The 230,686-nt window shown below is 66.1% G+C and carries 191 protein-coding genes, 5 tRNA genes and 3 pseudogenes; 151 read left to right on the top strand and 48 right to left on the bottom strand.

Going from position 1 to position 230,686, the window contains the following annotated elements; all coding sequences use genetic code 11:
* Positions 1 to 174: 174 nt before the first annotated feature.
* Positions 175 to 1,812 carry a CotH kinase family protein gene (locus ACWF5H_RS05220; protein WP_452035370.1) on the top strand — a complete coding sequence of 546 codons (1,638 nt, stop codon included), beginning with the start codon at positions 175 to 177 and terminating at the stop codon, positions 1,810 to 1,812.
* A gap of 91 nt (positions 1,813 to 1,903) precedes the next feature.
* On the opposite strand, the gene ACWF5H_RS05225 is transcribed toward ACWF5H_RS05220, so the two are convergent.
* The gene (locus tag ACWF5H_RS05225) at positions 1,904 to 2,764 is read right to left on the bottom strand and encodes a hypothetical protein (protein ID WP_452035372.1); all 861 of its coding nucleotides are present in this window, start codon (positions 2,762 to 2,764) and stop codon (positions 1,904 to 1,906) included.
* A 598-nt stretch (positions 2,765 to 3,362) separates the two neighbouring features.
* Between ACWF5H_RS05225 and ACWF5H_RS05230 the strand changes: the two genes are divergently transcribed.
* Entirely contained in the window at positions 3,363 to 4,295 is a 933-nt protein-coding gene (locus ACWF5H_RS05230; protein WP_452035373.1) for a GT-D fold domain-containing glycosyltransferase, read from the top strand.
* Positions 4,296 to 4,816: 521 nt separating this feature from the next.
* Here ACWF5H_RS05230 and ACWF5H_RS05235 read toward each other — a convergent pair.
* Positions 4,817 to 4,889: transfer RNA gene (locus ACWF5H_RS05235), tRNA-Arg, on the bottom strand.
* A gap of 57 nt (positions 4,890 to 4,946) precedes the next feature.
* Positions 4,947 to 5,993 (bottom strand): tyrosine-type recombinase/integrase, encoded by a 1,047-nt coding sequence (locus ACWF5H_RS05240; RefSeq protein ID WP_452035375.1) that lies wholly within the window; start codon positions 5,991 to 5,993, stop codon positions 4,947 to 4,949.
* Positions 5,994 to 6,214: 221 nt separating this feature from the next.
* On the opposite strand from ACWF5H_RS05240, the gene ACWF5H_RS05245 reads away from it, so the two are divergent.
* The 5 genes and pseudogenes from ACWF5H_RS05245 to ACWF5H_RS05265 all read left to right on the top strand — a co-directional run bounded on the left by ACWF5H_RS05245 (position 6,215) and on the right by ACWF5H_RS05265 (position 12,077).
* On the top strand, positions 6,215 to 6,796 hold the full coding sequence (locus tag ACWF5H_RS05245) for a single-stranded DNA-binding protein (protein WP_452035376.1): 582 nt from the start codon (positions 6,215 to 6,217) through the stop codon (positions 6,794 to 6,796).
* Between the two features lie 92 nt (positions 6,797 to 6,888).
* Positions 6,889 to 8,571, top strand: a complete 1,683-nt coding sequence (gene ettA / locus ACWF5H_RS05250; protein WP_364650739.1) for an energy-dependent translational throttle protein EttA — start codon at positions 6,889 to 6,891, stop codon at positions 8,569 to 8,571.
* Between the two features lie 268 nt (positions 8,572 to 8,839).
* Positions 8,840 to 9,741 (top strand): annotated as a pseudogene (locus ACWF5H_RS05255) (N-acetylneuraminate synthase family protein).
* A gap of 9 nt (positions 9,742 to 9,750) precedes the next feature.
* Positions 9,751 to 10,725, top strand: coding sequence for a glycosyltransferase family 2 protein (locus ACWF5H_RS05260; RefSeq protein ID WP_452035377.1), 975 nt, complete (start codon positions 9,751 to 9,753; stop codon positions 10,723 to 10,725).
* Positions 10,722 to 12,077: a polysialyltransferase family glycosyltransferase gene (locus ACWF5H_RS05265; protein WP_452035378.1), complete on the top strand. Its 1,356-nt coding sequence runs from the start codon at positions 10,722 to 10,724 to the stop codon at positions 12,075 to 12,077. Before ACWF5H_RS05260 ends, ACWF5H_RS05265 begins: the two co-directional genes overlap by 4 nt.
* A 60-nt stretch (positions 12,078 to 12,137) precedes the next feature.
* Here ACWF5H_RS05265 and ACWF5H_RS05270 read toward each other — a convergent pair whose 3' ends face one another.
* Positions 12,138 to 13,031, bottom strand: a complete 894-nt coding sequence (locus ACWF5H_RS05270; protein ID WP_452035379.1) for an acyl-CoA thioesterase — start codon at positions 13,029 to 13,031, stop codon at positions 12,138 to 12,140.
* A 155-nt stretch (positions 13,032 to 13,186) separates the two neighbouring features.
* On the opposite strand from ACWF5H_RS05270, the gene ACWF5H_RS05275 reads away from it, so the two are divergent.
* Together ACWF5H_RS05275 and ACWF5H_RS05280 are read left to right on the top strand one after the other, a co-directional pair.
* On the top strand, positions 13,187 to 13,711 hold the full coding sequence (locus ACWF5H_RS05275) for an acyl-CoA thioesterase (protein ID WP_452035381.1): 525 nt from the start codon (positions 13,187 to 13,189) through the stop codon (positions 13,709 to 13,711).
* Positions 13,708 to 14,385: a hypothetical protein gene (locus ACWF5H_RS05280; protein WP_452035383.1), complete on the top strand. Its 678-nt coding sequence runs from the start codon at positions 13,708 to 13,710 to the stop codon at positions 14,383 to 14,385. Before ACWF5H_RS05275 ends, ACWF5H_RS05280 begins: the two co-directional genes overlap by 4 nt.
* Before the next feature lie 10 nt (positions 14,386 to 14,395).
* Here ACWF5H_RS05280 and ACWF5H_RS05285 read toward each other — a convergent pair whose 3' ends face one another.
* The 5 genes from ACWF5H_RS05285 to ACWF5H_RS05305 form a co-directional block, all read right to left on the bottom strand.
* Positions 14,396 to 14,923 (bottom strand): globin, encoded by a 528-nt coding sequence (locus ACWF5H_RS05285; protein ID WP_452035384.1) that lies wholly within the window; start codon positions 14,921 to 14,923, stop codon positions 14,396 to 14,398.
* A 40-nt stretch (positions 14,924 to 14,963) separates the two neighbouring features.
* A complete protein-coding gene (locus tag ACWF5H_RS05290) occupies positions 14,964 to 15,437 on the bottom strand; it encodes an OsmC family protein (RefSeq protein WP_364652425.1) in 474 nt (157 codons plus the stop codon).
* Between the two features lie 58 nt (positions 15,438 to 15,495).
* Positions 15,496 to 17,622, bottom strand: coding sequence for a DUF6541 family protein (locus ACWF5H_RS05295; RefSeq protein WP_452035387.1), 2,127 nt, complete (start codon positions 17,620 to 17,622; stop codon positions 15,496 to 15,498).
* Between the two features lie 376 nt (positions 17,623 to 17,998).
* A complete protein-coding gene (pepN, locus tag ACWF5H_RS05300) occupies positions 17,999 to 20,551 on the bottom strand; it encodes an aminopeptidase N (protein WP_452036035.1) in 2,553 nt (850 codons plus the stop codon).
* A gap of 202 nt (positions 20,552 to 20,753) precedes the next feature.
* Positions 20,754 to 22,313 (bottom strand): glycosyltransferase, encoded by a 1,560-nt coding sequence (locus ACWF5H_RS05305; RefSeq protein ID WP_452035388.1) that lies wholly within the window; start codon positions 22,311 to 22,313, stop codon positions 20,754 to 20,756.
* A 434-nt stretch (positions 22,314 to 22,747) separates the two neighbouring features.
* On the opposite strand from ACWF5H_RS05305, the gene ACWF5H_RS05310 reads away from it, so the two are divergent.
* From ACWF5H_RS05310 to ACWF5H_RS05360, 11 genes are all read left to right on the top strand, one after another.
* A complete protein-coding gene (locus ACWF5H_RS05310) occupies positions 22,748 to 23,755 on the top strand; it encodes a hypothetical protein (protein ID WP_452035390.1) in 1,008 nt (335 codons plus the stop codon).
* An 85-nt stretch (positions 23,756 to 23,840) separates the two neighbouring features.
* Positions 23,841 to 24,314, top strand: a complete 474-nt coding sequence (locus ACWF5H_RS05315) for a ribose-5-phosphate isomerase (RefSeq protein ID WP_452035391.1) — start codon at positions 23,841 to 23,843, stop codon at positions 24,312 to 24,314.
* Positions 24,315 to 24,316: 2 nt separating this feature from the next.
* On the top strand, positions 24,317 to 25,303 hold the full coding sequence (locus tag ACWF5H_RS05320) for an Fpg/Nei family DNA glycosylase (RefSeq protein WP_452035393.1): 987 nt from the start codon (positions 24,317 to 24,319) through the stop codon (positions 25,301 to 25,303).
* A 416-nt stretch (positions 25,304 to 25,719) separates the two neighbouring features.
* Positions 25,720 to 25,790: transfer RNA gene (locus ACWF5H_RS05325), tRNA-Gly, on the top strand.
* A gap of 135 nt (positions 25,791 to 25,925) precedes the next feature.
* Positions 25,926 to 25,998 (top strand) — tRNA-Pro (locus tag ACWF5H_RS05330).
* A gap of 54 nt (positions 25,999 to 26,052) precedes the next feature.
* Positions 26,053 to 27,492 (top strand): trigger factor, encoded by a 1,440-nt coding sequence (gene tig / locus ACWF5H_RS05335; RefSeq protein ID WP_452035394.1) that lies wholly within the window; start codon positions 26,053 to 26,055, stop codon positions 27,490 to 27,492.
* Positions 27,493 to 27,988: 496 nt separating this feature from the next.
* The gene (locus tag ACWF5H_RS05340) at positions 27,989 to 28,606 is read left to right on the top strand and encodes an ATP-dependent Clp protease proteolytic subunit (RefSeq protein ID WP_452036036.1); all 618 of its coding nucleotides are present in this window, start codon (positions 27,989 to 27,991) and stop codon (positions 28,604 to 28,606) included.
* 40 nt (positions 28,607 to 28,646) lie between these two features.
* Positions 28,647 to 29,318 (top strand): ATP-dependent Clp protease proteolytic subunit, encoded by a 672-nt coding sequence (locus tag ACWF5H_RS05345; protein WP_127513688.1) that lies wholly within the window; start codon positions 28,647 to 28,649, stop codon positions 29,316 to 29,318.
* 209 nt (positions 29,319 to 29,527) lie between these two features.
* Positions 29,528 to 30,820: an ATP-dependent Clp protease ATP-binding subunit ClpX gene (clpX, locus tag ACWF5H_RS05350; RefSeq protein WP_452035396.1), complete on the top strand. Its 1,293-nt coding sequence runs from the start codon at positions 29,528 to 29,530 to the stop codon at positions 30,818 to 30,820.
* Between the two features lie 60 nt (positions 30,821 to 30,880).
* Positions 30,881 to 32,176 carry an ATP-dependent Clp protease ATP-binding subunit ClpX gene (gene clpX / locus ACWF5H_RS05355; RefSeq protein ID WP_452035398.1) on the top strand — a complete coding sequence of 432 codons (1,296 nt, stop codon included), beginning with the start codon at positions 30,881 to 30,883 and terminating at the stop codon, positions 32,174 to 32,176.
* Positions 32,177 to 32,297: 121 nt separating this feature from the next.
* The gene (locus tag ACWF5H_RS05360) at positions 32,298 to 32,918 is read left to right on the top strand and encodes a mycothiol-dependent nitroreductase Rv2466c family protein (RefSeq protein ID WP_452035400.1); all 621 of its coding nucleotides are present in this window, start codon (positions 32,298 to 32,300) and stop codon (positions 32,916 to 32,918) included.
* Positions 32,919 to 33,268: 350 nt separating this feature from the next.
* On the opposite strand, the gene valS is transcribed toward ACWF5H_RS05360, so the two are convergent.
* Positions 33,269 to 35,893 (bottom strand): valine--tRNA ligase, encoded by a 2,625-nt coding sequence (gene valS / locus ACWF5H_RS05365; RefSeq protein ID WP_452035402.1) that lies wholly within the window; start codon positions 35,891 to 35,893, stop codon positions 33,269 to 33,271.
* 150 nt (positions 35,894 to 36,043) lie between these two features.
* On the opposite strand from valS, the gene ACWF5H_RS05370 reads away from it, so the two are divergent.
* From ACWF5H_RS05370 to ndk, 8 genes are all read left to right on the top strand, one after another.
* Entirely contained in the window at positions 36,044 to 36,412 is a 369-nt protein-coding gene (locus ACWF5H_RS05370; protein WP_452035404.1) for a DUF488 domain-containing protein, read from the top strand.
* Positions 36,413 to 36,677: 265 nt separating this feature from the next.
* A complete protein-coding gene (locus tag ACWF5H_RS05375) occupies positions 36,678 to 36,992 on the top strand; it encodes a hypothetical protein (RefSeq protein ID WP_452035406.1) in 315 nt (104 codons plus the stop codon).
* A gap of 167 nt (positions 36,993 to 37,159) precedes the next feature.
* Positions 37,160 to 37,903, top strand: coding sequence for an SDR family oxidoreductase (locus ACWF5H_RS05380; protein ID WP_452035408.1), 744 nt, complete (start codon positions 37,160 to 37,162; stop codon positions 37,901 to 37,903).
* A gap of 192 nt (positions 37,904 to 38,095) precedes the next feature.
* Complete coding sequence (locus ACWF5H_RS05385) at positions 38,096 to 39,796, top strand: DUF222 domain-containing protein (protein WP_452035410.1); 1,701 nt, start codon at positions 38,096 to 38,098, stop codon at positions 39,794 to 39,796.
* A 418-nt stretch (positions 39,797 to 40,214) separates the two neighbouring features.
* Positions 40,215 to 43,565, top strand: coding sequence for an isoleucine--tRNA ligase (gene ileS / locus ACWF5H_RS05390; protein ID WP_452035412.1), 3,351 nt, complete (start codon positions 40,215 to 40,217; stop codon positions 43,563 to 43,565).
* A 13-nt stretch (positions 43,566 to 43,578) separates the two neighbouring features.
* A complete protein-coding gene (locus ACWF5H_RS05395) occupies positions 43,579 to 44,931 on the top strand; it encodes a bifunctional folylpolyglutamate synthase/dihydrofolate synthase (protein ID WP_452035414.1) in 1,353 nt (450 codons plus the stop codon).
* An 8-nt stretch (positions 44,932 to 44,939) separates the two neighbouring features.
* A complete protein-coding gene (locus tag ACWF5H_RS05400; RefSeq protein WP_452035416.1) occupies positions 44,940 to 45,419 on the top strand; it encodes a DUF4233 domain-containing protein in 480 nt (159 codons plus the stop codon).
* 104 nt (positions 45,420 to 45,523) lie between these two features.
* Positions 45,524 to 45,940 carry a nucleoside-diphosphate kinase gene (ndk, locus tag ACWF5H_RS05405; RefSeq protein WP_452035418.1) on the top strand — a complete coding sequence of 139 codons (417 nt, stop codon included), beginning with the start codon at positions 45,524 to 45,526 and terminating at the stop codon, positions 45,938 to 45,940.
* Positions 45,941 to 46,102: 162 nt separating this feature from the next.
* Here the strand turns inward: ndk and ACWF5H_RS05410 are convergent, their stop codons facing one another.
* Positions 46,103 to 46,777, bottom strand: coding sequence for a vitamin K epoxide reductase family protein (locus tag ACWF5H_RS05410; RefSeq protein ID WP_452035419.1), 675 nt, complete (start codon positions 46,775 to 46,777; stop codon positions 46,103 to 46,105).
* A gap of 398 nt (positions 46,778 to 47,175) precedes the next feature.
* Between ACWF5H_RS05410 and ACWF5H_RS05415 the strand changes: the two genes are divergently transcribed.
* The 12 genes from ACWF5H_RS05415 to ACWF5H_RS05470 all read left to right on the top strand — a co-directional run bounded on the left by ACWF5H_RS05415 (position 47,176) and on the right by ACWF5H_RS05470 (position 59,562).
* Positions 47,176 to 51,045, top strand: a complete 3,870-nt coding sequence (locus ACWF5H_RS05415) for an Rne/Rng family ribonuclease (RefSeq protein WP_452035421.1) — start codon at positions 47,176 to 47,178, stop codon at positions 51,043 to 51,045.
* A gap of 358 nt (positions 51,046 to 51,403) precedes the next feature.
* Entirely contained in the window at positions 51,404 to 51,712 is a 309-nt protein-coding gene (gene rplU / locus ACWF5H_RS05420; RefSeq protein WP_127513859.1) for a 50S ribosomal protein L21, read from the top strand.
* 53 nt (positions 51,713 to 51,765) lie between these two features.
* Positions 51,766 to 52,026 (top strand): 50S ribosomal protein L27, encoded by a 261-nt coding sequence (rpmA, locus tag ACWF5H_RS05425; RefSeq protein WP_364647114.1) that lies wholly within the window; start codon positions 51,766 to 51,768, stop codon positions 52,024 to 52,026.
* A 127-nt stretch (positions 52,027 to 52,153) separates the two neighbouring features.
* Entirely contained in the window at positions 52,154 to 53,704 is a 1,551-nt protein-coding gene (gene obgE / locus ACWF5H_RS05430) for a GTPase ObgE (protein WP_452035423.1), read from the top strand.
* Positions 53,682 to 54,827, top strand: a complete 1,146-nt coding sequence (gene proB, locus ACWF5H_RS05435) for a glutamate 5-kinase (protein ID WP_452035425.1) — start codon at positions 53,682 to 53,684, stop codon at positions 54,825 to 54,827. The genes obgE and proB overlap by 23 nt, the downstream gene beginning before the upstream one ends.
* Before the next feature lie 80 nt (positions 54,828 to 54,907).
* Positions 54,908 to 56,224 (top strand): glutamate-5-semialdehyde dehydrogenase, encoded by a 1,317-nt coding sequence (locus tag ACWF5H_RS05440; RefSeq protein WP_452035427.1) that lies wholly within the window; start codon positions 54,908 to 54,910, stop codon positions 56,222 to 56,224.
* Positions 56,225 to 56,351: 127 nt separating this feature from the next.
* Complete coding sequence (locus ACWF5H_RS05445; RefSeq protein WP_364647123.1) at positions 56,352 to 56,585, top strand: hypothetical protein; 234 nt, start codon at positions 56,352 to 56,354, stop codon at positions 56,583 to 56,585.
* Between the two features lie 45 nt (positions 56,586 to 56,630).
* A complete protein-coding gene (gene nadD / locus ACWF5H_RS05450) occupies positions 56,631 to 57,275 on the top strand; it encodes a nicotinate-nucleotide adenylyltransferase (protein ID WP_364647864.1) in 645 nt (214 codons plus the stop codon).
* 34 nt (positions 57,276 to 57,309) lie between these two features.
* A complete protein-coding gene (locus ACWF5H_RS05455) occupies positions 57,310 to 58,758 on the top strand; it encodes a hypothetical protein (RefSeq protein ID WP_452035429.1) in 1,449 nt (482 codons plus the stop codon).
* A gap of 40 nt (positions 58,759 to 58,798) precedes the next feature.
* On the top strand, positions 58,799 to 59,185 hold the full coding sequence (gene rsfS / locus ACWF5H_RS05460) for a ribosome silencing factor (RefSeq protein WP_452035431.1): 387 nt from the start codon (positions 58,799 to 58,801) through the stop codon (positions 59,183 to 59,185).
* Between the two features lie 154 nt (positions 59,186 to 59,339).
* Positions 59,340 to 59,412: transfer RNA gene (locus ACWF5H_RS05465), tRNA-Ala, on the top strand.
* A gap of 74 nt (positions 59,413 to 59,486) precedes the next feature.
* Positions 59,487 to 59,562, top strand: a tRNA-Ala gene (locus ACWF5H_RS05470).
* A 99-nt stretch (positions 59,563 to 59,661) separates the two neighbouring features.
* On the opposite strand, the gene ACWF5H_RS05475 is transcribed toward ACWF5H_RS05470, so the two are convergent.
* Positions 59,662 to 60,915 carry a cysteine desulfurase-like protein gene (locus ACWF5H_RS05475; protein WP_452035433.1) on the bottom strand — a complete coding sequence of 418 codons (1,254 nt, stop codon included), beginning with the start codon at positions 60,913 to 60,915 and terminating at the stop codon, positions 59,662 to 59,664.
* A gap of 643 nt (positions 60,916 to 61,558) precedes the next feature.
* On the opposite strand from ACWF5H_RS05475, the gene ACWF5H_RS05480 reads away from it, so the two are divergent.
* From ACWF5H_RS05480 to ACWF5H_RS05500, 5 genes and pseudogenes are all read left to right on the top strand, one after another.
* Complete coding sequence (locus ACWF5H_RS05480) at positions 61,559 to 62,866, top strand: quaternary amine ABC transporter ATP-binding protein (RefSeq protein WP_452035435.1); 1,308 nt, start codon at positions 61,559 to 61,561, stop codon at positions 62,864 to 62,866.
* Positions 62,866 to 63,753, top strand: coding sequence for an ABC transporter permease (locus ACWF5H_RS05485; RefSeq protein ID WP_452035437.1), 888 nt, complete (start codon positions 62,866 to 62,868; stop codon positions 63,751 to 63,753). The genes ACWF5H_RS05480 and ACWF5H_RS05485 overlap by 1 nt, the downstream gene beginning before the upstream one ends.
* A gap of 60 nt (positions 63,754 to 63,813) precedes the next feature.
* The gene (locus tag ACWF5H_RS05490; protein WP_452035439.1) at positions 63,814 to 64,722 is read left to right on the top strand and encodes a glycine betaine ABC transporter substrate-binding protein; all 909 of its coding nucleotides are present in this window, start codon (positions 63,814 to 63,816) and stop codon (positions 64,720 to 64,722) included.
* Between the two features lie 322 nt (positions 64,723 to 65,044).
* Positions 65,045 to 65,509, top strand: a pseudogene (locus ACWF5H_RS05495) (SRPBCC family protein); the annotation flags it as partial.
* Positions 65,510 to 65,557: 48 nt separating this feature from the next.
* On the top strand, positions 65,558 to 65,956 hold the full coding sequence (locus tag ACWF5H_RS05500; RefSeq protein WP_452036038.1) for a VOC family protein: 399 nt from the start codon (positions 65,558 to 65,560) through the stop codon (positions 65,954 to 65,956).
* A 110-nt stretch (positions 65,957 to 66,066) separates the two neighbouring features.
* Here the strand turns inward: ACWF5H_RS05500 and ACWF5H_RS05505 are convergent, their stop codons facing one another.
* Positions 66,067 to 66,990, bottom strand: coding sequence for a LysR family transcriptional regulator (locus ACWF5H_RS05505; protein ID WP_452035441.1), 924 nt, complete (start codon positions 66,988 to 66,990; stop codon positions 66,067 to 66,069).
* Between the two features lie 746 nt (positions 66,991 to 67,736).
* Here ACWF5H_RS05505 and nrdH point away from each other — a divergent pair.
* From nrdH to nrdF, 4 genes are all read left to right on the top strand, one after another.
* Positions 67,737 to 67,979, top strand: a complete 243-nt coding sequence (nrdH, locus tag ACWF5H_RS05510; protein WP_452035443.1) for a glutaredoxin-like protein NrdH — start codon at positions 67,737 to 67,739, stop codon at positions 67,977 to 67,979.
* Between the two features lie 46 nt (positions 67,980 to 68,025).
* A complete protein-coding gene (gene nrdI, locus ACWF5H_RS05515) occupies positions 68,026 to 68,496 on the top strand; it encodes a class Ib ribonucleoside-diphosphate reductase assembly flavoprotein NrdI (protein WP_452036040.1) in 471 nt (156 codons plus the stop codon).
* Between the two features lie 17 nt (positions 68,497 to 68,513).
* On the top strand, positions 68,514 to 70,634 hold the full coding sequence (gene nrdE / locus ACWF5H_RS05520) for a class 1b ribonucleoside-diphosphate reductase subunit alpha (RefSeq protein ID WP_452036041.1): 2,121 nt from the start codon (positions 68,514 to 68,516) through the stop codon (positions 70,632 to 70,634).
* Between the two features lie 165 nt (positions 70,635 to 70,799).
* The gene (nrdF, locus tag ACWF5H_RS05525; RefSeq protein ID WP_127513744.1) at positions 70,800 to 71,777 is read left to right on the top strand and encodes a class 1b ribonucleoside-diphosphate reductase subunit beta; all 978 of its coding nucleotides are present in this window, start codon (positions 70,800 to 70,802) and stop codon (positions 71,775 to 71,777) included.
* A 100-nt stretch (positions 71,778 to 71,877) separates the two neighbouring features.
* On the opposite strand, the gene ACWF5H_RS05530 is transcribed toward nrdF, so the two are convergent.
* Positions 71,878 to 72,294, bottom strand: coding sequence for a 3-hydroxyacyl-CoA dehydrogenase NAD-binding domain-containing protein (locus ACWF5H_RS05530; protein ID WP_452035445.1), 417 nt, complete (start codon positions 72,292 to 72,294; stop codon positions 71,878 to 71,880).
* Between the two features lie 199 nt (positions 72,295 to 72,493).
* Between ACWF5H_RS05530 and ACWF5H_RS05535 the strand changes: the two genes are divergently transcribed.
* The 14 genes and pseudogenes from ACWF5H_RS05535 to ACWF5H_RS05600 all read left to right on the top strand — a co-directional run bounded on the left by ACWF5H_RS05535 (position 72,494) and on the right by ACWF5H_RS05600 (position 85,633).
* Entirely contained in the window at positions 72,494 to 72,820 is a 327-nt protein-coding gene (locus ACWF5H_RS05535) for a hypothetical protein (protein WP_452035446.1), read from the top strand.
* A gap of 331 nt (positions 72,821 to 73,151) precedes the next feature.
* Positions 73,152 to 73,613 (top strand): DUF5956 family protein, encoded by a 462-nt coding sequence (locus ACWF5H_RS05540; protein ID WP_452035448.1) that lies wholly within the window; start codon positions 73,152 to 73,154, stop codon positions 73,611 to 73,613.
* A 309-nt stretch (positions 73,614 to 73,922) separates the two neighbouring features.
* Complete coding sequence (locus ACWF5H_RS05545; protein WP_452035449.1) at positions 73,923 to 74,339, top strand: ester cyclase; 417 nt, start codon at positions 73,923 to 73,925, stop codon at positions 74,337 to 74,339.
* 728 nt (positions 74,340 to 75,067) lie between these two features.
* On the top strand, positions 75,068 to 76,705 hold the full coding sequence (locus ACWF5H_RS05550; RefSeq protein WP_452035450.1) for an MFS transporter: 1,638 nt from the start codon (positions 75,068 to 75,070) through the stop codon (positions 76,703 to 76,705).
* 331 nt (positions 76,706 to 77,036) lie between these two features.
* The gene (locus ACWF5H_RS05555) at positions 77,037 to 77,294 is read left to right on the top strand and encodes an SHOCT domain-containing protein (RefSeq protein ID WP_452035451.1); all 258 of its coding nucleotides are present in this window, start codon (positions 77,037 to 77,039) and stop codon (positions 77,292 to 77,294) included.
* Positions 77,291 to 77,809 (top strand): annotated as a pseudogene (locus ACWF5H_RS05560) (multicopper oxidase domain-containing protein); the annotation flags it as partial. The gene ACWF5H_RS05555 and the pseudogene ACWF5H_RS05560, both read left to right, overlap by 4 nt.
* Positions 77,810 to 78,736: a multicopper oxidase family protein gene (locus tag ACWF5H_RS05565; protein WP_452036042.1), complete on the top strand. Its 927-nt coding sequence runs from the start codon at positions 77,810 to 77,812 to the stop codon at positions 78,734 to 78,736.
* A gap of 202 nt (positions 78,737 to 78,938) precedes the next feature.
* On the top strand, positions 78,939 to 80,207 hold the full coding sequence (locus ACWF5H_RS05570; RefSeq protein WP_452035453.1) for a wax ester/triacylglycerol synthase domain-containing protein: 1,269 nt from the start codon (positions 78,939 to 78,941) through the stop codon (positions 80,205 to 80,207).
* Between the two features lie 94 nt (positions 80,208 to 80,301).
* On the top strand, positions 80,302 to 80,766 hold the full coding sequence (locus ACWF5H_RS05575) for a hypothetical protein (RefSeq protein WP_452035454.1): 465 nt from the start codon (positions 80,302 to 80,304) through the stop codon (positions 80,764 to 80,766).
* 71 nt (positions 80,767 to 80,837) lie between these two features.
* Entirely contained in the window at positions 80,838 to 81,893 is a 1,056-nt protein-coding gene (locus tag ACWF5H_RS05580; RefSeq protein WP_452035456.1) for a zinc-dependent alcohol dehydrogenase family protein, read from the top strand.
* 702 nt (positions 81,894 to 82,595) lie between these two features.
* On the top strand, positions 82,596 to 83,582 hold the full coding sequence (locus ACWF5H_RS05585) for an FAD:protein FMN transferase (RefSeq protein WP_452036043.1): 987 nt from the start codon (positions 82,596 to 82,598) through the stop codon (positions 83,580 to 83,582).
* The gene (locus ACWF5H_RS05590) at positions 83,579 to 84,151 is read left to right on the top strand and encodes a ferric reductase-like transmembrane domain-containing protein (protein WP_452035458.1); all 573 of its coding nucleotides are present in this window, start codon (positions 83,579 to 83,581) and stop codon (positions 84,149 to 84,151) included. The genes ACWF5H_RS05585 and ACWF5H_RS05590 overlap by 4 nt, the downstream gene beginning before the upstream one ends.
* Positions 84,148 to 85,407, top strand: coding sequence for an NADH-ubiquinone oxidoreductase-F iron-sulfur binding region domain-containing protein (locus ACWF5H_RS05595; protein ID WP_452035460.1), 1,260 nt, complete (start codon positions 84,148 to 84,150; stop codon positions 85,405 to 85,407). The genes ACWF5H_RS05590 and ACWF5H_RS05595 overlap by 4 nt, the downstream gene beginning before the upstream one ends.
* Complete coding sequence (locus ACWF5H_RS05600; RefSeq protein WP_452035462.1) at positions 85,400 to 85,633, top strand: ferredoxin; 234 nt, start codon at positions 85,400 to 85,402, stop codon at positions 85,631 to 85,633. The genes ACWF5H_RS05595 and ACWF5H_RS05600 overlap by 8 nt, the downstream gene beginning before the upstream one ends.
* Positions 85,634 to 85,768: 135 nt before the next feature.
* Here ACWF5H_RS05600 and ACWF5H_RS05605 read toward each other — a convergent pair whose 3' ends face one another.
* On the bottom strand, positions 85,769 to 88,396 hold the full coding sequence (locus tag ACWF5H_RS05605) for a LuxR C-terminal-related transcriptional regulator (protein WP_452035464.1): 2,628 nt from the start codon (positions 88,394 to 88,396) through the stop codon (positions 85,769 to 85,771).
* A gap of 188 nt (positions 88,397 to 88,584) precedes the next feature.
* Here ACWF5H_RS05605 and ACWF5H_RS05610 point away from each other — a divergent pair, with 188 nt between their 5' ends.
* Positions 88,585 to 89,013: a DUF6325 family protein gene (locus ACWF5H_RS05610; protein ID WP_452035466.1), complete on the top strand. Its 429-nt coding sequence runs from the start codon at positions 88,585 to 88,587 to the stop codon at positions 89,011 to 89,013.
* A 551-nt stretch (positions 89,014 to 89,564) separates the two neighbouring features.
* On the opposite strand, the gene ACWF5H_RS05615 is transcribed toward ACWF5H_RS05610, so the two are convergent.
* The 4 genes from ACWF5H_RS05615 to ppsA all read right to left on the bottom strand — a co-directional run bounded on the left by ACWF5H_RS05615 (position 89,565) and on the right by ppsA (position 95,737).
* Positions 89,565 to 91,442: a glycoside hydrolase family 15 protein gene (locus ACWF5H_RS05615; RefSeq protein ID WP_452035467.1), complete on the bottom strand. Its 1,878-nt coding sequence runs from the start codon at positions 91,440 to 91,442 to the stop codon at positions 89,565 to 89,567.
* A 592-nt stretch (positions 91,443 to 92,034) separates the two neighbouring features.
* On the bottom strand, positions 92,035 to 92,403 hold the full coding sequence (locus tag ACWF5H_RS05620) for a cupin domain-containing protein (RefSeq protein ID WP_452035469.1): 369 nt from the start codon (positions 92,401 to 92,403) through the stop codon (positions 92,035 to 92,037).
* A gap of 238 nt (positions 92,404 to 92,641) precedes the next feature.
* Positions 92,642 to 93,112, bottom strand: coding sequence for a pyridoxamine 5'-phosphate oxidase family protein (locus ACWF5H_RS05625; RefSeq protein WP_452035471.1), 471 nt, complete (start codon positions 93,110 to 93,112; stop codon positions 92,642 to 92,644).
* Between the two features lie 234 nt (positions 93,113 to 93,346).
* Positions 93,347 to 95,737: a phosphoenolpyruvate synthase gene (gene ppsA, locus ACWF5H_RS05630; RefSeq protein WP_452035473.1), complete on the bottom strand. Its 2,391-nt coding sequence runs from the start codon at positions 95,735 to 95,737 to the stop codon at positions 93,347 to 93,349.
* Between the two features lie 542 nt (positions 95,738 to 96,279).
* Between ppsA and ACWF5H_RS05635 the strand changes: the two genes are divergently transcribed.
* Entirely contained in the window at positions 96,280 to 98,160 is a 1,881-nt protein-coding gene (locus ACWF5H_RS05635; RefSeq protein WP_452035474.1) for a heavy metal translocating P-type ATPase, read from the top strand.
* A gap of 106 nt (positions 98,161 to 98,266) precedes the next feature.
* On the opposite strand, the gene ACWF5H_RS05640 is transcribed toward ACWF5H_RS05635, so the two are convergent.
* Positions 98,267 to 101,443: an HAD-IA family hydrolase gene (locus ACWF5H_RS05640; protein ID WP_452035476.1), complete on the bottom strand. Its 3,177-nt coding sequence runs from the start codon at positions 101,441 to 101,443 to the stop codon at positions 98,267 to 98,269.
* Positions 101,444 to 101,519: 76 nt separating this feature from the next.
* Positions 101,520 to 102,551: a zinc-dependent alcohol dehydrogenase family protein gene (locus ACWF5H_RS05645; protein WP_452035478.1), complete on the bottom strand. Its 1,032-nt coding sequence runs from the start codon at positions 102,549 to 102,551 to the stop codon at positions 101,520 to 101,522.
* Positions 102,552 to 102,980: 429 nt separating this feature from the next.
* Between ACWF5H_RS05645 and ACWF5H_RS05650 the strand changes: the two genes are divergently transcribed.
* Positions 102,981 to 103,409 carry an Hsp20/alpha crystallin family protein gene (locus ACWF5H_RS05650; protein ID WP_452035480.1) on the top strand — a complete coding sequence of 143 codons (429 nt, stop codon included), beginning with the start codon at positions 102,981 to 102,983 and terminating at the stop codon, positions 103,407 to 103,409.
* 62 nt (positions 103,410 to 103,471) lie between these two features.
* Positions 103,472 to 104,113 (top strand): NADPH-dependent F420 reductase, encoded by a 642-nt coding sequence (locus ACWF5H_RS05655; protein WP_452035482.1) that lies wholly within the window; start codon positions 103,472 to 103,474, stop codon positions 104,111 to 104,113.
* Positions 104,114 to 104,123: 10 nt separating this feature from the next.
* Here the strand turns inward: ACWF5H_RS05655 and ACWF5H_RS05660 are convergent, their stop codons facing one another.
* The gene (locus tag ACWF5H_RS05660; RefSeq protein WP_452035484.1) at positions 104,124 to 105,029 is read right to left on the bottom strand and encodes a ribonuclease Z; all 906 of its coding nucleotides are present in this window, start codon (positions 105,027 to 105,029) and stop codon (positions 104,124 to 104,126) included.
* A gap of 112 nt (positions 105,030 to 105,141) precedes the next feature.
* Here ACWF5H_RS05660 and ACWF5H_RS05665 point away from each other — a divergent pair, with 112 nt between their 5' ends.
* Positions 105,142 to 105,744 (top strand): DnaJ family domain-containing protein, encoded by a 603-nt coding sequence (locus ACWF5H_RS05665; protein ID WP_452035486.1) that lies wholly within the window; start codon positions 105,142 to 105,144, stop codon positions 105,742 to 105,744.
* Between the two features lie 10 nt (positions 105,745 to 105,754).
* Here the strand turns inward: ACWF5H_RS05665 and ACWF5H_RS05670 are convergent, their stop codons facing one another.
* A complete protein-coding gene (locus ACWF5H_RS05670; RefSeq protein ID WP_452035488.1) occupies positions 105,755 to 106,378 on the bottom strand; it encodes a uridine kinase family protein in 624 nt (207 codons plus the stop codon).
* A gap of 147 nt (positions 106,379 to 106,525) precedes the next feature.
* Here ACWF5H_RS05670 and ACWF5H_RS05675 point away from each other — a divergent pair, with 147 nt between their 5' ends.
* The 3 genes from ACWF5H_RS05675 (at position 106,526) to ACWF5H_RS05685 (ending at position 109,093) form a co-directional block, all read left to right on the top strand.
* Positions 106,526 to 107,320: a lipoate--protein ligase family protein gene (locus ACWF5H_RS05675; RefSeq protein WP_452035489.1), complete on the top strand. Its 795-nt coding sequence runs from the start codon at positions 106,526 to 106,528 to the stop codon at positions 107,318 to 107,320.
* 41 nt (positions 107,321 to 107,361) lie between these two features.
* On the top strand, positions 107,362 to 108,471 hold the full coding sequence (moaA, locus tag ACWF5H_RS05680; RefSeq protein ID WP_452035491.1) for a GTP 3',8-cyclase MoaA: 1,110 nt from the start codon (positions 107,362 to 107,364) through the stop codon (positions 108,469 to 108,471).
* A gap of 145 nt (positions 108,472 to 108,616) precedes the next feature.
* Positions 108,617 to 109,093, top strand: coding sequence for a DUF4262 domain-containing protein (locus ACWF5H_RS05685; protein ID WP_452035492.1), 477 nt, complete (start codon positions 108,617 to 108,619; stop codon positions 109,091 to 109,093).
* A 36-nt stretch (positions 109,094 to 109,129) separates the two neighbouring features.
* On the opposite strand, the gene ACWF5H_RS05690 is transcribed toward ACWF5H_RS05685, so the two are convergent.
* From ACWF5H_RS05690 to ACWF5H_RS05700, 3 genes are all read right to left on the bottom strand, one after another.
* Positions 109,130 to 109,759: an MBL fold metallo-hydrolase gene (locus tag ACWF5H_RS05690; RefSeq protein WP_452035494.1), complete on the bottom strand. Its 630-nt coding sequence runs from the start codon at positions 109,757 to 109,759 to the stop codon at positions 109,130 to 109,132.
* Positions 109,756 to 110,844 (bottom strand): S-(hydroxymethyl)mycothiol dehydrogenase, encoded by a 1,089-nt coding sequence (locus ACWF5H_RS05695; protein ID WP_364647236.1) that lies wholly within the window; start codon positions 110,842 to 110,844, stop codon positions 109,756 to 109,758. Before ACWF5H_RS05695 ends, ACWF5H_RS05690 begins: the two co-directional genes overlap by 4 nt.
* Before the next feature lie 164 nt (positions 110,845 to 111,008).
* Positions 111,009 to 111,266 carry a glutaredoxin domain-containing protein gene (locus tag ACWF5H_RS05700; protein ID WP_452035496.1) on the bottom strand — a complete coding sequence of 86 codons (258 nt, stop codon included), beginning with the start codon at positions 111,264 to 111,266 and terminating at the stop codon, positions 111,009 to 111,011.
* Positions 111,267 to 111,471: 205 nt separating this feature from the next.
* On the opposite strand from ACWF5H_RS05700, the gene ACWF5H_RS05705 reads away from it, so the two are divergent.
* The 10 genes from ACWF5H_RS05705 to ACWF5H_RS05750 all read left to right on the top strand — a co-directional run bounded on the left by ACWF5H_RS05705 (position 111,472) and on the right by ACWF5H_RS05750 (position 125,437).
* Positions 111,472 to 112,179: an SOS response-associated peptidase gene (locus tag ACWF5H_RS05705; RefSeq protein WP_452036045.1), complete on the top strand. Its 708-nt coding sequence runs from the start codon at positions 111,472 to 111,474 to the stop codon at positions 112,177 to 112,179.
* Between the two features lie 194 nt (positions 112,180 to 112,373).
* Entirely contained in the window at positions 112,374 to 112,805 is a 432-nt protein-coding gene (locus ACWF5H_RS05710; protein ID WP_452035498.1) for an SRPBCC domain-containing protein, read from the top strand.
* A 513-nt stretch (positions 112,806 to 113,318) separates the two neighbouring features.
* Positions 113,319 to 113,633 (top strand): DUF6504 family protein, encoded by a 315-nt coding sequence (locus ACWF5H_RS05715; RefSeq protein WP_136785395.1) that lies wholly within the window; start codon positions 113,319 to 113,321, stop codon positions 113,631 to 113,633.
* A gap of 90 nt (positions 113,634 to 113,723) precedes the next feature.
* Complete coding sequence (locus tag ACWF5H_RS05720; protein WP_452035500.1) at positions 113,724 to 117,293, top strand: DNA polymerase III subunit alpha; 3,570 nt, start codon at positions 113,724 to 113,726, stop codon at positions 117,291 to 117,293.
* A gap of 128 nt (positions 117,294 to 117,421) precedes the next feature.
* Positions 117,422 to 119,242, top strand: coding sequence for a DUF222 domain-containing protein (locus ACWF5H_RS05725; RefSeq protein WP_452035502.1), 1,821 nt, complete (start codon positions 117,422 to 117,424; stop codon positions 119,240 to 119,242).
* Positions 119,243 to 119,454: 212 nt separating this feature from the next.
* Positions 119,455 to 121,467, top strand: coding sequence for a threonine--tRNA ligase (thrS, locus tag ACWF5H_RS05730; RefSeq protein ID WP_452035504.1), 2,013 nt, complete (start codon positions 119,455 to 119,457; stop codon positions 121,465 to 121,467).
* A 2-nt stretch (positions 121,468 to 121,469) separates the two neighbouring features.
* Complete coding sequence (locus tag ACWF5H_RS05735) at positions 121,470 to 122,051, top strand: HIT family protein (RefSeq protein WP_452035506.1); 582 nt, start codon at positions 121,470 to 121,472, stop codon at positions 122,049 to 122,051.
* 7 nt (positions 122,052 to 122,058) lie between these two features.
* On the top strand, positions 122,059 to 122,670 hold the full coding sequence (pgsA, locus tag ACWF5H_RS05740) for a phosphatidylinositol phosphate synthase (protein ID WP_452035507.1): 612 nt from the start codon (positions 122,059 to 122,061) through the stop codon (positions 122,668 to 122,670).
* 164 nt (positions 122,671 to 122,834) lie between these two features.
* Entirely contained in the window at positions 122,835 to 123,749 is a 915-nt protein-coding gene (gene pdxS / locus ACWF5H_RS05745) for a pyridoxal 5'-phosphate synthase lyase subunit PdxS (RefSeq protein WP_127512691.1), read from the top strand.
* Between the two features lie 338 nt (positions 123,750 to 124,087).
* Positions 124,088 to 125,437 (top strand): hypothetical protein, encoded by a 1,350-nt coding sequence (locus ACWF5H_RS05750; protein WP_452035509.1) that lies wholly within the window; start codon positions 124,088 to 124,090, stop codon positions 125,435 to 125,437.
* 208 nt (positions 125,438 to 125,645) lie between these two features.
* Here ACWF5H_RS05750 and ACWF5H_RS05755 read toward each other — a convergent pair whose 3' ends face one another.
* From ACWF5H_RS05755 to ACWF5H_RS05765, 3 genes are all read right to left on the bottom strand, one after another.
* Positions 125,646 to 125,909: an SHOCT domain-containing protein gene (locus tag ACWF5H_RS05755; RefSeq protein WP_452035511.1), complete on the bottom strand. Its 264-nt coding sequence runs from the start codon at positions 125,907 to 125,909 to the stop codon at positions 125,646 to 125,648.
* An 82-nt stretch (positions 125,910 to 125,991) separates the two neighbouring features.
* Positions 125,992 to 126,441, bottom strand: a complete 450-nt coding sequence (locus tag ACWF5H_RS05760) for a DUF6325 family protein (RefSeq protein ID WP_452035512.1) — start codon at positions 126,439 to 126,441, stop codon at positions 125,992 to 125,994.
* Between the two features lie 196 nt (positions 126,442 to 126,637).
* Positions 126,638 to 127,087 (bottom strand): DUF7144 family membrane protein, encoded by a 450-nt coding sequence (locus tag ACWF5H_RS05765; RefSeq protein WP_452035514.1) that lies wholly within the window; start codon positions 127,085 to 127,087, stop codon positions 126,638 to 126,640.
* 189 nt (positions 127,088 to 127,276) lie between these two features.
* Between ACWF5H_RS05765 and ACWF5H_RS05770 the strand changes: the two genes are divergently transcribed.
* Positions 127,277 to 128,677 (top strand): MFS transporter, encoded by a 1,401-nt coding sequence (locus ACWF5H_RS05770; protein WP_452035516.1) that lies wholly within the window; start codon positions 127,277 to 127,279, stop codon positions 128,675 to 128,677.
* 140 nt (positions 128,678 to 128,817) lie between these two features.
* A complete protein-coding gene (locus ACWF5H_RS05775; protein WP_452035518.1) occupies positions 128,818 to 130,176 on the top strand; it encodes a CapA family protein in 1,359 nt (452 codons plus the stop codon).
* A 62-nt stretch (positions 130,177 to 130,238) separates the two neighbouring features.
* Here ACWF5H_RS05775 and ACWF5H_RS05780 read toward each other — a convergent pair whose 3' ends face one another.
* Both ACWF5H_RS05780 and ACWF5H_RS05785 read right to left on the bottom strand, forming a co-directional pair.
* Entirely contained in the window at positions 130,239 to 130,961 is a 723-nt protein-coding gene (locus tag ACWF5H_RS05780) for a type 1 glutamine amidotransferase (RefSeq protein ID WP_452035520.1), read from the bottom strand.
* A complete protein-coding gene (locus ACWF5H_RS05785) occupies positions 130,961 to 132,271 on the bottom strand; it encodes a MurT ligase domain-containing protein (RefSeq protein WP_452035522.1) in 1,311 nt (436 codons plus the stop codon). The genes ACWF5H_RS05780 and ACWF5H_RS05785 overlap by 1 nt, the downstream gene beginning before the upstream one ends.
* A gap of 155 nt (positions 132,272 to 132,426) precedes the next feature.
* Between ACWF5H_RS05785 and pdxT the strand changes: the two genes are divergently transcribed.
* The 9 genes from pdxT to ACWF5H_RS05830 all read left to right on the top strand — a co-directional run bounded on the left by pdxT (position 132,427) and on the right by ACWF5H_RS05830 (position 142,285).
* Complete coding sequence (gene pdxT / locus ACWF5H_RS05790; RefSeq protein WP_452036047.1) at positions 132,427 to 133,110, top strand: pyridoxal 5'-phosphate synthase glutaminase subunit PdxT; 684 nt, start codon at positions 132,427 to 132,429, stop codon at positions 133,108 to 133,110.
* A gap of 2 nt (positions 133,111 to 133,112) precedes the next feature.
* On the top strand, positions 133,113 to 133,868 hold the full coding sequence (locus ACWF5H_RS05795; RefSeq protein ID WP_364647283.1) for a YebC/PmpR family DNA-binding transcriptional regulator: 756 nt from the start codon (positions 133,113 to 133,115) through the stop codon (positions 133,866 to 133,868).
* A 26-nt stretch (positions 133,869 to 133,894) separates the two neighbouring features.
* Positions 133,895 to 134,455: a crossover junction endodeoxyribonuclease RuvC gene (gene ruvC, locus ACWF5H_RS05800; protein ID WP_364647286.1), complete on the top strand. Its 561-nt coding sequence runs from the start codon at positions 133,895 to 133,897 to the stop codon at positions 134,453 to 134,455.
* 169 nt (positions 134,456 to 134,624) lie between these two features.
* Entirely contained in the window at positions 134,625 to 135,260 is a 636-nt protein-coding gene (gene ruvA, locus ACWF5H_RS05805; protein WP_452035524.1) for a Holliday junction branch migration protein RuvA, read from the top strand.
* A gap of 1 nt (position 135,261) precedes the next feature.
* Positions 135,262 to 136,347, top strand: a complete 1,086-nt coding sequence (gene ruvB / locus ACWF5H_RS05810; RefSeq protein ID WP_452035526.1) for a Holliday junction branch migration DNA helicase RuvB — start codon at positions 135,262 to 135,264, stop codon at positions 136,345 to 136,347.
* A 140-nt stretch (positions 136,348 to 136,487) separates the two neighbouring features.
* The gene (gene yajC / locus ACWF5H_RS05815; protein ID WP_364647292.1) at positions 136,488 to 136,934 is read left to right on the top strand and encodes a preprotein translocase subunit YajC; all 447 of its coding nucleotides are present in this window, start codon (positions 136,488 to 136,490) and stop codon (positions 136,932 to 136,934) included.
* Positions 136,935 to 137,046: 112 nt separating this feature from the next.
* Positions 137,047 to 138,774, top strand: coding sequence for a protein translocase subunit SecD (gene secD, locus ACWF5H_RS05820; protein ID WP_452035527.1), 1,728 nt, complete (start codon positions 137,047 to 137,049; stop codon positions 138,772 to 138,774).
* Positions 138,774 to 139,766 carry a protein translocase subunit SecF gene (gene secF / locus ACWF5H_RS05825; RefSeq protein WP_452035528.1) on the top strand — a complete coding sequence of 331 codons (993 nt, stop codon included), beginning with the start codon at positions 138,774 to 138,776 and terminating at the stop codon, positions 139,764 to 139,766. The genes secD and secF overlap by 1 nt, the downstream gene beginning before the upstream one ends.
* Before the next feature lie 308 nt (positions 139,767 to 140,074).
* Positions 140,075 to 142,285, top strand: a complete 2,211-nt coding sequence (locus tag ACWF5H_RS05830) for a RelA/SpoT family protein (protein WP_452035530.1) — start codon at positions 140,075 to 140,077, stop codon at positions 142,283 to 142,285.
* A gap of 83 nt (positions 142,286 to 142,368) precedes the next feature.
* On the opposite strand, the gene ACWF5H_RS05835 is transcribed toward ACWF5H_RS05830, so the two are convergent.
* The 3 genes from ACWF5H_RS05835 to ACWF5H_RS05845 form a co-directional block, all read right to left on the bottom strand.
* Entirely contained in the window at positions 142,369 to 142,983 is a 615-nt protein-coding gene (locus ACWF5H_RS05835) for a type IV toxin-antitoxin system AbiEi family antitoxin (protein WP_452035531.1), read from the bottom strand.
* Positions 142,984 to 143,080: 97 nt separating this feature from the next.
* Positions 143,081 to 144,697 (bottom strand): DUF349 domain-containing protein, encoded by a 1,617-nt coding sequence (locus ACWF5H_RS05840; protein WP_452036049.1) that lies wholly within the window; start codon positions 144,695 to 144,697, stop codon positions 143,081 to 143,083.
* Positions 144,698 to 144,980: 283 nt separating this feature from the next.
* On the bottom strand, positions 144,981 to 145,772 hold the full coding sequence (locus tag ACWF5H_RS05845) for a peptidylprolyl isomerase (RefSeq protein ID WP_452035533.1): 792 nt from the start codon (positions 145,770 to 145,772) through the stop codon (positions 144,981 to 144,983).
* A 192-nt stretch (positions 145,773 to 145,964) separates the two neighbouring features.
* Here ACWF5H_RS05845 and hisS point away from each other — a divergent pair, with 192 nt between their 5' ends.
* A complete protein-coding gene (gene hisS / locus ACWF5H_RS05850; RefSeq protein WP_452035535.1) occupies positions 145,965 to 147,314 on the top strand; it encodes a histidine--tRNA ligase in 1,350 nt (449 codons plus the stop codon).
* A 90-nt stretch (positions 147,315 to 147,404) separates the two neighbouring features.
* On the opposite strand, the gene ACWF5H_RS05855 is transcribed toward hisS, so the two are convergent.
* Positions 147,405 to 148,655, bottom strand: coding sequence for an APC family permease (locus tag ACWF5H_RS05855; RefSeq protein WP_452035537.1), 1,251 nt, complete (start codon positions 148,653 to 148,655; stop codon positions 147,405 to 147,407).
* Positions 148,656 to 148,864: 209 nt separating this feature from the next.
* Here ACWF5H_RS05855 and aspS point away from each other — a divergent pair, with 209 nt between their 5' ends.
* The 3 genes from aspS (at position 148,865) to ACWF5H_RS05870 (ending at position 152,951) form a co-directional block, all read left to right on the top strand.
* Positions 148,865 to 150,676, top strand: coding sequence for an aspartate--tRNA ligase (gene aspS, locus ACWF5H_RS05860; protein WP_452035538.1), 1,812 nt, complete (start codon positions 148,865 to 148,867; stop codon positions 150,674 to 150,676).
* 110 nt (positions 150,677 to 150,786) lie between these two features.
* Positions 150,787 to 151,404, top strand: a complete 618-nt coding sequence (locus ACWF5H_RS05865) for a GNAT family N-acetyltransferase (protein WP_452035540.1) — start codon at positions 150,787 to 150,789, stop codon at positions 151,402 to 151,404.
* Positions 151,405 to 151,520: 116 nt separating this feature from the next.
* On the top strand, positions 151,521 to 152,951 hold the full coding sequence (locus ACWF5H_RS05870) for a replication-associated recombination protein A (RefSeq protein ID WP_452035541.1): 1,431 nt from the start codon (positions 151,521 to 151,523) through the stop codon (positions 152,949 to 152,951).
* Between the two features lie 37 nt (positions 152,952 to 152,988).
* On the opposite strand, the gene dtd is transcribed toward ACWF5H_RS05870, so the two are convergent.
* Positions 152,989 to 153,441: a D-aminoacyl-tRNA deacylase gene (gene dtd / locus ACWF5H_RS05875; protein WP_452035543.1), complete on the bottom strand. Its 453-nt coding sequence runs from the start codon at positions 153,439 to 153,441 to the stop codon at positions 152,989 to 152,991.
* Between the two features lie 215 nt (positions 153,442 to 153,656).
* Here dtd and rpsD point away from each other — a divergent pair, with 215 nt between their 5' ends.
* The 26 genes from rpsD (at position 153,657) to ACWF5H_RS06005 (ending at position 183,339) form a co-directional block, all read left to right on the top strand.
* Complete coding sequence (gene rpsD / locus ACWF5H_RS05880) at positions 153,657 to 154,283, top strand: 30S ribosomal protein S4 (RefSeq protein ID WP_136785369.1); 627 nt, start codon at positions 153,657 to 153,659, stop codon at positions 154,281 to 154,283.
* Between the two features lie 253 nt (positions 154,284 to 154,536).
* Complete coding sequence (locus ACWF5H_RS05885) at positions 154,537 to 154,920, top strand: DUF948 domain-containing protein (protein WP_127512668.1); 384 nt, start codon at positions 154,537 to 154,539, stop codon at positions 154,918 to 154,920.
* An 18-nt stretch (positions 154,921 to 154,938) separates the two neighbouring features.
* Entirely contained in the window at positions 154,939 to 155,172 is a 234-nt protein-coding gene (locus ACWF5H_RS05890) for a DUF6167 family protein (protein WP_452035545.1), read from the top strand.
* A 78-nt stretch (positions 155,173 to 155,250) separates the two neighbouring features.
* Complete coding sequence (gene alaS / locus ACWF5H_RS05895) at positions 155,251 to 157,929, top strand: alanine--tRNA ligase (RefSeq protein ID WP_364647330.1); 2,679 nt, start codon at positions 155,251 to 155,253, stop codon at positions 157,927 to 157,929.
* Between the two features lie 9 nt (positions 157,930 to 157,938).
* A complete protein-coding gene (ruvX, locus tag ACWF5H_RS05900; RefSeq protein WP_452036051.1) occupies positions 157,939 to 158,514 on the top strand; it encodes a Holliday junction resolvase RuvX in 576 nt (191 codons plus the stop codon).
* Positions 158,511 to 160,100 (top strand): endolytic transglycosylase MltG, encoded by a 1,590-nt coding sequence (gene mltG / locus ACWF5H_RS05905; protein WP_452035547.1) that lies wholly within the window; start codon positions 158,511 to 158,513, stop codon positions 160,098 to 160,100. Before ruvX ends, mltG begins: the two co-directional genes overlap by 4 nt.
* A 92-nt stretch (positions 160,101 to 160,192) precedes the next feature.
* Entirely contained in the window at positions 160,193 to 161,068 is an 876-nt protein-coding gene (locus tag ACWF5H_RS05910; RefSeq protein WP_452036052.1) for a shikimate dehydrogenase, read from the top strand.
* 32 nt (positions 161,069 to 161,100) lie between these two features.
* Positions 161,101 to 162,300 (top strand): chorismate synthase, encoded by a 1,200-nt coding sequence (gene aroC, locus ACWF5H_RS05915; RefSeq protein WP_452035548.1) that lies wholly within the window; start codon positions 161,101 to 161,103, stop codon positions 162,298 to 162,300.
* Positions 162,300 to 162,842 carry a shikimate kinase gene (locus tag ACWF5H_RS05920; protein WP_452035550.1) on the top strand — a complete coding sequence of 181 codons (543 nt, stop codon included), beginning with the start codon at positions 162,300 to 162,302 and terminating at the stop codon, positions 162,840 to 162,842. Before aroC ends, ACWF5H_RS05920 begins: the two co-directional genes overlap by 1 nt.
* A complete protein-coding gene (gene aroB / locus ACWF5H_RS05925; RefSeq protein WP_452035552.1) occupies positions 162,839 to 163,936 on the top strand; it encodes a 3-dehydroquinate synthase in 1,098 nt (365 codons plus the stop codon). The genes ACWF5H_RS05920 and aroB overlap by 4 nt, the downstream gene beginning before the upstream one ends.
* A gap of 670 nt (positions 163,937 to 164,606) precedes the next feature.
* Positions 164,607 to 165,170 (top strand): elongation factor P, encoded by a 564-nt coding sequence (gene efp, locus ACWF5H_RS05930; RefSeq protein ID WP_127512663.1) that lies wholly within the window; start codon positions 164,607 to 164,609, stop codon positions 165,168 to 165,170.
* The gene (nusB, locus tag ACWF5H_RS05935) at positions 165,170 to 165,589 is read left to right on the top strand and encodes a transcription antitermination factor NusB (protein WP_127512662.1); all 420 of its coding nucleotides are present in this window, start codon (positions 165,170 to 165,172) and stop codon (positions 165,587 to 165,589) included. Before efp ends, nusB begins: the two co-directional genes overlap by 1 nt.
* Before the next feature lie 396 nt (positions 165,590 to 165,985).
* Positions 165,986 to 166,582: a bifunctional pyr operon transcriptional regulator/uracil phosphoribosyltransferase PyrR gene (gene pyrR / locus ACWF5H_RS05940; protein ID WP_452035553.1), complete on the top strand. Its 597-nt coding sequence runs from the start codon at positions 165,986 to 165,988 to the stop codon at positions 166,580 to 166,582.
* Entirely contained in the window at positions 166,579 to 167,583 is a 1,005-nt protein-coding gene (locus ACWF5H_RS05945; protein ID WP_364647357.1) for an aspartate carbamoyltransferase catalytic subunit, read from the top strand. Before pyrR ends, ACWF5H_RS05945 begins: the two co-directional genes overlap by 4 nt.
* A complete protein-coding gene (locus ACWF5H_RS05950) occupies positions 167,580 to 168,923 on the top strand; it encodes a dihydroorotase (protein ID WP_452035556.1) in 1,344 nt (447 codons plus the stop codon). The genes ACWF5H_RS05945 and ACWF5H_RS05950 overlap by 4 nt, the downstream gene beginning before the upstream one ends.
* Positions 168,924 to 169,424, top strand: a complete 501-nt coding sequence (locus tag ACWF5H_RS05955; RefSeq protein WP_452035558.1) for a PH-like domain-containing protein — start codon at positions 168,924 to 168,926, stop codon at positions 169,422 to 169,424.
* A gap of 8 nt (positions 169,425 to 169,432) precedes the next feature.
* Complete coding sequence (gene carA / locus ACWF5H_RS05960) at positions 169,433 to 170,698, top strand: glutamine-hydrolyzing carbamoyl-phosphate synthase small subunit (RefSeq protein ID WP_452035560.1); 1,266 nt, start codon at positions 169,433 to 169,435, stop codon at positions 170,696 to 170,698.
* Positions 170,698 to 173,997 carry a carbamoyl-phosphate synthase large subunit gene (carB, locus tag ACWF5H_RS05965; protein ID WP_364647369.1) on the top strand — a complete coding sequence of 1,100 codons (3,300 nt, stop codon included), beginning with the start codon at positions 170,698 to 170,700 and terminating at the stop codon, positions 173,995 to 173,997. Before carA ends, carB begins: the two co-directional genes overlap by 1 nt.
* Positions 173,990 to 174,865 (top strand): orotidine-5'-phosphate decarboxylase, encoded by an 876-nt coding sequence (gene pyrF, locus ACWF5H_RS05970; protein WP_452035561.1) that lies wholly within the window; start codon positions 173,990 to 173,992, stop codon positions 174,863 to 174,865. The genes carB and pyrF overlap by 8 nt, the downstream gene beginning before the upstream one ends.
* A 290-nt stretch (positions 174,866 to 175,155) precedes the next feature.
* The gene (gene mihF / locus ACWF5H_RS05975) at positions 175,156 to 175,473 is read left to right on the top strand and encodes an integration host factor, actinobacterial type (protein ID WP_452035562.1); all 318 of its coding nucleotides are present in this window, start codon (positions 175,156 to 175,158) and stop codon (positions 175,471 to 175,473) included.
* Positions 175,474 to 175,485: 12 nt separating this feature from the next.
* Complete coding sequence (gene gmk / locus ACWF5H_RS05980) at positions 175,486 to 176,058, top strand: guanylate kinase (protein WP_364647378.1); 573 nt, start codon at positions 175,486 to 175,488, stop codon at positions 176,056 to 176,058.
* A gap of 43 nt (positions 176,059 to 176,101) precedes the next feature.
* Positions 176,102 to 176,365: a DNA-directed RNA polymerase subunit omega gene (rpoZ, locus tag ACWF5H_RS05985; RefSeq protein WP_127512652.1), complete on the top strand. Its 264-nt coding sequence runs from the start codon at positions 176,102 to 176,104 to the stop codon at positions 176,363 to 176,365.
* A 30-nt stretch (positions 176,366 to 176,395) separates the two neighbouring features.
* A complete protein-coding gene (locus ACWF5H_RS05990) occupies positions 176,396 to 177,679 on the top strand; it encodes a bifunctional phosphopantothenoylcysteine decarboxylase/phosphopantothenate synthase (protein ID WP_452035564.1) in 1,284 nt (427 codons plus the stop codon).
* A gap of 124 nt (positions 177,680 to 177,803) precedes the next feature.
* On the top strand, positions 177,804 to 179,009 hold the full coding sequence (metK, locus tag ACWF5H_RS05995) for a methionine adenosyltransferase (RefSeq protein ID WP_452035565.1): 1,206 nt from the start codon (positions 177,804 to 177,806) through the stop codon (positions 179,007 to 179,009).
* Between the two features lie 5 nt (positions 179,010 to 179,014).
* Positions 179,015 to 181,252 carry a primosomal protein N' gene (locus tag ACWF5H_RS06000; protein WP_452035567.1) on the top strand — a complete coding sequence of 746 codons (2,238 nt, stop codon included), beginning with the start codon at positions 179,015 to 179,017 and terminating at the stop codon, positions 181,250 to 181,252.
* A gap of 323 nt (positions 181,253 to 181,575) precedes the next feature.
* Entirely contained in the window at positions 181,576 to 183,339 is a 1,764-nt protein-coding gene (locus ACWF5H_RS06005) for a DUF222 domain-containing protein (protein WP_452035569.1), read from the top strand.
* Between the two features lie 158 nt (positions 183,340 to 183,497).
* Here the strand turns inward: ACWF5H_RS06005 and ACWF5H_RS06010 are convergent, their stop codons facing one another.
* Both ACWF5H_RS06010 and ACWF5H_RS06015 read right to left on the bottom strand, forming a co-directional pair.
* A complete protein-coding gene (locus ACWF5H_RS06010; RefSeq protein WP_452035570.1) occupies positions 183,498 to 184,580 on the bottom strand; it encodes a glycosyltransferase family 4 protein in 1,083 nt (360 codons plus the stop codon).
* Positions 184,577 to 185,455 carry an alpha/beta fold hydrolase gene (locus ACWF5H_RS06015; protein WP_452035572.1) on the bottom strand — a complete coding sequence of 293 codons (879 nt, stop codon included), beginning with the start codon at positions 185,453 to 185,455 and terminating at the stop codon, positions 184,577 to 184,579. Before ACWF5H_RS06015 ends, ACWF5H_RS06010 begins: the two co-directional genes overlap by 4 nt.
* A gap of 295 nt (positions 185,456 to 185,750) precedes the next feature.
* Between ACWF5H_RS06015 and glpK the strand changes: the two genes are divergently transcribed.
* From glpK to holA, 8 genes are all read left to right on the top strand, one after another.
* On the top strand, positions 185,751 to 187,265 hold the full coding sequence (glpK, locus tag ACWF5H_RS06020; protein ID WP_452035573.1) for a glycerol kinase GlpK: 1,515 nt from the start codon (positions 185,751 to 185,753) through the stop codon (positions 187,263 to 187,265).
* A gap of 165 nt (positions 187,266 to 187,430) precedes the next feature.
* Positions 187,431 to 189,920, top strand: a complete 2,490-nt coding sequence (gene leuS / locus ACWF5H_RS06025) for a leucine--tRNA ligase (RefSeq protein WP_452035574.1) — start codon at positions 187,431 to 187,433, stop codon at positions 189,918 to 189,920.
* 14 nt (positions 189,921 to 189,934) lie between these two features.
* Positions 189,935 to 190,882: a DegV family protein gene (locus tag ACWF5H_RS06030; protein WP_169303932.1), complete on the top strand. Its 948-nt coding sequence runs from the start codon at positions 189,935 to 189,937 to the stop codon at positions 190,880 to 190,882.
* A gap of 63 nt (positions 190,883 to 190,945) precedes the next feature.
* Complete coding sequence (locus tag ACWF5H_RS06035; RefSeq protein WP_452035576.1) at positions 190,946 to 191,902, top strand: TIGR03885 family FMN-dependent LLM class oxidoreductase; 957 nt, start codon at positions 190,946 to 190,948, stop codon at positions 191,900 to 191,902.
* Between the two features lie 43 nt (positions 191,903 to 191,945).
* The gene (locus tag ACWF5H_RS06040; protein ID WP_452035578.1) at positions 191,946 to 193,634 is read left to right on the top strand and encodes an alpha-amylase family protein; all 1,689 of its coding nucleotides are present in this window, start codon (positions 191,946 to 191,948) and stop codon (positions 193,632 to 193,634) included.
* A gap of 153 nt (positions 193,635 to 193,787) precedes the next feature.
* Positions 193,788 to 194,645, top strand: coding sequence for a helix-hairpin-helix domain-containing protein (locus ACWF5H_RS06045; RefSeq protein ID WP_452035579.1), 858 nt, complete (start codon positions 193,788 to 193,790; stop codon positions 194,643 to 194,645).
* On the top strand, positions 194,642 to 197,482 hold the full coding sequence (locus tag ACWF5H_RS06050; RefSeq protein ID WP_452035581.1) for a ComEC/Rec2 family competence protein: 2,841 nt from the start codon (positions 194,642 to 194,644) through the stop codon (positions 197,480 to 197,482). The genes ACWF5H_RS06045 and ACWF5H_RS06050 overlap by 4 nt, the downstream gene beginning before the upstream one ends.
* Positions 197,483 to 197,550: 68 nt before the next feature.
* Positions 197,551 to 198,558, top strand: coding sequence for a DNA polymerase III subunit delta (holA, locus tag ACWF5H_RS06055; protein ID WP_364647427.1), 1,008 nt, complete (start codon positions 197,551 to 197,553; stop codon positions 198,556 to 198,558).
* Positions 198,559 to 198,724: 166 nt separating this feature from the next.
* On the opposite strand, the gene ACWF5H_RS06060 is transcribed toward holA, so the two are convergent.
* From ACWF5H_RS06060 to ACWF5H_RS06070, 3 genes are all read right to left on the bottom strand, one after another.
* The gene (locus ACWF5H_RS06060) at positions 198,725 to 198,898 is read right to left on the bottom strand and encodes a hypothetical protein (RefSeq protein ID WP_452035582.1); all 174 of its coding nucleotides are present in this window, start codon (positions 198,896 to 198,898) and stop codon (positions 198,725 to 198,727) included.
* 422 nt (positions 198,899 to 199,320) lie between these two features.
* On the bottom strand, positions 199,321 to 199,581 hold the full coding sequence (gene rpsT, locus ACWF5H_RS06065) for a 30S ribosomal protein S20 (RefSeq protein WP_364647434.1): 261 nt from the start codon (positions 199,579 to 199,581) through the stop codon (positions 199,321 to 199,323).
* Between the two features lie 193 nt (positions 199,582 to 199,774).
* Positions 199,775 to 200,392, bottom strand: coding sequence for a type II toxin-antitoxin system PemK/MazF family toxin (locus tag ACWF5H_RS06070; protein WP_452035584.1), 618 nt, complete (start codon positions 200,390 to 200,392; stop codon positions 199,775 to 199,777).
* 166 nt (positions 200,393 to 200,558) lie between these two features.
* Between ACWF5H_RS06070 and lepA the strand changes: the two genes are divergently transcribed.
* Both lepA and hemW read left to right on the top strand, forming a co-directional pair.
* Entirely contained in the window at positions 200,559 to 202,412 is a 1,854-nt protein-coding gene (gene lepA / locus ACWF5H_RS06075) for a translation elongation factor 4 (RefSeq protein WP_364647444.1), read from the top strand.
* 42 nt (positions 202,413 to 202,454) lie between these two features.
* Positions 202,455 to 203,684, top strand: a complete 1,230-nt coding sequence (hemW, locus tag ACWF5H_RS06080) for a radical SAM family heme chaperone HemW (protein WP_452035586.1) — start codon at positions 202,455 to 202,457, stop codon at positions 203,682 to 203,684.
* Positions 203,685 to 203,690: 6 nt separating this feature from the next.
* Here the strand turns inward: hemW and ACWF5H_RS06085 are convergent, their stop codons facing one another.
* Positions 203,691 to 204,260: a TetR/AcrR family transcriptional regulator gene (locus tag ACWF5H_RS06085; RefSeq protein ID WP_364647450.1), complete on the bottom strand. Its 570-nt coding sequence runs from the start codon at positions 204,258 to 204,260 to the stop codon at positions 203,691 to 203,693.
* A 67-nt stretch (positions 204,261 to 204,327) separates the two neighbouring features.
* Here ACWF5H_RS06085 and ACWF5H_RS06090 point away from each other — a divergent pair, with 67 nt between their 5' ends.
* Both ACWF5H_RS06090 and ACWF5H_RS06095 read left to right on the top strand, forming a co-directional pair.
* The gene (locus ACWF5H_RS06090; protein ID WP_452035588.1) at positions 204,328 to 204,840 is read left to right on the top strand and encodes a DUF4188 domain-containing protein; all 513 of its coding nucleotides are present in this window, start codon (positions 204,328 to 204,330) and stop codon (positions 204,838 to 204,840) included.
* A 198-nt stretch (positions 204,841 to 205,038) separates the two neighbouring features.
* Positions 205,039 to 205,416: a DUF1622 domain-containing protein gene (locus tag ACWF5H_RS06095; protein ID WP_452035590.1), complete on the top strand. Its 378-nt coding sequence runs from the start codon at positions 205,039 to 205,041 to the stop codon at positions 205,414 to 205,416.
* 47 nt (positions 205,417 to 205,463) lie between these two features.
* Here ACWF5H_RS06095 and ACWF5H_RS06100 read toward each other — a convergent pair whose 3' ends face one another.
* Together ACWF5H_RS06100 and ACWF5H_RS06105 are read right to left on the bottom strand one after the other, a co-directional pair.
* Positions 205,464 to 205,886, bottom strand: a complete 423-nt coding sequence (locus ACWF5H_RS06100; protein WP_452035592.1) for a DUF4870 domain-containing protein — start codon at positions 205,884 to 205,886, stop codon at positions 205,464 to 205,466.
* Positions 205,887 to 205,994: 108 nt separating this feature from the next.
* Complete coding sequence (locus ACWF5H_RS06105) at positions 205,995 to 206,837, bottom strand: DUF3097 domain-containing protein (RefSeq protein WP_452035593.1); 843 nt, start codon at positions 206,835 to 206,837, stop codon at positions 205,995 to 205,997.
* A 148-nt stretch (positions 206,838 to 206,985) separates the two neighbouring features.
* On the opposite strand from ACWF5H_RS06105, the gene hrcA reads away from it, so the two are divergent.
* The 3 genes from hrcA to ACWF5H_RS06120 all read left to right on the top strand — a co-directional run bounded on the left by hrcA (position 206,986) and on the right by ACWF5H_RS06120 (position 210,061).
* Complete coding sequence (gene hrcA, locus ACWF5H_RS06110; RefSeq protein ID WP_364647464.1) at positions 206,986 to 207,999, top strand: heat-inducible transcriptional repressor HrcA; 1,014 nt, start codon at positions 206,986 to 206,988, stop codon at positions 207,997 to 207,999.
* Positions 208,000 to 208,073: 74 nt separating this feature from the next.
* The gene (dnaJ, locus tag ACWF5H_RS06115; protein WP_127512764.1) at positions 208,074 to 209,204 is read left to right on the top strand and encodes a molecular chaperone DnaJ; all 1,131 of its coding nucleotides are present in this window, start codon (positions 208,074 to 208,076) and stop codon (positions 209,202 to 209,204) included.
* 2 nt (positions 209,205 to 209,206) lie between these two features.
* Complete coding sequence (locus ACWF5H_RS06120) at positions 209,207 to 210,061, top strand: 16S rRNA (uracil(1498)-N(3))-methyltransferase (protein ID WP_364647470.1); 855 nt, start codon at positions 209,207 to 209,209, stop codon at positions 210,059 to 210,061.
* A 52-nt stretch (positions 210,062 to 210,113) separates the two neighbouring features.
* On the opposite strand, the gene ACWF5H_RS06125 is transcribed toward ACWF5H_RS06120, so the two are convergent.
* The gene (locus tag ACWF5H_RS06125; RefSeq protein ID WP_452035594.1) at positions 210,114 to 211,022 is read right to left on the bottom strand and encodes a GerMN domain-containing protein; all 909 of its coding nucleotides are present in this window, start codon (positions 211,020 to 211,022) and stop codon (positions 210,114 to 210,116) included.
* A 393-nt stretch (positions 211,023 to 211,415) separates the two neighbouring features.
* Here ACWF5H_RS06125 and ACWF5H_RS06130 point away from each other — a divergent pair, with 393 nt between their 5' ends.
* The 5 genes from ACWF5H_RS06130 to ACWF5H_RS06150 all read left to right on the top strand — a co-directional run bounded on the left by ACWF5H_RS06130 (position 211,416) and on the right by ACWF5H_RS06150 (position 217,097).
* A complete protein-coding gene (locus tag ACWF5H_RS06130; RefSeq protein WP_364647895.1) occupies positions 211,416 to 212,492 on the top strand; it encodes a PhoH family protein in 1,077 nt (358 codons plus the stop codon).
* Positions 212,489 to 212,962, top strand: a complete 474-nt coding sequence (ybeY, locus tag ACWF5H_RS06135; RefSeq protein ID WP_364647475.1) for an rRNA maturation RNase YbeY — start codon at positions 212,489 to 212,491, stop codon at positions 212,960 to 212,962. Before ACWF5H_RS06130 ends, ybeY begins: the two co-directional genes overlap by 4 nt.
* 10 nt (positions 212,963 to 212,972) lie before the next feature.
* A complete protein-coding gene (locus ACWF5H_RS06140; protein ID WP_452035596.1) occupies positions 212,973 to 214,304 on the top strand; it encodes a hemolysin family protein in 1,332 nt (443 codons plus the stop codon).
* Positions 214,301 to 215,275: a GTPase Era gene (gene era / locus ACWF5H_RS06145; protein WP_452035598.1), complete on the top strand. Its 975-nt coding sequence runs from the start codon at positions 214,301 to 214,303 to the stop codon at positions 215,273 to 215,275. Before ACWF5H_RS06140 ends, era begins: the two co-directional genes overlap by 4 nt.
* A 259-nt stretch (positions 215,276 to 215,534) precedes the next feature.
* Positions 215,535 to 217,097, top strand: a complete 1,563-nt coding sequence (locus tag ACWF5H_RS06150; RefSeq protein ID WP_452035600.1) for an LCP family protein — start codon at positions 215,535 to 215,537, stop codon at positions 217,095 to 217,097.
* Positions 217,098 to 217,101: 4 nt separating this feature from the next.
* Here the strand turns inward: ACWF5H_RS06150 and ACWF5H_RS06155 are convergent, their stop codons facing one another.
* Positions 217,102 to 219,042 carry a M13 family metallopeptidase gene (locus ACWF5H_RS06155; RefSeq protein WP_452035602.1) on the bottom strand — a complete coding sequence of 647 codons (1,941 nt, stop codon included), beginning with the start codon at positions 219,040 to 219,042 and terminating at the stop codon, positions 217,102 to 217,104.
* A gap of 211 nt (positions 219,043 to 219,253) precedes the next feature.
* Between ACWF5H_RS06155 and leuA the strand changes: the two genes are divergently transcribed.
* The 3 genes from leuA to ACWF5H_RS06170 all read left to right on the top strand — a co-directional run bounded on the left by leuA (position 219,254) and on the right by ACWF5H_RS06170 (position 222,633).
* Positions 219,254 to 221,008 (top strand): 2-isopropylmalate synthase, encoded by a 1,755-nt coding sequence (gene leuA, locus ACWF5H_RS06160; RefSeq protein WP_452035603.1) that lies wholly within the window; start codon positions 219,254 to 219,256, stop codon positions 221,006 to 221,008.
* 75 nt (positions 221,009 to 221,083) lie between these two features.
* Entirely contained in the window at positions 221,084 to 221,836 is a 753-nt protein-coding gene (gene recO, locus ACWF5H_RS06165; RefSeq protein ID WP_452035605.1) for a DNA repair protein RecO, read from the top strand.
* Positions 221,833 to 222,633 carry an isoprenyl transferase gene (locus tag ACWF5H_RS06170; RefSeq protein ID WP_452035607.1) on the top strand — a complete coding sequence of 267 codons (801 nt, stop codon included), beginning with the start codon at positions 221,833 to 221,835 and terminating at the stop codon, positions 222,631 to 222,633. The genes recO and ACWF5H_RS06170 overlap by 4 nt, the downstream gene beginning before the upstream one ends.
* A 14-nt stretch (positions 222,634 to 222,647) precedes the next feature.
* Here ACWF5H_RS06170 and ACWF5H_RS06175 read toward each other — a convergent pair whose 3' ends face one another.
* Positions 222,648 to 223,661, bottom strand: a complete 1,014-nt coding sequence (locus ACWF5H_RS06175) for an alpha/beta hydrolase (RefSeq protein ID WP_452035608.1) — start codon at positions 223,659 to 223,661, stop codon at positions 222,648 to 222,650.
* 99 nt (positions 223,662 to 223,760) lie between these two features.
* Between ACWF5H_RS06175 and ACWF5H_RS06180 the strand changes: the two genes are divergently transcribed.
* Positions 223,761 to 224,828 (top strand): quinone-dependent dihydroorotate dehydrogenase, encoded by a 1,068-nt coding sequence (locus ACWF5H_RS06180; protein WP_452035610.1) that lies wholly within the window; start codon positions 223,761 to 223,763, stop codon positions 224,826 to 224,828.
* A 75-nt stretch (positions 224,829 to 224,903) separates the two neighbouring features.
* On the opposite strand, the gene ACWF5H_RS06185 is transcribed toward ACWF5H_RS06180, so the two are convergent.
* Positions 224,904 to 225,485 carry a DUF3043 domain-containing protein gene (locus ACWF5H_RS06185; RefSeq protein ID WP_452035612.1) on the bottom strand — a complete coding sequence of 194 codons (582 nt, stop codon included), beginning with the start codon at positions 225,483 to 225,485 and terminating at the stop codon, positions 224,904 to 224,906.
* 111 nt (positions 225,486 to 225,596) lie between these two features.
* On the opposite strand from ACWF5H_RS06185, the gene ACWF5H_RS06190 reads away from it, so the two are divergent.
* The 5 genes from ACWF5H_RS06190 (at position 225,597) to ACWF5H_RS06210 (ending at position 230,670) form a co-directional block, all read left to right on the top strand.
* Positions 225,597 to 226,976 carry a M20/M25/M40 family metallo-hydrolase gene (locus ACWF5H_RS06190; RefSeq protein ID WP_452035613.1) on the top strand — a complete coding sequence of 460 codons (1,380 nt, stop codon included), beginning with the start codon at positions 225,597 to 225,599 and terminating at the stop codon, positions 226,974 to 226,976.
* 139 nt (positions 226,977 to 227,115) lie between these two features.
* Positions 227,116 to 227,502, top strand: a complete 387-nt coding sequence (locus ACWF5H_RS06195; protein WP_452035614.1) for a HesB/IscA family protein — start codon at positions 227,116 to 227,118, stop codon at positions 227,500 to 227,502.
* A gap of 173 nt (positions 227,503 to 227,675) precedes the next feature.
* Positions 227,676 to 228,521, top strand: coding sequence for an aa3-type cytochrome oxidase subunit II (gene ctaC, locus ACWF5H_RS06200; protein WP_364647510.1), 846 nt, complete (start codon positions 227,676 to 227,678; stop codon positions 228,519 to 228,521).
* Positions 228,522 to 228,538: 17 nt separating this feature from the next.
* Positions 228,539 to 230,266: an aa3-type cytochrome oxidase subunit I gene (gene ctaD, locus ACWF5H_RS06205; RefSeq protein ID WP_127512614.1), complete on the top strand. Its 1,728-nt coding sequence runs from the start codon at positions 228,539 to 228,541 to the stop codon at positions 230,264 to 230,266.
* Positions 230,267 to 230,268: 2 nt separating this feature from the next.
* Complete coding sequence (locus ACWF5H_RS06210) at positions 230,269 to 230,670, top strand: cytochrome c oxidase subunit 4 (protein ID WP_364647513.1); 402 nt, start codon at positions 230,269 to 230,271, stop codon at positions 230,668 to 230,670.
* Positions 230,671 to 230,686: the final 16 nt, after the last annotated feature.

Consider the following 230,686-nt stretch of genomic DNA (forward strand, 5'->3'; position numbering starts at 1 on the left):
CCAGCGGCCACCACCGTCCAACACGCCGCTACGCGGAGGTTTTCAAATGAGGCAACGTATCCGGCTACGCGGAGGTTTTCTATGAGTCAACGCGGCCTGTTGTCCTGTCGCAGCCGGAAGAGTAGGGTACGGGCACAATCGCATCTTGGGGTCGCGCGCTGATTCGGGGGAATCATGAAAAGCCTATTTTCTGCTGCCGTAATTGTGTCACTGTCGCTCGGTTTGGTGGTGTTACCACCCTCTCTGCCGCAGGCCAGCGCCGCTACCGCAACACTGGCCATTACCGACGGCGGATCAGGAACCGCCGCAAAGGCGACCGCTCAGTTCAGCCCGGCAGTCACGGGCCAGGCTGTCAAACTGCAAGCAAAAACGATTGTCACCTCCATGACCACCGAAGTGACCTCCTCAACGTGGAAGACGGTTGCCAGCGGCACCCAAGATGCCGGCGGCAAGGCGAACTTCAGCATCTCTAATCCGCTGGAGGTTAGGCACCAGTACCGTGCGGTGAGCGGCACTGGCAGTAGCGAGACGGTCTCCGGCACTATCACTTACGTGGCCAAGACCCCGTTCAAGAAGACCGGGATTCCCGCGGTGTCCCTCAACACCAACGAGGGCAAATCGATCAATACCCGCAGCCGCTACTTCGAAGGCCAGTTTGCCATTAAGGCAGGGACTGGCTGCGCGGCCGTCTCGTCACAGTTGGCGGTAGCCAAGGGCCGGGGCAACTCATCATGGAATTTCGCCAAGAAGTCGTACACGGTCAAGCTCGACAAGAAGGTCGACCTGTGCGGGATGGGCGCCAGCAAGAAATGGGCTCTGGTGGCGAATCACTATGACAAGTCGCTGCTGCGCAACTCGCTCGCCGGTTTCGTCGGCTCGAAGATGACGAAGCTGGCTTGGACGCCCAAGTCCAAGCCGGTGGACCTCTATGTCAATGGTTCCTACCGCGGTTCGTACCTGCTGATTGAGCGGATTGCAGTCACTGATCCGGCCAAGAAGAAGCCGGGCGAGGCGGTCCGCGTCAGCGTGCCCGAACTGGACTCGAGCTCAAGCAACAAGACCGGCGGTTACGTCCTTGAGTGGGATTTTCGAAAGGGTGCCGATTACAACGTGACGGTCGGTAGACGCGGCTTTGTCGGGATTAAGGAACCTGAAAACGATTATGACGAAGCCGGGAAGAACACCGGAAAGGGCATCACACCGGCGCAGGTCAAATACATTGACGGGTATCTTGATGCCGCGGACAAGGCGCTGTTCGGAAAGAACTTCAAGTCCTCCACCAAAGGCTGGCGAAAGTACATCGACCAGCGCTCCGCCGTCGACTATTACATCGCGATGGAACTCATGAAACCCGTCGACGGCAACATGTGGGCCAGCGTCTACATGTACAAGAAGGTGAACGGGAAACTGTATTTTGGGCCGTTATGGGACTTTGATATGTCAGCCGGTAACTCGAGTCGGGCTGGAAAAGCTGCAAGCACGAACACTTGGTATCTCCGCGATCCCCTGAAGATCCCCGCACGGCAGTCGGCGGACACCTGGTTCAACCGGCTGAACGACGATCCTGGCTTTAGGAAGGCCGTCAGCAAGCGCTGGACGCAGGTTCACGCCGGGCTGAAGAAGAGCGATTCTTACCTAGCCAGCCAGAGCAAAATGATCTCGAAATCTGCGGCGGCAAACTTCAAGCGGTGGAAGGCCAAGGAGAAGCTCCTGAGCTACCAGATCGTCAAAGGCTCGTGGGCGAAGGAAGTCAGCTTCCTACGCAGCTGGACTAAGAGCCGGATCAAGTGGATGAACAGCCGGTACAGGTAGCCTGCAGTCGCCTCCTGACTCCCGGGCGGCGTCCTGGTCTGCGACGTTCCCACGGCCGGGCGACCAGCGCCCAGCCGCAGGAAGTGACCTGCTACTCGCCGGTTCCGGCGTCGCCGCCACCATCGGACAGGCCGTCCTGCCCGGATGTACCGGGTTCTTGAGTCTCTTCCGGTGCCGGGGCCTGCGTCGCTTCCGGGGAAGGCTCGGCGGTCTGGCCCGTTTCCGGGGCAGGAGCCGAACCCTGTTCGGTGCCGTTCGATTCGTTTAGTCCCGGCTCTTCACCTTCGGTAGAGCTGTTGCCGTCCACTGCGGGATCATCCGTCGTTGCAGCGTCGTCGGTCGCACCGTCTTGGGATTTCGCGGGGTTTTCGTCTTGTTTGGCCGGTTTGTCCGTTTGTTCCGCTGCCTCCTGGCTGCCGCCCAAGGAGCCAAGGGTCGTCTTATAGGCGCTTGACGCTCGATCAATCCCTGTGGCAGACGAAACCAGGCTGGAGATCGGCTGGCTGGTGCCGAATTCGACCGCGGTTATGCCGATCATTGCGATGGCGAAAGCCGCCGCGCTGGCCAGTCCAACCTTGACCCACGTCATCGGCGCGACGGGCTTCCTGGCGGGTTTATCCTTCCGTCTGGTCGGCTCGGCCGGCGGTTGGATCGGCTCGGACGGGGCGCTGGCCGCCACCTCTTCGACCTCCCGGAGGGCTCCCACTCGGGCCTTCGGGATTTTCTTTAGGGCCACAGTGGCGGCGGAACTCAGCGTCCGGGCGTAGAGTGCAGCGCCCACCGTGGCGACGATGGAACCAATTGCGGCGCCGATCAGCGTTCCGGCGACGCCGAGAAAGGAACCCACCAGCGCGGAGGTCACCGCGGCCATCGCCGAGCCTATAGTCTGGGTGCCACTTAGCCCGAGCAAGGGTTTGGGCTTGTTGTCGTCGGCAGCGGAGTCGTCAGCCATATTTCGTACCTAGTTCAATTCGGGGATTATTACGGATAGGTAACGATACCGGTGTGTAGTCGGTTCCCGGTACGGCAGAGTCGAATTGAGACGTTGCTCACCCCAATGGGAGGTCGTTTTGGCGTCCCCCTGACCACGGCCTGCGTCGTCGGTGAGCGGTCGTCGTCGCCTCCGTTACGTGGAGAGGTGACATTTAGTGGCCTCCGCCGACATCTGCTATGCGCCCGTGCGCCAAGCTCGAACCAGCGTGTGACCCCGAACTAACAACCCGTTCACACGGTAACGCCAGGACAGCCTGCGCCAGCCAAAGGTGGAACCATCCGCGGCCCCGGACCACGGTGACGATGGTGAGGGTCTGGAACTTGAGGAAGGCTGCTGCCGGGGTCCGTAGGGCAGCAGGCAATGGGGCTCTTCCGAATGAGCCTTACCGGTGAATAGCACCGGGGCGTGACTATGGCGACGGGGCAGTCTGGGCGCGATCGCCGGTCCGACTCTGTCACGATCAGCAGTGCCCGCCGCCCTGTTGGCGGCCTGCAGGAATGGTGCGGAATGGTAGACTCGGTACTTTGTCTTATTGCCCGGATATTGGGGGAAATGCATGTCTTCTCGTGCTCGCTTGCGGCGTTTGGTGACTGGCGATTCGGCTGCGAAGCTGGCCGTGATGCGGGAACAGACAAAGTTAATTCGGCAGCAAAACGCTTTGTTGGCAAGCCAGAACAAGCAGTTGTCGGAATCGTTGGCGTTCATCGCTGCGGAATCGAAGCGGACCCGCGCAGCCGCCGAGAACATACGGGGCGTGGTCATGGCCCCAATCCGACAGGAAATTTCCGAGCTCATTCAGGCTCGACAGCTCACCTTCATGGAAAGCGTTGCCGCGTTGCGAGATGGGCGTAAGAGCCTTGCCCGGTTCGGTGACGGGGAGTTCCGGCTCATGTACCGGCTTGAGCACAAGCTGAAGTTCCAGAGGAACACCCCGGAGCTCATGGCAGCCCTTCGTGGCGTCCTCACCGATCCCTCGCCGAACACGTTGATCGGGATGCCGCAGGTCTTCTTGGGTATTCATTGGTCGATCGTTTTTGCTGAAACGTGGCACTTTGTGCGCCCGCTCGTTGAAGGCCACGACCGCTTCTTGAACTCCCACATAACCCGACCAATGTTCTTTCAGCATCACGGACAGGACGCTGTCGACGCGTGGAGATCCGTGTGGGAGGGGCGCCGTGCAACCGTCGTAACGGGGAAAGGCTCGCGGTTCGACCTAGTCCCTGCTCTGTTCGACAATCTGGAACAGGTCAAGTTCATCGATTCGACGCCGACCGACGCGTTTTTCGATCTCGACCGTCTCATTGGCGATATCACCGATTCCGGAATGGATCTCGTCCTGTTATCCCTCGGACCCGCCGCTACCGTCGCTGCTGACATGCTCGCCGCGAGGGGCATTCAGGCCCTCGACATCGGTCACCTGTCCTCCAGTTACGAGAACGTTCTGATGGGTGCAGAGCTCCCTGAGCACGTTCCAGCAATTCGCCGGTAATCATCCTGTACGCCTCGCTGTCATTGCGCGGCAAGCATCTCTCCACGCCAAAAAGGGTTGGCTCCTGCTAGTCGATGTAGCGCCGAGGCGGTGGCGCTTCGCCCGCGCATCGGTGTCCGCCCAGTTGGGTTGCCCCAGAGAGCGGATCGTGAGCCGGCTCCACGTTCAAAGAGTGCATGAGACGCCGGACAACGCTCGGATCATCGAAGATGTCAGGGGAGGGTCAGGTTGAGGAGTTCTGTGGCAGCGCTGGGGGTTCGTGTGCTTCCCCAAGTCTCATGCAAGTGTGCGTCTTCCTCTGGCATACAGGCAAGACGCTGGTTTCTTTAGGAGGAGATTTGATACCGAGGACTCGGTTGATTTGCAGTCTTGAAGCACCGCCGTAGGGACTTGTGTGCTCGGCCGAGATAATGGGACCGGCAGATGACCGCCGAAACCGGTGGTAGGCGAGTGGATTGGCCCAGGACTTGAACGTAAGCGGCTCCAACCGGCCCATTGCCTGTAAAAGTTCTATATTGTTGTGCCCCGGACAGGAATCGAACCTGCGACCAAGAGATTAGAAGGCTCCTGCTCTATCCGCTGAGCTACCGAGGCTGGCGGCTTCGGCCCGAGCCGCCAGCGCCGGCGCGCGGTTCGGGGCAAATCCACCATTTACTCTATCAAGCCGTCGAGCGCCCGCGAGGCGGTGAAAAGGGTCTGTTCGAACAGTTCGGCGTAGGTGTCCAGGGTCAGCTGCGCAGAGGAGTGGCCGGCGATCCGCCGGGCCAGCTTGATGTCCTTGGTGGCATGCAGAATCAGGCTCACCGCCGTGTGGCGCAGATCGTGGAAGGTGGGGGCCGGGCTGAGCCCGGCCCGGGCGGCGGCCGGACGCAGCACCCGGGCGGCGAAGTTGGAGTGGTGCAGCCGGGCAGGGGGACCGCCGCCGCGGCTGCGGGAGCGGAACAGCAGCCCGTCGGAGGGCCGGGCGGCGAGCACCATGGCGGCGACCTTGTCCGGCACCGGGACGGTGCGCGTACCGCCGTTCTTGGTGTTCGGCGACGGCGTGCCGGCGTCCCCCTCCTTCCAGGAGCGCCGCACCGCCAGCAGCCAGCCTTCCGGTGCGCGGCGGAAATCCGCGGCACTTAGCGCCGTGATCTCGCCCCAGCGCAGGCCGGTGGTGCCGGCCAGCATGACCAGGTCCGTCCAGGGCGCGCACTGCTCGGCCAGGGCTTGAAGCTGCGGCATGGACAGGTACACGCGGTGCTTCTGCACGGGTGCCCGCGGCACATAGCCGGCCCGGCCGGTGGCATCGGTGGCGGGGTTGGCCGGCAGCAGTTCCAGGTAGACGGTGTGGCGCATCAGCCGGATGAACATCAGCGCCACCCGCCGCCGGGTATTGCTGCCGGACTGGCCGCGGCTGCCGGCCCGAAGGCCTGCGATCCACTCTCCGACGTCGCGCCAGTGCACACAGTCCACAGGGATCGACGCCCAGCGCGGCTCGATGTGCCGATGCCAGTTCTTCCGGTAGTTGGCCTCGGTGCTTGCCGCGATCGGGCCACCGCGGAGGCCCTGGCTGGTCAGCAGGCGCATCCAATCGGCGTAGAGTTCGCCGACGGTCACCGTCCCTGCCCGCCGGGGCGGTGCGGGCCCGGCGGCGCCGCCACGGGCGGGCACGCGGTACACCCGCCGCCGGTGCGCGCGGGCTTCGACTGCGTCCATGCCTCCAAGGCTAGGAGCCCGCCGGCCGCGGCGGAGCCGGAGGCGGCCCTCCTGTGGACAACCCGGCGCCTGGATGCGCGCACGGGGTCCTTCCTACACATGCGCCCGGCTGCGGAATCCTGTCCACAGGGGGCCGGCCGGCGCTGTCGCCGGGCGGCCGGTGCCGGAAGAGTGGCAGCTGCCGGCGGGACCGCCGGTTTCGAGAAGATCGGAGGCAGGAGATGAGCGACTACATCACGGTCCGCGGCGTGCTCGGCACGGAGGTGCAGCGGAAGCGGACCAAGAAGGGTGACGCGGTGGCCGAGTTCAGGCTGGCGTCGTCGGGGGACTGGCTGAACCGGGACACCGGCGAGTGGGTCAAGGGCATGACCAACTGGTACACGGTCCAGGCCTTCCGCGGCTTGGCCGAAAACCTGTGGCGGAGCTTGTCCAAGGGCGACCCGGTGGTGGTGACAGGCAAGCTGAAACTGCGCCAGTGGGAACTGCAGGACGGCCGCCGCGGCACGTCTCCGGAGATCGACGCCGATTCGATCGGGCACGACCTGCGCCGGGGCACCGCGGAGTTCATCAAGAACTGGACCGCGGCGCCGGTGAGCGCCGCCCTGCCGGACGGCCAGGACGGGCAGCGCTCGGGTGCGGACTACCGCTCGATGGCCTTGGCGGATCCGCAGCCGGCGGACGCTCATCCTGAGACGGGCGGCGACACGTTTGAAACGGGCCAACCGGTCATGGTCCCGCCGGATGACGACGAGCCCGCCGGCGAGGCCAGGGAAAGCGGGGCGGACTTGCCGCTGGCCAGCTGAGCGTCCGGTGGCGGGCGGCGGCACCCGGCCGCCACCGGATGGCAGTTGTCCTGAATGTGTGATCGCGGGGTGCAGCGACTAGCCTTGGGGGCATGGCGGAATTCATTTACACGATGACCAAGGCTCGCAAGGCCGTTGGCGACAAAGTCATTCTGGACGACGTGAGCATGTCGTTCTTCCCCGGCGCCAAGATCGGCGTCGTCGGCCCCAACGGTGCGGGCAAGTCCACGATCCTGAAGATCATGGCCGGCCTGGACACCCCGTCCAACGGCGAGGCCAGGCTCAGCCCCGGCTACACCGTGGGCATCCTGCTGCAGGAGCCGCCTCTGAACGAGGAAAAGACGGTCCTGGGTAACGTCCAGGAGGGCGTCGGCGAGATTTACGGGAAGATCCAGCGCTTCAACGAGATCTCCGAAGAGATGGCCAGCCCGGACGCCGACTACGATGCGCTGCTGGAGGAGATGGGCAAGCTGCAGGAGGCCATCGACGCCGCCGATGCATGGGACATCGACTCGCAGCTGGAGCAGGCCATGGATGCGCTGCGCTGCCCGCCGGGCGACGCCGATGTGACCGTGCTCTCCGGCGGCGAGCGGCGCCGGGTGGCGCTGTGCAAGCTGCTGCTGCAGAAGCCGGACCTGCTGCTGCTCGACGAGCCCACCAACCATCTGGACGCCGAAAGCGTGCTGTGGCTGGAACAGCACCTGAAGTCGTACGCCGGAGCAGTCCTGGCCGTGACCCACGACCGGTACTTCCTGGACCACGTGGCCGAATGGATCGCCGAAGTGGACCGCGGCCACCTGTACCCGTACGAGGGCAACTACTCCACGTACCTGGAGAAGAAGCGGGCCCGGCTGGAAGTCCAGGGCAAGAAAGACCAAAAGCTGGCCAAGCGCCTGTCCGAGGAACTGGACTGGGTCCGTTCCAACGCCAAGGGCCGGCAGACCAAGTCCAAGGCCCGTCTGGCGCGCTACGAGGAAATGGCCGCCGAGGCCGAGCGCACCCGGAAGCTGGACTTCGAAGAAATCCAGATTCCGCCGGGACCGCGGCTGGGCCAGCTGGTCATCGAGGCGAGCGACCTGCGCAAGGGGTACGGCGACCGCGAGCTGATCAACGGGCTGTCCTTCTCGCTGCCGCGCAACGGCATTGTCGGCGTGATCGGCCCCAACGGCGTCGGCAAGACCACGCTGTTCAAGACCATCGTCGGCCTCGAACCGCTCGACGGCGGCGAGCTGAAGATCGGCGATTCGGTGAAGATTTCCTACGTGGACCAGTCCCGCGGCGGCATCGACCCGAACAAGACCCTGTGGGAGGTCGTCTCCGACGGGCTGGACCACATCCAGGTGGGCCAGGTCGAAATGCCGTCCCGCGCCTACGTCTCCGCCTTCGGCTTCAAGGGCCCGGACCAGCAGAAGAAGGCCGGTGTGCTCTCCGGCGGTGAACGCAACCGGCTGAACCTGGCCATGACCCTGAAGCAGGGCGGCAATCTGCTGCTGCTTGACGAACCGACCAACGACCTGGACGTCGAAACCCTGTCCAGCCTGGAAAACGCGCTGCTGGAATTCCCCGGCTGCGCCGTGGTGGTCTCGCACGACCGCTGGTTCCTGGACCGGGTGGCCACCCACATCCTGGCGTACGAGGGCACCGAGGAAGAACCGGCGAACTGGTACTGGTTCGAGGGCAACTTCGATTCCTACGAGCAGAACAAGGTGGAACGGCTGGGACCGGATGCGGCCAAGCCGCACCGCGTGACACACCGACGCCTGACCCGCGACTGATACGTAGGTCCGCGGTCTTTCCGGACTGCGTGTGGGCGGCTCCCGTTCCGGGGGCCGCCCGCTCCGTTTTGAGGCCCGGTACGGGGACATCGTTCCCGTACCGGGCCTTTAGCACCTCGGCGCCGGTGCCGAAAGCCGCTTTGTCCGATCGTCGCCTGCCGTACACCGGGCGGCAACCCGGCCGGCCCTGTTGCTTTACCGTTTGACCATAGCGTGGTCTGGTCATCGAGTCAGCGGTACAGAAAGAGCTACATTGACCACGCACGCTTTGCCTTCCAATACTGTTCCCGCCGGTGCGCCGGCTCCCGTCGCTATCGGTGACGTGCAGGTCGGTGCCGGGCAGCCGGTCTACGTGATCGGCGAGATCGGGATCAACACAACGGCGACATCGAGATCGCCAAGCAGTTGATCGACGTCGCGGCCGAGGCCGGTGCGAATGCGGTGAAGTTCCAGAAGCGCACGCCGGAGATTTCCACCCCGGCGGGTATGCGGGACAAGATGCGCTCCACCCCGTGGGGCGAGATGACTTACCTGGATTACCGGTACCGGGTGGAGTTCGATATGCCGATCTACCAGAAGCTGATCTCGCACGCCGCCGACCGCGGGCTGCACTGCTTCGCCTCGCCGTGGGATGTTCCCTCGGTCGCGTTCATGGAAGAGGCCGGCGCGCTGACCCACAAGGTCGCCTCCGCTTCGGTCACCGACCTGGAGCTGCTGGCCGCGCTGCGCGAGACCGGCAAGCCGGTGATCCTCTCCACCGGGATGTCCACGATCGAGCAGATCGATAAGGCCGTGGAGACGCTGGGCACGGAGAAGCTGATCCTGATGCACGCGACCTCCACCTACCCGCTGCCGCCGGAAGAGGCGAACCTGCGGATGATCAGCACGCTGCAGGAGCGCTACCAGGTGCCGGTGGGTTACTCCGGGCACGAGCGGGGCCTGCAGATCTCGCTCGCCGCGGTCGCTTTGGGCGCGGTCACGGTGGAGCGGCACATCACGCTGGATAGGACCATGTGGGGCTCGGACCAGGCGTCCTCGCTGGAGCCGAAGGGCTTCGAGGCGCTGATCCGTGACATCCGGATCCTCGAAGATGCCATGGGCGACGGCGTCAAGCGTGTCTTCCCGGGCGAGCTGGCACCGCTGTCCCGGCTGCGCCGGGTGGACGGCTAAGCACCCGCCATGAACCAGCCATTACTGAGCGTCATCATTCCGGCGAAAGACCAGGCACCTTTCATCCGCGACGCGATGACCAGCCTGACCCGCCAGTTCGATGATCCCTCGGTGATGGAAATCATCGTCATCGATGACGGTTCCACCGACGGGACCGGGGAGCTGGCCGCCGCCTTTACCGGCCGGCTCCCCGGCCTGCAGATCCACCGCAACGACATCCCCCTGGGGGTGGCTTCGGCCCGCAACCGCGGCCTCGACCATGCCACCGGCCGTTTCATCACTTTCTTCGATCCGGATGACTGGTACGCCCCGGGGCACCTGGCGAAAATCACCGCCGACATTGCCGCTCTCGACGTGGACTTCCTCCGGGTGGACCACATCCGCCACGCCAACGGCAATCGTTCGCTGCAGCGGGCCCCCCAGGCTCGACGAGGCGTCCGCCTCGACCCGCGCGAGAGCATCATGCCAGAGACGGCAGCGACCATGGTGGACTACCCGTACTCGTGGGCAGGCATCTTCAGCAGCGCACTCGCGGCGTCGGGGCTACTTCATTTTCCCGAGGGCCAGCACACCGCCGAAGACCGCGCATGGATCTGGCGGCTGCATCTGGGCGCCCGGTCCTATGCCGTGGTAAATGCCCCCGGAATCCTGTATCGCCGTGGAGTCTCCAGTTCCCTCACGCAGATCTACGACGAACGGCAACTCGACTTCTTGACCGCATTCCTGGACATCTTTGGAATAGTCGGTGACAACGCAGAGGCCGCCAGATTCTGGCCGAAGGCGGTGCGCCAGTTTTTCGCGATTGCCTGTCACCATCTCAAGCGGGCGCCCGGGATGGAGCCGTGGATCCGCGAGGACCTCACTTTGGGCATTGAAGCCACGATGCGTCGTATTCCTGCCAAGGTCCGCGAGGAAGGCCTGCAAACGCTTGATGTTGAAAGACGCAAGATCCTGACCAACCTCATGGAGCGGAGCGTTCTTTGAAACAGTTGATCGCAGCCTCGACGCTGTATCAGTGCATCTCCCTGGCCGCCATGATCGACGATGGGAGCCTGCCCCCGGCCGACGAACGGATACTGGTCCTTGCGGGATCGGCACATCAACCTGAACTCAGCGCCCGAATCCAGGACACCCCTGGCTTCGAACGCATTGCAACGAGGTTCGACCGCATCGTCGACCTCGGCGCGTTGCTGTGGCCCCGCAGACCGGGCCAATTCAAGCCGCGCGAGGAAGAGTTGGCCCTCTGGGAGACTTTGCTGAGATCGCACTGGGAATTAGGCTCCGGCCCTCTTCAACTGGTGGTGGAATCGATTCAAGTGGACCCCGCCATCGCGTTATGCCGGATATTTGGCGACGCCACCGTTTGGGTGCATTCCGACGGGCTGATGAGCTATGGGCCGACGCGCAATGCGACTTCACTGAGCGTCGCCCAGCGACTCGACGGAATCATCTACGTGGACCTGGTTCCCGGACTGCATCCTCAGCTACTTGCAGAACATCAACCGGCGATGGTTGCGGTAGAGCGGCCGCGCTTGAAGGCTGTCATAGAGGACGTGGCGGCCGTGAACAGCATTCCGGAGGAGTTTGGGGTCTCGCCAGGCAGTACGGCACTGATCCTCGGACAGTACCTGGCGGACTTGGGAATCCTGACTGTTGAAGAGGAAGATCTCCTGCACCGCAAAATGCTGATGCAGGCTGCCAGCCGCGGTATCCGCCACTGCATCTTCAAGCCGCATCCCAGTGCCGGGCCGGCGGCGACCAAGCACATGCAGCAGACAGCCAAGCGACTGGGGATCGCGATCTCCGTGCTGGAGAGCCCGGTGCTGGCAGAGGTGGTGATGGAGAAGATCCGGCCGGACTTGGTCGTGAGTTGCTTTTCGACGGCGTTGATCACGGCAAAATTTGTCTACGGTATCGAGACGATGGCAGTTGGGACGGAGATGCTGCTCGAACGCCTCACTCCCTACCAAAACAGCAACCGGATTCCTGTCACGATTGTGGATGCCATCGTGGTCAGGGGACTGGAACCGCCGGGAGACGAGCCCAGGATTCAACCCATCGAGCAGAGCTTGCAGGCGCTCGTCGAGGCTGTTTCTTACTGCATGCAGCCTCGCACCTTGGCGTCCGCCCGGGCATCGACAATCGAGTTCCTTGAGGGAACGGGCAGCGACAGCCTTCGGTATTTCAAGCGGCTTCGGCTGGCGAAGCTGGACCTTCCGGTCAGCGAGTATCCCAAGGAATCTCCTTCGCTCAGGAGCCTGCGGGTGTCCGGGCGTGGAGCGGTAAAACGCTGGCTGCGTCCCCTGCGCAGCCAGTCCGAACGGCGAGGAGCCTAGCGCGCGAACGGTCGATCCCGGTCCGGCGCCCGGATCCGGACAGTGCCAGGGCCTGGACGTCTACGGACCCTCAGGGATCCGGATCATGCCTTCCTGGGCGACGGTGGCGACCAGTTCGCCGTCGCGGTTGAAGATTTTGCCGACGGCGAGGCCGCGGGCGCCTGAGGCGCTGGGGGAGGACTGGACATAGAGCAGCCAGTCGTCCACGCGCACCGGCCGGTGCCACCACATGGCGTGGTCCAGGCTGGCCACGCTCATGCCGGGAGTCACCCAGCTGACGCCGTGCTGGCGGAGGATGGGTTCCAGCAGCGTGTAGTCGCTGCCGAAGGCCAGCGCGGCGCGGTGCAGGCCCTGGTCGTCGGGCAGCGGACCCTTGGTCTTCATCCAGACGGCATTGACCGCCTGGCGTTCGCCCTTGGCCTGGATGTAGAGGGCGTCCTGGACGTGGCGGACGTCGAACGGCCGGTGGTAGGCCATGTGCTGCGCCACCGGGTGGTCCACCTTGCCCAGCAGATCGGCGGTGCTCGGCAGGGTGTCCGGGTCCGGGATGCCGTCCGGGAAGGTCTCCTGATGTTCCAGTCCGTCGGCGGGCGTCTGGAACGAGGCGATCATCGACAGGATCGGCACGCCGTTTTGGTAGGCATGGGTGCGGCGGGCAGAGAAGGACCGTCCGTCACGCAGCCGTTCGACGCCGAACGTGATCGGCAGGTCCGCGTCGCCGGCGCGCAGGAAGTACCCGTGCATGGAGTGGATCGGCCGGTCGGGTTCGACCGTCCGCTGGGCCGCGATCACCGACTGGGCCAGCACCTGGCCGCCGAAGACCCGTCCGCGCGGCTGCTTTTCGGAGACGCCGACGAAGATTTCCTCATCCGTGTTGGCGCCGTCGGCGTCGGAGAGGTCCAGCAGCTCCAGCAACACTGCCGTCGGATCGGCGTGTTCCTCAATGGCGGTCATGTGCTCTCCTTGCCGGTTACCCGCGGGTACGAACATCTCCGACAGTAGTTCGCGCCCGCCAACCACTCAACTCCGGCGCGGCGGCAACGTCCGCGAGCGGCCCTTCCGGTCCGGGCTGGTTCGTGGTGGCTGCCGCGCTTTGAGAAGATGGCAGCATGCCTACCGTTCCGCCGAACGCCCCGCGTTTCCCGATCCAGCTCCGGTTCAGCGACATCGATTCCTACGGCCACGTGAACAATGTGACCTATCTGGGGTATCTGGAAACGGCCCGGGTGCTGCTGCACCTGACGCGGCCGGAGCAACCCGCAGGAGCCGGCGGGGAGCCGGGCGCAACGCTGCGTGAACTGGCCGGCACCGACCATCAGACGCTGGTGGGACGGCAGGAAATCGAATACCGGGTACCGCTGGAGTTCCGGACCGAACCCGTGCACGTGGGGGTGTGGGTGACACGGATCGGCAACTCCAGCTTCGACCTGGGCTACGCCGTCGTCGATGAGGACCAGGCCGGCACCGTGCATGCGCTGGGCGCGTCGACCATGGTGCTGGCATCTGCCGCCACGGGACGGCCGGTGCAACTGCCCGAGCGCTACCGCGCCGCGCTGCAGCAATGGGCCGGCCCGGCGGTTCCGTTCCGCAACAGCACCCAAACTGCCGGCGCCGGACAGCAGGCCGCCCAGTGACCCCCACCGTGGCGCCCGTTCTGCAGCTGGCCGACGTGCAGGTGGCGGCGGACTTGAAGACCTATGTCAGCCGGGCCCGGGCCGCCGGAGAGAGCTCGATCCACCTGCAGGCCTTCGGCAGCGTGCTGGCCGCCTACGTGTGTTTGATGCGGCCGCGGATCCTGGGCGAATCGACGCCGACCATCCTGGGCCTGCGGGTGATGCCGCTGGCCGCGCCGGCGGCCGTCGAGGAGACCGTCCCGTTGGCTGCGGTCGGGGACCGGCTGGCCAGGATGGGGAATGAGGAAACCGGCCTGGCCGTTCCGCCGACCACGCTCACCGAGTCGTGGACCGGGGTGTTGCCGCCGCGCTCGGGCTGGGAGCACACCGGGGTGCTCGACTCCGCCGTGCTGGAGGAAGCCGCCCGGGACGGGATCCGGCAGGTTTCCGAGGCGCTGCCGGAGAGCCCGGGGCAGCTGATGGTCAACAATGCCCGCGGCACGGTGTGGAGCAGGCCGCTGCCGGGCACCGGCGGGCTGCCGGCCGGCGTAGAACTTCCGTCGGGGGCGGCGTTTGCCGCGCTGACGTTGGGCTTCCTGGACGGGAACCCGGCTGCGGTGTACCGGAACGGCCGGTGGCTGCGGGTGAGCACCGGCCGTGGTCACGTGCTGGTGCGCAGCGGCGCCTCGCTCTAGAGCGAGCCGTTTAGGCGCTGTTGACCATCGAGTGGGCGGCGCGTTCGAAGTAATCCCAGAGGGTCTGCTCGTGCAGCGGCGGCAGCTCCAAGGAATCGACCGCCCGGCGCATGTGTGTCAGCCAGCGGTCGCGGGCGTCGAAGTCCACCTTGAAGGGCTGGTGCCGCATCCGCAGCCGCGGGTGGCCGCGCTGTTCGCTGTAGGTGCCCGGGCCGCCCCAGTACTGTTCGAGGAACATCCGCATCCTGATCTTGGCCGGCCCCAGGTCCTCTTCGGGGTACATCTCCCGCAGCACGTCGTCCTCGGCGATGCCGTCGTAGAACACGTCCACCAGTTTCACGAACGTCTCGTGGCCGCCGACGGCGTTGTAGAAGTTGTCCGTGTACTCGGGCTGCTTGAACGCGTTCGCGGCCGCCGGTGCCGGCGTCAGGGTGGCCAGCGGCTGGCCGAAGCGGGACTGAATGGCCATGCCCTCGGCCGGCTGCGTCGGAGCTGCGGGGGAGTCGGGCTGTGCGGGGTTCTGCGGTGTTTCGGTCATCGGTGGTCTCTGTTCGCTGATGCTGTCAGCACCCATTGTCTCAGCCGGGGACAACCACTGGTTCGTGCAGGACGGGGAAGTTCACGCTCCGCGCAATGAAACAGACCTTGTTGGCGTCCCCGTGCAGGCGTTGGGCGAGCTCGGCCTGCCCCGCATCCGCGATGGCAACGCGCGGCCGCAGCGTTACGGAAGTGAATTCGCCGCTGCCGTCCCGGTTCAGGCGCAGGGTGCCCTCGGCGTCGTCGTCATAGGCGGTCACCACGATGCCGTTCTTCACCGCGATGTGCAGGTAGGAGAGCATGTGGCACTGGGACAGCGCGGTCAGCAGCAACTGTTCCGGGTTCCAGCGGTCCTTGTCCCCGTGGAAGGTCGGGTCCGCGGTGCCGGCCAGGTCCGGCAGCCCTGCCGCGCGGACCACGTGGTCGCGCCCGTAGCCGCGATAGCTGGCGGTACCGTCGCCCCGGTTGCCGGTCCAGTGGAGCGAAACTGCGTAGTGGTGCTGGGAGAGGTCCATGGGGACATTAAACCCCGCACCTCCGCGCTGCACCCGCCGCCACCCGATCCCGCGCGGCTCAGCGGCAGGCGGTGATTTCGTAGAGCGCCGCGCTGCCGTGGGAGGCGATGAGGCGGAAGCCGTGCGAAAAGTCGATGCGTTGGAAGCCGGGCCACTGGTGCCGTGCGCTGTGCTGGTAGCCGCGGATCGGCCCGTCGTCGTAGAGATAGGTGGCGCCGGTGCTCTGCAGCGCCGGGCAGACGCGGGGATCGGATGTGATGTTGCGGAAGTGCCGGCGCAGGTAGTCCTTGTCCTTGCTGCCCGCGCTGCTGACGTTCTGGAAGTAGACGGTCTGGTGGCCGGTGAGGGAGTAGATGTAGGGCAGGCCGTTGAACGGGTCGCCGATGACGATGGCGTCGTCGGGCAGCAGCGGCCCGAGCGAGCGGATGAAATCCTGCTCGTCGCCCAGCAGCGCCCGGCCGTCCCGGTGCTCGGTGATGCTGTAGCGGATGGAGGCCGCGTCGACGCGCACGTCGTGCCGTAAGGCGCCGGTGGTCACGAAGAGCGCGGCCAGCACGGCGAAAGCCAGTCCCGCGGCTGCAAGTTTGTGGCGATTGGCGCGGGCGGTGGGGGTGGCGCCGGCCCGCAGCGGGAGGATGAGCCGCGCCAGCAGCGTGCACAACTGATCCAACGCCAGTGCGGCGAAGACCACGCCGAAGATGTGGACCAGCGGGGCGATCCGCGGCGGGTCGGTGTACCAGAAGCCGGTCAGCCAGCGGAACGGCAGGTCTTCCGGCCCTGCGGCCAGGATGAACAGCACGACGGCGGCCGCCATCCCGGCCACCGCCGGCCAGGTCCTCCGGCTGAAACACGCCAGCAGTGCTCCGCACACCATCAGGATGCCGACGGCGACGGCGTAGCTTGCCGGAACGGCATCGGCGCTGTCCGGCTGGCGCGGCAGGTCGAAGAACACCCACACCAGTGCGTCCGCCCAGTCCGCCGAACGCGCCCGCGGGTAGGACATCACCGCCGCCAACTGTTGGGACTGGGTCAGCAGGACGACGCCGGCGAGCAGGACGGCCCCGAGCACGCCGATGGCAGCAACGAAGCCAGCGCGGTGGCTGCGCCACAGACGGGCCAGCCCGAGGACTGCGAGGCGTGCCAGATAGAAACCGCCGAGCACCAGCAGACTGGCGAGGGCCGAGGGATGGATCCAGACGGCACCGAAGGTGACCATCGCGAGGGCCGCGAGGTCCGCCGTCGTCCTTCGCCACTCCGAGCGAGGCAGGGAACTTCCGGCTGCTTCGGCATTCTCGCCGGGTCCCGCGCCGGGGCGGGCATCCGCCCCGACGTCCGTTTCCGCTTCGGGTCCGGGGGTGGGGGTCTCACTTCCGCCGGCGGGCCGAACAGCGCCCGGCAGCCGGTACTGCAGTTCGATGCCGAGCGCGAGGATGGCCGGCAGCAGGGCCGCCGCGAAGCCGTTGGGCCACTGGCCGGCGCGGAACATCTGGACGAAGGGAAAGGCCAGCATGGAGGAGGCGATCAGCGGGGTCAGGACCCAGACCAGCGGGCGGGCGGGACACATGGCGCGGGCGAGCAGCGCGAGCGAGGCCGGCCAGACCAGGCAGCCGATGACCAGGCAGGACAAATTGCCCGCCGTCACCACGTCGCCCGGCACCAGGGACACCACGGCGTGCCAGCCGGCCGGATAGAACGACGGCGGTGCGCCCCCGAAGATCGGCCAGATGCTCCACGGGCTGGCCTGGCCGTTGTCCTTGATCCATTGCAGGACGTTGACGTGGTAAGTCGGATCCCACGCCTGCGACACGCGGTCGATGGACCCCATCGCCTCGAGCATCACCCAGCCCAGGATCAGGGCGGTGATGGCCAGCGACGCCGCCATCAGCCACTGGACCGAGCGCGGCACGGCCACGATGCGGGCTTCGGGCGGACCGATGGCCCGTCCGATCAGCCAGCAGAGCCCAATGCCCAGCGCGGCCAGTACCGCGGCGGACAGCAGGTTCCAGCGCACGCCGGTGAGCAGGCAGGCCATTGTTCCGACGGCGGCCAGCGCGGTGCCGGCGGCCGGGCCGAGCACCAGGGCGCGGATCGCCGGCTGCCGCAGCGCGCGGAGCGCCAGGAACCCGGGCAGGTAAAAAACGGCCAGCATGACCGCCAATTGCAGGGCAACCGTCAGCGGGCCCATGCCGGCTTCGGCCTCCAACAGTCACCGGCCGGCAACGGCCGTGCGTCCCGTGCCGCACCGGCGTCGATCGGGCGACGGCGGGGCTGGCGGCTGGACATCTGGCTCCTTCCCCTCCGCGCTGTTGAGGCATTCTAGATCCGCCGACGGCGTGTGCAGTACCTCTCCGTGGAGCGCTCAACGAACCGTAGATGCGGCCGGCCGGAAACGCAGCTGCCCGCCGGAACTGACGTTCCGGCGGGCAGTGTGATGGGGCGGCGAGGGCTCCGCGCGGCTGGGTCTCCGTTCGGCCGGGTCTCCGTTCGGCCGGGTCTCTACGCGGCCGGGTCTCTACTCGGCGCTGGCGCGCCTCCATCGACCACCGAGATGCCCGAGAGGGTTATTTGTCGGCGGCCTGGGCCTTGAGGGCGCGGACCACGCCGTCGCGGCTTTCCAGCACTAGTCGGCGCAGCGCGGGAGTGCGGTCCGCCAGCTTCTCCAGCCAGGCATCAGTGGCGTCCACGGTGGCCTGGGTGGTCAGCTGCGACGGGTAGAGCCCCACCACGATCTGCTGCGAGAGCTCGTGCGTGCGCGTGGTCCAGATGTCTTCGATGGCGTCGAAGTACTTGGCCGCGAAGGGCTCCAGCAGCGCGGTGTCGTGCACGCGGGTGAAGCCGGCGATGACCGACTGCTGGGTGGCGTTGGGCAGGTCGCCCTTGACCACCACGGCGTCCCACGCCGCCGCTTTCGCCTCGGCGGTGGGGATGGCGGCCTGGGCCAGCGCGGCGGCACGCTGCCCGGTGGCGGTGTGGTCGCGTTCCAGCTCGGCGTCGATCTCGGCCTGGCCGAAGCGGCCGCCGGCCACCAGCGAGGTGAGCAGTTCCCAGCGCAGATCGGCGTCAACGGTCAGCCCGTCCAGCGTGCGCCCGCCGTCCAGCAGCGCTGCGACGGTGTCCAGCTGCTCCTCGGTCTGCGCGTGCACGGCAAAAGCCTTGGCGAACTGCAGCTGGGAGTCGGACCCGGCGGCTGCCTGCCCGGCCAGGTCCCAGAGCCGGTCGGCCGCGGCGATGGTCAGCCGCTTGCGGTCGTCCGGGTTCACGTAGAAGGCCAGCGTGGTGGCCAGCTGGCGCAGCAGCACCAACACCACCGAGGAGTCGGTCTCGTAGGCGATGTTGTTCAGCACCAGCTCCACGTATTCCCGCGCTGGGGTCTCGCCGTCGCGGGTGGCGTCCCAGGCCGAGGCCAGCACCAGCGTGCGCGGCAGCGACGCGGTGAAGTCCTTCAGGTGGGCCTTGGACGTGGCCAGCGAGGCCTCGTCCAGGCGGATCTTGGCGTAGGCCAGATCGTCGTCGTTAAGCAGCACCAGCGCGGGGCGGGCCAGGCCGGCCAGCTGCGGCACCTCGGTGCGCTCGCCGTCCACGTCCAGTTCTTCGCGGTGCGTGCGCACCAGCTTGCCGGCCTCGTCCAGGTTGTAGAAGCCGACGGCGAGGCGGTGCGGCCGGATGGTGGGGTAGCCCTCCGGCGCAGACTGGAGGATCGCGAACGAGGTGATGGCACCGGCGTGGTCGGTGGAAATCTCCGGACGCAGGGTGTTCACGCCGGCGGTTTCCAGCCACTTGGCGGACCAATCCTTCAGGTCGCGGCCGCTGGAGACCTCCAGCTCGCCGAGCAGGTCGGCCAGCTCGGTGTTGGCCCAGGCGTGCTTGCCGAAGTACTCGCGCACGCCGGCCATGAACTCCTCCTGACCCACCCAGGCCACCAGCTGGCGCAGCACCGAGGCGCCCTTGGCGTAGGTGATGCCGTCGAAGTTGACCTGCACGTCCTCCAGGTCCTTGATCTCCGCGGTGATCGGGTGCGTGGAGGGCAGCTGGTCCTGGCGGTAGGCCCAGGACTTCTCCATGGACGCGAAGGTGGTCCACGCGTTGCTGTACTCGGTGGCTTCGGCGGCGGCGAGTGTGGACATGAACTCGGCGAAGGACTCGTTCAGCCACAGGTCGTTCCACCAGCGCATGGTGACCAGGTCGCCGAACCACATGTGCGCCAGCTCGTGCAGCACGGTGATGGCCCGGCGCTCCACCATGGCGTCGGTGGGGCGGGAGCGGAACACGTAGTTCTCCAGGAAGGTGACCGCGCCGGCGTTCTCCATGGCGCCGGCGTTGAACTCCGGCACGAACAGCTGGTCGTACTTGGCGAACGGGTACGGGGTGCCGAACTGCTTCTCATAGAACTCGAAGCCCTGCCGGGTGAGGGTAAAGATGTTCTCGGCGTCCATGTACTGCATCAGCGACTTGCGTGCGAACACGCCCAAAGGGATGATGCGGCCGTCGGAGCTGGTCAGCTCGCTGCGCACCGACTGGTACGGGCCGGCGATCAGCGCGGTGATGTAGGAGGAGATCCGCGGGGTGGGCTCGAACGCCCAGGTGGCGGCAGCAGCGCCGTCGTCCGTGGAACCCACGTGCTGCGGCGCCGGGGTGGGGGAGTTGGAGATGACGTCCCAGTGCGACGGCGCGGTGACGGTGAAGCGGAAGGCCGCCTTCAGGTCAGGCTGCTCGAAGACGGCGAACATGCGGCGCGAGTCGGGAACTTCGAACTGGCTGTACAGGTAGACCTCGTTGTCCACCGGGTCCACGAAGCGGTGCAGGCCCTCGCCGGTGTTCATGTAGTGCGCGTCGGCGTCGATCTCCAGCACGTTGTGCTCGGCCAGATCCGGCAGCTGGATGCGCACGCCGTCGGAGACCTCGGCCGGATCCAGCGCCGTGCCGTTGAGCGTGACCGAGCGGACGGTGTCCGTGATGGCGTCAATGAAGGTGGAGCCGCCCGCGGTGGCGGTGAAGGTGACCACGGTGTGCGAGCCGAAAACCTTGGCGCCGCGGGTGAGGTCCAGCGTGACGTCATACGACTCGACGTTGAGCAGTTCGGCGCGGGCCCGCGCTTCGTCACGGGTGAGATTCAAACCTGGCAAGATCGCCTCCAGAAGTACGGGTGTCCGTTGGTAAAGGACCGGTCGGAAGTGCCGGGAATCTGAAAGAACCCTTGCACAATGTGGTCATTGTCTCACCGCGGCGGGCGGCGGCGCAGCAGTTGTGGGAAAAAGGCGAATAGTTTCGGTTCTGTGTCCTCCCGGACGAGTTCTGTGTCTTTTCTGATGGCGTGGGTCAGCCGGTGAGTGCCTTGGTCCAGCCGGTGACATAACCGGTTTCATCGAACCGCTTCAGGGTTTCCCGGCTCTCCTGTGCCATCCGCGAGCGCAGCTCCGGGTCCCGCATCAGCGCCAAGATGCCGTCGGCCAGGGCCTGCCGGTCGCCGAACGGCGCCAGGAAGCCGTTCCTGCCGTGGCGGATCACGTCCCGCGGTCCGTAGTTGGCGTCGTAGGCGGCGACCGGGACGCCGAAGGACATGCTCTCCAGCAGGATCAGCGGGAACCCTTCGGAGGCCGACGTCAGCAGCGTGGCGCAGGCCGTGGCGTAGATGTCCGCGGGGATGTTGGTGAAGGGCGGGAAGTCGACGGCGGCGCCGAGGCCGAGTTCGTCGACCAGCGCGCGGATGGTCACTTCTTCGTCGTCGCCGTAGCCGAAGCCGAAGAGTTCCAGCCTGGCCTGCGGGTTGCCGGCCCGGACCAGGGCGAAAACCTGGATGGCCTCGTCCACGCGCTTTTTCGGGTGCAGGCGGGCGACCATGACCAGCCGGTTCGGATCGGTGGCCGGGGTGGCCGCCGAGGGCGCAGGCTGTTCCGGCGGCGCCAGCTGCCCGATGGTGTGCAGCCGGTCGGCGTGGCCGAACTCGGCGGCGATGTCCTCGCGCTGGGCGTCCGTGTGCAGGACGAGCCCGTCCCACTGGTCCAGATGCTCCAGCAGCTTGCGCCAGTTGCGGCTGACGCCCGAACCCGCGACGTACGGCGGCTCCAAGTGGTTGCTGTGCACGGCGGCGATGCGCCGCAGGTGGGGGTGCCGGACGCCGGCGATGGCGTCGTCCAAGGTCCGGCCGGGCAGGTTGTTCAGGTTCTCGCGGAATTCGGACGTGAGCACCGGAGACTCTTCGTCGGCCAGCAGTTGTTCGAAGGCATGCCGGTAGAGCTCGGCCGGATCCGCGAAGGCGAGGGCATCGCCGTCGTCGCGCGCCACGCCGTCGAACAGGTAGCAGCGTCCCCATTTGGGCGAGCCGGGCTGCTGCGTGATGGTCAGGAAGCAGCGGCCGTTGCGGCCGATCAGGCGCCGCGCGGTGGGCGTCTTTGACGCTTCCGGGAAATGCTGCACCAGCACCAGCCGGCCTTGGTGGTCCATGTCATCCCGGCGGATCCGCGTACGGTTGGGTGCCAATTGTTCGACGGCGGCGAGGGCGCCATCGGGCTGGAACCTCACGTAGTATTCCTGCACCCCGTCACGGAAGTACCCGAAGGCGTAGCCGGAGTTGCCGAGCGAAACAACGTCGTAGTCGGCCTCGGACGGCGGCTGGACCGGCTCGCGGGTGTCGGGCCCGGGGCTGGGGTCCAGCCCATAGAGGACGCTGCGGGCCTTCACATCCGGATGCAGATGGCCATCCGCCGTCAGCTCGGCCACCTCGCTGGCCAGCCGGAACTGCAGGCCCAGCACCTCGATCCAGACCTGTTCCACGGCGCCATTCCTGGCCAGTGTGTTGGCCCGGGTTCGCACCGCCTTGACCAGGCCCCCGCGCTTGAGGGCCAGAGTGTTGACGGGGAAGTGGGCTATAGGCGACACGCTCGCATCCTGTCGGAACGGATGCCGCTATTGTTGCCGCCCCACGGGGATCCGTAAAGGGCCCGCGGCCGTGTGCAGAGCCTGGCTCCTGCGGTCAGCGGCGCCGGCTCAGGGTGTCCTGGGGAGCCGCCGGCCTCTAGAGATGTTTAAGATCGCGCCGATCCCTTGTGCCGGACCGTGGAGACTGAAAGCTGGTCCTGTTCCCGCTGGCCTTGCGGGCGGACTGTTCATGCCGGCGGTGATGGCTTACCGCAGGGACCAAGGGCGCCGGTTCCACTAGCCCGGCCGGTGGCAACCGCCGTCGGGACCCAACCCGCCCCGCCCCCTCGACTATTCAGCAGGCGCCCTTTTCGGCCGCCATCAGGGCGCCTGCTGAATAGTGCTTGGGGCGGGGCGGTTACAGTCGAATCAGTACGCACAAGGACAGGGGAGAGATGAGCGGCACCATCACGGCCAGCGAGGCAACCTACCGGCCGACCTTCGACGTCCGGGCCGTGATCCTCGGCGTCGGCGTCCCGGTGCTGATGGCCGCCGGGCTTGGGCTGTGGCTGCTGTCCGTGGCCGGGCGGATGCCTGATCCGGTGGCCTCGCACTTTGACGCATCCGGCGTGGCCGATGATTTCTCCGGCTTCACCTCCACCGCGATCACCGCCGTCGTCGTGACCGCTTTCACCGGGGCCGTATGCGGGTTCTGCATCGCCCTGTACGCCGTGCCGCTGGCCATGCGCCGCTTCGGCGTGGGATTCAGCATCCTGATCACCGCGTTCTGCGTGATGATCTTCGTGGCCGGCATCGCGCCGCAGCTCGACGCCGCGGACGCCGCCGGGACCCGACTCGACTGGGGGCTCTTCTGGACCGGCGTCGGGCTGGCGGTGCTGCCGGCGATAGGCCTGCCCTGGCTCCTGAAGCGCGACGACCACGTCAACGCGGTGCCCGCCGAGGTTCCGGATGGCTCCCATCTCGACGTCGATGCCGCCCGCCGCGGCGAGGCGGTGGAGGTGAAAATCAGCGGCTCGCGGACCCTGATGACGGTCCTGGGCGTGCTGATGTTCGGGTCCATCGCGTGGCTGGCCGTGGCTTCCTGGTGGTGGCTGGTGGTGGCCGCAGTCCTCACCGCAGCCCTGTTGGCGTTCTTCGTGGCCACCGTGCGGGCCGGCGCCGACGGACTGAGCGTGCGGATACTGGGCCGCTGGCGGGTGGTGTCCATCCCGGTTTCGGACTTCCGCGTTGCCACGGCCGCGCGGGAGATCTACCCCATGCAGTACGGCGGGTGGGGCTACCGGATCTCCGCGTGGGGCTCGGCCTTCGTGGTGCGCACCGGACCCGCCGTGGTGCTGCATCTGGCCGGCGGCAAGGACTTCGTGGTCAACACGGACACGCTGCAGAACGCCGAGCGGATGGCCGCCGTCCTGAACGGCTACAAGACCGCAGCGCCGTCGTAAATCCGCCGCACATCAGGACCGGCGCGCCGCCTCCAGTAGGCTGGAAGCCGCCAATCTCCCTCCCCGCACGCAACAGAAGGACCCCATGCGCGTTCACATTGCCACCGACCACGCCGGCCTGGAACTCAGCCACCACCTGATCGAGCACCTGACCGGCCAGGGCCACGAGGTCATCGACCACGGGCCCACCGCGTACGACGCCGAAGACGACTACCCCTCGTTCTGCATCAACGCCGCGCTCGCCGTGGTGGCCGACCAGGCCGCCGGCGTGCAGGCGCTGGGCATCGTGCTGGGCGGCTCCGGCAACGGCGAGCAGATCGCGGCGAACAAGGTCAAGGGCATCCGCGCCGCGTTGGCCTGGAACCTGGACACCGCCAAGCTGGCCCGCGAGCACAACGACGCCAACGTCGTCGCCGTCGGCGGCCGGATGCACAGTGTGGAGGAAGCCACCGCCATCATCGAGGCGTTCCTGGCCGAGCCGTTCTCCAACGCCGAACGCCACGCCCGCCGGATCGGCAAGATCGCCTCCTACGAAACCACCGGCGAGGTCCCAGCCTAACCATGCCCGAAGGCCATTCGGTCCACCGGCTGGCCCGCCAGTTCCAGGACGTTTTCGCCGGCGCGAGGCTCGCCGTCTCCAGCCCCCAGGGCCGCTTCGCTGCCGGCGCCGCCCGGCTCGACGGGGCAACGCTGCTGGCCGCCCGGGCGCACGGCAAGCAGCTGTTTCTGGACTTCGACAACGGCCTGGTCCTCCGGGTCCACCTGGGCCTGTACGGGGCGTGGAGTTTCGGCGGGGACGCGACCTTCCGCGGCGCCTCCAGCATCGGGGCGCCGCGCCGGGTGGGGGAGCGGGAAGCGTACGACGACGGTGCTCCGGTTGCGTACGACGGCCCGCCGGAGCCGGTGGGCCAGGTGCGCGTCCGGCTGGTGTCCGACCACGGCTGGGCGGACCTGCGCGGCCCGACTGCCTGCGAGGTGCTGACGCCCGAGGAGGCGTCCGCCGTCGTCGCTAAATTGGGGCCGGACCCGCTGCAGGACGGGGCCGACCCTCGGCATGCCGGGGTTGAGCCGTTGCCGGTCGGGGCCGACCCTCGGCACGCTGGGGGTGACCCGTTGCCGGCCGGGTCCGAGCGGGCCGCCGAGTTCATCCGCCGGCTGACCTCCAAGCGCACCGCCGTCGGGCAGTTGCTGATGGACCAGAACGTCGTGGCCGGCGTCGGCAACATTTACCGGGCCGAGACGCTGTTCCGCCGCGGCCTGAGCCCCTGGCTGCCTGGCAAGCAGTTGTCCGCGGAGGAAGCGGGGCTGTTGTGGGCGGACATCGTGGATGTGATGGGCGACGGCGTCCGCGACGGCAAAATCATCACCACCCGGCCTGAACACCGGGACACCGACCCGGCCGGCCGGGTGCTGCCGGTCTGGCCGGACAACGCCTACTACGTGTACCAGCGGCAGGGCATGGCGTGCCGGGTCTGCGGCAACCCCGTGGCGCTGACGGACATGGCCGCCCGCAAACTCTACTGGTGCCCTTCCTGCCAGCCCGCCTAGCTGCTCGCGGCGCGGGGGTCCCAGCCTGCCTGCCCACGCCGCTGCGCCGCAGCCTGCCTGCCGCACGCCGCTGCGCCGCTACCCACGCCTGCCCGCGCCGCTGGCCGCTACCCGCCTGCCCACGCGGCCGGCCGCTACCCGCCTGCCCATGCCGCCGGCGCGGCCACGCCTCCCACCCACCCGAATTCTCGACGAGGGCAGGGTTTAGCCGCGAGGGCAGGGTCATTAGCCCTGTCCTCACCGATTTATCCTGCCCTCGGCGACGAGCTTTGCCCTCACCGGAGCGTTGCGCGCGGGGGCCGAGAGGCGGCCCGGGAGTGGCGCGGGTAGCCCGATGGGCCGACCGGACGCGATGACCCGCAGCAGCGCCGATTTGTTGAACGGGGCCGCCGTCGTGCTAAAGTTTCAACGTCCTCGGGGATGTAGCTCAATGGTAGAGCCTCAGTCTTCCAAACTGATTACGCGGGTTCGATTCCCGTCATCCCCTCTGCAGTGAGAGGCGGTCCAGAAGGGCCGCCTTTTCTGTTAGCGGCTGCAGTGTCAGGGTTTCATCGGCGCAGCAGCACCGCGGACCGCAATTGTGCAGCAAGCCGGGATAGCCCGTAGACTTGCGTGTGCACTACGGGGCGTAGCGTAGTGGCTAGCGCGCCTGCTTTGGGAGCAGGAGATCGCAGGTTCGAGTCCTGTCGCCCCGACTCTGTATTCTTGGTGCAGATTCAACCCCTATAGCTATCAGGAGTCCTAACGCTGTGAAGAGCGCTGTCGAAACCCTCACCCCCACCCGGGTCAAGCTCAACGTTGAGGTCCCCTTTGAGGAACTCAAGCCCAGCATCGACGCGGCGTACAAGACCATCGCGGGCCAGATCCAGGTTCCCGGCTTCCGCAAGGGCAAGGTTCCCGCCAAGCTGATCGACCAGCGCGTTGGCCGCGGCTACGTCATCGAGACCGCCATCAACGAAGGCCTGAACGGCTTCTACCAGGGCGCCATCGAAGAGACCGGCATCCGCCCGTTGAGCCGCCCCGAGGTTGAGATCACCGAGGTCCCGGACCCCACCGCCACCGAGGGCCAGCTGGCCTTCCACGTGGAGGTTGACATCCGCCCCGAGATCGAGCTGCCCGAGTACGCCGGCCTCGAGGTCACCGTGGAAGCCACCGAGGCCTCCGAGGAAGACGTGCAGAAGGCGCTGGACGACCTGCGCGGCCGCTTCGGCACCCTGAAGACCGTTGACCGTCCGGCCGCTGCCGACGACTTCATCACCATGGACCTCTCCGCCAAGGTGGACGGCGAAGAGGTTGATTCCGCCGCCGACCTGTCCTACCAGGTAGGCGCCGGCACCATGCTCGAGGGCCTGGACGAGGCCGTCACCGCGCTGAGCGCCGGCGAAGACGCCACGTTCGAGACCAAGCTGGCCGGCGGCGAGCACGCCGGGCAGGACGCCACCGTCACGGTGAAGCTGAAGGCTGTCAAGGAGCGCGAGCTGCCCGAGGCCGACGACGACTTCGCCCAGCTGGCGAGCGAGTTCGACACCATCGCCGAGCTGAAGGAAGACCTGGCCAAGCAGGCTGCCGACGCCAAGGTTATGGAGCAGGGCATCGAGGCCCGTGACAAGGTGCTGGACAAGCTCATGGAGCTCGTCGAGGTTCCGGTGCCGGATTCCGTCGTCGAAGAGCAGATGGAACAGCACTTCCGCCCGGAGAACAGCCACGGTGAAGACCACGACACCGAGGAGCACCGCGCCGAGGTCCGCGAGAACACCGCGAAGGCTTTCCAGAACGAGATCGTGCTGGACGCCGTGGCCGACAAGGAAGAGCTGGGCGTCAGCCAGGCCGAACTGATCGACTACATCGTCTCCTCCGCCGGCCAGTACGGCATGGAACCGAACCAGTTCGCGCAGCTGCTGGACCAGTCCGGCCAGGTCGGCATGATGGTGGGCGAAGTCCGCCGCCGCAAGGCCCTGGCCAAGGTGCTGGAGCTGGCCAAGGTCACCGACTCCAACGGTGCCGAGGTGGACTTGAGCGACTTCGTCCGCCCCGCCGGCGAAGAAGAGCCGAACATCGAGGACATGATCCAGGCCGCCGAGGCCGGCAGCGCTGAGAGCGGCGATGAAGCCGAAGCAGACGCCGCCGACACCGAGTCGATCGAGGACGCCGACGCTGCCGAAGAGGCCGCCGAGGAAAACAAGAAGTAGGCAGTACACTGCCGCAGGACGGGCCGCCGGACTCCCACCAGGGACCGGCGGTCCGCCGCTTTAACTGCCGCACGACGCCGGCGCCCGGCTCGGGCACGAGCGGAGCCGATGCGCGCACGACGGCGGTGCCTAGCCTGGGTGGGATGGGTTGCGCGACGGCGGTGCCTGGCTTGGGGCGGTATAGGTGCCACAACGGCGGCGCCCGCCTCGGCCGGGTGACCCCCGTCCCGCCGGAAAAGACGCGCCGAGCGCATGGTGAACGGCCCTGCGGAAGGCAAGCTCCGGCGTCGAAATTCTGCTTCAGGCAGAGGGTTTTCCCGCGCCAACACTGGCCTGATGCGCCGTCAGCGAACAGCGCGTCGTCGGGGAGGAATCGGGCAGCCGAACACGTTACTGTCCAAGTAGATAAACGACCCGAGGGCCGCCGGATGACGGAATGGCCAGGGGAAGAAGCGAGAGGTATTTCAGCATGTCGAATGAATCCGCCACTCCGAAGATGGCAACGGTCGAGGCCGCCAGCCGTGAAGACTACATCTATAACCGCCTGCTCAAAGAGCGCATCATCTGGCTCGGCTCCGAGGTGCGGGACGATAACGCCAACGCCATCTGCTCGCAGCTGCTGCTGCTCTCGGCCGAGGACCCGGAAAAGGACATCTACCTCTACATCAACTCGCCCGGCGGCTCGGTTACTGCCGGCATGGCCATCTACGACACCATGAAGTTCATTCCGAACGACGTGGTTACCGTGGCAACCGGTCTGGCGGCGTCGATGGGCCAGTTCCTGCTGTCCTCGGGCACCAAGGGCAAGCGCTACGCCACGCCGCACGCACGGATCCTGATGCACCAGCCCTCCGGCGGCATCGGCGGCACGGCCTCGGACATCAGGATCCAGGCCGAGCTGATCCTGCACATGAAGCAGGTCATGGCCGAGCTGACTGCCGAGCAGACCGGGCAGACGGTCGAGCAGATCCTGATCGACAACGACCGCGACAAGTGGTTCACGGCCGAGGAAGGCCTGGCTTACGGGTTCTTCGACAAGATTTCCGCCCACGCCGGCGGCGTCACCGGCGGCGGCGGAACGCAGAACACCAGCTCAGCCCCGACTGAATCCTGAGCCCACGCGCCACCGACCCGAATACAAGCAGGAGAATCTCATGGACTACAACTTCGGTGCCGCTGCCGGCGGTTTCGCCGCGAACATGCCGCAGAGCCGCTATGTGCTGCCCCAGTTCGAGGAGCGCACGCCGTACGGCTTCAAGCGCCAGGATCCCTACACCAAGCTGTTCGAGGACCGCATCATCTTCCTGGGTGTCCAGGTGGACGACGCCTCGGCCGACGACGTGATGGCCCAGCTGCTGGTGCTTGAGTCGACCGACCCGGACCGCGACATCACCATCTACATCAACTCCCCGGGCGGTTCGTTTACCGCGATGACTGCGATCTACGACACCATGCAGTACATCCGCCCGGAGATCCAGACCGTGTGCCTGGGCCAGGCCGCCAGCGCCGCAGCCGTGCTGCTGGCCGCCGGTACGCCGGGCAAGCGTTTGGCTCTGCCGAACGCCCGCGTGCTGATCCACCAGCCGGCGCTGGGCGGCGGCGAACGCGGCCAGGCCTCGGACCTGCAGATCCAGGCCGACGAAGTGATGCGGATGCGTGCCTGGCTGGAGAACGCCTTGGCCATGCACTCGGGCAAGGACGCGGCCCAGGTCAACAAGGACATCGAGCGCGACAAGATCCTCACGGCCGACGGCGCCCTGGAATACGGGCTGATCGACCAGGTGCTCGACTCCCGCAAGATCCACAAACCGGCGATCACCAAGTAATACCGAGTAAGATAGCCGGATTGCCTTCACTGCCCGTGGCGCGTCATATCGCACCACGGGCAGTGTGGTTACTGAAACTGTCGGCGCAGTGAATTAGAGTTGGTGTCAGCTAGCTTCGGCAACGCAGCACCAGCCCGGCATTTCTCGGCGGGGTTGAGGCTACGGCTGCCGCGGCAAGTGCCGACGTAGAACCAAGTAAGGGGACGGATATGGCTCGCATAGGTGAGAGCGCTGACCTGCTCAAGTGCTCTTTCTGCGGCAAGAGCCAGAAACAGGTCCGGAAGCTGATCGCCGGCCCCGGCGTGTACATCTGCGATGAATGCATCGAGCTGTGCAACGAGATCATCGAAGAGGAGCTGGCCGAGGTCTCGGACCTGGGCAGCTTCGAACTGCCCAAGCCGCGCGAAATCTTCGATTTCCTGCAGGAGTACGTGATCGGCCAGGAGCCCGCCAAGCGCGCGCTGGCCGTGGCGGTCTACAACCACTACAAGCGCATCCAGTCCGGCCATGCCCCGAAGGGCACCGCCAACCTGTCCGATGCCAGTCCGCTGGAGGACGTGGAAGTCTCCAAGTCCAACATCCTGCTGATCGGCCCCACGGGCTGCGGCAAGACCTACCTGGCGCAGACGTTGGCCCGCCGGCTGAATGTTCCCTTCGCCGTCGCGGATGCCACAGCACTGACCGAGGCCGGCTACGTGGGCGAGGATGTGGAGAACATTCTGCTCAAGCTGATCCAGGCCGCCGACTATGACGTCAAGAAGGCCGAACAGGGCATCATCTACATCGACGAGATCGACAAGATCTCGCGCAAGAGCGAGAACCCGTCGATCACCCGCGACGTCTCCGGTGAAGGCGTCCAGCAGGCGCTGCTAAAGATCCTGGAAGGAACCGTGGCCTCGGTCCCGCCGCAGGGCGGACGGAAGCATCCGCACCAGGAATTCATCCAGATCGACACCACCAACGTGCTGTTCATCGTGGCCGGTGCGTTCGCCGGGCTGGAGGAGATCATCGGGTCGCGGGCCGGCCGCAAGGGCATCGGCTTCGGCGCCCCGCTCAAGGACGCGGCAGCGGAAAAGGACAGCTACGGCGAGGTGATGCCGGAGGATCTGCTCAAATTCGGGCTGATCCCGGAGTTCATCGGCCGGCTGCCGGTGATCACCACGGTGTCCAACCTGGACCGGCCGGCGCTGATCAAGATCCTGACCGAACCGAAGAACGCCCTGCTGCGGCAGTACCAGAAGATGTTCCAGTTGGACGGCGTGGAATTGAGCTTCGAGCAGGAAGCCTTGGAAGCAGTCGCTGACCTCGCGCTGGAGCGGGGCACCGGTGCCCGCGGGCTCCGGGCCATCATCGAAGAGACGCTGCAGCCGGTGATGTTCGATCTGCCCAGTCGCGAGGATATTGCCTCCGTGGTGATCACCGCCGACGCGGTGCTGAACAAGGCGGAACCGACGCTGATTTCCCACGACGTAGTGGCCAAACGGCGGAACAAGTCCGCCTGACGCACCGAACCACCGACGACCACCGCACGACCGCACAAGGACCAGACAAGGGGACACACTATGGCCCGGACCGCCGGAAGCGCGGAGCTTCTCACCTGCTCGTTCTGCGGGAAGAGCCAGAAGCAGGTCAAGAAGCTGATCGCCGGCGGCGGCGTCTACATCTGTGACGAATGCGTCGGGCTGTGCAACGAGCTGCTGGAGGAAGAATTCGGTACCGCGGCGGTCGCCGCTGAATTGCTGGAGCTTCCCAAGCCGCGGGAGATCTTCGGATTCCTGCAGGAATACGTAATCGGCCAGGAGCCCGCCAAGCGCGCGCTGGCCGTGGCGGTCTACAACCACTACAAGCGCATCCGCTCAGGCCACGCCGCACCGGGCAACGCCGCGCTATCCGCCGCCGGCGAGCTGCAGGACGTGGAGATCGCCAAATCGAACGTGCTGCTGATCGGTCCCACCGGCTGCGGCAAGACCTACCTGGCGCAGACGCTGGCACGCCAGCTGAACGTGCCGTTCGCGGTCGCGGACGCCACCTCGCTGACCGAGGCCGGCTATGTGGGCGAGGATGTGGAGAACATCCTGCTCAAGCTGATCCAAGCTGCGGACCATGACATCAAGAAGGCCGAGCACGGCATCATCTACATCGACGAGATCGACAAGGTGACCCGCAAGGGCGACGGCCCGTCGATCACCCGGGACGTCTCCGGTGAAGGCGTCCAGCAGGCCCTGCTGAAGATTCTGGAAGGAACCGTCGCCTCGGTGCCGCCGCAAGGCGGACGGAAGAACCCGCAGCAGGAGTTCCTCCAGATCGACACCACGAACATCCTCTTCATTGTTGCCGGCGCCTTCGCCGGGCTGGAAGAGATCATCGGCTCGCGGGCTGGCCGCAAGGGAATCGGCTTCGGCGCCCCGCTGAAGGACGCCGTCCAACAGCAGGACAATTACGGCGAGGTCATGCCGGAAGACCTGCTCAAGTTCGGGCTGATCCCGGAGTTCATCGGCCGCCTGCCGGTGATCACCACGGTGTCCGAACTGGACAAGCCGGCGCTGATCAAGATCCTGACCGAACCGAAGAACGCCCTGCTCCGGCAGTACCAGAAGATGTTCCAGCTGGACGGCGTGGAGCTGGCCTTCGAGCAGGACGCGCTGGAGGCAGTCGCCGACCTGGCGCTGGAGCGGGGAACCGGAGCCCGCGGACTGCGCGCGATCATGGAAGAGACGCTGCAGCCGATCATGTTCGACCTGCCCGGCCGCGACGACATTGCCACCGCCGTGATCACCGCGGCGACGGTCCTGAACGGGACCGAGCCCACGCTCATCCCGCACGATGTGGAAGCCATCCGCCGCCGCGACTCTGCCTGAGCACGCAGCCTGCGCGGCCGTGCTGACATGCGGTCCTCTGTGCTGCGGCGGAACAAATCCTCCGGCGGCGTAGTTACGCACAACAGCACCCATAACCGGTCTCTTGAAGGAGTACTGCCCTATGTCTGAAAACGCTGCACCGTCAACCGTTGACTTCTGGTTCGACCCGGCCTGCCCGTTCGCCTGGATCACCTCCCGCTGGATCCTGGAGGTGGAGAAGGTCCGCGACGTGAAGGTGGACTGGCACGTGATGAGCCTGGCCGTGCTCAATGACGGCCGCGATGAGTTGCCGGACGAATACAAGGAGTTCCTCAAGCAGGCTTGGGGACCGGTGCGCGTGATCATTGCCGCCCAGCAGCTGCACGGCGACGCCTACGTGGGGAAGCTCTACGACGCCATGGGCACCCGCATCCACAACGAGGGCAACAAGGACTACGAGTCCGTCACCGCCGCCGCCTTGGAAGAGGTCGGGCTGCCCGCGGATCTGGCCCGCTTCGCCACCTCGGACGAGTACGACGAGCAACTGCGCGCCAGCCACGAGGAAGGCATCTCCAAGGTCGGCGACGAAGTAGGAACACCCGTGGTGGCCTTCAACGGCACCGCCTTCTTCGGACCGGTCATGACGCGCATTCCGCGCGGCGAGGTCGCCGGCAAGATCTTCGACGGCGCCGTGGCGCTGGCCGAATTCCCCTACTTCTACGAGATCAAGCGCTCCCGGACCACCAGCCCCGAGTTCGACTGATCGGTACCGCCGGGCACTGCTCCGGCGAGCATCTGCGCTAAACCGACGCGCCATGGCCGGCCGGAAAGAATTTCGGCACAGCTATGGCGTGTCGGCTTGCGCAGGAGTATAAATATCTATACGCATCCACCAAAAGATGCGGGACCGAACACCAAAGATTCAGTGACAAGTAGTGGACAAGTTCCACAAACTGCCAGCCAGTGACGAGGCTAGGAAGACCTGAAAATCAGCGGAGTTCGCGAGACCCAAAGCCGTCACCTTTGGATCAAAAGAGTCGAAGCCCCACCAACGGCGAAACGCTGATGGGGCTTCCCCTCGTTAACGGGTCCGTCTGAGCGGCCCGGCAGCGGTTACTCGGCCGCGGCCTCCGCGGCGGCAAGCTCCACCTTGGTGACGGTCAGCTCGCCCTCGGCCTCGGCCAGCATGACCTCGCGGGCATTGCCGGCGGCCTTCAGGTCGCCCAGCCCGGCCTCCAGTTGCGCGACCTGGGCGGCCGAACCGCTGATGGTCGCGGTGAGCACCTCGGTGCGCTGTTTGACCTTGGCTTCCGACTTGGCCTTGCGGATGCCACCGAGCGCCAGCCCGACGGTCCCCAGCAGACCCTTGTCCGCGGCCGAGGCAACGGTGGCGAGCCCCGCCGTCGTCGGCCATTCAGCGCGGTGCACGGAGCCGGCGCGCCACCAGCTCCAGACCTCTTCGGTGGCGAAGGGCAGGAACGGCGCGAACAGGCGCAGCAGCGCGTCCAGCGTGGTGGCCAGGGTGGCCAGGACCGAGTCCTGCTCCGCCTGGCCGGCGGCACCGTAGGCGCGGTCCTTGATTAGTTCCACGTAGTCGTCGGTGAAGGACCAGAAGAAGCTCTCGGTGACCTGCAGCGCCCGGGCGTGGTCGTACTTCTCGAACGCCGCCGTGGCGGTTTCCACCACGTCGGCCAGCTGGCCCAGCAGCGAGATGTCCAGCGGGTTGGTGACCACCGAGGCGTCGTCGGCCAGCACCGATGCCTCGGTGGCGCCCAGGTTCAGCACGAACTTGGAGGCGTTGAGCAGCTTGATGGCCAGCCGGCGACCGATCTTCATCTGCGCGACTTCGTAGGCGGTGTCCGCGCCGAGCTTGGCGGAGGCCGCCCAGTAGCGGACCGCGTCCGCGCCGAACTGTTCCAGCACGTCGGTGGGAACCACCACGTTGCCCTTGGACTTGGACATCTTCTTGCGGTCCGGGTCCAGGATCCAGCCGGAGAGCGCAGCGTGCTTCCATGGCGCGCAGCCGTTCAGCGCGTCGGCGCGCACCGCAGTGGAGAATAACCAGGTCCGGATGATGTCGTGGCCCTGCGGGCGCAGATCGAACGGGAAGACGTTGTTGAAGAACGCCTCGTCGCGGCTCCACTTGCCCACAATCTGCGGCGTCAGCGACGAGGTGGCCCAGGTGTCCAGCACATCGGCGTCGCCGATGAAGCCGCCGGGCTGGTTGCGCTGCGATTCCTCGAAGCCCGGGGCCGGCTCGGCGGCCGGGTCGACCGGCAGCATCTCGTCGCTCGGCAGTACCGGGTTGTCGTAGTCGGGGTTGCCGGAGGCGTCCAGCGGGTACCAGACGGGGATCGGCACACCGAAGAAGCGCTGCCGGGAGACCAGCCAGTCGCCGTTGAGGCCTTCGATCCAGTTTTCGTAGCGCGAGCGCATGAACGCGGGGTGGAAGTCGATCTCCCGGCCCCGGCCGATCAGCCGTTCGCGGCGGTCCTCATCGCGGCCGCCGTTGCGGATGTACCACTGGCGCGAGGTGACGACCTCCAGCGGCTTGTCGCCCTTTTCGTAGAAGTTGACCGGGTGGGACATCTTCTTGGGCTCGCCGTCCAGCTCGCCAGCGGCGGTCAGCAGCTCCACCACCTTCTCCTTGGCGGAGAACACGGTTTTGCCAGCCAGCTCGGCATAGTTCGCCTTCCCTGCCTCGGTGCTGATCCACTCCGGCGTCTCGGCCACAATCCGGCCGTCTCGGCCCACAATCGAGCGGGTGGGCAGCTGCAGCTCGCGCCACCAGGTCACGTCGGTCAGGTCGCCGAAGGTACAGACCATGGCAATGCCGGCGCCCTTGTCCGGCTTGGCCAGCGGGTGGGCCTTGACCTCCACCTCCACGCCGAACAGCGGGGACTTCACGGTGGTGCCGAACAGCTTCTGGTAGCGCTCGTCATCGGGGTGGGCCACCAGTGCCACGCAGGCCGGCAGCAGCTCGGGGCGGGTGGTCTCGATGTGGACCTTCTCGCCGTCGGCGGTCTCGAAGGCGTAGCGGTAGTATGCGCCGGGCATCTCCCGGTCCTCCAGCTCGGCCTGCGCCACGGCGGTGCGGAACGTGACGTCCCAGAGCGTGGGGGCCTCGGCCATGTAGGCGTCGCCAGCGGTCAGGTTGGCCAGAAAGGCGCGCTGTGAGACCGAGCGGGACACGTCATCGATGGTCCGGTACGTCAGGTCCCAGTCCACGGACAGGCCCAGCGTGCTGAAGAGGTTCTCGAAAACCTTCTCGTCCTCCACAGCCAGGGTCTCGCAGAGCTCAATGAAGTTCCGGCGGGAAACGACGTCGAAATCGCGCTGGTTCTTCGCCGGGGTGGCCGGCGGCTGGTAGTCCGGGTTGTACGGCACCGACGGGTCGCAGCGCACGCCGTAGAAGTTCTGCACGCGGCGCTCGGTGGGCAGGCCGTTGTCATCCCAGCCCATCGGATAGAACACGTTCTTCCCGCGCATCCGCTTGTAGCGGGCCAGCACATCGGTCTGTGTGTAGGAGAACATGTGTCCCACATGCAGCGAGCCGGACGCCGTCGGCGGGGGAGTGTCGATTGAGTAGACCTGCTCCCGCGTGGTCTCGGGGTTGAACTTGTAGGTTCCCTCCCCACGCCAGCGCCGGGTCAGGGCGTCCTCAAGGCCTTCGAGGGCGGGCTTGTCGGGAACGTTTACGGAAACGGGCGTGTCTGTGCCCGGGGTATGTTCTGCCATGCTCGCCATTCTTTCATGCCGGGCACGGAATGAAGATTCACGACGGCGGTGCCCACCTGCCTGCATCGGCGCGCCTCACCCGGACTGCCGATTCGCTCGACGGCGGTGCCCGCCCTTCCTGCCCCTGTCCGGCTCGCGTAGCATGCGGCTATGACGGACGTTCAGATCAAGCGGGTCTACGAACCGGCCGACGACGGTGATGGCTACCGGGTGTTGGTGGACCGGATCTGGCCGCGTGGGATCAAGAAGGAGGAGGCAGGGCTGGACCTCTGGCTGAAGGAAGCGGGGACATCCGCCGAGTTGCGCAAGGAGTTCAGCCACCAGCCAGAGAAGTTCGAAGCGTTCACTGTGGCGTACCGGCAGGAGCTGGACGGTTCCGAGGCGCTGAAGCGTTTGTTGGAGCTGGCCCGCGAGCATCCAAAGCTGTGCCTGCTTTACGGTGCCAAGGATGAGACGCACAACCAAGCGGCGGTGCTGCGGGACTTGATCCTGGAGGAACTCGGCGGGGGGTCCGACTGACATGCCGCGCCGGATGGGGGATTTACGTGGCGCCGGCGGCCCGCGGAGTCGGATGTGCCGGGTCCGCAAACGCCTCACAGAGGGCGGCACACGCGGCTCTGGGCGCGGCATCTGGCGCAGCGCCGTCCTGACCCTGATGGGTTCGGCGGCTTTGATCGGTTCCATGGCCGGATGCGGGATTATCCCCGGGTTCGAGGCTCCACCGTGTCTCCCGCCGGACTACTCGGTGACCCCCAAGGAGGCGGGTCCGGGGGAGACTGTGACGGTGTCAGCGCGGGACGCTGACTGCGACCCACGCTACGGCAGCGAGGCCCAGATTGAAGTGATCGTGACAGATGCTTCCGGTGTAGAAGTGCTCCACGAGACCGCCCCGATGAACGACGGCGGCGGCTTCACGTATACCTTTACGGTCCCCTCGGCCGCCGCGGCAGGTGAGGCCTCGGTGACTGCGATGCCCTACAACGTCGACTGGTGCGATGACACCGGCCGGAACAACCGAGTATCGGGAGCGGCCGCCGTCGTCGAACTCGAGCGGGTATCGTGCGCGATGCCGCTGAGGCCACTCCTGATCAACCGGTGACCCCTGCTGATCAAACGGTCATCGCAGCTTCGCTCGGTGAAGTCTCGTTCCTGCCTGTCAGCTATCGCTCGGCCTAGCAGTGACGGACGGATCCCCAAGCGTTCCAGCGGCTCGCAGCGACGTCGTACTGTAGGCCTCCGTTTTTATTCGCCACTAGGCTGTGATTCATGACCAAGCGCGCAGTAGTAACGGGAGCAAGTTCGGGGATCGGCGCCGCCACCGTGCGGGCGCTGCGCGGAAGCGGTTGGGAGGTAGTGGCAGTGGCCCGGCGTGCCGACCGGCTTGCCGCGCTCGCCGAAGAAACCGGCGCGGTGGCGATGCCCGGCGACGTGACGGACCAGGCCTCCGTCGATCAGTTGGTAGCCGGCGTGCTCGCCGGCGGAGGCGTCGATGCGCTGGTGAACATCGCCGGCGGCGCCTTCGGGGTGGACTCGATCGCTGAAGGAAAGTTCGCCGACTGGGAGAAGATGTACAACGTAAACGTCCTCGGCTCCCTGCGGATGATCAAGGCATTCCTGCCGGCCCTGCGGGATAACGGCGAAGGCTCGGTCGTGTTGCTGACCTCCACCGCGGGGATCGTGGCGTACGAAGGAGGCGGTGGATATGTGGCCGCCAAGTTCGCGCAGCACTCCATGGCCGGTACCCTGCGTCTGGAAGAGGCCGAACATAACGTGCGGGTGATCGACATCCTGCCGGGCTTGGTGCAGACCGAAGAGTTCTCGCTGAACCGTCTCGGCGGCGACCAGGCGGCGGCGGACAAGGTCTACACCGGCGTGGAGAAGCCGCTGCTGGCCGAGGACGTTGCCGACGTGGTGGCCTACTCGCTCAATCTGCCGCACCATGTGAACCTGGATCAGATCGTCATGCGCCCGGTCGCGCAGGCCGCCGCCCACAAGCTGATTCGGAAATAGCGGCAGGGCTTCGAGTTGTCCGGACTCGGACTCGCGTAGCTCCGGGTTCGGAGTAGCCCAGCTAGGGGGCTCGGGTTGGCTAGCTAGGACTCGTTTCTCCCCGGCCCGTTACGGCCGGCACACCGGCCGACTATCCCTACACAATCGAGGAATTTGATTGCTTCGAATCTGTATTCGAAGAAAAATGGATGTATGGCCATTACACCGCTCGAACAGGATCCGGGGACACTTGCTTCCCTGGACCGAGTGCGCGTCGACTTGGCCAGCAGAGCGGGCAGCTTCGTCGCTGGAATGGACCAGATGTCTACCCGCGAGCTGGCAGCGACTGTTGCGGCGGTGGAGGACATCTCCAAGATCGTGGAGTTCTTCCAGTTGGCAGGAGCATGGGCAGTAGAGCGGGCCGATGTTGCCCGGGTAGGGGAGCGGGACGGACTTTTCGGAGGTCCTGTGGCCGCCGATTGCCGCGGCGCAGAATCCTCACCCGGTGGTGGCATAGTCCCTGCTGCGGGTGCGGACACGGGGGAGCGCGGCTGGGCTGATCCTGCGGAAGCGCTAAACGCCGGCACCGGTCGGGACGGATCTGACGGGCAGGGAGCGGCGGAGGGCGAGGACGGCAGCGCCCGCAGGGGGACGGAGTTCCGCACGAACGCCGAGTATTTGCGGGCCCGGCTGGGGATCGGTGCGGGCGAGGCAAAGCGGCGGATCAGGGTGGGTCAGGCTGCGCTCGCCGGACGGCTGCCTTCAGGCGAGCCCGGGAGCGTCAGGCTGCCGGTGCTTGGGAAGGCGTTGGCTGAGGGCAGGATTGCGGGCCGGGCTGCGTCGCTGATCACTGATGCGGTGGCGCGGGTACGTCCGGCTGCCGGGATGGAAACTGCGGCGGAGATGGAAGCGGCGCTGGTGCGTCAGGCAGTGGAAGCCGATCAGGACGTATTGGGCAAGGTCGCCAGAATGTGGGAGGCCGCCGCGGATGCGGACGGGAGTGAGCCCTCGGAGGCGGCGCTGCGCGCGAAACAGGGTGTGTTCTATCGGGGGCGGCGCGGCGGCCTGCACTACTTCACTCTGGCGGCAGATGACGCTCAGTACCCGGCGCTGGCGACGGTGATGAATACAGCGACCAACCCGCGGCTGACCGGCGAGAACATCACTGCCGGCAACGGCACGGGTATGGCCGCAGGCACCACCGTCGAAGGGGATGGTGAAGTGCCGGGGACCGCCGCGTTCCTGCCCGCTCCCGCGTCCGGGACAACCGATGCGGTGTTCGGGGATGGGACGACGGACCAGGATGCCGCGTTGTTGGATCCGCGGTCGTTTGCGCAGAAGCAATTGGCCGGGCTGGTGGCCGGGTGCGTGGTCGCTTTGTCGGCTGGCAGGCTGCCGGCCACCGGCGGGCACCGCGCTCAGATTATGGTCACCACCGGTTACAAGGAATTGGCCGGCAAGTTGACCGGCCCGGCGCATCCGGTGTTCGGCCATCCCGTCTCAGCCAAGACTGTGCGGAGGCTGGCCTGCGACGCGTCGATCATCCCGGTGGTACTGGGTTCTCAGAGCGAGGTCCTGGATCTGGGCCGCGCGTCGAGGTTCTTCACCCCGGCAGTCCGCAAGGCGCTCGCCGTACGTGACTGTGGGTGCGCGTTTCCCGGCTGCACAATGCCGGCGGTCTGGTGCGAGGCTCACCACGTCGTTCCCTGGTACCGGGGCGGGCGGACAAACGTGAACAACGGCGTATTGCTATGCATCTTTCACCATGACCTGGTTGAACAGGGCGACTGGGAGATCGCGGTCGAAGACGGCATCCCTTGGTTTATCCCGCCCGGCTACGTCGACCCGCACCGCCGCAGGCGACGCAACCGATACTGGCGCACCAAAGTTCCGGATTTGTTGCCGGTTCCGTGAGGACGGTGGGCCGGCGAACCTGGCAGCGGAGGCCTCGCCGGCAAGGAGACAGGCAAGCCTTGTGTGGGTCCAGGGCTTTCGATCGCGCTGTCGGCCGCGCTGCCGGTCTGCGTTTCGACAGCCGCGGCGATGTGGCCCTAAACTTGAGCTACAAGCTTCGACCCGGCCATCACCGGTGAGCTTCCGGAAGAACGGTCCACGCAGCAACACCGGGCCTAGTAGAGCCGGACGGGTAAGCCCGTCACAGCAGCGAACGAGTGGCTGTCCCTTTGCACCGGTTCCGGCGCATCAGGCCAGCAAGTGAGGTGGTACCGCGGGTTCGCCCCGGCAGCGGGTTCGGCTTTCAGGCCTAATCGGTGTGCTGGAGCAGGACACGTCCTCGCAGAAGTACCCACACTTGCCGAGCTGTCTTTCCAGGATGACGAAAATGCCACAGATCTATCCCAAGGCCTCCACCGCCGGCGCTGCCGCTGCCGAGAGCTCGCCCAAGTTCCCCGAGATCGAGGAACTGGTGCTCAAATACTGGCAGCAGGACGGCACGTTCCAGGCTTCCGTCGATGCCCGAGATGCCGGCGAAGATGGCGGGAATGAGTTCGTCTTCTACGATGGGCCGCCCTTCGCTAACGGGTTGCCGCACTACGGCCACCTGCTGACCGGCTACGTCAAGGACCTGGTAGCGCGCTACCAGACGCAGCGCGGCCACAAGGTGGAGCGCCGCTTCGGCTGGGACACGCACGGCCTGCCCGCCGAGCTGGAGGCGATGAAGCAGTTGGGCATGACGGACAAGAACCAGATCGTTGCCATGGGCATCGACAAGTTCAACGATGCCTGCCGCACGTCCGTGATGAAGTACGCCGATGAATGGCAGAACTACGTAACCCGCCAGGCCCGTTGGGTGGACTTCGAGAACGACTACAAGACGCTCAATGTCGAATACATGGAGTCGGTCATCTGGGCCTTCAAGCAGCTGCACGAGAAGGGCCTGACCTACCAGGGCTTCCGCGTTCTGCCCTACTGCTGGCGTGACGAGACTCCGCTGTCCAACCATGAGCTGCGGATGGACGACGACGTCTACAAGATGCGCCAGGACCAGACGGTCACGGTTACCTTCCCGATCCGCGCGGACGACTCGGAGAACCCCTTGGCCGCGGAGCTGGCCGGCGTCAACGCACTCGCCTGGACCACCACGCCGTGGACGCTGCCCACCAACGCAGCGCTCGCCGTCGGCCCTGAAATCAACTATGTGGTGCTGCCGGCCGGGTTGAATGGCTGGTTGGGCACCTCGGCGGTCGACCAAGCGAGCGCCCCGGTGGTCGACCAAGCGAGCGCCAGCAAGCGCGTGGAGACCAAGTTCCTGCTCGCTAAGGACCTCCTCGGCTCCTACGCCAAGGACCTGGGGTACGACGACGCCGCTGCCGCCGCCGAAGCGGTCACCGCCACCTACGCCGGCTCGCAGTTGGCCGGCCTGCGCTACGAGCCGCTGTGGGACTACTACACGGACACCGAAAAGTGGGGTACCAGCAATGGCTGGCAGGTCGTGGTGGCCGACTACGTGACCACCACCGACGGTACGGGCCTGGTCCACCAGGCGCCGGCGTTCGGCGAGGACGACCAGAAGATCTGCGAGGACAACGGCATCCCGGTGATCGTGTCCGTGGACGAGGGCGCCAAGTTCCTGTCCAATTTTGCCGAGGGCCCGCTGGCCGAGATCGCCGGCATGCAGGTGTTCGAGGCGAACAAGCCGATCACCCGCGTGCTGAAGGCCGAGGGCAGGCTGGTCCGGCAGGCCAGCTTCGAGCACAGCTATCCGCACTGCTGGCGTTGCCGCACGCCGCTGATCTACCGCGCCATCTCCTCCTGGTATGTGGAGGTGACCAAGTTCAAGGACCGGATGGTAGAGCTGAACCAGCAGATCAACTGGATCCCGGAAAACGTCAAGGACGGCCAGTTCGGCAAGTGGCTGGAAAACGCCCGCGACTGGTCCATCAGCCGCAACCGGTTCTGGGGTTCGCCCATCCCGGTGTGGGAATCGGACAACCCGGACTACCCTCGCCGCGAGGTCTACGGCTCGCTGGCCGAGCTGGAGGAAGCGTTCGGCAGTCTGCCGCGCAATCACGACGGCGAAGTGGACCTGCACCGTCCGTTTATCGATGACCTGGTCCGGCCCAACCCGGACGACCCCACCGGCCAGTCGATGATGCGCCGGGTGGAGGACGTGCTGGACGTCTGGTTCGACTCCGGTTCCATGCCGTATGCCCAAGTGCACTATCCGATGGAGAACAAGGACTGGTTCGACAGCCACAACCCGGCGGACTTCATCGTTGAGTACATCGGCCAGACCCGCGGCTGGTTCTACACCATGCACGTGCTGGCCACCGCGCTGTTCGATCGGCCGGCGTTCCGCAACGTGATCAGCCACGGCATCGTGCTCGGCTCGGACGGGCAGAAGATGTCCAAGAGCCTGCGCAACTACCCGGACGTGTCCGAGGTGCTGGACCGCGACGGTTCCGACGCCATGCGCTGGTTCCTGATGGCGTCCCCGATCCTGCGCGGCGGCAACCTGATCGTCACCGAGCAGGGCATCCGCGATGGCGTCCGCCAGGTGATGCTGCCGCTGTGGAACGTGTGGCACTTCTTCAAGCTCTACACCAACTCAGCGAACAACGGCGCCGGCTACGAGGCGGGCTCCGTCCTCGGCGATACCGCCCGGATTGATGGGATGGAGTCGCTGGACCGGTTCATCCTGGCCAACACCGGGGACCTGGTCCGCGATATAACCGCCGCGCTGGACGCCTACGACGTTTCCGGTGCCTGCGACGCGCTGCGCGAGTACCTGGACACGCTGACCAACTGGTACATCCGCCGCTCCCGCCAGCGCTTCTTTGACGAGGACCGCGACGCGTTCGACGTGCTCTACACCGCGCTGGAATCCGTGTGCCGGGTGGCCGCTCCGCTGCTGCCGCTGGTGACCGAGGAGATCTGGCGTGGGCTCACCGGCGGACGTTCGGTCCATCTGACCGACCTGCCCGACGCCGGTGAGTTCCCGCAGTTGGCCGAGTTGGTGGAACTGATGGATACCACCCGGCAGATCTGCTCGTCCGGCTCAAGCCTGCGCAAGGGCGCAAACCTGCGGGTGCGCCTGCCGCTGGCCTCGCTGACCGTAGTGGTGCCGGGCGCCGAGCGGCTCTCCGGCCAGTACGCGGTGATGATCCAGGACGAACTGAACATCAAGTCCGTCCGGCTGATCGACGCCGCCGACGCCTCGCCGGAAGAGTTCGGCATCTCGCAAAAGCTGGTGGTCAATGCCCGTGCCGCCGGTCCGCGGCTGGGCAAGAACGTGCAGCAGGCCATCAAGGCGGCCAAGTCCGGTGACTGGTCGGTGGACGACGCCGGTGTGGTCACCGCCGGGGGACTGGCGCTGGAGCCGTCGGAATACGCGTTGGAAACGGTGGTCGCCGAGGATGCCGCGGCGGGTGCCGCCGTCACCATGCTGCCCGGCGGCGGGTTCCTGGTCCTGGACACCACCGTGACTGCGGAGCTGGAGGCCGAGGGGGTGGCGCGCGACTATGTGCGCACTATCCAGCAGGCCCGCAAGGACGCCGGGCTGGTGGTCAGCGACCGCATCCGCACCACGGTGACGGCAGACCAGTCCGTGCTGGACGCCCTCACCCTGCACCAGGGGCTGGTCTCGCAGGAAACCCTCACCGTGGACCTTGTCCTGGTGGCCGGGGACGGCGATGCCGTGTCCGTGGAAAAGACCGGATCCTGAAGGGGCACCGACCATGAGTGATGAATTCGGCGTTGAGAGCGTCTACGCGGAACTGCTGGGCCGGGCCCCGGAAAACAAGATGGAACCGCGGATGGAACCGCTGTTCCGTGCGATGGACATCCTGGGCGAACCCAACAAGGCCTTTGCGAGCATCCACCTGACCGGGACCAACGGCAAGACGTCCACGGCCCGGATCATCGAGGCCGGCCTGCGGGCCCACGGGCTGCGCACCGGCCGCTACACCAGCCCGCACCTGTCCAAGGTCACCGAACGGATCAGCATCGACGGCGAGCCCGTCGCGGACGAGACGTTCGTCCGGGTCTGGGACGAGATCCGGCCCTACCTGGACATAGTGGACCAGGAGCTGAACGCCGAGGGCGAACCGCGGCTGACCTACTTCGAGTGCGTGACCATCCTCGCCATCGCCATCTTCGCCGACGAGCCGGTTGAAGTGGCAGTGGTCGAGGTCGGTCTGGGCGGCATCACCGACGCCACCAACGTAGTGGACGGCCAGGTCTCGGTGGTCACGCCGATCTCGCTGGACCACACGGACCTGCTGGGGGACACCACCGCGGACATCGCCCGGGAGAAGGCCGGCATCATCAAGAGCGGCGGCTTCCTGATCAGCGCCGCCCAGCCGCTGGATGCCGCCGAGGTGCTGCTGGAACAAGCGCGCGATGTGCAGGTGCCGTTCCGCTTCGAAGGCGTGGAATTCGGTGTCGAGTCCCGTAAGGTGGCGGTCGGCGGCCAGCAGCTGACTATCAACGGGCTGGCCGGCCGCTACGAGGACTTGATGCTGCCGCTGCATGGCGCGCATCAGGCCCAGAACGCCGCGGTGGCCGTGGCTGCGCTGGAGGCGTTCCTCGGCGGCGGGGAGAAAGAGCTTAACGTCGAGGTGCTCCGCGAGGCGTTCCTGGAGGTCACTTCGCCGGGCCGGCTGGAAGTGGTCCGGACCGCGCCCACCATCATCGTGGACGCCGCCCACAATCCCGAGGGGATGAAGGCCAGCGCGCAGGCCATCCTGGAGGCGTTCAACTTCACCACGCTGGTCCCGGTGGTCGGCGTGCTGCAGGAAAAGGACGCCATCGGACTGCTCCAGCAGTTGCGCGAGCAGCTCAAGGACCTCACCGATGAAATCTGCGTCACCACGTCCAACTCGCCCCGGGCCATCCCGGCCGAGCAGCTGGCCGAGGACGCCATGGCCGCCGGCTTCCCGGAGGACGCCGTCCACATTGCGCCCCGGCTGGATGACGCCATCGAATGGGCCGTGGGACGGGCCGAAGCCAACAACGACCTCTCCGGCGGCGTGCTGATCACGGGGTCCATCACCCTAGTCGCCGACGCCCGTATCCTGCTAGGAAAGTAACAAGATCCATGGCCAAACTGACCAAAGCCCAGCGCGAATGGCGTCCGGACACGCCCAAGAAACGGCGTTCGATTAAGACCATGTTCGCCTCCACCGTGCTGCTGCTGGAAGCCTTCGTTGCTTTCTTCGCCACGCTGGTGGTGTTCGGGCTCTACCGCGATGAGGTGTCGCCGGCGTTGATCCTGAGCCTCGGGATCGGCCTGAGCATCGTGCTGGTGCTCTGCTGCGCGCTACTGCGCCGCCCCGCCGGCTACGCCATCGGCTGGGGCCTGCAGGTGCTGCTGATCGCTACCGGCATCGTCGAACCGGTGATGTTCGTGGTCGGGCTGCTCTTCGCGCTGTCCTGGTGGTACGCGGTACGCACGGGCGGCCGGCTGGACCGTGAGAACGCACAGCGCGACGCTGAGCAGGCGGACTGGGAGCGCCAGCACGGCGGGGAATCAGGGGAATCAGGGGAAGCAGGCGCCGCAGCCGGCGACGTCCGCTGATCCGCACTCCTACCATCGGCCGCGGCAGTTCCGTCCGAGTCGGGGGCTGCCGGCCCGTCCCGTAGGATAAAACGGGGTTAATCGTGAAGCGAAGAGGAGAAATTGTGAGCGTTGAACGCACACTGGTACTGGTCAAGCCCGACGGCGTATCCCGCGGTCTCACCGGCAGCATCCTGGCCCGCATCGAGGCCAAGGGCTACACGCTGGCCGAACTGAAGCTGGTGGAACCCACCCGCGAGCTGCTGGAGAAGCACTACGAAGAGCATGTGGGCAAGCCGTTCTACGAGCCGCTGGTCGAGTTCATGCTCTCCGGCCCGGTGGCCGCCGCCGTGTTCGAGGGACACCGCGTTATTGAAGGCTTCCGGTCGCTGGCCGGCACCACCGACCCCACCACTGCCGCTCCCGGCACGATCCGCGGCGACTTTGGCCGCGATTGGGGCGTCAAGGTGCAGCAGAACCTGGTCCACGGTTCGGATTCGCCGGAGTCCGCCGATCGCGAGATCGGCATCTGGTTCTCCTAGGTCCAGCGCAACCAGACCCAGCCCAACGCACAGAGGCCGCGCCCCCGAATGAACGGGGACGCGGCCTCTGGCCGTTAAACCGAACCCGGCTGAGCCGAAAATCAGCTCAGCCGGAGATCGGCTCAGCCGGAGATCAGCGCCAACGGATTCAGCGCAGCAACATCAGCCCAGGAACGCGTCAATAAAGGCCAGGAAGATGGTCCCGGCGGTCACGATCCAGAGCAGCGCGGTGATGGTCCAGGCCCAGCTGCCGACAAAGCGGACCACGCCGGCGGGCGCCTTGATGACCCCGTGCGCCAGGTTCCGCGCCGTGGTGTGGACCATCATCGCGATCATCGCGGCCCAGACTCCCATGCAGTACAGGCACAGGATGTGGATGTCGTAGAGCGCCTGGCTCCACAACCAAACGATAAAGACGAAGCCCAGCGTGACGCCGGTCTGCAGGCCGATCCAGTACCAGCGGCGGAACCTTGCCCCGGCAAGGATCGCCAACGCCGTCGTCATGGGAACCGCGAAGGCGACGATGCCGATCAGCGGATTGGGGAAGCCGAAGAGCGAGGCTTGCCAGTGCAGGAACACCTTGCCGCAGGAGACCCACGGGTTGATGTCGCAGCTGGTCACGTGGCCCGGGTCCTGGTAGGTGGCCAGCCGCTCGAGCACCAGGATGCCGGACATGATCCAGCCGAAGATGCCGGTGACCAGCAGCAGCCAAGCGAATGGCTTCTCCCGGGCGATGCCGGGAACCTCGCTGTCCGGGCGGTGGCCGGAGGCGGTGGAGGCCAGGGATGTGGAGGGTTGCGCGTCGGTGTGCACCGTGTTCCTCGAGTTCGGGGGCATTTGGCTCGATTCTACGCCGGAGAGATGAGGCTAATACTCACCAAAACGTACCCGGTGTGAGAGAATGATCGTGGCTGATAGCGGCCCCACATGCTGCTATTGGTCCAGCGACAGGCTTCCAGGTCCGTCGGCGACGCTTCCCGAACAAGGAGCCCATCAATCCGGATGGGCGCTGGGAATCCGCCGGGCGGCCCTGCCGGTGAAGAGAAGATAGATACGGCAGACGGAAAAGCGCCGCTGGTCCCCGGGTGTGCCGCGCCCCACGTGATGGCGCGAGCTCGGGTGATACCAAGACGACTTTCGGTGGCGGGCAGCCTCAGGCGCCCGGACACCCGGCTACATGCCCCCGAGGGCACCGGGATGTGGCCGGTGCCGCAAGGGTTGGAGCATAACTTTAAATGGACAATGAACAGGTAATACCCGCTACCTCTACACCGGCCGACTCGCCGGAGGGAACAGCCAAGAAACAGCCGCGCCCCCGCCGCAAGCCCACCGTGTCCGCACCGTCGCAGGACCAGCTGGATGTGCAACTGCCCGCCGCGGGCGTTGATTCCACTAACGACGGCGGTGCCTCCGCCGCAACGCCGGGCACCGACACGGCTTCCGCGCCGGGGCTGCCGGCCGGAGTAGCTCCCGACGGCAGCCAGTCCGCGGCACCAGCGCCGGCAGCCGCCACCCGGACCCGCCGGCCGCGCAAGACCGCCGCCGAGAAGGCCGCCGAAGCAGCGGCCGCGCAGGCCGCGCAGCCGGGCGAGGCTTCCGCCGCGGCAGCAGAGACTGCTGCCGCAAGTGCGGCCGAACCCGCCGCCCCGGCTGCCGAGGCCGCACCTGCCGCCAAGGCCCGAACCCGCCAGCCGCGCAAGACCGCCGCGCAGAAGGCCGCTGAAGCGGCGGCCCAGGAAGCGGCACTGCAGGAAGGCACCGACGCGCAGCCTGCCGAGACCGCTGAAGCCGCCGGAGGAGCCGCTCCGGACGGCGTGCTGGACCCTGCCGTGCAAACCGACGCCGAAACCGCGGGCAAGCCGGCCCGCAAGCGCCGCAGCCGTGCAGCGCAGCCGGTTGAGCAGCCCGTCGATGCCGACGGCATCCTGGAGGCCGAAGGCGCGGAGGAACCCGCCGAAAAGCCGGCTGGCCGCCGTCGCACTGCCGCCACCACGCGGACCCGCCGCAGCACCGCCGCGCAGACCACCGAGGCTGCCGCAGCAGAACTGACCACCGCCGAAGGCGAGGCCCCCGCCGGCGCACCGGAGCCCGTAGCCGCGGAAGCTGACGCCTCCGGCGCCCAGGCAGCCATCGCCGAGCAGGCCGCCGGCACAGCGGCAGCCACCGAGCCAGCCGCCGCGGCAGTGGGCGAGCAGCCCGTGAAGGCGCCCTCCCGCCGTCGTCGTTCCACCAAGGCGGCGGCCCCCGCCGCCACGGAAGGAACGGAAGCCACCGCCGCGGAGCAGTCTGCTCCCGCAGCCGGGCCTGCCGCCGAGCCTGCCGCCGAAGCGGCTCAGGCCGAAGAAGCAGCAACGGAATCCGGTGCCGGGAACGATCCGTTCAGCATTCCGTCCTCGCCGGTATCCCTGCTCTTCCACGCCCCTGACCTGTCCGCCGTCGCCGCGGCCAAGCAGGAACCGGCCGCGTCAGCGGACTCCGAAGAGGAAGACGAAGACGGCGGCCAGCGCCGCAGCCGCCGGAACCGCCGCGGACGCACCCGAAACCGTGCCGAGGCCGAGACCGGCAGCGGCGAGGCGGGCGGCACCGAAGGAACCGACGAGGCCGCCGAAACCGCAGAAGAAAGCGCGGCGGGGGAGAAGGACGGCGTGACGTCGCGCCGCCGCCGTCGTCGTCGCCGCGGCGATGCCGATCTGGAACTCACCGGCGGCTCCGAGGATGATCCGCCCAATACGGTCACCCGCGTTCGGGCACCGCGTCCGGTGGCGGAGACGGCCCCCAGCAACAAGGTGGCGTCGGTCAAGGGCTCCACCCGGCTGGAGGCCAAGAAGCAGCGCCGCCGCGAATCCCGCGAGTCCGGCCGCCGCCGCCAGGTGATCACCGAGGCCGAGTTCCTGGCCCGCCGCGAATCCGTCGACCGCCAGATGGTGGTCCGCCAGCGCGACGACAGGATCCAGATCGGCGTGCTCGAAGACGGTGTGCTCGCCGAGCACTTCGTTTCCAAGACGCAGCAGGATTCGCTGATCGGCAACGTCTACCTGGGCAAGGTGCAGAACGTGCTGCCCAGCATGGAAGCGGCCTTCATCGACATTGGCCGCGGCCGCAACGCCGTGCTCTACGCCGGCGAGGTCAACTGGGACGCCGCCCACCTGGACGGACAGCCGCGCCGGATCGAGCTGGCGCTGAAGTCCGGCGACTCGGTGCTGGTGCAGGTGACCAAGGACCCGGTGGGCCACAAGGGCGCCCGCCTGACCAGCCAGATCTCGCTGCCGGGCCGCTTCCTGGTCTATGTGCCCGGCGGCTCGATGACCGGCATCTCGCGCAAGCTGCCCGATGTGGAACGCAACCGGCTGAAGAAGATTTTGAAGGAACATGTTCCGGACGGTGCCGGCGTAATTGTGCGCACCGCGGCCGAAGGCGCCAGTGAAGAAGAGCTGATGAATGACATCAACCGGCTGCGCGCGCAGTGGGAAGGCATCGAATCGCGTGCCGGCTCCACCAAGACGCTGGCACCGGAAATGCTCTACGCGGAGCCTGACCTGACCATCAAGGTGGTCCGCGACGTGTTCAACGAGGACTTCTCCAAGCTGGTAGTTTCCGGCGAGGAAGCCTGGGACACCATCGAGGCCTACGTGACCTACGTGGCCCCGGACCTGGTGGACCGGCTGGAAAAGTGGACCTCGGAGACGGACATCTTTGCCGCCCAGCGGCTGGACGAGCAGATCCACAAGGCGCTGGACCGCAAGGTGTTCCTGCCGTCCGGCGGCTCGCTGGTGATCGACCGCACCGAGGCGATGACCGTGGTGGACGTCAATACCGGCAAGTTCACTGGCTCCGGCGGCAACCTCGAAGAAACCGTCACCAAGAACAACCTGGAGGCGGCCGAGGAAGTGGTCCGCCAGCTGCGGCTGCGCGACATCGGCGGCATCATCGTCATCGACTTCATCGACATGGTGCTGGAGTCCAACCGGGACCTGGTGCTGCGCCGGCTGGTCGAGTGCCTGGGCCGCGACCGCACCAAGCACCAGGTGGCCGAGGTGACCTCGCTGGGCCTGGTCCAGATGACGCGCAAGCGGATGGGCACCGGGCTGCTGGAGGTCTTCGGCGAGCAGTGCGAGCATTGCGCCGGCCGCGGCGTGATCACCCACGACGAACCGGTCGAGCACCGCCGCGCCAGCGCCGCGACCGAGCACCACCAGGTCCGGATCGAGAAGCGTTCGGAGCGGCAGTCCCGCAGCGAGAAGCGCCGCAGCCGCGGCCAGAGCCAGCAGGAGTCGCCCGCAGAGACGCCGGCACCAGTGGTGCAGGAGGACGACGCCGAGCGCAAGGCCAAGGCCGAGGCCGCCCGCGCGGCACTGGCCAACATCGCCGCCGCGGCCCATGCCGCCCACGAGGCGGAAGAGCACCCCGAGGCGGCCAAGGCCAAACAGCAGGACGCCGAAGCAGCCCCCGCAGCCGGCGGCCCTCGCAAGCCCGAAGCCGCCGCCGCAACGGCCCCGGCGCAGGGCCAGCCTGCTGCCTCCGGCCGCAAGCGCCGGTCGCGCCGTGCCGACGATTCCGGCATCGCAGCAGCCGCTGCCGCCCCGGCAGCGACGGCCGACGAGGATGGCGGAGCGGGAGTGCTGAAGATCAACGGCGAGACCGTTGCCATTCCGCGTGCCACACATGCTCCGGTGGCCGCCCCGGCTGAGCCGTCGCTGACCTTGGAAAGCCTGACCGAGGCCTTCAACAAGGTCGCCCCGGTGGAGAAGCCGGAGCGGACCGCCCCGGCAGCCGCACCGGAGCCGGTCGCTGCCGGCCGGTCCGCTGCCGCCGAGCCTTCGGTGGCCGCTGACCAGGTCCGGCCCGCGGCCGCCACCGAGCCGCAGGCTCCTGCCGCAGCCCCGGTCCGCAAGCCGCGCCGCCGTCGTGCTGCCAGCAGCCCGCAGGGTGCGGCCGACGCTCCGGTGGAGACCGTGGATGTCTCCGTCGCTCCGGAAGGCAACGGCAGCCACCGGCACGCCGCAGCGGCGCCGGCAGCGCCCGCCTTGGCCGAGGCGGCGGCAGGCAAGTCCGAAGCCGCCGCTCCGCTGGTGCTGGGCGTGGGAGTGCCGGCCTCGGAGCTGTAGCAGCCAGTTTCAGCACAGGCCGCGGACCCTTTGGGGCCGCGGCCTGTGCCGTCCCCGCCGTGTCGCGGAGCGGAAATGCACGCGTCCCGGCATGACGGCAGTAGTATTACTAGGTGCGACCGAGCGGATTCCAGTCCGCCCGCGCCAGGTAAAGGATCACGCAGAGCCCCTCCGGCACTCCCGGAGCCGCTGGTTTGCGGCGGATAGCCGCAATAGCGTAATCTAGATCTTCGGTGCGTACGCCTTCGAAGGGTTTCCACCCGCAGGCGCGGATGCACAGTGCTTTCCAGGCCGTCATGAACGTGCCTGCGTATTCGAGCAAAAACTGTAATAAACGTCTAGAGAAGTGAGTTCCCAAGTGGTGTACGCGATTGTCCGCGCCGGCGGCCGCCAAGAAAAGGTTTCCGTTGGAGACCTCGTGACCCTTGACCGCGTCCCCGGTGAGGCTGGTAGCACCATCGAGCTGCCTGCTCTGCTCCTGGTCGACGGCGACAAGGTCACCTCTGCTGTCGATGCCTTGGCCAACGTCAAGGTCACCGCCGAGATCGTCGAGAATCTCCGCGGTCCGAAGATCGTCATCCAGAAGTACAAGAACAAGACCGGCTACAAGAAGCGCCAGGGCTACCGTTCTGCACTGACCAAGGTCAAGGTCACCGGAATCGCGTAAGCGGTCCGCTGACTTTCTGTAACGTTCCTAAGATCAAAAGGTAGGCAAAACAAATGGCACATAAGAAGGGTGCGAGTTCCACTCGCAACGGCCGCGACTCCAACGCTCAGTACTTGGGCGTCAAGCGCTTCGGTGGCCAGGTAGTTTCCGCCGGCGAGATCATCGTCCGCCAGCGCGGTACCCACTTCCACCCCGGCGCCAACGTCGGCCGTGGCGGCGACGACACGCTGTTCGCCCTTGAGGCCGGTGCCGTTGAGTTCGGTACCCGCCGCGGACGCCGCGTTGTCAACATCGTGGCAGCGGCTGCGGAGTAATCTTCCAGCAGCAAAATGCTTTCCAGTGAGGCGGGCCGACGGTCCGCCTCACTGGTGTTTTAACCAGACTAGAATCACTGGTGGGCCGTTTCAGTTCTGGCCCATCGGCATAGAGGAGATCGATCACGTGGCAACATTCGTTGACCGGGTAGTCCTGCACGTTTCCGGCGGATCCGGTGGCCACGGTTGCGTCTCCGTCAAGCGCGAGAAGTTCAAGCCCCTGGGCGGGCCCGACGGCGGCAACGGCGGCAATGGCGGCGACGTGATCCTCCGCGTGGACAGCCAGACCACCACGCTGCTGGACTACCACCACGCCCCGCACCGCCATGCCACCAACGGCGGGCCCGGGATGGGGGACTGGCGCGGCGGCAAGAACGGCGCCACGCTGGTGCTGCCCGTGCCGGACGGCACGGTGGTCAAGACGAAGAACGGCGATGTGCTCGCCGACTTGGTGGGCGACGGCACCGAGTTCGTGGCCGCCGCCGGCGGCCAGGGCGGGCTCGGCAACTCCGCGCTGGCATCGGCCAAGCGCAAGGCCCCCGGGTTCGCCCTGCTGGGCATTCCGGGCGACGAGCGGGACATCGTCCTGGAGCTGAAGTCCATCGCCGATGTGGCGCTGGTCGGCTTCCCCTCCGCGGGCAAGTCCAGCCTGATTGCGGCCATGTCCGCTGCGCGCCCGAAGATCGCAGACTACCCGTTCACCACACTGGTGCCGAACCTGGGCGTGGTGCAGGCAGGCGACGTGCGGTTCACCATCGCCGATGTGCCCGGGCTGATCGAAGGCGCCAGCGAGGGCAAGGGGCTGGGCCACAACTTCCTGCGCCACGTGGAGCGCTGCGCGGCCATGGTGCATGTGCTGGACTGCGCCGCGCTGGAAGCGGACCGCGACCCGCTGTCCGACCTGGACATCATCGAGCGCGAACTGGAACAGTACGCCGTGGACATGAGCTACGCCGGTGCCGACGGCGACGTGGTCCCGCTGAACGAGCGCCCCAAGCTGGTGGCGCTGAACAAGGTTGACGTGCCGGACGGCCGCGACATGGCCGAGTTTGTGCGCCCCGAGCTGGAAAAGCGCGGATACCGAGTCTTCGAAGTGTCGGCCTCCAGCCACGAGGGCCTGCGCCAACTGGGCTTCGCCATGGCCGAGATCGTCACCAAGGCCCGCGCCGAAGTGAAGGCCGCCCCGCCGAAGGTCGCGCCTGCCGTGCTGCGCCCGCGGTCCGTGAACGACCGCGGCTTCATCATCCGCCGTGAAGAGAAGAACCTGGAACCGCTGTTCCGGGTGCTGGGCGACAAGCCCGAGCGCTGGGTCAAGCAGACCGACTTCAACAACGACGAAGCCGTGGGCTACCTCTCCGACCGGCTGGCCAAGCTGGGGGTCGAGGACCAGCTGTTCAAGTCCGGAGCGCGCCCGGGGGACACCGTGGTGATCGGCGAGGACGACGCAGTGGTCTTCGACTGGGAGCCCACCATGGCCGCCGGCGCGGAGCTGCTGTCCTCCCCGCGCGGCACCGACCTGCGCCTGATGGAGTACATCCGGCCCACCCGCGAAGAGAAGCGCGAGCAGTACCAGGAGCGCAAGGAGGCCAGGGCCGCCACCCGCGCCGAGCTCGAGGCCGAGCGCAAGTCAGGAGTCTGGATCGAGAAGGAAGACCATGACGACGACGATGAGCTCTGAGCCGGCCACGGCAGCCGGCCGGACCCTGCTGGCCACGGCGGATCGCCTCGTGATCAAGGTCGGCTCGTCCTCGCTGACCTCGGTGGCCGGAGGCATCTCCGAGGAGGCGCTGCTGTCCCTGGTGGAAGTCCTGGCAACGCGCCGCAATGCCGGCACCGAAGTCATCCTGGTGTCCTCCGGAGCCATCGCCGCCGGACTGGCCCCGCTGGGCCTGGGCCGCCGGCCCAAGGACCTGGCCACCCAGCAGGCCGCGGCCAGCGTGGGACAGGGCCTGCTGATGGCCCGCTACACGCAGGCCTTCGGCGCCCGCGGCATCACTGTCAGCCAGGTGCTGCTGACCGCCGAGGACCTGATGCGCCGCCAGCACTACGCCAACGCCTACCGGGCGATGCACCGGCTGCTGCACCTCGGCGTCGTCCCTGTGGTCAACGAGAACGACACCGTGGCCACGCACGAAATCCGCTTCGGCGACAACGACCGGCTGGCCGCGCTGGTGGCGCACCTGGTCAAGGCCGACGCGCTGCTGCTGCTGTCCGACGTCGATGCGCTCTACGACGGTCCGCCCAAGGACGGTGCGCAGCGGATTCCGCTGGTGTCCGGGCCGGAGGATCTGGATGGCGTGAACATCGGCCGCACCGGCGCCGCGGGTGTCGGCACAGGCGGCATGATGACCAAGGTCGAAGCCGCCGGAATCGCGGCCGGCTCGGGCATCCCGGCACTGGTCACGTCCACGCCGAACGCGGCCCGCGCGCTGGCCGGCGAGGACGTGGGAACCTGGTTTGCGGTCAGCGGCACCCGCCGGCCGCCGCGGCTGCTGTGGCTGGCGCACTTGGCCTCCGTGCAGGGCCGGCTCATCCTTGACGACGGCGCCGTGCAGGCCGTGCGGGACAAGCACCGGTCGCTGCTGCCGGCCGGCATCGTCTCGGTCAAGGGCGACTTCGAACCGGGGGATCCGGTGGAACTGGCCGACGGCGACGGCCGGGTGGTGGCCCGCGGCCTGGTCAACTTCTCCTCCTATGAACTGCCGCGGATGCTCGGCCGCTCCACCAAGGAACTCGCGGCGTCGCTGGGCCGGCAGTACGAACGCGAAATCATCCACGTCGACGATCTGGTGGTGCTCTGAACCACCCCGCCGCCGGGCCGACGGCGTAACGTGACCTCCGTCGTCGTGCTTCCCATGGCGCACCGGCTAAAATCTGCTGTATGACCCAGACAGCCTCTTCCCAGCCCACGACCGAAGCGACCCAGGACGGCCAGAAGCCGGATGCCGCCGCGGCCGTTGAGGCCATTGCGGTCCGGTCCCGGAACGCAGCGCGGCGGATGGCACGGGCCAACCGGGCGTGGAAGGACAAGGCGCTGCGGGAGATCGCCGAGTCGCTGGTCGCCAAACGCGACGTGGTGCTGCAGGCCAACCGCCAAGACCTGGAAGAAGGCAAGGCAAACGGCACCAGCGCCGCGCTGCTGGACCGGCTGACGCTGGACACCAAGCGGATCGATGGGCTGGCCGCCGCACTGGAGAACCTTGCCGCGCTGCCTGATCCGGTGGGGACCGTGATGCGCGGACAGACCCTGCCGAACGGGCTGCGGCTGCGCCAAGTCCATGTCCCGATGGGCGTTGTGGCCGCCATCTACGAGGCACGCCCGAACGTCACCGTGGACATCGCCGGCCTGGCGCTCAAGAGCGGCAATGCCGTGATCCTGCGCGGCGGCAGCGCTGCCCGGCACACCAATGTTGCGCTGCTGGGCATCATCCGCGATGCGCTGGACCGGGTGGGCCTGCCCTCCGACGCGGTGCAGAGCGTGGACGACTACGGCCGGGACGGCGCCAACGCCCTGATGCAGGCGCGCGGGCTGGTGGACGTGCTGATTCCGCGCGGCGGCCGCGAGTTGATCCAGTCTGTGGTCAACAACGCGAAGGTGCCGGTGATCGAGACTGGCGAAGGCAACGTCCACATCTACCTGGACGAGTCCGCGGGCACGGAGATGGCCGTGGACATCCTGCTCAACGCCAAGACGCAGCGGCCGTCGGTGTGCAACACCGTGGAGACCCTGCTGGTGCACCGCGATGCCGCGGCCACGGCAGATGTGCTCGCAGCCCTGGCCGGTGCCGGAGTGCGGCTGCACGTGGACCAGCGCGTGGCCGGCATCCTGCCGTCCGGCGTCGAAGCGACCGCCGCCACCGACGAGGATTGGGCCCGCGAATACATGGACCTGGACCTTGCGGTGGCCATGGTGGACTCCATGGACGATGCGCTGCGGCACATCCGGACCTGGACCACAGGGCACACCGAAGCGATCCTTACCAATGACCTGCGCAACGCTGAGCGGTTCATCGCAGAGATCGATTCGGCCGCGGTGATCGTCAACGCCTCCACCCGGTTTACCGACGGCGGGGAACTTGGTCTGGGCGCTGAGGTGGGTATTTCCACGCAGAAGATGCATGCCCGCGGCCCGATGGGCCTGCGTGAGCTGACCACTACCAAATGGATCGTGCAGGGCGACGGCCAGGTCCGCGACTGAACCTGTAGCGAGCCGGCGCAGTTCCGGCGCTGAATCACGGTTCCGCTGCCGGAACGCGTACCATGAGTAGGAAGCCATATCCCCGTCCGCCTGAGCGCGGCCGGACTGAAAACATCAAGGGAGAATCATGCTGTCTCAGGTCCTCGACGCCGCACTGGTGGCCAGCGAAGCCGCCCACGTCGAACTTCCGGTCCCCGCGTGGGCCATCGGCGTCGGATTCATGACGCTGTTCGTGCTCCTGATGTTTGCCACGATCGCGTTCACCAGCGTGGGCCAGCGCCACTCGGCCGTCGAGGAGCAGGTGGACCCGCACCGCCAGTTCCCGAACAAGCACGACCACGGCCAAGCCGCGCGCCACTAGCCGTTCGTGCTCGCGCTGCCTGTTGAAGCCCCGCAAGCCGGAGAACTGCACCTCACTTACCCGGGGCGCAAGCTCCGGCTTGGCGTCATGGGCGGAACATTCGATCCGATCCACCACGGACACTTGGTGGCAGCCAGCGAGGTAGCGTCCGTGTTCGGCCTGGATGAGGTGGTCTTCGTACCTACCGGCCAGCCGTGGCAGAAGACTGGGCGCGACGTCAGTCCGGCCGAACACCGCTACCTGATGACGGTGATCGCCACGGCATCCAACCCGAGGTTCACGGTCAGCCGGGTGGACATCGAACGTCCGGGCCTGACCTACACCATTGATACGTTGCGGGACCTGCGCGCGGCGCGACCCGACGCCGAACTGTTCTTCATCACCGGCGCGGACGCGCTGGCCCAGATCATGTCCTGGAAGGACATCGACGAGTTGTGGTCGCTGGCGCACTTTGTGGGCGTGACCAGGCCGGGGCATGAACTGCATAATCTGGGCCGCAAGGACGTCAGCCTGCTGGAGGTTCCTGCGATGGCCATTTCCTCCACGGATTGCCGGGAGCGCGTGGGCGAGGACCAGCCCGTCTGGTACCTGGTTCCGGACGGCGTAGTACAGTACATAGCCAAGTACGGTCTCTACCGGCGCTCGTCGCAGGGCGCCGCAGTGACGAGCCAACTTGAACCGAGCCAATGAAATCAGTCGTTTATTACTGGGTGATCAGCAAAGCATGAGCAATCAATCCCAGCCGCCGCGCAGCCGCCGGGACCTCCGGAGGCAGCGCGATGGCGCCGTTACGGGTCCGGAGTCTGCCTCCGGGATCGTCCCGCGGGCACCGGATGCCCAAGCAAGTGCCCCGGTCGACGGCGGGGGAGACGCTCCCGCAGCCTCCGGCGACGCAGCCCCTCCAGCCTCCCGCGAACGCCAGGGCGAACGCTCCTCGCAGACCCGCGCCCGCGAGCGTGAAGCACGCCGTGCGCTCAAGACCCTGACCGCAGCCCTGCCGCAGATCCCCGCCCCGGAGCGGGAACAGGTGCCTACCCGGCGCCAGCTGCGCCAACAGCAATTGCAGCGTGAAAACCCCGGTCTCGCCCCCGAGGCGCCGGTGGATGGCCCCGCCCGTACCACGGGCACCGCTGGCGGCCGTGCCGGTGGCCCCGGCGTTCCGGCTGCCGATCCCGCCCGTTCGTCGGCCAAGCCAACGGACAGTCGCGTCCGCACCGCGGCTCAGCCTGCGGATGGCCGGGCCCGGACCTCGGCGGCTCCGGCCGACGCCCCGTATGAGCCACAGCGTCCACCGATCGAAGGCGGCCGCCGTGCCCGGCGCAGCGGCGACACCGGCCGGCACCCGGTCCAACCGCAGGCCGAGGGACAGGAACCACAGCTCTCCGCCGCCGGACGCGAGGCAGTCGACGCCGGAGAGATGAGCGTGGAGCAGGCCCTGGCCGCCCGCGACCTGCTGATGGGCCAGGCCAAGAACATGGTCGCCATGATGGAGGCTCGGCAGGAAGAGTCTCCGCATGAGGTGGACCTGGAACTGCTGGCGCAGCAGAAGGCCCTGGCCGAGCGTGCCGCAGTCCTCAACCGCCGGGCTGCCGATAAGAAGCGGCTCAGCGACGAGAACGAACAGCGCCGGCACTCGGCCACGGACCGGCCAATAGCGGACATCGCTTCGGCACCGATGGAGTTTGTGGCCGTGCCGGGATCCGACCAACACGTGCTCCGGCCGTCCTCGACGTCCTATGTTCCCGTGGTGACGACGCCGGTAGCGCCGGCTCCGACGCCGACGCCTCCTGCCCGGCAGACTGGCTCCGCACGGCAGGCAGCCCCCGCGCAGCGGCGGCCCGCAGCGCAGGTACCGAAGCCGGAAGCTTCCGCCGCAACCCGGGCTGTGCCGGTGCCGCGGGAAGCGAAGCCCGCACCCAGCGCCGCCCAGGCAACGGGTGCCGCGCCGCGGTCAAAGATCCTGGCCGAAGCCGAAGCGCTGGCCGGGGGACGCAGCGCTACCATCCACCCGCTTAAGGCCAGCAGCGCCCACGGACTGGATCCACTCGACGCCCGGACCGCGGGGCTGGCCCGCGTCCATCGGACCCGGCTTGCCGTCGGTGCCGCACTGGTGCTTGGCGCCGCTGCCTTCGCAGCGGGAATCGCCATGATGCTTGGACTTTTCGGCGGCTGAAGCCGCCAATCACTAGCTGGTTCACATTTCAAGGAGACACATGACCGCACCCGAAAGCTCTATCGCCATTGCGCGCACCGCCGCCAAGGCAGCCAGCGACAAGATCGCCGAGGACATCGTCGCCATCGATGTCAGCGAGCGGCTGGCCATCACTGATGTGTTCCTGATCGCCTCGGCGCAGACCGAACGGCAGGTCAACGCGATCGTCGACGGCATCGAAGAGGAACTGCACAAGCAGGACCTGCGCCCGGTCCGCCGTGAAGGCCGCTCCGAAGGACGCTGGGTACTGCTGGACTACGCCGGCGTTGTCATCCATGTGCAGCACCAGGAAGACCGCGTCTTCTATGCCCTGGAACGGCTGTGGAAGGATTGCCCGTCCATCGACCTGCAACTGGACGAGAAGCCGGCGTCAACGGGGACTGAGTAGCCGAGGGGGAACGTGGCACCTGCGGCAGGGGACCGTTCTGCGCGGCGCCGGTGGCACGTTCCGAACCCGTCTGCTGATTTGGAATCCGTGCCGTTCTCTGCATAGAATATTCAAGTTGCTTCGAAGGAAGCGGCACGGAATCCGCAAGGATAACGGGGCTGTGGCGCAGCTGGTAGCGCACCTGCATGGCATGCAGGGGGTCAGGGGTTCGAGTCCCCTCAGCTCCACTCGTGAAAACACCATCGGTGATATTCACACAGTGGAATACAGGCCGATACGTCGGCAAAGACTTCCATTTCAAGGGGCTGTGGCGCAGCTGGTAGCGCACCTGCATGGCATGCAGGGGGTCAGGGGTTCGAGTCCCCTCAGCTCCACCAAGATGATGTGTTAGACATCTTTTGCACGGATGATCACGCTGATGGTAAACACCCCGGTCTTCGGACCGGGGTGTTTTCTTTGTCCGGCCTGCGCCGTCCTCAGAGGAACTTTGACAGTGCCGTGATGAGGCGGTCGATCTCAGCGTCGTCGTTGTAGGGTGCGAGTCCAACGCGCATGCCGGCATCGACAGCGAGCTTGAGGGCTTGGAAGGGCTCGTGGGCGTAGAAGCTACCGGCGGGAGCGAGGATGTCCTGGTCTGCAAGGAACTGAGAGACTTCGTTTGCGTTCTTGTCGCGGAAGGTAAAGAACAGTGTCGGGGTGCGCTCTGCTGCGGTCGAGTGAATGGTGATGCGGTCCCCGAGGTCGGCGAGACCTTCTTCGATGCGCTGACGCAGCCGCACTTCGTGGTGCTCGATGAGGTGGTGGGCAGCGATTAGCCGTTCCCGCCGCGGGCCCTTGTCCGGCGCGAGCCCCGCGATGAAGTCCACAGCCGCGGTTGTGCCGGCCATGATTTCGTAGGGCAAAGTGCCGAGCTCGAATCGCTCGGGGACCTTGTTGGTAGAAGGTAGCAGCTTGTCAGGTTTCAGGGTCTCCAGCAGGCCGGGTTCGGCGGCGAGAGCGGCGCAGTGCGGCCCGAAGAACTTATACGGCGAACAAGTGAAGAAGTCCGCACCCAGCGCCTTGATGTCGACTGCGGCGTGGGCTGTGTAATGCACGCCATCGACATAAACGAGGGCGCCGACCTCGTGTGCGCGTGCCGCGATTCGCGCGACCGGGGGCATGGTGCCCAGCAGGTTGGAAGCAGCGGTGACGGCAACCAGCCTAGTGTGCTCATTGATGATCTCGTCGACAGTGGATAGATCAAGTTCTGCGGTGCCGGCGTCGAACGGAATCCAGCGGACGGTGACGCCGGCTGTTTCGGCGGCCTGGAGCCAGGGCCGGATGTTTGAGTCGTGGTCGAGCCCAGAGACGACGATCTGGTCATCTGGTTTCCACGTCTTTGCCAGAGTGCGCGAGAAGTCGTAGGCAATCTGCGTGGCGCTGCGCCCGTACACGATCCCCTCGGCAGAGGCGCCGAGCAGGTCGGCTACGGCGGTGCGGAAACCCGAGACGGCGTTCTCGGCATTGCGTTCGCTGGCGACCAATGTGCCGCGGTTGGACAACGGACCGGTCAAGGTGCGGGCAATCGCCTGTCCCACAACCGCTGGCGTTTGCGTGCCTCCGGGGCCGTCAAAATGAGCCAGTCCAGACGTCAGTGACGGGAACTCGGCGCGGAGGGCGGAAACATCGATCGTCATGCTGCTCCTTAGTTTTTGAGTGCGCTTGTGCTTGTCGAGCACGAAGACCGCCACTGCTCACGTGTGTCGAGCGTGACACCACCGGCGTCCATTGCCAAGGAGGCTTCCATGTTTGCTCTGCGTCCCCCCGGTCTTCAGGCCCGGAAGCGCGCAGGCTCGGGCGGCCCTCCTGGCGTCATTGCTGAGCGGGCCGGAGGAGGACTGTCCGGGAATGCCTGCCGTCCGCGGGGGATCCCGACAGCCACGCTCCAAGCGAGGCCAGTGTGTTGCGCAGGACGCATCCACTTGCGAAAAAGCGCAGTTTGCTGCGCCGGTGGTCACGATGGCATAACTCCTTGACAGCCCCGGGATTACAGGGCCAAACGGCTGCTAGCCTGCAATGACCTCAACGGTTTCAGGCCAATATTCAGCTCAGAGTGAACACCGGATTGTTACGGTTGGGGACGAACAACCAGTAATACGAACGGCATGTGGGCGAGCTATGCAGACCCGTGGCGGAGTCCACATGTGCTGGACGTCGAACTGGCGGTTGGGGGAGCTTCCCGTCATCGCTTCGGCGAAACCGTCTTTCTGGGCGCCGTAACCACGGCAACCCGGAGCATCTGAGTTTGACGCGTGTATTTGTCCGCAAAAGACCAAGCACCAATCGTTGCAAAACTGTCCGTTCCTGGCGGGGCTGCAGCGTAGACGGGCCGTAGTGAACGAACAAATCGCACTGAGCGTACAAAATGTCTATAAGGTCTTCGGCAAGCGACCGGCCGAAGCCGTCAAGCGACTGAAGGCCGGAAAGACGCGCGAGGAGGTCTCCGCGCTGGGGACCGCCGCAGTGATCGACGCGTCGTTCGATGTCCGGGCCGGTGAAATCTTCGTGGTGATGGGGCTCTCCGGCTCCGGCAAGTCGACGTTGATCCGCACGCTCAACGGGCTGCAGCCGCAGACCGCAGGCAACGTGGTGGTCGGCGGCACGGATATTTCGACGATCTCCGACGGCGAGCTCCGGAAAGTCCGGCAGCAAAAGATCTCCATGGTCTTCCAGCACTTTGCCCTCATGCCGCACCGCACCGTGGCGGACAACGCCGCCTACGCCCTCGAGGTGCAGGGCGTGGCCAAGGCCGAACGGCTGGCCCGGGCGGAGAAAGTCCTGAAGCTGGTGGGGCTGGAAGGCTGGGGCGGCAAGTTCCCGGCGGAGCTCTCCGGCGGTATGCAGCAGCGCGTCGGCCTGGCCCGTGCGCTGTGCGCGGAGACCGACATTCTGTTGATGGACGAGGCCTTCTCCGCCCTGGACCCGCTGATCCGCCGCGAAATGCAGGAACAGTTGGTCGCGCTGCAGGCGGATCTGGGCAAGACCATTGTGTTCATCACGCACGACCTGAACGAGGCCATGTTCCTCGGCGACCGGATCGCCGTGATGCGAGACGGCCGGATTGTGCAGATCGGCACGCCCGACGACATCCTGACGCACCCCGCGAACGACTACGTGGCGCAGTTCGTCCAGGACGTGGACCGGACGCGCGTGCTGACCGCCGGATCGGTGATGGAGCCGGCCCGCGCCGTCGTCAATCTCTCGAGCGGACCGCGGAACGCGCTGCGCACCATGCGGGATCTGCAGACCTCGGCAGCCTTCGTGGTGGACCGGCGCCGGACCTTCTTCGGCACGGTACGCGACCGGGATGTGATGCATCTGGTCGAATCGCGGGCGCAGGATCTGGCCGCCGCGGTGCGCAACGGCAACGGCCCGGTGCGGGCCGAGACGCCGCTCGCGGAACTCTTTGGCCTGGCCGTGGAGAGTCCCATCCCGCTGCCCGTGGTTGATGACGAGGGCAGGCTGGTGGGCGTAATACCCCGGGTGACGCTGCTGGCCGCGCTGGGCAACGTGCCGTCCAGCACCACAGACCTACCGATCGTCGAAAGCGCTCCCGCGCCGATACCCGAACAGGAAGTCACCCGCACGCTCAACAAGACATCGATGGATGTCACGACGCCGGTTGAAGGGGGGACCCGCTAGTGGATCTCGAATTCCGCATCCCGCTGGGCGACTGGGTCGACGTCGCTCTGGACTGGCTGTTGGCGACCTTCGCCGGCCTCTTCGCCTTTATCCGCAGCGTCTTCCTGGGCGCTTACGACAGCCTGGAGTGGCTGCTTATCACGCCTCCCTCCTGGGTGATTATCATCGTGTTCGCGGCCATCGCTTACGCGGCCAAGGGCTGGAAGCTGGCGCTGGGCACCGCAGTGGGCTTCCTGCTGATCGTCGGCGTGAACCAGTGGGAACATGCCATGGAGTCGTTCGCGCTGGTCATCGTCGCCACCGTGGTGGCCATTGTCATCAGCATCCCGGCCGGCATCCTCGCCGCCAGTTCCGACACCGCCTCGGCCATCATCCGGCCGATCCTGGACTTCATGCAGACCATGCCCGCCATGGTGTACCTGATTCCTGCCCTGGTGATGTTCCGGGTCGGCGTGGTTCCCGGCATCATCGCCACCATCATCTTCTCCATGGCACCCGGCGTGCGGTTCACCGAGCTGGGCATCCGCGGGGTGGACAAGGAAGTGGTGGAGGCCGGCTACGCCTTCGGGTCCAGCCCGGGAAGCATCCTGCGCAAGATCCAACTGCCGCTGGCCATGCCCACGATCATGGCGGGCATCAACCAGGTGATCATGCTGGCGCTGTCCATGGTGGTCATTGCAGGGATGGTCGGCGCCGGCGGATTGGGCGGCGAAGTGGTCGCCAGCCTGAACCGGATCGACGCCGGCCTCGGGTTCGAAGCCGGACTGGCAGTAGTCATCCTCGCCATCTTCCTGGACCGAGTCACTGCCAGCGTGGGTAAGGCATCACAGCCAGGAGGACGCCAGCGCGTCAGCCGGACAGCGAAACGAAGTCTGCAGGACGCCTGACGCGGTTAGCTGCAAGACCAATCAACGTGCCCTCAGTGGGCATAACGAAGGGGAACAATAATGAAGCACTACAGCAAGCTGGCGGCCGTAGCCGCCGTCGCAGCCCTCGGACTGACGGCCTGTGGCAACGGTGGCAGCGAGTCCGGCGGGCAGGCAGCCAGCGGCCTGGACAACGGCGACCAGCAGGACGTCACCATCGCGGTCTTCAACGGCTGGGATGAGGGCATCGCGGCGTCGGAACTGTGGAAGGCCATCCTGGAGGATAAGGGTTACAAGGTCACGCTGGAGTACGCAGACCCGGCCCCGGTGTTCTCCGGCCTGTCCACGGGGGACTATGACCTGACCTTGGATACCTGGCTGCCGGTCACGCACGCCAGCTATTTGGAAGAGTACGGCGACAAGATCACCGAACTGGGCCAGTGGAACGACGAGGCCAAGCTGACCATCGCGGTGAACGAGGACGCCCCGGTCGACTCGCTCAAGGACCTTGCCGCCAACGCCGACAAGTTCGACAACCGCCTGGTGGGCATCGAACCCGGCGCCGGCTTGACCGAGGCCACCACCAAGAACGTTATCCCGACCTACGGCCTGGACAAGATGGAGTACCTGACCTCATCCACCCCGGCCATGCTCTCCGAGCTGAAGTCGGCCACCGCCGCCGGTGAGAACATCGCCGTGACGCTGTGGCGCCCGCACTGGGCCTACGATGCCTTCCCGCTCAAGGACCTCGAAGATCCCGAGGGAACCCTCGGCGATACCGAGGGCATCTACGCCTACTCCAGCACCAGCTTCGCGGAGGACTTCCCGACCCTGGCCGGTTGGCTGAAGGACTTCAAGATGGACTCCGAGACCCTGTACTCGCTGGAGAACGCCATGTTCAACGAGGCAGACACCGACGACTACGGCCCGGTCGTGGAAAAGTGGATCGGTGAAAACCAGGAGTACGTGGACGGCCTGACCGCCAAGTAAGGCAGCGCAGCCCCACCAGCATCAACCAGCACGGCGCCGCCGGATCCCGTTCACCGCGGGAACCGGCGGCGCCTGCCGTTGCGTCGGGCGCTGAATGACGACGGCGGTACCCCGGGGCCGTCGCCGACCTTGTGTTTGCACTGACGCGAAATTACGCTCTGCTCAGTGGGGGAGCTGCTGCCTTCAACCGGACTCGCGATGCAGGTGGGAGAACGGATGCGCCCGCGCCGCGCCGTCCTGGGCGCCAGGCTAAATCGTCTTGACCCATAGCGCTGCATGACGCCGAATCGGCCAGATAGCCCACGGAACCCGGGGATAGATGATGACCGACCACCCGACGCAGGATCGAAGCTTCACCCTTACTCGCATTGTGGCCGCACCACGGCATGCTGTGTTCACTGCCTGGACCGACCCCGAGCATCTCGCTTGGTTTTACAATCCCGACATGCCCCTGCCCACCACACCTATTGAGGTTGACCTTCGGGTTGGTGGAACGTGGAAACAGCAGATGGTCGTCAATGAAAACCTCAGCTACCCCACTGGGGGGGGGATTTGCCTGGAGATTGTTCCCGACGAGCGCCTCGTGTTCCGCTGGGGAGCAGCCGGCGGTTGGCCTGATCTGGACGACGGGAAGGAACTAGATGCGCCTGTCGTCACGGTCCAGCTCAACGACCTCGGCACGGAATCGGAGCTTGTCCTCACCGTTCAGTTCTCCGCGAGCCGCGGCATCCAAAAGGTGCAGGACCCCGTTCTCGATGGCACCCAGGAGGGCTGGGGTGCCACCATCGACCGGATAAATGACAGTACTGCCTTGACTGCCTTGTCCGGCGGTCACATGGCAGGGCCCCAGCTTTATATCTATTTCCCCGGAACGGCACGCGAAGCCTTGAACTTTTATGCGGATGTCTTCGGCGGAGAGCTTGCCTTATACACGTACGAGGACTTTGGCAGGAGGGACGGCGCACCTGATGCCATAGCTCATGGATCGCTCAACGGTGTTGTTGCCCTGGCGGGAGCGGACGCAGCCGAAGGTGAAACAACGGTCCGGTTCGAAGGAATCATGCTGTCGTTACTAGGAACCGCCGAACCGGAAGTCCTTCATGAATTCCAGAAACTTTCCGTCGGCGGCTCGGTGATCGATTCCCTCTCGCCAAAGCCATGGGGTGCCTCAGATGGCCAGGTTATCGATCGTCACGGACTACATTGGCTTGTTGGCTACGAACCTAGCGAGTGAGCGCCGTGCAATTGATCAGTCGGCAAGCGAGTGGGGATATGCACTTCGAACCGTCGGCAGGCTCAGGGACAGACCTGTCGATTCGTGATACCGACAGCTGGGTGTTTCCTTCAGGCTCGCCGGGTAGTGATGCTCATGTCGCGCAGGATCAAGGACAGCTGGTCCATGAACAGGCCCAGTTGCGCGTTCTGCCTGTCGCTGGTTAATAACGCGAAGATGTTTCGGGCCAGCCGGATTTCCGGAACGTCCAGCACCACAATCCCGCCCGGCCCGTTGTGCATGGCCAACTCCGGGACGAGCGCGGCCCCTAGGCCGGCACCGGCCATGGCCAGACTGGCATTGAAGTCGTCGCAGTACGCCACCACCCGGGGATGAAGGTTGCAGCTGGCAAAGAGCCGCTCAATCACGGTGGCGTCGGCCGTGCCCGGGTGGTGCATGATCCACGGCATCTCGGCCAGCTGCGAGGCAGTCACGGAGGCGCCGGGACGGATGCCCCACGATTCGGGCAGCACCACGCGGAAGTTGTCGTCGCCGATCCACTGTCGGCTCACGGTGTTGGGCCAGGCCAAACCGCCCTGGCCCACCTGGAAGACCATCGCGACGTCGAGTCCGCCGCCGGCCCGAAGCCCCTGGATTGTCTGTCCGGGCTCGGCGACCGAAACTTTGAGGTTGATTCCCAGACCGGGCCATTCCGGTGCCTGCAGCAGGCGGGGGAGTACATAGGTGGCCAAGCTGGGGAAGATGCCTAACCGGATCTCCTGCGTGCTGGTGTCTTGGCTGCGGGCGGTGGCCGCCAGCAGGGCATCGATGTCGGTGAGCACCTTGGCCGCGTGCCGGGACATCACCAGCGCCGTTTCGGTCGGCTGGACGCTGCGGGCCGACCGCTCGAACAGTTTGGCGCCGGTTTCGCGCTCCAGGGCGGACATCTGCTGCGAGACCGCCGAGGCCGTATAGCCCAGGTTGGCGGCCGCCGCGGCGAACGAGCCGCGCCGGGTCACCTCTAGCAACGTACGCAGGTGCACCGTGTTGACCATCAGCTCTCCTGTTGCATGTGGGTGATTGAGCCCAGCCTACCTTGGGCTATCGATAGCCCGGAGGTCCTGACGATACGTCGGACTTCCTGCCGGTGCGCCCTGCCGGTGCGCCCTGTCGGTGCGCCCTGTCGGTGCGCCTGCCGGTGCGCCCTGTCGGTGCGGACGGCGGGCTGTAGCGTCAGGGCCGCTCTCTGGGTGCCTTTACCGGCCGACCGGAGGAATGTGCCGGGGTCTTGCATTGTTCTATGAATGGGGAGCAGGAGGGTCCGCAGGAGGAGGGCCCTTTTGGCTGGAACGGCCCCGGCGCCGCCATACCAGGTGCCGGCGTGGGAAGTGTCCGAGCGGCCCGCTATTGTTCACATCACGCACCAAGCGGTGAGCGCGGACACCCTCCCAACCATGGACCACAACATCTAGTGGTGGCCGCACTACGAGCGACACGCCGACAAAGCGGCGACACGATACTTTCCCAAGCTGTGGGCAGGGAATCCACAGGCTGTGGACGGCGGAGTGAGAAGGCCGGAATATCAACTGTTTAACCACCGAAAGATATCCCCATGGGCTGTGGACGAAGCTGGGAATGGAATGACATACTTGTAATACATCATCTTGGGGTTCCGATTGGCCGAGTCCACTAGATGTAGTATTGGAGCAGTTGTTGGGCAGTGAGTCCGGGTCCTTCCACGGGAGGCCGTGCGGCCAAAAAACAGCAGAAACGTCGTACCGAAACTTAGGGGAGAAGGACCATGACTGTAACGGTTTACACCAAGCCAGCATGCGTGCAATGCAACGCCACGTACCGGGCTCTGGACAAGAAGGGCATCGCCTACCAGAGCGTTGACCTGTCCCAGGACCCTGACGCGCTGGAGCGTGTCCGTTCCCTTGGTTACATGCAGGCCCCTGTGGTTGTCACCGAGCAGGACCATTGGTCCGGTTTCCGCCCCGACAAGATCGAGGAGCTGGCCCAGGCCGCCGCTTCCGTAGCCTGACCCGCACCGAGCGAAGCCAGAACCACACGTCATGACCGAGCTGCTGATGAGTGAGGATGCCAGGACGCAGCAGGCAGGTCCGGCGGACGGCAGGACAGCCGATACGAACCTGATCTACTTCTCCTCGGCCTCCGGCTACACGGACCGCTTCATGCAGAAGCTGGGACTGCCGGCGGCACGGATCCCGCTGCGCACCCAGCAGGAGACGCTGGAAGCGCTCCGACCGTTCGTGCTGGTGCTGCCCACCTATGGCGGGGAATCCGGCAGGAACTCGATTCCGCCGCAAGTCATTAAATTCCTCAACCGCGAGGAGAACCGGCGGCTGTTGCGCGGCGTGATCGGTGCCGGCAACACGAATTTCGGCACAACCTACTGCCTGGCGGCGGAGAAAATCGCAGCAAAGTGCCAGGTGCCCCTTCTCTATCGATTCGAACTCATGGGCACGTCCGAGGACGTAGACCGGGTCAAGCAAGGATTGGAACTCTTTTGGAAACGACAGTTGCACACGCGGCCGTAGCCGACGCCAAGGCAGAGCTGCCGGCCGCCTTCAAGGGGCTGGGCTACCACGAGCTCAATGCGATGCTTAACCTCTACGGCCCGGACGGCAAGATCCAGTTCGAAGCCGACCGCGAGGCTGCACATCAGTACTTCCTGCAGCACGTTAACAACAACACGGTCTTCTTCCACGATCTGGAAGAGAAGCTCGACTACCTGATCAAGAACGAGTACTACGAGCGCGAAACGCTTGACCAGTACACGATGAACTTCATCCGCTCGCTCTACGACCGGGCCTACAAGAAGAAGTTCCGCTTCGAGACCTTCTTGGGCGCGTTCAAGTTCTACACCTCCTACACGCTGAAGACGTTTGACGGCAAGCGTTTCCTGGAGCGCTACGAAGACCGTGTCTGCATGGTGGCCCTGCATCTGGCCCGCGGCGACGAGGCCATGGCCACCCAGTTGGTGGACGAGATCATCGACGGCCGCTTCCAGCCGGCCACGCCGACCTTCCTCAACGCGGGCAAGGCCCAGCGCGGCGAGCTGGTCTCCTGCTTCCTGCTGCGCATCGAAGACAACATGGAGTCGATCGCCCGCGGCATCAACTCCGCCCTGCAGCTGTCCAAGCGAGGCGGCGGCGTGGCCCTGTCGCTGACCAACATCCGCGAGCACGGCGCACCGATCAAGCAGATCGAAAACCAGTCCTCCGGCGTCATCCCGGTCATGAAGCTGCTCGAAGACAGCTTCTCCTACGCCAACCAGCTCGGCGCCCGCCAGGGTGCCGGCGCGGTGTACCTGCATGCCCACCACCCGGACATCTACCGCTTCCTGGACACCAAGCGCGAGAACGCGGACGAGAAGATCCGCATCAAGACGCTCTCGCTCGGCGTGGTCGTCCCGGACATCACCTTCGAGCTGGCCAAGAAGAACGAGGACATGTACCTGTTCTCCCCGTACGACGTCGAGCGCGTCTACGGTGTGCCGTTCTCGGACATCTCCGTCACCGAGAAGTACTACGAGATGGTCGACGACAGCCGGATCAAGAAGACCAAGATCAGCTCCCGCGAGTTCTTCCAGACACTGGCCGAGATCCAGTTCGAGTCGGGCTACCCCTACATCATGTTCGAGGACACGGTGAACCGGGCCAACCCGATCGACGGCAAGGTCATCATGTCCAACCTGTGCTCGGAGATCCTGCAGGTTTCGTCGCCGTCGCTGTACAACGAGGACTTGACCTACTCCGAGATCGGCAAGGACATCTCCTGCAACCTCGGGTCGATGAACATCGCCAAGACCATGGACTCGCCCGACTTCGGCACCTCCATCGAGACCGCCATCCGTGCGCTGACCGCCGTGTCGGACATGTCCTACATCAACTCGGTGCCCTCGATCGCCGAAGGCAACCTGCAGTCGCACGCCATCGGCCTGGGCCAGATGAACCTGCACGGCTACCTGGCCCGCGAGCGGGTCCACTACGGCTCCGAAGAGGGGCTGGACTTCACCAACATCTACTTCTACACCGTGCTGTTCCACGCCCTGCGCGCCTCGAACAAGCTGGCGATCGAACACCGCCAGACCTTCGGCGGCTTCGAGAAGTCCAAGTACGCCTCCGGCGAGTTCTTCGACAAGTACACCGAGCAGGAGTGGCTGCCGCAGACCGAGCGGGTCAAGGAACTGTTTGCGAACGTGGAGATCCCCAGCCAGGAAGACTGGCGGGAGCTGAAGGCTTCGGTAATGGAGCACGGCATCTACAACCAGAACCTGCAGGCCGTTCCGCCGACCGGTTCGATCTCCTACATCAACAACTCCACCTCCTCGATCCACCCGGTGGCGTCCAAGATCGAGATCCGCAAGGAAGGCAAGCTGGGCCGCGTGTACTACCCGGCGCCGTACTTGACCAACGACAACCTGGAGTACTACCAGGACGCGTACGAAATCGGCTACGAGAAGATCATCGACACCTACGCCGCGGCTACCCAGCACGTGGACCAGGGCCTGTCGCTGACGCTGTTCTTCAAGGACACCGCCACCACCCGCGACATCAACAAGGCGCAGATCTACGCGTGGCGCAAGGGCATCAAGACCATCTACTACATCCGGCTCCGCCAGCTCGCGCTGGAAGGAACCGAAGTAGAGGGTTGCGTCAGCTGCATGCTGTAGCAGCCCCGGACAACTGAAAAGTACGACGGCGGGTGCCCGCCCGCCGTCGTACGTGCACCGACGGGACACCGGCAATCCGGCCCACCCGCGGGTGAGGGCCGGCCGCACCGCGGCCGGCATTCGGGCATCATGGAACAACACAGACTTTGGGAAGAAGGGGACGCGATGTCAGCCGAGAAGGTCAAGCTTCTGCACCACGTGGAAGCGATCAACTGGAACCGGATCGAGGACGAGAAGGACGTTGAGGTCTGGAACCGGCTCTGCAACAACTTCTGGCTGCCCGAGAAGGTCCCGCTGTCCAACGATGTGCAGTCGTGGAACACGCTGACCCCGGACGAGCAGACGCTGACCATGCGCGTCTTCACCGGCCTGACCCTGCTGGACACCATCCAGGGCACCGTGGGCGCGGTCAGCCTGATCCCGGATGCGCTGACCCCGCACGAGGAAGCGGTCTACACGAACATCGCGTTCATGGAGTCCGTGCACGCCAAGAGCTACTCCTCGATCTTCTCGACGTTGTGCTCCACCAAGGAGATTGACGAGGCGTTCCGCTGGTCCACCGAGAATGAGAATCTGCAGAAGAAGGCGCAGATCATCATGGACTACTACCAGGGCGACGATCCGCTCAAGCGCAAGGTCGCGTCCACGCTGCTGGAATCCTTCCTGTTCTACTCCGGCTTCTACCTGCCGATGTACTGGTCCTCCCGCGCCAAGCTGACGAACACCGCCGACCTGATCCGGCTGATCATCCGCGACGAGGCCGTGCACGGCTACTACATCGGCTACAAGTTCCAGCGCAGTCTGGAAAAGGTCAGCGAGGAGCGCCGCGCGGAGCTGAAGGACTACACCTTCGAGCTGCTCTACGAGCTCTACGAGAACGAGGTGCAGTACACCCACGACCTCTACGACTCCGTTGGCCTGGCCGAGGACGTCAAGAAGTTCTTGAACTACAACGCCAACAAGGCGCTGATGAACCTCGGCTACGAGGCCATGTTCCCGTCCACCGTCACGGACGTGAACCCGGCCATCCTGTCCGCCCTGAGCCCCAACGCCGACGAGAACCACGACTTCTTCTCCGGCTCCGGCTCCTCCTACGTGATCGGCAAGGCCGTCAACACCGAAGACGAGGACTGGGACTTCTAAGTCGTCGTCGTCGTTGCGGGGCGCTTCCGTCGCGTGAGACACGCCGACCTGTCCGAACAATAGGACCGGCCTATCTGAGCATCGCTCAGATAGGCCGGTCCTATCGGGTTACGCGTAGTCGTAGAACCCGCTCCCGGTGGCACGTCCCATTCGCCCCGCCTGTTGCCCTGCGCCAGGTCGCGTCGATGTCCGCCACGTCGGCGACGTCGCGCCCGTAGAGCTTCGCGGCCGAGGTCAAGAACGGAACCAGCAGCGAGTTCAGGATGTACCCAGGCTGCTCTTTCTTCAGCCGGATGGGGATGATGCCGATCTCCTCGGCGAAGGCGCCGACGGCGTCGATGTTCTGCGGTGCCGTGCCTGCATGCCCCATGATCTCGCCGGTGTTCATTCGCCGGACCTCGTTCGCGAAGTGAAGGGCCAGGAATTTCTCGGGACGGCCGGTGGCAACTGCAATGTTGCCGGGCGGGAGGGTCGAGGAGTTGGTCGCGAACAGAGAACAGAAATGCACCGGTCCCATCGGCAGCGCTTCGCCAACGGTGGCCTGGGCACCACGACACAGGGGCCACGAAGGTGCAGGGGGTACTCGACCGCAGTGAAACGACGCCGTGGCCTCCCTGGCCGCTGCTTCACCGCGGCTGCCGGGAAGAAGATGGACTGGACTGGGGGAGTGGCTCCCGCTTCACAGCAGTTTCACAGTAGCGCCACAGTAGGGGCTCATGGCCGGGCTCGACGGTGGGGAAATGACGAACAACCTTCATCTTGGAGCGCACCGTTCCCACCGTATTGAAGAAGTAACTCCGGGGGCCGGAGCCGCTACGGATTCAGCTGCTGGATCGGCCGTGCCTTCACATACCCAAACCTCCCACACACCCCCTACGGACGAGCTAACAGGGTCTATGATCTCCCCCTGGCATTGGCTCATGTTCGTCTTGATGTTCATCGGCCCGTTACTCGTGATCGGCATCTACGAGTTCTTCCGCTTTCAGCCGCAGATTACCCAAATCATCGAAGGTCTCGGGTTAAACGGCATGCGGCTGTTTTGACGCGCTTTAGTGCGGGGGATGGCCGATTTTTCCTCGTCCGTGGGCGGACACGGTGAGGTAGAGGTGAACGGGTCACACCTGGTCCAATGACCTTGACATCGGCTGAAGCTCCGTTTGCTAGGTCTTGGTCACGTCCGGCACTTGCTTAACTCCCATTGGCTACTCGAAGTACACTTGCCGGAAAGTTGAACACTCAGCGATTCTGGGTCCCGAATGGGTGCTGCACGTTGCTACTTCCCGCAGCTGTCGCCTCAAGGCAGGGGCCTGGCTGGGATGATCGACGCACCCGGGCTCTGCCCCTGCTAGGCCTTCAACAAAAAGGTGACTAACCATGTGGGAGCAGATCGCTGAAGGGCCCCGACCGGACGGCTGGATCGAAATCGCTGAGACAGGCTGGCACGCGATGATCTCCTGGTACGCCGGCCCGGGCAACATGCGCCGTGAGCCGATGGGCCCCCGCTCCGAAAAGGTCAAGGTCAGCTGTCAGAAGTCCGACGGCGCCGTCATTTCCTGGGAAGAGCCGATCACCGAGGATGATATCCGCGCCATTGAGGACGACGTCGACGCCTACCTGAGAGATGCGGGCTTGCCACCTAGGCCGCGGGGCTACCGCTGGTTCCTGCGCCTGCCTGATGACCTCGATATGGCGGGGGTCGACGACGCCGCTAGCCGGGCCGTGATGGCCCTGCACGGGCAATCCGGCAATCCGCGTTATCTGGCACCGGCAGTCGAGCGTGCCGTCACAGACCTCTATGTCCGGGGACAGGAGAACACGCCCCCTGCTAGGGGATAAGCACTTGGTCTTCAGCGTTGACTGCTGCCGACGTTGCGAGAGCCGGAGTGCGGCCCCTTGTCCCGTTGGCGCTCCTGGGCGGCCCCTGCCAGCTGTTTCATAACGCTTTGCACTCCCGCCGCAGGGCTGTGCCCGGCTCAGTTGCGCGTTGGAGCCGGCGAGGATCGGCGCATTGATATCACCAGGAACACCATCATTGTTAGCGTGGGCTGGCTAATCCCGGGGAGTCCCGCGGGCGCGGTGTGTCGCAGCTCGGCCGGTGGGAGCATTGAAGATGGGGGCATTTCGAATCTAGGAAAGGAATCGGAAATGGCGGGCGGATCAGGACTGATTGAGCGGTTCTACCGGGAAGTCATGGGGGGAGGAAATCTCGACCTGATCGATGAGCTGGGCAGTCCAAACTTTACCGATCATGAAGAGCCCATGCCGGGGCAGCCGGCCGGCTTGGACGGCATTAGGTTCTACGTCAACACGTTCAGGTCTGCGTTCCCGGACATCCGTGTGAAGACCATCGAGCCCACGATGGTCGACGGGGATTTCGAGGCGGCCCACGTCGTCCTCACCGGCACTCACCGGGGTGAGCTGATGGGTACTGCTCCCACCGGCAACTCAGTGGAGTTCAGCGGCATTGACATGGTTCGCATCCAGGACGGGAAGGTGGTCGAGCACTGGGGAGCGACCGACATGCTGAAGTTGCTTCAGCAGATCGGCGCCGTCCAGACCTAAATGTCCGCAACGCCCAAGAGTGGCCGGCTGGTGCGGCACTAGCTTTGTCCCTCGGCTACGGTTCCGGCAGGAATGCTCATCGCTTGGGCCGGCCGTGAAGCGAGGTGCGCCTGCAACAGATCTTGCTTTTGCCCGTTTCAGGCCGACGCTTCAAGAGCACCGTGGGCGACGCCGCTCACGGCATTCGTACCCAGGCCTGGTCACCGATCCGCGGCATCACCTTCTACCCGAATGTGGCGAAGGCTGCTTGAGCGTCATGGATTAGCCCAATGACGCGAATCGACGCTCTCGACACCGGTATCCGCAACGGCCCAGACCCGGACGAGGCACGCGAGGAAAATCTTCTCGCGAATCGTCCCCTATGCCTAAAACGAACGAAGGATCTCCGGGGACTACCGCTGCCAGCAACACCGGTGTTCCAGCGGGCCACCTGTACGGTTCAACGCTGATAATGGAGCGCGAAATCGTGCGTGAAAGGGCGGCCGCTCCGTCGCGGAAACGTGCCGAATCCGGCCCTTTGGTCCCACAGGTTCGGCATATTGCCACGCTTGGGGCGGGTGAGGAAGATGAAGGGGACAACCTGTGGCGCATCCACCGGTGTGCGGCGGAAGGGGCGCAACCCAAACGGTCCAAGGAGGACAGTCCGATGAGGAAGCTCGGGGGACAGCAGCCCACCGGTAAGTAGATCTCGGTCGACCCAGCCGGCACCTCAAGAAAGGCGTGGCACTGTGAAGAAGTGGACGGCCGGCATCATCCTAGGGTGCGCACAATTCGTCATGGTGCTGGACAGTACCGTGATGAACGTTTCAATCTCTACTGTTGTCAAGGACCTTAATACGACGGTGGCGGCGATGCAGGCCGCTATCACCTTCTACACGCTGACGATGGCCTCGCTGATGTTGTTGGGTGCCAAGCTCGGTGACGTCTGGGGGCGGCGGCCCGCGTTCGTCGCCGGCTCAATTATCTACGCAATTGGCTCACTGACCACGGCGTTGAGTCCCAACATCACTGTGCTATTCATTGGGTGGTCCGTGATCGAAGGGCTTGGGGCGGTCCTGGTGATACCCGCCATCGCAGCCCTCATCGCCAACAACTACAAGGACCGGGACCGGGTGACAGGGTTCGCGATCATCGGCGCCACATCAGGCGTCGCCGTCGCCCTCGGCCCGCTGATCGGCGGCTACGTTATGACGTATCTGAATTGGAGATACGTGTTCCTCGGCGAAGTTGTGGTCATGGCACTTGTTCTCGCCTTCGTGCGGCTTGTGCCTGACACCAGTCGTCCGGAAAGAATACGGATCGATTTCCTCAGCGGCCTGCTCTCGGCAGCGGGTCTGACGCTGATTGTGCTCGCCTTGCTCCAGAGCAAAACCTGGGGATGGATCTTGCCCAAGAGTTCTCCGGAGATCGGCGGAGTTCCGATCAATCCGCTGGGCCTGTCCCTGGTGCCGTACTTGATCCTGGCCGGCGGGTTTCTTCTGTGGCTTTTCTTCATCCGTCAGGAAGCCCTGGTCAAGCAGGGTCTGCCTCCGTTGGTCCACGTCTCGATGTTATCCATCAAGCGGCTGCGGTCCGGCTTGTCGGTCCTCGGCGCCCAGTATATGGTCACGGCCGGTTTGTTTTTCATGGTTCCGGTGTACTTGCAGATGACCTTGGGGTATAACGCCTTGGACACGGGAATCAAGATCTTTCCCCTGTCGGTTGCCTTGGTCCTGTTCTCAATCGTTGGCACCCGAATGACTGCCGTCTGGTCTCCGCGGCGTATCATCCGACTGGGGCAACTCATTCTGGTCGTGAGCAGCTTCGTCCTCCTCGGCTCGGTTTCCTTGGACCTTCGGAGCGTCGTCTTTGCTGTTGGAATGTTCTTCGCTGGCGCCGCCCTGGGCCTCTTGGCGTCCCAGATAGGCAACGTGACGATGTCCAGTGTTGGCGCGGAACAATCCAGCGAGGTCGGGGGACTGCAGGGGGTTTTCCAGAACCTCGGGTCCTCGCTTGGGACCGCCCTGATCGGATCGGTCCTGATCTCCGCCCTATCGACCTCATTTCTGGGTGCGGTGGACAGCAGCAACCTTTCGAGCATCACCAAGGAACTCGTGGCGACCAACACCCAATCGGGGGTTCAGATCGTACCCGTGTCAACCGTAAACGACATCGCCGCCCAGGCGGGACTGTCAACCAGCGACGCTGCCACACTGACCTCGTTGTACACCGACTCGCAGGTGTCCTCGCTCCGGGTCTCGTTCGTGGCACTGCTCTTTATCTCAGCCATTTCGCTGCTGTTTTCGAAGAACATTCCCACCGAACTCGTGCGCCGGAAGTCGACCGAAGGTCCCGAGGACGATCATGCGCACTCCGACACCGCGTGACAGAAACAGGCAGCCCCACATCGTCCGTCGACAGGTCCAAGGCGCGATTCAACGCCTCCATCGCAAAGTCTCCTGTCGGTCCGGGCCAGACTGAACTTCGCTCGGTCCAACGCTGGGCACCTGCGCGACGGCGACCTTCGTAGGCTGACCGCAGATTCAGCCATCTGGCGCTTCGGATCTCAGCGCCGTCTCAGCACGGGACCGACCGCGTCGAAGTATTTCATGAGCTTGCACTGCTACAGAACGGCGATTTGGGTCTACTATCTTTCCTAAATCCAGTTGCAGGCTGAAATCAGGCAGGCAGCGGTGGCCCGGCGTCAGGAGTGCGGCCATGATGGGTTTCTACGGCTGGCAGGGCATGGGCTGGATGTGGATATTCTGGATCTTGCTCATCGTTGGTTTGGTCCTGCTCATCGTCCTGCTGGTCCGGCTCATCGGGGGCGGAATGCCGGGCCGTGGCGCCGGAGGATCCCGAACTAGTGGAGACAGCCGGGCCCGGGAAATCCTGGCGGAGCGTTACGCACAAGGGGAGCTCACCGCAGAGCAGTACCGTGAGGCACTTCGGACGCTCGGTGAGACCGGGGGATGAAACCACTCAGCCGCAGACAGGCCCTGGCACTCGGCGTCGCCGGCGCCGGTGCCATCGCAATAGGCGGCGGAGGGCTGCTCTTGGCGCAAGCACCGTTCCGCCCGGAGACTGGTGGTCGCCTGAAAGAGCCGGTGGTTCTTAGTAACCGGGGAACAGTCTTGAACGTACGACTCGAGGCAGCGCCGGCCACGGTAACCGTTGCTGGCAGGCCGGCATCTGTGGCCGCCTATAATGGTTCCCTTCCCGGTCCAACGCTACGCCTGCGCCCCGGGGGCCGGCTCCACGCCACCCTAGTCAATGGCCTCGGGTCGCCCACCAACTTGCACGTGCACGGACTGCATGTTTCCCCCTCGGGTAACGGTGATAACTCCTTTGTCAGGGTGGAGCCGGGAGCATCCTTTGACTATGAGTACGTTCTTCCTGCCAACCACCCGTCGGGCACTTTCTGGTACCACCCGCATCACCACGGGAGCGTGGCGGATCAGCTTGCGGCTGGTTTGTACGGGGCGATCATCGTGGAAGACCTGGAAGAGGTTCCGGTCACCCGCGAGCGACTCCTCCTCGTCTCTGACATCAGCCTGACCGGTACCGGCAGCCTTCGGCCACCCTCTGCGGCAGAGCAGATGTCGGGCCGGGAGGGGGAGACCGTGATGGTGAACGGGCAAGTCCGGCCGGTGCTGTCGGCAACTTCCGGGGATCGGGAGCGCTGGCGGATCATCAACGCCTGTCCGGCGCGCTACCTTCGCCTTCAGACGGAGGGAAGCCAGCTTCAGGTGTTGGCCATCGATGGCCGTTCTCTTGTCACTCCTGCGCAGGTGGAGGAGTTCCTGTTGGCTCCCGGAAACCGTGCTGATCTGCTAGTGGAATTGGTCAACGGAACAACGATCCTCCGGGCTGCCCCGTTTGACCGTGGGAGCATGACCGGAATGATGGGTCGCGGCAGGGCCGCGGTCAGCCGTCCGATAGACCTGCTGACCGTGAGCACCGGCGGACCGCCGCACAGTGGCCTGCCTCCGGTCCCCGGTACCAAAGGTCTCAGGGATCTCCGCAAGGAACCGGTGGTTGCCCGCCGCCGACTCGACTTTTCCATGGGAATGGGATCTGGAATGAGCCCCAATGGCATTCAATTCACCATCAACGGCAAGGAGTTCGACGCCGGGCGCATCGACGAGATTGTCAGCGTGGGCAGCGTGGAGGAATGGACTCTAACCAACAGCAGCCCCATGGACCACCCCTTGCATCTGCACGTTTGGCCCGTCCAGATCATCGAGAAAGGACGCGCTCCTACCGGACCCACGTGGCAGGACGTAGTGAACATCCCAGCCCGGGGCGAAGTGAAAATCCTCGTGTCGTTCGATGACTTCCCTGGGCGCACGGTTTTCCATTGCCACATTCTGGACCACGAGGACATGGGCATGATGGGAGTCATTGAAGCCCGATAGTCACGCTCCAGAGCACTTACCGGTGTAGTTGCGTGCCTGTGGATACTCGGCGGCGACGTTAGCCACGTCCGCAAACGGCAGTGCTGGTCCCGGGCGGCCTACTCCGCAGCCCTGTCCGGTTCTCGTGCGCGATCCTGCGGGACGTCAAGACGTTCCAATTCCGTTCTCATGAGCTGTCGGGATCGGCTGCTACTCTGTTGGCATGTGCCCGGTGACCTGCCGGCTCGAAGCTGCCGACGAGGCTAATTTGGTCCTCGACCACGCCGGCCAGGTCAACGTGTTCCTGGTTGCCGGCTTGCTGACGCAGGGCGGCTTCGTCGGGTCCGATGGCAGCCCGGACCTGACCGCCCTGCGCGTCTCCCTTGGCGAGCGCATCAAGACGCTGCCACAGCTTCGGAAGATAGCTGAGGCCACGGGCCGCCGGCACCGATGGGTTGAGGTGCAGCCAGACCTCGATTACCACATCCGGCTCGTCGGGGCCGTCGACGGTCTTACCGGCCTGGAGCAGAAATGCGGGCAGTTGATGACGGTGCCGCTGGGACTGGATCGCCCGCTCTGGGAGATTCTAGTGGTTCCGGGTGCGGCTGTGGGGGCTCTAGGGATCGTGCTACGCATACACCATGTAATCGCCGACGGGATGGCGGCGGCCGCGATCGTGCAGCAGCTCTTCGACCCTGCAGTAGCCGGGCCCGCTGCAGCGTACGTGCCTCTTGTCCGACCAGCGGGGACGGCTCCGGGCCGCGATGTGCGGCAGGTGCTCGGGAGGCTTCGTTCCGGACTGCGCCGTATCCGAATGACCCTCAGAGGCCGGGAGGTGGGTCCCACGGTGCTGCTCGGTGAGCTTAGCCCCGATCGCGGGGTCGTATTCCTGGATGTCGATCTTGCTGCGCTCGAGGAGCATGTCCGGCCGTTGGGCGCCACAGTCAACGACGCCCTGCTCGCTGCAGCAGCGGTGGCCTACCGGGGGGTGCTGTCAGCGGCCGGCGAGCGGATTCCATCCCGGCTCCCCGTCTCGGTGCCGGTCGCGCTGCAGCGCCGCGGGACAGCGGGAAATCAGGTCGGGGTCATGCTCGTACGGCTGCCCCTCGGCCAAGACGACTCCGACGTTCGTGTGCGGATCATTGCGGAGCAGACCCGCGAGGAGAAGGCACTGGCCAGACAGCAGGGAACGCTCGAGTTCATGCGCGGCCCGACCGGTGCACGCATCATGGACCGTATCGGTCGGCACCAGCATCTCGTCGCAGGGTTTGTCACGAATGTGCCCGGTCAAGCAGATATCTTCCGCCTCGCGGGTGCCCCTGTAGTCGCGATCTGGCCGGTTGGCGTGCTCGCAGCCAACGTCCGGCTCGGTGTCGCGGCCGTCTCCTACGCCGGCCGGCTCCGCTGCAGCGTCCATTTCGACGCGGATAACGTGCCCGGAAGAATTTTCGCAGTGGCCATGGGCAACGAGCTGGCGCGCTTGACCAGCTGACACTCCGCCAACTCGCCGTTGTCCCTCCTGCACCAGAAGGGACAGGCAACATTGCCCTCTAGGCACGTCCGTCAGTTCGGGCCAGAATCTAACCATGGCTGGAGTGGAGCCGTGGTCAAGAAAGCGGAAAGCCAAGTCCGCTAAGAATCGGCGTCGATTCAGCTATGCAGTCGCGGTGATCGTCAACGCGGCCCTGTTCGGTGTGGTCAATGGTTGGCCTGGGTGGCAGTCCGTGCCCATTCTGACCGATGAGACGCCCCAAGTCTTGCCGATCTTCAATGCCTCGCTCGTCGTCGGCTTCGTCAGCAATGTGCTTAATTTGGTCTTCGATTCGGAGAAGCTCAAGATCCTCGGTGAACTCGTGACTTCCGCGCTCGGAGCAGCCGTCATCCTGCGTACCTGGGCAGTGTTTCCGTTCGACTTCCATGGTTCTACCGCGCCCTGGGACCTGGTGACCCGGGTCCTACTCGGGTTCGCGTTAGCCGGATGCTGCATCAGCATCATCGTCCAAGTGGTTTTTCTGGTGCGTTTATCGCGACGGGTCTCGCCTCTCAACTGACGCCACGATCTACGCGGCCGAACCGCACTGGTCACCGATTCACCGGAATTGCCCTGAGAAAGGAAGAGAAAGTGAAAGCACTGGTATTCGACGGTCCCGGGAAGAAATCCTGGACCGAGGTCCCGGATCCCTCTATCCAAAACCCGACCGATGCCATCGTCCGCGTGGATACCACCACAATTTGCGGAACGGATCTTCACATCCTCAAAGGCGATGTCCCCGCCGTTCAAAGCGGAAGAATCCTGGGCCATGAAGGTGTGGGAACGGTCGTGGCAACCGGGTCTTCCGTCACGGGCCTCCGCGCCGGGGACCGCGCCATCATCTCCTGTATCAAATCCTGCGGACACTGCGTCAGTTGCAAGACCGGGCTTTACTCCCACTGTCACGGGGAGGAAGGGGCTTCGGGTATCGGATGGATTTTCGGTCATCTGATCGACGGTACGCAGGCCGAATATGTCCGCGTCCCTTATGCCGACAATTCGTTGCACAAGCTCCCCGAGGGGGTGACGGATGAACAAGCTGTGATGCTCTCGGACATCCTCCCGACCGGGTTTGAAATTGGAGTCCAGTATGGCCGGGTCAAGCCGGGCGACACGGTCGTGGTGGTCGGGGCAGGGCCGGTGGGCCTAGCCGCGATCGCTACCGCCGGCCTGTACGGAGCAGCGTCAGTCATTGCCATGGATCTGGACGAGCACCGGCTACAGCAAGCCCGGGACTTCGGGGCCAGCACCGCTATCTCGTCGCGTTCACCGGATTGGAAAGAGCAAGTGCTGGCGCTGACCGACGGGCTAGGTGCAGACGTAGCCATAGAGGCCGTTGGGATCCCCGAAACCTTCGAAATGGCCGTGGAGCTAGTTCGCCCGGGCGGGAATGTAGCCAACGTTGGCGTTCACGGGAGATCGGTAGAACTCCATCTGGAGAATTTGTGGATCCAGAACATCAACATCAGCACGGGATTAGTCAATGCCAACACCACTCCCATGCTCCTGAAACTGGTGGCCCAACATCGGATTCCCGCGGAAAAGTTCGCTACGCATAATTTCCAACTCACGGAAATAATTGATGCCTACGACACCTTCTCTCGGGCTGCGGAAACCAAAGCCCTCAAAGTAGTCCTCACCCAGTGAGCGGCACTTAGCAGCGCAGACCTCCCTGTCCAGTGTGCGCTGCGTTTCCGCAGCGAACAGGTGCAGGCATGAGGCGCGCCGAACCGGCCCGCCGGCAAGGTGCCTGAGGTGCCGCTCCTACCTCTGGTTGTGATCATCAAGACAGAGTAGGTCGTGGAACGGCATCCTCGCTGGCCCCCCGACCTGGAGGTCCAGCGTCGCTGAGTCACGTCTTTGGCAGCGATCCTCTCCTTTCGCGGGGTGCTGCGGCGCTGCCAGCCGCCATGACAACGCTGCAATCTGGTCCGAGACAATTCCCAGATTCTTGGCAGCAACCCGAGGGAGCGCTCACAGGCTGACCGAAGGATCCTCCCAGCATCCGCGCCCAGGATGGGAACCGAGGAAGGCAACGGGGAAGTGGGGAGCGGACGTGGATACACGAAGCAGAGGGAAACGGCTGGTGCACGTCGTGACCGCGGCCATCAGTCTAGGCAGCGTGGCTGTTGTCGGTATCGGCGCAGCCGTGGTCTATGCAGCAGCGCAGCCGAGCACGAGCAATCCCGTGGTCTCTGGACAAAATCACAACCAGAGCCAGGGGACCGGCAACGCCGACGGAGATGATTCAGGCTCCGGATTTTCCGGGCAAAGCGGTGACTCTGGGTTCAGCCCGGTCCAGCCCGGCACCGGAGGAAACATCCAGGGCCTTTCCTCGGGGTCGTGATCATGCCGCATCAGCCCAAATCGTTAGAGCCGGCAGCGTGCCGCTCTGATTGGTCCGTGTGGGGCCTGGAGGCCTCCGTAGTCGTGTGCGACCCGGGCGTTCTGGGCGCGGCCGAGGAGATTGTCCGGGCTGTCACGGCGTCAGTGGATGAGGCATGCAGTCGCTTCCGGCCCGACTCCGAGTTGGCCAGGCTGCAAGCGCGCTTAGCGGCCGGGGCTACGGTGAGCCCGTTGCTGGGCAGCCTGGTCGAAAGTGCTCTCGCTGCTGCCCGGTGGACGGACGGCGATGTCGATCCGACTCTCGGGAAGGACCTTGAAGCGCTCGGCTATGACCGGGACATCGGCGAAATCCAGGTCTGGCCGCCTGAAACCATCAGCCAGCAGGCAGGCCTGGGTCTGGTGAGGCCTCGGCAGAAAAGGTATGTCTCCGGCTGGTCCCGGGTATCTCTCCGAAATGGCATATTGACGGTGCCAGACGATGTCCGGCTGGACCTGGGTGCGACCGCAAAGGCGGTCGCAGCGGATATGGCGGCCTCCCGCATATGGGCCGAGCTCGGGACCGGCGCATTGGTTTCCCTGGGTGGAGACCTCTCCGCCGCTGGCCCAGCCCCGGAAGGTGGCTGGCAGATTTTGGTGCAGGACGTGCCGGCGGATCCGGCCCAGCAGGTCTCCCTGTCGACTGGCTGCGGCATGGCAACCTCGAGCACGCAAAAGCGGCGTTGGCGACAGGCGGGAACGTCCGTGCACCATATTTTGGATCCACGCTTCGGCTTGCCTGCCGCCCCGGTCTGGCGTTCAGTCACGGTGGCTGCGCCCTCCTGTCTCGAGGCCAATGCCTTGAGCACCGCCGCCGTCGTGCGTGGCCTTGGCGCAGTGGGGTGGTTCCTTCGGCATGAAATCTCAGGGCGTTTGGTGGATGGACACGGGCGGACGACGACGACCGGGCGCTGGCCTTCCGACCAGGACGCGGCCAAGGAGCGGCTGTCATGAATGAAGCTGCCTGGGCGGTGGGGCGAATGAGCGGGTTTGTAGCACTGTTTCTGTTCACCGGTTCCGTCCTGCTGGGTATCGTGTCCCGCTCCGGACGGCCGGTATTCGGGCTGCCGAGATTCTCGGTGACCATGTTGCACCGCAACGTCGCCTTGTTGGGCACCGTCTTCCTGGCACTGCACGTGGGCAGCCTGATGTTGGATCCACTTGCCCGGCTCAATCCCATTGACCTGCTGGTTCCATTTCTTGGGTCGTTCCGCCCGTTCTGGCAGGGACTGGGAACGGTAGCACTGGATCTTGTGCTGGCGGTTGTGATCACCGCTTTGCTGCGTCACCGCATTGGACAACGTGTCTTCAAAGCCGCGCATTGGATCACCTACGCAGCGTGGCCCGTCGCGCTGGCTCATGCCGTCGGCAACGGCACCAACGGAACTGACAAGCTCTTCTTGGTCTCAGCGGCTGCTTCGGTAGCCGCGGTCTTCGGCGCCATCCTCTGGCGTCTGTCGCCCACCTTCCTGGAAACCTCCCGGGCCCGTCAGAGTTTGGGCGGAGAGGAACGGTTCCAATGAGATGGCCAACCGCAGCTCTCCGGCATGTTCCTCCCGCACTTTCTCCGGGCGGTGCTGCGCGGCTTTTCCTGGCCGGGTCCCGGGCCGGTTACTCCGAGCATCTACAGGCCTACGGGAGCCTCGACATCGGAGCCGTGACCTCGGGCTTCATTGGCGTGTTGGAGGCGTCCGGCCTCACCGGCCGCGGTGGAGCGGCTTTTGCATCCTGGCGCAAGATGGCTGCCGCGGCCGATTCCGGCGGCCGCGGTCTGTTTTCGCCCCGCCCGGTGGTGATAGCCAACGGTGCGGAGGGGGAACCACTCAGCCATAAGGACGCTGCCCTGTTGGCGAATGCGCCGCATTTGGTGCTGGATGGTGTGTTGGTGGCGGCCGCCGCGTTGCAGGCGTCCCGTGCCTACATTTATGTGACACCGGAAACCATGTCCTCAGTGCAGTCCGCCGTCGCAGAGCGCAGGGATGCGCGCCATATCCGGCCGGTGAAGGCGGACGATACATTCATTTCCGGCGAAGCCAGCGCGGTAGTGAACAGGATCTCGGGGGGCCCGTCGCTTCCGATGGACAAGCGCCGCCGGCTCAGTGATGCAGGGCTCAAGGGACGCCCCACCCTTGTGCTTAACGTAGAATCGCTCGCCCATATCGGGCTGCTGGCGCGCTTTGGCGTTGACTGGTTCAGAAGCTCCGGCACGGCCCGGGACCCGGGCACCCGACTGGTTACCGTGGCAGGTGCTGGGCCGGACCAGGTTCTTGAGGTAGCTGGCGATGCTTCCCTGCACGGCATTCTGCGCAGCGTCGGGATTGGTCCGGAGGAGTTGTCTGCCGTCCTCATTGGCGGATATCACGGCCGATGGGTGAGGCCGTTGGACTACCGACTCTCGCCTTCTGGCCCCATTGCAACGGTGGTTCGGCCCGGAGCGGGGGTCATCTATGTTTTGCACGCGGATCAGTGCGGGCTGGCAGCCACCGCGCAAATTGCCGGATATCTGGCCGATCAAAGCGCAAGGCAATGCGGCCCATGCATGTTTGGCCTTCCTGCCATGGCAGGCGTGTTGAACCGTCTTGCCTATGGCGAGCGGAACTCGGGGTTGGTGACTGAGATCGAACGGCTGGGCGGCATGGTCACAGGCCGCGGGTCCTGCCATCATCCGGGCGGCACCGTCCGCATGGTCAGCAGTGCACTGGAAACCTTCTCCGAGGATGTCAAGGAGCACCTCTCCGGCCGGTGTACCAGGGTTGTTCGGGGCGCGCGCCATGAATAGTTCTCTCCACGTTGACTGGACCCGGTGCGACGGGAGAGGCCTCTGTACTGAGCTTTTGGCCAGTGTGCTGATGCGTGACGACTGGGGCTACCCCATCTCCCGTCGGCGGGAGGCCATCAGGGGAGAGGTCTCGATTGCTCCCGAACAGGAAGAAGCTGCCCGGGAGGCAGTCATTCTTTGTCCGAAACTCGCGCTCACTCTCAGGCCCCCGGCCAAAAGCGACTGAACGAATCACTCCTGGTACCGCCCTCGTGGATATTCCCGGATACTCGGTTCACCGTCTTCAGGGGGGAACCAAGGACTCACCTCCAGAGTATGAAACCGGAAGCCGGCCAGTTCAGCTTCGGCCGCACCGGAGGTGCTAGATGATTCCGCGGGCTGCGGCAATCTTGAGCACGTCCCGCCGACTTGCCGCGCCGAGTTTACGGTAAATAGATCGCTGGTGCGTCTTAACGGTGTTCACCGATATGAACAGTGCCTTTCCAATATCGGCCGCGGTCATCATCGAGCGCATGTAAGCAAGGACCTCCAATTCACGCTCCGTGAGACGCCAGTACAAGAAGGTCGTCAGGGTGTCGCTGTGGGTATGTTCCTTTAGCTGTGCCGCTACAAAGGCCTCATGGGCGGTGCCCCAGACCGCGTGCTGCATGAGAAGTCCAGCTAATTCGTCCCTACGCTCTGCGAAGGGACGAATGATGCGCTGCGGCTCCGCAAGGGCAACCGCGTGCTCAACCCGCTCGTGCGCTGCGGCCATGTCACCGTCCGTGGCGGCCAGGAGTGCCTCAGTCAGAGCGATACTTGTGCCCGTGTAAGAGTCGCGCTCGCGTTCTGTCACGGCCTTAGTGCAGTTCAGCGCTTCGGCAAATTTTCCGCCACGTCTGAGAAGTTCGGCAAGAAACACATCGACCAGAACAGGATTCTCGCCGTCCTCCAGAGGCTTCACCATCTCCAGCGCGCCAGCCAAGTCTCCTTCGGCTTCGGCGATTTTTGCGTTTGCCATCGTAGACAGGGCACTCCACGAAGGTCCGCGCAGCCCGTTGGCGTGGAGAGACGTCAGCATCTGGCTTGTGTCGGCGAGCTGGGCGGGAATGCCCCGCGCGCAATCGACCAGAACACGGTACATGGCGCTTAATTTATCGATCGAAGATGCGCGACCTCCCGACGGCGAAACCTTGTCCAAATGCGCCCGGGCGCCAGCCAGATCATCGATCCAGTAGCTCGCGATTCCCTGTGCCAGCCAGAGGCAGGGAATCCGGCCCTCCGGGCTCCATCCGAGTTCGTCGGCACGGTTTAAAGCGTCGACCACTTGCTCATCAACGGCCACGAAATCGCCCGCCACTGCATACGCCAACGCGATCTCCGATGTGGCGATTAATTCATCAGCCACTGCCGAATGGTTCCTGTCGGCAGCTTTCAGTGTGGGGGAAGGCAGACGGGTGAGGTGCTCGTCCTCAGGCTCACGGACGCCCGACTGTCCCAACAGCGATGTGCCGGTGTCCAGCGGGGCTGGGTGGCGCCGTGCTCCGCCTGAGGTTTCCGACGATCGCCCGGATACTTCGTACACCTGAACGCTGCCATCGTTCGGGATCAGCCCGAGCAAGTCCACATACAGTTCGAACCGCCCCCGACGCACGGTCTCCAGAGCAGACAGACCGGCAGACGCGCGATGGGCAAGGTCCACCGCTGACTGTTCATCGCCGGCAAGTGCACGGCAGATAGACCTGATCATGAGTACTCCGGCGTGGTCACTCCACGGTGACGGCAAGTCAGAGCACAGTTGCTCAAGCGGGGAGCGGCCATTGCGCAGCAGATAATCCAACCAGTGGGCTACCAAGGCGGTCACGACCTGATGAGGATCTCGTCCGGAAATGGCCTGGCTGACACTCTCGGAAATGTCGAGGTCTTGGTAGAAGCGGGCCGCAACTCGGTGGAGGTGCTCTGCTAGAACCCGATTGCGTTCCTGCAGTATTTCCCGGCATTGGGCTGCGAACAGGGGTTGCCAGTGGTAGACGGATTTGTCCCCACGGTAGTCTTTCTCCTCGATGAAAAGTCCCTTTCTAATGCACTCTTGGAGGAGGATGCCGCCGGTTGGCAGCCCGGACAGTGCGACAGCGAGTTCGTGCTCGAGCCAGTCGCTGGTTGTGGCCCGCAAAACGAAGTCTGCCAGTGGGGGATCAAGTTGGCCGAGAACTTCTTCAGCAATGTATTCAGTGAAAGCTCTCTGTGGTGTGAATCCACCGGAACCGTCTTCGTGCACTTTCTTGGCCGGTGTGCCAACAAATCCAGCATGGAGGGCCACCGGCCACCCAGCCGTGGCCCGCCACAGAGCTTCAACATCCAACTCTGGGGCCGCGTTGAGGCTGACAGCCAAGTCCATGGCCTCTCGAAAGGTGAAAGCCAATTCATCACTGCGAAATTCCTCCAACCCGTCGGCATAGCGGAGTTTCTCCAGCCGCAGCGAAGAATGATCGCGGCCGGACAGAATCAGCCGTAAGGCCGGGGGCGCTGAGCTGGTGAGTATCCCGACAATGCCGTCTACTAGTCCCGGACCAGCCAGATGCACGTCATCTATAACGAGGGCTAGTGGTTCCTGCAGCAGGTCGAGTCCCGCAAGTAGATTGTCATAGGACGCTACTTCGTCTTGGGTGTGCGTCCGATCAGCGGCCAGCAAGACGTCGTTCAAGGCAGGGGATATTCCTGCGGCTGTCGACTGTACCGCGGCTAGAACGCCGCGAAACAACCGCTCAGGCCGCGCGTCAAAGCGGTCAAGAGTGAGCCATGCTGAAGGGATGGTTGCATTCCGAACCCAGTCGCTCAAGATGGTGGACTTACCGTAGCCCGCGGGAGCCTCGACGAGGATGAGCCTGTGGGAATCGGCGGCAAGCGACAGGGCCTCGCACAAGCGGGGACGCTCGATGGCCAGCTCCACGCGATGCGGGGGCTTAATCTTGAACTGGGGACTGGGCGATATGTGTCCCACGTCGCTCATGGTAGGCGCAGACCCTGCGATACAACAAGAGCCAAGCGGCATCTCCAGGGCGTCTCTTTCAGCAGATCGAAGGATACGACCAGTCACCTGGCTGCAAGGTCAACAGATCATCCGGGGCGGGTGAGGTCGGGCTGGACCGGTGCGGGGAGTATTTATAGGACCTGCAGTTCCGGCAACAGGAGTCACACATGAAAGTCGGACCCGTTGAAGTGATGATTTGTGCCTTTCGGCGATCGGAGGTCGACGTAAGGGTCATCGATGCGCTGAGAGAGGCGGTTAAGCCCGGTGCCGTGGCCATCATTGACCTGGTATTGCTATCTCGAGACGAGCATGGAGTTGTGCACGTTCGTGATCTGGAAGACCAGCTTCAGGAAGCTTGGTCCGGCCTCATAGATCATCCACGGTTGCTAACGCTCCTCAGCGACACGGATCTCGAAGTCGCAGCTGAATCTATAGGAAACAACGAAACAGCTTTGGTATTAGCGCTAGAACATCGCTGGGCTCAGCACCTTTCTGATGCGGTACAAGATTCAGGAGGGGTGACGACCCTGTACGCGAGAATTCCCCACGAAACAGTAGTCGCAGCCGTCGAAGCCGTCGGCATATCAGCGACCTGAACCGGCCACCGACCACGAGAAATTCTGATGACTTTTGCTAGAAGCGGCCTCCCTGGGCTGCTCGGGACCATTGCGAGATCTGCTGCAATCTCGGGCGCAGCCCGCGTCACAGCAGGTTCAATCGATGATCGCGTCCGTTCCCGCCGGGCTGCAGAACAGCGAGCACTGGGCGTCCCGTCCGCTACCCCTGCCGGTAAAGAGTGGCTGGCTGATCAGCTCGAAATTCTTGCGGAACTTCATGCCGCCCGGGTGCTGACTGATAAGGAATTCGCTGCCGCGAAAGCGCGTCTCCTGTCATGAGCGCTCAGGGAGCAGCTTTACGCCGCTCGCTCCTGTGGATAGCCAGCGACTGCCGCAGTCTAGAACTCAACCCGGCCGCAGTGCGGCCGCCCTCAGTCTGAAGAGGGAACAACCTGAAGAGGGAACAACCGGGGGTCTCGCCCCCTGAAGTGGCTGCAGTTCCCAGCTGACGGCCTGCTCAGAACTGGATCCCCACCGGCCCGGGTCACTGATGGCCACCGGGCACTCCCTGAACGCTTGGCTGCGGTGCGCTAGGGCGATGTGCGCCCTGCCTGGCCGCGGAATCGCCGGCCATTCTGCGCGGCGTCCAGACGCTCGTTGAGGGTCATGGCGGCATCGATCAGTGCCAGATGAGTGAAGGCCTGCGGAAAATTGCCGATCTGCTCTCCGGTGGCAGCGATCTCCTCGGAGTACAACCCGACGTGGTTTGCGTAAGTCAGCATCTTGTCGAACGTCAATCGTGCCTCTTCGAGCCGGCCAGACCGGGCCAGGGCATCGACATACAGGAACGTGCAGAGTGAGAACGTCCCCTCCGAACCGCGCAGCCCGTCGGGGGAGGCACTGGGGTCGTAGCGGTAGACCAAACTATCTGAGACCAGCTCTTTATCCATCGCCCGGAGCGTCGACTGCCACATGGGATCTTGCGGGGACACGAAGCCGACCTGAGGCATCTTCAGCAACGCGGCGTCGAGGACGTTGTCTCCGTACTGCTGGACGAAGGCTTGGCGTTCGCTGCTCCACCCCTTTTCCATGATTTGCTGGTAGATGCCGTCTCGTGCGGCGATCCACCGGTCGAGTGGCGCCGGCCGCCCGTGCGACGCTGCGAGCCGGATGCCCCGGTCAAACGCGACCCAACACATGAGTCTGCCGTACGTGAAGTCTTTGCGGCCGCCCCGGGTCTCCCAGATCCCTTCTTCGGGCTGGTCCCAATTATCGGCAAGCCAATCGAGCAATTCGGAGATGCTGAGCCATCCGGCTTGGCCGATTCCGACACCCGCGCCGTCCAGGTAGTACATCGCATCTAGCGCTTCGCCGTAAATGTCCAACTGGAGTTGGTCGGCCGCGCCGTTTCCAATCCGCACCGGGTAGGAGCCGCGATAACCCTTCCAATCCGTCAGGACTTCCTCGTGCAGTTCTGTGCTGCCATCTACGCGGTACATGATGTCCAGCGGGTAGGAGCCTTCCGCCCGGGGCTCACTAACTCGGTCGCGCAGCCACTGGCTGAAGGCGACAGCCTCATCCACGAAGCCCATGCGGAGCAGCGCGTGTACGGAGAAGGAGCCGTCGCGGATCCAGGTGAATCTGTAGTCCCAGTTGCGTTCCCCGCCGATCTCCTCCGGAAGGCCGGCTGTGGGAGCAGCCACCAGGCTTCCGCTGGGGGCATACGTCAGCAGCTTCAGCGTGATGGCAGACCGCTCCAAGACCGCGCGCCACCGTCCCGTATAGGTGGATTGGCTGAGCCAGTCGTGCCAAAAGTGCGCTGTGTCATCGGCCAGTTGTTGGGCCTCGGCAGGTCGCATCATCTTGGGGGCTACATCCGGACCTGTCTCCAGCACGACGCCGCGCATCTGACCTTCCTCCAAAGTGAGGACAGCCCGCAGCGAACCTTCGTCAGTGGTGGAGACGTCACGGCCTAGCTGTTCTTCGCCCTCCTCCCGGATGAGGCTGAGGCTCAGACGCATGTCGCCCGCGTCGAAGACGGCGCCTGCTTCGGAGACCGTCAGCTCATGGCTCTGACGTCCGTAGTCGAACCGGGGAGCAACCTCAATGTCGAATGAAATCCTTCCTCGAACGCATCGGATCATTCGCACTAGGTCGTGCTTTTGGCTGGGGTCGGTGCCGGTCGTTGGCATGAAATCCATGAGTTCCCCGACCCCTGCCTCCGTCAAGAAACGCGTAATCAGGATCGCTGTGTCGGGGAAGTAGAGCTGCTTTGTCTCGAATGCCTCCTCGCGGGGCCGTGTGGTGAAGTAGCCCCCACGCTCCGGGTCAAGCAAGGAGGCGAAAATGCTGGGCGAATCGAAGCGTGGGCTGCAGAACCAATCAAGTGTGCCGTCGGTAGCAACCAGCGCCGCCGTCTGTAGATCACCGATAAGGCCGTGATCGGCGATCAGTGGGTGTGTGTTCATCACGAAGACCTTTTCTTCAAGTATCTGAGGCTGTTCTGACGGCGGATGCTGAAGAGGCAGTGACCGTTTGGCGGCATCATTTCGTCAGGCTGGAATGTCAGGCTGGAATCATGGCAACTCATTTATATGTTCAGGGTGCCCGCCTGCGGTGTCATCATCCCTGAAGGATGAGCAACCACTGACGGTCCTGTGAAGCTATCTCGAGGCCCCGGGCTCACTGAACGTCCACCGCCACGACCCTCACTTGCGGCAAGCAGCTTCAGAACTCTGCGCCCGCGCATGGACGGAGTCGCCGCGCAGCGGCCTACGCTTGCCGGCGGGCAAATTCGGATGGTGGAGCGTGTATTGAATGAGCGTGAGGGGCGCCCACCTCGCGGGTCCGGAGGCTGGGCAGGCCGTTCGGGGCGGTTCAGAACCGGGTCGTTCGACCGCCGTGGGGAAAGGCGCCATGCTCAGCGCACCGAGGGGAATCGAGATGCTGCTGGGACCGGTAGACGGTGAGAATATGCGGACTTTTCCTGGGGCAGCTGGCTAGGGGCAGCCGCCGCAGCATGCGTTGGGCCCGACGTCCGGAATTCGGCGGGATGAAATTTTAGTCGCGGCGCTTAGCGTAGTCTGCGTATCCCGCCCAGTCGATGACTACGCATTGCTCGTCGCCGAGGACCCACGCATCGTGGCCTGGCGGGACCGACATGTAGTCACCGGCGGCGAACTCGTTTTCTTCGCCGTCGTCCATGACGATCTTCATGCGTCCAGACAGCACATAGCCAGCATGGTTAGCCTGGCAACTGTCCGTTTTGGCAATCGGTTTCACATGCTTGGACCATTGCCAGCCGGGTTCGAAAACGGCCCGTCCGACGCCGCCAGCCTCAAGGTGAACTAGGTCCAGCTTTCCTTTGCCGTCCTCGAAAGGTCGGGTTTCTTCGGGCTCATTCAGACTCTTGCGGATCATGCCAGCCATGAGGATCTCCTTTGAACCAAAAGGTGCGATGCTCAAAGTTTGGCAGCCGGCCGGGAGCGGGTCAATGAGTCGGCAAAGGGTGGCAGCGAGGGCAGCGCGGGCTTCACAACCGGCGAAAAGAGGTTGAGGAAGTGGCAAATAGGAGTGAGAGGCCGGCTGCCCGCGCAGCCGAAGAGGCGGCAAGAGCCCCCGCTGGTTCAGGAAGTATCAGCTGCCGATAGTGGGAGCAGAACGCAACTTATTCGAATCCAGCCCTTGTTGCATCGTCCAGAGTGATTTCCCATGTTTGCGGGGGCGCGATCGTGAACCGGCGGCCTGTAATGGCGGCGGGGGTGATCCGAACGAAGCGGTCCTTGGTCCCTGGACTCCACGGAAACAGGAGTTGGGCGACGTCGGTCCGGAATTCTTCGGTCGGTTCCACCTCTGCCGCCTGTCCTTTGACAACCACACTCCAGGCTACATTGGTGCGGCCGTTGATGTGATCCGCTTCCAATGCCACCGGTTTTCCCTCCAACGCCGCGGATAGTTTGGTGCCCGGCGCAGTGCGAAAAACGATGCTTTGTTTGTCAGTTCGGAAGTTGAGCGGAAACAGCTCAGGGTGGTCGTCGACCCAGACAGCAAGACGGCCCAGCGCAACACCACGAAGCAGTCGCCAGCACTCGTCTGCCTCCAGAACTTCAACGGTGGGCGGTGAGGGCTTGTTCTCCATGGCGGCGAGCCTACTCTCAACCCAAGCGGCGAGCCAGTGTCAGCATTCTCTCGACTTTGACTCCTGGCCACCCGGCCTGGGGAGCGATCCCGGTCCCAAGCCAAGTGCTTGCTCAGACCTCCGCCGTGCACATTGACTCCTGGGGAGCCTTGGCCAGTGGACTTCCCGCGGCTCGGGCAGCGAGTGGTTGAAGACGTCGACTCCGTAGACGATTTCCCCGATGGATCTGACTAGTCAGGATCCATCCCTTCGGCGTTCGGCGGCGGCGATCACCGGAATGGTCTTGAGTACGGTGTCTGGATTCAGGGACACCGAGTCGATTCCCAGTTCGATGAGGAACTCGGCGAAGTCGGTGTGGTTGCTAGGGCCTTGTCCGCAGATTCCAATCTTGATTCCGGCGCGGTGGGCCTGGGAAATGACGTCCCGAATCATGTGCTTGACCGCTTCGTCCCGTTCGTCGAACAGCGGAGCCAGCAATTCAGAGTCGCGGTCTACGCCAAGGACAAGCTGCGTCAAGTCGTTTGAACCGATTGAAAAGCCATCGAACCGGGTGGCGAATTCAGACGCCAGAATGACGTTGGAGGGTATCTCGCACATCATGTAGATCTGCAATCCGGCTTCCCCCCGTGCCAGGCCGTTCTCGGCCATGGCCGCCAGTACTTGATCTGCTTCGGCGACCGTCCGGCAAAACGGGACCATGATGATGACGTTGTGAAAGCCTAGGTGCTCCCTTACTCGTTTCAGCGCCAGGCACTCGAGGTCGAAGCCCTGGCGGTAGCGATCGTTGTAGTAACGGGAGGCTCCGCGGAACCCGAGCATGGGGTTTTCCTCTGCCTGCTCAAAAGCGCTGCCTCCGAGCAGGCGCGCGTATTCATTGCTTTTGAAGTCGCTGAGCCGCACGATGACCGGGTCCGGGTAAAAGGGCGCGCTGATCTTGGCCAGCCCTGATGCCAAGGTGTGGACGAAGTAGTCGCGCGGGTCGGAGTAGGCACGGGTGCGGGTCCGGATCTGTGCTGCTTCGTCTGTATCAGTGACACGTTGGGGCTGCGCCAGTGCCATGGGGTGGATCCGGATTAGTTCGTTGATGATGAATTCCATCCGTGCCAGACCGACACCGGCCACGGGCAGCCGCCACCATTTGAAGGCGGAGGACGGACTGGCGAGGTTGGTCATCACTTGGGTCGTCGTTGGAGGAAGATCCTGCAGATCGACCTGTTCGGTTTGGAACTCGAGGGTTCCTTGAAAGACGTGCCCCTCGTCGCCCTCGGCACAGGAGAGGGTGAGCATCTCGCCGTCCGTCACGTTTTCCGTGGCATGGCCGGTGCCGACGACTGCCGGCACGCCCAATTCCCTGCTGATGATGGCCGCGTGACTCGTGGGTCCGCCGTGCTCGGTAACGATTCCGGCAGCGCGCCGCATGATCGGAACCCAGTCAGGATCGGTCATCTCCGTAACCAGGATCGAGCCGTCACGAAACCGATGGATCTCAGCCGTATTGCGGATGACGCAGGCAGGACCAGTTGCGATCGAGTCGCCGATCGCCGCTCCGGCGGCAAGAAGCGGACCGCGTCCGATAAGACGGCGCGTGGTGAAGACAGTATTGCTGCGGCCCGCTTGCACCGTCTCTGGACGGGCCTGAACGACGAACAGTTCATTGGTCAGGCCGTCCTTGGCCCACTCCATGTCCATGGGGCGGCCGTAGTGCTCTTCGATGACTGCGGCCCACTGGCCCAGTTGCAGGATTTCGTCGTCGGAGAGGACCAGCGAGGTCCGCTCTCGTTCGGTGGTTTGGACCATGCGGGTACGGGCCGTGCCGCCTCGCCCGTAAATGAGTTTCCGCTCCTTGGCGCCGCACGATTTCTCGATGATGGGGAAGCATCCTGCCGTTTTGAGCAGGGGTTTGAAAATCACGTATTTGTCTGGGTTCACGGTTCCCTGGACCACCGTTTCGCCCAGCCCCCAGGTTGCGCTGATCACCGCCACATCCGGGAAACCGGTTTCCGTGTCCAGCGAGAACATGACGCCGGAGGCCCCTATATCGGCGCGAACCATTCGCTGGACGCCGATCGAGAGTGCCACGTCAAGGTCGGAAAACCCTTTCATGGCACGGTAGCTGATCGCCCGGTCGGTAAACAGTGACGCGAAACACCGCCGGCAAGCGTCCAGCAGCGCTTCGTTCCCGCTGACGTTGAGGAAGGTTTCCTGCTGTCCGGCGAAGCTGGCGTCGGGAAGATCCTCCGCGGTCGCGCTGCTGCGGACGGCCACGGGAAGGTCACTGATCCCGGCGCGGGCGCCGAGCTGAGCGTAGAACTCCAGGATGGAGTCGGACATTTTGTCCGGAAACCTGCCGGCAAGAAAGAAGCGGCGAATTGTTTCGCCAGCCGTGCTTAACGGTATTTCGCCGCGTCTATACAGACCGAGTTGTTCTTGGATAGCCGTCTCAAGGCCGTTGGTGGTGACGAATTCCCGAAATGCCGCCGAGGTTGTGGCGAATCCGTCGGGAACCCGGACGCCCTGGTCGGCCAATGTGCGCAGCATTTCGCCGAGTGACGCGTTTTTTCCGCCGACGATCGCAATGTCTTGAATCCCGGTTTCTTCAAACCACACCGCGTAGCGCTCTTCCATGCTGCCTCCAGTCTTGCGTCGGCTTGTGTCAAATACTCGCGTCCGGGGCCGATCTAAGCAGCACCAGTCCGCATCACAGCTGACTTTGCGGTGGGTAATCGTCGCGTCCGCGGGTTAGAGAGCGTGCAGGAGGGCTTCCAGAGAAGCGTCCGAAGCATCAACGCCGACGATGCCCCGGTCAGTCCTTGACACTCAGTCATGCAAGCCTCCCCAAAAGGCCGGTATGCGCTCATAATCTACTCGCCGCGCCGCAGCGGCACCAGAGAAACTGGTGAACCGAGGCAGGTTCGGCGGGACCGGAGCGGTCTCGCTTGGGCAGATCGTCAAGCGGGCCTCGCATCGGCGGGCCGGAAGTGGATACTGGAGGGAGATGTTCCGGCTGCCCCTTGAGCCGGGCGGAGCGCAGCCCGACAGCGCGCTGGGTCCGTCCGCTTCGGGGTCCGCCGCCACATTCCAGGACTGCTGTTGCAGCCGGTGAGGGGCGCCGTGCCGGCAGGCAAAACACCTTGGTCATACTGGCGCCAGGAGTGGGCGGAGGCAGGATGGGAATTGCTCGCCGGTACCCGTTGGTGTTGGCAACGGTGCTGTGTTTGCTGGCGGTGGTTGGCCTGCTGCTGGGCGGGGCCGCGTCGGCGGCTCAGTGGTTGGCCAATGTTTTCGCCCTGTTCGTAGCGGCCTGGCTGGCCGTAGGAATGGTGCGCGCGGTTGCCCGGGGGCGGCGGGGGATGGACCTGCTGGCATTGATGGCCGTCGTCAGCACGGTGGCTGTTGGCGAGTACCTGGCCGCGATGATCATCGTGCTGATGCTTTCGGGCGGCAGAGCACTGGAAGATTACGCGCAGGGCCGGGCCCAGCGCGAATTGACCGCTCTCTTGGAATTGGCCCCGCAGATCGCTCATCGTGTGACCGATGGGACGCCGGAGGACGTGGGCGTCGACGAGATCCGCGTGGGGGACATGGTCCTGGTCCGACCGGCAGAGGTCGTTCCCGTGGATGGCCTGCTGATTTCGGATTTTGCCTCTTTCGACGAGTCGGCATTGACCGGGGAGAGCTTGCCTGCCGAAAAGTCCGCAGGGGATGCAGTGATGAGCGGGTCGGTCAATGGAGAGGCGGCGGTTAACGTTCAAGCGACCGCGCCAGCGGCTGAATCGCAATACAGCCGAATCGTGACGCTGGTACGCGAAGCCTCTGCCAGCCGGGCACCGGTGGTCCGATTGGCGGACCGTTTCGCCGTACCATTCACCGTTTTTGCGCTGACCCTTGCTGCCGTCGCCTGGTGGGTGAGCCGCGACCCGGTACGATTCGCCGAGGTACTTGTGGTGGCCACCCCCTGCCCGCTCCTGATTGCCGCCCCGGTGGCACTTGTCGCCGGAATGGGACGAGCCTCCCGATCGGGCATCATCATCAAGAACGGCGGGACACTGGAGAAACTTAGCCGGGTGAAGTCCGCTGTTTTCGACAAGACCGGTACGCTCACCGGCGGCAAGCCAGTGCTTTTGGAAGTCCGGCCCGCCGGCAATCCTCCGCGGATTCGAGCTGAAGAACTGTTGCTACTCGCCGCGTCGGCCGAGCAATACTCCTCCCATGTCCTTGCTGCGTCCGTCATGGCGGAGGCTACGCGGCGGGGTCTGGTCTTGATGCCGGCCGATCAGGCGGCTGAATACGCGACGCAGGGTGTCCAGGCTGTCTTCCCCAGCCGGACGGTGGCCGTCGGGAAGCACGCTTTCGTAGCGCAAAATGCTGAGTCAGTCGAAAAGACGCAGCTGACCGGCGGGCAATTGGCCGTTTATGTGGCTGTCGATGGCGTTTATGCCGGCTCCTTGATCATGAGCGATGCCGCGCGGCCTGAGGCGCGGACGACTCTGCAACAGTTGCGACGGCTGGGCGTCGAAGAGACCATGATGCTCACCGGGGACGCCCGGGAGACCGCCGAACATATTGGCGGGGAACTGGGAATCGAACACGTACAGGCGGAGTGCACGCCGTCGGACAAGGTGGAACGGGTCAAAGACCTGCCGCACCGGCCGGTGATGATGGTCGGTGACGGGGTCAACGACGCGCCCGTGCTGGCTGCGGCCGACATCGGGATCGCGATGGGTGCCAAGGGGTCGACGGCAGCCAGCGAGTCCGCGGACGTGGTGGTCATGCTCGATGACCTGTCCAAGGTGGCCGAGGCAGTGGCCATTGGGCAGCGGACTGTGCGGGTGGCGCTGCAAAGTATCTGGGTGGGCGTGGTTTTCAGCGTCGCGTTGATGATTGCCGCGGCTTTTGGCCATATTCCGGCCGTGGCTGGGGCCTTGTCTCAGGAACTGGTCGATCTGGCAACCATCCTCAATTCACTTCGGGCACTATCGCCATCGCGCCGGACCGCAGCCAGTGCTGCGGTACATCCCGAATATGTCTTTCCAAGGCAGGGGCGGTGATGCCCTCACGGCGAGATAACGGCAAAAGCCTTTGCGGCCGAGGCGAATTCGTGCGGCCGCATCCGGGCGCGCCGTCGAGTTCTCGCCACCGACTTCTCGAAAAGGGTCAAGCTTCACGATGCCGGGGAGTCGGCTTAGGCACACGCATCGCGACGGTGTCTCCCGGTGCCAGCAAGGTAGCGTTCTTTCCCACTCTGATGCGGATGGGGGCGGCAGTTCCCTCGGCAGACTCCACCTGCAGAACGGATTCTTCCAGGCTGACGTCGAGCAAGTGTCCCCGGTATCTGATGCAGAACGAGACCTTTTTCAGTTCGGTCGGCAAACGCGGATGAAAGACGAGAGTGTCAGCACTCATCCTGAGCCCCGCGAAACTGCGCTGTACGACGTCGATGGTTCCGGCCATTGCCCCCAAGTGGATGCCGGTGCGTGTGGTTCCGCCCTGCGTGTCGTCGAGATCAGCGTCCAGGGCATCCCGGAAGGTGGCCCAAGCTTGCTCCGGATCGGAAGCGGCCAGCACAGAGGCGTTGGTAACCCTGCTCAGGGTAGAGCCGTGCACCGTCCGCGCCAGATAATAATCGACGGTGCGGGCCAACTGGGCGGCGGTCACGTTGTAGCCCATCCGGCGCAGAAGCTGAACCAATTGGTCCTCGCCGAGGACGTAAAAAAGCATCAGGACGTCGGCCTGCTTGGACAGTTTGTACCGATTCGTGCTGTCGCCTTCTGCAGCCAGGATCAAGTCCAGGCGTTCGATGTTGCCGTAAGTCCGGCGGTAGCGTCCCCAATCGAGGTCCTGCAGCCGGTCGAATCCTTCGAACTGGCTGATGATCCCGTCGTGGAACGGGACGTGCAGGTACCGCCCCAGCGAATCCCAGTGCTCAAGCTCGACACTGGTTATCCCAAGGCTCTTGCGCAGGTCCCGCCGGTCTTGGCCACGCAGGGCGGCCAGGATTTTGGCGGGGCGGGAACACACCCAGGCCGCCATTACGTTTGTGTAGGCATTATCGTCGAGCCCCTTGCCAGGGCGCTCCGGGTAGCCGTCGTGATACTCATCCGGACCCATCACACCGCGGAGATGGAACCGGTCATCCGGGCCGCGCTCCGCCATGGCAGCGAAAAGCCGGGCAACTTCAACGATGATTTCCGCGCCGCGGGCCATCATCCAGTCGCGGTCCGCCGTTGCCTCGAAGTACTGCCAGACGTTGTACGCAACTGCCAGACCACCATGGCGCTGGAGGCGGGAATGGTCCGCCATCCATTGGCCGGAGAAGCGGTTGTACAGCCACTTGGGTGTTTCCTCGGTCCCGTCGCTGCCGCTCCGCCAGGGGAACATTGCTCCGGGTAGCCCGGCGCTGCGTGCCGCGTCCCGGGCGGCATCCAACCGGTGCCAGCGGTAATCGAGCAGCGAACGGGTGACCGAAGGCGTGCGGGAGGTGACCAGCGGCAACACGAAAAGGTCATCCCAGAAGATGTGTCCCCGGTAGCCTTCGCCATGTAACCCGCGCGCCGGCACCCCCGCATCAAGGCCCTCCGTATTTGGCGTGATCGTCTGCAGCAGGTGGAACACATGCAGATTCAGCACCAGTTGGGTCTCCCGGTCAGCGTGCAGATCGAAAGTGAACAAATCGAGCAGCCGACGCCACGAGGCTTCATGGCTGACAAACACCGCGCCAAAACTGTCAGGTGTTCGGTCCAGTACCGCGCGGGCACCGGCCTTGGAGGAGGACACACCCCGGTCCCGCGAGCTGACGATTGCCGCGGTTTTGCAGACCACCAGGGGTACGCCGTCGACCACGTCAGCATCGTGCACCTGAAGCCAGCAGGAGCTGCCGACCCCGGCTCTTGGTGGCGGGAGAGAGGGCCGACTGCGGGCGGTGTCGCCGGTGGCACCGGAGAAGGAGGTCCTTACCGCCACGGCAACTCGGATCTGGCTTTGGGCAGTCTCCACTTCGACAGTTTCTACCCGGTCCTGGACGGCAGTGCTATGGACTGTCAGATGGCCGCTTCCGCAAGCTGGATCTTCAATCACGTTGGCGTTGATGATGCCCCGCTCGACGCCGGTCCTCAGCTTGACGGGACCGCTCCATCCTCGAGGGGTGAGGGTGGTTTCCAGTACTGCCAGCCGGGGCTGGGCCATGGAAACAATCCTGCGCTGCGACACATCAAGCTTCAGACCATGCCCATCCTCTAACTGGACGAGGCGGGAAAGAACAGCCCCCTCCAAGTCCAGTTCCCTGCGTTCGCGCAAGGTCTTAGGTCCGCCGTCGGACCACCAACCTGCTGCACCGAAGCGAATATCGAGGGGAAGCCAATTGGGAAGGTTGACCATGTGCTCTGACTCGGTGGTTTCCCCGTTCACTATCTCGGGAACCCGGTTGTAGTGACCTGCAAGATAGGTGCCAGGGTAGTGCACGGTGTCGTCCCTCGCCTCCGGGGAGGCACCACGGGTGGCCATCCGGCCATTGCCCAGAGTTGTCAGCGCCTCGCGGTGGCCTTCGTGCCACGGATCGTAACCTTCATAAACCAGCCGCCAAGGGTGGGTTAGGACCAGACCGATGTCCAGTTCGCCCACATCGTGAAGGACTATATCTGCCCCGGCTTCTTCCAGATTTGGGCGTTGAGAGGACCGGTCGATCCCCACTACCAGCCCGAATCCACCCCGGCGGGCGGAGGCGATGCCTGCCGCTGAGTCTTCCACAACTGCCACCCGGGCAGGCCGGACCTTCAGTCGTCGGGCTGCTTCCAGAAAGGCCGCCGGGTCAGGTTTGCCCGGCAGCTGCAGTCGTGACACCACAGTTCCATCAACGACGACGGTGAACATTTCCTCCAAACCTGCAGCAGCCAACACGGCTGAAGTGTTGCGGCTCGAACTCACCAAGGCGATCGGCACCTGGCTTTCGCGCAACCGTGTGATCAGGTCTACGGTCCCGGGAAAGATCTGCACGCCGTCTCGGCCCAGTTCCTCAAGAAATAAGGCACTTTTGATTTTTCCCAGACCGACGGCGGTCCAAGCGCCGGGAGGATCGGCCGGGTCGCCCGGCGGCAGGTCGATGCTGCGGGATCGCATGAACGCGAGTATTCCTTGTTCTCGGGGTCGGCCGTCGAGCAGCGTGGAGTAGTCACTGTCGCGAAAGGGAGCGGAGTTTGCCGTCGGAGGAATCCGCGGATCCGAGAGAACGGTATTGAACAGCTTCTTCCATGCTGCGCGGTGCACTGACGCAGTGTCTGTGACGACGCCGTCGAGGTCGAAAATCACTGCGTCGAAAGGTGAGACGGCGCCCGCCACGGTAGGGGAACCGGTATGACGGGAAGCAACCGGCGGCGGTCCTTCACCTTGCGTTTTATGTGGACCCGGTGGCCCGTCAGGAAGCATCTTCATCGGCCGAAATGTGCAGCACGGCTGCGCCGTTGATCCGGTCCGCTGCCAGATCCGATAGTGCCCTGTCCGCTTCGTCAAAGGGGTATGCGGTTGTGGCAGGACGCAGGGGGATTTGGGCCGCGAGAGCGAGGAACTCGCGGCCGTCCTGCCTGGTGTTGGCTGTCACGCTGAGCAGCTGGCGCTCTTGAAACAGCTCCGCGGCGTAATTCAGTTGTGGAATGTCCGTCAGGTAGATCCCGGCGACCGCCAGTGTTCCGCCGCGGTCCAAGGCACGCAGGGCGCCGGGGACAAGGTCCCCTGCCGGGGCGAAAAGGATCGCTGCATCCAGCAGTTCAGGAGGTTCCGCAGCGGCGGCGCCGACGAACGAAGCGCCGAGATCCGTGGCCAGGCTGCGGGCCTCCTCAGAGCGGGTCATGACGTAAATTTCGGCACCCTCAAACAACGCGACTTGAGCGGCCAGATGGGCGGAGGCGCCGAAGCCATAGATGCCAAGCCTTCCTCCGCGCTGCAGACGGGACCTGCGGAGCGACCGGTAACCGATGATGCCTGCGCAAAGCAGTGGCGCTGCCTGATCGTCAGAAAAGATTTCGGGTATCGAATAGGCGAAAGCCTCGGGAACGGTTGCCAACTCCGCGTATCCGCCGTCTTCATCCCAACCTGTGAACTTTGGCTCCAGACAGAGGTTTTCGTCCCCCCTCAGGCAGAAGCGACAGCTGCCACACGTCCCGCGAAGCCAAGCGATTCCTACCCGTTCGCCGATCACAAAACGGGTGCAGCCGGCCCCCCGGCCGATCACTTCGCCGACAACTTCATGCCCGGGCACCACACGGTCTCTCTTCGCTGGCAGATCGCCTTCGGAAAGATGTAGATCGGTGCGGCAGACACCGCAGACGCGGACCTTGATGAGCAGTTCGCCGGCACCGGGCACAGGATCGGGTCGGGTGCCAAAAACCAGGGACGGCTTGTTTCCGAGGCTGGCTGAGGGGCCAGAGCGATCGATCCACCAGGCGCGCATGTCTTCCCCCTAGGCGGTGGACAGTGCTGACCTGACATCGTCGAGTGGCTGGTCGGCCAGCCTCAGGCCTTCAGTCTAGCCAGAATGCAGGCGGCAGGGCAGATGCAGGTGGAAGCGCGCGCAAGCCTCGAGGCGCAACCCAGCTGAGACGACCCCAACTCCGGAAAACCGATTCTCCCAGGTCTCCAGCGAGCGGGCCCAAGCCGGAGGAGGACGCTGCTCTGTGCGGGAGCACTGCGCTGCGCCGCCGGCGAGTTCTCGAAAAGCCCTTCACGCGAGGCAGGCGGGGGGATACACTCCATCTTTATCTGAGGGGCAAAAAACCGATAGCGGTTCCGGCCGGGAATTTTCAGCAGTTCACGGCCGCACCAAGGGACGAGATCTGAGCGCAGGCGCTCTGTCACGCCTGTTGCCTGAGGAGTGAAGACGATGAGTGATTCGCCAAGGTGGTCGCCGTTCGAGCGCCGTTCGCCCTTTGAACTCATGGAGCCCTTCCGCCGATTCTTTGAAAGCGACACGGAGAAATCCATGATCCGCGTCGAGGAGGAAGTCAAGGACGACATCTTGACGATTCGTGCCGAGCTTCCAGGCGTTGATCCGGAAAAGGACGTGCAAGTAACGCTGTCCGAGGGGCAGCTAGAGATTCGCGCGGAACGGCAAGAACGGACTGAGCAGAAGGATAAAGGCAACTACCGATCTGAGTTCCGCTACGGATCCTTCTTCCGAAGTGTGCCGCTGCCTAAGGGGGTCAAGGGAGAGGACATCACCGCGACCTACAAGGACGGCGTGCTTGAGATCCGTGCGCTCATCCCACGGACGGAGCAGGAGCCACCGCAGCAGAGGATCCCGATCAACTGATTGAGCCGTCATCGGACGAACGGGTGCGGCGTTGAATGGACTCGTGGAAGGAATGAGGCATCATGGCGGAAATCGACATCATCGGCAGCGGCCATATGGCCCGCGGCATTGCTACTCGGCTGCTCCACGGCAGAAACAACGTGCGGATCATCGGCCGAAATGACACCCAGATGAGGGACCTGGTGGAGTCGCTTGGAGCAGGCGCCACCGGTGCATACGTGGGCAGCCCGCTGACGAGCAACATCGTGATCCTCGCTGTTCCCCACGGAGCCACCAGAGAGGTGATCCTGGAGTACAGCGACGGCTTGGACGGCAAGGTGGTCGTTGACATCAGCAACCCTGTCGACTTTGCAACCATGGACCGGCTCACCACCGCCCCGGGGACTTCGGCGGCCGAGGAAACTGCTCAGATGCTGGCGGGCCGGGCGGATGTGGTCAAGGCGTTCAACACCACCTTCGCCAGGACGCTTGCCGCAGGTAGCGTGGCCGGCCAACCGCTTGATGTCTTCATCGCCGGCGACTCCGAAACGGCGAAGGAGAAAGTCAGTGCCCTCGTCGCAGGCTGCGGGATGCGTCCCATAGACACCGGACCGCTGCGTTGGGCCCGCGAGCTGGAGGCGTTCATGCTGTTGGTCATGGCACTGCAAACAAACCCGGAGCACTCGCACTTCAATTGGGATACAGCATTGAAGATTCTTCCCTAAAGAGGCGGCCCTATTGTCCTCGCGTAGCGGTGGTCTGCCGGCGCTTGGGAAAGGGGATCACGTCCAGATCCCGTGCAATAACGACGGCGGTGTTCCCCGCCCGGGCGCGGGCCTGCTCACCGAGCGGCGTCAAGTCGGCGTAGCGCGATGAGAAGTGGGTGAGCACCAGCACGCCCGCCTCGCCGCCGGCCGCGAGGTCGCCTGCCTGTCCCGCCGTGAGGTGGCGGTACTGCGCGGCCAGCGCGGCGTCGTCGTCGCTGAAGGTGGACTCCGCCACCAACAGGTCCGCACCGTCGGCGAGATCCTCGGCGCCGGGGCACACCGCCGTGTCCATAACGAAGGCGAACCGCTGGCCGGGCCGTGGAACGCTGACGTCTTCCAACCGCACACCGTTCAGGGTCCGCTGGTAAAGCAGCCGTCCGACGTCGGGACCGGCAATCCCGGCGGCAGCGAGCCGCTCGGGCAGCAGGGTGTGGCCGTCGGGCTCGGTCAGTCGGTAGCCGTAGGCCTCAATCCGGTGGTCCAGCGGTCGTACTTCGAGGCCATCCGCAATGGCGCCGGCCGCGCCGTGCGGGTGCAGATGCAGGTCCAGCCCCGGCGTGGCGAGCGAGACGAGCGCCCGGACCACGTCTTCGCCGGATGCCGGGTAATGCAGGTCGACCGGACGCTCCACCCCGTCCAGGACCATGCGCGAAAGCACGCCCGGCAAACCGTAGCAGTGGTCGCCGTGCAGATGCGTGAGGCAGATGCGGGTGATCCGGCTGGCCGAGACCCCGGCCAGGATCATTTGTCGCTGCGTGCCCTCGCCCGGATCGAACAGCAGGCCCTCGTTGTCCCAGCGCAACAGGTAGCCGTTGTGGTTCCGGGTCCGGGTGGGGGCCTGAGAGGCGGTGCCAAGGACAACGAATGCGCGCATGGCTCCGAGTCTGCCACTGCGCATTGCCGCGTGTAGACCGGGCTGGGAAAATATCAACAACACCCGGTGGCAGCGCGGCCGGTGAAGGCTCTACGGAGGCGGTGAGGGACGGATGGACAGGGCAGCGGGGGACAATAGCCGGCGGATGGAACGCGCCGCCGAGTTGCGCGCTGCGCGGGAACACGGCCCGGCCGTCCCGGAGGACGCCGAACAGGCCAGCGCGGACGAGGAGAAGCAGCGGAAAATCCGGGAGCTGGACACCTCCCGGCGCGCGGATTATCTGGTCCGGGAGGCGATGGCGCGCGGCGAGTTCGACGACCTGAAGTATGCGGGCAAACCGATTCCGAACCTGGGCGACGGATACGACCCGGACTGGTGGCTGAAGGGGTTGATCGAGCGCGAGCACCTCACTGGGCTGGGGCCGGAAGCCCTGCTGCTGCGCACCGAGGACGCCGAACTGGACGGCCGGTTGGACCAGCAGGTTGCGGAACGGCAGGTGCGCGAAATCCTGGAGGACTTCAACGCCAGGGTAGTCAACGCGCGGCGCCAGTTGCAGGGCGGGCCGCCGGTCATCACCAAGACCCGCGACCTGGAGTACGAAGTGGAACGCTGGCACGAGCGCCGGGTGGCCAGGGCCGCCGCAGCGGCCGATGAGGCGCCGGAGCCCGAGCCGAAGCGCCACTGGTGGCGCCGGATCTGGGACGTCACCGACTAGGTTCGGAGGGCTACCGGCGCCCGCCGACCGAGAGCGGCTGCATCCCGGCCAGCTCCTTCTTCACCTGTCGCTTGGCGACGGCTCGGAACCCTGCCGTCAGGTAGCGTTCACGCACGCCTCGTTCAGAGCGGAAGAGCGCCCAGCCGCGCTTGAGCAGGAACGGCAGCGGTTTGCGGTGCTCGCGGAGGTCACGCACCAGCCGGCGCACCGCCGTCGTGACGGGAGGGACCTTGATGAAGATGGCGTCCACCTCCACGCCGAGGCCGCGCAACGGGGCCAGGACGGCGTCGGCGAAGATGCCCTCGGCAATCACCGGACCTTCGGCGAGACCCACGGCGCGGTAGCCGTTGTAGCTGGAAGTGGCGATGGAGTAGTTGGGGATCTCCGTCCGCCCGGTCTGCAGCAGCTGCACCATCGCACGGGCCGCGGCATCGCTGTTCCAGGTCCCGGGATGGTCCCAGTCGATCTCCCCATAAGGCGTTTGCGGCAGCGGGGAGGCGGCGGTGTGCTCGCCGATCTCTCGGTAGAACCCGTCGAGCTCCACGTGCGGGCGGCCGAACCGCGCGGCCAGATAGGACTTGCCGGAACCGGAGGCGCCGCCGAGCAAAATGAGCGGGGTTTGGGGAGAAGGCACACCGCTATTATTCCGTGTCCGGCGCTTACCACCCACCCCACGGGTCCGGGCGCGGGCTGTTCGGCCCAGGCCGCCGGCCGCGCCGTAAGATGGCAAGGGTATTCCGCCCCGGCCGGAAGCGCGGAGCAGCACGTTAAGGAAGCAGGCATGTCGTTGGAGCAGTCACCGCAGAGCGCTGGCGGACTGGAATGGGTCCGGCAGCCGGAATCGTTCGGTGCGGACGCGGACCTGCAGTACGGGCTGGAACTGCTGGCCGCCGCCAAGCAGGGGCGGTTGGGGTCCACCATGCGCGTCTACCGTCCGGCGCCGACGGTGGCGTTTGGCCAGCGCGACGCTCACCTGCCCGGCTTCGACGAGGCAGCACGTCGCTGCCGCGAACTCGGGTTCGAGCCGCTGGTGCGCAAGGCAGGCGGTCGTGCCGCGGCTTACCATGAAGGCTGCCTCATCCTGGACCATGTGGAGCCGCTGGCCGACGCTATTGCCGGCGCCAAGAGGCGCTTCAGCCAGTTCGGCGAGCTGATCGCCGGCGGCCTCCGCGATGCGGGACTGCTCGCCGCCGTCGGCGAAATCCCGGGAGAGTACTGTCCCGGGGAGTTCAGCATTCACGGCGCGCACGCGGTTGATCCGCTGCGCAGGGTCAAATTGGTGGGCACCGCACAACGGGTGGTGGCCGGCGCCTGGCTGTTTTCGTCGGTGGTGGTGGTGCAGGATTCAGCTCCGCTGCGCGAGGTGCTCACCGCCAGTTATGACGCACTCGGACTGGACTGGGACCCGGCCACCGCCGGGTCGGCCGACGACTTGGTGCCAGGGCTGGACATCGGCACGGTGGAACGGTCGCTGCGTGCGGCCCACGCCGGCCACGCAGCGGTGCGTGACGGGGCATTCGCCGAGCTGCTGGCACGGGTTCCGGCGCCCGTTGTAGTCGGAGTGCAGCCAGCCTAGTCTGGAAGGGACTTCGAGTCCCGGCACGGCGGAGGCGCACCATGGACGGGCCAGCGCAGCACGGTCCGCACACCCTGAACGACGCACTGGACCGGCCACTGCGGGATCTGCGGATCTCCGTGACCGACCGGTGCAACTTCCGCTGCGTCTACTGCATGCCCAAGGAAATCTTCGGCCGCGACTTCGTTTTCCTGCCAAAAGACCAGCTGCTCAGCTTCGAAGAGATCATCCGGGTGGCCCGGATAGCCGCCGCGCAGGGCGTGGAAAAGATCCGGCTGACCGGCGGCGAACCACTGCTGCGGCGGGGGATCGAACATCTGGTGTCCAGGCTCGCCGAACTGCGCACCCCCGAAGGCCGTCCACTGGATCTGGCGATGACCACGAACGGTTCGGTGCTGGCCCGTAAGGCGGCGGCGCTCAAGGCGGCCGGGCTGTCCCGGGTAACGGTCTCGCTGGACTCCGTCGATGACGCCACCTTCCGCCGGATGAACGACGTCGACTACCCCGTGGCCACGGTGCTGGAGGCAATCGAGGCCGCGGCCGCCGTCGGGCTTGGACCGGTCAAGGTGAACATGGTGGTCAAGCGCGGAATGAACGACGGCGGTGTCCTCGCGATGGCGCGCCACTTCCGCTACACGGGGCACATCGTGCGGTTCATCGAATACATGGACGTCGGTTCCACCAACGGCTGGAACCTGGAGCAGGTGGTTCCCTCCGCGGACGTGGTGCGCCGGATCGATGCCGAACTCCCGCTGGAACCGCTGGCGCCCCGCTACGCCGGCGAGACCGCGACGCGCTTCAGATATCGCGACGGCGGCGGCGAGATCGGAACGATTTCCAGTGTCACGCAGGCGTTCTGCCACGGCTGCACCCGGGCGCGGCTGAGTACCGACGGGAAGCTGTTCACCTGCCTGTTCGGCACCGGCGGCACCGACCTGCGGGCTCTGCTGCGCGGTGGCGCTGACGACGACGAACTCACCGGCGTGCTCGCCGGAGTCTGGGGGCGCCGGACGGACCGCTATTCGGAGCTGCGCAGCGCCGAGACCGCGAGGGGTAATCCCCGCTCCGGACGCGGTCCGGCCCGGTCAGAGGCTCCGCCCGCGGCCGGCTGGCCCGGGCTGAAAGTGGAGATGCACTACATCGGCGGCTGATCCGATGTGGGGCCGGGATCCGCCTGGTGTTTGAGCAGGCATGACGAGGCTGCAGTTATCCACATCGACCGATCCACCCCTGCCGCGGTCTCGGGCAGCAGGAGCACACTGGCTGGACAATCAAGCCCGAGGCGAGGAAATCCAGATGTGCGACATCTGCAACGGCATGACCCATCGGGAAGCCAGGGAGAAGACGCTCCGAACCATAGGCAAGTACGGCTGGCAGTGCATGATCGTCGAGGGGGACACTGACAACACCGCTTTTGGATACACCATCGGGCTGACCCAGGTGCAGCATCCCGAAATTCTGCTCACCGGACGGACCTTGGCGGAAACCCACGCCATTCTCAGCCTCCTGGTGCATAGGGTGCTCCACCATGGCCGCACTCTGGTTGCCGGCATGGAGGTGCCGCTGCGGCCGCGGAAGGTGTCGCTGGCCCGGATTGAGCGGCCGGAGGATGTGCTCCTGGTCGCCGCCGACATCTACAAGGGCCGGCTGCGGGGCCTGCAGGCCATCTGGGCCGACGAGGAAGGTCTGTTTCCGTGGCAGCAGGACGTCCCGGACGTCCTAACCCAGCCCCTGTACGGAACACCGCCCGTGCTCAGGCCGAAATCGGCTTGAGCACGGGCGGCGCCTGAGTGCTGGAGACGGCTGTATTCAGTGTCCGCGGGCAATCCATTCGTCCAGCTGCGGTGCCTCGGCGCCGATGCTGGTGGCATCGCCGTGGCCGGTGTTCACCGTGGTCTCGGCCGGCAGCGTCAGCAGCCTGTCCTTGATGGACTCGATGATCGTCTCGAAGCTGGAGTAGCTGCGGCCGGTGGCGCCGGGGCCGCCGTTGAACAGCGTGTCGCCGCTGAACAGCACGCCCGCAGACTCCAGATGGAAGCAGACCGAGCCGGGGGAGTGACCCGGGGTGTGGATGGCCTTCAGCTGCGCTCCCGCGACCTCGAACGTATCGCCGTCCTTGATCGAGTGGTCCGGCGTGCTGTCCGGGAAGACCGTGTCCCAGAGCATCCGGTCGGCGTCGTGCAGGTACACCGGTGCCTTCACCAGGTCCCGGAATTCGCCGACGGCGCGGATGTGGTCGTCGTGGCCGTGGGTCAGCAGAATGGCCTTCACGGTCCGGGATCCGACCGCGGCGGCGATGGCCTGCGGATCGTGAGCCGGGTCGATGACGAACACCTCGGCGTCGTTACCGACAATCCAGACGTTGTTGTCTACGTCCCAGGTGCCGCCGTCCAACGAGAAGGTGCCGGAAGTGACCAGGTTTTCGATCGTGGCGCTCATGCGACCTCCACCACCGAACGCAGGACCTTGCCGTCGTGCATCTTGGCGAAGGCTGCTTCCACATCGTCCAGCGTGATCCGCTCGGTGACGAAGGCGTCCAGGTCCAGGTTGCCCTGCTTGTAGTGGCTGACGAGCATGGGGAAGTCGCGGGAAGGCAGGCAGTCGCCGTACCAGGAGGACTTCAGCGAGCCACCCCGGCCGAAGACGTCCAGCAGCGGCAATTCGAGCTTCATGTCCGGCGTCGGGACGCCAACCAGCACCACGCGGCCGGCCAGGTCGCGGGCGTAGAACGCCTGCTTGTAGGTCTCCGGACGCCCCACCGCTTCAATCACGACGTCGGCGCCGTTGCCGCCGGTCAGCGCCCGGATGGCCTCCACCGGGTCCTGCTCCTTGGAGTTGATGCCGTGCGTGGCACCCAGGGACTTGGCCAGTTCCACCTTGTTGTCGTCGATATCTACCGCGATGATCGTGGTGGCGCCGGCCAGTTTGGCGCCGGCGATGGCGGCGATGCCAACACCGCCGCAGCCGATCACGGCTACGGATTCGCCGCGCTTGACCTCACCGGTGTTGATCGCCGCGCCGATGCCGGCCATGACACCGCAGCCGAGCAGGCCCACCGCGGCGGGATCGACGTCGTCGTCCACCTTGGTGCACTGGCCGGCGGCCACCAGGGTCTTTTCGGCAAAGGCACCGATGCCCAACGCGGGGGAGAGCTCCGTGCCGTCCTCCAGCGTCATCTTCTGCGTGGCGTTGTGGGTGTTGAAGCAGTACTGTGCCTGGCCGCGCTGGCAGGCCCGGCATTCACCGCAGACGGCCCGCCAGTTCAGGATCACGCGGTCGCCGGGGACCAGGTTGGTCACGTCGGGGCCCACGGCGTTGACCACGCCGGTGGCTTCGTGGCCGAGCAGGAACGGGAAGTCGTCGTTGATCCCGCCCTGCTTGTAGTGCAGGTCCGTATGGCAGACGCCGCAGGTGAGGATGTCCACCAGCGCCTCGCCCGGACCCGGGTCCGGCACCAGGATGGTTTCGATGGAGACCGGCGCATTCTTTTCCAGGGCCACTACTGCCCGTACCTTGTGAACCATGCGGGAGTGATTCCTTCCTAGCGAAGTCTGGAGGGGCCGTCATCGGCCACCCTGCCCATCCTAGGAAGAAAACCGGGGCGCCACAATTTCCAAAACGAATGTTATGGAAACTGCGGCGCCCCTGATGCCTGCGGGTCGGATTCCGCCGGTGGAGCCTGCGGCTGCTAGACGCCCAGGCGCTCCTTGACCAGAGAGAGCGGCGGGTTGGTGGCGCTGCTGCCGTCCGGGAAGAGCAGGGTGGGAACCGTCTGGTTGCCGTCGTTGAGCTGCTCGACCAGTTCGGCGGTGCCCGCGACCTCTTCGATGTTGATCTCGGTGTAGCCGATGCCCTGCGCATCGAACTGGGACTTCAGGCGACGGCAGTACCCGCACCAGGTGGTGGAGAACATGGTGACTGTTCCGGCAGCAGGTGTGTAATCCAAGGTGGCTCCTTCTGGTGTGAAAGCTTGTGTACATGTCAACGTCGCGCCGGCTGTGGTCATTCCCGGCGCTGAGCGTTGCCGCGGACGTTTCCGGCCGGGGGCCTTCGTTCCGGCCCACGGGCGAGCTTCAAGGATGCCACGAGGAGCCGGGAACTGTGCCCGCCCTGCGCCGTCTGGATCCGATGTACTGGACCATAATGGAGGCATGTGTGGCAGATACGTCATGGCGCGGGGAACGGGCGACCTGGTGGCTTCGTTCGACGTCGATGAGTCCTATGTCGAAGAGATCCAACCTTCGTACAACGTTGCACCGACTGACGAAGTCCCCCTGATCATCGACCGTAGGGGGCCTGACGGCGATGGAGTATCCAGAAAACTCATCATGGCCCGGTGGGGGCTCGTCCCCCCGTGGGCCAAGGATCCCCGCTCCGGCGCACGATTGATCAATGCACGCATGGAGACCGTCACGGAAAAACCCTCGTTCCGGAAGGCGGCGGCCAGAAAGCGCGGTTTGCTCGTTGCCGATGGGTACTTTGAATGGCAAAAGACCCCGGACGGCAAAATGCCGACCTATCTGCACGGCGAACGCGAAGAGATGCTGGCCTTTGCGGCGCTCTTCGAGAATTGGCCTGATCCGGCCCTGCCGGAAGATCATCCCCAGAAGTGGCTGCGGACCTGCACCATCATCACCACGCAGGCTTCCGATTCACTCGGGCACATCCATGACAGAACGCCGCTGATCGTGCCGGCTGACCTTTATTCGGACTGGCTGGATCCGGAAACCACATCCGAGGCCGATGTGCAGCAGCTGCTGGACGCCATGCCCGAACCGCATCTTGTTCCGCGGCGGGTCAGTTCCAAGGTCAACAACGTGCGCAATAACGGACCCGATCTCATCGCCGAGGCAGTGTGAGCGACGGCTCGGCCGTCCGGAGAAGTGATTTCACTGTCGTCGGTTTCACCCAAGTCCTTTTTCGTCGGACGTCCGCAACAATCCGGCAGAACTCGTTGTGCGCCAGCCCTCGCTGCTGGAAGCTAGGGGAGTAGCCGGACCCAGCCGCTATGGGGCGTCTGTCGGGTATGAGGCTGTCTGCGGGGGAGGAACCCATGACGGGAAAGTTTGTCGCCAGTTCGACGGCGACCATCGCGGCACCGCCTGATCGTGTCTGGGCGGTGATTACCGACCCCGAGGCCATCAAGGGGTTCATGTTCGGTACCGAGGTGAACACCGACTGGAGCGTCGGCGGGCCCATCAGCTGGCGAGGTGAATGGGAGGGTAAAGCCTACGAAGACAAGGGCCAGGTGCTGGAGTTCGAACCGGGAAGGCGGCTGGTTGTCACTCACTTCAGCCCGCTGACCGGACAGGCGGACGTGCCGGAGAACTACCACCGCCTCACCTGGACGCTGGAGGAAGTTCCCGGCGGAACCGAGTTCACGCTGTCGCAGGACAACAATGCCAGTGCCGAAGCGGCGGAGCACTCCAAGTCGATGTGGGACAAGTTGGTGGGCGACGTGAAGGATCTGGCTGAGCAAGGCTAGGCGAATGAGGCCGCGGACCGTCCCGCTGCGGCCGTGCGGCGATATTGATGAGATAGCAGCGTTCCTGGCTTTGCTCGGATTCAAGGCGTTGTATCGGCAGGTGCGGCCAAGCCCGTACATCGCGTTCGGCCGGGACGGGCTGGAGTTGTATTACTTCGGGATGGACGGGTTCCGTCCAGGTCGAAGCACTCGCATACCTTGCCGAACTCCACGTCCGGCTGGGGGATCCGGACAGCGCTCGCCGGGTGGTGGAAATCCTGGAGTTGCTGGATATCCCCGAGGAAGACTGGGCGGTATGCGGTCCAGTGCTGCGGCAGGCCAGGGAACTGCTGCAGGCGTAGGGCGCCCCGCTTCATCACTCTGGTTTTGTCAGTGCCTGTCCCTACGCTTGATCTTGGATTCGAACACATATTCGAATAGAATAAGAGGGTCAAGTTTTTCGGCAGGCGTGTTGGCGCAGGGGCGCGTGCTGCAGAGCTCTGACCCGTTGTCCAGATGAAAGGTGACTGGAACATGGGTGTTTTCAGTGAAGCTGTCGAAGTTGTTTGTTCCCCTGCCGGACAGCCTCTGCGGCTGCGGTGGCAGGGCAGGAGCTACCGGATTGTCGCAGAACCCGTGCGTTGGTATGAACGCCGCAAATGGTGGGCGGAAGAACTGAGGGCAGAACGGGGCAGGGGAGCCGGGTTGGTGGACCATGAAATCTGGCGCGTGCAGGCACGGCTGAACGGCAGGTCCCAGATCCGCACCTTGGACCTTTCCCACCAGGTGGATGCCGATCGCTGGCGACTGATCCGTGTCCATGATGCCGTCCGTGAACTGAGCGCCTGAGCGCAGACCCGCAGCATTTATTCGCCTCGGTTTTCGCGGCTGCCGCCGGATAACGATCCCGTGCCTTCAATAAGGCGTTTGGAATGACCAATGAGCTTTACCCATCTGCATGTATCCACGGCGTTCAGCGCCCACTACGGTGTCTCCTGGCCTGATGAACTGGCCGGTGCGGCCGCTTCCTTCGGAGCGGATGCATTGGCCTGCACGGACCGGGACGGGCTCTACGGAACAGTCAAGCACCTCAAGGCTTGCCTGGCGGTGGGGATTGATCCGATAGTCGGCGTGGATCTGGCAGTCCAGGACGACGGCGGCCGGGACACCGGGCGCGTTGTGGTGCTGGCACACGGCGGGAACCAAGGGAACGGCTACCATGCGCTCTGCCGACTGATTTCGGCGGCGCATGACGGGACGGCGGGCAGCGGGCGGGGGAGCAGGCACCGAACACCCGGGGTGACGCTGGAACAACTCGCCCGGCATGCCGGCACTCCGGACGGCGGACCTGCCCTCACGGTGCTGTTGGGGCCGATGTCCGAGGTCGGCCAAGCGCTGCGCCGCCGCAGCTATGTCGAAGCGCGCCGGCTGGCCGGACACTGGCGCACCGTGCTGCCGGTCGGATCGTTGGCAATGGAGATTGTGTCCCACCTCAGTGCCCCCGGCGAGAACCTGAGCACCGCCCACGCTGTACGCATGCTCAACCTTGCCGACGAACTGAAGATTCCAGCGGTGTTGACCAATGCCGTGCGCTACTGCGAAGAAGACGGAGCAGCTACCGCAGATGTACTGGACTCGGCCAGGACTTTGACGGCCTTGTCCAAACTGCCTGAACTGCAGCCCAGTGCCCAGGGTTGGCTGAAATCACCTGCACAGATGCAGGCACTGGCTCGGGAGATCGTTCAGGCAGCCGGTGGCGGAAGCCGGGACGCGCACCGACTGCTGTCCGTGACCGAAGCCGTGGCGGACCGGTGCCGGATGGACCCTTACCAGGACATGGGCTTCAAGCATCCCGTGGTCCCGGAAGCCTCGGTTATCGGGATCGACGGGGAACCACTGACCGAGCTGCTGCAGCGCTGTGAAACCGGCATTGCCGAACGGTTCGGCGGAATATCCGGGCGGGCAGAGCAGGAGCTGCGGGACCGGTTGGCACATGAGCTGGGCATCATCTCCCGGCTGGGCTTCGCCTCCTACTTCCTAACAGTTGCCGAAGTGTCGCGGATGATCACCGGCATGGGCGTCCGGGCTTCGGCCCGTGGGTCCGGGGCCTCCAGCCTGGTGAACTATCTGCTCTACATCAGCCACGTAAACCCGCTGGACCACGGGCTGATCTTTGAACGTTTCCTCTCCCAGGACCGCTCCACCTTGCCGGACATAGACATTGACGTGGAAAGCGCAGAACGGCACAACGTCTACCAGAAGATCTTCGACCGATTCGGCAGCGAGCGGGTCACTCTGATGAGTATGCAGAACGGCTATCGTGCCCGCGGCGCAGTCCGCGACGCTGGTCTGGCACTTGGCCTGCCGGAGGATGAAATCTCCGGCATCGCCAAGCAGCTCTGGCGGTTCTCCGCGCGCAAATTCCGTGAAGCGATGGCAGAGAAACCGGAACTACGCGCGTTCTCGGCCCAGGTGGAGCAGAACCAGCAACTGGATCTGCTGGTGGACCTGACCGAACGGCTGGACCGGCTGCCCCGGCATATCTCCATGCATCCTTGCGGGGTGATCCTGGGCGACACCTCGCTGCTGGACCGTACCCCCACCCAGCCCAGCGGGCTGGGACTGCCGATGAGCCAGTTCGACAAGCACGACATGGATCCGATGGGCATGCTCAAACTGGACGTGCTGGGGGTGCGGATGCAGAGCTCGATGGCTTACGCGCTCGCCGAAATCGCACGCATCCATCCAACCAAGGAAGCGGTGACGGCAGCCGGAAAGCACCCGGTGGACGAGGACGGGGAAGGGCCCGGCTACATCGCGGCGAACGGGAACATCAACCTGGAACAGGTCCCGCTGGACGATGAACCGACCTACGAGCTGATCCGAAGCACCCACACTCTGGGGTGCTTCCAGATTGAATCCCCCGGCCAGCGTGAGCTGGTGGGCAAGATGGCGCCGCGGGACTTCAACGATCTGATCATCGACATTTCGCTATTCCGGCCCGGCCCCATGCAATCGGACATGGTCCGCCCGTTCCTGGAGCAGCGCCACGGCTGGGCTCCGGAGCGCTTCCCTCATCCCGACCTGATCCCGGTTTTGAAGGAAACCCATGGCGTGACTGTCTTCCATGAGCAAGTCCTGCGGACCTTTGATGTGTTTACCGGATGCGGGCTGGCCAAGGCGGACGAATTCCGCCGACTGCTGGGCAATGAGGAAGCCGAACCGGCAGTGGAAGATTATTTCCGTAAAGCTTCGCTGGACCGGGGATATCCTCCGGACGTTGTGGATACGGTCTGGACTACCTTGAAGTCCTTTGGCAGCTTCGGCTTCTGCAAAGCCCACGGTGCAGCCTTCGCCGTCCCCACCTACCAGACCGCGTGGTTGAAAGCCCACCATCCGGAGGCGTTCCTCGCCGGGCTCTGGGAACACGACCCGGGGATGTACCCGCGGAGGCTGTTGGTGGCCGAGGCGCGGCGGCTCGGCATCCCGATTCTGCCGTTGGACATCAACCGCAGCACTGACCGCTACCGGGTGGAACGTGTTTCGTCCCCTGCCGGTGAAACGCTGGGCATCCGGCTCAGCCTTGCCGGCATCTACGGGCTCTCAGCTACTGAACTCCAGCGCATTGTCGCAGGGCAGCCGTACGAATCGCTGGCCGACCTGCGGGCCCGCGGCAAGGTCAGCAAACCCGCGCTGAAACGCCTGGCCCAGTTGGGAGCCTTCGATGAACTGAACCGGGCAACCGGCCAGCGCGGCGGACGTGCTGCCAGCCGGACGGATCTGGTGTATCACTTGGACCAACCTGCCGTGCGCCCGGTGCCCAAGCGCTACCAGCCCACCGATGGCCAACTGTCCCTGCCGCTGGGTGATCTGGAGCTGCGCAATCTGGTCCCAGTCTTCCCGGAACCGACGGCGGTGGACATGGTGCGCACCGAACTGGACTTGCTCTCGATCGACGTCAGCTCCCACTTGATGGAAAGCTACGCTCCGCTGCTGGCAAAACTAGGTGTCACACCGGCCAAGGATCTGCTGGGCCTGCGCAACGGAAGCGAGGTAATGGTGGCCGGTATCCGGGTCGCCACCCAAACCCCGCCGATGCGCGGCGGTCGCCGGGTGGTTTTCATCAGTGTGGATGACGGGACCGGCTGTGTAGACGCCACCTTTTTCCAGGAGGCACAGGAACGCTCAGGCTCACTGCTGTTCGGGACCGAGCTGCTGCTTATCCGTGGGCTCACCCGCCGGACCGGTCCCAAAGGAATCGGCTTGCAGGCGCTGGAGGCCTGGGACCTGTCCGACGCTGCCAGTCTGCCGCTGCCGGAAAACGCCGTCCGTCCCGAACCGCCGCACGTTCGGCCCCCTGCCGCATCGCCGGCGGCACGGCCCACCGCGCCCGGTGCCCAACCAATGAGCACAGCCGAGCTCGCCCGCCGCATGGTCGAGGAAGGCCTGGACAACCGCGGCCCGGCAGATCCCTGGCTGGTCGGAAGCCGTCCGTCCCGGACCAGGTGAAGACTAACGGATCTGTTCGCAGCTTGCGTTGTTACCACTCCACCTACACATGAGTCTCTTGCTGCCCCTCGTCCACATCCCTGTTTTCGCCTCTGCCGCCGCGTTTCAGCCCTTCATAGGCTGGATTTATGGCGATCGAGGTGCTGGATGCGGCTCCGGGAGCAGGGCAGGATGATTCCGCTCTGCTGGCCCGGCTGCGTGCCGAGGTCGCCGGCTTCAACGACCGACTTCGTTCCAGCGGGCTGGCCTGCAGCACCAAAAGGGTGGCCCGGACTGCAGAGCAGGTGGAAGAGCTGGCCAATACCGTTGCCCAGACCCAGCTGATCCTGGCCCGGATTATCAAAGAGCAGAACATCGCGGCCGTCGGCGAAACGGATAAGCCGCACGATCCTGCCGACCCGGACCGGCCGAAGCGCGGCGCCTTCACATCGAATGAGGATTTTCTGCGGGCGAAGCTGGGCATTGCCCGGCAGGAAGCCGCGCGCCGGTTCCAGTTGGCCGAGGCCACAGAGCCGCGGCCGGTTCCCAACGGCACACCGACCGCCCCGCCCCGGCTGCCGGTGCTCGCCCGCGCTTTGGACGAAGGGCAGGTGTCCGGCCAAGCCGCAAACCTGATCCGGCGGGCCGTCGACGGGCTACGCCGGATCGCTGAACCGGAGCAGTTGCGCAAGATGGAAGAGGCACTCGTGAAGCACGCCGCCGATTACGACGCCGATTCGCTGCGGCTGCTGATTCGGCAGTGGGAAGGTGGCCTGAATCCCGGTGGCGCCGATCCGACATCGTCCGAGCTGAAGGCTCGCCAGGGCTTGTTCTACCGCGGCCGACGCAACGGCCTGCATTGCTACGAAATCAACGCCACCGATGAGCAGAACGAGGTCCTGGCGACCGTGTACAACACGGCCACCAACCCGCGTTTGCGGGAAGGTACCGCCACCGCCGGCACGGTCGGGTTTGACGGCACCGGTACGTCCCTTGCCGCCCCCGGCACCGGGGATGTTGCCTGCGGCGAAGGCACTGTCCCGTCCCTGCCAGGTGGCGTCGAACCGGACGCCAGAACCGCAGCCGGCGCGCGCCGACCAGACGATGCTGACCCGGCCGCCGCATCAGGTCATGAGCTGGACGGGCGGACCCGTCAGCAAAAGCAGCTCGACGGATTGATCGGTGCGTGCAAGGTCGCTCTGACCACGGACCTGCTGCCCGCAGCCGGCGGACTCCGGCCTCAGCTGCTGGTCACTATTGACTACAAAGACCTGGCCTCCGATCTCGGCCGCCCGGGATCCAGCACTTTCACCGGACCGCTCAGCGCCAAGACCATCCGCCGGATAGCCTGCGATGCGGACATCATCCCGGTAGTCTTCGCCGGCATGGGCGTGATCCTCGACGTCGGCCAATCGCAGCGGCTGTTTCCGAAGTACATGCGGCTGGCCATCATCGCCCGGGACGGAGGCTGTGCCTTCCCCGGCTGCACCGCCCCGTCACCTTGGACCGAAGTGCACCACATCCGGTGGTTCGAAAAGGGCGGCCCCACATGCACCGACAACGGCGTTCTGCTATGTGGGCACCATCACCACCTCATCCATGAAGGAGACTGGCGGGTCGAGGTCATCAGCGGTGTCGCCTGGTTCTTCCCACCGCCCGATATGGATCCGGCACAAAAACCACTACGCAACCACATCTGGCTCAAGGATGCCCAACTGCCCGAACGCCAGCCGAAACCGGCAACCGTTGGGCAGGGAGCCGCGCACTCCGGCGGCCCGCTGCCGGTAAGAGAGCCAGCTCCCCAAACGAATGCCCCGGATCCATCGGCTCACAGAGCCGGTCCGCTGCAGGGCCCGTCGCAGGAAAAACTCAATATCACCATGCGCGGTGCCGCCGAAACCGCCAGTCGGAACCGGAAGTCCAGTCCCTTTGAAGGTTGGCCAGCGCAGCCGCTGACACCGCCCTTCTAGGGCCCGACCGGGTCTCTCGATTGCGGGGAACCGGCCTTGCTGTGAACCGGCCTTGCGGGTGACAGGCTTCGTGATGCGGCGCGGTGGTCAGGCCGGATCCGGCCGCGCCGATGTTGGTCCGGCAACTCGTCAGCGGATACGATCGTAGAGGCTTGCAGCGCCCACGTATGTCGCTGCAGTAACGGCCGCAGCCAAACAATTAGGAGACCTCTGTGTCAGCGCCCCAGAACATCACCCTCATCGTCGACGGCGAAGAGAACCAGGTGACCGAGGGCACGACGGGGGCTGACCTTTACGGCACCCGGCGGGAGGTCGTCGTCGTACGCGTGAATGGCGAGCTGAAGGACTTGGACCAGCCCATCCCGGCCGGCGCCAAGGTGGAAGCCGTGACCATCGATTCGGCCGACGGTTTGAATGTGCTGCGCCATTCCACCGCGCACGTGATGGCCCAGGCCGTGCAGCAGCTGCGCAAAGACTCCAAGCTTGGCATCGGTCCGTACATCACCGACGGCTTCTACTTCGATTTCGACGTCGATGAGCCCTTCACGCCTGAGGACCTGAAGCAGCTGGAAAAGATGATGCTCAAGATCGTCAATTCCAACCAGCGCTTCGTCCGCCGCACTGTCTCCGAGACCGAGGCGTTGGCCGAGATGGCCGGGGAACCGTACAAGGAAGAGCTGATCGGGCTCAAGGGCCACTCCGACGAGGCCGGCGAGGGAGCCAGCATCGAAGTTGGCGCCGGCGAGCTGACTATCTATGACAACGTCGACGCCAAGAGCGGCGAGGTGGTCTGGAAGGACCTCTGCCGCGGCCCGCACCTGCCGAACACCAAGTTGATCTCCAACGCCTACGCGTTGACCCGATCGGCGGCCGCATACTGGCGCGGCAACGAGAAGAACAAGCAGCTGCAGCGCATCTACGGCACCGCCTGGCCCACCAAGGACGATCTGAAGGCCTACCAGGAGCGGCTGGCTGAGGCCGAGCGTCGCGACCACCGCCGGCTGGGCGCCGAGCTGGACCTGTTCTCTTTCCCGGACGAGCTGGGTTCCGGCCTGCCCGTTTTCCACCCCAAGGGCGGCACCGTCCGCAAGGCGATGGAAGACTACTCGCGGCAGCGGCACACCGAAGCCGGCTACGAATTCGTCTACACCCCGCACATCACCAAGAGCAATCTGTACGAGGTCTCCGGCCACCTGGATTGGTACCGGGACGGCATGTTCCCCCCGATGCACGTGGACGAGACCCGGGACCCGGAGACCGGCGAGGTCGTCAAGCCCGGCCAGGACTACTACCTGAAGCCGATGAACTGCCCCATGCACAACCTGATCTTCCGTTCGCGCGGACGGTCCTACCGCGAACTGCCGCTGCGGCTGTTCGAGTTCGGTTCGGTCTATCGGTACGAGAAGTCCGGCGTGGTGCACGGGCTGACCCGGGTGCGCGGCATGACCCAGGACGACGCCCACATCTACTGCACCCGCGAGCAGATGAAGGACGAGCTGACCACCACGCTGAACTTCGTGCTGGACTTGCTCAAGGACTACGGGCTGGACGATTTCTTCCTGGAGCTTTCCACCAAGGATCCCGAAAAGTTTGTCGGCTCGGACGAGGTCTGGGACGAAGCCACCCGCACGCTGGCCGAGGTGGCCGAAGCGTCCGGCCTGGAACTGGTGCCGGATCCGGGCGGAGCAGCCTTCTACGGTCCGAAGATCTCGGTGCAGGCGCGGGACGCCATCGGCCGGACCTGGCAGATGTCCACCATCCAGCTGGACTTCAACCTGCCGGAACGCTTCGAGCTGGAGTACCAGGCTGCGGACGGCTCCCGGCAGCGGCCGGTGATGATCCACCGCGCGCTGTTCGGCTCGGTGGAGCGGTTTATGGGCCTGCTGATTGAGCACTACGCTGGCGCGTTCCCGGCCTGGCTCGCTCCGGTACAAGTTGTCGGCATTCCGGTGGCTGAGACCTTCAACGACTACATGCTGGAGATTGTGGCCAAGCTGCGGGCGCAGGGCGTCCGCGCGGAGGCCGATCTGGGGTCCGACCGCTTCCCGAAGAAGATCCGCACCGCCAGCAAGGACAAAGTACCCTTCGTGCTGATCGCCGGCGGCGAGGATGCCGAGGCCGGAGCCGTCTCCTTCCGCTTCCGCGACGGCAGCCAGGACAACGGCATCCCGGTGGACGAGGCAGTGTCCCGGATTGTGCAGGCTGTCGCCAGGCGCGGCAACTGACGATGGCCGGGACGACCAGCGAAGCCATGATGGGCCGGGCGGATGACGAGACAACGGACAGCTTCGAGCTGCCCGGCGTCCCGGATGCCTTCCAGCGGCTCTGGACGCCGCACCGGATGGCCTACGTCAAGGGCGGCCAGGGGCAGTTCAAGAACAAGGACGAGTGCCCGTTCTGCGTGGCGCCGGCCCGGCCGGACGAGGAATCGCTGATCGTCCACCGCGGCGAAACCGCCTATGTGGTGCTGAACCTGTTTCCGTACAACCCCGGCCACCTGCTGGTCTGCCCGTACCGCCATGTGCCCGACTACACGGACATCACCCCGGAAGAAACCGCGGAGTTCGCCGAGCTGACCCAGACGGCCATGCGCGTGTTGCGGAAGGTGGCGAACCCCAGCGGCTTCAACCTGGGCATGAACCAAGGCGAAGCCGGGGGAGCGGGCGTCGCGGCGCACCTGCACCAGCATGTGGTGCCGCGGTGGGGCGGCGACGGGAATTTCTTCCCGATCATCGCGCAAACCAAGGCGATCACCCAGACCCTGGACGAGGTCCGCAAGCAGGTAGCCGACGCCTGGCCCGCACGGTAACGCGGCGATGCTCAACAAATACGCGCGCGGATTCTTCGGCAAGCTCTTCACCCCGCTGGCCCGCATCCTGATCCGGATGGGTGTCTCGCCGGACGCCGTCACGATCATCGGCACGCTCGGGGTCTGTGTAGGGGCGCTGGTTTTCTACCCGCTGGGCGAGCTGTTCTGGGGCACAGTCTTTATCACCGCGTTCGTTTTCTCCGACATGGTGGACGGACTGATGGCCCGCATGCTGGAGCGGAGCAGCCGCTGGGGCAACTTCCTGGACTCCACCCTCGACCGGTTGGCCGACGGCGCGGTCTTCGCCGGCGTGGCCATCTGGTTCTTCACCGGGGGAGAGAATCCGGCCATCGCCGTGTTCGCGCTCGTGTGCCTGTTGCTGGGCTCGCTGGTCTCCTACGCCCGGGCCAAGGCCGAGTCGCTCGGCTGCACGGCCGCCGTCGGGTTTGCCGAACGGTCCGAGCGACTGGTTGCCGTCCTGGTCTTCACCGGCCTGACCGGTTTGGGCCTGCCGGAAATCGTCCTGCTGGTGGTCCTGGTGCTGCTGGCCGCCGCCAGCCTGGTGACCGTAATCCAGCGGATCATGGCCGTCTACCGGCAGACCCGGCTGGCTGCCTGACCGGCTGGCCGCCGCTCTGCAGGATGACGGCGGGAGGCGGGACTGCGACGCGAGGCTGGCCGCCGCCGTCGGGCGTTTTTGAAGGTTACGTCACCGGTGAGCCGGTTCACGGGCCCCGACGTATGATGAGATGTACGATTTCGACCGACTCCTAGGGGCTCTTAGTGTCCAGCAGTGAAGCAACGTCAACTCACGCCCCCGTGACCGGCAGCAGCCGGGTAAAGCGGGGCATGGCCGAGATGTTGAAGGGCGGCGTCATCATGGACGTCGTAACGCCCGATCAGGCCCGCATCGCCGAAGACGCCGGTGCCGTGGCCGTGATGGCTCTTGAGCGTGTTCCGGCGGATATCCGCGCGCAGGGCGGAGTGTCCCGGATGAGCGATCCGGACATGGTGGACGGCATCATCGAAGCCGTCTCGATCCCGGTGATGGCCAAGGCCCGCATCGGCCACTTCGTCGAGGCGCAGGTGCTGCAATCGCTCGGCGTCGACTACATCGACGAGTCCGAGGTGCTGACCCCGGCCGACTACACCAACCACATCGACAAGTGGAACTTCACCGTTCCGTTCGTCTGCGGTGCCACCAACCTGGGCGAGGCGCTGCGCCGGATCAACGAAGGCGCCGCGATGATCCGTTCCAAGGGCGAAGCAGGCACCGGCGACGTCTCCAACGCCACCGGCCACATGCGCCAGATCCGGTCCGAGATCAAGCGCCTGTCCGCGATGCCCGAAGACGAGCTGTACGTGGCGGCCAAGGAACTGCAGGCCCCGTACGAACTGGTCAAGGAGATCGCGCAGACCGGCAAGCTGCCGGTGGTGCTGTTCACCGCGGGCGGCATCGCCACCCCGGCCGACGCCGCCATGATGATGCAACTGGGCGCCGACGGCGTATTCGTCGGTTCCGGCATCTTCAAGTCCGGCAACCCGGCCGAGCGAGCCGCCGCGATCGTTAAGGCCACCACCTTCCACGACGACCCGGACGTCATCGCCAAGGTCTCCCGCGGCCTGGGCGAAGCAATGGTCGGCATCAACGTGGACGAAATCCCGCAGCCGCACCGCCTCGCCGAGCGCGGCTGGTAAGAACTAACGACGGCGAACGCCCGGTCCCGCACGAAGGTGCGGGACCGGGCGTTTGGCGTTAGAGGCCCTCGCCGCGCCCTGGATAGGGTCGCCGGGCAGAGGAGAGCTCTCGCCAAGCGTTCGGTGATCGTTTCATCGGCGCACGTCTTCCCGCAGGGACCACCCGGGGGGCGCGGCAAAAGCTTTTCGGAGCGAATTTGGTTCACTATTTCATCCTTGCCAGATGATGAGCACGCAGGTGTCCCGGCGGGAGACTGAAGTCACGGATGAATCCTGAGGCGATAGTGCCCGCCTGACGACAGCGCGCCTGAACGGAGCCAGCGATGACGGATCCAGGAATGACCGATGCCGAGGAGCTACGACGGCTGCGGGCCCGGGTGGCCGAGCTTGAGGCCGAACGTGTCCGTGCGCCGGGTGGCGCGCACGTCCCTGCCGAGGAACGGCATCGTTGGAGATCAATCGGCTCGGCGGTGCTGCTCACGCTGGCATGTGTGCTCGCTCCGATCTCGGTGGTGGGGGTATGGGCGGGCAGCGTGGTGTCCGACACCGACAGATATGTTGAAACCGTTAGTCCGCTGATCAACGACCCGTCTGTGCAGGCGGACCTGACCGACGCCGTCACCGAGGTCATCTTCACCCACGTGGATCTGAAGGCCGTCACCGACGAAGCGTTCAACGCGGTGTCAAACCTCGGGCTGCCTCCGCGAGCCCAAGCAGCGCTGACAGCCCTACAACAGCCAATGATCTCCGGGATCGAAAATTTCGTACACAGTCGTGTTCAGCAAACGATCAGCAGCCCGCAATTCGATACCGTCTGGGACCGCTCAAATGAAATCGCTCACCAGAACCTGGTGAAGTTGCTGGAAGGCAACCAGGGCGGAGCCATCAGCGCCCAGAACGACACGATCTCGGTCAATCTCGGGCCGATCATCGCGCAGGTGAAGGAGCGGCTCGTGGCCGAAGGGTTCGGCCTGGCGCAGAACATCCCCAACGTGAATACCTCCTACGAGCTGGTGCAGTCGGACGCCGTCACCCAAGCACAGAGCGCTTACCGAGTATTGAACGCACTCAGCATCTGGCTGCCGATCATCTTCGGCATCCTGTTCGTCGCGGGAGTGTTGGCCGCGCGTCACCGCGCCCGGGCCGTGATGTGGGGTGCGCTCGGCGTTGTGGCGGCGATGCTTGCACTGGGGATTGCCCTGGCGGTGGCCCGCATCGCTTACCTTCAGGCGCTGCCGGGCGTGGTGCTGTCGCGGGATTCGGCGGGGCTGGTCTACGACACCCTGGTGCGCTTCCTGCGTGACTCACTGCGCCTCACTGCGGTGATTGCGTTGGTGGTGGCCATAGCCGCGTACTTCACCGGCACCTCCGCCTCCGCCGTGCGGGCGCGTGCCTCAGCGTCTCGGGGGATCGCCCGCCTGCGCGGATCGGCGGAGTCGGCGGGCATGCGCACCGGCGGGGTGGGTAACTGGATTTACCGGTACAAGCGGCTGCTCTGGATCGCCACGGTCATCGTCGGCGGCCTGGTGCTCGTCTTCTGGTCAGAGCCCACGATCGGCGTGGTCATCACGATAGCGATCATCGTGGTGGTCGTGATCGCGATCATCGAGTTCATCGGGACTCCGCCAGCGGGGTCGATGGCCTCTCCCGAGGCCTCCGACGAAGTACCGGTTCCGCCGAACCCCTGACCATTCCCATCGGCCCGCTGATGATCGGCCGAGCCTAGCCGGCCCGAGGCTTTGGGGACCTCAACAGAACTGGCGACCCACGTCGTCGTGCTCTGCCGACGGAGCCGCACATCAATGCCCCGCCGACCGGCGCCACACGTCGTCGTGCCCTGCCGACCAGGGTCGGCAGGGCACGGTTTTGGGCGACGAGCGGGTCAGCCCGCTCGTTTCAGCCGGCCAGGATTTTAGCCTTCTGAGCCTCGAATTCCGCCTCGGACAGCAGTCCCTGCGCTTTGAGATCGCCCAAAGTCTTGAGCCGCTCCAATGGATCGGCGGCCGGCGCCGCTGCTTGCGCGGAGGCTGTCTCATACTGTGGCTGCACGTACGCCTGTTGTGGCTGCGCGTACTGCTGTTGTTGCTGTTGCTCATATTGCTGGTGCTCATACTGCTGCTGTTCCTGAGCGTCCCAGCGCGACTGCTGGCGGCGCTGCACTCGACCGCTCACAGCCGTAGCTGTACCGGCGACTACTGCCGTGCGTGCCACTCCTCGTAACAGTCCCATATCTGCGTCCTCCTCAGACCGTCGAATCGGATTCCAACGAGTCCAACGCGGCCATGACATCCTCAGCCGGAATGCGCGCACTCGCGACGACGTCTCCGCCGGCGTCGCGTGCTGCGGTAATAAAAGGAATCGCCCACAGATTCTCGTAGACGATGAGCGCCGCGACGGTACCAGGTTCCATCGCCGAAGCTGCTTCGGCGATCTCATCGTCGCCCAGGAGACCCGAGCGGACCGAGGCAAGGGACGCGAATCCTTCCAAGCCCTCGGTAACGTCTTCTGTCAGCTCGACGCCCGAGCTGGAACCGTCCGCGTCTTTCCTAATGATCATGAGGTCGTAGACCCAGACCACCTTCCGATTAATCAGGTCCATCAGGGCCGCAACGGTGGCGCCGCTGCCCGTCTTGTCCACTGGAAACTCGATCAACACGAAGTCGATGGGGCCGTGCACTTCTCTTGTTGCCACGAACATCACCCTTGCAATCTGATTGGCCAACCAAGACCTGGCCAGAGTAGTTTTCCCTGCACGGCCGGGGCATCACCCCGGCCGAATGATCCTGGCCCCCGGCGGTCGAGGAGGCCCTCTGCCGACCCCTGGACTCCTTCGATAGTTGGGCGTCGTCCAACGAACCCACCCACGCCTCGATACCGAACCAGCGGCTTCAGGACTGGGTGGCGTAACGCAGGTCGCGGGGATGAGCCATGACCGCCCAGATGATGACCACGTCGAGGACGATGATAATGGCGCCCCACAACGGGTAATACGGGAGCCACATGAAATTCAGGATCGCGCTGAGCGCTGCCAGCACTACCGCCAGAATCCGAGCCCACATGGCACCCCGGAACAAGAAAATCCCACCGAGCACCAAAAGCACTCCGCCGAGCAGGTGGATCCAGCCCCACGAAGTCAGGTCGAACCTGTAAATGTACTCCTCACCGGCCACGTAGAACTGATCGTTGAACAGCGCCACGAGTGCCTGGACTATGTGAAAGGCCCCAGCCACGATCATGATGATCCCTGCGAAGAGGATCGTCCCCGCGGCCCCAACGTTGTAATCCGGGTCGACGGATCGCCCCGGACCGGTGGTCCGCCCAGCTGTATCGCTTGCCATGGTGGTCCTCCCTCAAGCGGTGCACCGGTGGCGACTCGGTTATGTCACCGGACACCCGGCCCACCCTCAGCAAGTCTTCACCGGCCCCGGCTGAGTTTCCTCATCCTTTCTGGGTGATCCTGATGGCACCCATGCGCCGTATTTTGGGGCCTAGCGGCCGAATTTTTCAGGCGATGACGGGACATGGACATGACTGAGCCGACTGCTCGAACCCGGACGCGGGGAGTGTTGCTCCCCCTTGCACTCGCGCAATTCATCTGCAGCTTCGCTGGCTCGAACATGAACGTGATGATCAACGACATGAGCGAGGACCTTGACACCACTGTGCAGGGCATCCAAGTCGCGATCACTATCTTCCTGCTGGTCATGGCCGCGTTAATGATTCCCGGTGGCAAACTCACCGACCGCTACGGCCGCAAGCGGCTGTTCCTGCTCGGGCTCATGGTGTATGGCGTCGGCGCACTGATCAGTGCGATCGCGCCGGGACTCCCCGTGCTGATCTTGGGCAACTCCATCCTTGAGGGCATCGGCACCGCGCTCCTGATCCCGCCGGTCTACATCCTGACCACCATGCTGTTCCACGATCTGGGCTCCCGTGCCAAGGCATTCGGCGCTATCAGTGCTATGGGCGGCATCGGATCTGCGGCCGGTCCTTTGATCGGTGGCCTGATCACGTCCGCCATCAGTTGGCGCGCCGCGTTTGTCTTCCAGGCCCTCATCATTGTGGTGATCGTGCTGCTCAGCCGGAGCATCGAGGATCCGCTTCCGCCGGATCCGACCCGTGAGTTCGACGTGCGGGGTGCGGTCCTCTCTGCCGGAGGCCTCATCCTGATCGTCATGGGGATCCTGGCCGCAGACAACAGCCTCTTGCTGATGCTCACCCTGCTCGGTGCCGGCGTGCTGGTGCTGGTGGGATTCTTCGTGTCGGTGCGGGCAAAGGAGCGCTCTGGAAAGGAACCACTGCTGTCGCTCAGCCTTTTCCGCAACCGGACGTCGAACCTTGGGCTGATCACGCAGAACGCGCAGTGGCTGATGCTGCTGGGATTCTCCTTTGTGGTCGCCAGTTTCCTGCAGGTGGTACGGGGCTACAACGCCATCGAGACGGGCGTGATTTTCACCGCCGCAACGATCGGCCTGTTGGCGTCGTCGTTGGCGGCCGGACCGCTGTCGAAGAAGTTCGCCCAGCGGACACTTATCGTCACCGGATTCGCACTCACGGGCGCCGGCATGTTGCTTGGACTATGGATCGTGCAGGGCACGCAGGTCGCCTGGGCATTTGCGCCCGGATTGCTGCTCACGGGCCTGGGCGTCGGCCTGATGCTCACCCCCTCGGTGAACGTGGTGCAGTCGAGTTTTCCGGAGTCAAAGCAGGGCGAGATCTCTGGACTGTCCCGCAGCGTCTCCAACCTCGGCTCCTCTCTCGGGACGGCGATCGCGGGCACCATACTCGTAGCCGGCATCGCGTCCACTCCCGGCGCGAACTATGCGCTTTCGACGATTGTTCTGGTGGTTGTGGGCGTCATTGGCCTCGTCGCGGCGTTGTTCATTCCCCGCAAGATTCCGGCGCCGGTCGAAGAACCGGCGGGCTGACCCCGATCTCCATGTAGTGAAGTGCCGCGCATCTCGGAAGGTCTTCGCCCGTTCGGCAGGGAATCACGTAACCCGGCAGGTCAGCGCCAGTCCGGCCGTGCCGCCGTGTTCGAGGACAAGGGCCGGATTACACTGGCGGCATGATCGGAGGGGAGGCACGGGGGCGCGGCCCGGACCAGGGATGGGTACGGGCCACGATCCCGCTGGCCAAGAAGCTCGCTGCCCTGATGGTCGCGGCCCTGCTCATGGCCGGCTGTACCGGCGGGCCGAGCGGCGCAGACTCGGATCACGGCCGTCCGGCGGGAACCGAATCCGCAGCCGAGCCGGCCGGGCCGGACGCGTTGAGCGGCGCAGTGGGGAGCGGCGCCGCGGGGGAGGCACCGCCGTCGTCCTCCACCACGGGCCCCGTCCCGGAGGTGACGGCCGGCGCGGGTCCGGACTGTCCCGGAAAGCGCTGCGCCACCGTCGCGATGACCGGGGATCTGCTGCTGCATGAAGCGCTCTGGGAGCAGGCGGCCGCAGATGCCCGGCGGACGGGCAAGCGGGGCCTGGACTTCGAACCCATTCTGGCCGCCCAGCAGCGATACCTGGACACCGCCGACCTTGCGATCTGCCAGTTGGAAACGCCGCTGGCGGAAGAAGGCGGCCCGTATTCCGGCTATCCGGCGTTCAATGCACCGCCGCAGATCCTCGATGCCGCGACCGCAGTGGGCTACGACGCCTGCACCACCGCGAGCAACCACACGTTCGACTACGGCAGCGCCGGCCTGGAACGGACCCTGGCCTCGCTCGACGCCCGCGGCCTGGCACACACCGGGTCCTATCGCAGCGAAGCCGAGTCCGGCGACGTGCTGATCCTGGACACTCCGGCCGCGCGTGTAGCCGTCATTACCGGCGCGTTCTCGCTGAACGGATTGGTGCCGGACGCACCGTGGCAGGTGGACATGCTGGATCCGCAGGTGATGATCGCCAAGGCCAAACAGGCCCGGGCGGACGGCGCGGAGATCGTGCTGGGCGCCATCCATGCCGGGGACGAATACACGGACTACGCCAACCCGCAACAGCAGCAGATGGCCCATGCTTTGGCCGACAGCGGCGAATTCTCGCTGATTTACGGACACCACAGCCACTCGGTTCAGCCGATGGAACGCTACAACGGCAGCTGGATTGTCTACGGGCTGGGCAACACCATCGCAGCCCACGCAACGCCCAACATCCTCAACACCGAGGGGCTGATGGTTCGCGCGCAATTTGCGCAGCATGACGACGGCGGATCCTGGGAGGTAGCGCGGCTTGACTGGCTGCCGGCCACGTTCGCCGGTCCAGAGCATCGCTGGTGCCCGGTCTCGGCCGATGCCTTGGAGGCGGCTGCAGAGTCGGGGGAGTGGTGCGTCTCCGAAGCGGCGGATGCGGACAGCCGGGACCGGACCAAGGTGACCGTCGAGTCGATGGGTGCCGCCGGCGACGTCGCCCGTGAATGGCTGCTGGGCGACGAGTGAGGACTTGAACGCAGGCCGAGCGTCCCGTTATCGACTGGGTGCAAAGATCCCGGCCATGAGCCTTAGCGAGGCCGCGCCGCCGCCTCGGTCCGGGCCTCTGCCTCATGTGGAATGTCCAGCTGCACATCGTTGAAGCTGCCGTAACGCCGTTCTGCCGCGTGCCGGATCAGGTAGTCGGCCACGGCCGGGTTCTTGGGCAGCAGAGATCCGTGCAGGTAGGTGGCAATGACGTTGTGGTAGCGGGCGCCCTCGGTTCCGTCCGTGCCGTTGTTTCCGTCGCCCTTGGTCACCCGGCCGAACGGCTGGACCTCGGCACCCAGTGTGGTCAGGCCGCTGTGGTTCTCGTAGCCGATGATGGTGCCGAACTCGTCGCTTTCGAGCACCGTGTTGCCGATCAGCCGGGTGGGTCCGCCAACGGTTTCGGCATCCAGCAGCCCGATGCCGGTGATCACCTCGCCGGTGTGGGTGGTGAACCGGTGGCCGAACAGTTGGTAGAGGCCGCACACTGCCAGCATGGGCAGGCCGTCGTCGGCCAGTTCGCGGAGCCTGCCGCCCTGGGCCAGCAGATCTGACTGGATCTTGTTCTGGCCCGAGTCCTGGCCGCCGCCGCCCACCAGCAGGTCAACCTGCTCGGGAAACGGGTCTCCGGGGTTGTACTCATGCAGCCGCACGTCATAACCGCGCAGCGCCAGCCGCTTTCGCAGGACCAGGATGTTGCCCCAGTCGCCGTAAATGTTCATGTCCCGCGGGTACAGCTGGAGCAGGTCGATCACGGGTGCGTCCATCAGGAGACCACTTCCACTTCGGTCAGTTTGCCCAGCTCGCGCCGCAGCGCCAGCATGGCGGTGTAGGTGCAGTAGATGCGCTTGGGCGTATCGGGATCGTCGGCGATGAACCGGTGCAGCGATGCATTCAGGTCCGTGTCAACGCGTCCCACGGGAACGTCCTCGTAGAAGAGGCGCAGTCCCATGTCCTGGGCCCGGACACCGCTGACCTCGGCCACGCCGGTCTCGCGCAGCGAATCGAAGTCCACGTCCCAGAGCCAGGACATGTCCCGGCCGTCGGCGTAGTTGTCGTTGATCGCAATCATGGTCCGGGTGCCCGCAGCCGGGAACGACTTCAGCGCGAGCCGGAAGCCAGCCGGGTTCTTCACCAGGACCAGATCCAGCGGCTGGCCGTTGACGGTGAGTGACTCTCCGCGCCCGAATGCCGGCGTGACGTTCGCCAGCGACGCCAGCAGCGCCGGTTCGTCCACGGCGGGACCGAGCACGGTGCGCGCCAGCACCAGCGCCGCGGCGGCGTTGAACACGTTGTAGACGCCGGTCAGTTTCAGTTCCACCTCGATCCCGCGTCCGTCCACCTGGAAGGTGGCGGCGGAACCTTCGCAAGCGGACAGCACGACGTCGGCGCGTGGCCCCTCGGGCTGGACTCCACCGGTTGCGGCGGCCTCGGACCCGGGAACGACGGCGGCTACGGCGTTCCGCATCTCGTCGTCGTGCGGGAACATGTGGCGCAGTTGCGGGGCCAGGCCGAAGTACTCGACCCGGGGCGCGGCCACGGCGGTGGCCAAGGCCAGAATGCGTGGATCTTCGCGGTTGAGCACCACGGCGTCGGTGGTGGCTGCGGCGATCTGGCGGAGGAAACCCGCCGTTGTCTCAATCTCGCCAAAACGGTCCAGCTGGTCCCGCATGACGTTGAGCAGCAGGCTGTAGCGCGGCCGAACTAGTTTGACGAAGTGCACGGCGTGGGCTTCGTCCAGTTCCAGCACCGCGATGTCCGCGTCGAGCCGGCCGCGGGCGTCCGAATCGCCCAATACCGAAGCCACTACTCCGCGGGTGAAGTTGCTGCCGGTGCGGTTGGTGAACACCTTCAGGCCCTGGCCCTGCAGCAGTTCCACCACCATTTTGGTGGTGGTGGTCTTGCCGTTCGTCCCGCTGATCACGACGACGCCGCGCGGCAGCTTGCCGAGGGTGCGGGGCAGGAACCGCGGATCGATTTTCTCGGCCACCAGGCCGGGCAGCGCGGAGCCGCCGCCGCGGAGCCTGGCTACCGCCTTCACGGCCTTTCCGGCAACGGTCGCAAGGAGGTGTCGCATGAGTAGAGACTATACAAGCCGACGGCACCACCCCGCCGTCGTCCGCGGTGGGTTGTGGCGTGCCGCACAGCAGCGGCCGGCGCGGTTTAACACCGCAGGACCGGTTGGTATTACTGTTTTTCCGTACGGCCGCCACGCGCGCGGCCCGATACCGAATCCGAGGAACCTTCACCGTGGTCACGATTGGTGTGCTCGCCCTGCAGGGCGATGTCCGCGAACACATATCCGCCCTGGAACACAGCGGCGCCGCAGCGATGCCGGTGCGCCGGCCGGGCGAACTGGATGCCGTGGACGGGCTGGTCATACCCGGCGGGGAATCCACAACGATCGACAAGCTCACCCGGATTTTCGAGTTGGCCGATCCGCTGAAGAAGCGGATCGAGGCGGGGATGCCCGTCTACGGCTCCTGCGCGGGCATGATCATGCTGGCCCAGGAGATCGCGGATCCCGCCACCGACCTCAAGGGCGAGCCCCAGCAGACCCTCGGCGGCCTCGACATTACCGTGCGGCGGAACGCCTTCGGCCGGCAGCGTGAGTCGTTTGAAACGGATCTGGACTTCCGCGGGCTGGAGTTCAGCGCACCGTCCCCGGACCAGGATCCGGCGCCTGTGCACGCCGTTTTCATCCGTGCGCCCTGGGTGGAACGGGTGGGCGACGGTGTGGAGGTCCTGGCCACGGTGGAACCCTCGGAAGCGTCCCACACGGGAACTTTGCACGGGACAGCTAGAATTGTGGCAGTGCGTTCGCGGCATTTGCTGGCGACTTCTTTCCACCCGGAGGTGACGGGGGAGCGCCGCATCCACGAACTATTCATCCGCATCGTCAGAGGAGAGGCCTAAGCATGTCCGGACACTCTAAGTGGGCGACCACCAAGCACAAGAAGGCCGTGATCGACGCTCGGCGCGCCAAGTCGTTCGCGAAGCTGATCAAGAACATCGAGGTAGCGGCACGCGCCGGCGGCGCCGATATGTCCGGAAACCCCGGGCTGGAACTGGCCGTCCAGAAGGCCAAGAAGACTTCGGTGCCCAACGACAACATCGACCGCGCCATCAAGCGCGGCGCCGGCCTCACCGGCGAAACCATCGACTACACCGAAATCATCTACGAAGCCCGCGGACCGCAGGGCTCCGCCGTGCTGATCGAGTGCTTGACCGACAACAAGAACCGCGCCGCCTCCGAGGTGCGCCTGGCTATCACCCGTAACGGCGGCACCGTGGCCGACCCCGGATCGGTCTCCTACATGTTCGCCCGCAAGGGTGTGGTGTCCTTGCCCAAGAACGAGCTCACCGAGGACGACCTGCTGATGGCCGTGCTGGACGCCGGCGCCGAGGAAGTCAAGGAACAAGGCGAGAACTTCGAGGTCCACTCCGACCCGACTGACCTGCGCGCCGTGGTGGCAGGCCTGGAAGAAGCCGGCATCGAGTATGAAACGGATGAAATCGAGTTCGTCTCCTCAATGGCCGTGGAGCTCGACGCCGATGCTGCGCGGAAGTTCCTGAAGCTGGTCGACGCCCTGGAGGACCTCGACGACGTGCAGAACGTCTACTCCAACGCCGACATCAGCCAGGACGTTCTCGCCGAACTCGAGAACGACTGATCCCGGGCAGAGCGTCGGCGACCGCCTTGCGCGTACTGGGCGTGGACCCCGGCCTGACCCGGTGCGGCCTGGGCGTGGTCGACGTCGAGCCGAACCGCCGCTCCACCCTGGTGGAAGTAGGCGTCGTCGGGACCACTCCGGACATGCCGCTGGAACTGCGGCTGCTGAAGATTGCCGAGACCATCGACGAATGGCTTGATGCCCACGCCCCTGACGTGCTCGCCGTCGAACGCGTCTTCAGCCAGACCAATGTCAGCACGGTGATGGGTACGGCGCAGGCGTCCGGCGTGGTGATGACCGCAGCAGCGCGGCGGGGGATCGCCGTCGCGCTGCACACACCCACCGAGGTGAAGGCCGCGGTCACCGGCAACGGGCAAGCGGACAAGGCGGCCGTGACGAAAATGGTGACCCGGATCCTTCGGCTGGACACTCCGCCGCGTCCGGCCGATGCCGCCGATGCGCTGGCGTTGGCGATCACGCACGCGTGGCGCGGCGGCGCAGCGAAGCCGGCCGCGGGCGGCGGCATGACGGCTGCCCAGAGGCTCTGGGCGGAAGCCGAAGCAAAGGCCAAGCGCAACCGCCGCTGAGTCGACCGGTGCGGCCCGGCGCGAAGGCTGCCAAGGGGCGTGGCGGTTGCCGGTAATGTCGGCGCCGCCCCGTAAGCTATTCGTAAATATGTTCGGACAATCCCTCCCGTGCTCGGGTCCGGGAAGCGGGCTCCGGACAGCAGCCAGTGCCGGAAGTGGGAGTTGGATCATGATTAGCTCGTTGCGCGGCGTCGTCGCCCAGGTGGGGTTGAACTCGGCCGTGATCGACGTCAATGGATTCGGCATGCTCGTCCAGGCGACGCCGCAGACCCTTGGCACGCTGTTCGTCGGCCGGGAAGCCCAGTTGGCCACCACCATGATTGTGCGCGAAGACTCCATGACGCTGTACGGGTTCGAGGACGCCGCGCAGCGGGAAGTATTCGAGACCCTCATCTCGGTCAGCGGCGTTGGCCCGCGGCTGGGCCTGGCGGCGCTGTCGGTGCACTCGCCCGAAGCCCTGCGGATTGCCGCCGCGGACGGCGACAACAAGGCGTTCAGTAAGGTGCCCGGCATCGGGCCGAAGCTCGCCGGCAGGATCGTGCTGGAACTGGCCGGCAAGCTGGTGCCGACCGGCGAAGTGGCTCCGCAGCAGGCTGCCGGCTGGAAGGGCCAGGTGCAGCAGGCGCTCTCCGGCCTGGGCTGGTCGGACAAGGACGCCGCGGCCGCCGTGGACACCACCGCCGAGGAGAATCCGGAGGCAGCCGCCGCCGGCCAGGTGGGCGACCTGCTGCGGCTGACGCTGCGGCGGCTGGGCCAGGACGGTGCCCGGACCGGCTCGGCGCGGCGCCCTGCGGGAGTGAAGTAGCGTGCTCGAGGACACCGGGGAGAGCCGGTTGGTCTCCACCGCCTCGGAGGCCGAAGAGCGGGCCGTCGAATCAGCGCTGCGGCCCAAGAACCTGGATGATTTCGTGGGTCAGGCGAGAGTCCGGCAGCAGCTGTCGCTGGTGCTGGAAGCCTCCCGGATCCGCGAGCGGACGGCCGATCATGTCCTGCTGTCCGGTCCGCCCGGGCTGGGCAAGACCACGCTGGCGATGATCATCGCCGCGGAGATGAACGCGCCGCTCCGGATCAGCTCCGGTCCGGCGATCCAGCACGCCGGCGACCTGGCGGCGATCCTGTCCTCGTTGACCGAAGGGGAGATCCTCTTCCTCGACGAGATCCACCGGATGTCGCGTCCGGCGGAGGAAATGCTGTACATGGCCATGGAAGACTTCCGGGTGGACATCGTGGTGGGCAAGGGCGCCGGCGCCACAGCCATCCCGCTTGATCTGCCCCCGTTCACGCTGGTCGGTGCCACCACCCGGGCCGGGCTGCTCCCAGGTCCGCTGCGCGACCGGTTCGGGTTCACCGGGCACCTGGAGTTCTACGCGGTCGAAGAGCTGGAACTGGTGCTCCGCCGCTCGGCGATGCTGTTGGACCTGAAGGTGAGCTCAGCAGGGTTCTCGGAGATTGCCGGCCGCTCCCGCGGCACGCCCCGCATCGCCAACCGTCTGCTCCGCCGGGTCCGGGACTGGGCATTGGTTCACAAGATCGACGAAATCGATTCCCGGGCGGCAGCGGCTGCGCTGGACATGTACGAGGTCGACGAGCGCGGCCTGGACCGGCTGGACCGTTCGGTGCTGACCGCGCTGATCACCAAGTTCGGTGGCGGACCGGTCGGCCTGTCCACGCTGGCCATTGCTGTCGGTGAGGAGACCGAGACAGTAGAGACAGTGGCCGAACCGTACTTGGTCCGGGAAGGGTTGCTGGGCCGGACGCCGCGCGGGCGGATCGCCACTGCTGCCGCCTGGCGGCATCTGGGGCTGGCGGTGCCGGATCATCTGGCCGCGGGACAGACCGGGGACCTGCTCGCGGAACTGCTGGAACCGGACACGGATTTCGCCGATAACTGAAGTGGCCGTGTAAGCGCGGTCACCGCGTAGAATGGTAGGAACGTGCGGAGTGCGCCGTTCCGTGAGGAACACGGCAGGCTGCGTATACGGTCCGGAATCTCCTGCCGGTCCGCCCCAGACTTCTAGGACGGAAATTTCCTGTGTTCGTAAATCTCTTCGCTGCTACCAATACCCAGCAGCAGTCCGGCGGTGGCATCGATGTGATGACCATCGGCCTGTTCGCTGTTTTCGCGCTGCTGATCTTCTTCATGTTCCGCAAGCAGAAGAAGGTCCAGGCCCAGATGCGCGAAAAGACTGAGCGTCTCAAGGAACAGATGGTTCCCGGCACCGAGGTGATGACCCAGTTCGGTCTCTTCGGCACCGTCGTTTCCGTCGACGCCGACAACAACAAGGTGGTCCTCGAACTGTCTCCGGGCAACACCGCCACGGTGCACACGCAGGCAGTAAACGAAGTGGTGACGCCGGAGACCCCCGAGGTCCCGGACGATGCCTCTTCGCTGACCGCTGAGCAGGCCGACCGGCCGGAGGAAACCGCCGAGGAGACCCTGAAGCGCCTCAACGAAGAGCAGAACAAAGACACCAAGTAGGCCAGCGACGGCTTAGCCGCATAGGCGTGCAGTGGCGGGGCATGCCCCCGCCACTTCGCCGTGTACCGGCCGGTTTCGCCGGCCGCCTGAGTCGATGAGAGAAAGATCTTCCATGGCACGATCCGGTTCCACCAGCATTGCTCGGCGGACACTTATTTGGCTCGGTGTGCTGCTTGCCGCCGGTACCGTCATCCTCGGCAGCGGTGTCTTCACCAACCAAGCGAGCTGGGCGCCCAAGTTGGCGCTCGACCTTGAGGGCGGCACGCAGATGATCCTGGCCCCGAAGGTCCAGGGCGCCGGGGGCGAGATCACCGGCGAGCAACTGAACCAGGCCGTGGAGATCATCCGCCAGCGCGTTGACGGCTCCGGCGTGGCAGAAGCGGAAATCACCACGCAGTCCGGACGCAATGTGGTGGTCAGTCTGCCCGGTATTCCGGACCAGCGCACCCGTGAACTGATCCAGGCGTCAGCCGACATGGAGTTTCGGCCGGTCCTGACTTCTGCGTCGGGAGCGGCCGTTCCCGAAGCGGAGCGGACGCCGGTGAAGGATATTCCGAAGCCGACGGGCAAGCCGGAGGACTTCAGCGACCCGAATTGGATCACGCCCGAGCTCTATCAGGAATTCGAGGCGCTCGAGTGCCTCGACCCGGCCGCTGCGGCTGACGAAACCCAGCCTGCCGACCCGGCCAAGCCGATGGTGGCCTGTGAACCCGACACCGGGATGAAGTACATCCTCGGACCGGTGGAAGTGCCCGGCACCGATATCGCCGACTCCAGCTTCGGCCAGACCCGCGGCCAGCAGGGCCAGACCCTGAACCAGTGGGCAGTCAACATCGAGTTCAACGGCGAAGGCACCCAAACCTTCAAGGCCGTCACCGAGCGGCTGTTCGGGCTCTCCGGAGCCCGGAACCAGTTCGCGATTGTGCTGGACGGCAAGGTCATCTCCGCGCCGACGACCAATGCCGTCATCCCGGACGGCAAGCCGCAGATCACCGGCAACTTCACCGAAGAGTCCGCACGCGGCCTTTCCGAACAGTTGAAGTACGGCGCGCTGCCGATCAGCTTCGAAATCCAAAGCGAGCAACAGATTTCCGCCACGCTCGGCGCCGACCAGTTGCGAATGGGCCTGATCGCCGGTGTCATCGGCTTGGTGCTGGTCGCGGGCTATTCCCTCTTCCAATACCGGGCGCTCGGCTTCGTCACGATAGCGTCGCTGGTGGTGGCGGGCCTCATCACGTATCTGGCGATCGCGATTTTGGGCTGGACGGAAAACTACCGGCTGTCGCTGGCCGGCGTGGCCGGCCTGATCGTGGCCATCGGCCAGACCGCCGACTCGTTCATCGTCTACTTCGAACGTATCCGCGATGAGTTGCGCGAAGGCCGCGGCCTGGTATCTGCGGTGGATAACGGCTGGAAGCGTGCCCGGCAGACGGTGTTGGCTTCCAAAGCAGTCAACCTGCTGGCCGCCGTCGTGCTGTACTTCGTGGCCGTTGGCAACGTGCGAGGTTTCGCCTTCACGCTGGGCCTGACCGCGGTGGCTGACCTTTTGGTGGTCTTCCTGTTCACCCACCCGACCATGGTGCTGCTGGCAAAGACCAAGTTCTTCGGCGAGGGACATCGGTTCTCCGGCCTGGATCCGCGCTTGCTGGGAGCGGTGCCGTTGTACCGAGGGGCAGGGCGCGTGCGCCAGCCGGGCGAACGCACAGCACCGGTCCGTGCCAAGAACACCGCGGCAGCTGCCGAAGCGGGCCGCCGCCAGACCATCGCCGAACGCCGTGCGGCCGAGAAGCAGCAGGCGACCAGCGGCGCAGGCCGCGGCGCCAACAAGGAGAGCAACTAATGGCCAACTTTGCTAAGTGGGGTAACGACCTCTACACCGGCAAGCGCTCCTATGACTTTGTCGGCAAGTACAAGGTCTGGTTCACGATCGCCATCGTCGGCATTCTCCTCTCGATCGTGGTGCCGTTCGTCAAGGGCGGCTTTAACCTGGGCATCGATTTCCGCGGCGGTTCCGAGTTCACGGTGTCCAACGTTCAGAACACCGACGCCGGACCGGGCGAAGCTGCCGTGGCCAAGGTTGCCTCGGAGTCCGATCCCCGGGTGACCAACATTGCGCCCGGCACCATGCGGATCCAGACCGAACGGCTGGACGACGAGCAGACTCTGCAACTGCGCGACGAGCTGGTTGGCGCCTACGGCGTGCAAGCCAACGAAGTGACCTCCTCGTACGTCGGTCCCACCTGGGGCGCAGACGTGACCCGGCAGGCGCTCTGGGGCCTGGTGGTGTTCGTTGTGCTGGCGGCCTTCATGATGGCGCTGTACTTCCGGACCTGGAAGATGTCCGTCTCCGCGCTCAGCGGGCTGGTGGTGGTGCTGGTCCTGACCGCCGGCATCTACTCGCTCAGCGACTTCGAGGTGACGCCCTCGGCGATTATCGGCTTCCTGACCATCTTAGGGTACTCGCTGTACGACACCGTGGTGGTCTTCGACAAGATCCGTGAGAACACGAAGGACCTGGACACGTCCACCCGGCGGACGTTCGCCGAGGAGGTCAACCTCGCGGTGAACCAGACCCTGGTCCGGTCCATCAACACCTCCGTGGTGGCCGTCCTGCCGGTTGCCGCCATTCTGTTCATCGGCGCGTTCGTCCTGGGCGCCGGAACGCTGAAGGACCTCTCGCTGGCGCTGTTCATCGGCATCATCATCGGCGCCGCCACCACCATCTTCATCGCAGCGCCGATGTACGCACGGATCCGGGTCAAAGAACCGGCGCTGGTCAAGCAGGCCAAGCGGGTCGAAGAACGACGCCGCAACGAGGCCGTCACCGTCTAACCCGGCTTCTGCGCCCGTCGCCGCCTGGCCCCACTCCGGGTGCCGGGCAGTACCAGCGGGCATAGACTGGACGTTGCGGTACAACGTTGAGTTGGTGCTGAGGCCGGCGGCCGGAATAATCGACGCCAGCGGCAGTGCCAGGACAAGTCGGAAGGCGGGCAGGATTGGCCGAGAACCTCAGGTCGACAGAGCAGGCCAGTGATAGCGGCGCGAAGCCGGATCCTGGTTCTGCCGTGGTGCCTGCGGCTAAGGACGCTCCGGCCTCCGCACCGGTCCGACACGCGTTCCCCGGCCGCCGGGAACGCACCATGTCCCGGCTGGCCCGGTTGGCGGGCAGAGGAGGATCCGGCTATTCGCCGATCCTCGAGCCGCTGTTGCGAACCGTCCGGGCGAACAACCCGCGCGAGGACTTCGACCTGATCCAGCGCGCCTTCGTTGTGGCAGAGCGCAGCCACCGCGGCCAGAAGCGCAAGAGCGGCGATCCGTACATCACGCACCCGGTGGCCGTCGCCACCATCCTGGCCGAATTGGGCATGACAGGCACGACGCTGGCCGCCGCGCTGCTTCACGACACCGTCGAGGATACGGAATACACCCTCGACACGCTGAAGAAGGAGTTCGGCCCAGAGGTCGCCATGCTGGTGGACGGCGTCACCAAGTTGGACAAGGTGCAGTTCGGCGACGCCGCCCAGTCGGAGACCGTGCGCAAAATGGTCGTGGCGATGGCCAAGGACATCCGCGTCCTGGTGATCAAACTGGCCGACCGGCTGCACAATGCCCGCACCTGGCGCTTCGTGTCCCCGGAGTCGTCAGCCAAGAAGGCCCGCGAGACGCTGGAGATCTTCGCGCCGCTGGCCCACCGGCTGGGCATGAACACCATCAAGTGGGAGCTGGAAGACCTCTCGTTCGCGGCCCTACACCCCAAGGTCTACGAGGAGATCGTGCGGATGGTGGGGGAGCGCACCCCCGAACGCGAGAAGTACCTGACCACCCTGCGCACCAAGATCGGCGATGATCTGCGTGCGGTCAAGATCAAGGCCACGATCACGGGCCGGCCGAAGCACTACTACTCCATCTATCAGAAGATGATTGTGCGGGGTAAGGACTTCGACGACATCCACGACCTGATGGGCATCCGGGTGCTGGTGGACACCGTCCGCGACTGCTATGCGGCGCTGGGCGCCCTGCATTCGCGGTGGAACCCGCTGCCTGGCCGGTTCAAAGACTACATCGCCATGCCCAAGTTCAATATGTACCAGTCGCTGCACACGACGGTGATCGGCCCGGGCGGCAAGCCGGTGGAAATCCAGATCCGCACCCATGAGATGCACCGCCGCGCCGAATACGGCGTTGCGGCCCACTGGAAGTACAAGGACATTGCCCGCGGCGGCACTGCCGACGGCGGTGACATGGGTTGGCTCCGGAGCCTTGTCGATTGGCAGCAGGAGACCAGCGATCCGGCCGAGTTCCTGGACTCCCTCCGGTTTGAGATCAACGCCAAGGAAGTCTTCGTCTTCACGCCCAAGGGCGAAGTGATGGCGCTGCCGGCCGGCTCAACGCCGGTGGACTTTGCCTACGCGGTGCATACCGAGGTGGGCCACCGCACGATCGGTGCGCGGGTCAACGGCAAACTGGTGCCGCTCAACAGCGAGCTCAACCACGGCGACTGGGTGGAGATCTTCACCTCCAAAGCCGAGGGCGCTGGTCCGAGCCAGGATTGGCAGGGCTTCGTCAAGAGTCCGCGGGCGCGGAACAAGATCCGCCAGTGGTTCACCAAGGAGCGCCGCGAAGAGGCGATCGAAAAGGGCAAGGAACATCTCACCCGCGCCATGCGGAAGCAGAATCTGCCGCTGCAGAAGATGATGACGCATGATGCGTTGATGTCGGTGGCCCAGGAACTGCATCACGCGGATGTGTCTGCGCTGTATGCCGCGGTGGGCGACGGCCATACCTCCGCGCAGAACGTCATCGAGCACCTGGTGGGCCTGCTCGGCGGACAGGAAGCTGTCGAGGAATCCGAGCCGTCCATTTCGACTGTGGTCAAGCGGCCGAAGCATCCCGATTCCGGGGTCACCGTGGTTGGTGTGGGCGATGTCTGGGTCAAGCTGGCCCGGTGCTGCACGCCGGTTCCGCCGGATCCGATCGTCGGTTTCGTCACCCGAGGTTCGGGCGTCTCCGTACACCGCTCCGACTGCCGTAACGTGGCGGAGCTGCGGGAAAGCCCCGACCGCATGGTCAACGTCGCCTGGGCGCCCACGCAGTCCAGCGTGTTCCTGGTGGAGATCCAGGTGGAGGCGCTGGACCGCAAGAGCCTGCTCTCCGACGTCACCCGCGTATTGGCCGAGAACCACGTCAACATCCTCTCCGCGACGGTGCATACCTCAAGCGACAGGCTGGCCATATCGCGGTTCTCCTTCGAGATGGGCGACCCGAAGTACCTGAGCCACGTCCTCAGTGCCGTCCGGCGCATCGACGGCGTGTACGACGTCTACCGCACCTCGGGGTCACAGCGCCGCTGACCCGGTTCTGCAGCCCGCACTGGCCCGCGCGCGGCGGAGCGTCCGGCGCGTGCACCTTGGCTGCGCCGGGCGGAACATGCCGGCTACGGGTCCGCGCCCATCGCTGCGTTAAGACGCTGCAGCGCACGGGCCTTGCCCGGCAACCTGGGCCGTGCCTCGATGGCCTGCCTGATGACGTCCAGCCGGCAACCGAGTCCCTTGGCTCCGCCCAGCGCGCTCAAGACACTGACCGCATCCGGTTCCGGGGCGTGCAGTGCCACGTCCAGTGCGGTCCGCAACGGGGTACTGACCGGGACGCCGCCAATGGTCACCGTATCCAAGGGGCCCAGCGTCACTTCATGGATCAGGGCCGGACGGTAGCGGCCCTGCGAGATTGCCCGATGCCGGTGGTCCAGCAGTACCGAGAGCTTTTCGGGTTCCGGGGCGCAGCCGTATACCCACGCAGCCGTCAACCTCCCCAGCACCACCTTCCGACGAACCTGCTCGGGCAGGCTGAAAAAGGCCGCGGACGCTCGGTGCCGCGGCGTGATCTGGTCCCATGGCAACGCAAACCCCGATCCATAGACGTTGACCAAGAGGCCGTCCAACCGCATGCACTCGAGTTCGCTGCGACTGAACGGATACCCGGGACGCAGCACAGCCGGCGGCGCCTGCGCCGCAGAACCAACCGGCCATGCAGGGGAGAGGTGAAGGACCATGCCAGCCAGCATGCCAAACGGCACACGACAGCCGAAGGGGCCGGGACCGCCTTGTGGAAAGCGGTCGCGGCCCCTCCGGTTGTGTAGGGCTTGGCGGCTAGGAGAAGTCTTCTGCAGAGCGCTGGAGGGTGTCCAGCCACTGGCGGCGCGCATCCAGGGCCTCGCGTGCCGCGGTGATCCGGCGCTGGTCTCCGGCGCGTTCGGCCTGTGCCAGATCGTCCTCGAGCCCGGCAATGGCCGACTCGAGCTGGGACAGCGCGCTGTTGGTGCGGGCCTTGGTTTCCGGGTTCGTCCGTCGCCAGTGCTCGTCCTCGGCCGACTTGACGGCATCCTCGACCTTGCGGAGGCCGGCGTCGATCCGCTGCATGTCGCCGCGGGGAACCTTTCCGGCTTCCTCCCAGCGGTCGCGGATCGACTGCAATGACTTCTTGGCCGCGGCCAGGTCGGTCACGGGCAGCAGCGCCTGCGCCTCGGCTACCAACGCCTCCTTGACCGCCAAGTTGGCGGAGAACTCCTGGTCGATAGCCTCATTGGCGGACTGGCGTGCAGCGAAGAACTTGTCCTGGGCCGCACGGAACCTGGTCCAGAGCGCGTCATCGTCCTTGCGGCTCGCGCGTTTGGAAGCCTTCCAGTCGTCCATCAGCTTGCGGTACTCGGCGGCCGTGTGGCCCCAGTCGGTCGAGCTGGACAGCTCTTCCGCGCGGGCGATCAGGGCTTCCTTGGCAGCCTTGGCCGCAGCGTTGTCGCTGTCCAACTGGCTGAAGAATGCGCGGCGGTGCCGGTCGAAGACCGTGCGGGCCGAGCGGAACCGCTTCCAGAGTGCGTCCTCTGTGCTGCGCCCCAGCCGGACGCCGTTCTTCTGGGCAGACTTCCAAGCGTCGAAGAGCTCATTCATGCGGGCGCTGCTGGTCTTCCACTGCACCGACGACGGATCCTTGCCCGCAATCTCCTCGGCCTCAGCGACGATGGCCTCGCGGGCAGCCAGTTCAGCCGCGCGCTGGGCCTCCTGGCCGGCCTTCTCGGACTTTTGCAGTTCGCTGATGGCAGTGCCGAGTGCCTCCAACCGGGCCTCCAATGCGGGCACGTCGCCCACCATGTGGCGCTCGGCCGTCTGGGCCTTCAGATGCTCCAGGGTCTTGTGCATGTCGGTGGACGGGGCCTTGGCTTCCACCCGCTGTTCGAGCAGAGCCGCCTGGGCCGCGACGTCGTCATACTTGCGCACAAAGTACGCCAGCGCCTCGTCTTTGGTGGTGTCCGGATATTGCCCGACCGGGTGTTCCTGACCGTCGATGAGCAGGAATACGTGCCCGTCGTCGGTTACCCGGGCCCATTTGGACGCCTCGGACAACGGCGTCGAGGCGACCGCCGGGGCCGGGATGACCTGCTGTGCCGGAGCGCCAGCAGCACTCTTACCGGGCATAGCGGCCGGCGTTGGCTTCGGTCCGGGCATGGGCTTCGGCGTCGGCTTGGCGGCTGGGCTCGGGGCCTGGCCGGGAGCTTCGGGGACGGCCGGTGCCGCTTCGGAGGAAGCCTGCGGTTCGGCAGCTGCGGGTTTCGGCGCTTCAGGAGCGGCCGCTTCCTGAGACTGCTCGGCCGGGGCCGGGTCTGCCACAGCCTGGGTCTGCTCGGCCTGCGCGGGCTCAGCCGGAGCGGGTTCTGCCACAGCCTGCGCCTGCTCGGCCTGCGCGGGCTCAGCCGGAGCGGGTTCTGCCACAGCCTGCGCCTGCTCAGCCTGCGCCTGCTCAGCCTGCGCCTGCACAGCCGGAGCCGGTACTGCCTCGTCCTGCGGCTGCTCAGCCTGGTCTGCCTCAGCCTGGGTCTGCTCGGCCGGCGCCTGCTGAGCCGGCGCCTGCTGAGCCGGTGCCGAAGTGGCCGCGGCCTGCTCGGTCTCGGTGGTCGGCGCTGTTTCGTCGGATTGTTGACTAGGTGTCACCGCTAGAACTCTTTCGCTTGTGTCCGGGGCCGCCGATTGAGGCGGCACCGTCGTGGTGTTGGGCTCACTGAAGGGTGAACGACTTAATTGTTACCGGTATTTTAGGCGGGCCGTCCTGGCTATTGGCATCCTCGACGCCGCCGGCCGCAATTTGCTCGATGACGTCCAGTCCTTCGGTTACCTTACCCATAATCGTGTAGCCGCCGGTATCCTGCGGGATCGTCGAATCTTTCCACGCAATGAAGAATTGCGTCCCGTTGCTGTAGGTATCGGCACCGCGGGCGACGGCGATGGTGCCTGCCGGGTAGACGCCGTCCTCGGGGGTGTTCTCCACCGGTCCCCACTGATATTCGGGATCGCCGCTGCCGGCGCCGTCCACTGAACCGCACTGGAGCACGCCCATGCTGGTGGCCGTGGTGAGCCGGTGGCAGGTTTTGCCTTCGAAGAACCCGTCCTTCGCCAAGGTGCTGAAGACCGCCGCCGCCTGGGGAGCCGCCTTGCCATCCAGTTCCACGCCGATGTCGCCCTCATTGGTCGCGATGGTGCCGCTGAAAGTCTTACCGGCGGCGACCTCCGGCGAGGGAATGTGGGCTGCGTTGGCGGAGGCCGACGGCGAGGGCGCGGCTGCGGGGTTCTCGAGGCCTTGGCGGACCTGCTCCATCTCGGACGGGGTGGGGTTAGCGGCGAACACGGTCAGTTGGAGGGCCACGGCGCCGGCTATCAAAGCCGCGATGGCCACGCCGGCGGCAATGTTGTCCCGCTTGCGCCGCGCCTGCTGCTCCCGGCGCAGGTCGCGCTTGGCTTCCATCCTGGCAATACGCCGCCGGGCCTCGCGGTCCGGACTGTTCCGTGCCAATGCTCCTCCTGGTCTACGCTGACTGGGTCCGCCCCGCCGGCGGGGCCGCACCGGCAGGGCGGTTTGGTTCCGCTGCCGTTGCAGGCCTTAAAATGGTCCAGCAGCCAGTTTAGCGATTCAGTGCCGCCGCGCGGTCGCCGGCTTCAGAACGACCCGCTTCTTGATCCCTCATCTACTAGGAGATACGTCCGTATGGCACGCAAGGCCTCGCTGTCAGGCTTCCCGGAATGGCTTCCGCAGGAGAGGCTCGTGGAACTTCATGTGCTGGATTCCCTGCGCCGGACTTTTGAGCTGCACGGCTTCTCCTCCATCGAGACACGCGCCGTCGAAACCGTGGCCCAGCTGCTGCGCAAGGGCGAGATCGATAAAGAGGTCTACGGCCTGCACCGACTGCAGGCCGACGAAGCCGAGGGCAAGGGCGATGACAAGCTGGCCCTGCACTTCGACCTCACCGTGCCGTTCGCACGCTATGTGGTGGAGAACGCCGGCCACCTGGCCTTCCCGTTCCGTCGTTACCAGATCCAGAAGGTATGGCGCGGGGAGCGTCCGCAGGAGGGCCGCGCCCGCGAGTTCACCCAAGCGGACATCGACGTGGTGGGCGACGGCGAGCTGCCGTTCCGCTACGACGTGGAGCTGGCGCTGGTGATCGTCGAGGCCCTCGGCGCGCTGCCCATCCCCGACTTCAAGCTGCGCGTGAACAACCGCAAGCTCGCCGAGGGCTTCTACCGCGGCATCGGCCTGACCGATACCGCAGGCGTCCTGCGCAGCATCGACAAGCTGGAGAAAATCGGCCCCGAAAAGGTTGCCGCGCTGCTCCAGGAAGAGCTCGGGGCCACCGACGATCAGGCGCAGGCTGCGCTGAAGCTGGCCTCCATTCGCACCGAAGACACGTCCTTCGTGGAGCAGGTGCGGGCCCTCGGCGTCGAGCACGAACTGCTGGAAACCGGCTTGGCCGAGCTGGAGGAAGTCATCGGCGAGGCGCACCGGCGCGCCCCCGGCAAGGTGATGGCCGACCTGAGCATCGCCCGCGGGCTGGACTACTACACCGGCACCGTCTACGAGACCGTGCTGGTGGGCCACGAACAGCTCGGCTCCATCTGCTCCGGCGGCCGGTATGACGCGCTGGCCACCAAGGGCAACCGCACCTTCCCCGGCGTCGGGCTGTCCATCGGCGTGACCCGGCTGGTGATGCGGATCCTGGGCCAGGAGTTCGCCACCGCGTCGCGGCAGGTCCCGACGGCGGTGCTGGTCACCTTGGCGAACGAGGACAGCTGGTCGCAGGCCCAGGACGTGGCCGGCCAGCTGCGCGAACGCGGCATCAGCGTGGAAGTGGCCGCCAAGGCGGACAAGTTCGGCAAGCAGATTAAGTACGCCGACCGCCGCGGCATCCCGTTCGTGTGGTTCACCTCGGTGGCAGAGGACGGCAGCCACAGCCACGAGGTGAAGGACATCCGTTCCGGCGACCAGCACGCTGCCGATCCCGCCAGTTGGACGCCGCCGGCCGAGGACTTGGTTCCGCAGGTCACGCACGCCGCGCACTGACCTCGGACGTTCCCTGCGTCGGTGAGCGGCAGCCTTGCTGCCGGTGCACGAGCGTTGGCAGCAAGGCGACCGGCCCGACGACGTTGGTGCTTAGGCGCCGGGCCGACGGCGGACCGGCGCCAGGGCGGCGCGGCCGACCACGCCGGCGCCGAGGACAACCACCATCAGCACCACCGAGGTAAACGGCAGCGTGAAGGCCAAGACCAGGCAACCGACCAGCCCGGCAACGTTCAGCAGCTTCGGCGCATGCCACGGCCGCTCGTCCAGAGTCAGGGCGGCTGCATTGGCCACGCTGTAATAGATCAGCACTCCGAAGCTGGAGAAGCCCACCACGGCCAGCACATCCTGGGTGAGCAGCAGGAAAATGACGACGGCGGCGACCACCAGTTCCGCCGCCCACGGAACCTTGAAGCGCGTCCCCACCTTGCTGAACACCCGGGGCAGGTCGCCTTCCCGGGCCATGGCAAAGGTGGTCCGGCCGATGCCTGCGATCAAAGCCAGCAGCGCGCCCAGGCTGGCCAGGGCGGCGGCCATGGCAATGGCCGTGGTGCCCACGCCGCCGCCGACCTCTTCCATGACCGCGTGCAGCGGGGCCTCGGTCATCGCCAGCAGCTCCGGTCCCAGATAGCGCAGCAGGCCCAGACCGATCAGCACGTAGAGCACGAACGTGATCAACAGCGCGGAGAAGATGGCCAGCGGAATCAGCTTCTTTGGTTCGCGGATTTCTTCGCCCATGGTCGCAATCCGTGCGTAGCCGGCGAATGCGAAGAAGAACAGTCCGGCGGCCTGCAGGACTCCGTACGGGGAAAATCCGGCCGCCGTCGCCGGGCCGCCGATGGGATCGGCGTCGAACGCCACCACGACCACAAAAACCAGGATGGCGGCCACGAAAGCCACGATCCAGCGGGTCACCCAGGCGGTCCTCGTGATGCCCAGCAGGTTGACCGACGTCAGGACCACCACCGCGGCTACGGCGGCGGCGGTGGCGTACTCGGGGAAAACGTAGATACCGAAGGTCAACGCCATGGCCGCGCAGGAGGCGATTTTGCCGGTGACGAAGCTCCAGCCGGCCAGGAAGCCGGGCCATTCACCCAGACGCTTCCGGCCGTAGATGTAGGCGCCGCCGCTGGTGGGGTAGAGGGTGGCCAGTTGCGCGGTGGCGCTGGCATTGCAGTAGGCCACGAGGCCGGCGATGGCCAGCGCCAGCGGCAGCCAGGGTCCGGCGGCTGCGGCGGCCGGAGTGAAGACCACGAAGACGCCCGCGCCGATCATGGAGCCCACGCCCACGGTGGTGGCGTCCACCCCGCCCAGCCGGCGTTCCAGCGATGATTCACTACTCACAGATGCCACAGCTCCTAGCTGCGGGGCCCGCGGGGTCTCCGGCCCGCCGGGCCGCTGGGGCCACAGGGCCGGGGTTCGGGTCCGGGGCGCCGCGTGATCAACGGTAAACTCGTGTACGTCTCCACTAACCATAGCCGTACCCCGCCGCCGCACCAGGTAAACAACAGCGGGCGGACAGCTGAGCAATTCGTTCTACCGGAAGGACTGTTGTGCTGCGCACACACGACCTCGGCACCCTCAGGGCCGAGCACATCGGACAAACCGTTACCCTCGCCGGCTGGGTGGCCCGCCGCCGCGACCACGGTGGTGTGGCCTTCCTGGATCTGCGCGATGCCTCCGGCGTGGCGCAGGTGGTGGTCCGCGAAGAAGATGTCTTCCACGCGCTGCGCAACGAATACGTGCTGCAGATCAAAGGCACCGTGGAGAAGCGCCCCGAGGGCAACGAAAACCCGGGCCTTGCCAGCGGCGAGGTAGAGGTCATCGCGGAGGACGTCGTCGTTCTCAATACCGCCGACCCGCTGCCGTTCCAGGTGGACGAGCATGTGGAGGTGGGCGAGGAAGCCCGGCTCAAGCACCGCTACCTGGACCTGCGCCGGCCCGGCCCGTCGAAGGCGCTGCGGTTGCGCTCGGAGGTCAACCGGACGGCACGCGAACTGCTGCATGCCGACGGATTCGTGGAGATCGAAACCCCGACGCTGACCCGCTCGACGCCCGAAGGCGCCCGCGACTTCCTGGTGCCGGCACGCCTGGCCCCCGGCTCCTGGTACGCGCTGCCGCAGTCCCCGCAGCTGTTCAAGCAACTGCTGCAGGTGGGCGGCTTCGAGAAGTACTACCAGATTGCCCGCTGCTACCGCGACGAGGACTTCCGCGCCGACCGCCAGCCGGAGTTCACCCAGTTGGACATCGAGGCCAGCTTCGTGGACCAGGACGATATCATCGCGCTGGGCGAGCGGATCGTGCAGGCGCTGTGGCGGCTGATCGGCGTCGAAATCAGCACCCCGATCGCGCGGATGACCTACGCCGAGGCGATGGACAAGTACGGCTCGGACAAGCCGGACCTGCGGTTCGGCCAGGAGCTGACCGAGCTGACCGACTTCTTCAAGGACACCACCTTCCGCGTCTTCCAGGCCCCGTACGTGGGGGCCGTGGTGATGCCCGGCGGCGCCTCGCAGGCCCGCCGCACGCTGGACGCCTGGCAGGAATGGGCCAAGCAGCGCGGCGCCAAGGGCCTTGCCTACGTGCTGGTCCAGGAGGACGGCGAGCTGACCGGCCCGGTGGCCAAGAACCTCACCGACTTCGAGCGCGAAAACCTGGCCGGCACGGTTGGCGCCAAGCCCGGTGACTGCATCTTCTTCGCCGCCGGCGACCGCGCCGCCTCGCGCGGCCTGCTCGGCGCGGCCCGGGTGGAAATCGGCCACCGGACCGGACTGATCAAGGACGGCGACTGGGCCTTCGTGTGGGTGGTTGACGCGCCGATGTTCGAGCCCGCCGAAGCCGCCGTGGCCTCGGGCGACGTGGCCGTCGGTTCCGGCAAGTGGACGGCCGTGCACCACGCCTTCACCTCGCCCAAGCCGGAGTTCATGGACACCTTTGACACCGATCCGGAGTCGGCGCTGTCCTACGCCTACGACATTGTCTGCAACGGCAACGAGATCGGCGGCGGCTCCATCCGTATCCACAAGCGCGACATGCAGGAGCGCGTGTTCAAGGTGATGGGGTTGGACAAGGAGTCGGCGCAGACCAAGTTCGGGTTCCTGCTGGAAGGCTTCAAGTACGGTGCCCCGCCGCACGGCGGCATTGCGTTCGGCTGGGACCGCGTGGTGGCGCTGCTGGCCGGCGAGGATTCCATCCGCGAGGTCATCGCCTTCCCGAAGACCGGCGGCGGCTACGATCCGCTGACCGCTGCCCCGGCCGCGATCACGCCGCAGCAGCGCAAGGAAGCGGGCGTGGACGCCAAGCCGCAGCCCAAGGAGCAGAATAAGGACTCCGCCAAGGAGTCGGCCGAGTCTGAGGCCAAGTAGCCCGGCGCCAAGCAACCCGGGCACCGGTCCGGCAACGCATTCGGCACTGACGGACGACGGCGGGCGCGCACCTCTTGTGGTGCGCGCCCGCCGTGTTGTCTGCTGGGGGCATGACTACGGACACCGGCGCCGACGTGGCGATCGTGCCTGCGAACGAATCCTCGTGGGACCAACTGCAGACAGTCCTGGGTGTCCGCGGCGAGGCGTCCCGCTGCCAGTGCCAGTGGTTCCAGACCCCGGCCGCCCAATGGCGGGAGGAGCACGTGGAGGAACGGGCCTACCGGCTCCGGGACGAGACCGGCTGCGGTGACCCGGCGGCCGCCTCCACCAGCGGCCTGGTGGCCTATTTGGACGGTGAGCCGGCCGGTTGGTGCGCGGTGGAACCGCGGACCGCCTACCGGCGCCTGCGGACCAGCCGGGTGGTGTGGGCCGGCCGCGACGACGACCCGGACGACGGCACCGTCTGGGCCGCGGTGTGCTTCGTGACCCGGGCGGGGTTCCGGCGCCGCGGCATTAGCAGGGCGCTGGCCGCGGCCGTGCCGGCCTGGGCGCAGGAGAACGGCGCCCGGGCCGTCGAAGGGTATCCGCTCATTCCGAAGCCCGGGCAGGAAATGACGTGGGGTGAACTCTACGTTGGCAGCCGCAGCATCTTCGCCGCGGCCGGTTTCCGCGAAGTCAGCCGCCCCACCGCCCGCCGGGCAGTGATGCGGATCGACTTCGAGCACTAACCGGACGGCGCGCCCTGCGGGGACATCGGGGCCGCGGCACCGCAGGCAGAACCGCGCCGGCGCGGCCCTGGACGCTGCCGGCGGAGCAGGGCGGATGAACGGATAGCCTTGACGGTGTGAGTGATTTGTTCAGTGCAGCCGCGGGTGACGACGAAGACTACGACGGCGGGGGCAGCGGCCACGGCCACAACTCGGCGTCCGGTGACGGCGGCGGATCCACGCGTCCGCGCAGTCCGCTGGCGGTCCGGATGCGGCCGCGCACGCTTGATGACGTGGTGGGCCAGCAGCACCTGCTCCAGCCCGGGTCGCCGCTGCGCATGCTGGCGGCCGGCGGTGCGGCCACCGGACCGGCGGGACCGTCGTCGGTCATGCTGTGGGGTCCGCCCGGCACCGGCAAGACCACGCTGGCGCACGTGATCGCCCGCGGCCCGGGCCGCAAGTTCGTGGAGCTCTCCGCGATCACCGCCGGCGTCAAGGACGTGCGCCGGGTGATGGACGAGGCGCTGACCGCCCGGGACCTGCACCGCACCACCACGGTGCTGTTCCTGGATGAGATCCACCGGTTCAACAAGGCACAGCAGGACGCGCTGCTGCCGGGCGTCGAAAACCGCTGGGTGGTGCTGGTTGCCGCCACCACGGAGAATCCATCCTTCTCGGTGGTCTCGCCGCTGTTGTCCCGTTCGTTGCTGCTGACCCTGAAGCCGCTGACCGCGGACGATATTGAGCAGTTGCTGGTGCGCGCGGTCCAGGACGAGCGCGGGCTGGCCGGCCGCGTGGAGCTGAGCGAGGAGGCACTGGAACACCTGGTCCGGCTGGCCGCCGGCGACGCCCGCCGCGGCCTGACCTCGCTGGAGGCCGCCGCGGGCGTGGCCTGGGGCGAGTCCGGCGGGGAAGGCGAAGACGGCGCCCCGGTCCGGGTGGAACTCAGCCACGCGGAGCGCGCCACGGACCGTGCCGCCCTGCGCTACGACAAGGCAGGGGACCAGCACTACGACATCACCAGTGCCTTCATCAAGTCGATGCGCGGCTCCGATGTGGACGCCGCGCTGCACTACATGGCGCGGATGCTGGAGGCGGGGGAGGACCCGCGCTTCGTGGCGCGCCGGATCATGGTCCACGCCTCCGAGGACGTGGGGATGGCCGATCCCACCGCGTTGCAGACCGCGGTCGCCGCGGCCCAGGCCGTCCAATTGATCGGCATGCCCGAAGCCCGGCTGGTGTTGGCCCAGGCCGTGGTCCACATCGCCACGGCGCCGAAGTCGCCGGCCTGCCACGACGCGATCAACGCCGCGGTGGCGGACGTCCGGGCGGGGCGCGGCCAAGGGGTTCCGGTCCACCTGCGCGACTCCCACTACGCGGGGGCCAAGGGGATGGGCCATGGCAAGGGCTATGTGTACTCGCACGACGCCCCGCACGGGATCGCCGCCCAGCAGTACGCGCCGGACGACTTGGTGGGCCGGAACTACTACGAACCCACCACCAACGGCGCGGAGCGGGAGATCTCGGCCCGGGTGGACCGGCTGCGCAAGATCATCCGCGGATCCTGACGACGGCGGGGTCCCGGCTTCTCCACGGCAGGCCGCCCTACCCGCGGCGCGGCCTGGCGAAATCCTCGGTGTCCAGACTGATGGTGAACGGGCCGGAGTTCACCAGTTCCACCTCCATCATGGCGCCGAAGACACCGGTCGCCACCTGGGCGCCCAAGCCGCGCAGCTCCGCGACGAAGTGATCCAGCAGCGGTTCACTGACCTCACCGGGCGCGGCCGCGGACCAGGACGGCCGCCGGCCGCGCCGGGTATCTGCGTACAGCGTGAACTGGCTGACCACCAGCAGCGGTGCGCCGGCATCGGCGCAGGAGAGCTCGCCGTCCAGGATGCGCAGCCGCCAGATCTTCTCCGCCAGCACCGCGGCGTCCTGGCCGGTGTCGGCATGGGTGGCGCCCACCAGCACCACCAGGCCTGGGCCGGACAGGGCACCCACTACCGTGCCGTCGACGCTGACGCTGGCGCGGCTTGCGCGCTGCAGAATGGCTCGCATCCAGCCAGCCTAGACGTGGCAGGGCGGCCGGCTGGCTGATGCTAGAATGGTTGGCTGACTGGCAAGCCGTTCTTGCGCCGTCGATCCCTCAAGCTCTTCAGCGAAGGGGAGAAGCGTGCCCGGGACGGACTGTAGCTGAAGGTAGCGGTTGACCAACGCTCTCCGGGACTTGGAGGCCAGCAAACCATTACACCGCACATAACTGGAAGGACATCGTGGCTAACAACACACGAGCCCGCCGCAAGGTCCGCATTTCGCGTGCCCTTGGCATTGCCCTGACGCCCAAGGCTGAGAAGTACATGGAGCGTCGTCCGTACGGCCCCGGCCAGCACGGACGCGCCCGCCGCAAGCAGGACAGTGACTACGCCGTACGTCTGCGCGAAAAGCAGCGTCTGCGTGCCCAGTACGGCATCCGCGAAGCACAGATGACCCGTGTCTTCGAGGAAGCCCGCAACACCGCCGGTCTGACCGGTGAAAACCTGATCGAGCTGCTGGAAATGCGTCTCGACGCCCTGGTGCTGCGTGCCGGCTTCGCCCGCACCATCGCCCAGGCCCGCCAGCTTGTGGTGCACCGCCACATCATGGTCAACGGCAAGCGCGTGGACCGCCCGTCCTTCCGCGTTTCCGAGGGCCAGCTGATCCACGTGCACGAGCGCTCCGAAAAGATGCCCCCATTCCAGGTGGCAGCTGCCGGCGCTCACCGCGACGTGCTCCCCAACGTTCCGGCGTACCTCGATGTTGCTTTGGAGAAGCTGCAGGCCCGCCTGGTCCGCCGCCCCAAGCGCTCCGAGGTTCCCGTGACCTGCGAAGAGCAGCTGGTGGTCGAATACTACGCTCGCTAGAAACGTAGTTCCGGGGCCTGAAAACCTACGGAACCACCCCAGCGAGATGCCGCCTCCGTGCACGGAGGCGGCGCTGAACAGCCCGCGGCATCGGCCGCGGGCTGTTCAGTAGGTAAGGTGATGAGAGTGGTGGGAAAGATGCCTGGACTAGGCACGCCCCGCCGTCGTCAGCCGGACCCCGCAGCACAAGGCTTGCCTGCGCTGCGCGCGGACCGGATGACGCCGTCAACCAACAAGAGGAGCGTTTGAACCTATGTCAGGTGGAGATATCGCCGGTCTGATCGCCGCGGGAGTATTCGCGGTGCTGGTGGCCCTGCTGGCCATCCCGGTATGGAAGCTCGGCAAAGTGTTTGATGAACTGCGCCAGGCCATCCGCGAGCTCAGCGACGGCACCACCCCGTTGATTGGCGAAGTCACCACCACGGTCAGCACCACCAACGAACAGTTGCGGAAGGTCGACGGCATCTCCAACAACGTGTCGGACGCCTCGGCCAATGTTTCCGCCCTGACGTCGCTGCTCTCCGCGACCCTGGGCTCGCCGCTGATCAAGGTGGCAGCCTTCTCCTACGGCGTGCGCAGCGCCTTCAACACCGCCGGCAAGGGCGCGCCCGAGGGCAAGCGCCGCCGCGGCCGCTAATCCGCGAGAGGAACCGACATGAAGCGAATGATTTGGATGGCCGCAGGTGTGGCGATCGGCGTGCTGGCGGTCCGCAAGCTCTCCCAGACGCGGGACGCGCTGGGACCGGCCGGACTGAACCGCGCGCTGGGACAGGTGGCCGATTCGGTGGCCACCTTCGCCGACGCGGTCCGGGACGGAATGCAGGAACGCGAAACGGACCTGCGTCTGGCCCTGGGCATCGATTCCGCCGACGACGTCCGCACGCGCTAAGTTTTTTTAGGACGGCATTCAAGCCACGCACCGGCCCGCACGGGCGGTTTGTACCCTGGAAGGTAAGACACAGGCACCATGAAATCCCACGAGATTGTCCGCCGCTGGCTCGACTTCTTCGAGAAAAAGGGCCATGCCGTGGTCCCGTCGGCGTCCTTGGTGTCGCCGGACCCTTCGCTGCTGTTCACCGTGGCGGGCATGGTGCCGTTCATCCCGTACCTGACCGCGCGCGAAACGCCGCCGTACCCGCGCGCCACCAGCGTGCAGAAGTGCATCCGCACCGCGGACATCGAAGAGGTCGGCAAGACGGTCCGGCACGGCACGTTCTTCCAGATGTGCGGCAACTTCTCCTTCGGCGACTACTTCAAGGAGCAGGCCATCGCGATGGCCTGGGAACTGCTGACCAGCCCGGTGGAGCAGGGCGGCTACGGCCTGCCGCCGGAGAAGCTCTGGATCACCGTCTACGAAGAGGATGAGGAAGCCCTCGCCATCTGGCGCGACCAGGTAGGTGTCCCGGCCGACCGGATCCAGAAATCCGGCAAGAAGGACAACTACTGGTCCACCGGCCAGCCCGGCCCGGCCGGCCCCTGCTCGGAAATCTTCTACGACCGCGGTCCGGAGTACGGGATCGAGGGCGGCCCGATCGCCGACGAGACCCGCTACATCGAGATCTGGAACCTGGTCTTCATGCAGTACCAGCGCGGCGCCGGCATCGGTAAGGAAGACTTCGAGATCCTCGGCGAGCTGCCGCAGAAGAACATTGACACCGGCCTGGGCATGGAACGCCTCGCGATGATCCTGCAGGGCGTGGAGAACATGTACGAGACGGACCAGGTCCGCCCCGTGCTGGACAAAGCTGCGGAAATTTCCGGTCGGGAATACACCAGCGCCGAGTCCGACGACGACCCGCACCACACCGACGACGTGCGGCTGCGCGTGGTCGCCGACCACATCCGCTCGGCACTGATGCTGATTTCCGACGGCGTGACCCCCTCCAACGAGGGCCGTGGCTATGTGCTGCGCCGCCTGATCCGCCGTGCCGTGCGCGCCATGCGCCTGCTCGGTGTGGAAAAGGCATGCCTGCCGGAGCTGCTGCCGGTCTCCCGCGACGCCATGAAGGGCACCTACCCGGCGGTGGCGGACGACTTTGAGCGGATCAGCCGGATCGCCTATGCCGAAGAGAAGGCCTTCCTGCGCACCATCGCCTCCGGCACCGCGCGGCTGGAAGAGGCCGTGAAGGAATCGAAGGCCGCGTCGAAGCCGCTTTCCGGCGAGGATGCCTTCACCCTGCACGACACTTACGGCTTCCCGATCGACCTCACGCTGGAAATGGCCGAAGAAGCGGGCCTGCAGGTGGACGAGGCCGGTTTCCGCACGCTGATGGCCGAGCAGCGCCAGCGCGCCCAGGCCGATGCCCGCGGTAAGAAGCTGGGCCACGCCGACGTGACCGTCTTCCGCGAAATGCTGGCCGAGGGCGAAACCGTTTTCACCGGCTACGACGAGCTGAACACCGAGTCCACCGTGCGCGGCATTGTCCGCGGCGGCGAGGTGCGAGGTTTCGCCGGCCAGGGCGAGGAAATCGAGCTGGTGCTCGACGCGACCCCGTTCTACGCCGAGGCCGGCGGCCAGGCCGCCGACGTCGGGCTGATCACCGGCGACGGGTTCGTGGTCGAGGTGCTGGACGTGCAGAAGCCGGTCAAGGGCCTGAGCGTGCACAAGGCCGTGGTCCGCGAAGGCGAACTGCCCGCCGGCGCCACGGTCCAGGCCGCAGTGGACGCGCAGCGCCGCCACGCCGGCGAGCAGGCGCACTCCGGCACGCACATCATCCACGCCGCCCTGCACCAGATCCTGGGCCCGGAGGCGCTGCAGCGCGGTTCCTTCAACAAGGCCGGCTACCTCCGCTTCGACTTCTCCTGGGGCGAGGGCCTCTCCGACGCCGCCAAGTCGGAGGTCGAAGAGGTTTCCAACCTGGCCATCCGCAACAACTTCGAGGTCCAGACCCGCGTGATGCCGCTGGCCCAGGCCCGCGAGCTGGGCGCCACGGCGCTCTTCGGCGAGGCCTACGGGGACACCGTGCGCGTGGTGGAGATCGACGGCGCCTGGTCTCGCGAACTCTGCGGCGGCACCCATGTGGAGGGCACCTCGCAGATCGGCTCGCTGATGCTGCTGGGCGAGGCCTCCGTGGGCTCCGGCAACCGGCGGGTGGAGGCGTTCGTGGGCATGGAGGCCTTCCGCCACATGGCCGCCGAGCGCGCACTGGTGACCGAGCTGTCCGAGATGCTCAAGGTTCCCGGCGCCCAGCTGCCCGAGCGCATCGCCGCCACGCTGGCCAAGCTGAAGTCCGTTGAGAAGGAACTGGACAAGCTGCGCAAGGAACAACTGGCAGCCTCCGCCGGCGCGCTGGTCTCCCAGGCGCAGGACGTGGCAGGCATCCGCTTGCTGGCGCACAACGTTGGCGACCTCAACGGCGCCGACGACCTGCGCAACCTGGCCCTGGACCTGCGGACGCGCTTGGGCTCCGAGCCGGTCACCGTGGCGATGACGGGCGTGGCCAACGGCCGTCCGCTGATCCTGGTGGCGACCAACGAGGCGGCACGCGCCGCCGGTGTCAAGGCCGGTGCGCTGGTCAAGGTCGCCGCCGGGGTGCTGGGTGGCGGCGGCGGCGGCAAGGACGACGTTGCCCAGGGCGGCGGATCCGATGCAGCCAAGATCGACGAGGCACTGGCCGCCGTGACGGCCGCGGTCGCGAACCGCTAGGGGCCCGGCATCGTGTCTTCGACCGACTATCCGCGCGGCACCAAACTCGGTGTGGACGTCGGTGCAGTGCGCGTGGGCGTGGCCAGCTGTGATCCGGACGGGATCCTGGCCACGCCGGTGCGCACCCTGAAGCGCGACGCCAAGAAGGACAGCGACATCAGGGTGCTGGTGCGCGAGGCCGCTGAACGGGGAGCTGTCCAGGTTTTCGTGGGACTTCCGCGGACACTTTCCGGCGGCGAATCTGCGTCCACCGAGATGGCCCGCAGCTACGCCCGCAAGCTGGCCGCGGCACTGGCCGCGGCCGGATCGCCGGCCAGCGTCAGCCTGATTGATGAACGCCTGACCACCGTGGCGGCGCACCGTGGATTGCGCGATGCTGGCATGGATACGCGTCAACATCGTAAAGTGGTTGATCAGGTAGCTGCGGTAGGTATCCTGCAGCAGGCCATTGACATGCAACGGGCCCAAGGACAGGACGTGGGGACACCTGTCGCACCGCCCGCCGGCCGAGATGTGCCGGACGCCAGCCATGAGGAGCCGACGATTTCGCACGGACATGATCGAAGCGGGGATCCGGGAACGTGAGTAAGCACCCCGACGACTGGACCAACCTGCCGTCCCGGCGAGCCGCGCGCGGACGCCAGGCCGCTGATCCGCGCTTTGACGACACCGTTCCCCCTTACTGGGACGACGACGCGGTACCCGAATGGGAAGAGCCGCCCGCGGACGAGGCCTGGCCCGATCCGGCCAGCCAGCCGGCCGCGCCCCCCGACGCTCCCGCAGCGGACGAACCGGCTACCGGCTGGGACGACCCGGAGCCGGCCACCGTGATCCAGCATCACGTGCCCGCCCGCGGTGAGCCCCGCCGTCGTCCGCAGCCGGAGCCACAGCCAGAGGCAGAACCCGACGCAGAATATGCCGCGGGTGCCGCCGGCTCCGCGGCACGTGGGGCGGACAGTGCCCCTTACTCCGCAGAGCGCGACTGGCAAGCTGCCGACGCCGACCCGGGCTACGAGGATGACGGCCAGATTTACCACGACGGTCGGCTGGACTTTTTCGAGGACGAACCTGCCTCCGGCCGGAAGCGTCCGGTCCGCACCAAGAAGCGCGCCCGCCGGCGGCGCAACACCATCATGCTGGTGGTCTTCGCGGTCTTCGCCGCGGGCCTGGTTGGCGTGGTGCTGTTCCTGCAGAACCTGCTGGGCATGGGCGGCGGCCCCGAAGACTATCCGGGCCCCGGCGAGGGACAAGTCACCTTCACGGTGCAACAGGGCGCTGGCCCGCTGGTGATCGCCGAGTCCTTGGTGGAGCAGGACATCATCTCCAACAGCGAGACCTTCCTGGGCGAACTGGCCAGCCAAGCGGACGGCCGTGAGGTTCAGCCCGGTGACTACCAGATGCAATACAAGCTGCCGGCCGCCGACGCCGCAGCCATCCTGTTGGAGGACGTGGGGGAGAAGGTCTCCTACGCCGCCATCAACCGCACCTGGCGCGAAGAAGAGGTTTTCGCGGCACTGAGCGAAGGCACGCAGATCCCGGCCTCCGAGTTTGCTGAACTGGCCAAAAACCCGCAGCAGTTCGGGTTGCCCGAGGACGCGCGCAATCTGGAAGGCTATCTCTTCCCCGGCGAGTACCGCTGGCCGTTGGAGACCAGCGCCAAGGACATTCTCACCGAACTGGTGGGCAACACCGTGGACCGGCTGACCAAGGACGGAATTTCCGATCCGCAGGAACAGTTCCGGGTGCTGACCATCGCCAGCATCATCGAGGCCGAGGCCGGCGAAGCCGACTACGCCACGGTGGCCGGCGCCATCCAGAACCGGTTAAAGCCGGACAACACCGAAACGAACGGCCTGATCCAGTCGGACGCCACGGTGACCTACGGGCTGGGCCGGAAGGGCTACGACATCACGCCGGAGGAAAAGGCGGACAAGTCCAACCCCTACAACACCTACGCGCACACCGGGCTGCCCGCCGGACCGATCAACTCACCCGGCGGACCGGCCATCGACGCGGCCGCTAGCCCGGCCGACGTGCCCTACTACTACTGGGTGACGGTCAACCTGGACACCGGCGAGACGAAGTTCGCCGAGACGCTGGAACAGCACAACGCGTACACCAAGGAATACCAGCAGTGGTGCAGCACTCAGAAAGAGGGCCGGTGCAGTTGACCGCCGGTCCCGCCGACAGCGTGTCTGCCGACGGTGTGCATGTCGACCGCGTGTCCGGCGGCACCTCTGCCGGCCACGCGACCGGCGGCACGCTGCCGGCTGCCCGCCGGTACCAGGCTGCGGTGCTCGGGCACCCGATCGGCCACTCCCGGTCGCCCGCGCTGCATCAAGCCGCCTATGAGCTGATCGGCTTCGACTGCAGCTACCGTGCCATCGACGTCACCGTGGACCAGTTGCCGCGGTTCGTCGAGACCCTGCGCAGCGAGCGGGGGTGGGCGGGCCTGTCGGTCACCATGCCGCTGAAGGCGGCGATGGTCGGCCAGATGGACCGCACCAGCCCGCTGGTGGATCTGCTGGGCGTGCTCAACACCGTGGTTCCCCAATACGACGGCGAGGGTCGGGTGACGCTGTCCGGCCACAATACCGACGTCGCGGGAATCGTCGGGGCGCTGCGCCACGGCGGGGCCCAGGAGGGCCGGCCGGCAGTCATTCTCGGCGGCGGCGGCACCGCTGCGGCCGCTGCCGCGGCCCTGGCGGAGCTGAAACCGTCCAGCGTGACCCTGTGCCTGCGGGATCCGGCGAAGTCGCATAACGTGCAGGCCATCGCCCGGCACCTCGGACTCCCGCTCCAGGTGGCCGGCTGGGACCAGGCAGCAGCAGCAATTCAATTGGCCGGCACGGTGGTCTGCACCCTGCCGCCGCATTCTGCCGACCCGTTGGCTGCACAGCTGGCGGCCCAGCCGGGAGCGGACCGCGGCGGGTGCGTGCTGCTCGATGTGGCGTACGATCCGTGGCCCAGCGAGCTGGCAGCGGTCTGGCAGGGCCAAGGCGGCTCGGTGGTGCACGGCCTGGAAATGCTCATCTACCAGGCGGTGGAACAGGTGCGGCTGTTCGCCGGCGACCGCTTCAGCCACACCGCCGATGTCACAAATGTGATGTGTGACGCGGTGGGTGCACCGCGGCGCTAAACCGCCCCCGGATGCATGGCAGTATTGAATCCATGTTGCGTTGGTTAACCGCCGGTGAATCCCATGGTCCGGCCCTGGTAGGAATTATCGAAGGCGTCCCCGCCGGCGTCGAACTGACAGCAGCCGAGGTGCAGGATGCGCTGGCGCGGCGGCGTCTGGGCTATGGCCGCGGCGCCCGGATGAAATTCGAAAAGGACGAAGTCACCCTGGTGGGCGGCGTCCGCCACGGCCTGACCCAGGGCGGCCCGGTAGCCATCGAAGTAGCCAACACCGAATGGCCCAAGTGGGAAACCGTGATGTCCGCCGACCCGGTCGATCCTGCACAGTTGGAGGATCTGGCCCGCAACGCCCCGCTCACCCGGCCCCGGCCCGGGCACGCTGACTTCACCGGCATGCAGAAGTATGGCTTCCACGAAGCCCGTCCGGTGCTGGAACGAGCCAGCGCCCGCGAGACAGCCGCCCGGGTAGCGCTGGGCACGGTAGCCGGAAAGTTCCTCTCCGCGCTGGGCATCCGGCTGGTCAGCCATACCACCGCCGTTGGCCGGGTTTCGGTTCCCGAAGGTAGCCGGGTTCCGGTTCCGGACGACGTGCTGGCCCTGGACGAAGATCCGTTGCGCTGCTTCGACGCCGAAACATCGCTGGCCATGGTGCAGGAAGTGGACCAGGCGCACAAGGAAGGAGAAACCCTGGGCGGCGTCGTCGAGGTGCTGGCCTACGGGTTGCCCCCGGGACTGGGCAGCTACGTGCACTGGGACCGTCGGCTGGACGCCCGGCTGGCCGCCGCGCTGATGGGCATCCAGGCGATCAAGGGAGTGGAGGTGGGGGACGGCTTCCTCACCGCCGCCCGCCGTGGATCCGCCGCCCACGACGAAATTGTCCGCGACGAGCACGGCACCATCGTGCGTGCCACCAACCGCGCCGGCGGCATCGAAGGCGGCATGAGCATCGGCGAGACGCTGCGTGTCCGTGCGGCCATGAAGCCCATCGCCACGGTGCCCCGCGCCCTGGCTACCATCGACGTCAGCACCGGCGAGCCGGCCAAGGCCCACCACCAGCGTTCCGATGTCTGCGCGGTGCCGGCGTCCGGCGTCGTTGCCGAGGCCATGGTGGCCCTGGTGCTGGCCGACGCAGTCATCGAGAAGTTCGGCGGCGACTCCGTGGCCGAGACGGCACGCAACCTGCGGTCCTATCTGGCGGCCATCCCGGAGTCGCTGGATTCGATCGGCCAGTAGTGGCGGCCGGGGAACCGATGCGGCTGGGGCGCCACCTGGTGCTGATTGGGCCGATGGCGTCGGGCAAATCGACGCTGGGCAGCCAGTTTGCCAGCCGGCACGGACTCGCGTTCGCCGACAGCGACAAGCGGCTGGTGGAACGGCACGGGCCGATTCCCGCGATCTTCACGTCGCTGGGCGAGCATGCCTTCCGCGAACTTGAGGCCCGCGAAGTGGCTACGCTGCTCGCCGAAGGCAAGCCGCCCGCCGTGGTCTCGCTGGGCGGCGGCGCCATCCTGGACACCGGCACGCAGCAGTTGCTGGCCAACTGCACCGTGGTGTTCCTGGACATTGACGTGGACACGGTGCGTCCGCGCATCATCAAGGACACCGGGCGGCCGCTGCTCGCCGGTGACCCCGTGGGCCGCTGGACCGAGACGCTCCGGCAGCGGCGGCCGGTCTACGAGCGCCTGGCCGACCTGGTGCTGGACACCCGCGGCAAGAGCCAGCAGCAGCTGCTGGCCGAACTGAAGAATCTGCTTGAGGAAAGGCACGAACCGTGAGCAACACCCCCGAGGCAACCGTCATCCCCGTCACCGGGAACACCCCCCAGGAGGCGTACGACGTCGTTGTTGGCCATGCGCTGCTGGGCCGGCTGCCGCAGGTGCTGGGGGAGCGGGTCCGCAAGGTGCTGGTGATCCATCCGCGGGCGCTGCGTGCCACCGGCGACGCCGTGCGTGAGGACCTGGCCTCGAACGGAATGGAGGCGCTGACCGCCGAGATCCCGGACGCGGAGGAAGGCAAGCACATCCAAGTGGCCTCGTTCTGCTGGGAAGTGCTGGGCAAGAACGACTTCACCCGTTCGGACGCCATTGTGGCGGTGGGCGGTGGAGCGGTCACCGACGTGGCCGGCTTCGTGGCCGCGACGTGGCTGCGCGGCGTCAAGGTGGTGCACATCCCCACCAGCCTGCTGGGCATGGTCGATGCCGCAGTCGGCGGCAAGACCGGCATCAACACCGCCGAGGGAAAGAACCTGGTGGGCGCCTTCCACCCGCCGGCCGCCGTACTGGCCGACCTGGACGCGCTGCAGACGCTGCCGCCGAACGAACTGATCACCGGAATGGCCGAGGCGGTCAAGTGCGGCTTCATCGCCGATCCGGTCATCCTTGACCTGATTGAGGCCGACCCCGCGGCGGCCAGCACCGCCGGCACTGCCCAGCTCCGGGAGATCATCGAGCGCTCCATCCGGGTCAAGGCCGAGGTGGTGTCCGCCGACCTGCGCGAGTCCGGACGCCGTGAGTTCCTCAACTACGGGCACACTCTCGGCCACGCGATTGAACTGGCCGAGCGCTATCAGATGCGGCACGGCGCCGCCGTGTCGATCGGCCTTGCCTTCGCCGCCGAGCTCTCCCGGATGGTGGGCCGGCTGGACGACGCCACCGCCGACCGGCACCAGGCGATCCTGAGCTCCCTCGGGCTTCCCGTGACCTACCGCCGCGACCGCTGGGCCGCGCTGCTGGACGGCATGAAGCGGGACAAGAAGGCCCGCGGCGACCTGCTCCGGTTCGTGGTGCTGGATGGTCTGGCCAAGCCCGGCATCCTCGACGTGCCGGACACCTCGCTGCTGTTCGCCGCCTACCAGGAAATCGCCGCGTAGGACGCCGCCGGGCGGCGCGGGGGTGCGGGCCGGTAGACGGGCGGCTCTGCGCCCTGAACCGGGCACCCCGCCGCCCGACCCCAAGTGCTTTTCTGCGCCCTGCTATCCACGTTTTGGCGGGGCCCCGGACGTTTCAGCAGGTCAGGGGCCCGGGCGCTTCGAAAAGTTGGACAATTCCTGCTGAACTTGGACAGCTTGGCTCAGGCACAGCAGGGACACGGGGCCGGGCATCCGTCGTCCTTCCGCGACGATCCCCGGGCGTACGTCGTCGCCCCCGAGGGCCCCGGGCGCCAGTCGTCGTCGTTCCCCGAGGGTCCCGGGCGCCCGTCGTCGTCCTCCCCACGCCTCGGATCCGTTCCCTCGTTCGTGGCGGCCGCCAGGGCTGGGTATATCCGCGAGGGCGGGTCCATAGACCATGCCCTCGCAGCTAAACCCCGTCCTGGACAGGGATGCCCTGCCCTGAAGAACATGCCGCGCCGCCGGCACTCGCACCCCGAACACGCCGGCTCCACCAGTCGGCTCGAACCCACCGGTCCCGGCCGGATTGATCCCGGAAACCCCGGCCGCTTCGGGCAGGCAGGCCGCCAGCAGGTAGAATGTCTGCTGGACTTCGCTCCGGGCCGGGCGGACCTTCCGCCGGCGGCCCGCCATCATCGACGAAAGTGAAACTGTGGCCACAACCAACGACATCAAGAACGGCACCGTGCTGAAACTGGACGGCCAGCTGTGGAACGTCATTGAGTTCCAGCACGTGAAGCCGGGCAAGGGCGGCGCGTTCGTGCGCACCAAGATCAAGAATGTCGTCAGCGGCAAGATCCAGGACAAGACGTTCAACGCCGGCCTGAAGATCGAAACTGCCACGGTGGACCGCCGCGATTACACCTACCTGTACAAGGACGGCGACGACTTCGTCTTCATGGACGTGCAGGACTACGACCAGGTCACCGTGCCCGGTCCGGTTGTCGGCGATGACGAGAACTTCCTGCTGGAAAACATCAAGGTCAACATCGCCATGCACGACGGCACCCCGCTCTACATCGAGCTGCCGGCCTCCGTGGTCATGGAGATCACTTACACCGAGCCCGGCCTGCAGGGCGACCGCTCCACCGGCGGCACCAAGCCCGCCACCGTCGAGACCGGCTACCAGATCCAGGTTCCGCTGTTCCTGGAGACCGGCACCAAGGTCAAGGTCGACACCCGCAGCGGCGACTACCTGGGACGAGTCAACGACTAGTGAGTGCCCCTACTTCAGCCCGCGGCAAGGCCCGCCGCAGGGCCGTCGACGTCCTTTTTGAAGCCGAGCAGCGCGGCGTGAGTGCTGCCGAGGCGCTGGCCGGTCGGGACAAGACCGATCAGGTGATCAACCCCTACACAGCGCAGATCGTGGAGGGTGTCGCCGCCCTGCAGCCCACCATCGACGAGTTCCTCGCCACCTACGCGCAGGGCTGGACGCTGGACCGGATGCCCGCGGTGGACCGGATCATCCTGCGCGTCGGCTCGTGGGAACTGCTCTACAACGACGACGTGCCCGACGGTGTCGCGGTGAGCGAGGCCGTGGAGTTGGCCAAGACTCTGTCAACGGACGAGTCGCCCTCCTTCGTCAACGGCCTGTTGGGCCGGTTGCAGCAGCTCAAGCCCACGCTGCTGGCTTAAGGCGCCTGTTCAGCCACCATCCCCACGGACGACGGCGGGTGCCCACCTTTAGCGGGCACCCGCCGTCGCCGCGTCCCGGCCCGGCCTGCTCATGTGCCGGGCAACTGCCGTCGCCGCGTCCGGTTGGGAACGGGGTTGCCACCAGACCGTCGATGCGACGAGGGCCGCCGGCCTGTGCGGCGGGCGTCCGCTGTCGACGCGTCCGGTCCGGCCAGCCTATGCGCGTCGGACACCAGCCGCCGGCGGCCCGACGTTCGGTGAGCTTGCGCACATCGGCACCAGATCGCCGTCGTGCGGCCGTCACGAAGCAATCGGGCGGGGCTGGCCGTGGTAGTTTTGAGGGCGCAAGCAACCTTTAAATTCCGTCCAGTGAGGCGGGGAAGGAGGCGGCAAAAGATGAGCACCGACTCGCCGGCGCAACAGCCGGCATCGTCGCGAGTTGTACTTGCCGAAGCGGACATCAACCGCGCATTGACCCGTATCGCCCACGAAATCCTCGAGGCGAACAAGGGGTCCCAAGACCTGGTCCTGCTGGGCATTCCACGCCGTGGGTATCCGCTGGCCCGGCGGCTGGCAGCCAAAATCGCCGCCGCCGATCCCTCCGTCGCTGCCGAAGACATCATCGGACAGCTGGACGTGACCATGTTCCGCGACGACCTCCGCCGCCACCCCACGCGCACCCCGCTGCCCACCCAGCTGCCGGCAGCCGGCATCGACGACAAGGTGGTGGTGCTGGTGGACGACGTGCTCTACTCCGGCCGCACCATCCGCGCAGCCCTGGACGCCCTGGTGGATCTGGGCCGGCCCCGAATTGTCCGGCTGGCCGTCCTGGTGGACCGCGGGCACCGCGAGCTCCCGATCCGGGCCGACCACGTCGGCAAAAACCTGCCCACCTCCTCGGTGGAAAAGGTCCGGGTCCGGCTGGCCGAAATTGATACGAACAACGGCAGCCCGGCCGCCGACGAGGTAGTGATCGAGGACTTCAGCGCATGAAACACCTGCTGTCCACCGCGGACCTGGCCAAATCCGACGCGGTGCAGATCCTGGATACCGCCGAGGAAATGTCCGCCGTGTCCTTGCGCGAGGTCAAGAAACTCCCCGTGCTGCGCGGCCGCACCGTGGTCAACCTCTTCTTCGAGGACTCCACCCGCACCCGCATCTCCTTCGAGGCCGCCGCTAAGCGGCTCTCGGCCGACGTGATCAACTTCGCCGCCAAGGGATCCTCCGTGTCCAAGGGCGAATCGCTCAAGGACACCGCGCAGACCCTGGAAGCGATGGGCGCCGACGCCGTCGTGATCCGGCACTGGGCCTCCGGGGCACCGGCACGGCTGGCCGGTTCCGGCTGGATCGACGCCACCGTGGTCAACGCCGGCGACGGCACCCACGAGCACCCCACCCAGGCGCTGCTGGATGCGTTCACGCTGCGGCGCACCTGGGCCAAGCTCAACGGCACCGCCTCCACCGGCACGGACCTGTCCGGCATGAAGGTGGCCATCGTCGGGGACATCCTGCACTCCCGGGTGGCCCGCTCCAACCTGTGGCTGCTGCGCACGCTGGGCGCCGAGGTCACCATGGTGGCGCCGCCCACGCTGCTGCCGGTGGGCAGCCGCGAGTGGCCGTGCACCATCAGCTATGACCTGGACGCCACGCTGGCCGCCGGGACGGACGCCGTGATGATGCTGCGCGTCCAGGGCGAGCGGATGAACGCCGCCTACTTCCCGTCCACGCAGGAGTACTCCAGCCGCTGGGGCTTCAACGACCTCAGGCTGGCGGCGCTGGACGCCTCCGGCCGCGACGGCACCATCATCATGCACCCCGGCCCGATGAACCGCGGGCTGGAAATTTCCTCCGCCGCAGCCGACTCGCCGCGGTCCACCGTGCTGGACCAGGTCCGCAACGGTGTGGCCGTCCGGATGGCCGCCCTCTACCTTCTGCTGTCCGGCGGCACCGTGTCCGCCGCTCCCGCACCCACTGCCGCCCAGGAGGCCAAGTGACCGAGTCCAACACCGCGTCCAACTCCCAGACCAGCTACCTGATCCGCGGGGCCTCGCTCACCGGCGGGGACCGGGCCGACCTGCTGGTCCGCGACGGAAAGATCGCCGAGGTCGGCAGCGCGCTCAGTGCGGCAGACGCCGTCGTGATTGACGCCGACGGTCTGATTGCGCTGCCCGGCATGGTGGACCTGCACACGCACCTGCGCGAGCCGGGGCGCGAGGACGCGGAGACGGTGGAGACCGGCACCCGCGCCGCCGCCCTGGGCGGCTTCACTGCGGTGCACGCGATGGCTAACTCATCGCCGGTGGCCGACACCGCCGGCGTGGTCGAGCAGGTCTACACGCTGGGCCGCAGCGCCGGCTGGGCCGACGTCCGCCCGGTGGGCGCTGTGACTGTGGGGCTGGCCGGTGAGCGGCTGGCCGAGCTCGGCGCGATGGCCGATTCCCGCGCCCGGGTCCGGGTGTTCTCCGATGACGGGATCTGCGTCTCGGATCCGGTGCTGATGCGCCGCGCGCTGGAATACGTCAAAGCATTCGACGGCGTGATCGCCCAGCATGCGCAGGAGCCGCGGCTGACCGACGGGGCGCAGATGAACGAGGGAACCGTTTCGGCGGTGCTGGGGATGACCGGCTGGCCGGCCGTGGCCGAGGAGAGCATCATCGCCCGCGACGTGCTGCTGGCCCAGCACGTGGACTCGCGGCTGCACGTCTGCCATGTCTCGACGGCAGGATCGGTGGAGATCATCCGCTGGGCCAAGGCCCGCGGCATCAAGGTTACCGCCGAGGTCACGCCGCACCACCTGTGGCTGACCGACGAACTGGTGCGCAGCTACGACCCGGTTTACAAGGTCAACCCGCCGCTGCGCACCGACGAGGACGTGCAGGCGCTGCGCGCCGGCCTGGCCGACGGCACCATCGACGTGATCGGCACCGACCACGCCCCGCACCCCTCCGAGGCGAAGGAATGCGAGTGGGCGCAGGCTGCGATGGGCATGACCGGACTGGAGACCGCGCTGTCCGTGGTGCAGCACACCATGATCGAATTCGGGCTGATCGGCTGGGCGGACTTCGCCCGGATCACCTCCGCCATGCCGGCGCGGATCGGCCGATTGGCCGGCCAAGGCCAGCCGCTGTCCACCGGATCGGCAGCCAACATCACGCTGGTCGATCCCGCCGCCCGCTGGACGGTGGACCCGTCGGCCATGGCCACCAAGGGCCGGAACTCGCCCTTCGCCGGCCGGCAGCTGCCCGGCCGCGTGGAGGCCACCTTCCTCAACGGACACCCCACCGTGCTGAACGGCGCCCTGAACACGCCAGCCCGGCCGGCAGAGGAGGGCTAGATGAACCAACTCCAAGCAGGCCTGGTGATGCTCGCCGTCGCCGTCGTGCTCCTGGTGCTGGTGGCGGTGGGCTGGCGGAACCGGCTCAAGCGCCAGCAGGACATCGCGCCGCTGCCGCAGATTCCGGCGGACACCGCCAACCCCACCGGCTACTACGAAGGCATGTATGTGGTCACGACGACGGCGGGGGACTGGCTGGACCGCGTGGCCGTGCACGGCCTGGGCGTCCGGACCAAGGCCGCGCTGCGGACTTACCCGCACGGCGTGCTGATCGAACGCCCCGGCTCCACCGACCTCTACATTCCGGCCGCAACCATCTCCGGTGTGCGCACCGAGAGCGGCATGGTGGGCAAGTTCGTGGAATCCGAAGGGCTCGCCGTGATCACGTGGAAACTGGGGGAGCGCGACGTCGACACCGCCTTCCGCACCCGGCAGGCCGCCGATAAACAACCGCTGCTGGCGCAGCTGCAGACATACCTACCCGCCGTACAGGAAGACTAGGAAACATCGTGAGCGCAGAATCAACCTTCGCAACCGCACCGGCGCTGCTGGTGCTCGAAGACGGCCGGACCTTCCGCGGCCGCAGCTACGGCGCCCAGGGAACCGCACTGGGCGAGGCGGTCTTTGCCACCGGGATGACCGGTTACCAGGAGACCATCACCGATCCGTCCTACGCCCGCCAGCTGGTGGTGCAGACAGCACCGCACATCGGCAACACCGGGGTGAACGACGAGGACGCCGAGTCCCGCAAAATCTGGGTGGCCGGCTACGTGGTCCGCGATCCAGCGCGACGTCCGTCCAACTGGCGCTCCGAGCGCAGCCTGGACGACGAACTGGTCAACCAGGGCATCGTGGGCATCCAGGGCGTGGACACCCGGGCGCTGACCCGCCACCTGCGTGAGCGCGGCGCGATGAAGGCCGGCATCTTCTCCGGCGAGGCAGCCGACCGCTCCGCCACGGTGCTGGTGGCCGAGGTCCTCGCGCAACCGTCGATGGAAGGCTCCCGGCTGGCCGAAGAGGTCAGCGTCACCGAAGCCTACGTCGTCGAACCGGCAGACCATGGCTGGGAGGGCGAGCCGCGGTTCACCGTCGCCGCCCTCGACCTGGGCATCAAGGCGATGACTCCGGTCCGGTTCGCCGAGCGCGGCATCCGGGTGCACGTGCTGCCGGCCACCGCAACCTTCGAGGACGTCCAGGCTGTCTCGCCCGACGGCATGTTTATGTCCAACGGCCCCGGCGACCCCGCCACCGCCGACCGCCAGGTGCTGCTGCTGCGCAAGGTGCTCGATGCCGGACTGCCGTTCTTCGGCATCTGCTTCGGCAACCAGATCCTGGGCCGCGCGCTGGGCTTCGGCACCTACAAACTGCGCTACGGCCACCGCGGTATCAACGTGCCGGTGATGGACCGGCGCACCGGCAAGGTCGAAATCACCTCGCAGAACCACGGCTTTGCCGTCGACGCCCCGCTGGACGGCCCGACGCTGGCACCGGAGGAGCGCTTCGGCCGGGTGGAAGTCAGCCACGTCTGCCTGAACGACGACGTCGTCGAGGGCCTCGCCTGCCTCGACATTCCCGCCTTTTCCGTCCAGTTCCACCCGGAAGCGGCCGCCGGCCCGCACGATGCGGCCACGCTGTTCGACCGTTTCTCCGACCTGATGGATTCCCGCAGCACCCAGACCGGGACCGCCGCTGAGAGCCCCGCTAAGAGCGCCGCCGAGACGGCTGCGGAGCCGGCTTCCGCGACGACTTCCGAGACCACGAAGGAAAGCAAGTAATGCCCAAGAGAGAAGATCTTAAATCCGTCCTGGTCATCGGTTCCGGTCCGATCGTGATCGGCCAGGCGGCCGAATTCGACTATTCCGGCACCCAGGCGCTGCGCGTGCTGAAGGAGGAAGGCCTGCGGGTCATCCTGGTCAACTCCAACCCGGCGACCATCATGACGGACCCGGAGTTCGCCGATGCCACGTACGTGGAGCCGATCACGCCCGAGGTGGTCGAAAAGATCATCGCCAAGGAGCGCCCGGACGCCGTGCTGCCCACGCTGGGCGGCCAGACCGCCTTGAACACGGCGATCGCGCTGGACAAGAACGGCGTGCTGGAGAAGTACAACGTGGAGCTGATCGGTGCGAACATCGCCGCCATCGAGCTCGGTGAAGACCGCGAGAAGTTCAAGGGCGTCGTCGAACGCTGCGGCGCCGAATCCGCCAAGTCGGTGATCGTGCACTCGATGGACGAGGCCTTCGCCGCCGCCGACGAACTGGGCTACCCGATGGTGGTGCGCCCGTCCTTCACCATGGGCGGCCTGGGCTCGGGCATGGCGTACAACCCGGACGACCTGCGCCGGATCGCCGGAGCCGGCATCCAGTACAGCCCCACCAGCGAGGTGCTGCTCGAAGAGAGCATCCTGGGCTGGAAGGAATACGAGCTTGAGATGATGCGCGACAAGAACGACAACGTCGTAGTCGTGTGCTCGATCGAGAACTTCGATCCGGTGGGCGTGCACACCGGCGACTCCATCACGGTGGCGCCCGCCATGACGCTGACCGACCGCGAGTTCCAGAAGCTGCGCGACATCTCCATCGCGGTCATCCGCGAGGTGGGCGTCGACACCGGCGGCTGCAACATCCAGTTCGCCATCGAACCGGACACCGGCCGCGTTGTGGTGATCGAAATGAACCCGCGCGTCTCCCGCTCCTCGGCGCTGGCGTCCAAGGCCACCGGCTTCGCCATCGCGAAGATCGCCACCAAGCTGTCGCTGGGCTACACGCTGGACGAGATCCCCAACGACATCACGCAGCAGACCCCTGCCGCCTTCGAACCGACCCTGGACTACGTCGTCGTCAAGGTGCCGCGTTTTGCGTTCGAGAAGTTCCCGGCCGCCGACCCGACGCTGACCACCACCATGAAGTCCGTGGGCGAGGCGATGGCCATCGGCCGCAACTTCACCGAAGCGCTGCAGAAGGCGCTGCGGTCGCTGGAGCAGAAGGGCGCCCAGCTGGAGTTCGCCCCGGTCAACGACTACGACGTGCCCGAGCTGCTGGCCAAGGCCAAGTTCGGCTCCACCGAGCGGCTCTCGCTGGTGCAGCGGGCGCTGCTGGGCGGCGCCACCGTCGAGCAGGTCTTCGAGGCCACCGCGATCGACCCGTGGTTCCTGGACCAGCTGCAGCTGATCAACGAAGTGGCCACCGAGATCCGCAAGGCCCCGGCGCTGACCGAGGACATCCTGCGGCTGGCCAAGCGCCACGGCTTCTCCGACCAGCAGATCGGCAAGCTGTCCAACACCAGCGAAGCAGTGGTCCGCGGCGTCCGGCACGCGCTGGGCATCCGCCCGGTGTTCAAGACCGTTGACACCTGCGCCGCGGAATTCGCCGCCTACACCCCGTACCACTACTCGTCCTACGACGAGGAGGATGAGGTTGAGCTGCACGCCAAGCCGTCCGTGATCATCCTCGGTTCCGGTCCCAACCGGATCGGCCAGGGCATCGAGTTCGACTACTCCTGCGTCCACGCCACCATGGCGCTGCGCAAGGCCGGGCACGAGACGGTGATGATCAACTGCAACCCGGAGACCGTCTCCACCGACTACGACATCTCCAACCGCCTGTACTTCGAGCCGCTCACGCTCGAGGATGTGCTGGAGGTCATCGCGGCCGAAGAGCGCACCGGCGGCGTGCTGGGCGTCTTCGTGCAACTGGGTGGCCAGACGCCGCTGAAGCTGGCGCAGGCCCTGGCCGACGCCGGCATCCCGATCCTCGGCACCTCGCCGGAAGCGATCGACCTGGCCGAGCACCGCGGTGCGTTCCAGCGCGTGCTGGATTCGGCCGGCCTGATCGCCCCGAAGAACGGCACCGCCGTCTCTTTCGACGAGGCCAAGAAAATTGCCGACGAGATCGGCTACCCGGTGCTGGTCCGTCCGTCCTACGTGCTCGGCGGCCGCGGGATGGAGATTGTCTACGACGAGGCCAACCTCTCCCGTTACATTGCCAACGCCACCGAGATCACGCCGGACCACCCGGTGCTGGTGGACCGCTTCCTGGAAGACGCCATCGAGATCGACGTCGATGCGCTCTACGACGGCAAGGACCTCTACGTGGGCGGCATCATGGAGCACATCGAGGAGGCCGGCATCCACTCCGGCGACTCCGCCTGCGTGCTGCCGCCGATCACGCTGGGCGCCGAGGTGCTGGAGCGCGTGCGCAACGCCACCGCGGCCATCGCCGACGGCGTGGGAGTGCGCGGCCTGATCAACATCCAGTTCGCGCTGGCCGCCGACGTGCTCTACGTGATTGAAGCGAACCCGCGGGCGTCCCGCACCGTCCCGTTCGTTTCCAAGGCCACCGGCGTGCAGTTGGCCAAGGCCGCGGCGCTGATCGGCACCGGCGTGGACATCGACATGCTGCGCAGCGTCTACAAGCTGCTGCCGGAAACCGGCGACGGGTCCCGGCTGCCACTGGAGGCTCCGGTGGCAGTCAAGGAAGCAGTGCTTCCGTTCAGCCGGTTCCGCACGCCCGAAGGCACCGTGGTGGACTCGCTGCTCGGCCCGGAAATGCGCTCCACCGGCGAGGTCATGGGCATTGACAAGTACTTCGACACCGCCTTCGCGAAGAGCCAGGCCGCGGCCGGCAGCGCACTGCCGACGTCGGGCAAGGTCTTTGTTTCGGTGGCCAACCGGGACAAGCGCTCCATCATCATGCCGGTGAAGCTGCTGGTTGATCTGGGCTTCGAAATCCTCTCCACCGGCGGCACGGCCGACGTGCTGCGCCGCAACGGCATCCAGTCCACCACGGTGCGGAAGATCGCAGAGGGGCGGTCCGACGACGGCGAGGGCACCATCGTCGACCTGATCACCGAAGGCCAGGTCGGGCTCGTGCTCAACACCCCCTCCGGCGGCCAGGCCCGCGGCGACGGCTACGAGATCCGCGCCGCAGCCACCTCGGTGGGCACGCCGATCATCACCACCGTGTCCGAATTCGGTGCGGCCATCCAGGCCATCGAGGCGATGCGGCAGTACGAGTGGGACGTGACCAGCCTGCAGGAGCATGCCGAAAAGCTGAAGGCCGCCATCCATGCCTGAGCCTGACGTCCGGCCGCTGCCCGCCAGTTTCGGGCAGCGGCTGCGGGCGGCGATGGCGGCCCGCGGGCCGCTGTGCGTGGGGATCGACCCGCACCCGTCGCTGCTCTCCGCCTGGGGCCTGAACGACGACGCCGGCGGGCTGGAACGCTTCTCCCTCACCGTGCTGGACGCGGTGGGGGAGCAGGCCGCCGCCCTGAAGCCGCAGGTGGCACTGTACGAGCGGCACGGCTCTGCCGGGCTGGCCGTGCTGGAGAAGCTGCTGGCCGCCTCCGCCGAGGCGGGGGCACTGACCATCGCGGACGCCAAGCGCGGCGACATCGGCTCCACCATGGCAGCGTACGCCGACGCCTGGCTGCGTGACGGTTCGCCGCTGGCGGCCGACGCCGTGACCCTGAGCCCGTACTTGGGTTATGGATCGCTGCGGCCTGCGCTGGACCTGGCCGCGGCGACCGGCCGCGGCGTGTTCGTGCTGGCGCTGACCTCCAACCCGGAAGGCGCCAGCGTGCAGCACGTGGGCGGCGCCGAGTCGGTGGCGCGCCGCGTTGCGGAATCGGCCGCGGCCGACAACGCCAGAGCCGGGCGCGACGGCGAACTGGGCTCGGTGGGCCTGGTGGTCGGCGCGACCGTCCGGGCCGACGTCATGGAACGGCTGGGGCTGGACCTGGCAGCCGTCAACGGACCGCTGCTGGCGCCGGGACTGGGCGCCCAGGGAGCCACCGGCGCCGACATCGCGGCAGCCTTCGGCCCCGCCGTCGGGAATGTGCTGGCCACCTCCAGCCGGGACATCCTCAAAGCCGGTCCGAACACCGCCGCGCTGCGCGAGGCGACCGAACGCACCCTGGCTGGCCTGTCAGCCTTCTCCGGCTGAGCGGTCCGCCATGGCGGCGGTCGCGAGGCGACCGAACGCACCCTGGCTGGCCTGTCAGCCTTCTCCGGCTGAGCGGTCCGCCATGGCGGCGGCCTTGAACCGGCCGCTGCCTCTTCGGCCCGAGCAGCGCCGCACCCGGCTCCGGCTCCGGCCAGCCTCCGGTCCGAGCAGCGCCCTGGGCGCTGTTCCAGCCCCGGCACCGGAACGGTACGGTTCTGGTAAGTTCAGTTCATGCCCAAAAGTGCCCGCCGGGCCGGCTTGTCCGACGGGCCGGATTGTCTGGAGGAGCTGTGGGTCTTCGACCGTTGACGGAGAGCGAACGCACTGCCGCCCGCCTGAAGGCGACGGCAGCCCGGGCTGACCGCGCGGAAATCAAGGCCAAGGTGAAGTCCGGTGCCATGACCATCGCGGAGGTGATCGAGGCCGCCGGGTCGATGGAATCGATCGGCCGCCTGCGGGTCGCCGAGCTGCTCGAATCGTTGCCGGGAATCGGAGAAGTCCGCGCCGCCGCCATTATGGAGACGGTCGGCATCGCCCGCAGCCGCCGGCTGCGCGGCCTCGGCATCCACCAGCGCCGTGCACTGATTGACCACTTGGAGTCCCAGTAACAGATGGAAGATATGTCCGACAAACCCCGCCTGACCGTTCTCGCCGGCCCCACCGCCGTCGGCAAGGGCACCGTTTCCACCTATATCCGTGACAACTACCCCGAAGTTTGGCTCTCCGTCTCCGCCACCACCCGTGAACCGCGCCCCGGTGAACAGGACGGTGTCCACTATTTCTTTGTCGGCGCCGAAGAGTTCGACCGGCTGGTGGCCACCGGCGACATGCTGGAGTGGGCCGTGGTCCATGGGCGGAACCGCTACGGCACGCTGCGCCGCACGGTAGAGGACGCCATGGCAGACGGGAAGTCCGTGCTGCTGGAGATTGATCTGCAGGGTGCACGGCAAGTCAAGGAGTCCATGCCGGAGGCCACCTTTGTGTTCCTGGCCCCGCCCAGCTGGGACGAAATGGTCCGCCGGCTAGTGGGCCGCGGCACCGAAACAGCCGAGGAACAGCAGCAACGGCTGGAAACCGCTAAACTAGAACTTGCTGCCGAGCCCGAGTTCGATTTCACCGTCGTTAACGACGATGTCCAGCGGGCGGCAGACGAGCTCGTTTCACTGATGGGACTTCTTCCGCACCCGCGCTGAGCAGGTCTTGGAAGAATTGTCCCGGAACAAAATTGGAGATTTTGTGTCGACCAACCTCGAAGGCATCATCAACCCGCCGATCGACTCCCTGCTGGAAGCAGCGGATTCGAAGTATGCGCTGGTGATTTACGGTGCCAAGCGTGCCCGCCAGATCAACGCCTACTACTCGCAGCTGCACGAAGGCCTGTTCGAGTACGTTGGCCCGCTGGTGGATACCAAGCTGAACGAGAAGCCGCTGTCCATCGCGCTGCGCGAAATCAACGAGGGCCTGCTGGTCAGCAAGCCCGTGGAAACGGTCGCAGAGTAACTTTCTACAGCGTCTAACACCGGGGCAGGCATGCGGATCATTCTGGGCGTAGGCGGCGGCATCGCCGCCTACAAATCGGCATCCCTGCTTCGGCTGTTTAAGGAAGCCGGCCACCAGGTCACCGTGATCCCCACCGACGCCGCCGAGAAGTTCGTTGGCCGCGCCACCTGGGAGGCCCTTTCCGGCAACCCGGTCAGCAACAGCGTCTTCGACGACGTGGATTCGGTGAATCACGTGCGGCTCGGTCAGGAGGCCGACCTGGTGGTGGTTTGCCCCGCCACCGCGGACCTGCTGGCCCGTGCCGCCGCCGGCCTGGCCGGAGACTTGCTGACCAACACGCTGCTGGTGGCCACCGCGCCGGTGGTCTTCGTGCCGGCCATGCACACCGAAATGTGGCAGCATCCGGCCACCGTGGCGAATGTGGCCACACTGCGCGGCCGCGGCAGCACTGTGATCGACCCGGCCGTCGGGCGCCTGACCGGCAAGGACACCGGCCCCGGCCGGCTGCCCGAACCGGCGGACATCTACGATTTCATCACCGGCGGCCTCGCCGACGGAACCCTGCAACGGCGTCCGACGGCGGTGCCTGAGCCGGCGGCGCCAGGCGCCTCCCTGCCGGGAACCGTTGCTTCGGAACCGGGCCCGCTGGCCGGCAAACGGGTGCTGATCACCGCCGGTGGTACCCGCGAGCCGCTGGACCCCGTGCGTTTCCTCGGCAACCGGTCCTCCGGCAAACAGGGCGTCGCGCTGGCCCGTGCCGCAGCGGCCGCCGGTGCCGAGGTGGAACTGATCGTCGCGCACATCGAAGTTGCCATCCCCGACGGGGTCAAGTCCAGTTCGGTGGAAACGGCCCTTGACCTGCGCGAGGCGACGCTCGAAGCGGCGGCGCGCGCCGACGTCGTGATCATGGCCGCGGCAGTCGCTGATTTCCGGCCGGCCGAAGTGACCGAGAGCAAGATCAAAAAACGCGACGACACCGCGGATCCGGTCATCACGCTGGTGCGCAACCCGGACATCCTGGTGGAGGTCGTGCAGCAGCGCGGCACCGACGGCACGCCGCTGATTGTCGGCTTCGCCGCGGAGACCGGCGATGACCGCGGGAACGTGCTGGACTACGCGCGCAGCAAGCTCGAACGCAAGGGCTGCGACCTGCTGGTGCTCAACCGCGTGGGCCGCGACCTGGTGTTCGGCCAGGACGACACCGAAATCACCGTGCTGGCCCGGAGCGGAGCCGAACCGCAGTCGCACCGCGGCAGCAAGGACAGCGCCGCCGCCACGGTGATTCAGCGCATCGTCGCCGAACTCGCCGGCTGAACGTCTGCCGGTGCCGGCTCCGGCCTCCGTGCCCCATATGTCCCCCTGTTTCGCTTCATGTCCGGCGCCTCGGCGTAGTGTCGCCGGTTCCGTGGCGGTCCCCGCCAGCAAGTAAGGTATGTCTGTGACTTCTTCTGACAGCAATCTGCGGCTCTTCACGTCCGAATCCGTGACTGAGGGCCATCCGGATAAGATCTGCGACCAGATTTCCGACGCCATCCTCGACGCCCTGCTGCGCGTGGATCCCGAATCCAGGGTGGCCGTGGAAACGCTGACCACGACCGGCCTGGTGCATGTGGCCGGCGAGGTCACCACCCAGGGCTACGTGGAAATTCCGCAGATTGTCAGGGAGACCATCCTTGAGATCGGTTACAACTCCTCGGACAAGGGCTTCGATGGGGCGCGCTGCGGCGTCTCCGTCTCCATCGGCCAGCAGTCGCCGGAGATCGCCTCGGGTGTCTTCAACTCTTACGAGGTCCGAGAGGGCACCGGGCATGACGAGCGGGACGCCCAGGGCGCCGGCGACCAGGGCATCATGTTCGGCTATGCCAGCGACGAGACCGAAGTGCTGATGCCCGCCCCGATCTGGCTGGCGCACCGGCTGTCCGAGCGGTTGACCGAGGTGCGCAAGGACGGGACCCTGCCGTACCTGCGCCCGGACGGCAAGACTCAGGTGACTGTCGGCTACGACGGCGACAAGCCCATCTCCGTGAACTCCGTGGTCATCTCCAGCCAGCACGAGGCAGGCGTGGACCTTGGCCACCTGCGTGCCGATCTGGCCTCGCACGTGATCGAGCCCGTGCTCGCGGCCAGTTCGCTGGACTCCACAGACGTTCGCTACATCTTGAACCCCGGCGGCGATTTTGTGATCGGCGGACCGGTGGGCGACGCCGGACTGACCGGACGCAAGATCATTGTGGACACCTACGGCGGCATGGCCCGCCACGGCGGCGGCGCGTTCTCGGGCAAGGATCCGTCGAAGGTTGACCGCTCGGCGGCCTACGCCATGCGCTGGGTAGCCAAGAACGTGGTGGCCGCCGGCCTGGCGCGCCGGGCAGAGATCCAGATCGCCTATGCCATTGGCATGGCACGCCCGGTGGGCATCTACGTGGAGACCTTCGGCACCGAGACGGTGGACCCGGCGCGGATTGGCCAGGCCATCAACGAGGTGTTCGACCTGCGTCCGCTGGGCATCATCAGCGACCTGCAGCTCAAGCGGCCCATCTACAAGCAGACCGCAGCGCACGGCCACTTCGGCCGCGAAATTCCGGACTTCACCTGGGAGCGGACCGACCGCGCCGACGCGCTGCGCAGCTACTTCAACGCCTGAGCCCGATGGGCTCTGATCCGCACCAGCTGAGCCTGCTGCAGGGCTTCGGCGCGCCGAAGAAGGCTCCCGGCACGTCGCCGGCAGCAGCCAACAACCCGGTGGCACAGGTGCTGATCGAAACGTCGCTGCCGCATCTCGACCGCATCTTCGATTACCTGGTGCCCGAAATTCTCGACGCCGAGGCCGTTCCCGGCGCCCGGGTCAAGGCCCGTTTCGGCGGCCAGGAGATGAGCGGCTTCATCACCCGCAGGACCTCCGACGCGCCGGAAGGCGTCAAGCTGGCACCCCTGGCCAAGGTGGTGTCCGCGCAGCCCGTGCTGACCGACGAGCTGCTCCAGTTGGCGACCGCCGTGGCGGAGCGCTACGCCGGAAACGTCAGCGACGTGCTGCGCGCCGCCATCCCGGCCCGCGTCGCGAAAGTGGACAAGGAGTTCGCCGTCCGGGAAGCGGAGTCCGCGGCTGAAGATGCGCCGCCAGCTGACGGTGCAACAGCCTCAGCGAATTCGGATCCGGACGCCTCCACCCTTCATGCCGCCCAGCCGCAGCCTGCCGACGGCGCCGGACCCCAACCGCAGCCTGTCGAAGACACGCGGCTGACCGAGCCGTCACCGGGCGCCGCCGAGGCCTATGCCGGTTACGAAGGCGCCGGGGATTTCCTGGCCCAGTTGGCCGCGGGTGCCGCGCCGCGGGCGGTCTTGGCCAGCCACAAGTCCTTCGGCCCGGCTTCCTGGGCCGCCCAAGTAGCCCACGCCGTCGCCAGCGTCCGGCAGAGCGGGCGCGGCGCCGTCGTCGTGGTTCCCGACGCGAAGGACCTGGCCAGTCTGGAAGCAGAGCTGCAGCAGGTGCTGGGCGCGGACAAGTACGTCCGGCTGACCGCCGAGGACGGTCCCACACCGCGCTACCGGAACTACCTGCGGCTGCTGCACGGCGAGGTTTCCGTGGCGGTCGGCACGCGATCGGCGGCCTATGCGCCGGTGCGGGATCTTGGTCTGGTTGCCCTATGGGACGACGGCGATGACCTCCTCCTCGAGCAGAGGTCGCCTTATCAGCACGCCCGCGAAGTGCTGCTGCTGCGGACGGCGCAGAGCGGCTGCGCGGCGCTGTTCGCCGGTGTGTCGCGGAGCGGCGAGGCTGAGAGGCTGGTCGAGAGTGGCTGGGCGGCGGCGCTCACGCCCTCGCGGCCCTTCCTGCGGCAGGCGACGCCACGCATCCTCAACACCGCGGACTCGTTCCAACAGGAACGCGACCCGATGCTGCGGCACGCGCGGTTGCCGCACGCCGCGTGGCGGGCGGCCCAGGAGGGGCTGGAACGCGGCCCCGTGCTGGTGCAGGTGGCGCGGACCGGTTTCTCGCCGGCGCTGTCCTGCCAAGACTGCCGGACGCCGGCCAGATGCACCGACTGTAATGGTCCATTGGCGCAATCGGGCCGCACCGCCACTCCTGCCTGCCGTTGGTGTGGTCGGCTCGCCACCAATTACACCTGCCCCGAATGCGGGTCGCACCGGCTCCGCGCCTCGGTGGCGGGTGCACTGCGGACAGCCGAGGAACTCGGGCGCGCCTTCCCCGGCGCCACAGTGGTGTCCTCGTCGGGGGACCACATCAAGTCCGTGGTGGAGTCGAAGAAGGCTCTGGTGGTTGCCACCCCGGGGGCCGAGCCGGTGGCGCCCGAAGGCTACGCTGCGGCCCTCCTGCTGGACGGCAACGCCATGCTCAGCAGAGAGTCATTGCGGACGCCGGAAGACGTGCTGCGCCGATGGTTTCGTGCTGCCTCCTTGGTGAAACCTTCTTCCGAGGGTGGGCTGGTGGTGGTCACCGCCGACCTGGAGACTGTGGTGGCCCCGTTGGTCCGCTGGGACCCCGCGGGCGCGGCGGCCAGGGAAATGCAGCTGCGGCGCGAGCTCCAGTTGCCACCGGCGGTTCGGATTGCCGCTCTGACTGGAAAGGCGTCCGGGATTGAAGCCTTCATGGCCGACTTTGAACTCGGCGGCAGCCTGCGCAGCGTCGGCCCGGTTGAGCTGCCGTCGCGTGAGAGTCAGGCGCGTGAGCCTCAAGCACGTGGTCCCCAGGCGCATGGTTCCCAGCTGCGGCCGGGGGAGACCAGCGAGCACCGCCTGCTGCTGTTCTTCAGCTACCAGGACGGGCCGGCAGTGACTGCGGCGCTGCGCCACCGCAAGGCGGCACTGGCCGCCAAACGGGTACCCGATCCGGTGCAGGTGCGCTGCGACGGTGTCGACTTGCTCTGAGGATGCAGAGCGTTGTTCCGGATTCCGACGACCCTCCTCTCGAAACTACGAACTATTTTAAACCCATTGTGCTCGAACTCACATTCCAGTAAAATAACAGAATGGCATCTGCACCACTCGAACCCGATGAACCGGACACCTCCGGCCGAGCCGGTATGCCATTCGAGCCACAGGTGCCGGACATCTCCGGCCAGGGGAAGGCGCCGTTAGAGCCTCAGATGGCAGACGCCTTCAAGCGGTCGCTAGCTGATCTGTCGCAGACTGAACCTGGCAGCGGCGCTGTATGCCGTGCGCCAATGGTGGGGCAGGGGCGCCGTTTTGGTGTGGTTCAGGAATTTGATGGCGACGGGATACCGGTTGATCCGGATCCGGGCTGGGTGTCGGGTCGGTGGGATGATTCTCCCGAAGCGGAGGCCTACTGGGCGGAACTGGAGGCGTCCTTAGACGTCTCGCTGGCCGACCGGTGCGTGGACCCGCTGAACGGGTTGCTGCCGAGGGAGTTCTTCGACGACGAATCCTGTGTCCGGCCCGCTGGCGCGGATCTGCCTGAACAGACCGGCTTCAGCGATTCGGCTGGTTCGCCTGTTTCGGCTGGCGGTGCCGGTCTTCCCTCCGGGGCGGCGGCCGACGCCGGCACGGGCGGAACGGGTGCCGGGTTGCGGTTGTCCGGCCGGGAGTTGCTGGACGAAGTGGCCCGGCAGGAGCCTGCCCTCATGGTTTACGAGGAAGCCGCGTGCGCGCTGGTCCAGACCGGGCGGGTGCTGGCGTGGCTGGAAGCGCACAAGTTCAGCCTGCTCAACACCCTCTACCAGCAGGCGCTGGACGGGCAGGAAGATGCCTGGGCCACCCCGTACGAACCGGAAGGGCGCCGTCCGAACGGCCACGACGCCGAGTCCTCGGTGGTGGACGAAGCCGCCTGCGCGCTGCGGCTGGCGCGGAGGACGGCCCAAGAGAAGCTCGCGCTGGCCCTCAAGCTGCACGGCACCTTCCGGAACACGCTGGCCGCGCTGTCTGCCGGTGACACCAGCGCCGGGATCGCCGAAGCTTTGGTCGACCAGGCCGGTTCGCTGCCCGAAGACGCCCGCGCCGGGTTCGAAGCCGTGATGCTGCCGGCCGCGACCGAAGACGCGATGACACGGTGCAAGTTCGCCGCGCGCGCCAGGACCCGGCGCGAAAGGGAACACCGGGAAACGATCTCCGTCCGCCACGCCAACGCACGCCGAAACCGGCGGATCGAACTGCACCCGGACGAGGACGGCATGGCCTGGCTGAACGCGTACTTGCCGGCTGAGGAAGCGGTCGCGGCGTTCAATCGGATCCAGTCCACAGCCGTTGCGTTGCAGGGCGCTGAGGAGTCACGCACGCTCACCCAGTTGCGGGCGGATGTTCTCGCCGACCTGCTGCTGACCGGCATGTCACCGGGACCGCGGATGGGCAGGCCGGAACCGAGGATCGCCTCGCATGCCGGCATCACCGTACCGGTGCTGACGCTGCTAGGGCTTGGTGAGGAGCCAGCCGAGCTTGAGGGGCATGGTCCCATCGCACCAGAGGTGGCCCGCCGGTTGGTAGGCGACGCAACGTCCTTCACTCGGATCCTGACCGATCCGATCAAGGGTGCGGTCCTCGCACTCGACCGCAAACAGTACCGGCCCACGAAGGCACAGCGCCGTTTCCTGCGCACTCGGGATCGGACCTGCCGGGCCCCTGGCTGCAACCGGGCCGCCGAACACTGCGAAATCGATCATGTCCACGCCTACTCAAAGGGCGGGAAGACTGATGTCGACTGCATGTGTTGCTTCTGCAAGGTTCACCATGCGCTGAAGACAGCTGGCTACGCGAAGGTGGGCCAGCCGGTCCCGGGCACCATCGACTGGACCACCGCGGCGGGGATAACGTACTCCACCACGGCTGAACCGTTGGCGGTCACACCGCCGGGGGAGCTCGCCGATATCCTCGAACGCCGTGAAATCAGCGAGCTCAACACCAAGCTCAAGGTTGCGTGGGGCAAGCACCAAGCCGCGCACCCGCCCACACCGCATGTCACCCACAACGGAATCGCCACGGACCTCACACCGCCACCGTTCTGAGCGTCCAAATCTGAGCGTGCGAACGTTGGGCTCGCGACGGCGAAAAACCGGTAGTGGACGGATATGCCGCCTGGCGGGCCACCCGTAGCCTGATACCGCAAGCTGAGTCACAGGTCCGGCCGGGCCAAACTGCGGATCAGAAGACCGGGCCAATGGCTCTACCGCTCCCGGCGGCGGCGCTCCATGACTTCCTCGGCGGCAGCCACCAGTTGCTTGGCCGATTCGTCCCAGTCGTAGGCGGCGGCTCGCGAGATGCTGGCTTCGGAGGCGGCGCGGAATGCGCCGGGTTGGTCCAATGCTGCCACGGCATGGGCGAAGTCGGCCGCTTGGTCCGGATCGACCAGCGTGACCGCGCCGCCGCCTACCTCGCGGAAGATGGGGATGTCACTGGCGATCACCGGGGTGCCGGCAGCCATGGCCTCGATCAGCGGCAGGCCGAAGCCTTCGTCGCGGGAGAGGGTGACCAACGCGGTGGTGCGCTGTAGCAGTTGCTGATAGCCGGCGTCGGAAATTCCGTTGTGGAAGACCAACCGGCGCGAATCCACTGCACGGGACTCCAGTTCAGCCTGCCGCTCCGGGCGGATAGGGCTGAGCAGGTGGAGCTGATAGTCCGGCAGCAAAGCCATGCCGTCGATGATGGTTTCCACGTTCTTGTATGGCATGAACGAGCCCATGTAGAGCAGGGTCTTGTCGCGGCCGCCGGCGGGATCCCGCGGCGCGCCGTGCGGCTGCGCGGCGTTGGAGACAATCCGGATGGGTTTGCGGGTGAGCCGGTGCCGCTCCATCAGCGACTGAGTCGTGTGGCTGATCGTAGCCACGGTGTCGGCACGGTTCAGCAGCAGGCGCTGCGGCCAATAGGCCTTGTGGTAGAGCCGCCAGAGCAACTGCACCGGCTTGGGCAGGAATCCGGGAGGCTTGGGATGCGAGTAGTAGATCAGGTCGTGCAGGGTCAGGATGAGCCCATAGTCGCGGCCGAAGCTGCCCATAGTTTGCATGGGACAGACCACGACGTCGGCGCCCAACTTGTTCACGCGGCGTGCCACAAAGAGCTCGGCGGGGGAGAGCGGACTGTTGATCTTGGTCCACGGCACTTCCGGCAAAAACTGCAGCTGGCGCTCGTCGTTGATCAGCATGCCCACGTCGGCCAGCCGGGCGGTGGCTTCGATCAGGCTCGCGCCGTAGCGGCTGATGCCGTCCAGTTGGTCGGTGCGGGTGAACCGGGCGTCGATCAGGAGTTTCATGCACTCATTCCGTCGATGAAGTCCCGGATGTACGCGGCGGCCGGGGCCGGGGTTTCGTAGTGGATCAAATGCCCGACGGCGGGAATCACTTCCAGCCGGGCGCCCGGGATCGCTGCGGCGAGCTTGCGCTGGCTGGGCACGGAGCCGATGTCGTCGCGTTCCCCGGCTATCAGGAGCACCGGGAGGTCCAGCCGTCCGGCCACCTGGGCGACGTCGGCGGAGATGGATGCCCGGAACGCTTCCAGGACCACACTTCGGTTCGCGAAGGCGCTGAAGTAGGCATCGTGCTGGGCGTGGATGTAGGTGCGCAGCTGTGGGTCCCGGGTCTTGGCCATCATGATGCTCATCGCGCGGACAATCACCCGGTTGCGCAACAGCCCAAAGCCCAGCCGTTCGGGCAGTTTGGCGCCGGCCCAATAGTAAAAGCCGGCGAGCCGAGAGGCGATCGCTTTGGGCCCCTGCAGTGCGGGTTCGCTGATCGGGTTGACCAGGATGACGGCCCGAAAGCTGTCTGGGTGCGCCGCCAGATAGTGGCTGACCACGATTGACCCGAAGGAGTGTCCCAGGATGTAGGTCTGCGGGCCCAGTTCCAGCGCGACGGCCAGGCTGTGCAGGAACCGGGTGTAGCCCTCGACGTCGTGGCTGCCGGAGGCCAGCGGTTCGGATTCGCCGAAGCCGGGCAGATCAGGGGCGATCACGCGGTATCCGGGCAGTTGGTCAACCACCAGTTCCAGCCCATGGTGGTCGCCGCGGAAGCCGTGGATCATCAGGAGGGTGGGCGCACCGTCGTCGTGGCCGGGGTACTCCCAATAACGCACGCGGGCTCCGTCGAGCAGCATCTCGCGCCGGAGTGCGCGTCCAGCCACGGTGGTCACGACCGGCGTCCTGCAGATTCCATGCCTTCGACTTTACCGATACGACGGCGCGGCAATGCGCAGCCCGGCTTCGTCGGCGCGTGGGAACGGCAGGAGCGCGCGCGGCAATGCGCAGCCCGGCTTCGTCGGCGCGTGGGAACGGCAGGAGCGCGCGCGGCAATGCGCAGCCCGGCTTCGTCGGCGCGTGGAACGGCGCAGCGTGCGCGGCGATGCGCAATTGACGCTGCCGTGCGCCGCCGGTTAGGTTCAACAGCAGCCGGGCACAGTTGCCCGGACAAACCGTGGAGGGGCTTAGATGGCGGGTTACGTGCTGGCGATCGACCAGGGCACCACCTCCACGCGCGCGATCATTTTCGACCACAGCGGAACGCCGGTCTCCACCGGACAGCGGGAACACCGGCAGATTTTCCCGCAGCCGGGCTGGGTGGAACACGACCCGCTGGAGATCTGGGACAACACCCGCGAAGTGGTGGGCTCGGCGCTGTCCCGGGCCAGCCTGACCCGGCACGATATCGCCGCCGTCGGCATCACCAATCAGCGCGAAACCACGGTGGTGTGGGAGAAGAGCACGGGCAAGCCGGTGTACAACGCCATTGTCTGGCAGGACGTGCGCACGCAGCAGATCTGCGATGAACTTGCGGCCGACGGCGGGGCCGACCGCTTCCGCGAGCAGACCGGCCTGCCGCTGGCGCCCTACTTCGCCGGCACCAAACTGGCGTGGATCCTGCGTCATGTCGACGGCGCCCGCGAGCGGGCCGAGGCGGGCGAGTTGCTGTTCGGTACAACGGACAGCTGGGTGCTGTGGAACCTGACCGGCGGGCCGGACGGCGGCACGCACGCCACCGACGTCACCAACGCTTCCCGCACCCTGTTCATGGACCTGCGCACGCTGCAGTGGGACGAGGAAATCCTGGACGTCTTCGGCATCCCGAAGGCGATGCTGCCGCAGATCCGCTCGTCCTCCGAGGTGTATGCGGACGTGCACGGATCGCAGTTGCTGCGCCATGTTCCGGTGGCGGGCATCCTCGGCGATCAGCAGGCCGCCACGTTCGGGCAGGCCGCGTTCAAGCCCGGCGAGGCGAAGAACACGTACGGCACCGGGTGCTTCGTGCTGGTCAACACGGGCGGGGAAATTGTTAGGTCCTCGCACGGACTGCTGACCAGCGTCGGGTACCAGCTGGGAACATCCGCGCCGCAATATGTACTGGAGGGGTCCATCGCCGTCGCCGGCTCCCTGATCCAGTGGTTGCGGGACAACCTCGGCATGGTTTCCTCCGCGCAGGAGGCCGAGCAGTTGGCGGGCACCGTGAAAGATACCGGCGGCTGCTACTTTGTGCCCGCGTTCTCCGGACTTTTCGCGCCCTACTGGCGGCAGGATGCCCGCGGCGCACTGGTGGGCTTGACCCGGTTTGTCACCAAGGCGCACATAGCCCGCGCGGCGCTGGAAGCCACGGCGTTCCAGACCCGGGAGGTGCTGGATGCCATCAACGCCGATGCCGCGGTGCCGCTGACAGCTCTTAAGGTCGACGGCGGGATGGTCGCCAATGACGCCCTGATGCAGTTCCAGGCGGACATCCTTGGTGTGCCGGTGATGCGGCCGCGGGTCACCGAGACCACGGCCCTGGGCGCGGCCTATGCCGCGGGCCTCGCCGTCGGGTTCTGGGAAGGCACGGAACAGCTGGCCGGGAACTGGGCGCAGGACAAGGTGTGGGAGCCACAGATGCCCGTGGAGGAGCGGGAGCGCAGGCTGCGTTTGTGGAAGAAGGCGGTCACCCGGACCTTCGACTGGATCGACGACGATGTGCGGTGAACGTACGGTAAAGTGGTGCCATGTTCGCACTGCTCCTTAGCTAGCCGCTGCCGCGGGGTCCCAAACCCTGCTTCAGCGGCCCGCCCCTCCGATGATGAGGGGCTTTTGTGTGTCTAGGGGAGTCAGGCCAGTGCGCAGTACAGACAAGAGGACGAGGCAAGCACAGTGAGTACGCAGCCGGGTACGGAACAGCACGAGTACAGTTTCTCCGCCATGGAGGCCAAATGGCCGGCCGTGTGGGAGGACCTTGATGTCTTCGCACCCGCCGACGACGGGTCGCGCGAGCGCCGCTACATGCTGGACATGTTCCCGTACCCCTCGGGCGACCTGCACATGGGCCATGCCGAGGCCTTCGCCATGGGCGATGTGGTGGCCCGCTACTGGCGGCTAAAGGGCTACGACGTCCTGCACCCGATCGGCTGGGACTCCTTCGGCCTGCCGGCCGAGAACGCCGCGATCAAGCGCAATGCCCACCCCAGCGAGTGGACCTACGCCAACATCGATACCCAGGCGGCCTCCTTCAAGCGCTACGCGATCAGCGCCGACTGGTCCCGCCGGCTGCACACCTCGGATCCCGGGTACTACCGCTGGACCCAGTGGCTGTTCCTGCGGTTCTACGAGCGAGGCCTGGCCTACCGCAAGAATTCACCGGTCAACTGGTGCCCGAAGGACCTGACCGTGCTGGCCAACGAACAGGTGGTCAACGGCGCGTGTGAGCGTTGCGGCACGCCGGTGACAAAAAAGAGCCTCAACCAGTGGTACTTCAAGATCACCGAGTATGCGGACCGCCTGCTGGACGACATGGACGAGCTCAAGGGCCATTGGCCGGAGCGCGTGCTGGCCATGCAGCGCAATTGGATCGGCCGTTCCGAAGGCGCGCACGTCCGGTTCACCGTCGAGGGAGCCGCCGGGCGCCCCGACAAGGACGTCACCGTCTTCACCACCCGGCCGGACACGCTGCACGGTGCCACCTTCTTCGTGGTGGCCGCCGATGCCCATCTGGCCCTGGATCTGGTCACGCCGGAGCAGCACGACGCGCTGATGGACTACCGCGAAAAGATCAAGGCGCTCTCCGACATCGAGCGCCAGTCCACCGAACGCGAGAAGACCGGCGTCTTTCTGGGCCGCTATGCGGTCAACCCGCTGAACGGTGAAAAGCTGCCGGTCTGGGCCGCGGACTACGTGCTGGCCGACTACGGCACCGGCGCCATCATGGCCGTCCCGGCGCACGACCAGCGCGACCTGGACTTCGCCAAGACCTTCGACCTGCCGGTGCGCGCCGTCGTCGATACCGCTGAAGAGGACCCGGCCGTGACCGGCGTCGCCACCAGCGGCGAAGGCAAGTTGATCAACTCCGGCGAGCTGGACGGGCTGTCCAAGACGGAAGCCATCGCCCGCGCCATCGAGCTGGTGGAGGCCGCCGGCACCGGAGAGAAGACCGTGAACTTCCGGCTGCGTGACTGGCTGCTGTCCCGCCAGCGGTTCTGGGGCGCGCCGATCCCGATCGTCCACTGCGATGAGTGCGGCGAGGTGCCCGTCCCCGACGAGCAGCTGCCGGTGCGGCTGCCCGACGACCTGCGCGGCGAGGCGCTCTCGCCCAAGGGTACGTCCCCGCTGGCCGCAGCCGCGGATTGGGTCAACACCGACTGCCCGAACTGCGGCAAGGCCGCGCGGCGCGATACCGACACCATGGACACGTTCGTGGATTCGTCCTGGTACTACCTGCGTTTCGCCTCACCTGACTACACCGAGGGCCCGTTCGAGAAGGAAGCGGCGGCGCGCTGGCTGCCGGTGGACCAGTACGTGGGCGGCGTGGAGCACGCCATCCTGCACCTGCTCTACAGCCGGTTCTTCACCAAGGTGCTCAAGGACATGGGCCTGATCGATTTCGACGAGCCGTTCCGGGCGCTGCTGAACCAGGGCCAGGTGCTCAACGGCGGCAAGGCGATGAGCAAGTCGCTGGGCAACGGCGTGGACCTGAGCGAGCAGCTGGACAAGTTCGGCGTGGACGCGGTCCGGCTGACCATGGTCTTCGCCTCGCCGCCCGAGGACGACGTGGACTGGGCCGACGTCTCGCCCTCCGGCTCGGCCAAGTTCCTGGCCCGGGCCTGGCGGCTGGGCCAGGACGTCGCCTCGGCTCCGGGCACGGAGTACGACGGCGGCGACCGCGCCCTGCGTGCGGTGACGCACCGTACGGTCGCCGACGCGGCGGACCTGCTGGACGCCGGCAAGTTCAACGTGGTCATCGCCAAGCTGATGGAGCTGGTCAATGCGACCCGCAAGGCCATTGACGCCGGCCCCGGCGCGGCCGATCCGGCGGTGCGCGAAGCCACCGAGGCGGTGGCCATCATCCTGAGCCTGTTCGCCCCCTACACCGCGGAGGACCTGTGGGCTCAGCTGGGCCACGAACCGTCGGTGGTCAAGGCTTCCTGGCCGACCGTGGACGCGTCGCTGCTGGTGCAGGACACGGTCACGGCAGTGGTGCAGGTTGCCGGCAAGGTGCGCGACCGGCTGGAGGTGGCGGCGGACGTCAGCGAGGACGAACTGGAGAAGCTCGCGCTGGCCTCGCCGCAGATCATCCGCACCCTCGAAGGCCGCGACGTGCGCAAGGTCATTGTGCGTGCACCGAAGCTGGTCAACATCGTTCCGGCCTGATCAGGCCGGCACCCGTGAATTGGCTCGAGCAACTGCTGCAGCGGTCCAAACGGCTGCTGCAGCAGCCGCCTGCCCGGCCGGGCCAGCCGCCCCGGCACCGCGTCGCCGTCGTCACTGATTCGGCTGCGTCGCTGCCCGCCGACTGGGTCAACCAGCCGGACACCGCCGACTGGCTCCGGGTGGTGCCGATGCCCGTGATGATTTCCGGCCAGATCTACGGGGAAGGGGTCGACGACGTCGCTTCCGCCCTCGCGATCGGCCTCGCCGAGGGGCGAGACATCAAGACGTCGCGGCCGTCGCCGGGGCTCCTCGAGCGGACCTACCGCGAGCTCGAGGAGCTGGGCTTCGAGTCGATCGTCTCCATCCACCTCTCCGCCGAGCTCTCCGGCACCATCGAGGCTGCAGGCCTGGCTGCCGACGGCGTGGGCATCCCGGTGGAAGTGGTGGACACCCGGAGCGCCGCGCTGGGCCAAGGCTTCGCCGTGATCGACGCGGTGATCGCAGCGCAGAGCGGCTTCGACCGGCAAACCGTGGCAGAGCGCGCCCGGGCCGCCGCGGTCTGCTCGGACGTGTACTTCTACGTGCCCAGCCTGGACCAATTACGCCGCGGCGGCCGGATCTCCGCCGCCTCCGGCGTGCTGGGTTCGCTGCTGTCCATCAAGCCGCTGCTCGGCATCCGCGACGGCGCGATTGTCCCGCTGGAAAAGATCCGAACCGCCGCCCGTGCGCAGGCCCGGCTGCAGCAGCTGGTGGTGCGCCGGATCGAGGAACTGGACTACGAACCGCGGGTCTCGGTGCACTATTTCGGCAATGAATCCGAGAGCCGGGCCATCGCGGAAACCCTGCAGCAACACCTCAGCGACGACGTCCTGGTCACCCCGGTGCCGTCGGTTCTGGCTGCGCACACCGGACTGGGCGTCATCGCCGTGGTGGTCGGGCCGCCCGCCCCGCACCTGGCCTGAACGGGCTTTCCGCGCCTCCCCGATCCCTCGACAACCTGTGCAGGGCACGGTAAGGATGGAGGGGTGACTGTTATTGGATTCCATGCATCCCACGAACAGATCTCGCCCGCCCAGCTGCTGAAGGACGTGAAGCTGGCGGAGGAAGCGGGCTTCGATGCCGCCATGTGCTCGGACCACATTGAGCCGTGGTCCGCGCGCCAAGGCCATTCCGGCTTCGCCTGGTCCTGGCTCGGTGCAGCGCTGGCCACCACCACGTTGCGCTTCGGCGTCGTCACCGCTCCAGGCCAGCGCTACCATCCGGCGATCATCGCGCATGCCGCGGCCACCCTGGCCGTCATGTTTCCGGGGCGGTTCTGGATGGCGCCGGGCAGCGGCGAGAACTCCAACGAGCACATTACCGGCGATGCCTGGCCGTCCAAGGACGTGCGCCAGCAGCGGCTGGAGGAGTCCGTGGAGGTGATCCGCCGCCTGCACGACGGCGAGGAGGTCACCCACCGCGGACTGGTCACCGTGGAGCACGCCAGGATCTGGGAGGTGCCGCAGCCCAAGCCCGAACTGATTGCACCCGCGATCAGCGTGGAGACCGCCCGCCGCGCCGTACGCTGGGCGGACGGGCTGATTACGGTCAACCAGCCGCCGGAGCAGCTGAGGAAGGTCCTGGCCGGTTACCGGGACAATGGCGGGCGCGGGAAGGCCGCGCTGCAGGTGCACCTGTCCTGGGCGCCGTCGGAAGAGGCCGCCGTCAACATCGGCCTGGACCAGTGGCGCTCCAACACCTTTGCTCCTCATGTGGCCGCGGACCTGGCCACGGCCGGGCACTTTGACGCCGTGAGCGAGCACGTCGGCGAGGACCAGTTGCGCAAGGCAGTCAACGTCTCGGCCAGTACCGGCCGCCATGTGGAATGGCTGCAGGAATATCTGGACCTGGGCTTCGACGAACTGTACCTGCACTTCGTGGGCCAGGAGCAGCGGACTTTCATCGAGACGTTCGCCGGCGAGGTCCTGCCGAAGCTGCGCTGACGGACTGCCCCGGACCGTCCGGACGGAAAGCGAGGAGAGGCCAGTGAGGATTACCGATACCTCCGACCTGTGGTGGAAGACAGCCGTTGTCTACTGCCTGGATGTGGAGACGTATTTCGATTCCGACGGCGACGGCGTGGGTGACTTCGCCGGCCTGGCCCAGCGCGTGGACTATCTGGCCGAACTGGGCGTCACCTGCATCTGGCTGATGCCCTTCTATCCAACGCCCGAGCGAGACGACGGCTACGACATCACCGACTTCTACGGCGTGGACCGGCGGCTGGGGGACCACGGGGACCTGGTGGAATTCCTGCGCACCGCCCGGGACCGCGGCATGCGGGTCATCGCGGACCTGGTGGTCAACCACACCTCGGACCAGCATCCCTGGTTCCAATCCGCCCGCCAGTCCAAAGACAGTCCCTTCCGGGACTACTACGTGTGGCGGTCGGACCCGCCGCCGGACACCTCCAAGGAGGTGGTGTTCCCGGACCAGGAGCAGTCGATTTGGACCAAGGACACGTTGACCGGGGAGTGGTACCTGCACCGCTTCTACAAGCATCAGCCGGACCTGAACGTGACCAACCCGGAGGTGAGGAACCATATCGCCAAGGCCATGGGCTTCTGGCTGGAACTAGGCCTCGACGGTTTCCGCGTGGACGCGGTGCCCTTCTTTCTTGAAACCGTGGGGCAGGACGGGTCCGGGCTGCCGGACCCACACGAGGTCCTGCGCGATCTTCGTCGCTACTTGAGCCGCCGTCGCGGCGGCGGAATCCTGCTGGGAGAGGTCAACCTGCCGTATAAGGACCAGCTGACCTTCTTTGGCGGCAGCGACGGCGACGAACTGAACGTGATGTTTGACTTCATCGCCATGCAGAACATGTACCTGTCCCTCGCGCGGCAGGACGCGGGCCCGCTGGCCAAGGCGCTGAAGGGCAGGCCGGCCATCAATCCGGACAACCAGTGGGCAACGTTTGTGCGCAACCACGACGAGCTGACGCTGGACAAGCTCACCGACGAGGAGCGCCAAGAGGTCTTCGACGCCTTCGGGCCCGAGGAACAGATGCAGCTCTACGGCCGCGGACTCAAGCGCCGGCTGCCCCCAATGCTGGACGGGGATCCGCGCCAAATCCGGCTGGTGTACTCGCTCCTGTTTTCCCTGCCCGGCACCCCGGTGCTGTACTACGGCGAGGAAATCGGGATGGGGGAGAACCTGGAAGAGGAAGGCCGACTGGCCGTCCGCACTCCCATGCAATGGACTAACGGTCCGAACGCGGGCTTTTCCACGGCTGAGTCCGGACAACTGGTCTCGCCGGTGGTGGACGGGGGCTTCGGCCCGCAGTTCGTCAATGCGGCCCAGGCCAAACGGGATCCGGATTCGCTGTGGAACTTCATGGCCACGCTGATCAAGCGCTACCGCGAGTGCCCGGAGCTGGGCTGGGGACACTTCGAGATCCTCAAGCAGCCGGAGAAATCTGTGCTGGCCCACCGCTGCACCTGGGAGGAGTCCAGCATGGTCCTGCTGCACAACCTCTCGCCCGATCCGGTCACCGTAGAGCTGGACCTAGCCACGGAGGACCGGCCCGCGGAAGCGCTCCAGGAAGTGCTGCTGCTGGACCTGCTGGGCGATTCGGACGTGAAAATCGGCGAGGACGGCACGTGCACCCTGCCCCTCGAGGGGTTCGGCTACAAGTGGCTGCGCCTGCAGTGTCCCGAGGACCGGCGGCTGCCGTAGGCTGCCGCGAAGGACGACGGCGGCGTCCAGCCTCTTGGATTCTTCGAGCCTGTTGAACGTCTTTTCCTCCACAGCCAGCGCCGTCGGACGGTCCGTCCACTATCGCGTGAGGGGCGGATGAGGGTGTCCATGCCGCGGACCTAGTGTTGCCGCATGGGCCGACACCGCTGGCTTCCTGCAGCTGCCCGCGACGGCAGTGCGTCGCGGCTGGGGCGCACACCGCGCTTCCGCATCGCCCTCGGCGCTGCCTTCGTGGTGGCCGGATTGTGCCTGGGCTACGGGATCGTCTCGGTGGCGACCGCAGACCTGAACCGATCGGCCGCTCCGGTTTTGGACAGCATCCCGTTGAAGTCGGGCCCTGGGCCAGCCACCGGCGAAGCCGGCGGTGATGAACCCGCAGGTGCCGACGGTGATGGATCAGGGGAGTCTGTGGGCGGCGCCGGCAGCGGCACTAGTGTTGGCGGGACAGCCGGTGATGACGGGGCAGCCCCCGGTGCCGACGGCGGTGCGGCTAGCGGTGGCAACGGCGGGGCACGCATCATCGTCCACGTGGCGGGAGCAGTCGCCTCGCCAGGAATTGTCCGGCTGGTCGAGGGCTCCAGGGTGTTCGAGGCGATCGAAGCGGCAGGAGGTGCCAGGAAGGAGGCGCAGCTCGAGGCACTGAACCTTGCCGCACCTTTGACCGATGGGCAGCAGGTGTATGTGCCGACGCCCGACGAGGCCGGGCCATCGCCGGTGCCGGGTACCGGAAGCTCGGGCGGTGGCTCCGGCGGCGGCGCAGGCGGACCGGGGGCGGGCGGCGGCGCCGCAGACGTCGCCGGCAAGATCAACATCAACACGGCCACCGCCGAGGAACTGGCGGAGTTGCCGCGTGTGGGACCGGTGCTGGCCGGCCGGATCGTCGAGTTCCGGGAGCAGCACGGTCCCTACGGGCAAGCGTCCGACCTGGACGCGGTGCCGGGCATCGGGCCGGTCATGCTTGAGGCACTGGTGGAGCTGGTGACGGTGTGAGCGGCGCGCGATGGCAGCGGTACGCTGATGCTGCCCGCCGGCCGGTCGCTGCCGGGCCGGAGGACGGCGGTGTCCCAGGTGGAGCGGAGGCCGGCGATGTCCTTGGCAGCCGGGAGCGCGGCGCGGCCATGTACAGAGGGGGCGGCAGCCTGCCGGCGGGAGGTCAGCGCGGGGCATGGCGGCAGCTGCTGCTCAAGCACATCAAGCCGGAGCCGGCGGTGGCTTCGCAGGGAGAGACGCGGCGACTGGACCTCCGGCTCGGACTGGCCGCGGCGAGCTGTTGGGCAGCGGCGTTGGTGTTGCCGCAGGCTCCAATTGGCGTGGCACTGACGACGGCGGCCCTGCTGTTGGGCGGAGCCTGCGCCGCGTCGGCCCGCCTGCTGCTTCCGATGAGCCTCGTGTGTGCCAGATGCCTGAGCCTCAGGAGAATGCTGCCGAAGATCCGTCCGTCGCCTGCAGATGATCCATTGTCTCGGCGCCGCGATGCCCGTGCACTCCACCATCCGCACCGTCTACATGACGTCGAACTCGGATCAGGCCTCCGGCGCACGCGCCGGCTTAGGCGAGGCAGCGGCGGGACGGGAGCCACCGCCGTCGTGCTGGTGCTGTGCAGTTGCACCGGACTGCTGGCGCTGATGGTTGGCGTGCAGCAGTCGCAACGACTCGCCGGACCGATCGAAGAGGCCATCGTCGCCGAAGAGACCATCACCGCCCGCCTGGTGGCCTCAGGAGACGCGTCCCGGGTGAAGGTGCCGGGGCAATTCGGCAGCGGTCCGCGCTTCAACGTGAAGGCGACCATTGTCGAAGCCACGGCCGCAGGCACGCGCTTCGAAGCCGATACTCCCGTGCTGGTGCTGGGCGGTCCGGACTGGTCAGGCGTCCGCTACGGGGAGCGGCTCCGTGCCTCCGGGAAACTGGCCCGAGCTGACTCCGGTCAGGCCGTGGAAGCGCTGCTGATCGCGTCGACGGCTCCCGCGGATCGTTCCGCACCACCGTTGGACGTGTGGGTCTCCGGGCTTCGCGCGCAGTTCGTTAAGGCGCTGGAGCCGCTGCCGCCGGACGCCCGTGGGCTGCTGCCCGGCATGGTGCTTGGCGATAAGGAACACCAGGGCGACGACTTGGAAGACGCGATGCGGCGGACCGGGCTGACGCACCTGTTGACGGTGAGCGGCGCGAACGTGTCCTACGTTCTGGGGTTCGTTTACCTGCTCGCTTCTGCCGTGCGGCTGCCTCGATGGCTCAAAGCGGTTGTCGGGGTGGCAAGCCTCGCGGGATTCGTGCTGCTTGTTCGGCCGGAGCCCAGCGTCCTGCGTGCCGCGGTGATGGGCTCCATCGGAGTGGCCGCCGTGCTGAGCGGGCGGCGTCGGGCGTCGCTCTCCTTCCTGGCCTTGGCAGTGTTGGTGTTGCTGGTGATGGATCCGTGGCTGGCCGCCAACTACAGTTTCGTGCTCTCGGTGCTGGCAACATTGTCGCTGGTGCTGCTGGGCTCCGCCTGTTCGCGTTGGCTGCAGCCGTTCCTGCCGGTGCCGTTGGCCCACGCCGTGGCAATGCCGATGGCGGCGCAGGTATTTTGTGCCCCGGTGATCGTGCAGTTGCAGCCGGAACTGGCGCTGTACTCGATACCCGCGAATGTGGCGGCCGGGCCGGTGGTTCCCTTCATCACGATTGCCGGAATGGTCGGGACCGCCCTGCTGCCCCTGCTACCGGCCGTCGGTGGGTTGGTGCTGCACACGGCCGGGTCGATGACCCTGTGGGTGGCCGGCGTGGCGCGGTGGTTTTCGGAGCTACCGCTGGCGGCCGTGCCGTGGGCGGGCGGCCCGGTCGGGGCTGCCGGTGCCGCTGCTGCAGGTCTGGCGCTCCTCTGGGGTGTCCGCCGGGTGGCGGGCGGCAGGTCCGGAACGGATCGGCGCCCGGAGGATGGGCCGCCCGAGGCCGGGACTGGCCTCGGACGCTGCGGTTTCGCCGCACGCGGGCGGATTTTTCGGCTGGCCTGTTGGACAGCCGTACCGGCGCTGCTGGCGGGGGCGGCTGCCGGCCTGCTGGCCAGCATTCTGGGCCCGGGCGGACCGCCGCGGTCGTGGGACGTTGCCGCCTGCGATGTGGGCCAGGGCGACGGCTTGGTGGTCCGTACCGGCGAGCGAAGCGCCATCGTTGTGGACGCCGGGCCGGAAACGGACTTGATGGGCCGTTGCCTGGACGGACTGGGCGTGGAGCAGATCGACGTCCTGGTGCTCACGCACATGCATCTGGACCACTATGGCGGGATCGACGGCGTCTTGGCAGGGCGCCAAACGGAGCGCGTCCTGTACTCGAGTGCCAAGGAGGCATTGCCGGAGGTCGTTCGAGCCTCGCTCCAGGCCCATGGGCTGAAAGCCGAACGCGCTGCATCCGGTCAAACCGGTTCGTCCGGAGCGGCCGAGTGGACCGTGCATTGGCCGGTACATGAAAGCGCCGGCCTCTCCGAGAACGATTCCAGCCTCGTCGTCGAAATCAAGCTGCGAGTGGACACCGGGGGAGAGGTGCGGATGCTCCTGACCGGTGATCTTGAGCAGGAGCAACTGCCCAAGCTGACGCGGCGCCTGGGCCCGGATTTCACCGTGGACGTCCTAAAAATCAGCCATCACGGTGCCCGCAACGGTGGGACGGCACTCATTACCGGCCTACGGCCTGCCGCAGCCCTGATTTCCGTGGGTGCCGAGAACGACTACGGCCATCCGGCGGCGGAAATCCTGTCCGCGCTGCGGACCGCAGGCGTCCAGGTGTTGCGGACCGACCAGCTCGGGACGGTCCTGCTGGATGCCGACGGCGGGAAGCTCTCCGTGCTCACCGGCCGGTAGGCTGCCGACGGCTTTGGGTAAAAACCGCGGAACGTGAAACTCTTGACCTGAACAAGGAGGAACCTGACGTGAACCCGCCCCCCGGATCCCGCGCTTCGGCCGCCAAGAAGAGCGCCGCGACCGTCTCTTGGCGCGACGTCGAGCCTGCCCCCGTCGTACTCGTCAGCGGTCCGGAAGAGTACCTGGCCCACCGGGCCAAAGAACGTGTCCGCAACCTGCTGCGCGGCAAGCAGCCGGACCTCGAGTTGACCCAGCTGGATGCCTCCTCCTACACCACCGGCGAACTCACCATGCTCGCCAGCCCCAGCCTTTTCGGCGAAGCAAAACTCATCGAAGCCTTCTCGCTGGCCCAGATGAACGACGAGTTCCTCGCGGACGCGCTGGCCTATCTGGCGTCACCGGCCGACGAGGTCTGGCTGGTCCTGCACCACGGGGGTGGAACCCGCGGCAAGAAACTCCTGGATGCGGTCAAGGCCTCGGGTGCTCCGGTGGTTGACTGCCAGGCGATGAAAAAAGACGCTGACAAGCTGGACTTCGTCAGGCAGGAGTTCAAGGCAGCGCGGCGGGCCATCGAACCCGCCGCGGCGCAGGCGCTGGTGTCCGCGGTCGGCTCGTCGCTGCCGGATCTGGCCGCAGCCTGCTCCCAACTGATTTCCGACGCCGACAGCGCCGTCACCGAAGAGACCGTGGAAAAGTACTACGGCGGCCGGGTGGAGGCCACCGGTTTCAAGGTCGCTGACGCGGCCATTTCCGGCCGCGGTGCGGCGGCGCTGACGTCGCTCCGGCATGCGCTGGCCACAGGAGTCGATCCGGTGCCGATAGTTGCCGTCTTGGCCATGAAGCTGCGCCAGATTGCCAAGGTCAAGAGTGCCTCCGCCAACGCGCGCGACCTGGGTATGGCCCCCTGGCAATTCGACCAGGCCCGCAGGGACGCGCGGCTGTGGGAATCGGAGGCACTGGCCCGCTGCATCCAGGTGCTGGCCGAGACCGACGCGCAGGTCAAGGGCGAAGGCCGCGATCCGGAATACGCGGTGGAGCGGGCGGTCACGATGATCGCCACCAGCGCCCGGCGCTAGGGCGGCCCACGGCCCGCGGCCCACGGCCCGCGGCCGACGGCTCGCGTACCCGCCCGGTTCCGCTCGGACAGCACGAAATCCTCACGCTTCCCACCTCGAGGCGGCATCACGCTGGCATCACCCACGGCGGGGAACCTTCGGTCAAACCTCGTTGGCGGCTGTGGGGTCAGCTTCCATTCGGCGACTCTTCCGGGGTCATGTCCGGGGACTCTGCCGGTGCGGCCGGCTCCGCAATGACACGCGCTACGCATTCGAGACCCTTGGCATTGCTCGTGTGGATACTGGCGATTGCTACGTCGGTGGAATCGCCGGGCGCGACGGTGAAGGTCTCCTCCTTCATGCCGAGGACGTCTTGGCTCCCGGTTTGGATCACTGAGATGCGGACTGTGTACGTGTTGGTGGCGGTACCGACGTTCGTCAGGCGGGCCTTGCCCCGCCAGACCCCGTTCTCGTCCGGAGAACACAGGAACCCGCTCAACGCGCTGGGCGTCGTCGCTGTCGGGGATGCCGCCGGAGATGCAGTCTCCGTCGGGCTTGCCGAGCCACCGCCTCCCGACGGATTTGAGCAGCCTGCCAGCAAGATTGCACCTGTTGCCAATGCGGTGACGGTTGCGGTCCGTTTCATGTGGCCAGAATAGAGGCGGCCAACGGGGGAAAGATCACCCGATGGGGATGAAGAACAGGAAAAGGCCGGAGGCCGCCACCCTGAGCGGGGGACGGCCTCCGGCCTTCGATTGGTTCGGCCTGTCGGCCGGATGCGCTTTAGAGCGCGTTGACCTGCTTGGCCAGTGCCGACTTGTGGTTGGCGGCGTTGTTCTTGTGCAGCACACCCTTGCTGACGGCCTTGTCCAGCTTGCGGCTCGCGGTCACCAGAGCGGTGGCGGCGGCGTCCTGATCGGCGGACTGAACGGCACCGGTCACGGCGCGGATGGCGGTCTTGAGCTCGGACTTGACCGAGTTGTTGCGCTGGCGTGCCTTCTCGTTGGTGAGAATGCGCTTCTTCTGGGACTTGATATTGGCCACGAAATAACTCTCTGTTGTTGAGGAACTTTGGTCTTTGAGGGCATTCGGTCCGGTCATTGACTGAGCGGCGTGGGGCACCGTAATGGCAACCGGCCCGAGGTGCCCGTCGACCTGCGCGGACACACAGCTATAAATGTTAGCAGACCTGCGCTCCGGACGGGCGATTAGCGCTTCGGCGACACGCGGGCCGCCGTCACTTCCAGCCGCGGCGGCGCATGCTCTGGGCGACCTTCTCGAAGGTCGCCCGCGGCAGAACTGCCCCTTCGCGCCGCACAGCAGCAGGTTCAAGTTGGAGCACGCGGTCCAGCTTGATCTCGCTCGGACGTCCGTGGACGTCCCAAGGGCCGGAGCCAATGTCCACGTAGTCCTCGTCACGACTGCGGGCGTTGTTCCGGTCCCGGGAGGTCATCATCAGTGCCAGCAGGCGGCCGCGGTGGTTGCCGATCACCAAAACCGGGCGGTCCTTACCCTGCGAATAGTCTTCCTGGTACGGCACCCACGTCCAGACGATTTCACCCGGATCGGGGGAGCCGTCGGCTTCAGGAGAGTAGCTGATGGTCCCGGCGCCTAGATAGTCGCCGGCATACCGCAAGCCCGTGGCTGTGCCCGCCCCGCCGCCGCTGAAGCCGCCTCCTCGGGGCTGCGGCCGGTTGCCCGGCAGTGTTCCCTTCGGCCGCTTGGAAGCCGTGGTGCCGCGCGGCCGCGCCGAGCTGCCGGAACCGGATGCCGAGCTGCCGGAACCGGACAGGGCCCGGAAGGCGCGGACCGCGTTGTTAAGGAGCCGGTTGAGACCCCGTGGGGAAAATGCCATGACTCTAGGCTACTGAAGCGCTTGCCGGACCTCACTGCCTGCCCTTAGCGCCGTAAAGGTGCGCAGATACCTGACGGGCATGGGACAATTAGAGTTGAGCAAAATCTGCGTGCTGGTGGTACCGGCCGCATTGCCCGTCCGCTTGTCCGAGAGTAAGGAACCATCTGTGTCACCGATGGCCCGCACCGCACCGGTGCCCGCCGCCACCGATCCGGCGATCATCAGGAACTTCTGCATCATCGCCCACATCGACCACGGTAAATCCACTCTTGCCGACCGGATGCTCCAGCTCACCGGCGTAGTCCAGCCGCGCGATATGAAGGCCCAGTATCTGGACAGGATGGACATCGAACGCGAACGCGGCATCACCATCAAGTCCCAGGCCGTGCGCATGCCGTGGGAACTGGAGGGCACCAGCTACGCCCTGAACATGATCGACACGCCGGGCCACGTTGACTTCACCTATGAGGTGTCGCGGTCGCTGGCCGCCTGTGAAGGCGCAGTGCTGCTGGTGGATGCCGCGCAGGGTATTGAGGCCCAGACGTTGGCGAACCTCTACCTGGCGATGGAAAACGACCTGACCATCATCCCGGTGCTGAACAAGATCGACCTGCCGGCGGCACAGCCGGAGAAGTATGCGGCCGAGTTGGCCAACCTGATCGGCGGCGATCCCGAGGACGTGCTCAAGGTCTCGGGCAAGACCGGCGTCGGCGTCGAAGCGCTGCTGGACAAGATCGTGCGCGATCTGCCCGCGCCGGTGGGCGACCCCGAGGCACCTGCCCGCGCCATGATCTTCGACTCGGTGTACGACACCTACCGCGGCGTGGTCACCTATGTCCGCGTGGTCGACGGCAAGCTCTCGCCGCGTGAACGCATCCAGATGATGTCCACCAGGGCCAGCCACGAACTACTCGAAATTGGCGTCAGCTCGCCCGAGCCAACGCCGTCCAACGGTCTGGGCGTCGGCGAGGTCGGCTACCTGATCACCGGCGTGAAAGACGTCCGCCAGTCCAAGGTGGGCGACACGGTTACCAATCTGCTCAAGCCGGCGGCGGAATCCCTCGGCGGCTACGCAGACCCCAAGCCCATGGTCTTCTCCGGTCTCTACCCGATTGACGGCACGGACTATCCGGTACTGCGCGACGCGCTGGACAAGCTCAAGCTCAACGACGCGGCACTGATCTACGAACCGGAGACCTCCGCGGCCCTCGGGTTCGGATTCCGGGTCGGCTTCCTGGGCCTGCTGCATCTGGAAATCACCCGTGAGCGGCTCGAAGCCGAGTTCAACCTGGACCTGATCTCCACCGCCCCCAACGTGGTCTACGAGGTCACGCTGGAGGACAAGAAGACCCTGACGGTCACCAACCCGAGCGAATATCCGGACGGGAAGGTTTCCGAGGTCCGCGAGCCGATGGTCTCCGCCACCATCCTGGCGCCCAACGAGTTCGTCGGCACCATCATGGAGCTCTGCCAGGCCCGCCGCGGCGATATGAAGGGCATGGACTACCTCTCCGAGGACCGCGTGGAGCTGCGCTACCGGCTGCCGCTGGCCGAGATCGTCTTCGACTTCTTCGACAACCTGAAGTCGCGTACCCGGGGCTACGCCTCGCTGGACTGGAAAGCCGACGGCGAGCAGGTGGCCGACCTGGTCAAGGTGGACATCCTGCTGCAGGGCGAACAGGTGGACGCCTTCAGCGCCATCACACACCGGGACAAGGCCTACAGCTACGGCGTGATGATGACGTCCAAGCTGCGCGAGCTCATCCCGCGGCAGCAGTTCGAGGTGCCCATCCAGGCAGCCATCGGCTCCCGCATCATCGCCCGTGAAAACATCCGCGCCATCCGCAAGGATGTGCTTGCCAAGTGCTACGGCGGCGATATCTCCCGTAAGCGCAAACTGCTGGAGAAGCAGAAGGAAGGCAAAAAGCGGATGAAGATGGTCGGCCGCGTGGAGGTCCCGCAGGAGGCCTTCATCGCCGCGCTGTCGTCGGATGATTCCAAGGACAAGGCAAAGAAGTAGTTCTTACAGTGCTGAAAACAACGACGGCGGAGGCTCGCCTCAGTGCCTAGCGTCCTGCCCGTAGGGGACCCGGCACCGGCCGACGGTCTGCTGCCCGCACAGGCGGCAGACGGGGCTGCAAGCCGGGCCTTCTGCCTCTATGTGCACATTCCGTTCTGCCGGGTGCGCTGCGGCTACTGCGATTTCAACACCTACACGGCCAAGGAACTCGGTTCCGGGGCGTCGCAGGATGAGTACTCGGGCACCCTGAACACCGAACTGGATCTGGCGGCGCGCGTGCTGCGCGATTCCGACTTGCCCGACCGGCCGCTGGCCACTGTCTTCTTCGGCGGCGGTACGCCAACCCTGCTGCCGGCGACTGACCTGGCCGCCATGCTGAACCAGGCCGAAAGCTTGTGGGGGCTGGAGCCGGGCGCCGAGGTCACCACGGAAGCCAACCCGGACTCCGTCACGCCGGAATCGCTGAAGATCCTCGCCGACGCAGGTTTCACCCGGGTCTCCTTCGGCATGCAGTCGGCCGTGCCGCACGTGCTGAAGGTGCTGGACCGCACGCATGATCCGGAACGGGTGCCGCAGGCAGTGCAGTGGGCGCGAGAAGCCGGGCTCAAGGTCAGCTTGGACCTGATCTACGGCACACCGGGGGAGTCCATTGCGGATTGGGAGGCCAGCCTGGACTCCGCGATCGCCTGCACACCGGACCATATCTCCGCCTACGCGCTGATCGTCGAGGACGGGACCAAACTCGCAGCGCAGATCCGCCGCGGCGAGGTGCCCGGCATCGACGACGACGACCATGCCGCCAAGTATGAGATCGCCGACGCGCGGTTGGCAGCAGCGGGGTTCGGCTGGTACGAGGTCAGCAATTGGGCCCGCACACCGGACGACCGCTGCCGGCACAACCTGGCCTACTGGCGCGGCGATGACTGGTGGGGCGCCGGCCCCGGCGCCCACTCGCACATGGGTGGCGTGCGCTGGTGGAATGTGAAGCATCCGGCGGCCTATGCCCAGCGTCTGGCCACCGGAGTCTCGCCGGCGGCCGGGCGTGAAACGCTCGACGCCGGTACCCGGCAGTTGGAGCACGTGATGCTGCAGACCCGCATTATCGACGGGCTGCGCACCCAGGATCTGGGGCCGAACGGCAGGAAAGCCGTGGCAGGACTGATCGCCGATTCCCTCGTCGACCCGGCCGCGGCCTTCGCCGGAACCATTCGGCTGACGCTCAAAGGCCGGCTGCTGGCCGACGCCGTGGTCCGGCGGCTGCTCGAAGACTAAGTTTTCCTAGCGCCCCAGCGAGCGGCCGATCCGGACGAGGGCCGCATCATAGGCCGCAGCCCAGCTCCAGCCTGCCGCCGGTGCGCCGGCCAGTTCCAGTGACACCAGCCCATGGACTTGGCCCCAGACGACGCCGACCATCGAGGCGATCTCGTCATCCGATGCCGCGGGCAGCGCGGCGGCAACTGCGGCAAACAGCGGCGCGATCGACGGCTCGGCCGCTCCCGGTGTCGGCTGGCACGGTACCTGGCCGGCCAGCGACCCGCCGAACATGAGGCCGTAGAGGACCGGATGCTCCAGCGCCCACGTTCGGTAAGCCCGGCCCAGCGCTTCGAGGCCGGCGGACGCAGCCTGCTGCTGGGAGGCAGCAAAGGAGGCGAAACCGTCGTCGAGCACTGCGGTCAGCAGTGCCGCCTTGCCCCCGAAGAGCGAATACACCGCCGTTGTCGACGTTCCTGCCGCGGCGGCGATGCTTCGCAGCGACACGGCTGCGGCGCCGTCGCGGGCGATTTTGGCGGCCGCGGTGTCGAGCAGCGTGCGGCGCAGGGTCTCATCGTGGAGGAGGGGTCTTGCCATGCCATCAGTATTGCATAACACTGTTACGTAACACTGTTTTATAACGGCGTTACGAATGGAGAAACTGATGTCGCAACGAGTGCACGCAGGACGCTTCACCGCCGATCCCGGCAGCGGGCCGGTGACGGTTTTCCTGATCGGCATGCGCGCCAACCGATGGTGGAAGTTCGCGAAGGTGGCGCGGGTAGGGGTGGCCATGCCCAGAATGCTGGCGCACCTGGCCCAGACGCCCGAGGCCGGGTTGCTGGGGTACCAGCAGTGGTTCGGACGCACCACCATCATGGTCAGCTATTGGAAGAGCCCGGAACATCTACAGCGGTTCGCGGCCGACCGGTCGTCGCCGCACCTTGAGCCCTGGCGCCGGTTCATGCGCGAATCCGCCGGCAGCGGCGACGTCGGAGTGTGGCACGAGACCTATGAGACGGTGCCGGGTGGCAGGGAAAGTGTGTATAGCGACATGCCGGTCTTCGGGCTGGCGGCGGCCATCGGCCACGTGCCGGTGGCCGCCGGGCTGAACACCGCCCGCCAGCGCCTGCAGGCAGACGCGGTCGGGCGGGCGCGGTCCAGCGGTACATCCTGACCCGGGCGGCCGGGCTTTGTCCATTGCGCCCCTCGTGCCCTGGGCGGACAATGAGCCCCAGCGGTGAAGCAAAGCTGCCGAGGCGGTGCGCTGCGTAAGGAACCACCGGCAGCCCCCGTGACCTTGCGCGGGATTTCCGACGAACTGCCGCTGGAATAGGGCCGGTGCCGTGACGGACCGTGAAGGTCAGGGGATGCCATGGAGTTCGGGGAAGTCATAGAGGCAGTCGGCCGCCTCATGGACGCCGCGGGGGTGGCCGCCATCGTGGCCGGCGCCATAATGGCTGCGCTGATCGCCATTCCGCGGCTGGCGCGGAAACAGGCCGGAGTCTATGAGCAATTCCGTCGGTTTCTGGGGCGGTCGATCCTGCTCGGCTTGGAACTGTTGGTAGCCGCCGACATCATCCGCACCGTCGCCATCAGCCCGACGCTCGAAAGCGTGGCGGTGCTGGCCGCGATCGTGCTGATCCGAACGTTCCTCAGTTGGTCGCTGGAGCTGGAAATCACTGGTAAGTGGCCGTGGCAGGGCAGGGCTGCCCAGACGCCAGGCATGCCTGCCGTATCGAAGGAGGAATGAAGACGGGATGACCGGGAGCTGGACCGGCAGCCCGCGCGGCCTCAGGCTTAGCGGAACAGACGCAGGTTGTAGGCGTAGCGATACGGGAGGCCCCGGTTGCATTTGATGCCGGCGATCACGGAATAGACCGTGAGGAAAACCCAAATGGCCGCAGCGACGACGGCAAAGATGCCGCTGACCGCCGGGATGACGATCAGCAGGTTGGCCACAATGGCCACCACGGTCGGCGGGACCGTGAAGTTCAGCGCCTCTTTGGACTCCTGGGCGGTGAACGGTCCCCGGTCCTTGAAAATCAGGTAGATCACCAACGAGGGGAAGCAGCCCAGGATCCCGCCGAAATGCGCCATGGTTGCCCACTGCCGGTCCTCGGAAGGGGTCAACGGCAAGGCGGAAGCCGACGCGCTCTGGTACTGCGGGCGCGGCGCGGACTTGCGTTCCGGCTGCTGGTTGCGAGCAGAGTTCTCGGACACTGGACCTACCTTCGGAAAATCTGCTGATGGCTCACTGCTGTTCCTAGCCTAGCGGTTCCACCCTGCGGCCCGGTGCAGACCGGGGCCGCAGCGGGCGCTGAAACTGGCTCAGACGGTGAGGAAATCGATGACTTCCTCCACCCGGCCCAGCAGGCTGGGCTCCAGGTCCGCATAGCTGTTCACGCTGCCCAGCAGCCGCTTCCAGCCGTCCGCCACGTCGATCTGGGTCCGGTGCGGCCAGCCCAGGCCGGCGAGGATGCCGGTCTTCCAGTCGGTGCCGCGCGGGACCACCGGCCACTTCGCCCGCCCGATCACCGACGGCTTGATGGCCTGCCAGACGTCAACGTAGGGGTGGCCCACAATCAGCACGTTGCCGGCGGCCGCCGGGACGGCCATGGCGGCCTCGGCGATCCGCCACTCCTTGGAATTCGGCACCAAGTGGTCCACCAGGATGCCCAACCTGCGCTGGGGACCGGGGGAAAATTCGGCCACGGCCGCGGCCAGGTCGTCCACGCCGTGCAGGGGTTCGACGACGATGCCCTCCACCCGCAGGTCGTCGCCCCAGACCTTTTCCACCAGTTCGGCATCGTGCTTGCCTTCTACCCAGATCCGGCTGGCGCGCGCCACCCTGGCGCGCTGGCCTTCCACCTTCACCGAGCCGGAGGCCGTCCGCTGGCGGACCGGAGCCTTGGAAACAGACGCGGGCTGCACCACGTTCACCGGTTCGCCTTCAAACAGGAAGCCAAAGCCCAGCGGGAAGGAGCGCACCTTGCCCCGGCGGTCCTCCAGCGAGACCAAGTGCACGCCGCCGGATTTCTCCACCCGGACTACGGCGCCCACCCAACCGCTCTGTGCGTCCTCCAGCACCTGTCCGGGATCGGCGGCGACTTCGCGCAGTGTCCGGGCCTTGGGCGCGGTGAGATCCTGGGGGCCCCAGCCGTAGCTGCTCATATGCTTCAAGTCCTTACACAGGTAGTACGTCTACGGCACCGCCGCGAAGACAATGCTAACAACGGGGGCAACGTATTAGACTTAGCACTTGGACGTGTTGAGTGCTAACAACTCGTCATCAGGTTGAGCCGAAGACAGGAGGAGTGCAGTGAGCGAGGTCCGGAGGCTGGAAGTGCTCCGCGCCATTGTCGAGGACTATGTGCATTCACGCGAGCCGGTGGGCTCCAAAGCACTGGTCGACCGGCACAGCCTGGGCGTGTCGTCGGCCACGATCCGCAACGACATGGCGGCGCTGGAGGAAGACGGGCTGATCGTTGCCCCGCACACCAGTGCCGGCCGGATTCCCACGGACAAGGGCTACCGGCTGTTTGTGGACCGGATCTCTGACGTCAAGCCGCTCTCTGCCCCCGAGCGCCGGGCCATCCAGAAACTGCTGGACGGCGCCGACGACCTGGACGACGTGATGGAACGGACGGTGCGGCTGCTGTCCCAGCTCACCAACCAGGTTGCGGTGATCCAATACCCGCAGTTGGGTGCTGCCAAGGTGCGGCACATCGAGTTCGTCTTGCTGGCTCCCCGTCGCGTGCTGGTGGTGCTGATCGCCGACAACGGCAAGGTGGACCAGCATGTTGCCGTGCTGCCGATGGACGTGGCGGAAGACGCGCTGGCCACTCTGCGCACGGCCTTCCTCGCCGCTTTGTCCGGGAAACCGCTGGCCGGAGTGCCGCACCGGCTGAAGGCTTCGCCGGTGCCGGCAGAGCCCGCACATGCGGGGATCGTCGACGAACTGTCCGCGTCGCTTGCCCAGCTGGCCGCGGCCTCCAGCGAGGAGAGGATCCTGATGGCCGGAACGGCCAACCTGGCCCGCTCCACGGTGGACTTCCCCTTGAGCATCGGCCCCATCCTCGAGGCACTCGAAGAACAGGTGGTCCTGCTGCAGTTGCTCTCCGAAATGCACCAGGATGCCCACGGCATGTCGGTGAGCATCGGCCGGGAGAATCCGTACGGCTCATTGGCGGAAACCTCGGTGGTCGCCACCGGTTATGGTCCCGGCGCCACGGCCAAGGTCGGCATTCTCGGCCCCACCCGGATGGACTATCCCACCACGATGGCGGCAGTGCGCGCCGTCGCACGCTATTTGTCACGGATCCTCGCCGGCTAGCCCCACTGCCGCGCAAGGTCCGCACCGGCCGTCGTCGCCGGTGAACCAATCTCCAGGAAGTGAAGTATTACAAGGTGAGCAACCACTACGACGCCCTCGGCGTCAGCCAGGACGCCTCGACCGAGGAAATCAAGAAGGCCTACCGCAAGCTGGCCCGCAAGCTGCACCCGGATGTCAACCCGGGCCCGGAGGCAGCCGAGCAGTTCAAACAGGTCAGCCACGCCTATGAGGTGCTCTCCGACCCGCAGAAACGGCGCGTCTACGACACCACGGGCAACGAAAACGGCAACGACACCGGGTTCGGCGGCGGTTTCTCCGGTTCCGGCTTCGCCTTCCAGGACATCTTCGAGAGCTTCTTCGGCGGTGCCGGAGCTGGCGGCGGTCCGGCGTCGCGCACCCGCCGCGGCCAGGACGCCCTGATCAACGTGCGGATCGACCTCAAGGACGCGGTCTTTGGGGTGAACAAGAAGATCGAGGTGGACACCGCCGTGGTCTGCCCCACCTGCGATGGCAGCTGCTGCCGCCCCGGCACCAGCCCGCGCACCTGCGACATCTGCGGCGGCTCCGGCCAAGTCCAGCGCGCCGTACGTTCCATCTTGGGCCAGGTCATGACCACTGCCGCCTGCGGCAGCTGCCAGGGCTTCGGCACGATCATTCCCGACCCCTGCAACGAGTGCAACGGCGAGGGACGCATCCGCAGCCGCCGTTCGCTGACCATCAAGCTCCCGGCTGGCGTGGGAACCGGAACGCGCATCCAGCTGGCCGGACAGGGCGAGGCAGGCCCGGCGGGCGGCCCGCAGGGCGACCTCTACGTGGAGATCCGCGTCAACCCGGACAAGAACTTCATCCGCGAGGGAGACGACCTGCACGTCAGCCTGGCGGTGCCGATGACCGCTGCCGCGCTGGGCACGGACGTCACGTTGGACACCTTCGACGGCGAACGCGAATTGAGCATCAAGCCCGGCACGCAGGCGGGGGAGACCCTCACACTGCGCGGCCTGGGCGTGACGCATCTGCGCGGCTACGGTCGCGGGGACCTACAGGTGCATGTGCATGTTGAGACACCGAGCAAACTGGACTCGGAGCAGGAAGACCTGCTTCGCCGGCTGGCGCAGGCCCGCGGCGAGGAATACACCGAGGGCAAGCTGGCGTCCTCCGGCACCGGTGTCTTCGCCCGGCTGCGCGACCGGCTCGGTAACCTCTAGGCGTGACCAGCCACCTGTTCTTCACTGCCCCGGGCGAGCTCGACGCGGTGGCCCCAGGCGATAGCTTCACGCTGACCGGGGACGAGGCGCGGCATGCCGTCACGGTCAAGCGGATTGAGCCCGGCGAACTCGTCGACCTGGCCGACGGCCGGGGCCGCCGGCTGATCGGCGAGACCGTGTCCGGCGGGTCCGGCGAACTGACGGTCCGCGCGCTGCAGATTCTGCAGGAGCCGGAACCGGACCCGGAGCTGGTGCTGGTGCAGGCACTGGCCAAGGGCAACCGCGACGAACTGGCGATCGAGGCGGCCACCGAGCTTGGCGTCGACGCCGTGGTCCCGTGGCAGGCCGAACGTAGCATCGTGCGATGGAAAGCCGACAAGGCGGCCAAGGGCACGGCAAAGTGGCAGATGGCGGTCCGGGCGGCCGCCAAGCAGTCGCGGCGGGCGCGCGTACCGGAGGTTGGACCGCTGGTGGAACGCGCTGGGCTCTGTGCCCTGATCCGCTCCAGCCGGTTGTCGCTGCTGCTGCACGAAGACGCTGAGGGCAGCGTGGCAGACGCCGTGCAGCGCGCCGGCTTGGGCGCCAACCGCGCGGAGGCGCGGGGAAACAACGACGGCGGTCCCTCGCCCGACGGCGGCGCCTCCCACACGGGCGGTGCTTCCCGCGGCGGCGATGGCAGTGCCGCCCGGGTGCTGATGATCGTTGGTCCCGAAGGCGGAATGAGCCAAGCGGAAATGGACGCCATGCTGGATGCCGGAGCGGTGGCGGTGCGGCTGGGGCCCCACGTCCTGCGTTCCTCAACGGCAGGACCGGCCGCCCTGACCTTGCTCAGCGAGCTGTTGGGCCGCTGGCGCTAGGCCAACACGTTGGCCGGGCACGGTCTAGGTGATCGACGGCCTACGCGGCGGACTACTTGACCGTGAAGACCTTGCTGTCCGGATTCTGCCGTTCTTCGGTCCGCCCGCTCACGTCCTCATGGAAGACGTAGAGCTTGTAGGTGCCCGGGTCCAGCTTCTGGTTGAACCTGAACTCGCCGATTTCTTCGGCCGGTGCGTCAACGGAGACCGTCCCGGACTTGACCAGCTTGCCGTCGGCGGCGTCTTCAGAAGCGTCCACCATCCGGTAGATCTGCCAGCGCAGCTGCGATTCGAAGGCGACGCCGCGGCCGAACACCTCCACCCGCCCCTCGGACGAGGCACCCTGGGCCGGATCGATGATCCAGACCGGGGCCGCCAGGCTGCTGTCCCGGGCCATCGGTTCGCCCAGCGGCACATGGCCGAAGGCTTCGTAGCCGTGGTGGCCATCCACCAGGATCACCACTTCGAGCGGGTTGTCGGAGCTGCTGAGCCCTGCGTTCGCGGCGGCCGCGGTGGCCGTATAGACCAACTGCTGCACGGCGCGTTCGGCGATGCCCGCATCCACGCGGCGGTCGAAGGCATCGGATGAGATGTCCAGGGTGATGACCGAGCCGTTGGTAATGGAAGCGCCCACCTTGCTGGCCGGGCTGAGCGGATTGAAGTAGTCCGGATCCAGAGGCTGCAGCCGGGTCAAGGCGGACACCGCCGTCGTAATCGGGTCTCCGAGGTTCTCCGCCTGGCGGTATTCGCGGTACAGGAAGACATTGTCTGCGTTGGTGCCCAGCCAATAGAGGGGGGAGAGCTCGGAAGAGCGCAGGGTCTCCACCGGTGCGCTGGACACCAGCGGACTGCTGGCCACGGTTGGGGCAGTGGGGACGGGCATGGAGGTCTGCCCGCCGGTGGCACTGCCTTGCGGTGTGCAGCCGAGCAACACCAGCGAGGATGCGGTAACCAGCGCCAACCACGCGCCGAAGCGGCGTGTCGGGACCGAGCCCGAAGGCTGCCGGAGCTGGTTGCTGGTAATGCCGGGGTCCCTTCTGACGGTCCGGAAATGACGGGGTAAAAGCGGGGCAGGAACCGGTGGCTGACGGCTTTCCCGCCCCACTAGCTTGGCATATGGGAGGGGGGCTGATGGGTGCTTTAACCAGCCCTCAACCGGACTGATGCACGATTGATGCAGTATCGATATCTTGCCGTTTTCGCCCCCGTAGAGGACTGCTCGGTGCCCCGTGCCGTAGCATGGACCTTGTACCGTCAGGGCCGGGATACTTCCGGCTCACCGTCAGCAGCAGCGCTGGCAGCACCGCAAGCAACGCCCACCGAAGGAGCGATGAAAGGCCACATCGGCCGGACTATGTCCCAATCACGCCTGGATGTCGATCCGCTGGGATCAAGCAGCCGTTCCGTCCATTTCGATTCGCCGGAACACATGGTCAGGGCGCTCGGTGCCCACGACGAGGTGCTGCAGGTTATTGAGGCCGAGTTCAGCGATGTGAACCTGCATGTCCGCGGTAACGAGCTGTCCATTTCCGGTCCCGCCGACGCGGTCCAACTCACGCTGAACTTGGTCGAGGAGATCCGCGCGCTGGCCGCCAAGGACACCCGGATCACGCCGCAGGTGGTCGCCCAGCTGCTGCGCATGCTTGGTGAACAGACCGCGCAGCGGCCGGCCGAAGTGCTGACGCTGAACATCCTCTCCTCGCGCGGCCGCAATATCAGGCCCAAGACGCTCAACCAGAAGAACTACGTTGAGGCCATCGACAACCACACGGTGGTTTTCGGTATTGGCCCGGCCGGCACGGGCAAGACCTACCTGGCGATGGCCAAGGCGGTCCAGGCCCTGCAGCACAAAGAAGTCAACCGAATCATCCTGACCCGTCCCGCCGTGGAGGCAGGGGAGCGGCTGGGCTTCCTCCCGGGCACGCTCAGCGACAAGATCGATCCGTATCTGCGCCCGCTCTACGACGCCCTGCACGACATGATGGACCCGGAGTCGATTCCGCGCCTGATGGCCGCCGGCACCATCGAGGTGGCCCCGCTGGCCTACATGCGCGGCCGCACCCTCAACGACGCCTTCATCATTCTGGACGAGGCGCAGAACACCACACCGGAACAGATGAAGATGTTCCTCACCCGGCTGGGCTTCGGGTCCAAGATGGTGGTGACCGGCGACGTCACGCAGATCGACCTGCCCGGCGGCACCAGCTCCGGCCTGAAGATCGTCAGCGAGATCCTGGTTGGCGTCGAGGACGTCAGCTTCTCCCAGCTCGATGCCTCGGACGTGGTCCGGCACCGGCTGGTCAGCGACATAGTGACGGCGTACAGCCGCTGGGACGAGAACCGTCGCAGCGCGGGTGGCCGCCCGCCGCACCGCGCACCGGCCGCCCGGCGGAAAATTGAAGCGGAGGCCGGCCCGGAGGGTGGAGCATGAGCATCGAGGTCAATAACGAATCAACGGTCCCGGCCGACGAAGAAGAGCTGGTCCGGCTGGCCCGGTTCGTACTGGATTCGCTCTACGTGCACCCCGAAGCCGAACTGTCCATCATCATGGTGGACACCGAGGCGATGGAACGGCTGCACATCGAATGGATGGACGAACCGGGCGCCACCGATGTGCTGTCCTTCCCGATGGATGAGCTGCGTCCCGGCACCGCCATGAAGCCCGGTGCCGCCGGGGTGCTCGGCGACATAGTGATCTGTCCGCAGGTAGCGCAGGAACAGGCGCAGAAGGCCGGCCACGGGCTGCTGGACGAAATGCTGCTGCTGACCACGCACGGCATCCTGCATTTGCTCGGCTTCGACCACGCGGAGCCGGCCGAAAAGGAAGAAATGTTCGGCCTCCAGCGCCAGCTGCTTTCCTCCTTCACGGGCAAGGCTGCCCCCACCGAAACCACGCTGTAGAGACGCGCCGATGCTCTGGATACTTGCCGGCATGACGCTGGCTTTCATACTGGTCGCCGCCGCGCTCACCGCCGCCGAGGCAGCCTTCACCTACCTGCCGCGCCACGACGCCGAACATTTGCTGCGTTCCGGTCGCAGCCGCAGCCTGCGCGTGATCCTGGCCTCGCCGGCGGCCCACATGCACGCGCTGCGTTTCTGGCGTGTCTGGTTCGAGATGGCCGCCGCGGTGGCCATCGCGCTGCTGTTCCACGATCTGCTCGACAACATCTGGCTGGCCGGGCTGCTGGCTACCGTCACCATGGCCGGCGTCGGGTTCGTGCTGGTCGGGGTTTCGCCGCGGCAGCTGGGTCGGATGCATGCCAGCGCCGTCGTCCTCTCCACCGCCCTGCTGGTTCGGCTGCTCTGCGCGGTGCTGGGTCCGGTGCCGCAGTGGCTGGTCCGCCTCGGCAGCGCGGTGGCACCCAACGCGCCCCGCGCCGACGCCGCCTTCTTCACCGAAGAGGAGTTCCGGGAACTGGTCGACCGGGCCAACGAATCGGACATGATCGAGGACACGGAAGCGGAACTGATCCACTCCGTCTTCGAGTTGGGCGACACCAAAGTCAGGGCGGTGATGGTGCCGCGCACGGACATGCTCAGCATCGACTCCGGCTCCACGCTGCAGGAAGCCATGACGCTGTTCCTGCAGTCCGGTTACTCCCGCATCCCGGTCATCATGGATACCGCGGACCAGGTCCGCGGCATCCTCTACCTGAAAGACGTTGCCGCCAGAATCCATGGCCGGGCCGACCACGGCGCAGGCATGCTGGTGGACCAGATTTGCCGCGAAGTCCGTTACGTCCCGGAGTCCAAGGCGGTGGGGGAGCTGCTGCAGGAGATGCAGCGCGAGTCCACCCACGTGGCCATTGTGATCGACGAGTACGGCGGGACCGCCGGACTGGTCACCTTGGAAGACCTGATTGAAGAGATCGTCGGCGAGATCGTTGACGAGTACGACACCGAACGGCCCGAGATCGAGGCGCTGCCGGAGGGACGGTTCCGGGTCAGCGCCCGCACCAGCATCGACGACGTCGGCGAGCTGTTCGGCCTGGAACTGGACGATGAAGAGGTGGACACCGTCGGCGGGCTGCTGGCCAAGAGCCTCGGCCGGGTGCCCATCGTGGGCAGCGAAGTCCTGCTCGGGGGCCTGCACCTGCGCGCCGAACGGCTGGAGGGGCGGCGCAACCGCGTCAGCCACGTCCTGGCCTGGTATGACGCGCCGGCCCGGACGCAGTCCACTCACGACGACGGCGCTGCCGCCAACGATGCCGCGCGCCTGCCCGGGACAGAGAGGGAACGATGACAGAGAACACCCCTGATAAGGCGATGGCGATGCCGTCCAGCGGCTGGCCGGAGGACTATCGCGCGGGATTCGTCTCGCTGGTAGGCCGGCCCAATGCGGGCAAGTCCACGCTGACCAACGCCTTGGTCGGGCAGAAGGTGGCCATCACCTCCGCCAAACCGCAGACCACCCGGCATACGATCCGCGGCATTGTGCACCGGGCGGATGCCCAGCTGGTGCTGGTGGACACTCCCGGACTGCACCGGCCGCGGACCCTGCTGGGCCAGCGCCTGAATGACCTGGTGGCCGACACGCTCTCGGAAGTGGACGCGATCGGTTTCTGTCTGCCCGCCAACGAGAAGATTGGCCCCGGCGACCGGTTCATCGCCAACCAATTGGCGGGCTTGAACCGCAAGCCCGTGGTGGCGTTGGTCACCAAGACCGACCTGGTGGAAAAGCAGGCGCTGGCCGAACAACTGTTGTCGGTGGCCGCTCTCGGCACGGAAGTCTTTGGCGCCGACGGTTTCGCGGCCATCGTGCCGGTGTCCGCCGCCAAGGGCGATCAGGTCCAGACCGTCGCCGACGTCCTGGTCCAGCAGATGCCGCTCTCGCCGCCGCTGTATCCGGACGGCGAACTCACCGATGAGCCGGAGGCCGTGATGGTGGCTGAACTCATTCGGGAGGCAGCGCTGGAGGGCGTGCGCGACGAGTTGCCGCACTCGCTGGCCGTAGTGGTGGAGGAGATCGTTCCCCGCGAAGGGCGCAGTGCGGACAATCCGCTGCTGGATGTCCGGGTCAACCTGTTCGTGGAACGTCCGTCGCAGAAGGCCATCATCATCGGCAAGGGCGGTGCCAGGCTGCGCGACGTCGGCACCCGGGCGCGCCACGGGATCGAGGGCCTGCTCGGCACCAGGGTCTATCTGGACCTGCACGTGAAGATCGCCAAGGACTGGCAGCGCGACCCCAAGCAGTTGGTGCGGCTGGGCTTCTAGGCCGGGGTACAAACCGGGAACTTTCCCCAGCTTCAGGCCGTACAATACTTAGCGGCCTGCGTTCGGTCAGCCCGTTCGCGCATCAATCGTTTCAACCGTTTAGAGGGGAAAGCCAGTGGTTCATCGCGGCAGCTCCAGTGATGATCCGCAGGCTCCAGCCGGCTCACCTCCGCAGGCCCGGACCGGTTCCCGTCCGCAGACCCCGGCCGGTTCAGGCCCGCAGCGGCGCGGACCGTCGCGCCGTTCCACCCCGCGCCACATGGGCCGCGGCCCCCGTTTGCTCTGGCTGAAGATCGTGTCCGGCGTGCTGGCCCTGGCTCTGGCAGCCGGGGTCGGCGTCGTCGTGTTCAAAATTGTTGGCCTGCGCGACAGCATCACCACGTCGCCGCTGAACCTGAGCACCGATGGCCCGGGGCTGCCGGTGGACCTGAGCCGCGATCCCGTGCAGATCCTCATCCTGGGCACGGACACACGGGACGGCACCGACGGCAAGTACGGCTCGAGCGACTCGTCCGCGGGCTGGGGTCAATCGGACGTGATGATGCTGCTGAACATGTCGGCGGACCGCAAACGCGTCACCGTGGTCAGCCTGCCCCGCGACCTGCTCACCGCCATCCCCAGCTGCACCGATCCGGAGACCGGGCAGGTCTATCCGGAACAGCAGTCAGCCCAGCTCAACGCCGCCCTCAGCTACGGCGGACCGGGCTGCACCGTCGCGGCAGTGAACGAGATGACCGGCCTGGAGATCGACCACTTTATGATGGCCGATTTCAACGCGGTCAAGGAACTCTCCACCGTTATCGGCGGCGTGGACGTCTGCGTCAACGAACCGATCAACGACAGTTACTCGAAACTGAAGCTGCCGGCGGGCGTGAGCTCGGTGCAGGGCGAACAAGCGTTGGCCTTCCTGCGCACCCGCCACTCCTTCGGCGACGGCGGGGACCGCGGCCGGATCAGGGCGCAGCAGAGCTTCCTGGCCTCGATGGCCCGCAAGATCCAGTCCGAGGGAACCTTGACCAATGTGCCCCGCCTGTATTCCATCGCCGAGGCCGTGGTCAGCAACCTCACTGTGGATGACGGACTGGCGGAGATTCCCCGGCTGCTGGCCCTGGCGGATCGGGTCAAGGCCGTCGACCTCAGCAAGGTCGCCTTCGTCTCGCTGCCCACCCAGACCTCACCGGTGGACGGAAACCGCCTGGTGCTGGACGAGGAACCGGGCCAGGAGCTGTTCCGGATCCTGCGCGAGGACGGCGATGTGACCGCCCCGGAGGTCAATACCGCCGGATCGTCCGACGCCAAGTCCACCGACAAGGCCGACGAGGGCTCTACCGCCGATGCGGGCGACGGGACTTCCGCGCCCGCGACCGACGGCGGCGGGGCGGTCGACGGCGGTGCTGACGCAGCCGCGACCACGCCGGGCAACGAACCCTCCGCCGGCCAGGATGTGCCCGCCTTCGATCCGGCCGTGCAGCCCGTCCAGGTGGTCAATGCCTCCGGCGCGGCGGACCGCGGCGAGGAACTGAGCCAGCAGCTGCACGCGCTGGGCTACCTGTTGGCCGCCCCGGTGGCCGGCGATGCAGAACGGACCACGACCCAGATTTACTACTCCGCCGGCTTTGAAGAGGTTGCCCAGTCCTTGGCCAAGGAACTCAACGTTGCGCAGGCCAACGTGCTGGTCTCCGGCGACTACTACGGAGTGGCGCTTTCGGTGGGCAAGGACTTCGCCAGCGGCAAGCAGCTGGCGAAGACCGGCGGCGTGGCGGGCGGCTTCAAGGGCCAGACTGCCGATCAGGTGACCTGCCAGCAGTCCGGCGCCTTCTAGCCGGCTACCAGATCCGGACCCGCTCCTCGGGCGTCAGCCAGAGCCCGTCGCCTTCGGCGGTGCCGAAGGTTTCGTGGAAGGCATCCAGGTTGCGCACCACCTGGTTGCAACGGAATTCGTTCGGTGAGTGCGGGTCGATCGCCAGCCGGCGCACCGCTTCCTCGGAGCGGATCTTCTGCCGCCAGCATTCGGCCCAGGAGTAGAAGAACCGCTCGCTGCCGGTCAGCCCGTCGACCACCGGAGCCTCCCCGCCCTGCCGGCTCAACTGGTAAGCGCGGTAGGCGATGGCCAGCCCGCCGAGGTCGCCGATGTTCTCGCCCAGTGTGAGTTCGCCGTTGACCCTGCTGCCGGGGGCCTCGGCCGGACTGAGCGCGGCGTACTGGGCCACCAGTCGGCCGGTCAGCCCCTCGAAGGCGGCCCGGTCTTCGTCCGACCACCAGTTCCGCAGTGCGCCGGTGCCGTCGTACTGCGAGCCCTTGTCGTCGAAGCCGTGGCCGATTTCGTGGCCGATGACCGCTCCGATGGCGCCGTAGTTGGCCGCGGCATCGGCGTCGGCGTCGAAGAAGGGCGGTTGCAGGATGGCGGCCGGGAAGACGATTTCGTTCATCGTGGGCATGTAGTAGGCGTTGACTGTCTGCGGGGTCATGTGCCACTCGGCCTCGTCGATGGGGCCGTCCAGTTTGGCCAGATTCCGGCGGACCTCGAACTCATTGGAGGCCTGCACGTTGGCCCAGACGTCGTCCGCAGGGACGAAGCTGGAATAGTCGATCCACTTCTCCGGGTAGCCGATCTTGGTCCGGAAGCCCGCCAGCTTTTCCAGTGCCTTCTCGATCGTGGACTGGGTCATCCACGGCAGATCGGAGATGCTTTCTTTGTAGGCAGCGAGCAGGTTGGTGACCAGTTCCTCCATCCGTGCCTTGTGCGTGGGTGGGAAATGCCGGGCCACGTATTCCTGCCCGATGGCCTCGCCGAGGGCGCCTTCGACCAGCGCCACCCCGCGCTTCCACCGCTCTTTCAGCTCCGGGGTCCCGCTCAGGGTGCGGCCGTAGAAGCCGAAGTGGGTCTGGACCGCTGCATCGTGAAGGTAAGGCGCCGCCGTCGTCAGCAGTTGGAGCCGCAGCCATGCCTGCCAGGCCTCCAGCGGCTCGCTCTCGAGCAGTCCGTCCAGCGTATGCAGGAAATCCGGCTGGCACACCACCAGGTCGGCGGCGCCGGCCGCTTCCGGCCCCAGCGCCGCCAGCCATTCCGGCATCCAGCCGGCCATGGCCGCCACCTGCTCGGCGGTGCGCAGGTTGTAGGTCTGCTGCGGGTCGCGGCAGGAGACCTTGTCCAGGTGGCCGGCCGCCAGCTTGTGCTCCAGATCCAGCGCCGCATCGGCCTGTGCTGGATCGAATCCGGCCAGTTCCAGCATCTTCGCGGCGTAGTCGCGGTAGGCCTCCCGGACGGGAGCGAATTCGTCTTCCCGGTAGTACGCCTCGTCCGGCAGGCCCAGCCCCGCTTGGTAGAGGTAGATCGCGTAGCGGGTGGGGTCGCCGGCGTCGTTGTTGACGAAGAAGGCCAGCGGATAGGCCGCACCGCTGCGGCTGAAGGTGCCGATGACCTCGCGCAGGCCGTCCCGGTCGGAGATTTTCCCGATCGCGGCGAATTGCTCCGCCAGCGGGGAGAAGCCCTTGGCTTCGACAGTTTCGGTGTCCATGAACCCGGCATAGAGCACGCCGATCTTACCGGCCGAACTGGCCGGGTCGGGGTGCTGGGCGGCGTCCTCGATGATGGCGTGCACGGCCTCTTCGGAGGCATCGCGCAGGGCGGTGAAGGAGCCCTCCAGTGCCCGGTCGTCCGGGATGGCAGTCTCCGCGAGCCACGTGCCGTTCACGTGCCGGAAGAGGTCGTCCTGCGGGCGGACGGCCGGGTCGACGTTGGACAATACGATTCCGGAGCGGCTCATATGGCGCCTCATTTCATAGTTGCGTCAGGGTTTCCCTCACATCCTACGCACCGTGCTAGTGTGAAATTGTGCGCGCAGGAATGCTCCTTCTTAGCTGCCGCGGCGAGGCCACGCGAACTTCTGTTTGACAGGCCGAACCCTCGCTGCGGAGTTTGTGTTGCCCGGCCAAAATTCTTCAATTAGCACTCATGAGAAAAGGCCACACACCAAAATGCGAAACGCACAAAAGCCCTCCGGAATGCCCATCCATAAGTACATTCCGTTCCAGGACCAGATCACCGTAGAACTGCCCGACCGCACCTGGCCGGACAAAGTGATGACCAAAGCCCCGCGCTGGTGCGCAGTGGACCTGCGTGACGGCAACCAGGCGCTGATCGACCCGATGAGCCCCGAACGCAAGCACAAGATGTTCGACCTGCTGGTGGGGATGGGCTTCAAGGAGATCGAGGTCGGGTTCCCCTCTGCCTCGCAGACCGATTTCGACTTTGTCCGCCAGCTGATCGAAGGCGACCGGATCCCCGACGACGTGACCATTCAGGTGCTGACGCAGTCCCGCGAGCACCTGATTGAGCGCACCTATGAGTCGATTGCCGGTGCCGGCCGGGCCATCGTCCACCTGTACAACTCCACCTCCGTCCTGCAGCGCCGCGTGGTGTTCCGCGAAGACCAGGACGGCATCGTGGACATCGCGCTGCAGGGCGCCCGGCTTTGCCGCAAGTACGAAGAGGGGCTGAAGGGCACCGAGATCACCTACGAGTACTCGCCCGAGTCCTACACCGGGACCGAGCTGGAATTCGCCGCCCGCATCTGCAACGCCGTCACCGACGTCTTCGAAATCTCGGCGGACCGGAACGTGATCCTGAACCTGCCGGCCACGGTGGAGATGGCCACGCCGAACGTCTACGCCGACTCGATCGAGTGGATGTCGCGGAACCTGTCCAACCGTGAGCACGTGATCCTCTCGCTGCACCCGCACAACGACCGCGGGACCGGCGTGGCCGCGGCGGAACTGGGCTACCTGGCCGGTGCCGACCGGATCGAGGGCTGCCTGTTCGGCAACGGCGAGCGGACCGGCAACGTGGACCTGGTGACGCTGGGGCTGAACATGTTCAGCCAGGGCATTGACCCGATGATCGACTTCTCCAACATCGACGAAATCCGCCGCACGGTTGAATACTGCAACCAGTTGCCGGTGCCCGAGCGTTCCCCGTACGGCGGAGATCTGGTCTTCACCGCCTTCTCCGGTTCGCACCAGGACGCCATCAAGAAGGGCTTCGAGGCGATGGATGCCGACGCAGCCCAGCAGGGCAAGACGGTGGACGAGCTGGTCTGGGCGGTGCCGTACCTGCCGGTGGATCCCAAGGACCTGGGCCGCAGCTACGAAGCGGTGATCAGGGTCAACTCACAGTCCGGCAAGGGCGGCGTGGCCTACCTGCTTAAGCACGAGCACAAGCTGGACCTGCCGCGCCGCGCGCAGATCGAATTCTCCGGCGTTATCCAGCGCCGCACGGAAACCGTGGGCGGCGAAGTCAGCCCGGCGCAACTGTGGGAGGTCTTTAACGACGAGTACCTGCCGACCCCCGAGAACACCTGGGGCCACTACACGCTCGGCTCGGTGAAGACCGACAGTGCCGAAGACGGCACCTTCCAGCTGACCGCCACTATGGACGTGGACGGGGTGCAAAGCCGCCGTACGGCCGAGGGCAACGGGCCGATCGCCGCGCTGTTGGAAATCTTCCGCCAGGACGGCGTTGACGTACGGGTACTGGACTACACCGAGCATGCGCTGTCCGAGGGCGGCAACGCCCGGGCGGCCGCCTACGTCGAGTGCGCCGTGGGCGAGCGGGTGCTGTGGGGTGTGGGTATCGACACCAACACCACCATGTCCTCGCTAAAGGCCGTGGTGTCAGCGGTGAACCGCGCCATTCGCGACGAAACCGCCAAGCAGAGCGTCGCCTCGCTCTAGCCCACCGAAAGAGTCCTTGCGGGCCTTCCTGCCGTACCGCGGCGGGGAGGCCCGCTTTAGTGGGAGAATGGAACGGTGTCCAACAGATCCTTCGCTTCCCGTACCTACCGGGATCAGGGCGTCATCCTGCGGACCCACAAACTCGGCGAGGCCGACCGGATCATCACCCTGCTCACCAAGCAGCACGGCCAGATCCGGGCGGTTGCCAAAGGCGTACGCCGCACCAGCAGCAAATTCGGCGCGGTGCTGGAACCGTTTATGGTGGCGGACCTGCAGCTGGTCTCCGGCCGCAGCCTCGACATCGTCACGCAGGCGCAGATGGTGGGTCCGTATGGCCGCGACATCGCGGCCGACTACACCAAATACACCTCCGCCGCCGCAATCTGCGAGACGGCTGAAAAACTCACCGACGTCGACGGCGAGTCCGCCAACGCGCAGTACGGGCTGGTCATCGGCGCGCTCTCCGCGCTTAGCCGCAGCGTCCACGCGCCGGAGCTGATCCTTGATTCCTACCTGCTGCGCGCGCTGGCGACCGCTGGCTGGGCCCCGAGCTTCGACCAGTGCGCCCGCTGCGGTGAACCGGGACCGCACACCGCCTTCAACGCGCCGCTGGGCGGTGCGGTGTGCCACGACTGCCGGCCACCGGGATCCGCGTCGCCGGCCCCGCAGACCATGCAGTTGCTCGCCGCCCTGCTCTCCGCGGACTGGCCGGCCGCGGATGCCTCGGCCACCGGACCCCGGCGCGAAGCCGCCGGGCTGGTGGCCAGTTATCTGCAGTGGCACCTGGAACGAACCCTGAAATCCCTTAAGCACGTGGAGCGAGTGTGACCCCAACTTCCCGGAAACCACAGCAGCCTTGGCCGCACCCGTCCGGAGCCCTGCCGCCCGCCCTGCCGCCGGCGCTGGTTCCGGATCACGTGGCCATTGTGATGGACGGCAACGGCCGCTGGGCCAACCAGCGCGGCCTGCCCCGGACCGAAGGCCACCGGGCCGGCGAAGCGGCGCTGCTGGACGTGATGGCCGGCGCCATCGAGATCGGGGTCAAACACGTCAGCGTGTACGCCTTTTCCACCGAGAACTGGAAGCGGTCGCCGGACGAGGTGCGTTTCCTGATGGGCTTTAGCCGGGACGTCCTGCGGCGCCAGCGCGACCAGTTGGACGCCTGGGGCGTGCGCATCCGCTGGTCCGGCCGCCGGCCCCGGCTATGGAAGTCGGTGGTCAACGAACTGGAGGTGGCCGAGCGCCAGACGGCGGGCAACTCCACCTGCACGCTGACCATGTGCGTGAACTACGGCGGCCGGGCGGAAATCGCCGACGCCGCCGCCGCTATCGCCGCGGACGTTGCGGCCGGCAGGCTGCGGGCGTCGTCGGTCTCGGAAAAGACCGTGCAGCGCTACCTTGACGAGCCGGACCTGCCGGACGTCGACTTGTTCCTGCGCACCTCGGGGGAGCAGCGCTTCTCCAACTTCATGCTCTGGCAGTCGGCGTATGCCGAGATGGTGTTCATGGATACGCTGTGGCCGGATGTGGACCGGCGCACGCTGTGGGAAGCCATCGATATCTATGCCCGCCGCGACCGCCGCTACGGGGGAGCGGTGGACGCCGCGGGCGCGGGCGGCGCCTAGACCGGTAACGGCGCCTAGGCCGGTTGCGGCGGACGGGCGGGGTGTTCGGTCATCCCGCCCTGGAGCATGTAGGCCTGCGCCCAGCGCTGCAGCCGTGCATAGGCGTCCTGGCGGACGTCGGCCCGTGAGAGGAACACATCGTGCAGGGCATCCTGCACCTGCTCGATGGTCACGCTGCGGCCCAGCCGCACCGCCCGCTCGGTCATGGTGCGGATGTCCAGCACCACGTCGGTGTTCTTCATGTCCTCGTGCCAGACCGGCCCGTTCATGCTGCGCGTCGAAGACATCACCAGCACCGGGATCTCCAGGTTGAGGCCCTTGGCGACCTTCGCCTGCCCGTCCCAGATGGCGCTGAGCCAGCCAGCGCGCACCGGGAAGGACTCCGGCGGGCGCAGCTTGGGGTCCAGATCCCATTCACCCTCTGCCGTTCGGCTGATGCTGCGGTAATAGAAGCCGCGTACCGGAAGCCTGATCTCGGCCTCCGGCTTCAGCCTGGACAGCGGTTCCAGCACGGCGCCCGCGGCGCGGCGGACCAAGGCGCTGCCGTGCATTTCCAGCCACGGGCTGTTCAGCACCAGCGCGCGCAGCCGGCCGGGATGCTCGGCCGCCCACAAGGACGCCACCAGCCCTCCGGTCGAGTGTCCCATCAGCGTGATGTTCGTCTCCGCACTGCCGTTTTCCTCGCGGATCAGGTCCAGCGCCAGGGAGATCTCGTCGTCGTACTGGCGCAGATCGGTCACGTAGCCCGCAGGCTCGCCCTCCTGCAGGCTGCGGCCATGGTGGTGCAGGTCCAGCGCGTAGAAGGCCACACCCTGCCGGTGCCAGAATCCGGCCAGTTCGGTGTTGAAGAAATAGTCGCTCCAACCATGCACATACAGGACGGAGTGGCCGCCGGGGGAGCGCCGTGGGGACTGAGGCAGATAGCGGATCAGCGTGGCCCGCTGCGCCGCGCCATCGACGGCCGGCACCTGCACGACCGTGGACTCGAACTCCGCACCGAGCATGTCTTCCTGCCAGTCGGCTGCCATCGCCAGGGTGGTCCTTCCTCTCGCCGGGATCGCTGACCCCATGCTAACGCCCGGGCGACACGGTTTGGTGCGGCGGCCTGCACACGGAAAACTAGGACCATGCGCCTGTACCCAGCCTTCTTCCGCGCCGCGTTCTCCTGGATGGACGCCGAGCGCGCACACCGAATCGGTTTCCAGCTCATCCGTGCCGCGCACCGCTGCGGAGCCGGGGCCGTACTCCGGCGCCTGACCCGTCCGCATCAGTCGCTGGCCACCCAGGCCCTGGGCCTGAGCTTCCCGTCGCCGTTCGGCCTGGCCGCCGGCTTCGACAAGGAAGGCCACGGCATCGAGGCCCTGGCCGACCTGGGCTTTGGTGCGGTGGAGGTCGGCACCATCACCGGCAGCGCGCAGCCGGGCAATGCCCAGCCGCGGCTGTTCCGGCTGATCGAAGACCGCGCGGTGATCAACCGGATGGGATTCAACAACGACGGCGCGGCGGCCGTCGCACCGCGGATCGCCGCCGCCCGGCGCGGCCTCGCCGCCCGCTACGGTGCCCAGCGGCCGGTCATCGGCATCAACATTGGCAAGACCAAGGTGGTGGAACTGGACGACGCCACCGAGGACTACCTGAAGAGCACCCGGCTGCTGGCCTCGTCGGCGGATTACCTGGTGGTCAACGTATCCTCGCCGAACACACCGGGCCTGCGGCTGCTGCAGAGCGTGGACACGTTGCGGCCGCTGCTGGCGGCAGTGCGGGAAACGGCCGATTCGGCGGCCGGGCGGCATGTGCCGCTGCTGGTCAAGATCGCCCCGGACCTGAGCGACGAGGACATCGACGACGTCGCCCGGCTGGCGCAGGAGGTGGGCCTGGACGGCATCATCGCGACCAACACGACGATTTCCCGTGACGGCCTGGTGTCGGATCAGGCCAAGGTCGCCGTGTGCGGCGACGGAGGCCTCTCCGGCGCGCCGCTGAAGCAGCGGTCGCTAGAGGTGCTGCGCCGGCTGCGCACCGCCGTCGGGAATGATGTGGTGCTGGTGTCCGTGGGCGGCGTGGAGACGGCCGACGACGTGCAGCAACGGCTGGATGCCGGGGCCACGCTGGTGCAGGGCTACACGGCGTTCCTGTACGAGGGGCCGTTCTGGGCCAGCCGGATCAACCGCGGCTTGGCGAAGCGTCGGCGCTGAACTTGCCGCGGGCATGCAAAAGGGTCGGGAGCAGCAGTGCTCCCGACCCTTTGACGCGGTGCCCTCCGCGGAGAATCAGCTGGGGTATTCGCCGCGCTTGACCTGCGGCTTCGGCAGGCGCATCCGGCGCAGCTGCAGGCCGCGCATCACGCCGTACCAGACAGCACCGCGTTCCACCTCGCCGAACTTGGCGGTCAGGCGCTTCTTGAGCTGCCGGCCCAGGATGATGGCGTCGACGGCCACCAGGCCCAGCAGCACCCAGAAGCCCACCAGGATAAAGGCCTGGACATTGAGGTCGCGGACAAAGCTGAGGATCACGAAGATCAGCGCGAAGACAATCAGGAATTCGCCCAGCACCCAGCGGGCATCTACGAAGTCCCGGACAAAACGCTTCTGCGGGCCCTTGTCGCGGAACGGCAGGTAGCGCTCATCGCCGGTGTTCATCGCCTCGCGCATCTTCAGCCGCTGATCCGCCTGGGCAACGCGGTTCGCGTCGCGCGCTGCCTTCCGGTCATTAGGGACCAGCGGGCGCTTGCGCGCAGCTTCCTGGTCCTTGCGCCGGGGCGTGGGCGCGCCCTTGCCGTCCCGGGGCTGCGCCGCAGGGGCCTGGTCGATGGTTTCTTGGGGCGTAGGAGCCTCTTTTTTACGTCCGAACACCAGTCAAGAATACCGGACCGCCCGCGCGTATCAGCCAGTATCGAAGCACCGGCACGGCGGCCGCCCCGCGGGCATCGGTGTGACCGCAATCCGGGCGGTAGGGTGGCGGCTATGACCAATGTAAACGTTGAAAAACTTGCCGCCGCGGTGGACTCCGGCATGGGGTACACCATCTCCTCGCTGGAGCAGCTGGTCTCCATCCCGGGGATCGCCTGGGCGGCCTTCGATCAGCAAGACCTGGTCCGCAGTGCCGATGCCGTGGCCGGTTTGGTCCGCGAGCTGGGGCTGGTGGACGTACAGATCCTCAGCGTGCCGAATGGCGAGTCTGCTGGCGGCCCCGCCGTTGTGGCCCGCAGGCCGGCGGCTGCCGGCAAGCCGACTGTGCTGCTGTATGCGCACCACGACGTGCAGCCCCCCGGGGATCCGGCGCTCTGGAAGACGGAACCGTTCAAGGCCACGGAGATCGACGGCCGCCTGTACGGCCGCGGCGCCGCCGATGACAAGGCCGGGATCATGGTCCATCTGGCCTCGCTGCGGGCGCTGCTGGAGGTACTTGGCGACGACTTCGGCGTCGGCGTAACCTTCTTCTTCGAGGGGGAGGAAGAGGCCGGTTCGCCGACCTTCCGTACCTTCCTCGAGACCCACCGCGAACTGCTGCGCGCCGACGCGATCATTGTTGCCGATTCCAGCAACTGGAAGGTCGGCGTGCCGGCCCTGACCACCAGTCTGCGCGGCCTGGTAGACGGCACTGTTGAGCTGCGGGTGCTGGACCACGCCGTCCACTCCGGCATGTTCGGCGGTCCGCTGTTGGATGCGCCCACCCTGCTCGCCCGGCTGATCGCCACCTTCCACGACGACGGCGGTGCTGTCGCCATTGATGGGCTTGTTTCGGCTCCCGCCGCGTCGGTGGACTATCCGGAAGAGGATTTCCGGCGCGATTCGTCGGTGCTGGATTCGGTGCAGTTGGCGGGCACCGGCAGCATCGCCGACCGGTTGTGGAACAAGCCGGCCCTGTCAGTGATCGGCATAGACGCGCCCAGCGTGGAGCTGGCCTCGAACACCTTGATTCCGTCGGCCAGGGCCAAGATCAGCCTGCGACTGGCGCCCGGCCAGGACCCCGACCGGGCGATGGAGGCGGTGGCCGCCCATGTGGCCGCCCACGCACCGTTCGGGGCCGAGACCACTTTCGTGCCGGGGGAGCGCGGCCAGGCCTTCGCCACCGACACCACCGCCCCCGCGGCCCGGTCCGCGCTGTGGGCGCTGGAACAGGCTTGGGGCACGCAGCCGGTGGAGGCGGGCATGGGCGGGTCCATCCCGTTCATCGCCGACCTCACGGAGCTCTACCCGCAGGCACAGATCCTGATCACCGGTGTGGAAGACCCCGATTCGCGGGCGCATTCGGCCAACGAGTCGCTGCATCTGGGCGACTTCCGCAATGCAGTCCTGGCCCAGGCGCTGCTGCTGGCCCGAGTGAACGAAGAGGGCATCTGAGACGGCGTCCGGAGGGCTCCGGCGACCGGCTAAGTTATCCCATTTTGGGCGACGCGACGTACGATGGAACGGTAGCCCGACGCACCACTGAGTAATAGCAGCAGGTCACCGGACGGCCCGTCACAGATAAGGAAGTGCAATGAGCGCAACGACCAACTCATCCGCCCCGACCGCGGCACCCGAATCGGCAGAACTGCCCACGCACGAAGTGGCTCTGACCGATGTGGCAGCCGGAAAGGTGCGCAGTCTTTTGGAACAGGAAGGCCGCACCGACCTGCGCCTGCGGGTTGCGGTCCAGCCGGGCGGCTGCTCCGGCCTGATCTACCAGCTGTACTTCGACGAGCGGATGCTCGACGGTGACGCAGTCCGTGATTTCGACGGCGTTGAGGTGGTCGTGGACAAGATGAGCGTTCCTTATCTCTCCGGCGCCTCGATCGACTTCGAGGACACCATCTCCAAGCAGGGATTCACTATCGACAATCCAAACGCCGGTGGTTCGTGCGCCTGTGGAGACTCGTTCCACTAAAAGCTGGCGGGGCATTCCCCGGCCGCAGGACGGCCGACGCACGGGGGAGCCTGTCACATGAAAGTCATGTGTGCGGGTAAGCTCTACAGTGAGTAGTAAAACTGGATATGAGGCCAGGGCTTTGCTCTGCCATGGCCCCATCACTTGCACGAAACAAAGAGGAAGGGCCGTCTGTGAGTTCGCAGGTTCGAACCGGCAGTCGACGCGCCAGAATTGCCAAGGCCACGGGTCTGGGCACAGTCGGGGCGTTGTTGTTGACGGGATGTTCAGAAGAAGTCCGCATGGGCTGGTTGCCCACACAGCGGGACGTTACCAACCACACTCCCGAAATCATCGATTTGTGGGTGAACGGATGGATCGCCGCGTTGGCTGTTGGTGTCCTGACCTGGGGCTTGCTCCTCTGGTGCATCATCGCCTACCGCCGGCGCAAGGGCGAGACCGGCTACCCCCGCCAGCTCAGCTATAACCTGCCGCTCGAAATCTTCTACACGGCGGTCCCGATCGTCATGGTCCTGGTCTTCTTCTACTTCACGGACAAGACCACGACCAACATCACCGCCCGGACCGACAACCCCGACGTCGTCGTCGACGTGCGCGGTAAGCAGTGGGCCTGGGACTTCAACTACGTCAAGCAGGACAAGTACTTTGCCGGCGTGCAGGCCCACCTGACCGGTGAGACCGGCGTTCCGGAGACCCTGCCGACGCTTTACCTGCCGGTAAACCAGAGCGTGGAGCTGCAGATCAACTCCCGCGACGTCATCCACTCGTTCTGGGTTCCCGCCTTCCTGCAGAAGGTGGACATGATCCCTGGCAAGACCAACCACCTGAGCTTCACCCCGACCCGTGAGGGCATCTACGACGGCAAGTGTGCCGAGCTTTGCGGTGAATTCCACTCCGAAATGCTCTTCCGCGTCGCTGTGGTCTCCGAGGCTGAGTTTGAGGCGCAGATGGCGCGGCTCAAGGACGGCCAGATCGGCGAAGAGTACGACCGCAACCCCTACGCTGAAGCGTCGAAGTAAAGGAGCGAGGGCCACAAGTGTCAACGTACGAATACACAGCTGACGACCGGGGTACCACGGTAGCTCCGCGCGTCGTCCCGAGGTCCAAGGGACGCATCGTCGTCAACTGGATCACCTCCACGGACCACAAGACGATCGGGTACATGTACCTGATCACCTCGTTCATCTTCTTCTGCCTCGGCGGCGTGATGGCCCTGGTCATCCGCGCCGAACTGTTCGAGCCCGGTATGCAGATCCTGCAGACCAAGGAGCAGTACAACCAGCTGTTCACCATGCACGGCACGGTGATGCTGCTGATGTTCGCCACACCGCTGTTCGCCGGCTTCGCCAACGTCATCATGCCGCTGCAGATCGGCGCCCCCGATGTGGCGTTCCCGCGCCTGAACGCACTGGCTTTCTGGTTCTTCCTGTTCGGCAGCGTGATCGCCGTCGCCGGCTTCATCACCCCGCAGGGCGCCGCCTCCTTCGGTTGGTTCGCGTATGCGCCGTTGTCCAACACCACCTTCTCGCCCGGCGTGGGCGGAGACTTGTGGGTCTTCGGCCTGGCGCTCTCCGGCTTCGGTACCATTCTGGGCTCGGTCAACTTCATCACCACGATCATCACCATGCGGGCCCCCGGCCTGACCATGTGGCGGATGCCGATCTTCACCTGGAACACGCTGGTCACCGGCATCCTGGTCATGATGGCGTTCCCGCCGCTGGCCTCGGCCCTGTTCGCACTTGGTGCTGACCGGCGCTTCGGTGCCCACATCTTCAACCCGGAAAACGGCGGCGCCATCCTGTGGCAGCACCTGTTCTGGTTCTTCGGCCACCCCGAGGTCTACATCATCGCGCTGCCGTTCTTCGGCATCGTGTCCGAGATCTTCCCGGTGTTCAGCCGCAAGCCGATCTTCGGCTACAAGGGCCTGGTCTACGCGACCATCGCTATCGCCGCCCTGTCCGTGACGGTGTGGGCACACCACATGTACGTCACCGGATCGGTCCTGCTGCCGTTCTTCGCCTTCATGACCATGCTCATCGCAGTGCCCACCGGCGTGAAGTTCTTCAACTGGATCGGCACCATGTGGCGCGGATCAATTACCTTCGAAACGCCGATGCTGTGGAGCCTGGGCTTCCTGGCCACCTTCCTGTTCGGCGGACTGACCGGCATCATCCTGGCTTCGCCGCCGCTGGACTTCCACGTCTCCGACACCTACTTCGTGGTGGCGCACTTCCACTACGTGGTCTTCGGAACGGTCGTGTTCGCCATGTTCGCGGGCTTCTACTTCTGGTGGCCCAAGTGGACCGGCAAGATGCTCAACGAGCGTCTGGGCAAGATCCACTTCTGGATGCTGTTCCTCGGCTTCCACGGAACCTTCCTGATCCAGCACTGGCTCGGTGTCGAGGGCATGCCGCGCCGCTACGCGGACTACATGCCGGAAGACGGGTTCACCGCAATGAACCAGTTCTCCACCGTTGCATCGTTCGTGCTCGGCGCTTCGATGATCCCGTTCTTCTGGAACGTGTACATCACCTGGCGCAACGGCAAGAAGGTCGAGGTCGACGACCCCTGGGGCTTCGGTGCCTCGCTGGAGTGGGCTACCTCTTGCCCGCCGCCGCGGCACAACTTCACCTCGCTGCCCCGGATCCGGTCGGAGCGCCCTGCGCTGGACCTGCACCACCCGGAGCTGGCACCGCGGCACACCCCGACGACTCCGGTGCCGGCGGCCCAGCTGGCCGGTCCCGCTGACCAGAAGGACGCATAACTGTGAAGATTGAAGCCTGGCTATTCATCGCCCTTGCGCCGTTCTTCGCCATCGTCGCCACCGTCTACGGCTTCATGGGAGCCTGGCACGAACCGGTAGGATACCTTGCGCTGTACCTGACGGCCGGACTGTCCCTGATGATCGGCGGTTACCTCTGGTTCACCGCACGGCGGGTCGGCCCCCGTCCGGAGGACCGGGTGGACGCGGAAATCCATGAGGGCGCCGGCGAACAGGGCATGTTCAGCCCCTGGAGCTGGTGGCCGCTGGTCCTCGGCCTTGGTGCCGCCTCCGGCTTCATGGGCCTCGCGGTCGGCTGGTGGATCGTCTACATCGCGATCGGTCTGACCACGGTAGCCATCATCGGATGGGTCTACGAATACAGCCGTGGGGACCACGCCCACTAAGTAAAGAGCAAGAACG

The organism is Arthrobacter sp. NPDC055138 (assembly GCF_053607305.1).

What these genes read in the sequence shown, in the direction of transcription:
- ACWF5H_RS06105 (WP_452035593.1), bottom strand. Translation starts at nt 206,837, where the DNA reads ATGAGCAGCTACGGCTGGGGCCCCCAGGATCTCACCGCGCCCAAGGCC.
- clpX (WP_452035398.1), top strand. Translation starts at nt 30,881, where the DNA reads ATGGCCCGGACCGCCGGAAGCGCGGAGCTTCTCACCTGCTCGTTCTGC.
- ACWF5H_RS06010 (WP_452035570.1), bottom strand. Translation starts at nt 184,580, where the DNA reads ATGAAACTCCTGATCGACGCCCGGTTCACCCGCACCGACCAACTGGAC.
- ACWF5H_RS05835 (WP_452035531.1), bottom strand. Translation starts at nt 142,983, where the DNA reads ATGGTCCTTCACCTCTCCCCTGCATGGCCGGTTGGTTCTGCGGCGCAG.
- ACWF5H_RS06095 (WP_452035590.1), top strand. Translation starts at nt 205,039, where the DNA reads ATGGAGTTCGGGGAAGTCATAGAGGCAGTCGGCCGCCTCATGGACGCC.
- nrdI (WP_452036040.1), top strand. Translation starts at nt 68,026, where the DNA reads ATGAGTGAGGATGCCAGGACGCAGCAGGCAGGTCCGGCGGACGGCAGG.
- ACWF5H_RS05500 (WP_452036038.1), top strand. Translation starts at nt 65,558, where the DNA reads ATGGCAGGGCCCCAGCTTTATATCTATTTCCCCGGAACGGCACGCGAA.
- ACWF5H_RS05400 (WP_452035416.1), top strand. Translation starts at nt 44,940, where the DNA reads ATGGCCAAACTGACCAAAGCCCAGCGCGAATGGCGTCCGGACACGCCC.
- ACWF5H_RS05685 (WP_452035492.1), top strand. Translation starts at nt 108,617, where the DNA reads ATGTGCGACATCTGCAACGGCATGACCCATCGGGAAGCCAGGGAGAAG.
- ACWF5H_RS06130 (WP_364647895.1), top strand. Translation starts at nt 211,416, where the DNA reads ATGTCCCAATCACGCCTGGATGTCGATCCGCTGGGATCAAGCAGCCGT.
- ACWF5H_RS06180 (WP_452035610.1), top strand. Translation starts at nt 223,761, where the DNA reads ATGCGCCTGTACCCAGCCTTCTTCCGCGCCGCGTTCTCCTGGATGGAC.
- nrdH (WP_452035443.1), top strand. Translation starts at nt 67,737, where the DNA reads ATGACTGTAACGGTTTACACCAAGCCAGCATGCGTGCAATGCAACGCC.
- ACWF5H_RS05590 (WP_452035458.1), top strand. Translation starts at nt 83,579, where the DNA reads ATGAATGAAGCTGCCTGGGCGGTGGGGCGAATGAGCGGGTTTGTAGCA.
- ACWF5H_RS05785 (WP_452035522.1), bottom strand. Translation starts at nt 132,271, where the DNA reads ATGCGACACCTCCTTGCGACCGTTGCCGGAAAGGCCGTGAAGGCGGTA.
- ACWF5H_RS05345 (WP_127513688.1), top strand. Translation starts at nt 28,647, where the DNA reads ATGGACTACAACTTCGGTGCCGCTGCCGGCGGTTTCGCCGCGAACATG.
- ACWF5H_RS05320 (WP_452035393.1), top strand. Translation starts at nt 24,317, where the DNA reads ATGCCCGAAGGCCATTCGGTCCACCGGCTGGCCCGCCAGTTCCAGGAC.
- ACWF5H_RS06000 (WP_452035567.1), top strand. Translation starts at nt 179,015, where the DNA reads ATGGGCTCTGATCCGCACCAGCTGAGCCTGCTGCAGGGCTTCGGCGCG.
- ACWF5H_RS05765 (WP_452035514.1), bottom strand. Translation starts at nt 127,087, where the DNA reads ATGGCAAGCGATACAGCTGGGCGGACCACCGGTCCGGGGCGATCCGTC.
- ACWF5H_RS05650 (WP_452035480.1), top strand. Translation starts at nt 102,981, where the DNA reads ATGAGTGATTCGCCAAGGTGGTCGCCGTTCGAGCGCCGTTCGCCCTTT.
- ACWF5H_RS05775 (WP_452035518.1), top strand. Translation starts at nt 128,818, where the DNA reads ATGATCGGAGGGGAGGCACGGGGGCGCGGCCCGGACCAGGGATGGGTA.
- secF (WP_452035528.1), top strand. Translation starts at nt 138,774, where the DNA reads ATGGCCAACTTTGCTAAGTGGGGTAACGACCTCTACACCGGCAAGCGC.
- alaS (WP_364647330.1), top strand. Translation starts at nt 155,251, where the DNA reads ATGAAATCCCACGAGATTGTCCGCCGCTGGCTCGACTTCTTCGAGAAA.
- ACWF5H_RS05865 (WP_452035540.1), top strand. Translation starts at nt 150,787, where the DNA reads ATGACTACGGACACCGGCGCCGACGTGGCGATCGTGCCTGCGAACGAA.
- proB (WP_452035425.1), top strand. Translation starts at nt 53,682, where the DNA reads ATGACGACGACGATGAGCTCTGAGCCGGCCACGGCAGCCGGCCGGACC.
- ACWF5H_RS05245 (WP_452035376.1), top strand. Translation starts at nt 6,215, where the DNA reads ATGAGCGACTACATCACGGTCCGCGGCGTGCTCGGCACGGAGGTGCAG.
- rsfS (WP_452035431.1), top strand. Translation starts at nt 58,799, where the DNA reads ATGACCGCACCCGAAAGCTCTATCGCCATTGCGCGCACCGCCGCCAAG.
- ACWF5H_RS05275 (WP_452035381.1), top strand. Translation starts at nt 13,187, where the DNA reads ATGCCTACCGTTCCGCCGAACGCCCCGCGTTTCCCGATCCAGCTCCGG.
- ACWF5H_RS05830 (WP_452035530.1), top strand. Translation starts at nt 140,075, where the DNA reads ATGTCCCGGCTGGCCCGGTTGGCGGGCAGAGGAGGATCCGGCTATTCG.
- pyrF (WP_452035561.1), top strand. Translation starts at nt 173,990, where the DNA reads ATGCCTGAGCCTGACGTCCGGCCGCTGCCCGCCAGTTTCGGGCAGCGG.
- clpX (WP_452035396.1), top strand. Translation starts at nt 29,528, where the DNA reads ATGGCTCGCATAGGTGAGAGCGCTGACCTGCTCAAGTGCTCTTTCTGC.
- ACWF5H_RS05620 (WP_452035469.1), bottom strand. Translation starts at nt 92,403, where the DNA reads ATGGCTGGCATGATCCGCAAGAGTCTGAATGAGCCCGAAGAAACCCGA.
- ACWF5H_RS05665 (WP_452035486.1), top strand. Translation starts at nt 105,142, where the DNA reads ATGGACAGGGCAGCGGGGGACAATAGCCGGCGGATGGAACGCGCCGCC.
- ACWF5H_RS05625 (WP_452035471.1), bottom strand. Translation starts at nt 93,112, where the DNA reads ATGGAGAACAAGCCCTCACCGCCCACCGTTGAAGTTCTGGAGGCAGAC.
- ACWF5H_RS05635 (WP_452035474.1), top strand. Translation starts at nt 96,280, where the DNA reads ATGGGAATTGCTCGCCGGTACCCGTTGGTGTTGGCAACGGTGCTGTGT.
- hisS (WP_452035535.1), top strand. Translation starts at nt 145,965, where the DNA reads ATGGCACGCAAGGCCTCGCTGTCAGGCTTCCCGGAATGGCTTCCGCAG.
- ACWF5H_RS05795 (WP_364647283.1), top strand. Translation starts at nt 133,113, where the DNA reads ATGTCCGGACACTCTAAGTGGGCGACCACCAAGCACAAGAAGGCCGTG.
- ACWF5H_RS05385 (WP_452035410.1), top strand. Translation starts at nt 38,096, where the DNA reads ATGGCCATTACACCGCTCGAACAGGATCCGGGGACACTTGCTTCCCTG.
- ACWF5H_RS06060 (WP_452035582.1), bottom strand. Translation starts at nt 198,898, where the DNA reads ATGAAGGAGGAGACCTTCACCGTCGCGCCCGGCGATTCCACCGACGTA.
- ACWF5H_RS05440 (WP_452035427.1), top strand. Translation starts at nt 54,908, where the DNA reads ATGACCCAGACAGCCTCTTCCCAGCCCACGACCGAAGCGACCCAGGAC.
- ACWF5H_RS05285 (WP_452035384.1), bottom strand. Translation starts at nt 14,923, where the DNA reads ATGACCGAAACACCGCAGAACCCCGCACAGCCCGACTCCCCCGCAGCT.
- ACWF5H_RS05600 (WP_452035462.1), top strand. Translation starts at nt 85,400, where the DNA reads ATGAATAGTTCTCTCCACGTTGACTGGACCCGGTGCGACGGGAGAGGC.
- ACWF5H_RS05645 (WP_452035478.1), bottom strand. Translation starts at nt 102,551, where the DNA reads ATGCGCGCCTGGTGGATCGATCGCTCTGGCCCCTCAGCCAGCCTCGGA.
- ACWF5H_RS05540 (WP_452035448.1), top strand. Translation starts at nt 73,152, where the DNA reads ATGTGGGAGCAGATCGCTGAAGGGCCCCGACCGGACGGCTGGATCGAA.
- ACWF5H_RS05705 (WP_452036045.1), top strand. Translation starts at nt 111,472, where the DNA reads ATGTGTGGCAGATACGTCATGGCGCGGGGAACGGGCGACCTGGTGGCT.
- ACWF5H_RS05410 (WP_452035419.1), bottom strand. Translation starts at nt 46,777, where the DNA reads ATGCCCCCGAACTCGAGGAACACGGTGCACACCGACGCGCAACCCTCC.
- ACWF5H_RS05225 (WP_452035372.1), bottom strand. Translation starts at nt 2,764, where the DNA reads ATGGCTGACGACTCCGCTGCCGACGACAACAAGCCCAAACCCTTGCTC.
- pgsA (WP_452035507.1), top strand. Translation starts at nt 122,059, where the DNA reads ATGCTCAACAAATACGCGCGCGGATTCTTCGGCAAGCTCTTCACCCCG.
- valS (WP_452035402.1), bottom strand. Translation starts at nt 35,893, where the DNA reads ATGGCAGAACATACCCCGGGCACAGACACGCCCGTTTCCGTAAACGTT.
- dtd (WP_452035543.1), bottom strand. Translation starts at nt 153,441, where the DNA reads ATGCGAGCCATTCTGCAGCGCGCAAGCCGCGCCAGCGTCAGCGTCGAC.
- ACWF5H_RS06150 (WP_452035600.1), top strand. Translation starts at nt 215,535, where the DNA reads ATGGGCCGCGGCCCCCGTTTGCTCTGGCTGAAGATCGTGTCCGGCGTG.
- ACWF5H_RS05710 (WP_452035498.1), top strand. Translation starts at nt 112,374, where the DNA reads ATGACGGGAAAGTTTGTCGCCAGTTCGACGGCGACCATCGCGGCACCG.
- ACWF5H_RS05535 (WP_452035446.1), top strand. Translation starts at nt 72,494, where the DNA reads ATGGCCGGGCTCGACGGTGGGGAAATGACGAACAACCTTCATCTTGGA.
- ACWF5H_RS05720 (WP_452035500.1), top strand. Translation starts at nt 113,724, where the DNA reads ATGAGCTTTACCCATCTGCATGTATCCACGGCGTTCAGCGCCCACTAC.
- ACWF5H_RS05260 (WP_452035377.1), top strand. Translation starts at nt 9,751, where the DNA reads ATGAACCAGCCATTACTGAGCGTCATCATTCCGGCGAAAGACCAGGCA.
- ACWF5H_RS05505 (WP_452035441.1), bottom strand. Translation starts at nt 66,990, where the DNA reads ATGGTCAACACGGTGCACCTGCGTACGTTGCTAGAGGTGACCCGGCGC.
- ACWF5H_RS05615 (WP_452035467.1), bottom strand. Translation starts at nt 91,442, where the DNA reads ATGAACACACACCCACTGATCGCCGATCACGGCCTTATCGGTGATCTA.
- ACWF5H_RS05570 (WP_452035453.1), top strand. Translation starts at nt 78,939, where the DNA reads ATGTGCCCGGTGACCTGCCGGCTCGAAGCTGCCGACGAGGCTAATTTG.
- ACWF5H_RS05780 (WP_452035520.1), bottom strand. Translation starts at nt 130,961, where the DNA reads ATGGACGCACCCGTGATCGACCTGCTCCAGCTGTACCCGCGGGACATG.
- carB (WP_364647369.1), top strand. Translation starts at nt 170,698, where the DNA reads ATGCCCAAGAGAGAAGATCTTAAATCCGTCCTGGTCATCGGTTCCGGT.
- ACWF5H_RS05230 (WP_452035373.1), top strand. Translation starts at nt 3,363, where the DNA reads ATGTCTTCTCGTGCTCGCTTGCGGCGTTTGGTGACTGGCGATTCGGCT.
- ACWF5H_RS05750 (WP_452035509.1), top strand. Translation starts at nt 124,088, where the DNA reads ATGACCGATGCCGAGGAGCTACGACGGCTGCGGGCCCGGGTGGCCGAG.
- ACWF5H_RS05220 (WP_452035370.1), top strand. Translation starts at nt 175, where the DNA reads ATGAAAAGCCTATTTTCTGCTGCCGTAATTGTGTCACTGTCGCTCGGT.
- ACWF5H_RS05715 (WP_136785395.1), top strand. Translation starts at nt 113,319, where the DNA reads ATGGGTGTTTTCAGTGAAGCTGTCGAAGTTGTTTGTTCCCCTGCCGGA.
- ACWF5H_RS05455 (WP_452035429.1), top strand. Translation starts at nt 57,310, where the DNA reads ATGAGCAATCAATCCCAGCCGCCGCGCAGCCGCCGGGACCTCCGGAGG.
- glpK (WP_452035573.1), top strand. Translation starts at nt 185,751, where the DNA reads ATGGCGGGTTACGTGCTGGCGATCGACCAGGGCACCACCTCCACGCGC.
- ACWF5H_RS06190 (WP_452035613.1), top strand. Translation starts at nt 225,597, where the DNA reads ATGACCAATGTAAACGTTGAAAAACTTGCCGCCGCGGTGGACTCCGGC.
- ppsA (WP_452035473.1), bottom strand. Translation starts at nt 95,737, where the DNA reads ATGGAAGAGCGCTACGCGGTGTGGTTTGAAGAAACCGGGATTCAAGAC.
- moaA (WP_452035491.1), top strand. Translation starts at nt 107,362, where the DNA reads ATGGACGGGCCAGCGCAGCACGGTCCGCACACCCTGAACGACGCACTG.
- ettA (WP_364650739.1), top strand. Translation starts at nt 6,889, where the DNA reads ATGGCGGAATTCATTTACACGATGACCAAGGCTCGCAAGGCCGTTGGC.
- ACWF5H_RS05555 (WP_452035451.1), top strand. Translation starts at nt 77,037, where the DNA reads ATGATGGGTTTCTACGGCTGGCAGGGCATGGGCTGGATGTGGATATTC.
- leuA (WP_452035603.1), top strand. Translation starts at nt 219,254, where the DNA reads ATGCGAAACGCACAAAAGCCCTCCGGAATGCCCATCCATAAGTACATT.
- ACWF5H_RS05695 (WP_364647236.1), bottom strand. Translation starts at nt 110,844, where the DNA reads ATGGTTCACAAGGTACGGGCAGTAGTGGCCCTGGAAAAGAATGCGCCG.
- ACWF5H_RS05370 (WP_452035404.1), top strand. Translation starts at nt 36,044, where the DNA reads ATGACGGACGTTCAGATCAAGCGGGTCTACGAACCGGCCGACGACGGT.
- ACWF5H_RS05725 (WP_452035502.1), top strand. Translation starts at nt 117,422, where the DNA reads ATGGCGATCGAGGTGCTGGATGCGGCTCCGGGAGCAGGGCAGGATGAT.
- pyrR (WP_452035553.1), top strand. Translation starts at nt 165,986, where the DNA reads ATGAGCACCGACTCGCCGGCGCAACAGCCGGCATCGTCGCGAGTTGTA.
- ACWF5H_RS06085 (WP_364647450.1), bottom strand. Translation starts at nt 204,260, where the DNA reads ATGGCAAGACCCCTCCTCCACGATGAGACCCTGCGCCGCACGCTGCTC.
- ACWF5H_RS06195 (WP_452035614.1), top strand. Translation starts at nt 227,116, where the DNA reads ATGAGCGCAACGACCAACTCATCCGCCCCGACCGCGGCACCCGAATCG.
- ACWF5H_RS05310 (WP_452035390.1), top strand. Translation starts at nt 22,748, where the DNA reads ATGAGCGGCACCATCACGGCCAGCGAGGCAACCTACCGGCCGACCTTC.
- ACWF5H_RS05290 (WP_364652425.1), bottom strand. Translation starts at nt 15,437, where the DNA reads ATGGACCTCTCCCAGCACCACTACGCAGTTTCGCTCCACTGGACCGGC.
- ACWF5H_RS05735 (WP_452035506.1), top strand. Translation starts at nt 121,470, where the DNA reads ATGGCCGGGACGACCAGCGAAGCCATGATGGGCCGGGCGGATGACGAG.
- ACWF5H_RS05595 (WP_452035460.1), top strand. Translation starts at nt 84,148, where the DNA reads ATGAGATGGCCAACCGCAGCTCTCCGGCATGTTCCTCCCGCACTTTCT.
- ACWF5H_RS05315 (WP_452035391.1), top strand. Translation starts at nt 23,841, where the DNA reads ATGCGCGTTCACATTGCCACCGACCACGCCGGCCTGGAACTCAGCCAC.
- ACWF5H_RS05690 (WP_452035494.1), bottom strand. Translation starts at nt 109,759, where the DNA reads ATGAGCGCCACGATCGAAAACCTGGTCACTTCCGGCACCTTCTCGTTG.
- era (WP_452035598.1), top strand. Translation starts at nt 214,301, where the DNA reads ATGACAGAGAACACCCCTGATAAGGCGATGGCGATGCCGTCCAGCGGC.
- ACWF5H_RS05545 (WP_452035449.1), top strand. Translation starts at nt 73,923, where the DNA reads ATGGCGGGCGGATCAGGACTGATTGAGCGGTTCTACCGGGAAGTCATG.
- ybeY (WP_364647475.1), top strand. Translation starts at nt 212,489, where the DNA reads ATGAGCATCGAGGTCAATAACGAATCAACGGTCCCGGCCGACGAAGAA.
- ACWF5H_RS06155 (WP_452035602.1), bottom strand. Translation starts at nt 219,042, where the DNA reads ATGAGCCGCTCCGGAATCGTATTGTCCAACGTCGACCCGGCCGTCCGC.
- secD (WP_452035527.1), top strand. Translation starts at nt 137,047, where the DNA reads ATGGCACGATCCGGTTCCACCAGCATTGCTCGGCGGACACTTATTTGG.
- ACWF5H_RS05530 (WP_452035445.1), bottom strand. Translation starts at nt 72,294, where the DNA reads ATGGGACCGGTGCATTTCTGTTCTCTGTTCGCGACCAACTCCTCGACC.
- ACWF5H_RS06140 (WP_452035596.1), top strand. Translation starts at nt 212,973, where the DNA reads ATGCTCTGGATACTTGCCGGCATGACGCTGGCTTTCATACTGGTCGCC.
- ACWF5H_RS05395 (WP_452035414.1), top strand. Translation starts at nt 43,579, where the DNA reads ATGAGTGATGAATTCGGCGTTGAGAGCGTCTACGCGGAACTGCTGGGC.
- ileS (WP_452035412.1), top strand. Translation starts at nt 40,215, where the DNA reads ATGACGAAAATGCCACAGATCTATCCCAAGGCCTCCACCGCCGGCGCT.
- ACWF5H_RS05605 (WP_452035464.1), bottom strand. Translation starts at nt 88,396, where the DNA reads ATGAGCGACGTGGGACACATATCGCCCAGTCCCCAGTTCAAGATTAAG.
- ACWF5H_RS06070 (WP_452035584.1), bottom strand. Translation starts at nt 200,392, where the DNA reads ATGGCATTTTCCCCACGGGGTCTCAACCGGCTCCTTAACAACGCGGTC.
- ACWF5H_RS05890 (WP_452035545.1), top strand. Translation starts at nt 154,939, where the DNA reads ATGAAGCGAATGATTTGGATGGCCGCAGGTGTGGCGATCGGCGTGCTG.
- ACWF5H_RS05955 (WP_452035558.1), top strand. Translation starts at nt 168,924, where the DNA reads ATGAACCAACTCCAAGCAGGCCTGGTGATGCTCGCCGTCGCCGTCGTG.
- ACWF5H_RS05445 (WP_364647123.1), top strand. Translation starts at nt 56,352, where the DNA reads ATGCTGTCTCAGGTCCTCGACGCCGCACTGGTGGCCAGCGAAGCCGCC.
- ACWF5H_RS06090 (WP_452035588.1), top strand. Translation starts at nt 204,328, where the DNA reads ATGTCGCAACGAGTGCACGCAGGACGCTTCACCGCCGATCCCGGCAGC.
- ACWF5H_RS05360 (WP_452035400.1), top strand. Translation starts at nt 32,298, where the DNA reads ATGTCTGAAAACGCTGCACCGTCAACCGTTGACTTCTGGTTCGACCCG.
- ACWF5H_RS05380 (WP_452035408.1), top strand. Translation starts at nt 37,160, where the DNA reads ATGACCAAGCGCGCAGTAGTAACGGGAGCAAGTTCGGGGATCGGCGCC.
- ACWF5H_RS05655 (WP_452035482.1), top strand. Translation starts at nt 103,472, where the DNA reads ATGGCGGAAATCGACATCATCGGCAGCGGCCATATGGCCCGCGGCATT.
- ACWF5H_RS06045 (WP_452035579.1), top strand. Translation starts at nt 193,788, where the DNA reads ATGGGCCGACACCGCTGGCTTCCTGCAGCTGCCCGCGACGGCAGTGCG.
- ACWF5H_RS05240 (WP_452035375.1), bottom strand. Translation starts at nt 5,993, where the DNA reads ATGGACGCAGTCGAAGCCCGCGCGCACCGGCGGCGGGTGTACCGCGTG.
- aroC (WP_452035548.1), top strand. Translation starts at nt 161,101, where the DNA reads ATGTTGCGTTGGTTAACCGCCGGTGAATCCCATGGTCCGGCCCTGGTA.
- ACWF5H_RS05885 (WP_127512668.1), top strand. Translation starts at nt 154,537, where the DNA reads ATGTCAGGTGGAGATATCGCCGGTCTGATCGCCGCGGGAGTATTCGCG.
- ACWF5H_RS05575 (WP_452035454.1), top strand. Translation starts at nt 80,302, where the DNA reads ATGGCTGGAGTGGAGCCGTGGTCAAGAAAGCGGAAAGCCAAGTCCGCT.
- ACWF5H_RS05660 (WP_452035484.1), bottom strand. Translation starts at nt 105,029, where the DNA reads ATGCGCGCATTCGTTGTCCTTGGCACCGCCTCTCAGGCCCCCACCCGG.
- ACWF5H_RS05270 (WP_452035379.1), bottom strand. Translation starts at nt 13,031, where the DNA reads ATGACCGCCATTGAGGAACACGCCGATCCGACGGCAGTGTTGCTGGAG.
- ACWF5H_RS05415 (WP_452035421.1), top strand. Translation starts at nt 47,176, where the DNA reads ATGGACAATGAACAGGTAATACCCGCTACCTCTACACCGGCCGACTCG.
- ACWF5H_RS05945 (WP_364647357.1), top strand. Translation starts at nt 166,579, where the DNA reads ATGAAACACCTGCTGTCCACCGCGGACCTGGCCAAATCCGACGCGGTG.
- ACWF5H_RS05675 (WP_452035489.1), top strand. Translation starts at nt 106,526, where the DNA reads ATGTCGTTGGAGCAGTCACCGCAGAGCGCTGGCGGACTGGAATGGGTC.
- ACWF5H_RS05295 (WP_452035387.1), bottom strand. Translation starts at nt 17,622, where the DNA reads ATGGGCCCGCTGACGGTTGCCCTGCAATTGGCGGTCATGCTGGCCGTT.
- ruvA (WP_452035524.1), top strand. Translation starts at nt 134,625, where the DNA reads ATGATTAGCTCGTTGCGCGGCGTCGTCGCCCAGGTGGGGTTGAACTCG.
- nrdF (WP_127513744.1), top strand. Translation starts at nt 70,800, where the DNA reads ATGTCAGCCGAGAAGGTCAAGCTTCTGCACCACGTGGAAGCGATCAAC.
- ACWF5H_RS05585 (WP_452036043.1), top strand. Translation starts at nt 82,596, where the DNA reads ATGCCGCATCAGCCCAAATCGTTAGAGCCGGCAGCGTGCCGCTCTGAT.
- rpmA (WP_364647114.1), top strand. Translation starts at nt 51,766, where the DNA reads ATGGCACATAAGAAGGGTGCGAGTTCCACTCGCAACGGCCGCGACTCC.
- gmk (WP_364647378.1), top strand. Translation starts at nt 175,486, where the DNA reads ATGTCCGACAAACCCCGCCTGACCGTTCTCGCCGGCCCCACCGCCGTC.
- ACWF5H_RS05990 (WP_452035564.1), top strand. Translation starts at nt 176,396, where the DNA reads ATGCGGATCATTCTGGGCGTAGGCGGCGGCATCGCCGCCTACAAATCG.
- ACWF5H_RS05490 (WP_452035439.1), top strand. Translation starts at nt 63,814, where the DNA reads ATGAAGCACTACAGCAAGCTGGCGGCCGTAGCCGCCGTCGCAGCCCTC.
- ACWF5H_RS05610 (WP_452035466.1), top strand. Translation starts at nt 88,585, where the DNA reads ATGAAAGTCGGACCCGTTGAAGTGATGATTTGTGCCTTTCGGCGATCG.
- ACWF5H_RS05770 (WP_452035516.1), top strand. Translation starts at nt 127,277, where the DNA reads ATGACTGAGCCGACTGCTCGAACCCGGACGCGGGGAGTGTTGCTCCCC.
- ACWF5H_RS06175 (WP_452035608.1), bottom strand. Translation starts at nt 223,661, where the DNA reads ATGGCAGCCGACTGGCAGGAAGACATGCTCGGTGCGGAGTTCGAGTCC.
- ACWF5H_RS05340 (WP_452036036.1), top strand. Translation starts at nt 27,989, where the DNA reads ATGGCAACGGTCGAGGCCGCCAGCCGTGAAGACTACATCTATAACCGC.